Raw genomic sequence first — 226,077 nt, 5'->3', positions numbered from 1 at the left:
GCGGTAGGAGCCGCTGCCCTTCTCCTCGAGGTGGTAGGTGGTGCCCTCGAGTTCGATCTTCTTGCCGTGGGGGGTCAGGTCGAGGTCGGGGCGCCCGGTCCACAGGGCCATCTCCAGGTCGGGGTCCTCCTCGGTGGAGAGCCAGCGCTTGCCGCCCTCGACCTCCAGGAAGTGCTCGGCCCAGACGTAGCCGCCCTGGGACAGGCGCAGGGTGCCGCGGATCCAGGTGCGTTCGGTGCCCCAGTCGATCATGTCGCCGGCCTTGAGGCTCCGGGGGTCGCCGGAGGTGCTGTCCCCGGTGTCGGCGAAGGGGTCCTTGGGGGTGGGCGGAGGCTGCGGGGGCGGGGTGCTGCTGCGCCGTGCGGCGCGCACGGCGAGGGCGATGGCGGCGACCGCCACCGCAAGGGCGGCGATCACCAGGAGCACGATTTCGATGGCCACTGTTCCTCTTTCGCGTGGGGGGAGCCTCGTCATCGGCCCGACCCCGGGCCGGGCAATCCTACTGGCTGGTCAGACGCGTGCACCGGCCGGGAGGTTCCCGGCCGGATCCGGACACGCCGAAGAGGCCGCCCGTGTGCGCGGACGGCCTCCCGGAACACCTGATGGCCCGGCTAGCCGGCGGCGGGGTCCCCGGTCTCGACGGGCAGGGAGTCGTCGCCGCCCCACAGGCTCCAGGAGCCGGGGTAGAGGCGGGGGGCGGTGTAGCCCGCGTGCTCCAGGGCGAGCAGGTCGTGGCAGGCGGTGACCCCGGACCCGCAGTAGGCGGTGATGGTGACGGCGTCGTCGGCGCCCAGGGCGGCGAAGCGCTCGCGCAGCTCCTCCGGGGCGGCCAGCAGGCCGTCGGGGCCGAGGTTGCCGGTCCACTCGGCGCTGCGGGCGCCGGGGACGTGGCCGGGCCGGGCGTCCACCGGCGCGGGCTGCTCACCGGTGTAGCGGCCGTACGCGCGGGCGTCGATGACCAGCTGGCCGGGCTCGCCCGCCGCGGCCCGGACGGTGTCGGTGTGCACGACCCGGTCGGCGGGCCAGTGCTGGGGGGTGCGGTGCGCGGGCTCGGCGACGTGCTCCCCCTCCTCCAGCGGCCCCGTCCAGGTCCGCAGGCCGCCGTCGAGGAACGCGGCGGGGGTGCCCAGGACGCGGAGCATCCAGACCAGGCGGGCGGCGACGGATCCCCCGGCGTCGTCGTAGACGACCACCCGGGAGTGGTCGCCGATGCCCAGGCGTCCCAGGGTGCGGGCGAAGTCGGCGGCGGCGGGGAGCGGGTGCCGCCCGCCCTCGGGGCTCGCCGGGGCGGCCAGGTCGGCGTCCACGTCGGCGAACACCGCTCCGGGGAGGTGTCCGGCGAGGTAGGCGTCGCGGCCGGAGCGGCCATCCAGGTACCACCGGGAGTCGACCACGACCACACGGTCGAGGTTCTCTTGGAGCCAGTCGGCCGAGACGGCCACCGGCAGGGGAAGGGGCTCTGACATGGGCCCAGGGTAGCGGTGGGGTCACGCCCGGGTCACGGCCCGGGCGGGGTCAGTCGCGGTCCAGGCGGTGCACGTGCAGGATCCACCACAGGCCCAGGGCGGGCAGGACCAGGGGGATGAAGAAGTAGCCGCTGCCGAACCCGGACCAGACGGTGTCGTCGGGGAAGACCTCGGGCAGGAGCAGGCTCGCCGCGCCCACGACCAGGACGCCGACCATCTCGACGCTGCACGAGACCAGGGCGACCCGGCGGGAGGTCCGCCCGGCGCGGGCCAGGCCGACGGCGGCGACGAGGTAGATCACCCCGGCGAGCACCGACAGCAGGTAGGCGACCGGGGCCTCGTCGAACCTGGTGGCCAGCTGGTAGGCGCCCCGCGCGGTGGCGGCGAGGGCGAACACGCCGTAGACGGCCACCAGCAGGCGGCCGGGGCCGGTGCGCAGGGTCTTCGCGGCGTCGGAGGCCGGGGCGGTGTCAGGCAACGGGGCTCCAGAGCTGTTCGAGGCGGACGAACAGGACGGGCAGGATCAGGCAGGCGAACGCGATGACGGCGGGGCCCCACTTGCTGCGCTCCATGAACCCCCACACGGCGCAGGCGGGCGGCAGCAGGACCACGGTGGCCAGGTAGGAGACGAACATCGCCGTCTCGGCGGGCCGCTCCCCGCCCACCATGGCGGCGACGGTGGCCACGGCCTGGCCGATCACCAGCAGCCACAGGACCCCCATGCCGACCAGGTGCGGGACGAGCATGGGCTGGTCGCGGAAGGTCGACACGAGGCACCACCCGGCCATCGCCAGGGAAGCCATCTGAATGGTCATGGTCAGCCACTCGACCACGGCGCCTCCTCCCGCCCCTCCCGTCCGCCCAGGTGGGCGGCGCGTTCTACGACACACGGTAGTACGACCGGCGGACCGCACGGCACGGCCCTCCCCCGAACCGCTTCCGGGTGGGAGCGGGTTCCGCTACGGTGCGGGCATGAGCGCAGTCCGCGATGACACCGCGATGAAGCCCTCGGGGATCTGCCGGGCGGGACGCCACCGTTGGCGGCACGACCCGCCGGGCGGCAGGCGCCGGATGTGCGTGCGCTGCCGGTCCATGTCGATGATCAACTACCCCTGCGGGACCGACTGCCTGGAGTGCCACCCCGAGGAGGAGTCCTAGATCCTCTTGGTGAGGGGCAGCAGCAGGGCGTCGCGGACCTTGTTCCACTCCACCGCGGCCAGGCCGCCGACGCCCATGTCCTCCACGACCGCGCCGATGGAGCGCAGGTCGTACTCGTCGCCGAGCTCGCGGTCCCCGTCACGCTGCTCGTGGACGAGCCCGGTGACGTAGCGGCGCAGCTCGTCGGAGCCGACGGCGGCGGCCGCCCGGGCCGCCTCGTGCCAGCGGGCGTCGTGGGGGATCCAGGAGGCCACGACCTCGGTGGGGGTGGGGTGGTAGTCCGTGCGCATAGCCGCAAGTTACCAAGGCCGGGCGGCCCCATCAGGGCTTTCCGTGGCGAAGGCCACCGGCCCCCGCGCGAACCGTTCGAGTACCGGACACCATCCGATGCGACGGTGAGGGTAGGGTCACAGGGCGGCCCCCAGCCCCGCCGCCCGTGCGCGGGCGGTGCACCCTCCGCCACCGCGTGTGTTCCGTTCGAGGTACACGACGCATCCTTCCGCGGCGCACGCCGTCCCGCATCCGAGAACCGGAGCACTCACGATGTCCTACCCCAACGACCCGTCAGGTCCCCAGCCCCCGTACGGCGGTCAGCCCCCGGGCGGCCAGCCGCCCTACGGCCCTCCCGGCGGGCAGCCCCCGTACGGTCCCACCGGCGGCCAGCCGCCCTACGGGGACCACACCGGCGGTCAGCCGTCCTACGGCGCCCCGACCGGGGGCCAGCCCTCCTACGGGGACCCGTCCGGCGGCCAGCAGCCCTACGGCGGCCCCGGCGCGCCCTACGACCCCTACGGCTCGACGGGCGCCCCGCAGCAGAAGCAGGGCATGTCCACCGGCGCCAAGGTCGGCATCGGCGTGGGCGCGGGCTGCCTGGTCCTGGTCGTGATCGCGGTGGTGATCATCGTGGTCATCGCGATGTCCTCCTCCGGCGGCGACGACAGCGGCACCACGACCACCTCCCCCACGACGACGGAGACCACCGAGCCGGGCGGCGGCGAGGAGGGCGGCGGCGACGCCCCCGTCGAGGCCCCGGCCGAGGACGGTGTCACGCTGACGGCGACCAACGCCGGCACCGTGAGCGGCACCCTCGACCCCAACGAGACCTACACGGCTCTCGACGTGACGTTCGTGAACAACTCCAGCGAGCCGCTGTCGATCAACCCGCTGTACTTCACCTTCATCCTGGACGACGGCACCGAGGTCGTCGACTGGGAGCTCTTCGCCGACATCACCCAGCTGGAGGCCGCGGACCTGGCGCCGGGCGACCAGGTCAGCGGCCAGGTCGCGGTCGCGGGCGAGGTGACCGTGGTCGAGGTGAGCTACGACCCCTCCTTCGGCATGGAGGAGCCGATCGTGGTGCCCGTCCAGTAGGACGCGGCGCCCGCCCGGCAGGGGCGGGCGCGCACCACGGCGGCTTCGGGCCCCGGTCCGCGCGGCGCGCGGGGCGGGGCCCTCTACATGCCCAGGGCGGCCAGGGCGGTGACGGCGCCCAGCTCCCGGCAGGCGTCGCGGTCGGCCGCGGCCGGGGCCCCGGTGACGGAGACCGGCGGCCGGTGGCGGGCCCAGCCCATGCCCTTGGCGGCGCCCTCCACCGCGCGCACCGCCCCCGCGGTGTCGTCGTTGCCGTGCACGTACAGCGCGTAGGGCACGGAGCGGCCGGCCGACAGCGCCGGGTAGTAGACGAGGTCGAACCAGTACTTGAGGGCGCCCGACATGTACCCGATGTTGGCGGGCGTCCCCAGGACGACGGCGTCGGCCGACAGCGTGTCGGCGACCGAGGCCGCCAGCGCCGGCCGGGCGACGACCTCCACGCCCTCGATCTCGTCGTCGCGCGCCCCCTCCAGCACCGCGTCGAGCAGTTCCTGGGTGGCCGGGGAGACGGTGTGGTGAACGATGAGCAGTCGTGCCATGCCCTCACCCTAGGGGCGTCCGCCGGACGCCGGGGGTGTGGAGGGAAGTATGAAATCCTTCCCCGGAAAGCGTGGAAACATGGATTTTCCTCCAAATAATTGGACCCCGAAAAAGGGACATCGGCCACCATCGGGTGTTTTTGCGAAATCGCGCAACACGGAGGAATCCTGTTCGCAAGGATGTCGGATATTGACCCGCCATTCCCCTCTCTCTATGGTGCGATTCTCATAGCGCACCGCCCTGCCGGCACCCCGCGTGCCAGCAGGGCATACGCGGACGCACCGACCGTTCCGGGCCGACCGCGACGGCCACGGAGGAACGAGGGAACCATGCCGCAGATCGTCCGTTCCGCACTCGTCCAGACCGAGTGGACCGGCGACACCGATTCCATGCTCGCCGCCCACGAGAAATACGCGCGCGACGCCGCCGCCCAGGGGGCGCGCGTCATCGGCTTCCAGGAGGTGTTCAACGCCCCCTACTTCTGCCAGGTCCAGGAGGCCGAGCACTACCGGTGGGCCGAGAGCGTCCCCGACGGGCCCACCGTCACCCGCTTCCGGGAGCTGGCCCGGGAGCTGAACATGGTGATGGTGCTGCCCGTGTTCGAGGTCGAGAAGCCCGGGTTCTACTACAACACCGCCGCCGTCATCGACGCCGACGGCACCTACCTGGGCAAGTACCGCAAGCACCACATCCCGCAGGTCAAGGGGTTCTGGGAGAAGTACTACTTCCGCCCCGGCAACCTGGGCTGGCCGGTCTTCGACACCGCCGTCGGCCGCGTGGGCGTCTACATCTGCTACGACCGCCACTTCCCGGAGGGCTGGCGGGCGCTCGGGCTGGCCGGGGCGCAGCTGGTGTACAACCCGTCGGCGACCAGCCGGGGCCTGTCCGCGTACCTGTGGAAGCTGGAGCAGCCCGCCGCCGCGGTCGCCAACGAGTACTTCGTCGCCGCCATCAACCGGGTGGGCCGGGAGGAGTACGGCGACAACGACTTCTACGGCACCAGCTACTTCGTGGACCCGCGCGGGCGGTTCGTCGGCGAGGTCGCCTCCGACACCGCGCCCGAGCTGGTCGTGCGCGACCTCGACTTCGACCTGATCGACGAGGTCCGCACCCAGTGGGCCTTCTACCGCGACCGCCGCCCGGACGCCTACGGGCCCCTGGTCGAGGGTTAGGGGACGCCATGGGACGCACCCTCATCACCGGCGGCCTGGTCGTCACCGCCGCCGACGAACTGGAGGCCGACGTCCTCGTCGAGGACGGGACGGTGGCCGCCCTGGCGCTGCGCGGCGGCGACACCGCCCGCTCCTGGGCGGAGAGCGGCGCCGAGGTCGTCGACGCCGCCGGGCACTACGTCATCCCGGGCGGGGTGGACGCGCACACCCACATGGAGCTGCCGTTCGGCGGCACCTTCGCCTCCGACACCTTCGAGACCGGGACCCGGGCGGCCGCCTGGGGCGGCACCACGACCATCATCGACTTCGCGGTGCAGAGCCCGGGCCGGCCGGTGCGTGCCGGGGTGGACGCCTGGATGGCCAAGGCCGAGGGCAACTGCGCGATCGACTACGGGTTCCACGCGATCCTGTCCGACGTCAACGAGTCGTCGCTGAAGGAGATGGACGCCCTCGTGGACGAGGGCATCACCTCGTTCAAGATGTTCATGGCCTACCCGGGCGTGTTCTACAGCGACGACGGGCAGATCCTGCGGGCCATGCAGCGCGGCGCCGCCAACGGCGCGCTGACCATGATGCACGCCGAGAACGGCATCGCCATCGACGTGCTCGTCGAGCAGGCGCTGGCGGCCGGCCGGACCGACCCCCGCTACCACGGCGAGGTCCGCAAGGCCCTGCTGGAGTCCGAGGCCACCCACCGCGCCATCCAGCTGGCCCGGGTGGCCGGGGCCCCGCTGTACGTGGTGCACGTGTCGGCGGGCGAGGCGGTCCAGGAGCTGGCCCGCGCGCGCGACATGGGGCTCAACGTGTTCGGCGAGACCTGTCCTCAGTACCTGTTCCTGTCCGCGGACGACCTGGCCCGGCCCGGCTTCGAGGGCGCCAAGTACGTGTGCTCGACCCCGCTGCGGCCCGAGGAGCACCAGGAGCTGCTGTGGCGGGCGCTGCGGACCAACGACCTGTCCGTGGTCTCCACCGACCACTGCCCGTTCTGCTTCACCGGGCAGAAAGAGCTGGGCCGGGGCGACTTCTCCAAGATCCCCAACGGCCTGCCCGGGGTGGAGAACCGGATGGACCTGCTGCACCAGGCGGTCCTGGACGGCCACATCGACCGCCGCCGGTGGATCGAGCTGGCCTGCGCCACCCCGGCGCGCATGTTCGGGCTCTACCCGCGCAAGGGCACCATCGCCCCGGGCGCCGACGCCGACATCGTGGTCTACGACCCGAACGCCGAGCACGTCATCTCCGCGCGAACCCACCACATGAACGTGGACTACTCCGCGTACGAGGGCAGGCGGGTGACGGGCCGGGCCCGCACCGTGATCTCCCGCGGCCGGGTCGTCGTGGACGGCGGCGAGTACCTCGGCGCGGCCGGGCACGGCCGCTACCTGTCCCGCGGCACCTGCCGGTACCTGATCTGAGATCTGAGAGGAGAGCACATGGACATCGGACTCGTCCTCCAGACCGACCCGCCCGCCGACCTACTGGTGGACCGGATGGCGCGGGCCGACCGGCTCGGCTTCACCCACGGGTGGACGTTCGACTCGGTGGTGCTGTGGCAGGAGCCGTTCGTCATCTACAGCCGCGTCCTGGAGCGCACCGAGAACCTCGTGGTGGGTCCGATGGTGACCAACCCGGGCACCCGCACCTGGGAGGTCACGGCCTCCCTGTTCGCGACCCTGAACGACATGTTCGGCAACCGGACGGTGTGCGGGATCGGCCGCGGCGACTCCGCGATGCGGGTGGCCGGGCGCAGCCCCGCCACCCTGGCCCGCCTCTCCAGGGCCATGACCGCGATCAAGGACCTGGCCGAGGGCCGGGAGGCGGACGTGGACGGGGCGTCCTTCCGCCTCCCGTGGGTGCGCGACGGGTCGCTGCCGGTCTGGATGGGCGCCTACGGCCCCAAGGCCCTGGAGCTGGTGGGGCGGCAGGCCGACGGGTTCATCCTCCAGCTGGCCGACCCGTACCTGACGGAGTGGATGGTCAAGGCCGTGCGGGCGGCCGCGGCCGACGCGGGCCGCGACCCCGCGGAGATCACGGTGTGCGTGGCCGCACCGGCCTACGTCACCGACGGGTCGGCGCAGGGCCTGGCGCACGCGCGCGAGCAGTGCCGCTGGTTCGGCGGGATGGTGGGCAACCACGTCGCCGACCTGGTGGCGCGGTACGGGCACACGGGGGCGGTCCCCCAGGAGCTGACCGACTACATCGAGGCCCGGCAGGGCTACGACTACAGCCACCACGGCCGGGCGGACAACCCCGACACCGCGTTCGTCCCCGACAGCGTGGTGGACCGGTTCTGCCTGCTGGGCCCTGTGAAGGAGCACGTGGCCAAGCTGGAGCGGCTGCGCGCGGTGGGCGTGGACCAGTTCGCGGTCTACGCGATGCACGACGACGTGGACGGGGTCATCGACGCCTACGGGCGCGACGTGGTCCCCGCCGTGTCCGGGATCTGACCCGGCCGGAACACGGAAGTCACACGGGGCGCGCACACTGCCGGGACGGGTGCGGCGGCGGCCACCACCGGCCGCCGCCGCACCCGCGGTGACGTGCGAGGATGTTCGACGGCCCGAAACGGGTCCGCGACCCCCGCACGCCCCGCCGCGCCCACTCCCCGATCCCCCGTACCACCGAAGAATCAGGTGCCCCGTGACCCAAGCCCCACCCTCCCCGGAACCGAGAGCCGTCACCCACCCCGACGGCCGCGTCTCCCTGGCCGAGGGCGTGTCCATGCCCGAGAGCCCCTACGTCAACGAGGACCTCCAGCCGGTGCCGATGTCCCGGCGCACCTGGGGCACCGGCAGCTTCACCGCCCTGTGGGTGAGCATGTCGGTGAGCATCCCCGCCTGGACCCTGGCCAGCGGCCTGATCGCCGCGGGCATGGACTGGCGCCAGGCGATCCTGTGCGTGGTCCTGGGCAACGTCATCGTGCTGCTGCCGATGGTGCTGACCGGCCACGCGGGCGCCAAGTACGGCATCCCCTTCCCGGTGTTCGCCCGCGCCTCCTTCGGCCTGCGCGGCGCCAACCTCCCGGCGCTGCTGCGCGGCGCCGTCGCCTGCGGCTGGTTCGGCATCCAGACCTGGGTGGGCGGCCAGGGCGTGCACGTGCTCGCCGGGCGGCTGTTCGGCGAGGGCTGGCTGGACGCCGCCGCGATCGGCGGCAACCCGTGGACCCTGTGGCTGTCCTTCGCCGTCTTCTGGGTGGCCCAGGTGGCCATCGTCCTGTGGGGCATGGAGGGCGTCCGCAGGGTGCAGGTGTGGGCGGCCCCGCTGATGATCGTCGGCGGTGTGGCCCTGCTGGTGTGGATGGCCGCGGAGGCCGGCGGCCCGGGCGTCATGCTCGCGGGCGACCCGGACGGCCTGGACTGGGGGCCGTCGTTCTGGGCCCTGTTCTTCCCCTCGCTCATGGGCGTCATCGGCTACTGGGCGACGCTGACCCTGAACATCAGCGACTTCACCCGGTTCTCCGACTCCCAGCGCGCGCAGGTGCTGGGCCAGTCGCTGGGCCTGCCCACCACGATGACGCTGTTCTCGCTGCTGGCCGTCATGGTGACGGCGGGCACCGCCGCCGTGTACGGCGAGCCGCTGTGGAACCCGATCGACATCGTGGCGCAGATGGGCAGCGGCCTGGGCCTGCTGTTCGCGATCTTCATCGTGCTGCTGGCGACGGTGTCCACCAACATCGCCGCGAACCTGGTGGGCCCGGCCTACGACCTGGCCAACCTCGCGCCGCGCCTGATCGGTTTCCGCACCGGGGCGATCATCACCTGCTTCCTGGGCGTGCTCATCTTCCCGTGGAAGCTGCTGGAGAACGAGAGCGTCTACATCTTCACCTGGCTGGGCACCGTCGGCGGCGTCCTGGGCACGGTGGCGGGCATCCTGCTGGCCGACTACTGGCTGGTGCACCGGACCCGGCTGGACCTGCCCGGCCTGTACCGGCGCGGGTCGCGGTACTGGTACGGCGGCGGCTGGAACTGGCGGGCGCTGGCCGCGTTCGGCGTCGGCACCCTGCTGGCCGTGGGCGGCTCCCACTCGGGCGTGGACGCGGAGACCGGCGCCAGGCTCGGCCCGTTCCCGGAGGACGGGCTGATCCCGCTGCTGTCCCCGCTGGCCGACTACGGCTGGGTGGTCGGGCTGGTGGCGTCCTTCCTCCTGTACTGGGTGTTGAACCTCGTGGCGCCGGTCCGCGCCGGGGACGGCGGTGAGGCCACGGTCACGGCCGCCGACGGCGACGACCGGCCGGAGCAGGGCGAACCGGAGAAGGCGGGCGCCTGACCCGCCCGGCACCGCCCCGATCCGCTCCCACGGGGGCCGCACCGCACGGTGCGGCCCCCGCGCCGTTCCGGGCCGCCGGGTCCGGTGTCATCGTGACGCGGAGCATGCGTTATCCGGTCGTGACCAGTGCCCGGGCGCGGGTACCGTCGAGAACCAGAATGTCCTCTCCGGCATCCGACCAGGTCAACAGGGGTTCTCTTCGGACAGTGCCCGGCGGGGGCGACCCGGCGCGACGAAAACCTCCTACGGAGGCGGTCAACCCGCCGGCAGGGATCTTCGTCCCATTCACACCGGAACCCGAACAACGGGTTAAGGCGATAGGAACAGCGAACCGATCTACGACGAACGGCGCGCGCCCCGCCGGGGCGGCCCGCGCCCCTCGGCCTCCGTGCCCGGAACCCGCACGTTTCCCCCAAGGTCGGGCAGTACATCCCCCAACTCTTCGCGAAGAGGGAGACGACCTTGCCTGAGAGCAGTACCTTTCCACGGCCGGCGCCCGCCACAAGGACGGTCGCGGTCGTCCTGGCCGGCGGCAGCGGCCAGCGCATCGGCCTGGCGACGCCCAAGCAGCTCCTGAAGATCGCCGGGAAGACGATCCTGGAGCACACGCTCGACGTCTTCGAGCAGGCCCCGCGCGTGGACGAGGTCATCGTGATGATGAACCCCGGCTTCGTCAACGACGCCGAGGCCATCGTGCGCAAGGCCGGGTTCACGAAGGTGACCCGGGTGCTGCCGGGCGGGACCTCACGCAACGCCACCACCCGGCTCGCCCTGGACGCCCTGTCGCACCTGCCCGCCGACACCACCAACCTGCTGTTCCACGACGCGGTCCGGCCCCTGCTGTCCCAGCGGGTCATCGACGACTGCGTCACCGCCCTGGAGACCTACCGGGCCGTGGACGTGGCGATCCCCTCCTCGGACACCGTCATCGAGGTGGACGACGACGTCATCACCGACGTCCCCACCCGCGCCCGGCTGCGCCGCGGCCAGACCCCGCAGGGCTTCCGCCTGTCCGCCATCCGCGACGCCTACGAGCGCGCCTGGGCCGACCCGGACTTCGAGGCCACCGACGACTGCACCGTCGTCCTGCGCTACTCCCCCGGCACTCCGATCCACGTGGTCGCCGGCGAGGAGCAGAACATGAAGGTGACCCAGCCGGTCGACATCTTCATCGCCGACAAGCTCTTCCAGCTCTCCTCGGCGGACACCCCCGAGTTCACCGACCAGGACCGCGACCGACTGCTCGGCGGGCGGACCGTGGTGGTCTTCGGCGGCAGCCACGGCATCGGCGCCGAGGTCGCCGACCTGGCGGAGAAGCACGGCGCCCGGGTCTTCCGCTACTCGCGCAGCGCCACCCGCACCGACGTGGCCGACCCCGCACAGGTCGCCGCCGCCCTGGAGCAGGCGCACAGCGCCACCGGCCGCATCGACTACGTCGTCAACACCGCCGGGGTGCTGCGCATCGGACGGCTGGACGCCACCGGCCCGGAGGCGATCGAGGAGGCGCTGCGGGTCAACTACCTGGCCCCGGTGCACATCGCCCGGGCGGCCTTCCCGTACCTCGCCCAGACCAAGGGCCAGCTGCTCCTGTACACCTCCAGCTCCTACACCCGGGGCCGGGCCGAGTACAGCCTGTACTCCTCCACCAAGGCGGCGACCGTCAACCTGACCCAGGCCCTGGCCGACGAGTGGTCCGAGGACGGCGTGCGCATCAACTGCATCAACCCCGAGCGCACCCGCACCCCTATGCGGGTGAAGGCGTTCGGCGAGGAGCCCTCGGGCACCCTGCTCAGCGCCGAGAAGGTGGCCCGCACCTCCCTGGACGTGCTGCTGTCCGACCTCACCGGCCACGTCGTCGACGTCCGCCGCGAGGACCCGGTGGCCGCCGCCCGGGCGCGCCGAACGGAGGGGGCGAAGTGAACCGGCTCCGCCATCTGGGGGTGAACGGCACCGCGCTGGCCGTCCTTGCGGCCATGGGGCTCTCCTTCCTGCTCCAGGCCGTCGAGGTGGCCATGGCACAGGTCTGGGTGTTCGGGGTGCTGGCCCTGGTCCTGTACACCACCGAGTGGATGGTCGCCCAGCGCGTCACCGTGCTGACCAAGGTGCTCAGCCGCATTCGGGTGGGGCTCACCGTGCGGATGCTGCTGCGGCAGATCCTCCTGATCGCGCTGTACGTGTCCGTGGGGGCGATCGGCACCCCGGCCTACTGGTCGACGTTCGCGGGGCTGGCCGCGTTCTTCGTGCTGTCCCTGGGCTACGACCTGATGCGGATGCAGATCCTGCGCCGCTCCCGGCTGCCGGTGCGGACCCGCAACCTGGACCTGTCGGCGCTGAACCTGCCGCAGGTCCCCCGGTTCGTGCGCGAGCTGCCGATGAACCGCGTGTTCCTCGCCGACTTCGCCCTGGTGGCGGGCGGTGTGGCGCACCTGGCCGGCGGGCCGGAATGGCTCGCGGTCGGCGGTGCCGCGCTGAGCGCGGGCGCGGTCCTGGTGCTGGCGCTGGCCACCGTGCCGACGCTCCTGGCGCACCTGCGCTTCCCCTCCGACGCCGAGGTCATCGACGAGGTCAACGAGCGGCTGCGCGCGTACCGGCCCGAGGTGGTCCTGTACTTCACGTTCGGCGTGGGCAGCCAGAACGGCGTCTACCAGGCCAACATGTGGCTGGAGGCCGTGGAGCGGCTGGACCGGCGGGCCCTGGTGGTGTTCCGCGAGCACGCCAACCTGCCGCACCTGGAGCCGACCCCGCTGCCGGTCGTGTGCGTCCCGCGCGCCGACGACCTGGCCGCCCTGGACCTGTCCACGGTGCGGGTGGCCCTGTACCCGGGCAACGCGGGCAAGAACATCCACCTGGTGCAGCGCGCCGAGATCAAGCACGTGTTCGTCGGGCACGGCGACAGCGACAAGCTGCCCAGCAGCAACCGGGTCAGCCGGATCTTCGACGAGATCTGGGTGGCCGGCCGCGGCGGACGCGAGCGCTACCGCAGGGTCCGGCACGCCATCGACGACCGCGACGTGGTGGAGGTGGGCCGCCCCCAGCTGGACGTGGTCGAGGGTCCGAGGTCGGCGGCCGAGCGGTCGGTGCCCACCGTGATCTACGCGCCCACCTGGGAGGGCGTGGACGACAACAACTACCTGACCTCGGCCGACACCGTCGGCGTGGAGCTGGTGGAGCGGCTGCTGGCCGGCGGCGGACCGGTCCGGCTCATCTACAAGCCGCACCCGCTGCTGGGCAAGCGGTCCCCCCTCGCCGCGGCGGCGCACCGGCGGATCGTGGAGGCGATCACCGCGCACAACCGCCGCCTGGACCCGGTGCCCCCGGAGGCCGAGCGGCGGCTGGCGGAGCTGCGGGCGCGGATCGAGCACTTCCGGCGGGAGTCCTCGGAGCGGAGCCTGACCCCGGGCGACCTGGCCGGGTACCGGGACCTGCTGCGGCAGTGGCACGACCTGTACTGGACGTCGGCGGGGCCGCTGCGCCACCACGTGGTCACCGACCCGTTCCCGACCCTGTTCTCGTGCTTCAACGAGTCGGACGCGATGGTCAGCGACATCTCCAGCGTGGTGGCCGACTTCATCGCGAGCGGCAAGCCCTACGCCATCGCGGACCTGTGGGACACCGCCGACGACGAGTTCCGCGCGCAGTACCCGTCCGCGGGGGCCGGGTACCTGCTGCGCCCGGGCCTGGCCGGGCTGGACGAGGTCCTGGCGGCCGCCCGGGAACCGGCGGGCGACGCCATGGCCCGCCGCCGGGAGGTCCTCAAGGAGTACCTGCTGGGACCGGACGAGCCGGACGCCCAGACCCGGTTCTCCGCGGCCGTGGACGACCTCTACGAGCGGGGTCTGCGGGACTTCCCGCTCGGCACCTTCGCCGAGCCGGTCCCGGCCGACCCGTTCCGCGGGGACGGTCCCGGCGGATTCGCGGAGGGGCCGCCGGCGAGCGGCGGGGACGCCGTCCCGCCGCGCCTCCGGGAGGCGCTGCGCCCCCGGGAGACGGGGGCGCCCTCCTGAGCAGGGCCGACGGCGGAGGGCCCGGGTGCGGAGCACGTCCCCCGACGTGTTCCGTGACACCGGGCCCCGCCTCCGCGAATCCCTGTCCCCCGACCAGATGACTTCTCGGAAATCCTTTGCGAACCGATCCCCCTTGGTGAGTCAACCAACCGACTAACCCTAGGTAAACCCCATATCCTGTTAAAACGTCCTTTATCTGCCCGTAGAGTCTGGTCCTGGACGTATCAGAGTCGAACCGAGACCGACTCCACCGCCCATCACCTGCGGGAACACCCGCTCTTTTCCCTCACCGGAGTCCAGCTTGCCCAGTCATGCCACCGAGCCCGTCGCCCGTCCCGTGACCAGAACCGTCGCCATCGTCCTGGCCGGTGGCAGCGGTCAGCGAATCGGTCTGGCGACGCCCAAGCAGCTGCTGAAGATCGCCGGGAAGACGATCCTGGAACACACCCTGGAGATCTTCGAGCAGGCTCCGCGCGTGGACGAGGTCCTCGTGATGATGAACCCCGGCTTCGTCAACGACGCCGAGGAGATCGTGCGCAAGGCCGGGCTCACCAAGGTGACCCGGGTACTGCCGGGCGGGACCTCACGCAACGCCACCACCCAGCTCGCCCTGGACGCCCTGTCGCACTACTCGGCGGAGAACACCAACGTGCTCTTCCACGACGCGGTCCGGCCCCTGCTCTCCCAGCGGGTCATCGACGACTGCGTCACCGCCCTGGAGACCTACCGGGCCGTGGACGTGGCCATTCCGTCCTCGGACACCATCATCGAGGTGGACGACGACGTCATCACCGACGTCCCCACCCGCGCCCGGCTGCGCCGCGGCCAGACCCCGCAGGGCTTCCGCCTGTCCGCCATCCGCGACGCCTACGCCAAGGCGTGGGCGGACCCGGGCTTCGAGGCCACCGACGACTGCACCGTCGTCCTGCGCTACACCCCGGACGTGCCGATCCACGTGGTCGCCGGCGAAGAGCAGAACATGAAGGTGACCCAGCCGGTCGACATCTTCATCGCCGACAAGCTCTTCCAGCTCTCCTCGGCCGCCACCCCGGAGTTCACCGAAGAGGACTACGCCGCACGGCTCGTCGGCAGGACGGTGGTCGTGTTCGGCGGCAGCTACGGGATCGGCGCCGGGATCGCCGACCTGGCGGAGAAGCACGGCGCCCGGGTCTTCCGCTACTCGCGCAGCGCCACCCGCACCGACGTGGCCAACCCTGCCGACATCGCCGGGGCCCTGGAGCAGGCGCACAGCGCCACCGGCCGCATCGACTACGTCGTCAACACCGCGGGGGTGCTGCGCATCGGCCGCCTCGACCAGACCGACGACGCCGTCATCGAGGAGGCGCTGCGGGTCAACTACCTGGCCCCGGTGCACATCGCGCGCGCCGCCTTCCCCTACCTCGCCCAGACCAAGGGCCAGCTGCTCCTGTACACCTCCAGCTCCTACACGCGCGGACGCGGCGAGTACAGCCTGTACTCCTCCACCAAGGCCGCCACGGTCAACCTGACCCAGGCCCTGGCCGACGAGTGGTCCGAGGACGGCGTGCGCATCAACTGCATCAACCCCGAGCGCACCCAGACGCCCATGCGGGTCAAGGCGTTCGGCGAGGAGCCCGCCGGGACGCTGCTCAGCGCCGAGAAGGTGGCCGTCACCTCGCTGGACGTGCTGCTGTCCGACCTCACCGGCCACGTCGTCGACGTCCGCCGCGAGGACCTGCCGGGCATCGGCGCCACCGGGGGCGCCAAGTGAACAAGCTCCGCGAACTGAGCCGGGAGACCCTCTTCGGAGCGGCCCTGCTCGGCCTCACCTACCTGGTCATGCTCGCGGGTGTCATCACCGAGTCGTGGTGGGTCTTCGCGATCGGCGCGATCGGCAGCTACGCCATGGACGCGCTGCTGCTGCACCGGATGCACGAGCTCGCCAAGCTGATCCAGCAGATCCGGCTGGGCATCACCCCCCGCGCGCTGCTGCGCCAGCTGCTCGTCCTGGGCCTGCTCATCACCACGACCAGCGCCACCTCCACCGGCATCGGCATGGTCCTGCTGGCGTTCCTGCTGCTCTTCGGCCTCCAGCTCGTGGCCGGCATCGCCGCCCGGCTGCTGCGCGTGGAGCGCAAGCTGCCGATCGTCACCCGCAACATCGACCTGACCGCGCTGAACATCCCCGACAGCCCGCCGATGCCCCTGGTGCGCGAGCCCATGAGCCGGCTGCTGCCGCTGGACGCCTTCCTGGTGTTCGGCGTCGTGGGGTACGTGGCGCTCGGCTCGGCGTGGATCGTGGCGGCCGGCGCCGTGCTGACCCTGGGCATCACCGTCCTCGGGCTGCTGATGCTGGCCTGGCACATCCGGCGCGCCCGCGCCATCCCCTCCCCCGAGCGGGTCATGGAGTTCACCCAGTCCTGGCTGGACTCCTACCGGCCCGAGGTCATCCTGTACTTCTCCGGTTCGGCCGACTCCACCTACCAGGTGAACATGTGGCTGGACACCATGGCCCGGCTGCCCCGGCGCGGGATCATCGTGCTGCGCGAGCGCGCCATCGCCGCCCAGCTGGCGCCGACCGCCGTCCCGGTGCTGTGCGTCCCGACCTCGACCGACCTGATGGCGCTGGACTTCGGCCCGGCGCGGGTGGCCCTGTACCCGGCCAACACCGGCAAGAACATCCACATGCTGCGCAACCCGATGATCAAGCACGTGTTCATCGGCCACGGCGACAGCGACAAGATCGCCAGCGTCAACCCGTTCAGCAAGGTCTACGACGAGGTGTGGACCGCGGGCCGGGCCGGGCTGGACCGGTACGTGCGCGCCCAGGTGGGCGTGCGCACCGACGAGGTCGTCGAGGTGGGCCGCCCCCAGCTGGACTCGATCCGCACCGACACCGCGCCCAACGCCGTCCGGACCGTGCTCTACGCGCCCACCTGGGAGGGATGGACCGATGAACCCGGCAACACGTCCCTGATCGACGCCGGCCCCGCCCTCATCGCGGGCCTGCTCAAGGCCGAACCGCGGGTACGCGTCCTGTACAAGCCGCACCCGTTCACCGGCATCCGCTCGGGCCGGGCGCGCCGTGCCCACCAGAAGATCGTCGCGCTGCTGGAGGCCGCGAACAAGGCCGCCGGCCACAGCGAGCGGGACACCCGCGAGCTGGCGGCGCTCGACCGCCGCCTGGCCGCCTTCGACGACGACCGGGGCGCCACCGACGAGGCCCACAACTCGCGCGAGGAGGGCAAGGCCGACCCCGCGCTCATCGAGGAGCTGGCCGCCCTCACCGAGGAGTGGCACCGGGTGTACTGGGAGGGCCAGCCCGACACCGCGCACCTGGTCATCCAGGGCCCGCGGCCGTCGCTGTACTCCTGCTTCAACCAGGCCGACCTGCTCATCAGCGACATCTCCAGCGTGGTGGCCGACTTCGTCGCCACCGAGAAGCCCTACGCGATCACCAACTGCGAGGGCATCACGCACGACGAGTTCCGCGTCAAGCACCCCACGTCGAGCGCGGCCTACCTGCTCGACCCCGACGGCACCGGGCTGGACACCGCCCTGGCCGCCGTGCACCTGGACGGCGCCGACGAGATGGAGGAGCGCCGCCGGGAGCTGCGCACCTACCTGCTCGGACCGTCGGACACCAGCTCCATGAGCCGCTTCACCGCCGCCGTGGACGACCTCTACGAACGCGCCGCCGAACTGCGGCCGCTGGACTCCGCGGAGTCGGACAGCACGTCCGTCGCCGTGTGACCACCCGGAAGGAACAACTCTGCCCATGGCAGCGAAGACGTCGGTGCCCGACGACCTGCAGCGGCTGATCCGCTACCTCCCCGAGTCGGACCAGGAGGAGCGGGACCGGGCGGGCGAGGCCGCCCGCTCCTTCGTCGACGGCCTGCCCGCGGGCGCCCTGGCCTCCCTTCCCCCCCTGACCCGGAGCAGGCTGTGGCTGACCGCCCACCGGCGCTGGGACGAGGCCGTCGCCCTGGTGCGGTTCGAGCGCGACAACCCCGGGGCCTTCCACGTTCGGGGACTGCTGTCCCCGGTGCTGGAGGTCCCCGGGGTGGCCCCCGGTGTCCTGCCCAAGGAGGTGGCCGGGCTCTCCGACAAGGAGATCCCGTTGGTCACCCGGCTGACCGAGATGGTGTGGGAGAACGGCGTCCTGGTCCTGCGCGGCTACGCGCACGTGCTCAACGTCCCCGTCCCGGGCCGCCCCCGCCTGCCGGTGCTGGCCTGGCTGACCCGGAAGGGGTCCCGCAAGCGGGTGCCCCTGAAGACGGTGCACCGGCGGGAGCCGCTGGCGACCCTGCACTCCAAGCAGGGCCTGCACTGCTACGACGGCTCCGGGTTCGAGATCGTGGTCGACCCCGCGCGGCTGCGCTCGGGTGCCGGCTGGGAACCGGGCACGTGGTCGCTGACGCTGGCGGTGTGGGCGTTCGGCCGGGCCCGCAGGGGCGGCCTCGCCGCCGGCGAGGTCGGCACCGCGGGGCACGCGCACGCCCGCGGCCTGGACGACCGCACCCTGTGGGTGAGCGGGTTCACCAAGAAGCGCCTGGAGTTCCGGGTCGAGCCGCTCCGCGCCGAGCTGCGCGGCCACCGGCGCGAGGGCGACGACCTCGTGCTGGACCTCTCCGCGCCGGTGGACCGGCTGGTCGTCTCCCGCACCGAGGACGGCACCGAGGTGGAGACGGAGCACCCGGTCGACGGCACCTCGGCGCGCGTCCCGCTGGACGCCCTGCGGGTGTCCACCGGGGCCACCCGAGAGCTGCGCGTGCGCACGGTGACCGGCCGGGACCGGTCCCCCGTCACCGTCCTGGACGGGTCCGTGACCGGGGCGCACCCCGTGGGCGACGACCGCGAGATCTCGGTGGGCGCCAGTGCCGAGGGCCGCCTGGTCCTGCACGACCGGGTGCGCCAGCCCGTGGTGGAGGCGCTGCGCTGGGAGCAGGGCATGCTGCACCTGTCCGGCACCTACACGGGGCCGTCCCGGGACCGCGTGCTGGTGCTGCGGCACGGCGAGCGGTTCGAGGAGATCCGGGTCCCCGTCACCATCGGGGACGGGCGGTTCGAGGCCGTGATCGACCCCGACCACCAGGACTTCTTCGGCGCCCTGCTGCCGCTGCGCCAGGGCCGCTGGTACCTCTCGCTGCGGGCGGCCGACCGGTGGGACCACCACGAGGACGTCCCCGTCAAGATCAGCCCCGCCCTCATCGGCTCGCTGCCCCTGCGGCACGCCGGGAAGCACCGCGGGTACACGGTGGACCGGAGGTTCCACGACCGCGTCTTCCTGGCCCCGGACAGCATGCTGACGCTGGAGGAGAAGGGCGCCTACCGGCAGCGGCTGCTGCGCGAGGAGTACCTGCGGGCGCGCCGGGAGGAGCCGCTGCGCGAGGCGGTGCTCTACACGAGCTTCACCGGCTCGCAGTTCTCCGACTCCCCGCGCGCGGTGTACGAGGAGCTGGCCCGGCGCGGCGTCGATGTGGAACACGTGTGGACGGTGCGGGACGGCCAGGTCGCCCTGCCCGAGGGGGTCACCGGCGTGGACTACTCCAGCCGGGAGTGGTACGAGGCCCTGGCCCGCTACCGCTACATCGTGACCAACGTGAAGATGCCGGACTGGTTCCTGCGCCGGGAGGGGCAGACCGTCGTCCAGACCTGGCACGGCACCCCGCTCAAGAAGATCGGCGCCGACCTGCTGGGCACGCCCAAGGCCAACCGGGCCTACATCGCGAACCTGCCGCACATGTCGCGCCAGTGGGACTTCCTGGTGTCGCCGAACACGTTCTCGACCCCGATCATGCGCAACGCCTTCAGCTGCGAGGCGGAGATCCTGGAGTCGGGCTACCCGCGCAACGACGTCTTCCACGCCCCCGACCGGGACGTGCGCGCCAAGCGGGTCCGCCAGGCCCTGGGGCTGCCGGAGGGCAAGCGCGTGGTGCTGTACGCGCCGACCTGGCGGGACGACCAGCGCTACGGCGGCAAGCGGTTCAAGCTGGACCTCCAGATCGACCTGCCCGCGCTGCGGGAGGAGCTGGGCGAGGACCACGTGCTGCTGTTCCGCAAGCACCCCAAGGTCCTGGACAGCATCCCCGGGGCGGGCCAGGGGTTCGTCTGGGACGTGACCAAGTACCCGGACATCGCCGACCTCTACCTGATCGCGGACGTCCTGGTCACCGACTACTCGTCGGCGTTCTTCGACTTCGCCCACTCGGGCCGGCCGATGCTGTTCTACACCTACGACCTGGAGCACTACCGGGACACGCTGCGCGGGTTCTACTTCGACCTGGGCGAGAAGGCCCCGGGGCCGCTGCTCAAGACGTCCGAGGAGCTGATCGCGGCGCTGAAGGACCTCGACGGGATCGTGGAGGAGTACCGGGAGCGGTACGAGGAGTTCGTGCGCGACTTCTGCGACCCGTCGGACGGACGGGCCACGGTCCGCGTGGTCGACCGCATGCTGAACGGGCGCGGCTGAGCCCGACGCCGACGAACGGGGCCCCGGACCTGCACGGTCCGGGGTCCCTCGTCCGTTCGGGGGTCACCAGCCGCCGTCGGGGTCGTCGGCGTCCAGTGGTGCGAGTACTCCGAAGGTGCCCTCGTCGTCGTAGAAGTGCTCCTCCCCCTCCTCGTACTCGTCCTCCTCGAAGTGCGGCGCCATGGGTGCCCTCCTGTCGTGCCGGTCGGCTGTGATCAGGACGCCGGTTCTGGCAAACGGGTTGCCATAAAAACCCCATACGTTTACAAAAGGCGCATGTCGCCGCGAGGCCGCCGGGGGCCGGACATGTGAACTGGGACACTGTTTCCGCAGCTCAGGGCTACGCCGCGACACAGATTTCATCTCGACTGGACAACGTCAACCCTTTTATGGCCGGATCCGGACAAAGCCCCCGGATACTGAAGCGGCAGGGCATTCCCCGGGCGCCGTCATCCCTCCGGCGCCCAGCCGCGCGCCCGGACCACGGCCGCCGCCCCCTGCCCCACCTTCACCGAGCCCAAGGCACACCCTTGTCCTCTTCTGTCCAGAGCCCCGTGCTCAACACCCTGCGCGCGCCCGTGTCCCGGCGCCGCGACGACATCGAGGGGCTCCGCGCGGTCGCCGCGGTCCTCATCGCCGTCTACCACATCTGGTTCGGCACGGTCTCCGGCGGCGTCGACGTCTTCCTGCTGCTCACCGGCTTCCTCGTCACGGGGTCGATGGTGCGGGCGCTGGAGCGCGACGGCCGCATCGGCGTCGGCGCGTTCTGGAGCCGCACCGTCCGGCGGCTCTTCCCCGCCGGGGCGGTGGTGCTCGCGGCGGTGCTGGCCGGGGCGTTCCTGTTCATGCCGCGCTCGTCCTGGACGGCCGTCATCGCCGACGTGCAGGCCGCGGCGCTGTACCACGCCAACTGGCACCTGGCGCTGGGCTCGGTCGACTACATGGCGCGGGACTCCTCCTCCAGCCCCGTCCAGCACTTCTGGTCGCTGGGCGTGCAGGGGCAGTTCTACCTGCTGTGGCCGCTGCTGCTCACCCTCGCGGCCCTGGTGGCCGCGCGGCTGGGCGTTCGGGTGCGGGCCGCCGCGGTGGGCACCGCCGCCGCGGTGTTCGCCCTGTCGTTCGGGTACTCGCTGTGGATCACCGCCACCGAGCCGACCTGGGCCTACTTCGACACGGGCGCCCGCCTGTGGGAGCCCGCGCTGGGCGGCCTGCTGGCCCTGTTCCTACCCTTCCTGCGGCTGCCCCGCGCGCTGCGCCTGGCGGCGGGCTGGATCGGGCTGATCGCCCTCGTCGCCTGCGGCGCGGTCATCGGGGACTCGCTCCCCTACCCCGGGGCCGCCTCGCTGTGGCCGGTGCTGGCGGCAGCCCTCGTCCTGGCCGCGGGCGCCGGGGAGGCGCCCGGGCGGTGGTCCGCCGGGCGGCTGCTGGGCCTGCGCCCGCTGGTGTGGCTGGGCCGGCACTCGTTCCCGCTGTTCCTGTGGCACTGGCCGGTGCTGGTCTTCTACCTGGAGGTCACGGACCGGGTGCGGCCGTCGTTCACCGGCGGCCTGCTGGTGCTGGGCGCGTCCCTGGCCGCCGCCCTGGCCACCTCGTGGATCCTGGAGGGCGGCATCGACCGGGTGCTGCGCGACCGGCGGACCCCGTCGTGGTCGCTGGCCGCGGGCGTGCTGTTCGCCGTCCCGGTCCTGGTCGGCTCCCTGGCCTGGGGCGCGGGCATCGAGCACGAGCGGGAGGTGCGCGCCCGGCTCAGCCAGGACCCGACCGCCTACCCCGGCGCCGCCGTGCACCTGAGCCCGGACCTGGCGGCGAACCTGCCGCCGCTGCCGGTGTACCCGGACACCACCACGGTCAAGCAGGACACCATCGCGCAGACCAGCGAGTGCAACGTGACCATCCCCTCCACCGAGCTGATCTCCTGCGAGTTCGGCGACGTGGACTCGGAGTACACCCTGGTCCTCGCCGGCAGCTCGCACGCCCGCCACTGGTTCCAGGCGCTGCGGCCGATCGCCGAGCACCACGGCTGGCGGCTGGTCATCATGACCAAGAACGCCTGCCAGTTCAGCGCCGCGGAGCAGGAGCTCGAGGGCCGGGTGTACGAGGAGTGCACCGCCTGGAACGCGCAGGTCGCCCAGGAGATCGAGCGGACGGCCCCGGACGCGGTGTTCTCCCTGGGCACGCTGTCCCAGCAGGGCGACGGGTCGCAGGAGCACGTGCCCGACGGGTTCGTGCGGCGGTGGGAGTGGCTGGAGGGGCTCGGCGTCGACGTGGTCGCCGTCCGCGACACCCCCCGCTTCTCGTTCGACGTGGCCGACTGCGTCGACCGCGGAGGCCACTGCGCCCAGGACCGGGGGTACACCCTGGCCGACTCGTCACCGCTGGCGGCCGCCGCCGAGGCGGGGCGCCTGCCGGGCAACGTGCGGGCCGTGGACATGACCGGCTACCTGTGCGGCGACCGGGAGTGCCCGGGGGTGATCGGCAACCAGCTTGCCTACTACGACGACAACCACTTCTCGTTCGCGTTCTCGTCGTCGCTGTCGGTCCTGCTGGAGCCGCTGCTGCTGGAGGCGCTGCCGGACGCCCCGGTCGCCGACGCCACCCTCGCCGACCGCACCTCCACGCTCATCGACGGCGTCGAGGAGGCCGCCGCCGGCTGACGGGCCCGCCCGCAGGGCGGCAGGGGCCGCCGGACCCGCGTCCGGCGGCCCCTCGGGCGTTCAGGGGGCCGACCACTGGGCGCGGGGACCCTGCCGGAGCAGGGACGGGGCGGCGCCCAGGTCGGCCAGCACCCGGCGGCGGGCGCGGCGGTGCACCCCCGCGTCGAGCAGGGCCGGGCGGGCCGGGAGGTCGCCCAGCCGGGCCCGGTGCACCAGCGCCGCCAAGCGGCGGGTCCAGTCCTCCCGCTGCGGCGGGTGGAAGTGGTTCTCCCGCGCCCAGGCCGGGTAGGGCGCCCGGAAGCGCAGGGCGCGCAGGTCGTCGAGGGTCCCGAAGACGCCACCGTCCTGGAACACCGTCGACCCCGGGTCCTCGCCGACGTCGCCCAGGATGATCACCGGGACGTCCAAAGCGAGGGCCTCCAGGGCGGCCGGGGAGCCGACGGTGACCAGGCCGCGGGCCCGGTCCAGCTGGTCGGCCACCGGCCCGGGGCGGAAGAGCACCGTGTGGTCGTGGACCCGCCCGGCGGTGACCAGGCCGCGCCACAGCTCGGCGTAGTCGCCGCCCGGCGCCTCGGTCCGCCGTTCGCCCGGGCACACCACGACCTCCAGGTCGGGACGGCTCTCGGCCAGGTCCGCCAGCGCCTCCAGGATGCGCTCGCGCTGCCGCGCGGTGCCCGGGGCCCGGTCCTGGGCGGCGAACACGACCCGGTGCGGGCGCCCCCGGCGGCTCTCGCGGGCCGCGGGCAGCGGCAGCCCCGCCAGGGCGACCCCGGTGCCCACCCCGAGCTTCTCGCCCAGCTCGGAGAACGCCGCGACCTCCCGCAGGCTGTGCAGGACCAGCAGGTCCGCGCGGGCCCGGTGGAGCCACTCGTGCTCCCCGGCGGGCAGGGCGGGCCCGGGCAGGGTGGTGACCACCACGGGCCGGCGCCGCCCCGTCGGCAGGATGTCGCCCAGGGCGTCGGTCACCCGGGCGGTGCAGTTGAGCATGACGACGTCGGGCACCCGGCGGCGGATCAGGCGGCGCAGCTCGGGCAGCGTCAGGACGGGGACCCGGCGGCCCGCGAGCCCGCTGTCGGCGACGGCCCGGCGCAGCTGCGCGGGGGCGGGGGTGATCGGTGACCGCACGACGGCGAGGCCGACGGTGTGACCGTGGCCGGGCAGGGCGTCGAACATGGCCGCGGACAGGCGAACGTACGGTTCGGAGTCCGCAACGGCCACGACCGTCAGGTCCATACCGCCGAGGTCGGGGTCGGTCACGTCGGTCCTCCTGGGTGGGTCCGCGCGGCACCGGGAACGCCGAAGTGGCCGCGGTGGGTTCGGGATACGCCGACAGACTACACACCCGGAGTATTGGCCTGGATACCCTTCGCAGTAATGACTGTTCGTCGGGGTGGTCATCATCTCCCCTGGAGGAATCGGGCCGTCCGGCCGAACCGCCGCCCGCCCCGCCCGCGTTGACCGCTGTGCAAACGGACGACCGACCGCACGGGGGATGTGCATGGCCGCAGTCGAGGGAGTGGGGACCGCCGCGGACGACCGGCCGCCGGGCCCGGCGGTACCCGGTCCGGCGGGGCCGGGGACGGGGCCGGGGCCGGGCCCGGGGCGCGGGGGGCCGCGCGAACGCCTGCTCGGGGTGGACGCGGCGCGGGGCCTCGCGCTGGTCGGGGTCTTCGTCGCGCACATGGGGGTGCCGCTGACCCTGCTGCTGACCGGGGCGCCCGACGTCCACGCCGTGTGGGAGGAGGACTACTCCGGCCCCGGGATGCTGGTCGTGGAGGCGGTGGGCGGCTTGGTCAGCGGCCGCTCGGCGGCGCTGTTCGCGTTCCTGGCCGGGGTGTCCCTGGTGCTGCTGGCCGGACGCGCCCGGCCCGGGACGCGCGTGGAACGCAACCGGGTCCGGGTCCGGATCGCGGTGCGCGCGCTGCTGCTCGTCGCCATCGGGTACGCCCTGGCGACGCTGGGCTCGCTGTCGGTGATCCTGCACTTCTACGGGGTGTACTTCCTGCTGGCGATCCCCCTGCTGTGGCTGCGCACCCGCCACCTGGCGGCGCTGGCCGTCGCGGCCGCCCTGGTCGGTCCGCAGGCGACGCTGGCCGTCCAGCACCTGCCGGCCGAGCTCGGCTGGTCCGGCGCCTGGGCCGGCGAGGAGGAGTGGACGGCCGAGGACGAGGCCGAGTGGGAGGCCACCTGGGGCGACCCCGAGTGGGTGGCGGAGAAGGAGGAGTACTGGGCCTCCCTCGAGGAGAGCGGCGAGGACCCCCTCGCCACGGAGGAGGGGTTCGCGGAGGACATGCCCCTGTTCTCCCTCGAAGCGCTGGAGGACCCGCTGGACCTGCTGGTGTTCGGCCTGTACCCGGCGACGGTGTTCCTCGCCTACGTCCTGGCCGGGATGGTGGCCGCCCGCACCGGACTGCGCTCGCGGAGGGTGCGGTGGTGGCTGGTGGGCGGCGGGGCCGGGCTGGCCGTCCTGGGCTACGGGTCGTCCTGGCTGCTGCTGGGTCCGCTGGCCCGGTTCCTGCCCGGCGAGGACGAGTACTCGCTGTGGCGGATGCCGCTGGAGGCCGGCTCGCACAGCAACACCACCTTCGAGGTGCTGGGCAACACCGGGGTGGCGATGGCCGTGCTCGGCCTGTGCCTGCTCCTGGCCGGAACGCGCCCGATGCGGGTCGTGCTCTACCCGGTGGCGGCCATGGGCGCGATGACCCTCACCCTGTACACCGCGCACGGCGTCGTGCTGTGGGCGGTGTACGGCGGACTCCTGCCCGGGTGGGCCGGGTGGGTGGAGACCTACACGGTGGAGGCCGTCCTGGCCTGCTCCCTGGTGACCGCCACGGTGTGGCGGCTCACCCTGGGCGCCGGGCCGATGGAGAGGCCGGTCACCGCCGTCTCCCGGGCGGTCGCCCGGTGGACCGTGCGCGACCGGTCCGCGGCGCCCCGGGAGGGCGCGGCGGGGATCCCGTCCTGACGTGACGGAGGCCGCCCCGGCCGGGGCGGCCTCCGGATCGCCGTACCGGTGGCGGGGCTACTCGCCCTTCCACACCGGGGCGCGCTTCTCGGCGAAGGCCGCCGCGCCCTCCATGGCGTCCTGGCTGACGAAGACCGGGCCCGCCAGCTCGTTCTGCTTCTCCCACATCTCCGACGTGGACCAGTCGTCCGACTCGGTGATGATCTGCTTGGAGACCCGCACGGCGAGCGGACCGTTGGCGGCGACCCGCGCGGCCAGCTCCCTGGCGCCCTCCAGGGCGCCGCCCTGCTCGGTGACCCTGTTGACCAGGCCCAGCTCGGCCAGGCGCGGGGCGTCGACGAAGTCGCCGGTGAGGGCGAACTCCATCGCCAGGTTGCGGGGGATGCGGTGCTGCAGGCGCAGCAGGCCGCCCGCGCCGGCGACCAGGCCGCGCTTGGCCTCGGGGATGCCGAACTTCGCGTCCCGGGCCGCCACGACCAGGTCGCAGGCGAGGACCGCCTCGAACCCGCCGGCCAGGGCGTAGCCCTCGACCGCGGCGATCAGCGGCTTCTTGGGCGGGGCTTCGGCGAAGCCGCCGAACCCGCGGCCCTCGACCAGCGGGACCTCGCCCTTCATGAACGCCTTCAGGTCCATCCCGGCGCAGAAGGTGCCGCCCGCGCCGGTGATGATGCCCACCGTCAGGTCCTTGCGCGCGTCCAGGTCGTCGAGCGCCTCGGCGATCCCGCGGGCGACCGCGGCGTTCACCGCGTTCTTGGCCTGCGGACGGTTGATGGTGATGACGGCGACGCCGTCCTCGGCCGTGTAGAGAACCTCGTCGGACACGGTCTCCCCCTACTTCGGCGGCATGCGGAGGGCGCCGTCGATGCGGACGACCTCGCCGTTGATGTAGCTGACCTCGAGCAGGGTGCGGGCCAGCTTGGCGAACTCGGCGGCGGTGCCCAGGCGCTTGGGGAAGGGCACCGGCGCGGCCAGGCGCTGCTTGAACTGCTCGGACGCCTCGCCCTCGCCGTAGATCGGCGTCTCCAGGATGCCGGGGGCGATCGTGTTGACCGTGACGCCGACGGCCGCGAGGTCGCGGGCCGCGGGCAGGGTCATGCCGATGACGCCGCCCTTGGAGGAGGAGTAGGCGATCTGGCCGATCTGGCCCTCGATGCCGGCCAGGGAGGCGGTGTTGACGATGGAGCCGCGCTCGCCGTCCTCGTTCACCGGCTCGGTCTTGGCGATCTCGGCCGCGGACAGCCGCAGCACGTTGAAGGTGCCGATGAGGTTGACCTGGATGACCTTCTGGTAGCTGGCCAGGTCGTGCGGGTTGCCGAACTTGTCGACGGTGCGGGTGGCCCAGCCGATGCCCGCACAGGAGACGGCGACCCGGAAGGGGGCGCCGGTGTCGACGGCGGCCTGGACGGCCGCCTTGACCTGCTCTTCGTCGGAGACGTCGGTCGCGACGAAGACGCCGCCGATCTCCTTGGCGATGGCCTCGCCGCGTTCGGCGTTGAGGTCGGCGATGACGACGGTGGCACCGGCGGAGGCGAGTTCCCTGGCGGTGGCCTCACCGAGGCCACTGGCGCCGCCCGAGACGAGGGCGGAGATTCCGTTCAGATCCATGGGCCGCACTCTACAGAGGATGTGACCCACGCACTAGAACCGGGTTCGGTCAACCGGGTCCGCCTCGGAGCCGGAGGCGCACACCCCCGCCCGGACACGCTCCGCACACAAAAGGACACGAATATCGCCGGTGATGCGGATCACAGGGAAAGAAATCCCCTCGCCCCGCCCAGGAGATGCCGCCCGCCCACCGCGGAACATAACGAATCAGTCTACCCCGTAAACCGCACGGCCCCGTTCGGCGTACTACAAGAAGCCCACCCACAGGAAGCGTCCTCGGAAAACCTTTGACCGCCCCCGGGAAAACCCGGAAAACCCGCGCCCAGCAGCCGGTACGACCAGTAGTAAGCCTTGCCCGAAAGGCGTTGCCGAGCGTAGGCGAACGCTCACGATACATCCTGGCGGGCGTACGCATAAAGACGATTTCCACGGTGCGAAGAATGGCGTAATCTAAGCCGACCAGTCTCGGAACACCGTTCCACCCCCTCGTTCACCCGGAGTTGTGCCTTGCGCGTCACCGCCATCATTCCCGCACGGGGCGGTTCCAAGGGAATTCCCCTCAAGAACATCGAACCCGTCGGCGGTGTCCCCCTCATCGCACGCGCCGTGCGCTCCTGCCTGGCGGCGGAGGGCGTCACCGAGACCGTCGTCTCCACCGACCACCCCGCGATCGCGGCCGCCGCCCGCGCCGCCGGAGCCCGCGTCCTGGAGCGCCCCGCCGACCTGGGCGGCGACACCGTCTCCTCCGAGGCCGTCCTCCTCCAGGCCCTGGACACCCTGGAGGCCGCCGGAGAGCTGCCCGACGCGACCGTGTTCGTGCAGTGCACCAGCCCCTTCATCGACCCCGCCGACCTCGACGCCGCGGTCGCCCGCGTCACGGGGGGCGAGGCCGACAGCGTCTTCTCCGCGGTGCCCACCCACGCCTTCCTGTGGGCCCGCCGCCCCGAGGGCGCCCGCGGGGTCAACCACATCCACACCCACCGGCCCCGCCGGCAGGACCGCGAACCCCACTACCGCGAGACCGGCGCGTTCTACGTCGTCGACACCGCCGGGTTCCGCTCCCACGGCCACCGGTTCTTCGGCCGCATCGACCTGTGCGAGGTCCCCGAACTGCACGCGTTCGAGATCGACACCCCCGACGACCTGCGCCTGGCCCGCGCCCTGGCCCCCGTCGCCGCGCCCGAGACCGCACCCGTCGACATCGACGCCCTGGTCACCGACTTCGACGGCGTCCACACCGACGACCGCGTCACGGTCTCCCAGGACGGCACCGAAGCGGTCTCCGTCAGCCGCTCCGACGGCATGGGCGTGCGCCTCCTGCGCGAGGCGGGCGTACGGGTGCACATCCTGTCCACCGAGGTGAACCCGGTCGTGCGCGCCCGGGCCGACAAACTCGGGGTCACCGTCCTGCACGGCCTCTCCGACAAGCGGGCGGCCCTCGCCGCCTGGCTGACCGAGGAGGGCCTGGACCCCTCGCGCGTCGCCTACCTCGGCAACGACGTCAACGACCTGGGCTGCATGTCCCTGGTCGGCTGGCCCGTCGCCGTCCCCGACGCGCACCCCGACGTGCTGGCCGCCGCGCGGCTCGTCCTGACCCGCCCCGGCGGGTCCGGGGCCGTGCGCGAGCTGTGCGAGCACGTCCTGGACTTCCGCGCGCGGAGCGCGGACCACGACTCCCCCACGGACGAAACGAACGAGAAGGATGCCACATGAGCAACGGCACCGCCACCGCCCCCGTCGACCTCAGGGCCGAGATCCCCGCCCTGCGCATCGGTCGCCACATGGTGGGCCCGGGCCACCCGGTGTACGTCATCGGCGAGATCGGCATCAACCACAACGGCGACCTCGACATCGCCAAGAAGCTGATCGACGTCGCCGCCGAATCCGGCTGCCAGGCCGTCAAGTTCCAGAAGCGCACCCCCGAGATCTGCGTCCCCGTCGAGCAGCGGGACAAGATCCGGCAGACGCCCTGGGGCGAGATGACCTACATGGAGTACAAGCACCGCGTCGAGTTCGGCGAGGCCGAGTACACCGAGATCGCCAAGTACTGCGACGTCCTGGGCCTGGACTGGTTCGCCTCCCCGTGGGACGTGCCGTCCGTCGAGTTCCTGGAGAAGTTCGACGTCCCGGTGCACAAGGTGGCCTCCGCCTCCATCACCGACCACGAGCTGCTGCGCGCCCTGGCCGCCACCGGCAAGCCGGTCCTGCTGTCCACCGGCATGTCGACGCTGGACGAGATCGACGCCGCCGTGAGCATCCTGGGCGCCCGCAACCTCGTCATCATGCACTCCACCTCCACCTACCCCATGCCCCCGGAGGAGGGGAACCTGCGCACCATCGAGACGCTGCGCGACCGCTACCGCGTCCCTGTGGCCTACTCCGGCCACGAGCGCGGGCTCCAGATCTCCGTGGCCGCCGCCGCCCTGGGCGCCGTCGCCATCGAGCGGCACATCACCCTGGACCGCACCATGTGGGGCTCCGACCACGCCGCCTCCCTGGAGCCCACCGGCCTGCGCAACCTCGTCCGCGACATCCGCGTGGTCGAGCAGGCCCTGGGCGACGGCGTCAAGAAGGTCTTCCCGGGCGAGGAGGAGCCCCGCAAGCGCCTCCGCCGCACGACCGTCTGACCCCTCCCCCGCCCCGCCCATCCCCCATGGACCGCGCCCGGGGGCCCGCACGGGTCCCCGGGCCGAGGAGTACCCGTGACCGCCCTGTCGGTGATCATCCCCGCCAAGGACGTGGCGCCCTACATCGGCGACACCCTCGCGAGCCTGGTGCGCAACGACCGCCCCGACTTCGAGTACATCGTCATCGACGACGGCTCCGCCGACGACACCCCGAACATCGTCGACGACTTCCGCAGGCGCCTGCCCAACCTGCGCATGCTCCGGAACCCGGCGCCCACGGGGCTGTCCTCGGTCCGCAACCAGGGCACCGCCGCCGCGGACGGCCGCTACCTCGTCTACCTGGACGGGGACGACTGGTTCGCCCCCGGCTACCTGCCCCGGGCGCTGGACGCCATCCGCTCCCTCGACGTGGACTTCATCCGCACGGACCACGTCCAGGTGTACGGGGACCGCAGGGTCCTCCATGAGGCCCCCGAGGCCCGGATCCTGCGCGCCCTGGAACCCCGCGGGGGGATCATGCCCAGCAACGCCAGGACCATGGTCGACTACCCCAACGCCTGGTCGGGGGTCTTCGACCGCCGGCGCCTCACCGACGACCTGCTGCGCTTCGATCCCGCGCTGCTGACGTGCGAGGACCGCCCCTGGACGTGGCGCCTGCACATCCACGCCGCCTCCTACGCGCGGGTGCCCGAGATCGGTGTCTTCTACCGGCGCGCGGTCGGCAACTCCCTCACCCAGGTCACCGACGAGCGGCAGCTCCACTTCCTGAACGCCTTCCGGGGCACCGTCGAAGAACTGTCCCTCTCCCCGGAGACGTCCGTCTTCCTGCCCAAGGCCATCAGGACGCTGTGCGCCCTCATCTGCCACCACGTGGACCGGAAGGACCGCTTCTCCAAGGAGCTCGCCCGCGACCTGCTGGACCGGTGCTCGGGGATGCTCCGCTGGCTCCCGCAGGACCTGCTCGACCGAACGCTGGTCGAGATGGGCGGCAAGCGCGCCAAACGCCTGCGCGCCCTCCGGGCGGGGGAGTGACCCCCGTCCGCCGCCGGCCGTCCCTTCCCTCGGAGCCCAGGAGACCATGACCGCCCCGCACCGCACCCAGATCTTCGTCGCCACCCGCTTCTTCGGCGCCGCGAGCCTGTGCGCTTCCATCGACGCCGGCGAGTTCGGCGACCACCGCCGCATCCTTCTGGTGGCGGACAACACGGCCGTGCCCGAAGCGGCCCCCTCGATCACCGACGCCGCCGGCTTCGACGCCCTGCGGCCGCGTTTCCACGAGGTCGTCTCCTACAACGACCTCATCCGGCCCAACCACCCCCGGCACTGGCAGCCGCGCAACTCCGACCTGCACATGCTCCGCCGCCTGTTCCGGTACGACCTGGCCCTGGAGGGGGAGGTCGAACTCGTGGTGGAGTCCGTGCAGGTCCCGCCGGCACGGGCTCTCATGCCGCTCTTCCCCGGCGCTTCCGTCACCGTGTACGCCGACGGCCTGATGAGCTACGGGCCCACCCGCGACACCCTGCCCCTGGAGACGGTCACGGCCGTCGAACGGGTGCTGCACCCGGACCTCGTCCCCGGCCTCTCCCCCCTGTTGCTGAGCGAGTACGGCATCCCCGCCCGCGCCGAGGACGGGCACCGGTTCCGGGCGGTGATGGCCGAGGTCGCCGAGCACGCCGGGGTGCGCCCCGAGCCCGCCGGCGAGTCCACGGCGCTGGTCCTGGGCCAGTACCTCTCCACCCTGGGGTTCCTCACCCCCGAGGAGGAGGCCGAACTGGCGGTGCGCATGGTGCGGGCCTGCGCCCGCGCCGGCTACCGCAGGATCGCCTTCAAGGCCCACCCCGCCAGCGGCGACGGCGCGCACCCCGCCCTGGTCGCGGCGGCGGAGTCGTCGGGGGCTCGCCTGGAGTTCGTCGAGGGCTCCCTGCCCATCGAGGCCTACTACGAGGTGTCGCGGCCCGACCTGGTCGTGAGCTGCTTCTCCACCGCGTTGAGCACCGCCTCCCGGTTCTACGGCATCCCGGTCGCCACCATGGGCACGGACCTCGCCCTGGAGCGGCTCGCCCCGTACGAGAACAGCAACCGGATGCCCGCGACCATCGCGGACGTCACCATGCCCCGGCTGCTCGACTCCGGCGAGATCGCCCCGCCGGCCATCGCCGAGGACCGGTACCGGGAGGAGCTCCTCCCCCTCGTCCGGGCGGTGGGCTACTGCATGCAGGCCGCCGCCTACCCGCACCTGCGGGAGGAGGCGGCCGCGTACCTGCGCGACTACGACGGCGACCTGCTGCGCCACTTCAAGCGCAAGCGCATCGCCGCCCTGGGCCTGACCGCCCCCGGGGTGCGCCCCTCCGCTCAGCCCCGCGAGGCCAGCGTCCCGCGCAGGTTGGCGCGCAGGGCGCGCAGCCTCCTGCGGGCCCGGCCCAGCTGACGCACGGCCGTCGGGGGCAGCGACAGCCGCATCAGGGAGCGCGTGCGCCTGCGCTGCTGCTCGGGGCCCGTCAGCAGGGACCCCCTCCGCGGCAGCTCCCCCCGGCGTGCGGCGGCCACCAGCGCGGTGAGCCGCCGCACCCAGTCGTTCTCGTGGACCGGGTGGAAGTAGTTGGCCCGCAGCCAGCCGCGGTCCACCCGGCGGAACCGGGCGGCGCGCACGTCGTCCAGGGTGCCCAGCACCCCGCTGCCCTCGAACACCAGGTTGATCTGCTCGGCGTTCAGCCCGAAGTCGGTGAGCACCAGCGTCGGCACGTCCAGCGCGAACGCCTCCAGGGCCGCGGTCGAGCTGACCGTCACGAACCCCGCCGCGTCCTCCAGGTACTCCACCATCGGCCCGGTGCGGAACGCGACCGCGTCGGGGCGGACCTCCCCGCGGGCGGCCATGTACCGCCACAGGGCCTCGTAGTGGTACCTCTCCTTGTGGGTCTGCGCCTCGTCCTCGCGGGCCCGGAGCTTGACCACCACCTCCAGGTCGGGGCGCGCCTCGGCGAGCGCGGCCAGCCCCAGCAGCACCTGCTCGCGCTGCCCCTGCTCCGCGGGCACCTTGGCCTGGGAGGCGAACACCACCCGCGGGCGCCCGCCGCCGGCCCGGGGCCGGGGCTCGGGCAGGAACGGCAGGGTCGCCAGGCCGATCCCCCCGGTGGCGCCCAGGCGGGCGCCCAGCTCGGTGAACTCGGCGACCTCCCGGTGGCTGTGCAGCACGAACAGGTCGACCGTCGAGCGGTAGAGCCAGGCGCGCTCGGTGGCGGGCACCGAGATCCCGGGCAGCCCGGAGACCAGCACCGGGCGCCACTCGCCGACCAGCGCGTGGGCGAGGGCGTCCACCACCGGCCCGGTGCAGTTGAGCATGAGCACGTCGGGGCGTTCGCGCAGCAGCCGGTTCCGCAGCTCCAGGGCGCCGCGCACCGGCACCTCGCGGCCCTCCAGCGGGGTCCCGGCGACGGCGGCCCGCACCTGGTCGGCGGACGGGGCGACCGGGGAGCGCACGACCGCCAGGTCGGTGTCCCAGCCCTCGCCGGGCAGGGCGCCCAGCAGGGCCGCCGACCACTTCAGGTAGGAGTCGGAGTCGGCGACCGCCATGACCCTGATCCGTCCGTCCCCGTCACGTTCCACCCGCGTGCTCCTCATCGTTGACCAGGGCGGCGGTCACCGCCAGATCCTCGCGCAGTCCGGGCGAGGCGAGTTCGGTCCACCAGTGTCCGGGGACCGCGTCCGTGCCGATCGACGCGCCGCGCACCAGCAGGCGCAGGGACACCAGCGCGGTGGAGGGCAGCGACCGCACGGCGTACCCCGGCCCCAGTCCGCGCAGCGACAGCTCGACCGGCACCCCGGCGCGCACCAGCCGCGCCCGCGGGTCGGCGGCCAGCAGCTCCAGCACCCGCGGGTCCTCCCGCCGGTGGGGGTGGTAGGCCACCGGCCCCCGCGCGAGCTGCCGCTCCAGCCAGCCCAGGTAGTCGGGCAGCCGGAGCAGGCCGTCGTTGACCAGCGCGGTCCCCAGGACGACCCGCTGCTCGGCGGGGTGGTCGTACTCCGGCAGGGAGCGTAGCAGCGGGAAGTCGTGGCGCATCACCCGGATCCCGGCGGCGGCCGCCGCCTCCCGCAGGTCGCCGGGGAGGGGCAGCATGGTGAAGACGGTGAGGCGGCCCTCCTGGGCGGCGCGGCGCAGGACGCGCGCGGCGGCCGTGCCCAGGGCCAGGCGGGCCGGGGTGCGCCGCACCCGGGCGCGCAGCACCGGCTGGACGGACGGGGCGCTGAGCAGCCGCAGCAGGTGCCACACCGCGAGCCCGTCGTCGACCAGGATGAGGCGGCAGCGGGGGGCGCGCGGCAGCAGCCGCTGCACCTGGCCGGAGAAGGCGTCGCCGATGACCCAGGTGAAGTCGGCGGTGCGGGGGCGGGTGGGGCGGCGGGCGAGCGCCGCCGGCGGGGTCGCGGGGAACAGGCCGCGCAGGGCGGCGTGGACGCCGGGCAGGCCGGCGGCGTCCTGGCGCAGCAGGATGCAGCCCTGGGTGGACAGTCCGTGCGCCGCGTACGCCTCCACGGCGGACAGGAACTGGAGCGGGGATTCCACCCACGCCGACCCGTGCCCTTCGAAGGCCCAGGGTACGTCCGTGGGAAGAGGGTTCACGACGTGGCTTTCTCGGATCAATCAGACACGTGGGTTTCCAGCGTACACAGTGCACATAACGACCACTTCACCGAAGTACGTCCACCCGCCCCTGTTCGGCCACTATGTTCCTGCCATGGTGACGACGACCGGATTACAGTGGGCTCAGGAATCGACCCTGGAGGATTCGATGACCGCCGAGCCGCTCCCCTCCTGGTTCATGCCACCGCCCGGCGGGTGGACCGCCGATGCCATGGACGACCTCCCTCCGGGCGCCCCCCGGATGGAACTCATCGACGGGGCCCTCATCGTGCTCTCCCCCCGGACCGCCTTCCACTCCAAGGTCATGTACCGCCTGGCCCACCTTCTGGAGGAGGCCGTGCCGGAGGGCTTCGACGTCCTCCAGGAGATGACGATGAAGCTCGGGAAGTACCAGCGGCCCGAGCCCGACCTGCTGGTCTACCGCTATGAGGCGACGGCCGAGGAGCACCTGGACTGGACGCGGACCACCCACGTCCCCCCGGAGGACGTGGTCCTGGTCGTGGAGATCGTCTCCCCCGAATCACGGGACCGCGACCGCACCACCAAGCCCCTCAAGTACGCCCAGGCGGGCATCCCCCATTACTGGATCATCGAGCCCGAGGAGAACGGCGCGGCGATCCACGTCCACGAGTTGGACGGCGTCCGGGAGCCCCGGTACGTACCGGTCACCGTCGCCCGGGAGCGCCTCAAGGTCGACGTGCCCTTTTCCCTCGACATCGACGTGCGGGAACTGCTGCGCCGGTGAGCCCCGCTGCGGCGGCGGGTACGGCGGGGTCAGCGGGGGCGGTGGGCGGGGCGGCGGCGCCGGGCGGGCAGGGCGTCGCGGGCCAGGGCCGCGGCGCCGACCAGGCCCGCCTCGTTGCCCAGGGCCGCGGCCACCACACGGGCCTCGGGGCGGTAGCCCCGGCCGGTGAGCCCGCGCTCGAACGCCTCCCGGGCGGGTCCCAGCAGCAGGTCGCCCGCCTCCGAGACACCGCCGCCGATCACGAACAGCTCCGGGTCGAAGGCCGCCGCGAGGTTCGCCAGGCCCGCCCCGAGCCACTGGCCGGCGTCGCGCATCAGCTCCGTGCAGGCGCGGTCGCCCTTGCGGGCCAGCTCGCTCACCAGCGGCCCGGTGATCCGCCGCACGTCGCCCCCCACGGCCTGGTGCAGCGCACGGGCCACCGGGGACTCGGCGGCCACCAGCTCGCGCGCCTCCCGGGTGAGCGCGTTGCCGCTGGCGTACTGCTCCCAGCAGCCCCGGTTGCCGCACTCGCAGCGGTGCCCGCCCGGGACCACCGTCATGTGGCCGAACTCCCCGGCCAGGCCGTACCGGCCGCGGTACAGGCGCCCGTTCAGGACGATCGCCCCGCCGATGCCGGTGCCCAGGTTGACCACGACCACGTCGTCGACCCCCTGGGCGGCGCCCGCGCTCACCTCCGCCCAGGCGGCGGCGTTGGCGTCGTTCTCCACCACCACGGGCAGGCCCAGGCGCGAGGACAGCGACTCCCGCAGCGGCTCCTCGCGCCAGGACAGGTGGGGGGCGAACAGCACGTTCGCGCGGTGCTGGTCCACGAACCCGGCCGCCCCCACGCCCACGGCGCGCACCGGGTGGCCCGAGCGCAGCTCCTCGACCACCGACACGATCGTGTCCTCCACGACCGCCGGGCTCTTGCTGCGCTCGGGCGTCTCGGTCCGGACACGCGCCAGCACCCGACCGCTCGGGGTGACCACACCCGCGGCGACCTTCGTCCCGCCGATGTCCACCCCGACCGTCAGGGCGTGCCCGTACCGCACCCGGTTCATCCGGTCCCCCCGGTCAGCCCAGCGCCGAACGCACCACCCCGGCGAGGTGCTCGGCGACCGCGGTCGCCTGCTCCTGCTCCGGGGCCTCCACCATGACGCGGACCTTGGGCTCGGTGCCGCTGGGCCGGATCAGGACCCGGCCGGTCCCGCCCAGCTCCTTCTCGGCCTCGCGCACCGCGGCCCACAGCTCCTCGGAATCGGCGGCACGGGACTTGTCCACGTCGGGGACGTTGATGAGCACCTGCGGCAGGCGGGTCATCACCTTGGCCAGCTCCGCCAGCCCCTGCCCGCGGTGCGCCATGGCGGCCAGCAGGTGCAGGCCGGTGAGCACCCCGTCGCCGGTGGTGGCGTGGTCCAGCAGGATGACGTGCCCGGACTGCTCCCCGCCCAGGGAGAACCCGCCGCGCTTCATCTCCTCCAGCACGTAGCGGTCGCCCACCGCGGTCTCCGCCACGGCGATGCCCTCGCGCTCCATGGCCAGCTTCAGGCCGAGGTTGGACATGACCGTCACCACGAGGGTGTCCCCGGCCAGGCGGCCCGCCTCCTTGGCCTCGGAGGCCAGGATCGCGAGGATGTGGTCGCCGTCGACCACGTTGCCCCCGGCGTCCACGGCCAGGCAGCGGTCGGCGTCGCCGTCGTTGGCGATGCCCGCGTCGGCGCCGTGCAGCCGCACCGCCTCCTGGAGCGCCTCCAGGTGGGTCGAGCCGCACCCCTCGTTGATGTTGTGGCCGTCGGGCGCGTCGCCGATGGCGATGACCTCGGCGCCCGCCCGGCGCAGCGCCTCGGGGGCCACCAGCGAGGACGCGCCGTGGGCGCAGTCCACCACGACCTTGAGCCCGGCCAGGGAGTGCGGGACCGAGGCCAGCACGTGACCGATGTAGCGCTCGGCGCCGTCGGCGGCGTCGGTGACCCGGCCCACGGCCGTGCCCACGGCCGGGGTCGAGGGCACGTCCAGCAGGCCCTCGATCTCGTCCTCCAGCGCGTCCTCCAGCTTGTGGCCGCCCCGGGCGAAGAACTTGATGCCGTTGTCCGGCGCCGGGTTGTGGCTCGCCGAGAGCATCACGCCGAAGTCGGCGTCGAGGTCACCGGTGAGGAAGGCCACCGCCGGCGTGGGCAGCACCCCCACCCGGACCACGTCCACACCCGTGCTGGCCAGCCCGGCCACCACCGCGGCCTCCAGGAACTCGCCGGAGGCGCGCGGGTCGCGGCCCACGACGGCTTTGGGGCGCCGCCCCTCGACCCTCGGCGCGAGCACCCGCGCCGCCGCGATGGACAACTCCAGAGCGAGCGTGGCGGTCAGGTCCCGCCCGGCGACCCCGCGTACACCATCCGTACCGAACAGCCGTCCCAAGGCGACAGCCCCCTTCAGAAGTGGCGCCGCGTCCGGCGCCGAGAAGATCAGTGTGACCGACAAGCCACGCGAAAAGGAAAGACCCGTACGACGCCCCCGAGTGTCGGGGACGGCGTACGGGTCGGAGCTCAGCCGAGCGCGAGCCGGCGCATGAGCCTTAGCGCTTGGAGAACTGCGGCGCCTTGCGGGCCTTCTTGAGACCGGCCTTCTTGCGCTCCACCTCGCGGGCGTCGCGGGTCAGGAAACCGGCCTTCTTGAGGGTCGGGCGGTTGTTCTCCGGGTCCAGGGACGCCAGCGCACGGGCGATGCCGTGGCGCAGGGCGCCTGCCTGGCCGCTGGGGCCGCCGCCGCTCATCCGGGCGAAGACGTCGTAGGCGCCCTCGAACCCGAGCGAGACGAAGGGCTCCTTGATGGTCTGCTGGTGGACCTTGTCCGGGAAGTAGACCTCGAGCGGCTTGCCGTTGATCTTCCACTCACCCGCGCCGGGCGTGATGCGCACGCGGGCGATGGCCGTCTTGCGGCGGCCGGTGCCGGCGCTGGGGCCGGACGCGGTCGGCACGTAGGCGGCGACCGTCTCCTCGGACTCGCTCGTGTACTCGGAGGGGAACTCCTCCGGGTTCTCGGCGTACTCCTGCTCGATGTCTTCGATACCGGTGGGCTCGACCACGGTTCTCCTCGTGTTCTCTGTGAAGTCTCGCGAACGCCTAGGCGGGCTGCTCGATCTTGGTGATTTCGAACGGGACCGGCTGCTGGGCCTGGTGCGGGTGCTCCGGACCGGAGTACACCTTCAGCTTCTTGGCCATCTGGCGGCCGAGGGAGCCCTTGGGCAGCATGCCCTTGACGGCCTTCTCGACGGCCCGCTCGGGGTTCTTCTCCAGCAGCTCGGCGTAGCCGACGGAACGCAGACCGCCGGGGTAGCCGGAGTGCCGGTAGGCCCGCTTCTGCTCCAGCTTCTTGCCGGTCAGGGCGACCTTGTCGGCGTTCACGACGATCACGAAGTCGCCGGTGTCGATGTGGGGCGCGTAGTACGCCTTGTGCTTGCCCCGGAGGAGCGTGGCAACCTGGCTCGCCATACGCCCGAGCACGAGATCGGTGGCGTCGATGACGTGCCACTGACGCTGAACATCGTTTGGTTTGGGGCTGTAGGTGCGCACGATCGTTTGCCTTCGCTCTTCAGTCGGCTGCCCCATCCCCCTGGTTCGGGATGGTGGACTCGTATTACGAAACACACCCGCGGGCGCGGGGCGTTTGGACCGGACGTCCCGTGCCACATCGTCAGGACGATCCGGTGGTGAGTGCGCAGACGATGGTGCGTGGATCGGCACCGGGATCAGTGGATGTCCCGGGGCCCACGGCAACTCAAACGCACGACGGAATATCCTACTGGCCACCGTCGCGCAGGTCAAAGCCAGCGGTTGGGGCAGACCGGCAGGACCACGCTCGGCGGGGAAAGCGCCGGCACGGGGTCACATCCGTGACCTCTCCGCCTTTCATTATGCCCGTTGCGCGGAGTGCTTCGTCCTTTCCGCGCCCGGGTGTTGGTTACCCTTGCACCGAAAGGCCGGTCTCCGCCCGGAACGACGGGCGCCGACGAGATGCCCGTCACCCCGGCGCGCCAGCGGAAAAACCGCGGGCACGGGCTTTGGTCAAGTCCCATCCCCAACGCCTCCGGAGACTCCCATCAGTACCCATCCGAACCCGCCGCAGTACGGTCCCGACGGGCCGGAGCCCGGTGACGGCCAAGACCTGCTCGGTTCCGCCCCCGCACACCCCCAGTACCCCTCCGCTCCCCGGGCACCGCAGGCGCAGCCGCCGCAGCCCTCTCAGGGAGGACAGCCCCTCCCCGGGCACGGCGCCCCCTCCGGGCCGCAGGCGCCGGGCGCCCCATTCGCCCCGAGCGGGCCGCACCCGGCCTACCCGGGGCACCGGCCCCCCTCCGGGCCGCAGACGCCTCAGGCGCCGACGCAGGGCCCCTCCGGAGCCCTCGGCGCTCCCTCGGGCCCGCAGGCGCCGCAGAGCCCGTACACCCGGCCCGCGGGCACCCCGCCGACCGGACAGTACCAGGGCGCGCCCCTCCCCCCGGCCCAGAACCCTCCCGGCGCGCCGATGCCGCCCACCCAGACGCAGGGCGGAGCCCTCCCGCTCACCCAGACGCAGGGCGGGCCGGTCCCGGGCGGACCGCTGCCTCCCAACCAGACCCAGGGCGGCCCGGTCCCGGGCGCGCCCCTGCCGCCCCCGCCGAACCACGGCGGACCGGCCCAGGGCGGACCGCCGCCCAACCAGACGCAGGGCGGCGCTCTGCCTCCCACCCACGCCCAGGGCGGGCCGCCGCCCGCGGTCCAGAACCCGCCGGGCGCGCCGGTGGGGCCGGGCGCCCGGCCCCCGGTGCCGCACGCCCCCCACCCGCAGGCGCAGCTCCCCCAGGCCCCGCAGGCGCCGTACGCCGCGCCGACCGGCGGCCAGCCGTCCATGGCCCCGCGCCCGCCGGGCACCGGCCCGCAGGCCCCCCAGGCCCCCGGTCCCCACGCGCAGCAGGGGCCCGTGCCCGGCCAACTGCCGCCCGCCCCGTACGCCGCCCCGACCGGCGGCCGGCCCCCGATGGCGCCGGCGCCCGGCGCGCCGATGGGCCCGCCCCCCGGCACGGTGCCCCCCGGCCCGCCCGCGCCCGAGCCGGTGTTCCCGCCCGACGCCATGGGCGCCACCCAGCAGATCTCCGCCGTCCCGGCGGGCCGGGGCGACAACCGGCCGCTCTTCCGCGACGAGGTCCCCGAGGACGCCGGCGCGGACACCGCCCAGTTCGACGTCCGGGCCGTCGACGACTACGACGACTACGAGGGCGGGTACGACGACTACGGCCCCTACGACGACGGGGCCGCCAAGCGCCGCAAGGCCCTGATGATCGGCGGGTTCGCCGTCGCCCTCGTGCTCGTCGGCGGCGGGACCTTCTACTTCGCCAGCGGCGGCCTGGGCGGCTCCTCCGGCAACGCCACCACCGTCTCCAGCGAGGACGACGACCCGGGGGCGCTGGCCGCCGAGACCCTCTTCCCCGAGACCCTGGAGATCGAGGGCCAGGGCTCGTTCTCCCGGGTGGCCGTGGACGAGACCGAGGACTGCGCCGCCGGCGCCCACGGCGACTACGGCACCGTGCTCGCCGACAACGGCTGCCGCCAGCTGGTCCGCGCCTCCTACCTGAGCGAGGACGAGGGGCAGGCCGTCACCGTCGGCGTCGCCGCGATGGCCGACGCCGAGAGCGCCGCCACCGCCCTGGACGCCCAGAACCTGAACGACGCCCAGTGGTTCGCCGGGCTGGCCGGCGAGGAGGGCTCCCCCGCCGAGCGCCTGGGGCACGCGGGCGGCCACGGCAGCGGCGGCCAGTGGGGCCGGTACCTGCTCTTCTCCCTGGCCACCAACAGCGACGGGGGCGAAGAGGGCGCCGAGGACCTGGCCCCGGTCAGCGAGGGCTTCCTGGAGACGGCCTACGACCGGCTGTCCGAGGACCGCGGCTGACCCGCACCGCCGAAGCCGAAGGGGACGTCCGAGCGGACGTCCCCTTCGTGTTCTTCCCGGGCGCCCCCTGAGGGGCGCCAGGCCGGCGGCGCCCCCTACCGGCAGGGCAGCTCGCGGACGCGGCGGGTGGCGGAGGCGCGGGCGGCCAGCTCCTCGTCGGCCGGGTAGCGCACCTCCTCCAGGCTCAGCCCCTGCGGGCCGACCACGTGCACGGCCGGGTCCCGCACCGCGGCGCCCAGCACCCGGGCGGGCCAGTCGACCGGGCGGCGGCCGTCGCCCACCGCGAGCAGGCAGCCCACCAGGGCGCGGACCATGTTGTGGCAGAACGCGTCCGCCTGGATCGTGCCGTGGAGCAGGTGCGGGCCCACCCGCTCCCACTCCAGGCGCAGCAGCTCGCGGATGGTCGTGGCCCCCTCCCGCTTCTTGCAGAACGCCGCGAAGTCGTGCTCCCCCCGCAGCCGCTCGGCCGCCGCGTTCATGCGGTCCGCGTCCAGCGGGTTCTTGTGCCACAGCACGTCCCGGCGCAGCAGCGGGTCCACCCCGTAGGGCGCGTCGCTCACCCGGTACAGGTAGCGGCGGAACAGCGGGGAGAAGCGCGCGTCGAACCCGGGCGGGGCCGGACGGGCGGCGGACACCCGCACGTCGGGCGGCAGCACGCCGGCCAGCCGGCGCAGCACCCGCTCCCCCTCGCGCTCCCACGTCCCCGCGGGCACGTCGGCCTGGGCCACCTGGCCGCGGGCGTGCACCCCGGCGTCGGTGCGCCCGGCGCAGGTCAGCGACACCTGGGGCAGGCGCAGCACCCGGGCCAGGGCGGACTCCAGCTCGCCCTGGACGGTGCGCCGGTTCGGCTGTACCGCCCACCCGGAGAAGTCCGTGCCGTCATAGGCCACGTCGAACCGGATCCGGATCGCCGGCTCCGGCACCTCGTTCATCTCGTCCGTCACATCGGTCCCATCGACACCTCGGAAAACACGAGTGCCCGACCCCTGCGGGATCGGGCACTCGTCCGGTCGGTGTGCACCCGGGATGCGCCCGTGTGCCTCACACCCGACCTACTTGCTCTCGGAGTTCTCCTCGGCCGGGGCCTCGGCGGCCTCGGTGGCCTCCGCGCTCTCCTCGGCCTTGGTCTCCTCGACCTGGGCCTCCTCGGCCTTGGTCTCCTCGACCGGCTCGGCCGGGGCAGCGGCGGCGGCCGGCTTGGCGGCCAGCGCCTCGACCAGCTCGATGACCGCCATCGGGGCGTTGTCGCCCTTGCGCGGACCGACCTTGGTGATACGGGTGTAACCACCGGGGCGGTTCTCGTAGCGCGGGCCGATCTCGGTGAAGAGCTCGTGCACCACGGACTTGTCCGTGATCTTGGTCAGCACCTGGCGGCGGGCGTGCAGGTCACCGCGCTTGCCGAGGGTGATGAGCTTCTCGGCGTAGGGGCGCAGGCGCTTGGCCTTGGCCTCAGTGGTGCGGATGCGGCCGTGCTGGAACAGCGAGGTGGCGAGGTTCGCCAGGATGTGCCGCTCGTGAGCGGGCCCGGAACCCAGACGGGCGCCCTTGGTAGGCGTGGGCATGGTGTCGTTCTCCTAGTGATGCGGTCCACGGCCGCACTCGGCCGGGGACCATGGGGCGACGAAGGTCAGTACTGCTCCGTCTCGACGAAGGACTCGCCCTCGTCGTCATCGGAGCCGAAGGAGTCGGCCGCGGTGCCGGGGTCGAATCCGGGCGGGGAGTCCTTCAGCGACAGGCCCATGTCGACGAGCTTCTGCTTCACCTCGTCGATGGACTTGGCACCGAAGTTGCGGATGTCCAACAGGTCCTGCTCGGAGCGGGCAACCAGCTCACCGACGCTGTGGATGCCCTCACGCTTGAGGCAGTTGTAGGACCGGACCGTGAGGTTGAGGTCCTCGATCGGCAGCGCCAGGTCGGCCGCCAGGGCGGCGTCCGTCGGCGACGGGCCCATGTCGATGCCCTCGGCGTCGACGTTGAGCTCGCGGGCCAGACCGAACAGCTCCACCAGCGTCTTACCGGCGCTCGCCACGGCGTCACGGGGACGGATGGCGGGCTTGGTCTCGATGTCGACGATCAGGCGGTCGAAGTCGGTGCGCTGCTCGACTCGGGTGGCCTCGACCTTGTAGGTCACACGCAGGACCGGCGAGTAGATGGAGTCGATCGGGATCCGACCGATCTCCTGCCCGGCCTGCTTGTTCTGCGTCGCCGAGACGTAGCCGCGGCCGCGCTCGACCGTCAGCTCCATCTCCAGCTTGCCCTTGCCGTTGAGCGTGGCGATGTGCAGGTCGGGGTTGTGCACCTCGACACCGGCCGGCGGAGCGATGTCCGCGGCGGTCACCACACCCGGGCCCTGCTTGCGCAGGTACATCAGCACCGGCTCGTCGTGCTCGGAGCTGACGACCAGGCCCTTGAGGTTGAGGATCATCTCCGTGACGTCCTCCTTGACACCGGGCACGGTGGTGAACTCGTGCTCGACGCCCTCGATCCGGATGCTGGTGACGGCCGCACCCGGGATGGAGGACAGGAGGGTCCTGCGCAGAGAGTTTCCGATGGTGTAGCCGAAGCCCGGCTCCAGCGGCTCGATGACGAACTTCGAGCGCAGGTCCGAGAGCGGCTCCTCGGTCAGCGTGGGACGCTGTGCGATCAGCATGGTCCGTGTTTCCCTTCCACATGGCCGCCCGCTATTTGACGGCCACCGACGGGCACCGGCGAGGTGCCCGCATTCCCACTCGGATTCCTACCCGTCCCGCGCGGTCCCGGAGCGTCTCCGGGGCCGGCGCGGGTTCAAGCGCGGCGGGGCGCCCGCGTGGATAGGACCGCGGGCGCCACGGCCGGGATCAGACCCGGCGGCGCTTGGGCGGACGGCAGCCGTTGTGCGGCACCGGGGTGACGTCCTGGATCGAGCCGACCTCCAGCCCGGTCGCCTGCAGCGAGCGGATGGCGGTCTCGCGGCCCGAGCCCGGCCCCTTCACGAAGACGTCCACCTTGCGGACGCCGTGCTCCTGCGCGCGGCGGGCGGCGGCCTCGGCGGCCATCTGCGCGGCGTAGGGGGTCGACTTGCGCGAACCCTTGAAGCCCACCTGGCCGGAGCTGGCCCACGAGATCACGGCACCGGTCGGGTCCGTGATGCTCACGATCGTGTTGTTGAACGTGCTCTTGATGTGAGCGTGTCCGTGGACAATGTTCTTCTTTTCCTTGCGGCGCACCTTGCGCGCGGCACCCTGACGGCCCTTAGGCGGCATGAGCGAAACTCCCAGAGATCATCGGTCCGTTGTTGTCTCGGACGCGGTCGAAAGGTCCGAGCGGACTACTTCTTACCGGCCTTCTTCTTACCGGCCACGGTCTTCTTCTTGCCCTTGCGGGTGCGCGCGTTGGTCTGGGTGCGCTGGCCGCGGACCGGGAGGCCACGGCGGTGGCGGATGCCCTGGTAGCTGCCGATCTCCATCTTGCGACGGATGTCGGCCTGCACCTCGCGGCGCAGGTCACCCTCGACCTGGTAGTTCGCGCCGATCCACTCGCGCAGCTTGACCAGGTCCTCTTCGGACAGCTGGTACACGCGGGTGTTGCCGTCGACACCGGTTTCCTTCAGGGTCTCGAGCGCGCGGGTGCGGCCGATCCCGAAGATGTACGTGAGAGCGATCTCCACCCGCTTGTCGCGGGGAAGGTCGACGCCTTCAATACGTGCCATGTGGGCGAAACTCCATCCATGCCTTCGCGGAGGTCTGACCCGCTCCACCCTCTCGTCGCCCAATCGACGAGGCCCCGGCCTCCGACCGGGGGTTCTCCCCGGGCCGGCCGCGTCGCGCGGCGCCCGGAGATCGGAACAGGTTGTTCGTTGTGTGATGCGGTCCCGCACCGGGGGCACTCCCCCGATCGGGTCCTGCGGCGTGAAGCCGCGGCCGGCGGGCCGGGGTGGTTAACCCTGGCGCTGCTTGTGCCGCGGGTCCGCGCAGATGACCATGATCCGACGGTTGCGACGGATCACGCGGCACTTCGCGCAGATCTTCTTGACGCTCGGCTTGACCTTCATGGTGACTCCGAACTCGGAGCCGTCCCGGCCGTGGGGCCCGGACGGTCTACTTGTAGCGGTAAACGATGCGCCCGCGCGTGAGGTCGTACGGGCTCAACTCCACGACGACGCGGTCGTCGGGGAGAATGCGGATGTAGTTCATCCGCATCTTGCCGCTGATGTGGGCAAGGACCTGGTGCCCGTTGTCGAGCTCTACCTTGAACATCGCGTTGGGTAGGGACTCGACAACGGAGCCCTCGATCTCGATGGCGCCGTCTTTCTTGGCCATGTCCTCCACGCCTCGCTCATCAACTGGTCGATCATGACAACCCGACGCGACCCCGGTGTCCCTTCACACGACGCGAAGGCACCGACGACGGGGAGACCCGCGTCGCCGACACCGAGGACACTGGAAGATCGGGCCAACTGCAAGAGCGGTACGTCACTGGAAGGACGTGGTGCGAAGAAGGCAGACTGACCCAACAGCCCGCGTATGGGCAATGACAGTCTATCCCCTCGGGGCAACCACTCCGGACCGCGACCCGTACCGCCCCCGGCCACAACGCCGCGGCCTGCCGTTCTCTTCCCGGCCCGTGCCCCCTCGGGCCCCGCTCCGCCCCGGCCCGCGCCCGGCGGGGCTACTCCCCGATCTCGTCCCGGCGGCCGCGGCCGGTGGCCAGGACGCCGACGGTGACGACGGACATCACGATCCCCCAGGGTCCCAGGACCCACAGGAACCACGGGTAGTCGTAGTCCGTGGTGAGGTAGAGGATGAACCAGATCACGAAGCACAGGACGTTGACCCCGGCGTAGAGCATCCAGGGCACCATCAGCGCCGGGTCGCGCAGGGTCAGGACCGGAGGGGCCGCCCCCTCCTCCCGGCGCGGCGCGGCGCCGCGGACCTCCGCGAGGTCGCGTTCGGGCAGGTCCTGGGTGACCACCTCGAGCTCGTCCACGGTCCGCGCCTTGTAGGCGCGGCCCAGGCGCTCGGTGAACTCCTCGTGGTCCAGCCGCCCCTGCGCGAAGTGCTCCTGGAGGAGCTGCGCGACGCGGTCGCGGTCGGCATCGGACGTACGGGTCGACGGAACCGGGTCGGACACTGCGCGCACCTCGCATCCCGTGAGTGCTGCCGTCCCCCGCGCCGGGCGGCGGGAGCCGGGCCCGGCCTACCAGGCGGGCTGGACGAATCCCATTCGAGAGATCTTATCCCGGTCCGACTCGCGGGCGGTGAGCACGAGCGGGCCGTCCGCGGTGATCGCGACCGAGTGCTCGAAGTGCGCGGCGCGTCTGCCGTCCCGGGTCACCACCGTCCAGCCGTCGTCCAGCTGGAGGACGTCGTGGCGGCCCAGGGTGGTCATCGGCTCGATGGCCAGGCACATGCCCTCGACGAGCTTGAGGCCCTTGCCCCGGCGCCCGTGGTTGAGGACGTGCGGCTCCATGTGCATCTCGGTGCCGATGCCGTGGCCGCCGTACTCGCGGACGTTGCCGTAGCCGCCGTTGGCGGAGATGTAGTGGTCGATCGCGTGGCCGATGTCGCCCAGGCGCTTGCCGGGCCGCAGCTCGGCGATGCCCCGCCACATCGACTCCTCGCAGACCTCCATCATCCGCAGGTCCTCGGGGCGGGCCTCGCCGACCGCGACGGTGATCGCCGAGTCGCCGTGCCAGCCCTCCAGGACGGCCCCGCAGTCGATGGAGATGATGTCGCCCTCGGCCAGCACCCGGTCGGCGCCGGGGATGCCGTGGACGACCTCTTCGTTGACGGACGCGCAGATGGAGCCGGGGAACCCGTGGTAGCCCTTGAACGAGGGGGTCGCGCCGGCGTCGCGGATGACCTTCTCCGCCAGCGCGTCCAGTTCGAGGGTGGACACCCCGGGCCGCACCGCGGCCCGGAGTGTGTCCAGGGCGCGGGCCACGACCCGGCCCGCCTCCCTCATCAGGGCGATCTGCTCCGGCGTCTTGATCTGCACGCCGTTCGCCTTGCCGAACATCAGGACCCGGCCCCGGCCTTGCCCTCGATGGCGGCCATGGCCCGGCCGGTCACCTCGGCCACGGGACCCGTGGCCGCGATGGTGGCCAGCAGGCCCTCCTTCTCGTAGTACTCCACGAGCGGGGCGGTCTGCTCCCGGTAGACCTTCAGCCGGTGGCGGATGGTCTCCTCGCGGTCGTCCTCGCGCTGGTACAGCTCGGCACCGTCGTCGTCACAGCGCCCCTCGGTCTCGGGGGCGTCGTACTCGACGTGGTAGACCCGGCCGCACTGCGGACAGGAGCGGCGGCCCGAGAGCCGGCGCACGACCTCGTCCTCGTCGACCCTCAGTTCCAGGACGACGTCGAGCCGGGTGTCGAGGTCGCGGAGCATGCCCTTGAGCGTCTCCGCCTGGGGGACGTTGCGGGGGAACCCGTCGAGCAGGAAGCCCCCGGCCGCGTCGTCCTGGGCGAGCCGGTCCTTGACCATGGCGTTGGTGACCTCGTCGGGGACGAGGTCACCCCGGTCCATGTACTCCTTGGCCTTCTTACCGAGTTCCGTGCCACCGCTGACGTTGGCCCGGAAGATGTCGCCTGTGGACACCTTCGGGATCGACAGCTCGGCCGCGAGGATCTGGGCCTGGGTGCCCTTGCCGGCCCCAGGCGGCCCCACCAATACAGCACGCATTTATCGCAGAAAACCTTCGTAGTTCCTCTGCTGGAGGTGACTCTCGATCTGCTTCACCGTGTCCAGCCCGACACCGACCATGATCAGGATGCTCGTACCGCCGAACGGGAAGTTGGCGCTGGCGGCGCCGGTGGCGCCCAGGGCGACCATCGGCAGCAGAGCGATCACACCCAGGTACAGAGAGCCGGGAGTCGTCAGCCGGGTGAGCACGAAGTCGAGATACTCGGCGGTCGGACGCCCTGGTCGGATACCCGGGATGAAACCACCGTACTTCTTCATGTTGTCGGCGACCTCAGTGGGGTTGAAGGTAATCGCGACGTAGAAGAACGCGAAACCGACGATCATCACGAAGAAGGTCACCATGTACACGGGGTGTGTACCGGTGAGGAAGTACGTGGAGATGAAGTTCACCACGCGGTTGTCCGAGTCCTGGCCCAGGAGGCCGACCAGGAGCTGCGGGAGGTACAGCAGCGAGGAGGCGAAGATCACGGGGATGATGCCCGCCTGGTTCACCTTGAGGGGGATGTAGGTCGAGCTGCCCCCGTACATCCGGCGGCCCACCATGCGCTTGGCGTACTGGACCGGGATGCGGCGCTGGGCCTGCTCCATGAACACCACGGCCGCGATCAGGGCCAGGCCCGCGATGCAGATGACCGTGAAGATCCAGACCGAGCGCTCCTGGTAGAGGCTCATGATCGAGGCGGGGAACATCGCGACGACCTGGGTGAAGATCAGCAGCGACATACCGTTGCCCACGCCGCGCTCGGTGATGAGCTCGCCGAACCACATGATGATGCAGGTACCGGCGGTCATCACGAAGACGATGGTCACCAGGGTGAGGATGTCCTGGTTGGGCATGTAGGAGCTGACCGGGATGGCCCCCTGGAACAGGGCGCCCGTCCGGGCCATGGCGACGATGCTGGTGGCCTGCAGGACCGCGAGCATCAGCGTCAGGTAGCGGGTGTACTGGGTGATCTTGCTCTGCCCGGCCTGGCCCTCCTTCTTGAGGGCCTCCAGGCGGGGGATGACCACCGTCAGCAGGTTGATGATGATGCTCGCGGTGATGTAGGGCATCACACCGAGCGCGAACACCGCCAGTTGCAGGAGGGCGCCACCACTGAACAGGTTGACGAGCGCGTACACACCGGACTGGTCGCCCGCCGTGATGATCTCCATCTGGTCGCGGATCGCGGCCGAGTCGATACCCGGCGCGGGGATCACCGAACCCAGACGGAACAGCGTCAGGATGAACAGTGTGAACAGCAACTTGTTACGCAGGTCGGGCGTGCGGAATGCACGAACGAACGCACCTAGCACGTCTCCTCCTGCGCGGCTTCGGCGGCGGAACGGATTCCAGACATCGCGGCCGATCCTGAATCGTCGTTGAACGGCAGCCCCGGGCGGTGGCCCGGTGCTCGGAAGTACTCACACTACGTCAAGCGGTGAGGTCAAACAGATGGCACTGTAACAGCCATCACCGTGCTGTTGAGTTCGCGAGTCATAACGATCAACACTCACAAGCACGCGGGGCGCCCGCCGGCCCGATCGTTCTCCGACCGGCCCGGGCGGGCGCCCCAGTGTGCGCATGCGGGGTTGACCCCTACAGCTCGGTGACGGTGCCACCGGCCGCGGTGATCTTCTCCTTCGCCGAGGCGGAGAACGCGTCAGCGCTCACCTGCACGGCGACGGTGATCTCACCGGTGCCCAGCACCTTGACGAGCTCGTTCTTGCGAACGGCGCCCTTGGCCACCAGCGTGGCCACGGTGACCTCGCCGCCCTCCGGGAACAGCTCGCTCAGCTTGTCCAGGTTGACGACCTGGTAGGTCTTCTTGAACCTGGCGTTGCTGAAGCCCTTGAGCTTGGGCACCCGGCGGATGAGGGGCATCTGCCCGCCCTCGAAGCCGGGGCGGACGGTGTTACGAGCCTTGGTGCCCTTGGTGCCGCGACCGGCGGTCTTGCCCTTGGACGCCTCGCCGCGACCCTTGCGGATCTTGGCCTTGTTGGCGCCCGGGGCGGGCCGCAGGTGGTGCAGCTTGAGCAGCTCGTCGGGGTTGTAGTCGCTCATTCCGCGACCTCCTCGACAGTGACCAGGTGCGAGACGATCATGAGCTGGCCGCGCACCTCGGGACGGTCCTCACGGACGGTGGACTTGCCGATCCGGCCCAGGCCCAGCGACTGCAGAGCAGCGTGCTGCTTCTTCTTGCCGCCGATCTTGGAACGGGTCTGCGTGATCTTGAGCTTGGCCATGGTCAGGCTCCTGCCTTCGCCTCAGCACGAGCGCGCAGCATGGCGGCCGGGGCGACGTCCTCGATCGGCAGGCCACGGCGGGCGGCGATCTCCTCGGGCTGGTTGAGCCCCTTGAGCGCGGCGACCGTGGCGTGCACGATGTTCAGCGGGTTGGACGACCCGAGCGACTTGCTCAGGATGTCGTGGATGCCGGCGCACTCCAGGACGGCGCGCACGGGGCCGCCGGCGATGACACCGGTACCCGGGGCGGCCGGACGGAGCAGGACGACGCCGGCGGCGGCCTCACCCTGGACCCGGTGCGTGATCGTGCCCTGGATGCGGGGGACGCGGAAGAAGTTCTTCTTCGCCTCCTCGACACCCTTGGCGATCGCGGCCGGGACCTCCTTGGCCTTGCCGTAACCCACACCGACCATGCCGTTGCCGTCGCCGACGACGACCAGGGCGGTGAAGGAGAAGCGACGGCCGCCCTTGACGACCTTCGCGACCCGGTTGATGGTCACGACCTTCTCGATGTAGGAGACACCCTTGTCTGCGGCGCCGCCGCGGCGATCGTCACGGCGATCACGCCGCTCGCCACCGGCGCCGCGCCGCGGTGCTGCAGCCATCAGTGGTTCCTCTTCTCGTGGTTGTTCTCAGCCTTTACAGAGGTCATACGCCTAGAACTCCAGCCCGCCCTCGCGCGCCGCGTCGGCGAGCTTGGCGATCCGGCCGGCGTACTGGAACCCGCCGCGGTCGAAGACCACGGTGGTGACGCCGGCGGCCTTCGCACGCTCCGCGATGAGGCGGCCGACCTGCGCGGACTTGTCCGACTTGGTGCCCTCGAAGGAGCGCAGGTCCGTCTCGACGCTGGAGGCCGCGACCAGGGTGTGACCCTTGGTGTCGTCGATGACCTGGGCGACGATGTGCTTGGAGGAGCGGAACACGGCCAGGCGCGGACGCTCGGCGGTGCCGAAGATCTTCTTGCGGACGCGGAACTGGCGGCGCGCACGCGAGGTCGCGCGCTTGGCGGTCCGCTTGCGGGCCACGGTGATACCCATGCCTACTTACCAGCCTTTCCGGCCTTGCGGCGGATGTGCTCACCCTGGTACCGCACGCCCTTGGCCTTGTACGGGTCGGGCTTGCGCAGACTGCGGATGTTCGCCGCGACCTGACCCACGAGCTGCTTGTCGATGCCCTCCACGTGGAGGAGCGTGGGCTTCTCGACGCGGAAGGTGATGCCCTCCGGGGGCTCCACCACGACCGGGTGGCTGTAGCCCAGCGAGAACTCCAGGTTGGAGCCGCGGGCCTGGACGCGGTAACCGACGCCGTGGATCTCCAGGGTCTTGGCGTACCCCTTGGAGACACCCTCGACCAGGTTCGCCAGCAGCGCACGGGTCAGCCCGTGCAGCGAGCGGTTCTCCGGCTTGTCGTCCGGGCGGGACACCGTGACGACGCCTTCGGCGTCCTTCGCGACGGTGATCGGCTCGGCGACGGTGTGCTTGAGTTCGCCCTTCGGCCCCTTGACAGTGACGTCTTGCCCGTTAATCGTGACTTCGACGCCCTTGGGGGCCGAGATCGGCAGTCGACCGATACGCGACATGCTTCAATCTCTCCCTGGTTACCAGACGTAGGCGAGGACTTCGCCGCCAACGCCGTTCTTCTTGGCCTGCTTGTCGGTCATCAGGCCGCCGGACGTCGAAATGATCGCCACGCCGAGGCCCCCGAGGACCCGGGGCAGGTTCTCCTTCTTGGCGTACACCCGCAGACCGGGCTTGGAGACCCGTCGGATGCCCGCGATCGAACGCTCCCGGGTGGGGCCGTACTTCAGGTCCAGGACGAGGTTCTTGCCCACCTGGGCGTCCTCGCTCCGCCAGCCCTGAATGAAGCCCTCCTGCTGGAGGATCTCGGCGATGTGCGCCTTGATCTTGGAATACGGCATGGCCACGGTGTCGTGGTAAGCCGAATTCGCGTTACGCAGACGCGTCAACATGTCTGCGATCGGGTCGGTCATTGTCATGGCCGACTGGCCCTTCCTCACCGCGGTTTCCGTGTGCGGGTCTTTCCAGAACCCGTTCCCCGCGTGAACCCGCGGGGACGCACGACCGGACCTTCGGCGTGGTCGTGGGCACCGCCGTCCCTCCCGGGACTGCCGTGCCCTGATTGGTTGAGATCATGCCGTTCCGCCCGTGAGGGGGCGGACACTTTGTGAGACGCCGTGCGGCGCCTCGGTGGGGCCGAGCTCCGCGCACACCATCCGAGGGGGACGGGCGCGGGTCGGCCCCGCCGGGGACTACCAGCTCGACTTGGTGATACCGGGCAGCTCGCCCCGGTGGGCCATCTCGCGGAAGCAGATACGGCACAGGCCGAACTTCCGGAAGACGGCGCGCGGGCGACCGCACCGCGAGCATCGAGTATACGCGCGAACGCCGAACTTCGGCTTCCGCTGCGACTTGGCGATCAGAGCCTTCTTAGCCATCTGTGCTTACCCCTCAGGCTTCCTTGAACGGGAAACCGAGCCGCTTGAGCAGGCTGCGGCCCTGGTCGTCGTTGATCGCGCTGGTGACGACGGTGATGTCCATCCCACGCACGCGGTCGACCTTGTCCGGGTCCACCTCGTGGAACATGACCTGCTCGGTCAGACCGAAGGTGTAGTTGCCGTTCCCGTCGAACTGCTTGGGGGAAAGGCCGCGGAAGTCCCGGATCCGGGGCAGCGCCAGGGAGAGCAGCCGGTCGAGGAACTCCCACATCCGGTCGCCGCGCAGCGTGACGCTGGCGCCGATCGGCTGGCCCTCGCGCAGCTTGAACTGCGCGATGGAGTTCTTCGCCCGGTTGATCCGCGGCTTCTGCCCGGTGATCGCCGACAGGTCGGCGATCGCGCCCTGGATGAGCTTGGCGTCACGCGCCGCCTCGCCGACACCCATGTTGACCACGATCTTCGTCAGACCGGGGACCTGCATGATGTTGGTGATGCCGTGCTCGTCCTTGAGGGCCGGAACGATCTCGTTCCGGTACTTCTCCTTGAGCCGCGGCATCGGCGGGGCCGTGATGTCGTTGGTAACCGTCATCAGATGTCCTTACCGGTGCGGCGGGAGACCCGAACCTTGGTTCCGTCTTCCTCGAAGCGGTAGCCCACCCGGGCGGCCTTGCCGTCTTCCACGAGCGCGACGTTGCTCACGTGGATCGGGGCCTCCTTGGTGACGACCTCGCCCTGCTGGCCGCCCGCCGGGTTGGCCTTCCTGTGCTTCTTGACCAGGTTGACGCCCTCGACGACGACACGGTCCTCCTTGGGCAGGGCCTTGACGACCTTGCCCGTGGCACCCTTGTCCTTGCCGGCGATGACGATGACCTCGTCGCCAGATTTGATCTTCATCGCCTACAGCACCTCCGGCGCAAGCGAAATGATGCGCATGTACTTCTTGTCCCGCAGCTCGCGGCCCACCGGGCCGAAGATACGGGTGCCTCGCGGGTCCCCACCGTCCTTGATGAGCACGGCAGCGTTCTCATCGAAGCGGATGTAGGAGCCGTCGGGCCGGCGGCGCTCCTTGACGGTGCGCACGACAACGGCCTTGACGACGTCGCCCTTCTTGACTCCAGCGCCAGGCAGGGCGTCCTTCACCGTGGCGACGATCGTGTCGCCGATCCCGGCGTAGCGCCGACCCGAGCCACCGAGAACACGGATGGTGAGAATCTCCTTCGCACCCGTGTTGTCGGCGACCTTGAGTCGCGACTCCTGCTGAATCACGTCTGCTCCTGATGTGATGCGTGCGGTCCACTGCCGCACGGCTAGGTGGTCTGCACCCCTCGCGCCGGCGGCCGACAACGGGTGTCGGCCGCCGACAGGCTGGGGTTACTTAGCCTTCTCCAGGATCTCCACGACGCGCCAACGCTTCGTCGCAGAGAGCGGCCGCGTCTCCATGACCCGGACGCGGTCGCCGACGCCGCAGGAGTTCGCCTCGTCGTGCGCCTTGTACTTGGTCGTACGGCGGATGACCTTGCCGTAAAGGGCGTGCTTCACACGGTCCTCGACCTCGACGACGACGGTCTTGTCCATCTTGTCGCTGACGACGTAGCCCTCGCGCACCTTGCGGTAGCTGCGAGCCTCGGTCTGGTTCTCACTCATTCGGCTGCTTCCTTCGACTCCTGCGCCGACTCACCAGACAGCGGGGCGATACCCAGCTCGTGCTCGCGCAGGATCGTGTAGATCCGCGCGATCTCGCGCTTGACGGTGCGCAGTCGGCTGTGGTTGTCGAGCTGACCGGTCGCGGCCTGGAAGCGGAGGTTGAAGAGCTCGGCCTTGGCTTCCTTCAGCTTCTCGGCCAGGTCCTCGACGGACTGGTCGCGGAGCTCCTGGGCAGTCACGGACTTGGCCATCACTCCCCCTCCCGCTTAACGAACTTGCACTTCATCGGGAGCTTGTGCATGGCACGGCGCATCGCCTCCTTGGCGATGTCCTCGGGCACGCCCGACAGCTCGAACATCACACGACCGGGCTTGACCGGCGCGACCCACCACTCCGGGGAACCCTTACCGGAACCCATACGGACCTCGGCGGGCTTCTTCGTCAGCGGGCGGTCCGGGAAGATGTTGATCCAGACCTTGCCGCCACGCTTGATGTGACGCGTCATGGCGATACGAGCGGACTCGATCTGCCGGTTGGTCACGTAAGCCGACTCCAGAGCCTGGATGCCGAACTCACCGAAGTTGACGGTCGTGCCGCCCTTGGCCTTGCCGCGCAGGTCCGGGTGGTGCTGCTTGCGGTACTTGACCTTACGAGGAATAAGCACTGGTCAGCTCCCCTCGGACTGAGCGGACTCGGCCGGGGCCTTGGCCTCGGCGTTCTGCGGCTGACCGCCACCGGCGGCACCGCCGCGACGGCGGCGCTGCGGGCGCTCGCGGCGCTGACCGCCGCCGCCACCGCCACCGCCGGCGGAGCGCTGCGCGGCCTGGGCCGCCTCGCGCTCGGCGCGGGTGGCCGGAGCGTCACCCTTGTAGATCCAGACCTTCACACCGATGCGGCCGAAGGTCGTACGGGCCTCGAAGAAGCCGTAGTCGATGTCGGCGCGCAGGGTGTGCAGCGGCACGCGGCCCTCGCGGTAGAACTCCGAGCGGGACATCTCGGCCCCGCCCAGACGGCCACCGCACTGGATCCGGATGCCCTTGGCACCGGACTTGATCGCGCTCTGCATGGCCTTGCGCATCGCGCGGCGGAAGGCCACGCGGCTGCTCAGCTGCTCGGCGACGCCCTGGGCGACCAGCTGCGCGTCGATCTCCGGGTTCTTGACCTCGAAGACGTTCAGCTGGACCTGCTTGGAGGTCAGCTTCTCGAGGTCGGTCCGGATGCGGTCGGCCTCCACGCCGCGGCGGCCGATGACGATGCCCGGCCGGGCGGTGTAGACGTCGACGCGGACGCGGTCGCGGGTGCGCTCGATCTCGACCTTGGAGATGCCGGCGCGCTCCATGCCGCGGGTCAGCATGCGGCGGATCGCGACGTCTTCCTTGACGTAGTCCTTGTAGGACTTGTCGGCGTACCAGCGGCTCTTGAAGTCGGTGGTGACGCCGAGGCGGAACCCGTGCGGGTTAACCTTCTGCCCCACTATCGGGTCCTTTCCTTGGTCTTGGACGAGGCGCCCGAGCGCTCGGCGACGACCACGGTGATGTGGCTCGTACGCTTCGTGACTCGGAAGGCCCGGCCGAAGCCACGGGGTCGAATGCGCTTCAGGGTCGGACCCTCGTCCACCCAGGCGCCCTCGACGACCAGCGACTCGCGGTCCAGCTTGTCGTTGTGCTCAGCGTTGGCGATGGCACTGGCCAGTACCTTGCCAACAGGCTCGCTCGCCGACTGGGGCGCGAACCGGAGCACCGCCTGTGCCTCGTCAGCGGGCAACCCGCGAATAAGGTCCACCACCCGGCGGGCCTTTCGGGGCGTAACACGGACGAACCGTGCCTGTGCCCTCGTTCCCATCGCTTTTCCCTCGCTCACGGAAATTCATCTCCACTCACCGTGGAGAACGTGGTTCTTACTGCCTGTTGCAACCGACTAACGGCGGCTACGGCGGTCTTCCTTGACGTGGCTGCGGAAAGTACGCGTGGGAGCGAACTCGCCGAGCTTGTGGCCGACCATGGACTCGGACACGAACACGGGGACGTGCTTGCGACCGTCGTGGACGGCGATGGTGTGGCCGATCATCTCGGGGATGATCATGGACCGACGGGACCACGTCTTGATGACGTTCTTGGTGTTGGCCTCGTTCTGCGACTCCACCTTCTTGAGAAGGTGGTCGTCGACGAACGGGCCCTTCTTCAGGCTACGTGGCATCAGACGTGCTCCTTACCGCTTCTTCTTGCCGCTGCGCCGACGCCGAACGATCAGCTTGTCGCTGGCCTTGTTCTTGGCCCGGGTCCGGCCTTCCTTCTTGCCCCACGGGCTGACCGGGTGGCGACCACCGGAGGTCTTGCCCTCACCACCACCGTGCGGGTGGTCGACGGGGTTCATGACCACACCGCGGACGGTCGGGCGCTTGCCCTTCCACCGCGAGCGGCCGGCCTTGCCCCAGTTGATGTTGGACTGCTCGGCGTTGCCCACCTGGCCGACGGTCGCGCGGCAGGAGATCTCGACCATGCGCATCTCGCCGGAGGGCATACGCAGCGTGGCGTAGCGCCCCTCCTTGGCCAGGAGCTGGATCTGAGTACCCGCGGAGCGGCCCAGCTTGGCCCCGCCACCCGGCTTCAGCTCGACCGCGTGCACGAACGTACCCGTGGGGATGTTGCGCAGCGGGAGGCAGTTGCCCGGCTTGATGTCGGACTGCGGGCCGTTCTCGACGCGGTCGCCCTGCTTGAGGCCGGCGGGCGCGAGAATGTAGCGCTTCTCACCGTCCACGTAGTGGAGGAGGGCGATGCGCGCGGTGCGGTTCGGGTCGTACTCGATGTGAGCGACCTTGGCCGGCACGCCGTCCTTGTCGTGACGACGGAAGTCGATCACGCGGTAGGCGCGCTTGTGGCCGCCACCCTGGTGACGGGCGGTGATCCGGCCGTGGCCGTTGCGACCGCCCTTGGAGTGGAGCGGACGGACCAGGGACTTCTCCGGCTCCGAGCGCGTGATCTCGACGAAGTCGCTCACGCTGGAACCGCGACGACCCGGCGTCGTCGGCTTGTACTTACGAATGCCCATCTTCTTCGTGCATTCCTTTACGTGTTACTGGTGTGGAGCGGTCAGGCGGGGACTGCTAGCGACCGAAGATGTCGATCTGCTGGCCGTCCGCGACACTGACGATCGCGCGCTTGGTGTCCGGGCGCTTGCCGTACCCGAAGCGGGTCCGCTTGCGCTTGCCCTTGCGGTTGATCGTGTTCACCGCGGTGACCTCGACGTCGAAGATCTGCTTGATGGCGATCTTGATCTGGGTCTTGTTGGCGTCCGGGTGAACGATGAACGTGTACTTGTTCTCGTCCATGAGCCCGTAGCTCTTCTCCGAGATCACCGGCTCGATGATGATGTCCCGCGGGTCGGGGATCCTCACTGGTCGTCCTCCTCGGACTGAGCAGCGGCCTTGGCGGCGCCGGAGGCGTGAGCCAGGAACTCGGCGTAGCCCGCCTCGGTGAACACGATGTCGTCCGCGTAGAGGACGTCGTAGGTGTTCACCTGGTCGGCGTCGAGGATGTGCACCTCTTCGAGGTTGCGCAGAGCACGTCGGTTGTGCTCGTCCTCGCGGGCCAGGACGACCAGGACCTTGTCGGACTCGGTCACCTGGCGCAGCGCCTTGAGGGCGGTCTGCGTGAGCTTCGCGTCGGCGTCCTCGGCCACGAAGTGGCTGATGACGTGGATGCGGCCGTGGCGCGCCCGGTCGGAGAGGGCACCGCGCAGGGCGGCGGCCTTCATCTTCTTCGGGGTGCGCTGGCTGTAGTCGCGGGGCTGGGGCCCGTGGACCGTGCCACCGCCGGTGTACTGCGGAGCGCGGATGGAGCCCTGGCGGGCGCGACCCGTGCCCTTCTGGCGGTACGGCTTCTTACCACCGCCGCGGACGTCGCCGCGGGTCTTGGTCGCGTGGGTGCCCTGGCGGCCGGCGGCCAGCTGGGCGTTCACGACCTGGTGGATCAGCGGGATGCTGACCTGCTGGGCGAAGACGCTCTCCGGCAGCTCGACGCTGCCCTTGGCGCCGCCCTCGGGGTTCTTGACCTCGATCTGGGCCATGGCTTACTTGTCCCCCTTCACAGCGGTGCGGACGAGCACCAGACCGCCGTTGGGACCGGGAACAGCACCCTTGACCAGGATGAGGCCCTTCTCCGCGTCCACGGAGTGAACGGTCAGGTTCTGGACGGTCTTGCGCACGTTGCCCATGCGCCCGGCCATCCGCATGCCCTTGAAAACGCGGCCGGGCGTGGCGCAGCCGCCGATGGAACCGGGCGAGCGGTGCTTGCGCTGCGTGCCGTGCGAGGCGGAGAGACCACGGAAGCCGTGGCGCTTCATCACACCGGCGAAGCCCTTGCCCTTGCTCTTGCCCGAGACGTCGACCTTCTGGCCGCTCTCGAAGACGTCCGCGGTGACCTCCTGGCCGAGCGTGTACTCGGAGGCGTCGTCCGTGCGGACCTCGACGTAGTGGCGGCGCGGGGTCAGGTCGTTCTTGCGCAGGTAGTCGCCGAGCGGCTTGTTGACCTTGCGCGGGTTGATCTGCCCGAAACCGATCTGAATGGCGGAGTAGCCGTCGGTGTCCGGGGTCCGGATCCGGCTCACGACGCACGGACCGGCCTTCAGAACCGTCACGGGCACCATCTTGCCCGCGTCGTCGAAGACCTGGGTCATGCCGAGCTTTTCGCCCAGAACTCCCTTGATCTGCTTGGTGGCCATGTCTGTGCGTCCTTAAAGCTTGATCTCGATGTCAACGCCGGCCGGGAGGTCGAGACGCATGAGCGAGTCGACCGTCTTCGGCGTGGGGTCGATGATGTCGATCAGCCGCTTGTGGGTGCGCATCTCGAAGTGCTCGCGCGAGTCCTTGTACTTGTGCGGCGATCGGATGACGCAGTAAACGTTCTTCTCCGTCGGCAGCGGCACCGGGCCCGCGACCTGTGCGCCAGTTCGCGTCACAGTCTCGACGATCTTCTTCGCCGAGCTGTCGATGACCTCGTGGTCATAGGCCTTTAGCCGAATGCGGATCTTCTGTCCCGCCATGTGGCCTGTTCGTCCTTCGCTTCAGTGTCCGTAACGGTGTCCGGTCACAGACGCCCAGGCCAGGCGGAATCCGCCTACAGCCGTGAGCCCCTATTCCCTTGAGAAACCGCAACAGGGCTTGCCCCTGCGGTGCGTCACCGTCACAGAGCCCGATGACGTCTTTTCGTTGTGCCGGGCGGGCCGCCGTGAGGGCGGCCCGCCCGGCACGTCGGGGCGGCTCCGTGGGGAGCCACCCCGGCGTGTGCTACTTGATGATCTTCGTGACGCGACCGGCGCCCACGGTCCGGCCACCCTCGCGGATGGCGAACTTCAGGCCCTCTTCCATCGCGACCGGCTGGATCAGCTGGACGGTCATCTCGGTGTTGTCACCGGGCATGACCATCTCGGTGCCCTCCGGCAGCGTCACGACGCCGGTGACGTCGGTGGTGCGGAAGTAGAACTGCGGGCGGTAGTTGTTGAAGAACGGCGTGTGGCGGCCACCCTCGTCCTTGGACAGGATGACGACCTGGGCCTCGAACTCGGTGTGCGGGGTGGTCGTGCCCGGCTTGATGACGACCTGGCCGCGCTCGACGTCCTCGCGCTTGATGCCGCGCAGGAGCAGACCGACGTTGTCGCCGGCCTGGCCCTGGTCGAGCAGCTTGCGGAACATCTCGACACCGGTGACCGTGGTGGTCTGCTTCTCGTCCTTGATACCGACGATGTCGACGGTCTCGTTGACGTTCACGATGCCGCGCTCGATGCGGCCGGTGACGACGGTGCCGCGACCGGTGATCGAGAAGACGTCCTCGATCGGCATCAGGAACGGCTTGTCGGTGTCACGCTCGGGCTCGGGGATGTACTGGTCCACGGTGCCCATGAGCTCCAGGACGGACTTGCCCCACTCGGCGTCGCCCTCGAGGGCCTTCAGCGCGGAGACCTTGGTGACGGGGATGTCGTCGCCCGGGAACTCGTACTCGCTGAGCAGCTCGCGGACCTCGAGCTCGACGAGCTCGAAGATCTCCTCGTCGTCCACCATGTCGGCCTTGTTCAGGGCCACCACGATGTAGGGCACGCCGACCTGGCGGGCCAGGAGCACGTGCTCCTTGGTCTGCGGCATCGGGCCGTCGGTGGCGGCCACGACCAGGATCGCGCCGTCCATCTGGGCGGCACCGGTGATCATGTTCTTCACGTAGTCCGCGTGACCCGGGCAGTCGACGTGGGCGTAGTGACGCGCCTCGGTCTGGTACTCGACGTGGGCGACGGAGATGGTGATACCGCGCTCGCGCTCCTCGGGAGCGTTGTCGATGTCCTCGAACGGGGTGAAGGGGTTGATCTCCGGGTACGCGTCGTGCAGCACCTTGGTGATGGCCGCGGTCAGCGTGGTCTTGCCGTGGTCGATGTGACCGATGGTGCCGATGTTGACGTGCGGCTTAGTCCGCTCGAACTTTTCCTTCGCCACTGGATGTCTCCTAGACGTACAGAGCTATCTGGTATCCGGGCCCGCCCCGAGGGGCGGGACCGGATTGGTTACGTGTTCGCGACTACTCGCCGCGAACCTTCGCCACAATTTCTTGGGCGACAGCGGACGGAACCTCCGCGTAGGAGTCGAACACCATCGAGTAGTTGGCTCGACCCTGCGTACGGCTGCGCAGGTCACCCACGTAGCCGAACATCTCGGAAAGGGGCACGAGGGCCTTGACGAGACGGACGCCGGAACGCTCGTCCATGGACTGGATCTGTCCACGGCGGGAGTTCAGGTCGCCGATCACGTCACCCATGTACTCCTCAGGGGTGGTGACCTCGACCGCCATGACCGGCTCCAGGAGAGTCGGCTTGGCCAGCTTGACGGCCTCCTTGAAGGCCATCGAACCGGCGGTCTTGAAGGCCATCTCGGAGGAGTCGACCTCGTGGTACTGACCGTCGGTCAGCGTCACCTTCACGCCGACCAGCGGGTAGTGGGCGAGGACGCCCAGCTCCGCGGCCTCCTGGCAGCCGGCGTCGACCGACGGGATGTACTCGCGCGGGATGCGGCCACCCGTGACGGCGTTGACGAACTCGTAGCCGCTGGTGTCGCCGCTCTCCGACTCGAGGGGCTCGATGTCGATCTTGACCTTGGCGAACTGGCCCGAACCACCCGTCTGCTTCTTGTGGGTGTAGACGTGGCCTTCGACCTTCTTGCGAATGGTCTCGCGGTAGGCCACCTGGGGCTTACCGATGTTCGCCTCGACCTTGAACTCGTCGCGCATGCGGTTGACGAGGACCTCGAGGTGCAGCTCGCCCATACCGGAGATGACGGTCTGGCCGGTCTGGTCGTCGGTGGCGACCTGGAAGGAGGGGTCCTCCTCCGCGAGGCGCTGGATCGCGATGCCCAGCTTCTCCTGGTCGCTCTTCGTCTTCGGCTCGATGGCCACCTCAATGACCGGGGCCGGGAAGGTCATGGACTCCAGGACGATGGCGTTCTGCGGGTCGCAGAGCGTCTCACCCGTGGTGGTGTCCTTCAGACCCATGACGGCGACGATGTCGCCGGCGCCGACCTCGGAGATCTCCTCACGCTTGTTCGAGTGCATGCGGTAGATCTTGCCGATGCGCTCCTTGCGGCCCTTGACGCTGTTGAGCACCTGGGTACCGGTCTGGAGAACGCCCGAGTAGACGCGCAGGTAGGTCAGCTTGCCGAGGTGCGGGTCGCTCATGATCTTGAAGACCAGGGCGGCCAGCGGCTCGTCGTTGCTGGGCTTGCGCGAGAGCTTGGTCTCCTCGCTCTCGTCCTTGGGGTCGTGGCCCTCGATGGCCTCGATGTCCAGGGGCGAGGGAAGGTAGGCCACGACCGCGTCGAGCAGGGGCTGGACGCCCTTGTTCTTGAACGCGGTGCCGCAGACGACCGGGATCGCCGTGCCGGCGATGGTGGCGCGGCGGATCGCCGGGACCAGCTGCTCCAGGGTGGGCTCCTGCCCCTCCAGGTACAGCTCCATGATCTCGTCGTCGGCCTCGGCCAGCGTCTCGAGGAACTGGTCGCGAGCCTCACGCGCGGCGTCGGCGTGGGTGTCCGGGATCTCGATCGTGTCGTACATCTCGCCCAGGGCGGCCTCGTCGTTCCAGACGTAGGCCTTCATCTTCACGAGGTCGATGACACCCTTGAAGTCGCCCTCGGCGCCGATGGGCAGCTGGATCGGCATCGCGTTGGCGCCCAGGCGCTCGCGGAACATGTCCACGCAGCGCTGGAACTCCGCACCGATCTTGTCCATCTTGTTGACGAAACAGATACGCGGCACGCCGTAGCGGTCAGCCTGACGCCAGACCTGCTCCGACTGGGGCTCGACGCCTTCCTTGGCGTCGAAGACCGCGACAGCACCGTCGAGAACACGCAGCGAACGCTCGACCTCGACCGTGAAGTCGACGTGGCCGGGCGTGTCGATGATGTTGATGGTGTGGTCGTCCCAGTGGGTGGTGGTAGCAGCCGAGGTAATGGTGATACCCCGCTCCTGCTCCTCCTTCATCCAGTCCATGGTGGCGGCGCCGTCATGGACCTCACCCACCTTGTGGGTCACACCGGTGTAGTAGAGGATCCGCTCAGTGGTGGTGGTCTTGCCCGCGTCGATGTGGGCCATGATCCCGATGTTGCGGACCCTGCCCAGGTCAAGCGCAGTCTTAACAGCCATGAGGCTCGTCTTCCCTCGGTTTATTGCTGTACAACCGCGGGGTTACCAGCGGTAGTGGGCGAAGGCCTTGTTCGACTCGGCCATCTTGTGCGTGTCTTCACGCTTCTTGACGGCCGCGCCGAGACCGTTGCTGGCGTCGACCAGCTCGTTCATCAGACGCTCGGTCATGGTCTTCTCACGGCGCTGACGCGAGAAGGAGACCAGCCAGCGCAGGGCCAGCGTGGTGGACCGGGAGGCGCGGACCTCGACCGGCACCTGGTAGGTCGCGCCACCGACACGGCGGCTGCGGACCTCCAGCGCGGGCTTGACGTTGTCCAGCGCCCGCTTGAGGACGACCAGCGGGTCCTGGCCGGTCTTCTCGCGGGCACCCTCCAGGGCGTCGTAGACGACGCGCTGGGCGATGGAGCGCTTGCCGTCGAGCAGCACCTTGTTGATCAGTGCGGTGACGAGCGGCGAACCGTAGACCGGGTCGGTGATGAGCTGGCGCTTCGGCGCCGGGCCCTTGCGCGGCATTCTTACTTCTCCTTCTTGGCGCCGTAACGGCTACGCGCCTGCTTGCGGTTACGGACACCCTGGGTGTCGAGCGAACCGCGGACGATTCGGTAGCGGACACCCGGCAGGTCCTTCACACGACCACCGCGCACCAGCACGATGCTGTGCTCCTGGAGGTTGTGACCGATACCGGGGATGTAGGCCGTGACCTCGATCCCGCTGCTCAGCTTCACGCGAGCGACCTTGCGCAGGGCGGAGTTCGGCTTCTTCGGCGTGGTGGTGTAAACGCGCGTGCACACACCACGACGCTGCGGACTCCCCTTCAGCGCCGGGGTCTTGTTCTTTGCGACCTTGTCCTGTCGGCCCTTGCGGACCAGCTGCTGGATGGTGGGCACCGCGTCTCCGTCTTCCTCGTGACCTACGCCGGTTCTCGTAGCCGTATCGCTATTGACCTGCTGGATTTCCCGAACCTCCCCGACCCACGCTGTCGGGCGTGTCGCGCTCGTTCGGACGCACGACGCACACCCTGAAAAGGGGCCGATTTTCACGGGAGGGGGTTCACGTGCGCTGCGCGCCGCAGGCCCTCGAAGACCGGGGCGCCGCACACACACGTGTGACCCGTCGACTCACGGGCACAATCACACAGGCTACCGTCTACCCTCTAGGCGGTCAAAACGGTGTGCGACATGGCGAGGACAGCGGAACCGGTCCTCACGTAGCCGTGGGTCGCCACCAGTCTACGCCGTCCCGGCGTTGCTTCGCCCCGGTTTTCCACCGGAGCCGGGTATAGCACAGCGGCCGCTCCCCTCCGACCATTGTCACAGGGAGCGGCCGCCGTCTCTACAGGAGCAGCCAGACCGCGACGGAGATCACGGTGACCAGGATGCCGATCACCGCGAAAACGGTGCCGCCGGTGATGAGGCCGAGCCCGTCCAGCTGTCCGTTGGAGGCCCGGATCGCCCGCTTGGCCTTGGGTCCGGTGACCAGCAGGGCGAGCAGGGCGGTGACGAGGCCGACACCGGGGATCAGCGAGGCGACGCCCAGCCACATGGTGAGGACCGCCCCCCGCTCGGTGTCGGCGAGGAAGTCGACGCTGTCGTAGCCGGGGTAGGGGTCGCCGGCCTCGCCGCCGAGCGGACGGTCCTCGAAGCCGGGGAACTCCTCGGCGATGGGGTCCTTTTTCCGCTTCTTCGCCTTGGGCTTGACCGGCATGCCGTAGTCGGCGGGGGTGAAGCCGTCGTCGTACTCCGGATCCTCCTCCGGGGCGTCCGCCACCGGCGCGATCATCTGCGTGGCCTCGGGCTCCTCGGCCTGGGCGCGGGACTGCATGTCGGCAATCGCCGCCAGCGGGTCCTCCTCCGGCCCGGCCTCCTCGCGCCGCCGCCGCTCGGCCTCGCGCACCACGTCGGGCAGCCGCGGGTCGTCCCGGTCGAACGCCCAGGTGTTGCCGGAGGCGCCGGGCGCCTCGCCCTCCCAGGCGTCGGGCTCGGGCACGTCGGTCCAGGGCGCTGAGGTGCGCTCCTCCCGGGAGTCGGGCACCCGCACGGGGCCGGGGTCGCCGTCGGCGTTCCGGCTCCACCCCCAGGGGTCCTCCTCCCCGGGGGCCGCGTCCCCGTCGCGGAGCGGGTCGCCGCCCCAGCCGGTCCCGCGGTCGTCGCTCAGCGGATCGGCCTGCGGCCCCCAGGAGGAGCCGCGGTCGTCGGCACCGCGCGAGCCGTAGGAGTCGTCCGTCAGCGGGTCGATCCCGCCGCCCCGGGCCGACGCGCGCTCGCCCAGGGGGTCCGCGTCGGCGTCCCACGGCCCGCGCTCACCGAGCGGGTCCGCGCCGCCGTTGCGGCCGTCCGCGTCCCACGAGGTGTTCGGGTACCCCGTGGAGCCGCCGAGGCCGTCGTCCCCGTCGGGCTCCCAGGCCGGGGTGCGGCCGCCGTCCAGGTCGGGGTCCGCCTCCCAGGGGGCGTCCCCGCGCCCGATGGCGGGGCCGCGCAGGTCATCGTCCGCACCCGCGGAGTCGCCGTCCCAGGGAGCGCGCTCACCACGAAGGTCCGCGCCACCGCTGCGGCCGTCCGCATCCCAGGAAGTGTTCGGGTACCCGGCGGACTCACGGAGGTCGGTGTCCCAGGTGGAACCGTCCCCGGGCAGGCCGGCGCCGCCGCGGTCTCCGTCCAGGTCGGGGTCCGCCTCCCAGGGGGCGTCCCCGCGCCCGGCGGCGGGACCGCGCAGGTCATCGTCCACACCCGCGGAGTCGCCGTCCCAGGGAGCGCGCTCACCACGAAGGTCCGTGTCACCGCTACGGCCGTCCGCATCCCAAGCAGCGGTGCGGCCGCCGTCCAGAGCGGGATCCGCCTCCCAGGAGGCGTCCTCACGCCCGGCGGCGGGACCGCGCAGGTCGTCCACAGGAGCGTCGGCGCCCCAGGGAGCGCGCTCACCGCGAAGGTCCGCGCCGCCGTTGCGGCCGTCCGCGTCCCAAGAAGTGTTCGGGTACCCGGCGGAGCCGCCGAGGCCGTCGTCCCCGTCGGCGTCCCAGGAGGCGCGCTCACCACGAAGGTCCGCGCCACCGCTACGGCCGTCCGCATCCCAAGCAGCGGTGCGGCCGCCGTCCAGGGCGGGATCCGCCTCCCAGGAGGCGTCCTCACGCCCGGCGGCGGGACCGCGCAGGTCATCGTCCACACCCGCGGAGTCGGCATCCCAGGGAGCGCGCTCACCACGCAGGTCCGCGCCACCGCTACGGCCGTCCGCGTCCCAGGAGGTGTTCGGGTATGCGGCGGGCTCACGGGGATCGGTGTCCCCGGCGGGCTCCCAGGCCGGGGTGCGGCCGCCGTCCAGGTCGGGATCCGCCTCCCAGGGGGCGCTCCCGCGCCCGGGGGCGACGGGGTCGCGCAGATCGTCGGCCGGAGCGTCGGCACCCCACGGCGCACGCTCACCGCCGAGGTCCGTACCGCCGCGGCCGTCCGAGTCCCACGCGGTGTTCGGGTACCCGGCGGACTCACGGAGGCCGTCGACCTCCTCGGCGCCCCGAGGGGCGCGGTCATCGGCGTCCCAGGCCGGGGTGCGGCCGCCGTCCAGGTCGGGGTCCGCCTCCCAGGGGGCGCTCCCGCGCCCGAGGGTGACGGGGTCGCCCAGCCCGCCGCCGGACGCACCGGCGGCGTCCCAGGGGGCGCGCGTGTCGAGCGGGTCGGCGGTCCCGTCGCGGCCGTCTGCGCCCCAGGAGGCGTCCACGGCGGCGGGGCCGCGGAGATCGGCGTCCCCGGCCGTCGCGGCGCCGTCCGCGTCCCAGGGGGCGCGCTCGCCGCCCCGGTCCCCGGTCCCGGGGGCCGAGGGGGCGCCACCGGAGTCGGGGGTGTCGGTCCACACGGGACCGGAGTCCGGGCGCAGGACCGGGATCTCCTGGGTCTTCGGTTCGGTGTCCTCCCCCGGGATACGGGTGAGCGGCCGGTAGGCCGCGTCCCCCGCGCCCGGGTAGGACAGGGGGTTGGGCGGTTCCGCGGGAGGCCCGCCCAGTGCCTCCGGGTACGGGTCCGCCAGGGCGGGGCGCGACGAGCTCAGGCCCGCGTACCCCCCGCTGTCCGGGAAGACCGTGTCCCCCTGCTGCTGTTCCTGTCCCTCGAGCGGGTCCTGGTAGTCCGACTGCTTGAGGTGGCGGTCCTCACTCGGCTTGAACCACGAAGCGCCACCGCCGGAATCCCGTCCGCCCCCGTTATCAGTCATGCCTCTCCCGCCGGCGCCGTGGCGCCCTCTCCCCGGCCCGTGTCACGGACCCCTCGTTACAACCGAACGGCGGCGGTACCGCCCCCCGGAAGGGGCGGCACGCCGCCGCCGTCAGTTCACTTCGCTACCGGTTGTACGGCCCGAAGTCGTACTCCTCCAGCGGCACGGCCTCGCCGGAGCCCTGCCCGAAGGTGTACTCGCTCGGCTCCTCGTAACCGGAGACCGAGTACATCGAGGCCTTGGCCTCCTCGGTGGGCTCCACCCGGATGTTGCGGTACTGGGGGATGCCCGTACCGGCCGGGATGAGCTTACCGATGATGACGTTCTCCTTGAGGCCGAGCAGCGGGTCGCTCTTGCCGTGGATCGCGTTCTCGGTGAGCACGCGGGTGGTCTCCTGGAAGGAGGCCGCCGACAGCCACGACTCGGTGGCCAGCGACGCCTTGGTGATGCCGAGCAGCACCGGGCGGCCGGCCGCGGGCTGTCCGCCCTCGGCGACGACACGGCGGTTGATCTGCTCGAACTTGGGCCGCTCGACCATCTCACCGGGCAGCAGCTCGGTGTCGCCCGACTCCAGGATGTTCACGCGCTTGAGCATCTGGCGCACGATGATCTCGATGTGCTTGTCGTGGATGGACACACCCTGCGACTTGTACACCTCCTGGACCTCGGACACCAGGTGCTGCTGCACCGCGCGCGGACCCTGGATGCGCAGGACCTCGTGCGGGTTGATCGCACCCTGGATGAGCTGCTGGCCCACCTTGACGTGGTCGCCCTCGTCCACCAGGCGCTGGGCGCGCATGGGGACCGGGTAGGCGATCTCGTCGGTGCCGTCGTCGGGGATGACGACGATCTTGCGGCTCTTCTCGGTGTCGTCGATCCGGATCCGACCCTCGACCTCGGAGATCGGGGCCACACCCTTGGGGATGCGGGCCTCGAAGAGCTCCTGGACACGGGGCAGACCGTGGGTGATGTCCTGACCGGCCGAACCGCCCATGTGGAAGGTCCGCATGGTCAGCTGGGTGCCGGGCTCACCGATGGACTGGGCCGCGATGATGCCGATCGCCTCGCCGACGTCCACCGGCTTGCCGGTCGCCATGGAGCGGCCGTAGCAGGTGGTGCAGACGCCGATCTTCGCCTCGCAGGTCAGCGACGAGCGGATGCGCACCCGGGTGATCCCGGCGGCGATCAGCTTGTCGATGTTCTGCTCGGAGGTGTCTGCCAGCGCCGGCAGCACCAGGTCGCCGTTGGCGTCGAGGACGTCCTCGGCCAGGGTGCGGCCGAAGCCGGTGTTCTCGACGTTGTGCTTGCGCACGACGACGCCGGCGGCGTTCTTCTCGCCGATCTCGTGCCACAGCGACCGGTCGGTGCCGCAGTCGATCTCCCGGACGATGACGTCCTGGGCGACGTCCACCAGACGACGGGTCAGGTAACCCGAGTCGGCGGTCCGCAGCGCGGTGTCGGCCAGGCCCTTGCGCTGGCCGTGCGTGGAGATGAAGTACTCCAGCACGGACAGGCCCTCGCGGTAGGAGGACTTGATCGGGCGCGGGATCGTCTCACCCTTGGTGTTGGAGACCAGACCGCGGATACCGGCGATCTGGCGCACCTGCATCGGGTTGCCTCGGGCGCCGGACTGGACCATCATCCACACCGGGTTGTCGGCGGGGAAGTTGTCCTCCATGTTCTTGGCGACCTCGGCGGTGGCCTGGGTCCACACCTCGGTGAGCTCGTTGCGGCGCTCGTCGTCGGTGATGAGGCCGCGGTCGTACTCCCGCTGGATCTTGTCGGCCTTGCGGTCGTAGCCCGCGAGGATCTCCGCCTTCTGCGGCGGCGCGACGACGTCCTCGATGCCGATGGTCAGGCCGGACCGGGTGGCCCAGCGGTAACCGGCGTCCTTGAGGGCGTCCAGGGTCGTGGCGACCTGCACCTTGGGGTAGTTCTCGGCGAGGTCGTTGACCAGCACCGAGATCTGCTTCTTGCCGACCTGGTAGTTGATGTACGGGTAGTCCACCGGGGTGGTCTCGTTGAAGAGGTACCGGCCCAGGGTGGTCTCGAGGGTGTACGCCTCGCCCGGCTGCCAGCCCTCCGGCGGCGTCCAGTCCTTGGGAGCCGGGGCACCGTCCTCGATGCGCAGGCGGATCTTCGCCTGCAGGTCGAGGTCGCCCAGGTCGTAGGCCATGATCGCCTCGGCGGGGCCGCGGAACGCACGGCCCTCGCCGGTAGCCCCCGCCCGCTCCGTCGTCAGGTAGTACAGGCCGATGATCATGTCCTGGGTGGGCATGGTCACGGGCTTGCCGTCGGACGGCTTGAGGATGTTGTTGGTGGCGAGCATCAGCAGCCGCGCCTCGGCCTGGGCCTCGGCGGACAGCGGCAGGTGCACGGCCATCTGGTCGCCGTCGAAGTCCGCGTTGAACGCGGTGCACACGAGCGGGTGGATCTGGATGGCCTTGCCCTCGACCAGCTGCGGCTCGAACGCCTGGATGCCCAGGCGGTGCAGGGTCGGGGCGCGGTTGAGCAGAACCGGGTGCTCGGTGATGACCTCTTCGAGGACGTCCCACACGACGGGGCGGGACCGCTCCACCATGCGCTTGGCGCTCTTGATGTTCTGCGCGTGGTTCAGGTCGACCAGGCGCTTCATCACGAACGGCTTGAAGAGCTCCAGGGCCATCTGCTTGGGCAGACCGCACTGGTGCAGCTTCAGCTGCGGGCCGACGACGATGACCGAACGGCCGGAGTAGTCGACGCGCTTGCCCAGCAGGTTCTGGCGGAACCGGCCCTGCTTGCCCTTGAGCATGTCGGACAGCGACTTGAGCGGACGGTTGCCGGGCCCGGTGACGGGCCGGCCGCGGCGGCCGTTGTCGAACAGCGCGTCGACGGCCTCCTGGAGCATCCGCTTCTCGTTGTTGACGATGATCTCGGGCGCGCCGAGGTCCAGCAGCCGCTTGAGGCGGTTGTTGCGGTTGATGACGCGGCGGTACAGGTCGTTCAGGTCGGAGGTCGCGAAGCGGCCACCGTCCAGCTGCACCATCGGACGCAGGTCCGGCGGGATGACCGGGATGCAGTCCAGCACCATGCCCATGGGGCTGTTGCGGGTGTTGAGGAACGCCGAGACGACCTTGAGCCGCTTCAGGGCGCGGGCCTTCTTCTGGCCCTTGCCGGTGCGGATGGTCTCGCGGAGCTTCTCGGCCTCCTCCTCCAGCTCGAAGTTGGCGAGCCGGTCCTGGATGGCCTGGGCGCCCATGCCGCCGCGGAAGTACTTCCCGAAGCGGTCCCGCATCTCGCGGTAGAGCATCTCGTCGCCCTCGAGGTCCTGGACCTTGAGGTTCTTGAACCGGTTCCAGACCTCGTCGAGGCGGTCGATCTCGCGCTGGGCGCGGTCGCGCAGCTGGCGCATCTCGCGCTCGGCGCCCTCGCGCACCTTGCGGCGCGCGTCGCCCTTGGCACCCTGCTCCTCGAGCTCGGCCAGGTCGGCCTCGAGCTTGCGGTGCCGCTCCTCGATGGTGGAGTCGCGGCGCTGCTCCATGTGCTGCTTCTCGACCGCGATCCGCGCCTCCAGGGACTGGAGGTCGCGCTCACGGGCCTCGGTGTCCACCCACGTGACCATGTAGGCGGCGAAGTAGATGATCTTCTCGAGATCCTTCGGCGCCAGGTCCAGCAGGTAGCCCAGGCGGGAGGGCACGCCCTTGAAGTACCAGATGTGCGTCACGGGAGCGGCCAGCTCGATGTGGCCCATCCGCTCACGGCGCACCTTGGCGCGGGTCACCTCGACGCCGCAGCGCTCACAGATGATGCCCTTGAAGCGGACGCGCTTGTACTTGCCGCAGTAGCACTCCCAGTCCCGGGTCGGGCCGAAGATCTTCTCGCAGAAGAGGCCGTCCTTCTCGGGCTTGAGGGTCCGGTAGTTGATGGTTTCGGGCTTCTTGACCTCGCCGTGCGACCACTGGCGGATGTCGTCGGCCGTGGCCAGGCCGATGCGCAGCTCGTCGAAGAAGTTGACGTCGAGCACTTAATTCGTCCCCTGCTCTCGAAGAATGCGGAAGTTAGACCTCTTCGACACTGCTCGGCTCGCGCCGACCCAGGTCGATTCCCAGTTCTTCCGCCGCGCGGAAGACGTCCTCGTCGCTGTCCCGCATCTCGATGGACATACCGTCACTGGACAGCACCTCCACGTTCAGACAGAGCGACTGCATCTCCTTGATGAGCACCTTGAAGGACTCAGGGATGCCCGGCTCGGGGATGTTCTCGCCCTTGACGATGGCCTCGTAGACCTTGACCCGGCCCACCACGTCGTCGGACTTGATGGTGAGCAGCTCCTGGAGGGCGTAGGCGGCGCCGTAGGCCTCCAGCGCCCACACCTCCATCTCACCGAAGCGCTGGCCGCCGAACTGCGCCTTACCGCCCAGCGGCTGCTGGGTGATCATGGAGTAGGGGCCGGTGGAGCGCGCGTGGATCTTGTCGTCCACGAGGTGGTGGAGCTTCAGGATGTACTTGTAGCCGACGGAGATGGGCTCGGCGAAGGGCTCACCGGTGCGGCCGTCGAACAGGCGGGCCTTGCCGTCCTCGTTGATGAGGCGGTTGCCGTCCTTGTTCGGGCGGACCGAGCTGATGAGGCCGCTGAGCTCGTCGCCGTGCAGGCCATCGAAGACCGGCGTGGCGACCCGGGAGTCCGGCGGGACGTCGGTGGCGCCGATGGCGTCGAGCGCCTTCTGCCAGTCCTCCTCCAGCCCCTCGACCAGCCAGCCGTTCTTGGCCAGCCAGCCCAGGTGGACCTCCAGCACCTGGCCGACGTTCATCCGGCCGGGGACGCCCAGCGGGTTGAGGATGATGTCGACGGGGGTGCCGTCCTCCAGGAAGGGCATGTCCTCCTGCGGGAGGATCTTGGAGATGACGCCCTTGTTGCCGTGGCGGCCGGCGAGCTTGTCGCCGTCGGTGATCTTGCGCTTCTGGGCCACGTAGACGCGGACCATCTCGTTCACGCCGGGGGCGAGCTCGTCGCCCTCCTCGCGGCTGAACACCTTGACGCCGATGACCTTGCCGGACTCGCCGTGCGGCACCTTCAGGGAGGTGTCGCGGACCTCGCGGGCCTTCTCACCGAAGATGGCGCGCAGCAGGCGCTCCTCCGGGGTGAGCTCGGTCTCGCCCTTGGGCGTGACCTTGCCGACGAGGATGTCGCCGTCGACGACCTCGGCGCCGATGCGGATGATGCCCCGGTCGTCGAGGTCGGCGAGGACCTCCTCGCTGACGTTGGGGATCTCGCGGGTGATCTCCTCCGGGCCCAGCTTGGTGTCGCGGGCGTCGACCTCGTGCTCCTCGATGTGGATCGAGGAGAGGACGTCGTCCTGCACCAGGCGCTGGGAGAGGATGATCGCGTCCTCGTAGTTGTGGCCCTCCCACGACATGTACGCCACGAGGAGGTTCTTGCCCAGCGACATCTCACCCTGGTCGGTGGACGGGCCGTCGGCCAGGACCTGGCGCTCCTCGACCCGCTGCCCCTCGGTGACGATCGGGCGCTGGTTGAAGCAGGTGCCCTGGTTGGAGCGCTGGAACTTGTGCAGGCGGTACGTCTTGCGGGTGCCGTCGTCGGCCATGACGGTGACGTAGTCGGCGGTGACGTCCTCGACCACACCGGCCTTCTCGGCGAGCACGACGTCGCCGGCGTCGGTGGCGGCGCGGTACTCCATGCCGGTGCCGACGAACGGGGACTCGGCCCGCAGCAGGGGCACGGCCTGGCGCTGCATGTTGGAGCCCATGAGCGCGCGGTTGGCGTCGTCGTGCTCCAGGAACGGGATCATGGCGGTGGCGACCGACACCATCTGGCGCGGCGACACGTCCATGTAGTCGACCTCGTCGGTGCCGACCTGCTCGAACTCGCCGCCCTTACGGCGGACGAGCACGCGGTCCTCGGCGAAGGAGCCGTCGGCGTTCATCGGCGTGTTGGCCTGCGCGATGATGAACCGGTCCTCCTCGTCCGCGGTGAGGTAATCGACCTGGTCGGTGATACGGCCGTCGACGACCTTGCGGTACGGGGTCTCCACGAAGCCGAACGGGTTGACCCGCCCGTACGCGGCCAGCGAGCCGATGAGGCCGATGTTGGGACCCTCAGGGGTCTCGATCGGGCACATGCGGCCGTAGTGGGACGGGTGCACGTCGCGGACCTCGAAGCCCGCGCGCTCACGGGACAGACCGCCCGGGCCCAGCGCCGACAGGCGGCGCTTGTGGGTCAGACCCGCCAGCGGGTTGGTCTGGTCCATGAACTGCGACAGCTGCGAGGTGCCGAAGAACTCCTTGATGGAGGCCACGACGGGGCGGATGTTGATCAGGGTCTGCGGCGTGATCGCCTCGACGTCCTGGGTGGTCATCCGCTCGCGGACGACGCGCTCCATGCGGGCCAGGCCCAGGCGGACCTGGTTCTGGATGAGCTCGCCGACGGTGCGCAGGCGGCGGTTGCCGAAGTGGTCGATGTCGTCGACCTCGATCGGCAGGGTGCCGAGCGGGGTCTCGCGCTCCTTCTCGCCCGCGTGCAGGCGCACGAGGTACTCGATGGTGGCGACGATGTCCTCTTCGGTCAGCGTGCCCTGCGTGTAGTCGGTCTCCAGACCGAGCTTCTTGTTGATCTTGTAGCGGCCGACCTTGGCCAGGTCGTAGCGCTTGGGGTTGAAGTAGAGGTTCTCCAGCAGCGCCTGGGCCGACTCCTTCGTGGGCGGCTCTCCCGGGCGCAGCTTGCGGTAGATGTCCAGCAGCGCGTCGTCGGTGCCGGCGGTCGGGTCCTTCTCCAGCGTGTTGCGGATGGACTCGTACTGGCCGAAGCGCTCCAGGATCTGGTCGGTGGTCCAGCCCAGGGCCTTGAGCAGGACGGTGACGCCCTGCTTGCGCTTGCGGTCGATGCGGACGCCGACGAAGTCGCGCTTGTCGACCTCGAACTCCAGCCAGGCACCGCGGGACGGGATGACCTTGCAGCCGAAGAGGTCCTTGTCGGTGGTCTTGTCGACGGACCTGTCGAAGTAGACGCCCGGGGAGCGGACCAGCTGGGAGACCACGACACGCTCGGTGCCGTTGATGATGAAGGTGCCCTTGTCGGTCATGAGCGGGAAGTCGCCCATGAAGACCGTCTGGCTCTTGATCTCACCGGTGTCGTTGTTGATGAACTCCGCGGTGACGAACATCGGCGCGGAGTAGGTGGCGTCCCGTTCCTTGCACTCGTCGACCGTGTTCTTGGGCGGCTCGAACCGGTGGTCACGGAACGACAGGGACATCGTGCCCGAGAAGTCCTCGATCGGGCTGATCTCCTCGAAGATCTCTTCGAGACCGGACTGCTCCGTAACGTCCTTGCGGCCAGCGTTCCGGGCCGATTCGACCCGGGCCTTCCACTTGTCGTTGCCCAGCAGCCAGTCGAACGACTCGGTCTGCAGGGCAAGCAGGTTCGGAACCTCGAGGGGTTCCTGGATACGGGCGAAAGAAACGCGGTGCGGACCAAGGGCGTTAGCGGAGGCGTTGCGCGAGGCTGCCAACAGGGGTCCTTCCGAAGGCTTGTGGCGGTTGAAGCGCGCACGCCAGACGATCCGTCACGAGAAGGACCGCCGCAACGCGGTTGAGACGGTCACATCGAGCGGGAACGGGCACCGTGTCCAGACGAAACGGGCTGGTCGGCAGCCGGTCACCGGCACAGGGATCACCAAAGGGCAGCGCAAAAGAGCAGTGTAGCCGAACACTACACCGCTGTCCACTCATGGTCCACAGCGCAACTCACGACACCGGCAGGATCACCCGTGGAAGGCGATCCGTCAACCCCTGCGGGGGACCGATCCGTCCGGTGGACTGCGCGCTCGCCCTGGCCCTGGGGGGTCGTGTGAGCCATCGGACACCCGGAAGGGTTCCCCCGGGGCGGGCGGGTAAACACTCGCCCCCGGGCCCCTCAAGATTCCCGGCACCGGAGATTACCGTGTCCCGGGGACGATCCGCATCCGCGGGCGGTTCCACTCCCGGCCCGGGGCCGTCTCGGGCCCCTCCGGGTCCGAACCAGCTTCGCACACGCGCGCGAGATTCGCCGTCGCGGACTCACGTTCGGCGCGGCGGCGCCCCGGGGCCGCGCGGGGACCCCCGGACACACGAAGGCGGCCGCCCGCCCCCCGAAGGGGCGGACGGCCGCGCAGGCGCAGTCGACGGGCCGTGTGGGGCCCGTACGGGACTACTTGAGGGTGACGGTGGCGCCGGCGCCCTCGAGGGCGGCCTTGGCCTTCTCGGCCGTCTCCTTGTTGACGCCCTCGAGCAGCGGCTTCGGAGCGTTGTCGACCAGGTCCTTGGCCTCCTTGAGGCCCAGGCTCGTGAGGCCGCGGACCTCCTTGATGACCTGGATCTTCTTGTCGCCGGCGGACTCGAGGACGACGTCGAACTCGTCCTTCTCGTCCTCGACGGCGGCGGCGCCGCCACCGGCACCCGGGGCGGCGGCGACGACGGCGGCCGGAGCGGCGGCGGTGACGTCGAACTTGTCCTCGAAGAGCTTCACGAACTCGGACAGCTCGAGGAGGGTCATCTCCTCGAACGCGGCAAGCAGGTCCTCGTTGCTGAGCTTCGCCATGATGCGATCTCTCTTTCTTTACGAACACGCGCGCCGTGGGGCATCACGTGCGAGCCAGTGGCCGGGCGCGGTCGGCACCCGCCGTGGTCCATAGGGTTTAAGCGGCTTCCTCGGAACGCTTGTCCGCCAGAGCCTGTGCGAGACGCACGGTCTTGGACGGCAGCGCCTGGAAGACGGCGGCGGCCTGGCCCTGCTTGGCCTTGAGCGCGCCGGCAAGCTTCGAGAGGAGAACCTCTCGGGACTCCAGATCGGCCAGCTTGGTGACGTCCTCGGCGGTCATCGACTTGCCGTCGATGATGCCGCCCTTGATCACCAGCGGCGAGTTCGCCTTGGCGAAGTCGCGCAGACCCTTGGCGGCCTCGACCACGTCACCGTGGACGAAGGCGACGGCGGACGGGCCGACGAGCAGATCATCGATCTGGACGTCGACGCCGGCCTCCTTGAGCGCCAGCTTGGTCAGCGTGTTCTTCACGATGGAGAAACGCGCGTTCTGGCCGAGGCTACGGCGCAGCTCGGTGAGCTGAGCCACAGTGAGCCCCCGGTATTCGGTCAGCACGGCACCGCTGGACTCCCGGAACTCCTCCGAGAGCGCGGCGACCGCGGCTGCCTTGTCCGGCCTCGCCATGGGACTCCTTCCAACATTGAACGCCGGTGATTCCCAAGGACCCGCGACGACGGGCGTCAGCACGAGAAAAAGCCCCGAGCGCGAGGCGCACGGGGCACGTCCGCGTATCCGGTCCGATCGCGCGGAGCGCGTACGGGCGGTACGGGAAAGCTCTTGTGACACCTGCGCGGGCGCCCATCGCGGATGGGTCCTTAGGTCACCCGATCGGGTGACGACCAGCGGTCTTCGGCAAGAAACCATCGTACCCGATCCACAGGGCGCTCGAACCTCCGTTTTCGGGAGCCCTCGCCGTGACGGTGCTCACCGGGGGATCCGGGAGGGATCCGGGGCCGTGCGGGCCCGGATCCCTCCGAGTGAAGCAAGAGGAGAATGCCCGGAATGTCCACTGCGCGTGGGAGCATCGACGGCACCGAGCACACCCCGCTCTCTGGTGCTCATCCCCCTTGAGAGAAAGCGACACAAGCACCGTGAAGACCCGAGTCCCGGCCCTGTTCACCGCCGGGATCCTGGCCCTGTCCCTCGCCGCCTGCGGCGCCGAGGAGGCCCCCGAGCCGACCGAGGAGGCCACCGAGGCCGCCGCGGAGGAGAACGGCGGCGGGGGCGGCCTCATCGACCTGCTGAGCGGCCTGGACGACAGCACCCGCGAGCTCACCAACTACACCCTCGCCCTCTCGATGACGATGCCCGACCCCGACCTGGGCGAGGTCGACGTCGACCTGACCTACGAGGTCATGGACGACCCGCAGGCGATGCAGATCACCATGGTGATGCCCGAGTTCGGGGAGGCGCTGGCAGAGCTGCTCGCCATGGGCGGTGAGGACCCGGGGCTCACCGCGGAGGAGCTGGGCACCCAGATCATGATCCAGCCCGCGGACGGGGAGACGCTCATCTCCGACCACAACGGCATCTACGAAGCGGAAACCCCCTGGGTCCGCGGCGGCGAGGACATGACGGACATGAACCCGGAGGAGCTGTTCGACCTCCAGGGGCTCCCCGACCTGGTCAGCGCCTTCGCGGGGATCGAGCAGGCCGAGGAGACCGGGGCCGAGGACGTCAACGGCGTCCCGACGACCGTGGTCGAGCTCGCCCTCACCGAGGAGGAGGCCGCCGCCCTGGACCCCGAGTCCGCGGCCGCCATCCAGGAGTTCCTCGGCGGCGATGTCCAGGAGACCCTGGAGGTCTCCATCTGGGTCTCCGAGGACGGCTTCCCCATGCGTATGAGCGTCACCGACAACGGGGAGACCATGCAGATCGAGTTCTCCGAGATCGGCACCACCTCGTTCGAGATCCCGTCCGAGGACCAGATCAGCGACATGTAGCCGCCCGCGGCGCCCCTCCCCCGGGCGCCCGCCGGGACCACCGGCCCCGGGAACGGCGACGGCCCCCGGCTCCGAGAGGAGCCGGGGGCCGTCCGTGTCAGGAGGACCGTCAGACCTCGAGCGGGATGCTCGGGCCCATGGTCGTGGAGACCACGGCCTTCTTGATGTAGCGCCCCTTGGCGGCGGACGGCTTGAGACGGGTCACCTCGTCGATGGCGGCCTGGTAGTTCTCCAGCAGCTGCTGCTCGCCGAAGGAGGCCTTGCCGATGATGAAGTGCAGGTTCCCGTGGCGGTCCACGCGGAACTCGATCTTGCCGCCCTTGATGTCGGTGACGGCCTTGGCCACGTCGGGGGTGACCGTGCCCGTCTTGGGGTTCGGCATCAGGCCGCGCGGACCCAGGACGCGGCCGAGGCGACCGACCTTGCCCATGAGGTCCGGGGTGGCGACGACGGCGTCGAAGTCGGTGAAGCCCTTGGCCACCTTCTCGATCATCTCGTCGTCGCCGATGATGTCGGCGCCCGCGGCCAGAGCCTGCTCGGCACGCTCACCGGTCGCGAAGACCAGGACCCGTGCGGTCTTGCCGGTGCCGTGCGGCAGGTTGACGGTGCCGCGGACCATCTGGTCGGCCTTGCGCGGGTCGACGCCCAGGCGCAGGGCCACCTCGACGGTCGCGTCGAACTTGGTGGTGGAGGTCTCCTTGGCCAGCTTCACGGCCTCGGAGGGGGCGTACTGCTTCTCGCGGTCCACCAGCTCGCTGGCTTTGCGGTGGTTCTTGCTGCGCTTCACGCTGTTCTCCTTATGGGGAACGTGTGGTCTGTGGGCCAGCGCGAGGCCCTGCCACGATTCGGTTCTGGAACTGTCGAGCATCCCTCGCCCGGCCTGTGTACGCGGCCGGGTGACGGGGCTACTTGACCTCGATGCCCATCGAGCGGGCGGTGCCGGCGACGATCTTGGCGGCGGCCTCGATGTCGTCGGTGTTGAGGTCGGGCAGCTTGGTCTGCGCGATCTCGCGGACCTGCTCGGCGGTGATGGAACCGGCCGTGCTGCGACCCGGGTCGGTGGCGGCCTTGTCCAGGCCCGCGGCCTTCAGGATCAGCTTCGGCGCCGGCGGCGTCTTCGTGACGAAGGTGAAGGACCGGTCCTCGTAGATCGAGATCTCGACCGGGATCACGTTGCCGCGCTGGGACTCCGTGGCAGCGTTGTACTGCTTGCAGAAGTCCATGATGTTGACGCCGTGCGGACCGAGAGCGGTACCGACGGGCGGAGCCGGGGTCGCCTGACCGGCGGGCAGCTGCACCTTGACGAGTGCGGCCAGTTTCTTCTTCGGAGGCATATCGGGTCCTTTGCCTGATCTGCGTTGTGTGCCGGTCCCTGTCCTCCCAGGGGTGCCGCGCGGCCGGGGACGGCCGGGGAACCACCGCTGCGGGAGGAACTGCGCCCGGCGGTGAAGGCGCCGGGCCGCGGCCCGCCGGGACCGGGCGGGCCGTGCGCGCCCGACCGGGGGCCGGACACGCGAGTGGGTCCGCACGAGGCGGACCCACCAAGTCTACGCCGCCCGGGCGAGTACCCGGGCGCGGTCGCCGGATCAGATCTTGGCGACCTGGTTGAACGACAGCTCGACCGGGGTCTCGCGGCCGAAGATCGACACCAGCACCTTGAGCTTCTGGGTGTCGGGGTTGATCTCGCTCACGGTGGCGGGCAGGGTCGCGAACGGGCCCTCCATGACCGTGACGGACTCGCCGATCTCGTAGGCCACGTCGGAGCGGACCTCCACGCCGCCGGTCCTGGCCTTCTGGACCTGCTCCGGCTCCTCCTCCGGCTCGGGCGCCAGCAGCTTGGCGACCTCGGTGAGGCTGAGCGGGGCGGGCTTGTTGGACAGGCCCACGAAGCCGGTCACGCCGGGGGTGTTGCGGATGGCCGACCAGGACTCGTCGGTGAGGTCCATGCGGACGAGCACGTAGCCGGGCAGGACCTTCTCGGTGACCTGCTGGCGCTTGCCGCTCTTGACCTCGGTGACCTGGTGCTCGGGGACCTCGACCTGGAAGATGTACTCCTCCATGTTGAGGGACTGGGTGCGGCTCTCGACGTTGGCCTTGACCCGCTTCTCGTACCCCGCGTAGGTGTGCACGACGTACCAGTCGCCGGGGAGCAGGAAGAGCTCGTTCTTGAACTCCTCGACGGGGTCGGGGCGCGGAGCCTCCTCGGCCTCCTCCGCGTCCTCGTCGTCCGCCGGCTCGACGTCGGTCGGTTCGGCGTCGGTCAGCTCGGCGCCGTCGGAGTCGGCCTGCGCGGCCTCCTCGGACGGCTCGCCCGCCAGGCCGGTCGCTTCCGCCGACGACTGACCCGGCTCCTCTTCGGGGAAGTCGTCATTGGTCAGTGGGGACTCGGACACGGCTGCTGCTCTTTCTCTCGTCGGGTGCGCTGCGCGGCCCCTCCTCGGTTCCGCCCAGCGCTTCTCGATGCCCAGCGGTTCTGCGCTGCGCCGGGGCCGGAACGCCGCGCGGGGCGCCCGGTTCGGGACTCGGTCCTGTCAGCTTAAGCTCTCCCGGCGCGACCCGGGGCCAACCCGCGCACGGGCGAGGCCGCGTCCCGCACGGGGCGGAACGCGGCCTGTGAGATCGGTGACCCCCCTCGGGGGGACGGGCCGACCGGATGGCCGGCCGGGTGGCGCTAGAGGCCCTCGGGGGTGCCGAAGGTGCCGTAGAGCCAGGTGACGGCCTCGCCGAAGCCCCAGTCGAGGAGCGAGACGTAACCCAGGATCATGACCACGAAGACCAGGACCACGATGGTGTAGGTGACCAGCTCGCGGCGCGTGGGCCAGCGCACCTTGCGCAGCTCGCCGACGACCTGCTTGGTGAACGTCACCGGACCGGTGCGGCGCGTGGGCTCCTTGCCGGGCTTGGCGTCGGCGTCAGTCTGAGTCACCTGGGGTCCTTAGGGTCGCGGGTCATCCCCGAGATAGCAGGAAAGCCCGTTCGCGCGACGAAGCGGCCGGTCAGGCCGCCACGCCGCGCGAACGGTCGTGCAGGGCAGGAGGGACTCGAACCCCCAACCGCCGGTTTTGGAGACCGGTGCTCTGCCAATTGAGCCACTGCCCTATGCGGAAACCGCGATCCCACCATAGCCGGTCCGTGCCGTGCGCGCACACTGCCGGTGCGTAACACCTGGGCCACGGACGGCCGACTCGTGAGAGTTTACGGGTTCCCCCGCGCGCGGCCAAACCGATTACCCGCCGCCCGGTCCCGGCCCACCCCGCCACGGGCGCGGCCTCGCATGACACCATGGACGGCATGACCAACCGACCCCGTGTCTCTGCACGCATCAGCGCCATCTCCGAGTCCGCCACCCTCGCCGTGGACGCCAAGGCCAAGGCCATGAAGGCGGAGGGCCGTCCCGTCATCGGCTTCGGCGCGGGGGAACCGGACTTCCCGACTCCGGACTACATCGTGGAGGCGGCCGTCGCCGCCGCCCGCGAGCCGAAGTACCACCGCTACACCCCGGCCGGCGGCCTGCCCGAGCTGAAGAAGGCCATCGCCGAGAAGACCGCCCGCGACTCCGGCTACCAGGTGGAGCCCGCCCAGGTCCTGGTGACCAACGGCGGCAAGCAGGCCATCTACGAGGCGTTCGCCGCCCTGCTCGACCCGGGCGACGAGGTCATCGTCATCGCCCCGTACTGGACCACCTACCCCGAGTCCATCAAGCTCGCGGGCGGCGTGCCGGTCTACGTGGTCACCGACGAGACCACCGGCTACCTGGCGAGCGTCGAGCAGCTGGAGGCGGCGCGCACCGAGCGCACCAAGGTCCTGCTGTTCGTGTCCCCCTCCAACCCGACCGGCGCCGTCTACCCGCGCGAGCAGGTGCGCGCCATCGGGCAGTGGGCGAACGGGCACGGCCTGTGGGTGCTCACCGACGAGATCTACGAGCACCTGGTCTACGGGGACGCCGAGTTCTCCTCGCTGCCCGTCGAGGTGCCCGAGATCGCCGACCGCACCGTCATCGTCAACGGCGTCGCCAAGACGTACGCGATGACCGGCTGGCGCGTGGGGTGGGTCATCGGCCCCAAGGACGTCGTCAAGGCCGCGGGCAACCTCCAGTCGCACGCCACCTCCAACGTCGCCAACGTGTCCCAGGCCGCCGCGATCGCCGCCGTCTCGGGCGACCTGGCCGCCGTCGAGGAGATGAAGAAGGCGTTCGACCGCCGCCGCCGGACCATCGTGCGGATGCTCAACGAGATCGACGGCGTGTTCTGCCCGGAGCCGCAGGGCGCGTTCTACGCCTACCCGTCGGTCAAGGGCGTGCTGGGCAAGGAGATCCGCGGCCGCCGTCCGCAGACCTCCGCCGAGCTGGCCGAGCTGATCCTGGACGAGGCCGAGGTCGCGGTGGTCCCGGGCGAGGCCTTCGGCACCCCGGGTTACCTGCGCCTGTCCTACGCGCTGGGCGACGAGGACCTGGCCGAGGGCGTCAGCCGCATCCAGAAGCTGCTGGCCGAGGCCCGGTAGCCGCGCGCACACCGCCGTACGGGCCCGTCCGGAGCGTTCCGGGCGGGCCCGCGGCATGTGCAGCGCATCACCGGGGAAGTGGACGGCTCCGGCACCACGGGCGGCCCGGATACGGCAGGCTTGGTTCATGGAGACACCCATCACCGGCCGCCGCTTGGACCGGCTGCCCAAGGCCCATCTGCACCTCCACTTCACCGGGTCGATGAGGCACTCCACACTGGTGGAGCTCGCCGAGAAGCGGGGCGTGCACCTGCCCCAGGCCCTGGTGACCGAGTGGCCGCCCAGGCTGCGCGCCACCGACGAGCGCGGCTGGTTCCGGTTCCAGCGCCTCTACGACATCGCGCGCTCGGTGCTGCGCGAGCCCGACGACATGTACCGGCTGCTGCGCGAGGCGGCCGAGGACGAGCGGGAGGCCGGCTCGGGCTGGCTGGAGATCCAGGTGGACCCCAGCGGGTACGCGGCGCTCTTCGACGGGCTGACCGCCACCCTGGAGCTGGTGCTGGACGCCGCCCGGGCCGCCGAGCGCGACACCGGGGTGGGGGTCGGCGTCATGGTGGCGGCCAACCGCACACGGCACCCGCTGGACGCCCGCGCGCTGGCGCGGCTGGCCCGCCAGTACGCGGGCCGCGGCGTGGTGGCGTTCGGGCTCAACAACGACGAGCGGCGCGGGCGGGCCCGGGAGTTCGAGGCGGCGTTCCGGATCGCGCGCCGGGCCGGGCTGCTGTCGGCCCCGCACGGCGGCGAGCTCCAGGGGCCGCTGAGCATCCGGGAGTGCCTGGACGAGCTGGAGGCCGACCGGGTGGGGCACGGGGTGCGGGCGATCGAGGACCCGTACCTGGTGGAGCGGATCGCCACCCAGGGGGTGACGCTGGAGATCTGCCCGACCTCCAACGTGGGCCTGGGGGTGTTCAACGAGCTGGAGCACGTGCCGCTGCGGCGGCTGTTCGACGCCGGGGTCCCGATCGCGCTGGGGACCGACGACCCGCTGCTGTTCGGTCCGCGCCTGGTGGAGCAGTACCGGATCGCCCGCGAGGTGTTCGGGTTCACCGACCCGGAGCTGGCCGAGCTGGCGCGGATGTCGATCCGGGGCTCGGGGGCGCCCGACTCCCTCAAGAAGGAGATGCTGTCCGGGGTCGAGTCCTGGCTGGCGGACGACCCCGGACAGCGGGACTGACCGCCGGGTCAGGCCAGGAGCATGAGGACGCCCTGGCCGACCATGACCGCGCCCGCGACGAAGAACAGGGACGCGGCGCCGATCCGGACGGCCCGCTCCGGGAGCTTCCTGCCCAGGACGGCGCCGAGGACGATGGCGATGGCGTCGGCGGCGACCATGCCGACGGTGGAGCCGATCCACACCGGCAGCCAGTCGTACTGCGTGCCCACCGCGATGGTGGTGAGCATGGTCTTGTCGCCCAGCTCCGCGATGAAGAACACCGTGAAGACCGTGACGAACGCGGACTTGATGCGCCGGGAGGCGGCGCGCTCCTCGTCCTTGGCGGACATCTCGTCGCCGCGCAGCGTCCAGGCGCCGAAGATCAGGAACGCGATGCCCGCGACCAGGGTGATCCAGTCGGTGGGCAGGGACGCGCCCAGCACCTCGGCGATGAACACGCTCGCGATGTGCACGACGGCGGTCGCGGCGGTGATGCCGAGGATGACGGTGAGCGCGCGGTAGCGGGTCGCCAGTGACATGGCGACGAGCTGGGTCTTGTCGCCCATTTCGGCGATGAAAACGGCCAGGGCGCTGAATCCGAGGCCCGCGAGAAATGCCGTCATATGTCCTCTCCCTCGTGGCGGTCTGGGCGGAAGGGAGCGGATACGCCCCTTCGACCCGGTCGTGGTGATGGCCGGGTCGAAGGTCTCGTCCGCCCTGATGACCGCCCCTCCGGCGGGGAGGGAGGCATGCCGGGGCCCGCGTGACCGGGACCACAGGGGGTCCAGTATGTCGACCACGCGATCGGGGACTACTCCCCTTCGACGTGTCCGACCCTAGGACAGAATGGACGGGATTCGCAATTCATGGATCTGGCGAATTCACTGCGGAGGCGGGTCGAATAACGGTGTTCGGCCCGCCTCACTTTTTTATTCGATTCGGGTGCGCCTTTTCTTCGGCGGTGCTTCCGGCCGCCGGGCCGCCGGTGGCCTCACTGGACCAGCGCGGTGTGCGAGTGGCTCCCGCCCGGGTAGAGGAGGGTGGCGGTCGGGTAGGGGAAGGTCCCGCCCGGGAAGCGCGGGCAGACGTAGATCTGGAGGTTGTCGTTGTCGCCGATCTGGGCCCCGACCGGGTTCCCCCACCAGGGGCCGCGCGCCGTGAGGAGGTCCCGGTCCTCGTGCGGGACCCAGCCCGTGCGCTCGGAGTCCCACTCCTGCGAGGCGACGGTCAGCAGCGGGACCACCGTGTCGCCGCAGTGGGGGCAGAACCGGACGACGGGGTCGGTGCGGCCCCACGGGGGCCAGCCGCCGAACTTCCAGCCGGGGGCCCGGGACAGCTCGTTGATGTAGAACCTCTGGGGCTCGTCCTCGTAGGACGCGTCCACCGGGGCTCCGGCCGCCCGCCAGGCGTCCGGGTCCTCCAGCCGCCGCTGGAGCCCAGCGTCGAGGTCGAGGTGGTCCGGGTACTCGGTGACGGCCTCCGGTGAGAGCACGCAGGGCCGCGGGACGTAGGGGTCGTAGTCCTCGTCCTCCTCCGGCCCGGGCTGCTCGGTGCGGACGTCGGTGACGTCGGCGGAGGCGCGCCAGAACACCTCGGTCGAGGGCTTGTAGTCATTGATGTGCTCCCGGGGGCACCACAGCACCTGGAGCAGGTCGGCCCGGCCGAACCCCGCCATCAGGGGCACGTCGCGCGCGTACAGCTGGACGAGGGGGAGCATCGGGGCGGGCGGGCCCTCGTGCCAGCGATCGCAGAGCGGCCACGGCTGGCGGGCGGGCCACAGCAGCGGCCCGCCGACCGAGCTGTCGTGGGGCGTCGGGGACCCGGGGCGGGGGTGCAGCCGGACCGCCGGACGCGCCAGCGGCCCCAGCTCGGGGAAGACCGCCGCGACGTCGAGCGGCCGCGGCGGGGTGGTACGGGTGGTGTGCATGGTGCCGATGATCGCAGCGCCCTGCGACCGTTCGCCCGGCCCCTCCCCGGTCTCCTAGAGGGAGACGCCGACCATCACGGGCTCGTTCACCAGGCGCACGCCGAAGGCCGCCTCCACCCCGGCGCGGACCTCGCGGGCCAGGTCCAGGAGGTCGGCGGTGGTGGCCCCGCCCCGGTTGGTCAGGGCCAGGGTGTGCTTGCCGGACAGCCGGGCCGGGCCGGAGCCGTAGCCCTTGCCGAAGCCGGCGCGGTCGATGAGCCAGGCCGCGGACAGCTTGACGCGGCCGTCGGCGTCGGGGTGGGCGGGCACCGGGACGTCCGGGCCCAGACGCTCGGCGGCGCGCTCGCGGACCGCGGCGAACTCCTCGGCGGTGACGACCGGGTTGGTGAAGAACGACCCGGCGCTGCGGGTGTCGGGGTCCGCGGGGTCCAGGACCATGCCCTTGCCGCGGCGCAGGCCCAGGACGGTCTCGCGGGCGCTCTCCATGGGGACCCGCTCCCCCGCCTCGACCCCCAGGGTGCGCGCGACCTCGGCGTAGGCGACGGGGCGGCTGAGCTTGCCGCGGTGCAGGGCGAAGACGACCTCGCACACCACGTACCGGTCGTCGCCCTTGAAGACGCTGTCGCGGTAGGTGAACCCGCACTCGGCGGCCGACAGCACCCGGCGCACGCCCTCGCGCCGGTCGTACACCAGCACCTCCCGGACGGTCTGGGAGACGTCCTGGCCGTAGGCGCCGACGTTCTGGATGGGGGTGGAGCCGACCCGGCCGGGGATGCCGGAGAGGAACTCCAGGCCGTTGAGGCCCTCGGCGACGACCCGCTCCACCAGCGGGTCCCACTCCACTCCGGCCTCGGCGCGCAGCAGCACCACGGGCTCGCCGGTGGCCGGGTCGGTCGTGCCGTCCTCCTCCAGGGACACGCCCTGGGAGGCGACGTGGACCACGGTGCCGGGGAACCCCGTGTCGGCGACCACCAGGTTGCTGCCGCCGCCCAGGACCAGCACCGGCTCGCCGGCGGCGTCGGCCGCGGAGACGGCCGCGACGAGGTCGTCGGTGGACTCGACCCGCCGGTAGGACCGGGCGGGGCCGCCCAGCCCGAGGGTGGTGTGGTCGGCGAGGCGGACGGCGGACGGCTCGGTGTGTGCGGACACGGGGTGTTCCTCCTGCTGCTGCGGCCTCAGGCCAGGCGGACGACGGCGGTGGAGCGGGCCAGGACCTTGGCACCGCCGGAGCGGGCGCTCAGGGCCACGGTGACCGTGCCGTCGTCGTGCTTCTTCTTGACGGTGCCGCCGACGGAGATCTCGGCGCCCTCGTCGTCGTCGGGGACCACGACGGGCGCGGAGAAGCGCACCGAGTAGTCGACGACGGAGCCGGGGTCGCCGGTCCAGTCGGTGATGAGGCGGGCGGCCTGGGCCATGGTGAACATGCCGTGCGCGATCACGTCGGGCAGGCCGACGGACTTGGCGAAGCGCTCGTTCCAGTGGATGGGGTTGAAGTCGCCCGACGCCCCGGCGTAGCGGACCAGGTCCAGGCGGCGGACGGTGAAGGTCCGCTCGGGGATCTCGGTGCCGACCTCGACGTCGGCGTGGCGCAGCTTGCTCACTGTCGCGTTCCTCGGATTGTGGGGGCCGGTGGTCTACTCGCCGCGGACGACGAGCATCATGCCCGCCGTGACGACGTGGTCGCCGGAGGCGTCGGTGGCGACGGTCTCCAGGGTGAGCAGCTCGTTGCCGCCCAGTGCCTTGACGTCGGTGATGCGTGTGACGGTGTCGAGGACGTCGCCCGCGACCACCGGGCGGCTGTAGCGGAAGCCCTGGTCGCCGTGGACGACGCGGGAGAAGTCGACGCCCAGCCCGGGGTCGGCGATGGCCTGGGCGGAGCCCGCCATGCCGAGGATGACGGGGAAGGTGGGGGGTGCCACCACGTCGGCGTATCCGGCGGCCTCGGCCGCGGCCGGGTCGGTGTAGACGGGGGCGGTGTCGCCCACGGCCTCGGCGAACTCGCGGATCTTGACGCGGGTGACCTCGTAGGCCTCCGGAGCCCGGTACTCCCGGCCCACGTAGTCGGGGTTGATCGCCACGCTCTGCCTCTCCTGAAAGGTGCCCTGGGACGCGAACGGCCCGGTGAGCGATTCGCTCACCGGGCTCGAAGTCTATGAGAAGCCGTGCTCCTCACGCGCGGTTCGATCGACCGCAACGGCTCACGCGGACCTAGCGGGTCTCGCGGTGCTCGTTGTGCTTGCGGCAGTTCGGGCAGAACTTCTTGATCGTGAGCCGGTCGGGGGTGTTCCGACGGTTCTTGCGCGTGATGTAGTTACGGTGATTGCACTCCTGGCAGGCCAGGGTGATCTTCGGCCTCACGTCGGTGGCAGCCACGTCGGAGTGCCTTTCTCGTGGAAGACGGACTTGGTGTTGCAGTGCACCGAGGGTGAACACTGCGAAGTCCCCGCCTCGACCCCTGGTGCACACTGTGTGGTGTCCAAGGGTCGGCGAGGTGGTAGCGGAGGCCGGACTTGAACCGACGACACAGCGATTATGAGCCGCTTGCTCTACCGACTGAGCTACTCCGCCCCGATCGGAGGGGAGGTTTCCGTGGTGTTCGGAACCGCCCCGGTCGGCCGGCGGAGATCCACCGGCCACCCACCTGAGTGGACCGGACCTCATCAAGTGGTGGAGCCCCTTTACGGAATCGAACCGTAGACCTTCTCCTTACCATGGAGACGCTCTGCCGACTGAGCTAAAGGGGCGCGCTGCCCGGGTTCCCGCTCCGTCGTTCCGGCCTTTCGGCCCGGCCCTCCGGGGCGTTCCCCCTTGCGCTGGTCATGACTATACATGGGTTGGGGGGTGCTCTGCCAAATCGAATGCGGCCCGCCCCGGAGCGGTCCGCCCGCCCCCCGTCCGGAGGCCGCGAAACCCCTGTACGGCAGGGGTTCCCCGGGGTCCGGGAGGCGCGCGCCGACCGTCCGGGAGGACCCCGGATGTGACGCGCGCCGCGCGCTCAGTACCGGTCGGAGCCGTCGGAGACCCACACGTTGGACATGGCGTCCCGGTTGATGGTGCGGATGGTGGCGGGCAGCCCCAGCCGGCGCAGGGCGTCGGGCAGCCGGGTGTCGTGCGTGAACACCACCAGCTGGCGGTGGCGGCCCACCTCCGCCAGGACGGCGGACAGCCCCTCCACGGTCTCGGTGTCCATCGCCTGGACCGGGTCGTCCAGCACCAGGAACCCGAACGGGTTGCCGTCGACCAGGGTGCGCGGCAGGCAGATGGACAGCGCCAGGGCCTGGAACTCGCCCTGGCTGAGCAGCCCCGGGGCGCTGGTCTGGTCCCCGACGCCGTCGACCGTGACGTCCACCTCGACCCGGCGGCGGGCGCCGCGCCCGATCAGGCGCATGCCCCGCAGGTCGATGTGGCGTTCCTGGCGGAGCCGGAACCACACCTGTTCGGCCTGGCCCGCCACCGGGCCCAGGCGCTCCTCGCGCAGCAGGCGGGCCTGCTCCGCCAGCCAGGTGAGCGCCGCCTCGGCCTCGGCCAGGGTGTCGCGGGCGCCCAGCGCCTCCTTGGCGTCGTCGAGCCAGGCGCCCAGCCGCTCGGCCTCCTCCGCCCAGCCGCCGGTGGGGTCCTCCAGGCGTTCGGAGGCCTCCCGGCGGGCGCTGACGGCGGCGGCGCGCAGGCTCTTGCCGACGGTCTCGATGTGGTCGGCCAGTTCGCCCAGGTCGGTGATGGTGGCGCCCGACTCCCACAGGGACCACACGCGTCCCAGCTCGCTGTCGGGCGGCAGCCAGGAGGGGGCCGGGGCCATGAGGAACCGGGCCTGGTCGCGGGCGGCTTCGGCGCGCTCGTGGGCGGCCGCGGCCGGGGCCGCCTGCTGGCGCAGGACGCGCAGCCGGGCCTGGGCCCGGCGGACCCAGTCCGAGCCCAGCGCGCCGGGGGTGTCGCAGGTGGGGCAGGTCGTCTCCCCCGGGTGGCGCTGGTGGTGCTCGATGGCCTCCTCCAGCAGGCGCACCACCCCGTAGGCGTGGTCGTTCTTGTTGCCGGCCGCCATGGCCAGCTCCATCGAGGCGCCGCGCAGCTCGTTGACGACGTCGGTCATCACCACGCGCTCGGGCACCGACAGGCGGCGCAGGCGGCGCATCACCACGTGCAGGCCGGGGTCGCTGGGACCGTCGTCCTCGGCCAGGCGGCGCAGGGCGTCCAAGTCCAGGCCGGGGCCGGTGAGGAGTTCCGCGGCCCGGGCCGCGCGCGGGTCGTCGCAGGCGTGCAGGGCCTCCAGCAGCCGGGGCAGCTCCCGGGAGGGGCGGTCGCGGCGCTTGGCCAGGGAGTCGCAGAAGCGCGCCAGGCGGCGCTCGGCCTCCGCCAGGCCGGTGAGGCCCAGCAGGGCCGTGAGGGTGTCGTACAGCTCCGCGGAGCGCCCGGAGACGGTGCGGCCCAGCTCGTCGTAGGACAGGAACGGCCGGTAGCGGACCAGGTCCTCGCCCCAGTCGAGGGCCCGCAGCGGCGCGGAGGTGCCGTCCGGGCGGATGATCTCGCCGCGGGCGGAGCGGACGCTGTCCCCGGTCCAGCGGCGGGTGATCCGCGTGGGCGCGTCGTCGCCGGCGATGAGGATGTCGACGGTCGCCTCGGTGCTCTCGTCGTAGTGCAGGTTGCGCCAGCCGTCGCGCCAGCCGGTGGGCATGGCGTCCCAGCGGGGGTTGCGGCCGGTGAGCGCGGCCTCGGCGGACTCGGCGAAGCTGGACTTGCCCGAGCCGTTGCGGCCGACGATGACGGTCAGGCCCGGCCCCGGGGGGAAGGCCAGCTCGGCCGGGCGGCCGATGCCGCGGAAGCCCTGGACGCGGATGCGGGTGAGGTAGGCCCGGCGGACCCGGTCCGGCGTCCGCGGGGCCGGTGACCGCGGCGGGGGCTCGGGCACCGCGTGCCCCTGGGCGCGGGCCTGGAGCGCCTCCTCGCCCCACAGGGCGGCGGTGACCCAGGAGTGGACCCCGCGGGGCAGCCCCGACCGTGCCAGTGCGTCCATGAGGACCGCGGCGGTGGGGTCGTCACCGGTGGCGGCCTCGGCGCGGTCGCCGGTCTCGATCCCCTCGGGCACCCGGGTCATTGTCGTACCCCATCTGTCGTCGTTCCTGCACAAGCAGACTAGGACAGCCCGCACGAGAACCGCCCGTAAAGGTCGGTACCCGGTGGTCGGAGCACCGCCCGGGGGCGTCCCCGGGCGGTGCCGCGGCCGCGGGCCGTCCGGTGGGGACGGCGGCGGGCGACGGGCGGGCCGGGGCGGAGCGGGGGTCCGGGGGGAGCACGGCTACACGCCGACCAGGCGGCGCCTGCTGCCGTCCCAGGTGAAGTGCAGGGTGGCGATGCCCGGCACGTTGGGGTCGCGCAGGCATTCGTAGATGTTGAGGCTCGGCACGCTGGCGAAGCAGCCCCAGACGCGTTCGGAGGTGAGGACGAAGTCCAGGTCGAGCTCCACGAGCAGGCCCAGCAGGCGGCCGTGCGTGGGCTCGTCCACCTTGGCGAAGGCGTCGTCGAGGAGGATGAGGCGCGGCGCCCAGGGGGCCCGGGCGGCCAGGGCGTCGAAGTGGGCCGCGGCCGCGGCGAACAGCACGAGGTAGGCGACGACGCGCTGCTCGCCCTGGCTGAGGGCGGTGCGGTGGCCCAGACGGCGCTCGTGGCCCGTGGCGTCGGTCACGTAGACCGTGAACGTGAACCAGGAGCGGTAGTCCAGGGCGGCCCGCAGCTGGGCTCCGCCGGTGGCGGTGGGGTCCAGCCGGCGGATGGCCTCGATGCAGCGGCGCAGGGTGTCGCGCAGGCGGGTGGTCTGGACGCGGGTGCGCTCCTCGGCCGGGGTGGCCAGCAGCGGGACGACGGCCTCGATGTCGGCCCCGGCGTCCGGGGCCAGCCGCCAGTCCAGGCGCACGCCCAGGCCGGCGGAGGTCGTGACGTCCTTGAGGACGTCGTTCATGGTCTCGATGAGGGCGCGGGCCTCGTCGATCTGGCGGGCCAGGTGCTCGGCCAGCTCGCCCAGCAGGTGGCGCTCGAAGGCCTCCTCCTCGGCGATGGCGACGGTCTCCGCGGCCCCGGCGACGGAGGCGGCGATGCGTTCGGCGTAGGCCGTGATGTCGCGGGAGCCGTCCTCGTCGTGGACGGTGAGGCGCTTGAGGCCGCGCGGCTCGGTGAGCTCGGTGCGGGTCTGGGCCCAGCCGACGGAGGTCAGGAGCCGGTGCAGCTCCTCGCGGCTGCCCAGGATGGCGCTGTCGTCGACCTCGGGGACCTCCCCCTGTCCGGCCAGTCCCTCCTCCAGGTCGGCGACGCAGTCCCGCAGCAGGGCCAGGCGGGCGTCCGGGGCGGTGGCCGCGGGGTCGGCGGCGGTGCCCGGGCGGGCGGCCAGGAGGGCGGCCAGCGGGGAGTCCGCGGCGGCGCGGGCGGCCAGGCCCGCCGCGCCCAGCAGGACGGTGTCCGGGAGGTCGGGGGCGTCGCCCTCGCCCGGCAGGGACAGGGCCGCGGTGAGGCGGTCGCCCGCGGCCAGGGCGCGGCGGACCTGCTCCGCGCGTTCGGCGGTGGCGGCGTCCAGGCGGGCCTCGGCGCCGACCCTCTCGTCGCGGGCGCGCTGGGCGGCCCGCTCCAGCTCGGGCAGGCGGCGGGCGGCGGCCTCGGCGCGGTCGCGGACCTGGGCGCGGGCGGCGTCGAGCTGCTCGTCGGGGACGCCGCGGGCGCGGTCGCCGAGCTCGATCTGGCGGCGCACCGTGATCATGTCGTCGATGGCGGCGGCGCGCACGTCCTCGGCCAGGACCCGGTCGGCGCGGGCGCTCCGCCAGGCGTCGATGTGGCGCTCGTGGTCGGCCAGGGTCCAGGCCAGGACCTCCAGGTCGCGCAGCTCCGAGGCGATGAGGACGCGCAGGTGGTCCAGGGCGCGCAGGGAGCTGTCGAGGTCGGCGCGGACGGTGGAGAGGCCGTGCTCGTCCGCGGCGCCGCGCAGCCGGGCGCGGATGCCGAGGAGCTCGGTGCGGGCGGCGTCGGCCGCCCCCGCGGCGGTGTCGTGGGCGCGGCGGGCCGCGGCCGTGTCGGCGCGGGCGATGTCCAGGGCGGCCCAGGCGCGGATGAGCGGGGCCGGGTCGGGCAGGTCGCGGGCGACCTCCAGGAGCTCGGCGTAGGAGTTCTCCAGCCCCCAGCGCCGCTCCCCCGCCTCGGCGAGCAGGGCCTCGGCGATGGCGATGCGGCGGTCGGCGTTGGCGGACTGGCGGTCGCGCGCGCGTTTGCGGGCGGCCTCGCCGATGTACTCGGGCTCGCTCTTGAAGTGGGCGCCGGAGGCGACGCCGAGCCGCCAGGAGCCGGACGTGGACATGGCGCTGACGGTGGCGACCGAGTCGTCGCGGCGGTGCTTGGCCTCGCCGCCCTCCGGGGAGCCCGGGGCGGCGCCGGGTTCGGGGATCAGGGCGATGGAGGCGAGCAGGGCGCGCAGGGACTCGTGGCCCACGCCCCGGTCCGGGACGGCCACCGGGACGAGGGCGTCCAGGAGGGTGCGGCCCTTGGCCGGGCGGGCCGGGGTGAGCATGAGGTCCCGGGTGGCCGGGTCGTAGAGGCCGCCGTCGGCGCGGATCCACCCGGTGAGCAGGCCGGAGGCCTCCAGGGCGGCCTCCAGACCCGCCTGCTCGCGGGTGGAGAGGCCGTCGGCGAAGTCGACGGCGAGGTAGAGGGGGACGCCCTCGGAGTCCGGGCGGGGGTAGGTGGCCCAGGCCGGCCGGTCCGGGGCGTGCTCGGTGCCGCGGGCGCGGCGGTCCGCGAGCTCGGCGAGCTCGTCGGAGAGCCGGCCCTCCTCGCCGACGGCGACGTCGCGGCGGGCCCGCAGCTCCTCCAGCAGGGGGTCGACGGCGGCGTGGGCCAGGCGGGAGACGGTGGCCGGGACGGAGGCGTCCAGGACGCGCAGGGAGTCGGTGATCGGCAGCTCGACGCTGCCCTCCAGCCGGTGGACCGCCTCGCCCAGCGCGTGGGCGTGGCTGGAGTCGCGCAGGCGCGCCGCCCAGGCGCGGACGCCGTCGGCGTAGTCGGCGCTGCGGGCGCGCAGGTCGGCGATGGCGTCCTGTTCGCGGGTGTGGGCGTGCTCCAGGACGGCGTCGGCGCTCTCGGCCTCGCTGGTGAGGGCGACCAGGCGGCGGTCCGCGGCGGCCTCCGCGGTGGTGAGGCCGGTGAGCCGGGCGGCCTGGTCGGCGCGGTCGGTGGCGCGGTCGGCGGCGTCGCTGAGGCGGTCGTGCAGACGGCCCAGGTGCTCGCGCAGGGCGTCGAGGTCGAGGCCCTCGACCGGTTCGCGTTCGACCGCCTGCTCCAGGCCCTGGAGGTCCACGCGGGTGGTGCTCTCGCGGGGGGTGTGGACGGTGGCGGTGGTGTCGGGGACGGCGCCCAGGAGCTCGGCGTCCAGGCCGGCGGCGGTGGCGGCGCGGACCGCCTCGGCGTGGGTCTGGCGCAGGGAGTCCAGGGCGCGGCCGATGGCGTCGGTGTCCTCGCCCAGCAGGTCGATGGTGGTGCGTTCGACCCGTTCGGCGTGCTCGGCGGCGACCCAGGAGGCCTCGGCGGCGCGGATGTAGGCGCCGACCGCCGCGTCCAGGGCGCGGCGCTCGCCGGCGGTGGCCGCCTCGGCGGCCCCGCGGGCGCCGTCGAGGGTGCCCTCGTCGGCCGCGGCGGTGTCGCGGGTGCGGCGGACCTGGTCGCGTTCTTCCGCGATGCGGCTCTCGGCGGTGATGAGGTCGTCGAGCTCGGCGCGCAGCCGGTCGGTCTCGGCGGTGCGCTCGGCGCAGGCGTCGAGCTGCTCGCGGACCTCGGCGACGCGGGCGCGCAGGGAGCCGACCAGGTAGGCGCGGTAGTCGTCCAGGAAGGCGGAGACGCCGTCGCCCGCGGCGGTGAGGGCGTCCTTGTCGGCGCGGGCCTGCTCCAGGTCGGCGATGTTGCGGGCGACCTCGTCCAGGACGGACTCGTCCATGGGCGGCAGCGCCTCGGAGAGGACGCCGACCAGCTCGCCCGCCTCCAGGCGGTCGCCGATGGTGGGGCGGCGCAGCCGGTAGAGCAGGTGGATGAGGTTGCGGTAGCGGACGGAGTCGTCGATGCCGAAGAGGTCGCGCATCACCCGGGCGCGGTAGGGGACGGCCGAGGTGTAGCAGTTGTCGGCGCCGATCTCCGAGCGCAGGCGGTCGACCGGCTTGGGCCGGCCGTCGACGACGAGGTCGAGGTCGTGGCCGACGCGGCGTTCGGTGACGAAGAACACGCAGCGGGGGTCGGCGTTCCCGACCGCCATGACCGCCGCGCCCAGGGTGAGGTGGCGGGGCTCGGGGGCGTCCTCGTCCGCGTCCGGGCCGCCGGCCGCGGCGGCCAGCAGGGCGGAGGCGGTGGCGGCGCCGCGGGCGGCGCCGTCCAGGCCGCGGTCGCCGCGGGCGGTGGTGAACTCCACCCACAGGTAGCCCAGGCGGATCGCGGGGGCGCCGTCGGCGCCGTCCTCCGGCTCGCCGGGGGCCTCCTCCTCGGGTTCCTCCGGGCCGCCGAGCAGGTCCGGCCCGGTGTCCTCGGGGTCGGGCAGGCGTCCGGCGCGCGGGTCCTCGGCCATGAGCCAGCGCAGGCTGGTGCGGTTGGTGCCGGTGGTGTCCAGGCGGCGGGTGTCGCCGTCCAGCAGGAACGGCAGGAGCATCTCCAGCGCCTTGGACTTGCCCGCGCCGTTGCGGCCGCGCAGCAGCAGGCGGCCCTCGGCGAATTCGAGGACGTGGTCGTCGTACTGCCAGACGTTGCGGATGCCCGCGCGTTCGAGTCGGTAGCGGGGGGTGGCGGCGGGATCAGCCGTCGCCGTCGTCTCCTGGGTCACCACTGGTCGCGCTCACCTTCTCGTTCGCCACCGCTTGCAGCACGGACGCCACCCGATCGAGGTCTCTCCGGGGGTCGGGGGAGTCTTCTTCCTGACCGGAACCGCTCGTTCGGGCGGATTGTGTCCGGCTGTCATGGTCATTGTCCTGGATTCGGGGGACGCGCTCGTCCGTTTCGGACCCGTAGCGGGCGGCCGCCGCGGCGAGGCTCCAGGCCCCGGGCGCGCCGCGGAGCAGGCCCAGCCCGGTCAGCAGGTCCAGCACCAGGGCGCGCATCCGGTCGGGGTCGGGGACCTCGGGTCCCGCGGTGCGGGACCACTCGGCGCGTTCGGGGGCGTCCGCGCCGCAGAACACCGCCAGGGCGGCGTCCAGCTCCCGGTCCGGGACGGCGACGGAGGTGACGGGGCGGCCGGGGTGCAGGCGGCCGGAGAGGTGGCGGACGAGGGCGAGCGCCGCCTGGCCGACGGGGTCGTCGGAGGGGAAGCCGTCGGCCTCGTCCGGCAGGACGAGGGCGACGCCCTCGGCGCGGACCTCCACGTCGCAGCCCAGCAGGTTGCCCAGGGCCGCGGCGGCCCGCCACTGGTGGGCGGCGAGCCGGTCGCGCTGCCGGCCGGGGAGGTCCTCGCGCAGGACGACGGCGGTCTCGGCCAGGAGGCGGCGCAGGGCGATCTCGCCCTGGTTGTCGCCGTCGGGGTCGACGACGGACGCGGCGGCGAGGAAGGAGTCGGGGTCGTCGGCGGCCCTGGGCGGGTGCGCGACGACCGCGCGGACGACGCGGGTGTGCGGGACCAGCCGGACGTCGGCCAGGGCATCGGCGCGGTGGTCGGCGATGCGGCCCTCCGCCTCGGTGAGGGCGCCCAGGCCGGCCAGGAACTCCAGGGCCGCGCAGAAGGCGCGGCGCTCGCCCAGGCCGCGGGCGGGGTCGGCGTCGACGCCCGCCTCGTAGGCGGCCTCGCGGACCCGGCCGGCGAGCTCCCGGACGCCGATGGGGCCGGTGTCCTCGACCAGCACCGCCAGCGTCAGAGCCAGGTAGGTGTGGGTGCGCGGGGTGAAGGGCGCGCCGGTGGGCCGCGTCAGCGGCGCGGGCGCGCCGGGTCCGCGCTTGACGAGCCGGGCGTGGTCGTCGGCGACGGTCAGGCGGTACCCCAGGACGCGGTGGAAGCGCTGGATGAGCCATTCGGCGTGCGAGCGGACGAGGGAGAGCTCCGCGGGGTGGGTGCGCTCGGTGAGCAGGGGGCGCGCCATGAGGGCGCGCGCCGCCGCCTGCCGTTCACCGATGAGCGCGGTGTCCTCGCTGTGGATGTCCGACTCCATCACCCCCACGTCCCGGTCCGCGGCCGTTCCCGGCCGGGGCCGGCCGGTCCGGTGCCCCGGTCCTCGTCATCGTCGTTTCGGACCACGGGCAGCGCCCCGGTGGGCGGGTCCACCGCGATCCCCCCGGGCGGGGTCGCCGTCCGCGGCCGCGGGTCCTCCCCGGCGTCGGGGTCTCCGGCGGCGCCCGGGTGGCCGCCGGGCGGTACGGAGGCGTCGGGGTCCGGGCCGGGCCGGGGGCCCTGGACCGCGGGGAAGCCGTGCGGGGGCGTGGGCGCCTCGTCGTCCGGGGCCGCCAGGGGCAGGCCGCCGGGCGGGGTCGGTGTGTCGTTACCCGACGGCGCGGGCGGTGCGGGTGCCCCGGACGGCACGGGCGCCCCGGGGTGCACCGGTGTCACGGGCTGCGCGAACGGCGCAGAAGGCTCGGATGTCACGGGCGGCGCAGGTGATGCGGGGTGCGCAGGCGGCGCAGAAGACGCAGTCGGCTCGGATGGCTCGGGCTGCACGGACGGCGTGGGCGGGTTCGGCGGCCGGGGGGGCGCCGGGGGTTCCAGGAGTCCCGCCGGGATCTCGTGCTGCTCGTACGGGGTCACGCACAGGCGCAGGCCCTCGAGGGTCAGCTCGCCGCCCTCGCCCTGGACGACCACCTCGTACCCGGGCGCGGAGACCACGTGCAGGCGCAGGGCGAACTCCAGGTCGCCCGCCGCGGTGGGGCCGCGGCCCGCGTCGCCGGAGCCGAGCGCCGCGGTGAGGAGCTCCATGAGCACCTCCATGCCCGCCCCGGACAGGTCCAGGCGCGCGCGCGGCCCCGTGGGCCGGGCCAGCAGCGCGCGGACCTGGGCGGCGCCGGCGCGCCGCCAGTGGGCCGACGACTCGGCGGCGTCGCGCAGCCGGGCCTGCTGCGCGCGGTGGTCGCGGACCGGCTCCGGCGGCCGGGTGCCCGGCCGCTCGGTGACGGTGCTGCGGTCGGGTTCGGCCTGCCACCACCCCGTGGTGGCGGCGACGCCCTCGTCGACCCGTCCCCTCAGGTGGCGGGCCGGGTACAGGGCGTAGGCGGCCGCGGCCAGCGCGTCGGCGCGCTCCGGCCCGGCGTCCTCGAACCACGAGGCCAGGCGCAGCAGCGCGGCGCGGCCGTGGCGTGGCGCCGGCCGTTCGCCGCCGCTTCGTTCGTCGTCCGCGCGGTCATCCGCCCACTGGTTGAGTCCCACACCTCAGCAGGGTAGAGACCTCGGGGACGGCGCACGTCGGGTTCTCCCCCTCAGCCCCCTCGAATCACCGCTGGTGACCTGGGATTATGGCTGTTTGAGGAACTTTGGCATCATTCTCGCGGGCACTCCCGCCCGGGTGTTCCCGGTCACTCCTGGGCCGGGTACCCGAGCCGGCCGCCGTCGGCGTCCTCCAGTGCCCGGCGCACCTCGTCGGTCATGTCCTCGTCGTACTCGGTGATCGTGTAGGTGGTGAAGTAGCGGGTCCCCCCGACGTCGACCGGGTCGCCCAGCTCGACCTCCACCTCGTACGGGTCGTTCTGGCACCCCTGCTCCATGCACCAGGTGCCGAGGAGGTCGCCCTCCCCCCGCGCCCGGTCCTGCGACCACTCGTCCCACTCCATCCCGGAGAAGGTCGTGAACTCGGTGGCGACGTACTCGGTCGGCCTGCGGTCGTCGAACCCCTGCTCGTCCCCGTACCGGTTGAGGACGTACGCCCCGGTGCCGTCCGTCGGGGCCTGCGCCGTCGGCTCCTGCGGGGTGGCGCTCGGGGCCGCCCCCTCCTCCGGCTCCTGTGCCCTCTCTCCCCCGCACCCGGCGACCGCCGCCGCGACCGCCGCGGCGGCGACCCACGGTCCGATGCCCCGCATGACCCCTCCTCGTTGCGACGAGGCCCCCCGGCTCGCGCCGGGGGGCCTCTGGATACCGCTCTTTCCCGTCAACGGGGCTCGGGCCCCGCCGTCACCACAGGGTGGTGACTAGTTGTAGCCGTTGCCGCCATCGCGGTCGTGGCTGACGTTGGTGCTCGCCGGGCCGTTGACGCAGTCGCCGGTGGTCTGCGGCGACAGGATCGGCACGTTGGCCCCGACCAGGCCCACCGCCAGCTCGGTGTTGCAGAGCTGGATCGGGACGAGCTGCAGGTTCTGGTTGAACTGCTGGTCGCCACCGTGGGAGGCGGACGCCGGGGACGCGGCGAGGACCGCACCGAGCGCGATGCCTGCGACCGCACCGGCGATCGAGAACTTGCGCAGCATGGCGGTACCCCCTAGTCGATGTTGGTGCTGACCGGGCCGTTGATGCAGTCGCCGGTGGTCTGCGGCGACAGGATCGGCACGTTGACACCGGCGAGCAGGCCGACGGCCAGCTCGGTGTTGCACAGCTGGACCGGGATCGCCTGCAGGTTCTGGTTGTACTGCTGGTCACCGCCGTGGGAGGCGGAGGCCGGGGTGGCGAACAGCGCGGCGCCCAGGGCGATCCCCGCGACGGCGGTCGTCGTGACGAGCTTGCGAAGCATTTCGGGATCTCCTAGTCGATGTTGGTGCTGATCGGGCCGTTGACGCAGTCGCCGGTGGTCTGCGGCGACAGGACCGGGATGTTCACGGCGACCAGGCCGACGGCGGCGCTGGTGTTGCACAGCTGGACCGGAACCGCCTGCAGGTTCTGGTTGTACTGCTGGTCGCCACCGTGGGAGGCCGAGGCCGGGGTGGCGACGAGAACGGCGCCGAGAGCGGCGCCCGCGACGAGGCCGGCAACGCCGAGCTTACGCAGCATTGAATTACCTTTCGAAAAGATTTGAGGCAAGATCGCAGTCGGGCTATTGCCGGAACTAGCTGATGTTGGTGCCGATGGGGCCGTTCACGCAGTCGCCGGTGGTCTGCGGCGACAGGATGGGCACGGTGACGGCGACCAGACCGACGCTGCCGGTCAGGTTGCAGGACTGGATCGGCACCAGCTGGAGGTTCTGGTTGAACTGCTGGTCACCGCCGTGCGAAGCGTGCGCGGGAGCTCCGAGGAGGAGCGCGCCCATCGCGGCACCGGCGACCAGGCCAGCAGCGGCCATCTTCTTGATCATGACTTCCCCCGGAAATCGTCGAGGTGTTGACAGAAAAAGACGCAGGCGCTTCTTGCACCTGTGTCGCGGTGGACTGTGGCAATCATCAACGGCCCCCCGTTTTTTGTCAACGCCGAAACCCCCGGAACGCAATTGTCCATTTTGTCGGGAGAATTCTTTTTGCCGGTCCGGCGAATCCTTTTTTTGGTTCCTTTTCCGACACGCCGCCCCGAGGGCGTTACCCGGCCGTGTCCCGTCCGCTATAGAGCCGCGACCGACCGAATCCCGTTCACCCTGAGTGATGGAACCGTAACGACCGGTTCGTCCGCGTTCCGAAGCCGTTGTGTGATCCGGCTCTCATCCGCGCGTTCGGAGCGGGGGAAGGTCCGGAAACGCGACGGGGCCCCGACACCTGACGGTGTCGGGGCCCCGGTCCCAGTGTGGCAGGTCAAGGATTCGAACCTTGGAAGGCTAAGCCGACGGATTTACAGTCCGCTCCCATTGGCCGCTCGGGCAACCTGCCTGGGCTGCGACTTCGCGGTTCCGCGCGTCGCATGAACGAGAATAGCGGATGTTCCCCCCGAACCTGAAATCGGTTTCTCCGGCGTGCCCCGGTCCGCCCCTCGAGCGCCCCGAACCGGGTCCCCACTAAGCTCTGGGACCATGCCCGCGCCGCCGCCGGCCGGGTTCCGACCGATCGCGCGGGTGCCCCCGGGCGCCCGCCACCATGACAGACCCAGCAACGGGGTGTGAGAACGTGGCCGCCGAATCCAGCTTCGACGTCGTGTCCAAACTCGACCGCCAGGAGGTCGACAACGCCCTGAACCAAACGGGCAAGGAGCTCTCCCAGCGGTTCGACTTCAAGGGCACCGGGACCACCATCTCCTGGCAGGGCGAGGACGGCATCGAGATCCGCAGCACCTCCGAGGAGCGCGCCTCGGCCGCCCTCGAGGTCTTCAAGGAGAAGCTGGTCAAGCGCAAGCTGTCCCTGAAGATCCTCGACGCCGCCGACGAGCCCAAGATCTCCGGCAAGGAGTACCGCCTGCCGATCGGCCTCAAGGAGGGCATCACCTCCGAGGACGCCAAGAAGATCTCGAAGCTGATCCGCGACGAGGGCCCCAAGGGCGTCAAGGCCCAGATCCAGGGGGACGAGCTGCGCGTCAGCTCCAAGAAGAAGGACGACCTCCAGGCCGTCCAGAACCTCATCAAGGAGAAGGACTTCGATCTGGCGCTCCAGTTCGTGAACTACCGCTAGACCGCTGGTCCGTGTTCTCCGGGCCTCCGGGGCGGTCCTGCGGCCTCCGGGCCCGTGGAACGCCGAACGGCCGCCCCTGGGGGCGGCCGTTCGGCGTTCTGCGGCGTCGGCGGACGGGAGCGGTGTCAGCCCAGGTCCCAGCCCCTGCGGAGGGCGCGCAGCCGCCGCACCCGCTCCGCGGTGGGCGGATGGGCCGCGAACAGCCGCCAGGCCCCCGTGGGGAACGGGTTGGTGGTCATCAGGTGCGCCGCGGGGAGCAGCGTCCGCTGCCGGGGCAGCGGGTGCTCGCGCATGCCCGCCTCCAGCTTGAGCAGGGCCGAGGCCAGCGCCTCCGGGTCCCCGGTGGTCCGCGCCGCCTGCTCGTCGGCCCGGAACTCGCTGCGCCGCCCCGCCCCGGCGCGCACCACCAGGAACGCGACCGGTGCCAGCAGCGCCACCAGCAGCCCGCCCAGCAGCTCGGGGACGTCCATCTCCTCCGAGTCGCCCAGCGGCACCAGGAAGGCGACCGCGCTCAGCGCGGTGATGAGCCCCGTGAGCGTGACGGTCACCGAGCCGGCCAGGGTGTCCGCGGCCTTGATGTGCGCCAGTTCGTGGGCGATGACGGTGCGCAGCTCGCGCTCGTCGAGCGTCTCCAGCAGCCCGGTCGTGCAGCACAGCGCGGCCCGGCGGCCCGTCCCGGTCGCGAACGCGTTGGGCGAGCGGATCGGCGACAGGTACAGCCGCGGCATGGGCTGGCGGGCGGCCGTGGCCGTCTCCCGCACCGTCCGGTACAGGTCGGGCTTCTCGATCTCCCCCACCGGCCGGGCCCGCATGGCGCGCAGCGCCAGCGAGTCCCCGAACAGGTGCACCAGGATCCCGGCGGCCACCACCACCGTCACGGCGAACTGGAACCCCTTGCCGGCGGCGCACAGCCAGCCCGCGAGGAGGAGGACCGCCGAGACGCCGATGAACAGACCGACCGCGCGCGCCGCACCGACGTGCACGCCGCCACCTCCCCGCTCTCTCGTCCCTGTATGTGTACATGGTGATGAACGTGCGGATCGGGGTCCCGCGTTCCCGGTTCGGACGTCCTCCCCGGTCGGCCCCTCCCACGTGGCGGCCGCGGGGCCGGATCCCGGGCACGGCGGCCGCGGCGCCCGCCCTCCGCACCGCCCCCGGCGCACATGTGACAATCGCCACCCGGCCGCGGTCCGCGCCGCCCCGACGACCTATAGTGCGAACGTGGCCCTGATCACTCCCTGCGCGAGGCCGCGGACACCGCTCCGCGTCCGCGCGCGGTCGTGCCTCGCCGCGTTCCCCAGGGTTGGCGCACCCGGTGGACGCGGGGGCCGCACTCCCCGTCCGTGTCCTCGCAGGACCGGGGGGCCGCCCCGCAGCGGTGCGCCCCGGCCGGAGGGCTGACACTCACAAGCGCCGCCGCCCCGACAACCGGCGGCCGAGGAGGTCGTCGATCTCAGTGTCCAAACAGATCGAACAGCTCGACCGCGTCGTCATCCGCTTCGCCGGGGACTCCGGCGACGGGATGCAGCTGACCGGTGACCGCTTCACCCAGGAAACGGCCGCGTTCGGCAATGACCTGTCGACCCTGCCGAACTTCCCCGCGGAGATCCGTGCGCCCGCCGGGACCCTGCCCGGTGTCTCCAGCTTCCAGCTGCACTTCGCCGACCACGACATCATGACCCCGGGCGACGCCCCGGACGTCCTGGTGGCCATGAACCCGGCGGCGCTGAAGGCCAACCTGGCCGACCTGCCACGCGGCGCCACCGTGATCGCCAACACCGACGAGTTCACCAAGCGCGCCCTGACCAAGGTCGGCTACGCCGCCGACCCGCTCACCGACGGAACCCTGGACGGGTTCAAGGTGAGCGCGGTACCGCTGACCTCCATGACGGTGGAGGCCCTGAAGGGCCTGGACATCTCCAAGAAGGACGCCGAGCGCGCCAAGAACATGTTCGCGCTGGGCCTGCTGTCGTGGATGTACAACCGGCCGACGGAGGGCACGACGGCCTTCCTGAAGTCCAAGTTCGCCAAGAAGGCGGACATCCTGGAGGCCAACCTCACCGCGTTCCAGGCGGGCTGGAACTTCGGCGAGACCACCGAGGACTTCGCGGTCTCCTACGAGATCAAGCCCGCCCGGCTGCCCGCCGGCACCTACCGCAACATCACCGGGAACCTGGCCACCGCCTACGGGCTCATCGCCGGTTCGCGGCGGTCGGGGCTGCCGCTGTTCCTGGGCTCCTACCCGATCACCCCGGCCTCGGACATCCTGCACGAGCTGTCCCGGCACAAGGCGTTCGGGGTGCGCACGTTCCAGGCCGAGGACGAGATCGCCGGCGTGGGCGCCGCCCTGGGCGCGGCGTTCGGCGGGGCCCTGGGGGTGACCACCACCTCGGGTCCGGGCATGGTGCTCAAGCAGGAGACGGTGGGGCTGGCGGTGATGACCGAGCTGCCGCTGGTCATCGTCGACGTGCAGCGGGCCGGGCCGAGCACCGGCATGCCCACCAAGACCGAGCAGACCGACCTGCTGATGGCACTCCACGGGCGCAACGGCGAGTCGCCGCTGCCGGTGGTGGCACCGGCCTCCCCGGCCGACTGCTTCGCGACGGCCCTGGAGGCGGTGCGGATCGCCGTCACCTACCGGACGCCGGTGATCATGCTCTCCGACGGGTACCTGGCCAACGGCTCTGAGCCGTGGCGGCTGCCGGAGGTGGCCGACCTGCCGGTGATCGAGCCGGGGTTCGCGACGGAGCCCAACGGGCCCGACGGGGCCTTCCTGCCGTACCTGCGCGACGAGGACACCCTGGCCCGGCCCTGGGCGGTGCCGGGCACCGCCGGGCTGGAGCACCGGATCGGCGGCATCGAGAAGCACGCCGAGACGGGCGACATCTCCTACACCCCGGCCAACCACGACCTGATGGTGCGCACCCGGCAGGCCAAGGTGGACGCCATCGCCCGCGACATCCCCGAACTGGAGGTGGACGATCCCGGCGGGGAGGCCCGGGTCCTGGTCCTGGGCTGGGGCGGCACCTACGGGTCGATCACCGCGGGGGTCCGCCGGGTGCGCCGCACCGGCCGCCGGGTCGCGCAGGCGCACCTGCGCCACCTCAACCCGTTCCCGGCGAACCTGGGCGAGGTGCTGGGCCGCTACGACCGGGTGGTCGTGCCGGAGATCAACCTGGGCCAGCTGGCCCTGCTGCTGCGCGGCCGGTTCCTGGTCGACGTCATCGGTTACAACAAGGTCCGCGGCCTGCCGTTCAAGGCGGAGGAGCTGGCGGGAGCGCTTCAGGAGGTCATCGACCGTGACTGAGCACACGCAGGGGGACGGCGGCTTCGCGGGGCTCCGGCTGGTGCCCAAGACCGACACCGCCTACAAGATGAAGGACTTCAAGTCCGACCAGGAGGTGCGCTGGTGCCCGGGGTGCGGCGACTACGCGATCCTGGCCGCGTTCCAGTCGTTCCTGCCCCAGCTGGGGGTGCCGCGCGAGAACATCGTGATCGTGTCGGGGATCGGCTGCTCCTCCCGGTTCCCGTACTACCTGAGCACGTACGGGGTCCACTCGATCCACGGCCGCGCCCCGGCGATCGCCACCGGCCTGGCCACCAGCCGCCCCGACCTGTCGGTGTGGGTGGTCACCGGTGACGGCGACGGGCTGTCGATCGGCGGCAACCACCTGATCCACGCCCTGCGCCGCAACGTGAACATCAACGTGCTGCTGTTCAACAACCGGATCTACGGGCTGACCAAGGGCCAGTACTCGCCCACCTCCGAGGCCGGCAAGATCACCAAGTCGTCGCCGGTGGGGTCGCTGGACCACCCGTTCAACCCGGTGTCGCTGGCGCTGGGCGCGGAGGCCACGTTCGTGGCGCGGTCGGTCGACTCCGACCGCAAGCACCTGACGTCGGTGCTGCGGGCGGCGGCCGAGCACCCGGGCGCGTCGTTCGTGGAGGTGTACCAGAACTGCCCGATCTTCAACGACGACGCGTTCGAGCCGCTGAAGGACCCGCGGGCCGGGGACACCCGGCTGCTGCGGCTGGAGCACGGCGAGCCGCTGCGCCTGGGCGACGGCCGGGGCGTGGTCGCCGGGGAGTACGGCGGCCTGGAGGTGGTGGACGCGGAGTCCGCGGGCGAGGACCGGGTGATCCGCCACGACGCGCACCGGGAGGACCCGGGGTACGCGTTCGCGCTGTCGCGGCTGGACCGCCCGGCGTTCGAGCACGTGCCGATCGGGGTGTTCCGGGACGTGCGCCGTCCCACCTACGACGACCTGGTCAACGAGCAGATCGCCGACGCCCGCGCCGAGCGCGGCGACGGGGAGCTGGCGGCCCTGCTCGCGGGCGGGGACACCTGGGTCGTCGACTAGGCCGTGTTCTTTCGGGCCCCCGCTCCGGCACGCCCGTCGGCGGGCGGGGGTCTTCGTCCCCGCCCGCGCGTCGCGGGCCCCGGGCTCGCGGCCCCCGGGCGCACAGGAGGGCGTTCGCAGGAACGGCCCCCGGAGACACGACGCGGTCGGCAGCGGCCCGCTTCCGCCTCATGGCGGGGGCGGGCCGTCCGCATTCCCCCGCCGGGGTGTGGCGCACGACCGGGCGCCGGGAGCCCCGCGGGGGCGGAGCCCGGGTTTAGGGTGCCGGTATGCGTATCGTCATCGCCGGGGGACACGGGAAGATCGCGCTGCGGCTGGCCGGGCTGCTGGCCGCGCGCGGGGACGAGCCCGTCGCCCTCATCCGCAACCCCGACCACTCGCAGGACGTCGTCGACGCGGGCGCCGAGCCCGTGCTGATCGACCTGGAGAAGGCCACCGTCACCGAGCTGACGGAGAAGGTCATGAACGCCGACGCCGTGGTGTTCGCCGCGGGCGCCGGGCCGGGCAGCGGGGCCGCCCGCAAGGAGACCGTCGACCACAGGGCCGCGGTGCTGACCGCCGACGCCGCCTCGCTGGCCGGGGTGCGCCGCCTGATCCAGGTCTCCGCCATCGGCGTGGACAACCCGCTCCCGCCCGACAGCGACGAGGTGTGGGCCGCCTACGTGGAGGCCAAGCGCGCGGCCGACGCCGACCTGCGCGAACGCACCCTGGAGCTGGACTGGACGATCCTACGCCCGGGGCGCCTCACGGACGAGCCCGGCACCGGCCGGGTGGCCCTGGGCGAGAAGGTGGAGCGCGACTCGGTGACCCGGGACGACGTCGCCGCCGTGATCGTCGCCCTCTTGGACGAACCGGAGACGGTCGGGAGGGTTCTCAACCTCGTGAACGGTGAGACGCCCGTCGTCGAGGCCGTCCGCGCCGCCGCCCGCTGAAAGCCGAACGCGGCCGCTCAGAGCGGCCGCTTCCGTCCTTCTGTGGCCAGATGGACCCATAGAAGGCATGATGGTTGGCGGAACCCGGCGGAGTCCCGCCACGGTTGGACGCGGATGACCGGGTATAGCAGCCCGACGGGTACTGACGGCTCCTACAGAGCAGATGGGTACGGTTATTCATGAGCGTCACACAGGTCGTGAGGGACAGCACGGTCGTCGAGCACGCCAAGGTCGCGGCGCAGCAGAAGCGGCGGATGTTCATCATCCAGCTGGAGATCAACGCCTACGACGAGGCCTCCAGCAAGCTGCGCCCGGGCCTGACCCGCATCCTGGAGGGGATCGAGGAGGCCGGCTGGCGGCTGGACCTGATCACCCCGGGTGAGGACGGCGAGAAGGACAAGCCGACCCGCATGTTCATCTTCCGCCCGGACCCCGAGGCCAAGAAGAAGGACGCGGCGCAGCAGCAGGAGGCGCAGCAGCCGGAGCCGTCGGGCCAGCAGCAGGCCTACCCGCAGCACACCGGGGCCCAGCCGGACCCCTACGCGGGTTACGGACAGCAGCAGGGCTACGGCCAGCAGCAGCAGTACCCCGGTTACGACCAGCAGCAGTACCCGGGCTACGGGCAGCAGCCGGGTTACGGCCAGCAGCAGCCCGGATACGGGCAGCAGTACCCGGGCTACGGACAGCAGCAGGGCTGGTGACCCCGGCCCCTCGGTGAGGGGGTGCGAAAGGGGCCCGTGCGGTGAGCCGCACGGGCCCCTTTCGCGTGCGCGGGGGGCGAACGGGGGCGCGTGCGGGCGGGCGGATCTCTCGGTTCTGTAACACGGAGGGGGCCGGTCCTCCGACATGTCTTTCATGTCGGACAGGAACCCGAGAAAACCTCGAAGAAACTCTGGATTCTTCCCTCAAAGTACTCCGGGCATGCGGATGACTACGCTAAGTTAATTCCGGCGGCTACAGCCACCCCGTTAGTGAGCTTCCGAAAGGTTTCCACGATGACCCGCATCGCCAAGATCTCCGGCCTCGTCCTCGCCACCGGCCTCGCCTTCGGCGCGATGACCGGCACCGCCGCGGCCGACAACAACGCCAACGTCCAGAACCTCACCATCCCGGTGTGCGTGGACGTTCTCCAGGCCGCGGGCGTCAGCGCCGACGGCTGCAACGTCGTCAGCTGGGACGCCACCTCCGGCATCGCCGCCGGCTAGCCGGCCCCGGCGGCCCCCGCGGCCGCCGACCCGGGACGTCACCGTCCCACCGTGCACGACCTTCACACCCGTAACCGAAAAGGACCTACATCATGAAGCGCTTCGCCTCCGTCTCCGGCCTCCTCCTCGCCACCGGCCTCGCCTTCGGCGCGATGACCGGCACCGCCGCGGCCGACAACAACGCCGACATCCAGAACATCACCGTGCCCATCTGCGCCGACGTGATCACCTTCTCGCTGGTCAGCATGGACGGCTGCAACGTGGTCTCCAACGAGTCCACCTCGGGCATCGTGGCCCTGGACTAGTCACGGCCCCGTGGCCGAGGGCGGGGGCGGTCGACACGCCCCGCCCTCGTGCGAACCGGTTCCAAGCGTGAACTCCGGCGCGGTCCGGCCTGCACCCGGCCCGCGCCGTTCGCGTGTCCGGGGCCGGGCGCGCCCGGCCCGACGGCTCAGGAGCCGCAGGCCGTGAGCGGGACCCCGGCCACTCCGTCCGTGCGCAGCCGGGCGTGCGTGCCCGTGTCGAAGCGCTCGTCGCCGTAGTGCAGCTTCTGCCTCTCGATCCCCTCCGGCCGGAACCCCGCGCGCCGCGCCACCAGGCAGGAGGCCGGGTTGTTGAGCCGGTGGCCCAGCTCCAGCCGGAACAGGCCGGTCTCCGCGAAGGCGTACTCGGCGACCAGCAGGGCCGCCGCCGTGGCCGCCCCGCGCCCGCGGGCGTCGGCGTGGACCCAGTAGGACACCCAGCCCAGGTCGTGGGTGCGGCTGGTCACCGACACCTGCACGTGCCCCAGCGCGACGCCCGTCCCGTCCGTGACGGCGAACCCGAACGCGTCGCCCGCCTCGGCGGCCGTCCGCTGACGGCCGATCCAGGCCAGCGCCTCCTCCCCGGTGGCGGGGACCTCCGGGGACTGCCAGGCCAGCCCGGGTTCGGCGAAGGCCGACAGCAGGCGTTCGGCGTCGCCCGGCTCCCAGAGCCGCAATCGGTACATCCGTCCCACTCCTCGTTCCGTTCCGCGGGTGTCGTCCCGCGGGGAGGACACCTACGGAATCATCCCCCGGCGGGTGTCACACCGGGGGGTGCGTGGTACGTCTTCTGTGTCATGACGACCGATACCTCCGACGCCGCCGGTGTCTTCGAAGCCCACCGTTCGGCGCTGACCGGGGTCGCCTACCGGATCCTGGGCACCGCCTCCGACGCCGAGGACGTGGTCCAGGAGGCGTGGCCGCGCTGGTCCGGCGCCGACCGGTCCGGGATCGAGGACCCGCGCGCCTACCTCGTCACCATCGTCTCGCGGCTGGCCATCGACCGGCTGCGCAGCGCCCGCGCCCGCCGGGAGTCCTACGTGGGCGAATGGCTGCCCGAGCCCGTGAGCGACCTGCCCGACGGCGCCGACCGGGCCGAGCTCGCCGACACCGTGGAGTTCGCGTTCCTGGTGGTGCTGGAGACGCTCAGCCCGCTGGAGCGCGCGGTGTTCGTGCTCCGGGAGGCCTTCCAGATGCCGTACGCGGAGATCGCCGAGATCATCGAGCGCAGCGAGGCCGCCACCCGGCAGCTGTCCCGGCGCGCCCGCGACCACGTGCGCGAGCGCCGGCCGCGGTTCGAGGCGGACCGGTCGGCGCGGCGGCGCATCACCGAGCGCTTCCTCCGGGCCTCCATGGAGGGCGACCTGGACGGGCTCAAGGGGCTGCTCGCCGAGGACGCCACCCTGGTCGGGGACGGCGGCGGCAAGGCCAGGGCGCCGCTGCGGGTGCTGCTGGGCCGGGACAAGGTCGGCCGGTTCCTGATGGCGCTGCCGGGGAGCTTCGAGAAGTTCCTGGCGTCGGTCGGCGCGCCGGCGGCGGACATCCGCGTGGAGGTCGGCGAGGTCAACGGGGCCCCGGCCCTGATCTGCGCCGCCGCGGGCCGGATCGTCGCCGCGGTCGTCCTGGACGTGGACGGCGGCCGGATCCGGAACGTGTACCTGGTGGCCAACCCCGACAAGATGTCACATCTGCGCCTGCCCGATCCGTCCTAGGGGGTATGGAACTCACCGTTGTGGGCGGTGGCCTCGCCGGTCTGACCGCGGCCATCGCCGGCGCCGAGAGCGGCGCCTCCGTGACCCTGTACGAAGCACACTCCGCCCCGGGCGGACGGGCCCGGGCGACCGACCCGCCGTACGTGGCCAACGAGGGACCGCACGTGCTGTACGGCGACGGGTTCGCCGCGCAGTGGCTGCTGGAGCGGGACCTGGTCCCGGCGTACCGCCGGTTCCCGCTGGCGGCGGTCCCCGGGGTGAGGATGCGCGAGGACGGCCGGGTGCGGTCGGCCCTGTCGCCCGCACTGCTGGGCGCGGCCGCGCGCCGGCGCCTGCGCGCCCCGCACGACCGCGACTTCGGGTCCTGGGCGCGCGAGCACCTGGGCGAGAGGTCCGCGCGGGTGGCCGCGAACTACATGGGGGTGGCGCTGTTCGACCACGACCCCTCGCGGCTGTCGGCGGAGTTCGTGTGGGAGAGGTTCCAGCGGGTGCTGTCGCCGAAGCGGCCGGCGCCGCTGTACGTGGTGGGCGGCTGGACCGCGCTGGTCGGCCGGATGGCCCGGCGGGCCCGGGAGATGGGCGTGCGGATCGAGACCGGGGCGCGGGTGGACGCGCTGCCCGGGGACCGGCCGGTGATCGTGGCGACCTCCCTGGCGTCGGCCCGCGTGCTGCTGGGCGACCCGTCGCTGGAGTGGGAGAGCGGGCACGCGCTGCTCGTGGACCTGGGACTGCGCCGGGGGCGGGACCCGTTCGTGGTGTTCGACGCCGACGAGTGCGGGTTCGTGGAGCGGTACACGCGGGTGGACCGCACGCTCGCCCCCGAGGGCGAGGAGCTGGTGCAGGCGCAGATCCCGGTGCGGCCCGGGGAGTCCCGGGCGGCGGTGACCGACCGGCTGGAGCGGCTGCTGGACATGTCGCTGCCGGCCTGGCGGAGCCGGGTGACCTGGCGCCGCGACCAGGTCGCCAGGGGGCGCACCGGGGCACTGGACCTGCCGGGCACCACCTGGCGCGACCGCCCGGCGGTCGACCGGGGGGACGGCGTGTACCTGGCGGGGGACTCGGTGGCCGCGCCCGGCCTGCTGGGCGAGGTCTCGGTGGCGAGCGCGGTCCGCGCCGCCGCGGCGGCGGTCTCGGCCCGCGCCCCCCGCTCCGTCTGACCACCGCCGGGGCCGGGGGCGGGCCGCCGCCCCCGGCCCGCGGTCAGGCGACCCAGCGGTAGCGGTGCTCGGGGCGCCCGGCCGAGCCGTAGCGCATGCGCAGCTCGGCGCGGCCGTCGGCGCACAGGTACTCCAGGTAGCGGCGCGCGGTCACCCGGGAGACGCCCGAGCGCTCGGCGACGTCGGACGCGGACAGGTCGCCGTCGGCGTCGCGCAGCACCCCCGCGACCAGCTCCGCCGTGGCCGAGGTCAGGCCCTTGGGCAGCGAGCGTCCGCCCGGGGGGCGCAGCAGGCCGAACAGCCGGTCCACGTCCTGCTGGGTGGCCTCCCCCGCGGAGTCCATCTGGCGGTGGGCCACCGCGTAGCGTTCGAGCTGGTCGCGCAGGGCGCTCAGGGGGAACGGCTTGAGGAGGTAGTGCACCGCCCCGCCGTGCAGGGCGTCGCGGACCTGGGCGATGTCGCGCACCGCCGTGATCATGAGGAAGTCGGTGCGGCGGGCCTCGTCGGCGGCGGCCGCGCGCAGCGTCCGCATCACCTCGATCCCCGACGCGTCGGGCAGGTGCAGGTCGAGCAGCACCAGGTCCGGTCGGTGGCCGCGGATCTGGGCAAGGGCGGTCGCCGCCGTGTGCGCCACCCCCACCGCGGTGAACCCGGGCAGCGACTCCACCAGGTCCTGGTGGTTGCGGGCCACCCGCACGTCGTCGTCCACGACCAGGACGCGGATCACCGGTCCTCCCCCGCGGCCCCGGTGCCCTCCGGAGCGCCCGCGGAGGCCCGCGCGGCCGCGGGCAGGTAGGCGGTGAACACCGCCCCCTCCTCGCCGTCGGGCGCCTCCATCTCCACGCTCCCCCCTCTGCCCTCGCACACCTGCTTGACCAGGGCCAGGCCCAGCCCGCGCCCGCCCGCGTCCCGGGACGCCTTGGTGGTGAACCCGAGGCGGAAGATCTCCTCGGCGATCCCGTCGGCCACCCCGTGCCCGGAGTCCGTCACCCGGATCTCCAGCAGGTCGTGCGGCGGCCCGTCCGCCCCGGCCCGGTGCAGGCGCACCATCAGCTCCACCCATCCCCGGCCGCCGCCCGCGACGGCGTCCAGCGCGTTGTCCACCAGGTTGCCCAGCACCAGCAGGGCGTCGGCCCGCAGCCCCCGGTCCAGTGCGGGCACCTCCGTCATCGGAGAGATCCGCAGGTCCACCCCGATCTCGGCGGCCTGCGCCGACTTGGCGATGACCAGGGCGGCCACCGCCGAGTCCGCGACGTGCTCGGCGATACCCGTGCTGGTGCGGGTGTGCGCCGCCGACAGGTCCGCCAGGTAGGCGCGGGCCTCCTCGTGGGCGCCCAGGTCGAGCAGCCCGGCGAGCGTGTGCATCCGGTTCGCGAACTCGTGGGTCTGGGCCCGCAGCCCCCGGGTGACGGTGCGGGCGCCGTCGAGCTCGCCGGTGAGCCGGTCCAGCTCGGTGCGGTCCCGGAAGGTCACGACCGCGCCGGTCTCCTCGCCCCGGATCCGGACCGTCCTGCGGTTGGCGACCAGGATGCGGTCGCCGGAGAGCAGGAGCAGGTCCCTGCCCCGGTCGGCCCCCGAGACGATGTCGCGGACCCGCTCCGAGGCGCCGAGTTCGTCCAGGGTACGCCCCTCGGCGCCGTCGGGGAGCCCCAGCATCGCGCGGGCCGGGGGGTTGGCGAAGACGAGGCGGCCCTGCGCGTCGACGGCGAGCACGCCCTCGCGGACCGCGTACAGGAGCGCCTCCCGGCTCTCCAGCAGCGCGGTGATGTCGGCCGGTTCCAGCCCGTGGGTCTTGGTCCTGACCTGTCGGGACAGCGACCACGCGCCGATCACTCCCAGGCCCAGGACCACGACGACCGTGCCCAGGACGGCGGGGACGGCGGCGCGCGCCTCGGTGGCGGCGTCGGAGCTGAGTATGCCCAGGGAGACGTACGCGACCACTTCGCCGCGGGCGTCGCCGCCGTTGACCGATCCGCCGCCGGAGAACACGGGGACCTTGGCCCGGACGGTGCGCCCCTGGGTGCCGGTCTCCACCCCCGTCCACTCCTCCCCCCGGGCCGCCGGCCCGGGCGGGGTGGACACCATCTCCCCTATGCGGTCCTTGTCCGGGTGGGTGTAGCGGATGCCCTGGGGGGAGGCGATGACCAGGTACTCCACGTCGGTGGCGGAGGCGATCCGGTCCGCCGTCGGGTCCAGGGCGGCGGCCGGGTCGCGGGACTGCACGCCCTCCACGACCGCGGGCATGACGGCGACCGCCCGGGCCACGCTGAGCACGCGCTCGGTGTACTGCCGGTCGGTGTGCCGGTCGAGGTGGAACACCCACAGGGAGCCGACGGCGACCAGGGCCGCGGCGAGCAGGAGCACGTAGCCGACGAACAGGGAGCCGGTCAGGGACAGGCGGGGACGGGTGCGCGGGGCGGTGGTGCGCGGCGGCCGTCGCAGGATGCGCGCGGTCATGCCGGGGCCTTCCGGGAGGGGATCGGTGCGGTCGCGGTGTCGGCGCCGTGGTCGCGGCGCCGGCGGGACGCCTTCCGGGTCTGTGAAGGCCCAGGTGGGCGCCCCGTTCGGCTGCTCGTCACGAACAATACGACCAATATGACGCCAGTTTTAACAACACTCTTACACGGGCGTGCGCCGCGTCACACTGTGACCCGGCTCTCCTCGTTCCCGCACGGCGAGGGGGCGAACGAGGTCGGAAGGAGACAGCGATGCGCGAACGCGGCGTGCCGCTCCGTGTCGCGGGCGGGCTCTGCGCCCTCCTGCTGGTGGGGACCGCACTGTTCGACGTGCGCCAGAGCGCGGCGTCGGGCACCGGTGAGCAGGAGAAGCTCCTGCTCATCGCACCCGCCGCGCCGGGCGGCGGATGGGACACCCTGGCCAGGGAGATGCAGAACGGCCTGCGCGAGGAGGACATCCGCTTCAACGTCGAGGTGCGCAACGCGGAGGGCGCGGGCGGCACCATCGGCCTGGCGCAGGTCGTCAACCGGGAGGGGCAGCACACCGTGATGTCCATGACCGGTCTGGGCATGGTGGGCGCGGTGGAGACCACCGGGTCGCCGTACACGATGGACGACATCACCCCGATCGCCCAGCTGGCCTCGGAGTACCAGGTCGTGGTGGTGCCCGCCGACTCGCCCTACGAGAGCCTGGACGACCTCGCCGAGGACTGGGCCTCCCAGGCGGGGACCCTGCCGGTGGCGGGCGGCTCGATGGGCGGCGTGGACCAGATCTTCGCCGGGCGGGTGGCCCGCTCCATGGACCTCTCCCCCGCGGAGATCAACTACCTGCCGTACTCGGGCGGCGGCGAGGTGCTGACCTCGCTGCTGTCGGGGACCGCCGCGGTCGGGTTCAGCAGTCTGAGCGACTTCGCCGACCAGGTGGGCGACGGGGGCCCGCTGCGGGTCCTGGCCGTGTCCTCTCCCGAGCGGCTGGAGGGCCTGGACGCGCCGACGATGCTCGAGGAGGGCTACGACGTCGAGATGTCGAACTGGCGCGGGGTCATCGCCCCGCCGGGGCTGACCGACGCCGAGGTCGAGGCCCTGGAGGAGCAGGTGCGGGAGCTGGTGGAGAGCCCGTCGTGGGCCGACACCCTGGAGCGCAACCGGTGGACGGACACCTACCAGGGACGCGAGGAGTTCACCGCGTTCCTGGAGGAGGAGGTCGTCGCCACGCAGGAGACCATCGAGGAGCTGGGGCTGTGACCGTGAACGGAACGGAGAAGGCGGCGCCGGGGTCCGTACCGGACCCCGCGGACGCGGTGGCGGCCCCGGAGGCCGGGGCCGCGGTCCCGGAGGCCGGCGGGGCCGCGGAGGCCGCGAAGGCGGCGGAGGCCGAGGGCGCCGCGGAGGAGGCGCAGGCCGGGGACGGCCTGGACCCGGACACGGCCCCCTGGGGCGGACCGGCCCGCTGGGTGGTGCCGGCCCTGGCCGCGGCCGTGGGCGCGCTCATGCTGTGGGGCGCGTTCACCATCGAGGCGCCGGCCAACGCGACCCGGCCCGGACCGGGTTTCTTCCCGGGGATGATCGGCGCGCTGCTGCTTGCGGCGACGGCGTTCCTGGTGGTGGGGAACCTGCGCCGGCGGCCCCAGGGGGCGGTCAACACCCTGGCGTGGTTCGAGGCGCGGCCGGTCCTGATCGTGGTGGCGGCCCTGGCGGTGAACACGGTCCTGCTGGAGTTCCTGGGCTGGCTGTTGGCGGGGGCGCTGCTGTTCTGGGCGGTGGCCTTCGCGTTCGGGGCGCGCGCGTACCTGCGTGACGCCGTGGTGGCGCTGTCGGTGTCGGCGGCCGTCCAGGTGGGCTTCTCGCTCGGCCTGGGGCTGAGCCTGCCGCCCGGGATCCTGGGGTGGGTGCTCTGATGACGGAAACACTGGTCGGACTCGGGGACGGGCTCGTCGCGGCCCTGACCCCGGGCAACCTGATGTGGGCGTTCCTGGGCGTGGTGCTGGGCACCGCGGTGGGGGTGCTGCCGGGCCTGGGCTCGGCGATGGCGGTGGCGCTGCTGCTGCCGGTGACGTTCCAGCTCGACCCGACGAGCGCGTTCATCCTGTTCGCGGGCGTTTACTACGGCGGGATGTTCGGCGGGGCGACCACGTCGATCCTGCTCAACACCCCGGGGCAGGCGTCGTCGATCGCCACCACGTACGAGGGCCACAAGATGGCCCTGACGGGGCGGGCCGCGCAGGCCCTGGGCACCGCGGTGATCGGGTCGTTCTTCGCGAGCATCGTCGGCACGCTGATCGTGGCGTTCTTCTCGCCGGTGATGGTGTCGTTCGCGCTGAACTTCGGGCCGGGCGAGTACTTCGCCCTGACGGTGTTCTCGTTCGTGGCGGTGGCCGCGGTCGTGTCCGGGTCGGTGCTGCGCGGGGTGACCTCGCTGCTCATCGGCCTGGCGATCGGCGTGGTGGGCATCGACGGCCAGAGCGGCACGCCGCGGTTCGACTTCGGGTCGGCCGTGATGCTCGACGGCATCGACGTCGTCATCGTGACCGTGGGGCTGCTGGCCCTGGGCGAGGTGCTGTACGTGGTGGCGCGCGGCAGGTCCGCGCCGAACCTGGGCGCGATCCGCACCGGGCGCCCGTGGCTGAGCCGGCGGGACTGGAAGCGGTCCTGGGGCCCGTGGCTGCGCGGGACCGCGCTGGGCAGCACCTTCGGCCCGATCCCCGGCAGCGGGGCCGAGATCCCGACGTTCGTGTCCCTGGGCGTGGAGCGCAAGCTCGCCCAGCGGCGGGCGGAGCGCAGGGGCGACCCGCAGGAGAACGAGTTCGGCCGGGGCGCCATCGAGGGCGTGGCCGGGCCGGAGGCCGCCAACAACTCCAGCGCGGCGGGCACGCTGGTGCCGCTGCTGGGGCTGGGGCTGCCGACGTCGGCGACGGCCGCGATCATGCTGGCGGCGTTCCAGCAGTACGGGCTCCAGCCGGGGCCGGTGCTGTTCGAGCGCAACGCGGACCTGGTGTGGACGCTGCTGGCGTCGCTGCTGATCGGCAGCGTGATGCTGCTCGTCATCAACCTGCCGTTCGCGCCGCTGTGGGCGAAGCTGCTGAAGCTGCCCAAGCCGTACCTGTACGCGGGGATCACTCTGTTCTCGGTGCTGGCGGTGTACGCGATCAACGCGTCGGTCGCCCACCTGGTGATCCTGCTGGCGGTGGCCCTGCTGGGGCTGGTGATGCGGTCCTTCGGGGTCCCGGTGGCACCGGCGCTGATCGGCGTGGTGCTGGGGCCGATCGCGGAGACGGAGTTCCGGCGGGCGCTGGCGGCGTCCTCGGGCGACCCGTCGATCCTGGTCGGCAGCGGGATCTCGATCGGGCTGTACGCGCTGGTGGTGATCGCCGCGCTCGTGCCGGTGATCGCGGGCCTGCGGCGCAGGCGGGCGGCGGCGAAGGCCGTGCCCGCGGAGGGCGGCGAGCGCGAGAGCGTGTCCTGACCACGGCCGGCCCCTTACTCCCGGGGGCCGGCGTCCAGCCGACCCACTACTCCCGGGGTCGGCCGCCGAACGGCCCCCGGCCCGTCCGCCGGGGGCCGTTCGCACGCACGGGCCGGGGCATGCCGTGCTCAGGCGGGGGGCGGCCCCAGGAGGTCCCAGCGGTTGCCCGCGAGGTCGAGGAAGACGGCGACCCTGCCGTAGGGCTCGTCTCGGGGCTCGGTGACGAACCGGACCCCGTGCCGCTCCATGCGGGCGTGGGAGGCGGCGAAGTCGTCCACCCTCAGGAAGAAGCCGACCCGGCCCCCGGTCTGTCCGCCCACGGCGGCGCTCTGGCGCTCGCCGTCGGCACGGGCGAGGAGGAGGCCGGTGACCGCTCCGGGCGGGCGGACCACCACCCAGCGCTTCTCCCGGCCGTCGTTGGTGAGGGAGGGGGAGTCCTCGGTCAGTTCGAAGCCGAGGGCTTCTGTGAAGAAGGCGATGGCGGAGTCGTAGTCGTCCACTACGAGGGTGACCAGGTCCATGTGCACGGGACCACGCTAGACCACGGTCTCCCCGGGACGGCCCTGGGGCGGGGCGGTCGGGGACCGCCCCGCCCCGCGGTGGCCCGGAGGGCCGTGGTCACAGGGGCTGGTCGTCGACCACGACGTCCCAGCTGACGTTGTCGCCCTCGACGGCGGTCGCCGTGACGGTCACGCCGTAGTTCGTGCCGCCGTCCACCAGGTTGCAGCGGATCTCGGCGCCGACCTGCGCGGGGAGGCCCTCCAGGCAGCTGAAGCCGTCGGGGGTCTGCCCGACCGCCGCCGCCAGCGCCTCGGACGACTTCTGGGCGACCTGGTCGGCGGGCACGGTGCCGTCGACCGCGGTGGCGCTGTTGCCGTCCCCGGCCGCGGGCTCGGTCCCGGCCTCGGTGTCGCCGGCGGCGCCCTCCTCGGTCGCGGCCTCGTCGACCACGACGTCCCAGTTGACGTCGCCGCCCTCGACCGAGGTCACCGTGACGGTCACACCGAGGGTGTCGCCGCCGCTGGTGAGCTCGCAGCGGATCTCGGCGCCGACCTCCGCGGGGAGGTCGTCGGCGCAGGTGAAGTCGTCGGGGGTCTGGCCGACCTCCTCGGCCAGCATCTCGCTCGACCGCTCGGCGACCTGCTCCGCGTCGACGGCGGCGGGGCCGCCGATGCTGAACGAGCAGCCGGTGGCCAGAAGGAGGGGAAGCGCTCCCAGGACGGCTCCGGCGATGACCCTGCCGCCTCTGATCTGCTGCATTGCGGGCTCCTCTACAGTTCGGGGGACGTACCCCCGGACAGACGCCGTGGCGGGCGCACGGGTTCCGCGAACGCGCGCTTCTCCACTCTCCCGTGGCCGAAGGGTCTCCTCCCCGTTGCCTCCGTCACCCTCCCTTCACCCGATGTCGACCGGGCCGTCACCCCGGCCCCGGCCCCGGCGTCCGCACCGACCGACGTGCTGTGCGTCCTCGACGACCGGAACAAGGTCGTCCGGATGCGGCGCGGTCCCGCTCTTGTCGGGGGCGGGCAAGGACCGATAGTGCGCGGATAGGGCCGGGGGCGGCCGGGCTGCTTAGCCTGCCGGTGCACCGGGAACGGCCCGGTGCCGACCACAGGAGGAAGCATGCGCACCCCCCGTCCCCTGGCCACGGCCATCGCCGCCGTCGCCGCAGTCCTGACCGTCGCGGTCTTCCCCGGCACCGCCGCCGCCGAGCCGGTCGACGGCCTCGACTGCACCGTCACGCGGCAGCTGATCAACTTCCAGGAGGTCCACACCTGTGTGGCCGAGTCCGAGGACATCCGCTGGAAGCTCACCGGACGCTGCGCCATGATGTTCGGCATCCAGTTCGTGTCCTCGCCGGTGGTGGAGGGCAGCGGCACCGCCATGGTGGGCTGCCCGATCGCCGGGCCGATCTCGGGCCCCGTCCACAACGTCGTCCGCGTCGTGCTCTGACCGCGTGCGGGACCGGTGAGGCGGACGGCCCGGAGGGGGACCGGGCCTCCGCCTCACCGGTCCCGGCGCCGCCGCTCCGCGAGGGCCGTGTGGACCGAGGCGATCGCGCTGGCCCCCTCGCCCATCGCCGCCGCGACGCGCTTGATCGACCCGGTGCGGGTGTCGCCGACCGCGAACACCGACGGGGCGCTGGTCTCGAACGGCAGCGGTCCGCGCCCCAGCCCCTCCCACACGGGCCCCAGGCCCAACTCGACCAGGGCGGTGTCGGTGCACACGAACCCGCTGCGGTCCCGGGTGACGCCGTCCAGCCATTCGGTCGCGGGGTCGGCTCCGATGAAGCAGAACAGGCCGCTGGTCGGGCGGGGCGCCCCGAGCCCGGTGCGCCGGTCCGTGAGCACGACCTCCGCGAGCCTGTCGTCGCCCCTCAGCCCGGTGACCTCGGTGTTCGTGTGCACGGTGATCTCGGGGTGGTCGTGCAGGCGCGCCACCAGGTACTCCGACATCTTGGCCGACAGGTCCGCGCCGCGGACGACGAGGTCGACGCGGCTGCCCCGGCCCGCCAGGTACAGGGCGGCCTGCCCCGCCGAGTTCGCGCCGCCCACCACGGTGACCGGGTGCCGGGAGCACGAGCGCACCTCCAGTTCGGTGGCGGCGTAGAAGATGCAGCCCGCCTCCTCGAAGTCCGCCCAGCGGTCCAGCGGCAGGGTGCGGTAACGGGCGCCGGAGGCCACCACGACCGCCCGGGTGTCGATACGGCTGCCGTCGGCCAGGTACAGCACCGGGTCGGGCCCGGTGGTGTCCAGCCGGTCCACCCGGCACGGCATGTACATCGCGGCACCGAACTTCAGCGCCTGGATCGCCGACAGCCGGGTCAGCTCCTCCCCCGCGATACCGTGCGGGAAGCCGGGGTAGTTCTCGATCCGGGAGCTGGACGCGGCCTGCCCGCCGGTGCCCAGGGCGTCCAGGACCACGGTGTTCAGCCCCTCGGAGGCCCCGTAGAGCGCGGCCGCCAGCCCGGCGGGCCCGGCCCCCACGACCACGAGGTCGAGGTCCTTGCAGCTCGGCCGGTAGGCCTTGCCGATGAGTCCGGCCAGGATCCCCGGGGTGACGTCGCGGGTCACCCGCCCGGCGAACACGACGGCCGGCAGGTCGCCCTCGGCCAGGCCGACGGCGTCGAGGAGCCTGCGGCCGTCCGGCGCGTCGGCGTCGTGCCACTCGTAGGGGAGCCGGACCCGGGCGGCGTAGGTGCGCAGGGCCAGGGTGGCCGACGAGTCGGGCCGGCCGATCAGATCGACGGGGCGGACCGCTTCGCGCAGGTACTCCCGGCGGACCAGCAGGGCCTCCAGGACGGTGTCGGAGAGCTCCGCCTCCTCGGCCATCATCGTGCGGAACCGCTCCCTGGACAGGCGGTGGACCCGGCCCGGCGCCACGACCCGTACCGTCACGAAGGCCATCTGGTCGCCGAGCAGGTTGACCTCGCCGAGGAAGTCGCCGGGCCCCATGGTCATGAAGACCTCCTCGGGGCGGCCGAAGGAGGCCTCGCGGACCACCTCGACGTAGGCCTCGTCGAGGACGATGAGGTCGCGCTCGAAGTCGCCGGCGCGGGTGAGGACGTCGCCGGCCTTCACCTCGTGCCCGGTCCCGTAGGAGCGCAGCCGGTCGAACCGGGCGAAGTCCAGCCGCGGCCGGAGCCTCTCCATGATCCCGTCGTGCGCAGACCGACCCATCCCGATGCCCCTTCCGCCCCCGTAGTTCCCTTTCCTACCTGTTCGGGCACGCGGATTCCAGGGACCCGGCGGCGGGGCGCCGGAGGCGCTCCGGGAAGGGGCGCCGGCGGGGCGGCCCTCAGGCGGCGCGGACGGGGTGCTTGAAGACCTGCTCGCGGTGCCAGCGCACGTGGTCGGGGGCGACCGGCGGGGAGGCCGCGGGCAGGAGCAGGTCGCGTCCGGCGAGGTCGGTGACGATCCGCCGGGCCTGGTCGGAGCGGGCCTCGAAGCGCGGGGAGACGTCCAGGGTCAGCTCCGCGGTGAGGCCGAGGACGCCCCGGTCCAGGAGCAGGTGGTGCTGGGAGCACAGCGCCAGCCCGTTGTCCACCGTGTCGGGCCCGGCCTGGGACCACCAGCGCACGTGGGCGGCCTCCAGGCCGACCGGGACGCCGTCCATCCACCCGTCGTAGCCGCAGAACGCGCACCGGTGGCCGTAGGCGTCCAGCACCGCCTCCCGGAAGGCGGGGTCGCGGTCGCCGGACGCGGCCCACCGCCCGGGGGCGAGGGAGAGCCCGGTCAGGGCCAGCACCTCCTCGTGCAGGGAGGACGGGAAGTTCGCGTCGAGCAGCAGGCGGGCGACGCGGGTGCGCAGCCCCGGGTCCTCCTCCAGCGCGCGGGAGAAGTCGGGGGCGAGGCTCCCCCGGGCGCCGGAGCGCCGCAGCCGGCCCGGATTGTCCCCGGGGTCGTCGCCGTCGTCCGTGGCGAGCAGCCACAGCCCGTCGTCGTTGGCCAGGCGGCGGAAGGGGAAGGCCGGCGTCGTGCCGTTCTTAGCCGGTGGGGCGAACTCGTCCAGCAGCAGCCGGAGGCGCTCCTCCGCGGCGCTGTAGAGGATGGGGGCGTCGCCGTGGCGCTGGTGGTGGCCCAGCGCGTACAGCAGCAGGAGGGGTTTGTGCGGCGCCCGCACGCCGTCGCGCCGCCACTGCCTGATCCGGCCGATCCGCTCTTCCCAGTCCATGGCGCACGACTCTAGCGGCGGGACGGAGGGCGGGATCACAGGCGACATGTCGGACTAATCGTCCTACGATTGCAGACGTGCCGGAATCCAACCGCGGCGTCGCCCTCGGGGCGGGCGCCTTCCTCCTCTGGGGCTTCGCAGCCCTCTACTGGCCCTTCCTCTCCGCCGCCCAGCCCGCAGAGATCCTCGCCCACCGCATGGTGTGGTCGCTGCTGGCGATGTGCGTGTTCCTGATGCTGGCCCGGCGCGGCTGGAAGTGGCTGCCCGGGGTGGTCCGCAGCCCGCGCCGGCTGCTGCCGGTGGCCGCCGCCGCGGTCCTCATCTCCCTCAACTGGTGGGGGTTCATCTACTCGGTGTCGACCGAGCAGACCCTCCAGGCTTCGCTGGCGTACTTCATCAACCCGCTGATGGCGGTGTGCCTGGGCGTGGTGCTGTTCTCCGAGCGGCTGCGCGCGGCGCAGTGGACCGCGGTGGGCCTGGGCCTGCTCGCGGTCGTGGTGATGACGGTCGGCTACGGCGTCACGCCGTGGCTGGCGCTGCTGATGGCCTCGTCGTTCGCGGCCTACGGCGCGGTGAAGAAGTACGTGGACCTGGACGGGATGCAGAGCCTCACCGTGGAGACCCTGGTGATGTTCCTGCCCGCCCTGGGCTACGTGCTGTACCTGGAGTTCTCCGGGGCGGGGACGGCGGTCTCGGTGTCCCCCGCACACACGGCGCTGCTGGTCGGCGGCGGTTTCGTGACGGCGCTGCCGCTGCTGATGTTCGGGGTGGCGGCCCGGCGCCTGCCGCTGAGCGTGATCGGGATGCTCCAGTACATCGCGCCCACCATCATGTTCTTCATCGGCTGGCTGGTGCAGGGCGAGGAGATGCCGCCCGCCCGGTGGGCCGGGTTCGCGCTGGTGTGGCTGGCGCTGTGCGTGTTCGCGTTCGACCAGGTGCGCGGCGCGCGGGCGCGGTCGGCGCAGCGGCGGCGGGCGGAGAGCCCGGCCGTCGAGCCCTGCGACTGACCTCGGGGTTCCCGGTTCCGGCGTTCCGAAACTACGATCCGTGACCTTGTGCTAACGTCGAGTCGCGAACCGGATGTCTCCCGGTTCCCGACGGTCCGCACGTCACGGAGGGCACCCTCATGTCCCGCACCAGCCGCACGCCCCGCGCCCCGCGCGCGGCCGCGGTGGTGCGTCCGCCCTCCCTGCTGCTGCTGCCGCTGTTCGTCGGGGCGGCCCTGGCCGCCCTGTGGCTGATCGGCGCGCCGTCCGCGCAGGCCGACACCGCCGGGCCGCTCGGCCTGGACCGGGCCGCCTCCCTGGACCGGGCCGCCTCGCTGGACACCGGGCTCGCGCAGGGGCTGGACCCCTCGCTGGAGGCCGGGGTCGCCGAGGTCGCCGCACCGGTCACCGACACCCTGGGCACCGTCCACCGGAGCCTGGAGGAGCGGACGGAGTCCGCCCCCGCCGTCACCGAGGTCGGCGAGGAGGTCCACGAGGGCGCCCGGCGCGTGGTCCGCGAGCTCTCGGCCGCCGACCAGGTCCAAGCGGAGAACCTCGTGGCCCACATCGCCGCCACCCGCGTGGCCCCCGCGCCGGCGGAGCCGGCCGCTGCGGCCCCCGCGGCCGCGGCCGAGCCCGCCGGGACCGCCCGCCCCGGCGCCGGGGACGGGGAGCCCGGCGGGGAGGCCGGTGCCGGGGAGGCCGTCCTCCGGGACGCCGCCCCCGCGCCGCTCCCGGTGCTCCGGGCCGCCGGGGCGGTCGCCGACGCCGCGACGGTGGACGGGCAGCGCCCCGCGGCCGCCGCCGAGCACGACGTCTCCGCGGCCCCCCAGCTCTCCACCGGTTCCGCCGCGCCCACCGGGGCCGGCGCCCCCGCGGTCGCCGGGTACCTCGCCGTCGTGCCCGTCACCGCTCCCGCCGCCGACGTGCTCTCGACCGCCGTCGACGCCGTGCACCCGGTGCCCGCGGGCGCCGCCGACGACCCCACGGTCTCCCCCGACTAGGAACGGGCCGCTCCGACGGACCCGTTCCCAGCCCTTCCCGCTCTGGGAGCTGACCTGAGTCCCGTGCCCCGTACCGCCCCGCCGCGGTCCCGCTCACGTGATTCACGTCAGCCGGTGGTCCACCGGCTCCCGGCCGGCCCCGACCCGACGTCGCGGCCGCCCCGCAGCACACCGCAACCACAGAGCCTTCCGGAAGGAAACCCATGTCGCAGGCCAAGCGCATTTCAGCCAGGGCTGTTCTGCTCGCCGCCGGAACCGCCGGCTTCGTCGCCCTCGGCGCCGGTGTCTCGGGGGCCGAGGCGCTCGCCTCCCCCGTCGCCGAGATCGCCCCCACCGTCGAGCGGGCGCTCGTGGAGGGCGTCGCCCCGACCATGAACAGCGCCTTCCCCGGCGGGATCGGCCCGGTCGCCGGGAGCACGCTCTCCGAACTCCAGGAGACCTCCCGCAACGCCGACAAGCCCGCGCCCGACCTGGCCGCGATGGTGCCCGCCGGCGAGCCGGAGATCGCCACCCCGGTCGGCGGCGTCGCCAACCCGAGCGCGGCGCTGGCCGACGCCCTCGCCGCCACCCAGGACGCGACCGGCCTGGACGGGAACCCGCACGACACCGTCGGGCACGACCTGGGCGAGGCCGTCCAGAAGCGGGCCACCGAAGCGGGCGACGAATTCGGGACCACCGCCCAGGGCGCGGGCGGGGCCGTGGAGGGGGCCGCCTCGGAGGTGCTCCCGCACACGGTGGTCGCGGCGTACGGCCTCCGCGAGGAGTTGGGCGTGCCCTCGGTCTCCGACCTGCCCCGCCCCGGCGACCTGGTCCAGGGCCTCGACGCCTCCCGGCTGTCCGAGGCCGCGGCCGTCACCGAGGCCGTGGACCTGTCCGACCCCACCGCGCTGACCCGGGAGAACACCCTGGGGGTCGGCGAGGTCCTGGACGTGGCCCCCGCCCTGCCGACCGCCGGCGGGACCGTGCCGCAGAGCGCCCAGGAGCCCGTGGTCCCGAACATGTGGGACTTCGCCTACGCGTTCGGCGTGGAGACGCCCAAGGCCCTCCAGGACGTGGTGGAGTCCAACCCGGTCACCGACGACAACTACGTGAGCCTGGGCGAGGAGGAGGTCCTGGGTGCGGTCGGCAACCGCAACCTGGACGAGAGCATCACCGCCGTTCCCCGGCGTGAGCAGCAGACCTCCCCCCTGGCGCAGGGGCCGGCCGTCGTGGAGACGCCCGCCGTCGCGCAGCTGCCCGACGGGCAGCGGACGCCGGGGCTGTCGGACCTGACCGACGCGCTGATGACCGGCGCCTCCGACCTGGGCTCGGCCGAGATGGTCGCCCTCGACGGGCCGATCGCCGACAGCGAGGTGCCGCGGGTGGGCACCGGGCTGCCCGCCGTGGACGAGGCCCTGCCGCAGGTCGCCGACACCTCGTCGCTGCCCACCCTGGCCGAGGGCCCCGACATGTCCACCGCCGAGGACCTGGTGGCCGGCCTGAGCCGCGGGCCCGCCCTGCTGGAGGACCTGGACACCAGCGACCTGGTCTCCATCGAGGGCGGCACCGCCGAGGCCCCGCCCGCGCCCGAGGGCACGGTGTCGCACCCGACCTTCCTGAACCCGCTGCCCGGCTCCGAGGCCCTGCCCGTGGTGAGCTAGGCGGTTCCCCCCGGGCGCGTACCCGCCCGGGGACCGGGACGCCCCCGACGCGCCCGGGGGCGTCCCGCCGCTCCTTCCTGCAGCCCGATGGCGCCGCACCGGCGGCGCCATCGGCGTGTTCCGCTCAGGCCGGGACGTGGTCGGCCAGCGGGAAGTCGTAGGCGCGCTTCAGACCCGGCGGCGCCCCCGTCAACGAGATCAGCCGGGTGAACGCCCCGAACAGCCAGGACCGGACCCGCAGGCCCACCTCGCCGGTGTCCGGAGCGGTCATGGCGGTGTTCGTACCGCCCATCGCGAGGTTGGCGTCGACGAAGCCGCGTATCGCCCGTTCGTAGGCGGGGAAGGCGGTCCGGTGGTCCCCTCCCGCCCGGGCGAGCCCGCCGGCCAGGACGCAGGCGCCGACCAGGGCCAGGGTGCTCCCCTGGCCGGTCATCGGGTCGGGGCAGTAGCCGGCGTCCCCCACCAGGGCCACCCGGCCGCGGGTCCAGGAGTCCATGTGGATCTGGACGGAGGGGGACACGTGGACGGCGTCGGAGCGCTCCATGGCCGCCAGCACGCGCCGCACCTCCTCGCCGTCCCCCGCGAAGCGCTCGCGGAGCCGCCGCTTGTGCTCCTCCGCGTCGGCCACCGGTTCCCGGTCGCGGGTGAGGACCGTGCACTCCAGGGTGCCGGCCTCGGGGAAGGGCGCGAGGAGCATCCCGCGCCCGGGGCGGACCAGGCCGCGCACGTGGTCGGTGAGCCCGAGGTCGTTGGGGAGCTCGAAGAGGGCGATGTTGGTCCCCAGGTACTTCCGGAAGCGCTCCTTGGGCCCGAAGACGAGGGAGCGGGTGTCGGAGTGGATCCCGTCGGCCCCGACCACGAGGTCGAAGTCCCGCGGCCGCCGGTTCCGGAAGCTCACGGTGACACCGTCGTCGGACTCGCGGATCCCGGTGACCGAGTCGTCGAACAGGTACTCGGCCTCGTCGCGGGTGGCGCGGTACAGGATCTCGCAGAGGTCGCCGCGGCGGATCACCAGGCCCTGTTCGCCGGAGACCAGCGAGGCCCCGTCGATCACCACCTGACGGCGCCCCCCGTGGCCGAAGCGGATCTCCCCGGGCGGCGCGCCGGAGAGCTCGCGGGCCTCCTCCAGGAGCCCGGTGCGGCGCAGCGCGTCGACGCCGACGCCCTCGATCTGGATGCGGTGGCCGCCGGTGCGCACGGCCGGTGCCCGCTCCACGACGGTGGGCCGGAACCCGTAGCGGTGCAGCCAGTGGGCGAGGGCCGGGCCGGCGATGCCGCCGCCCGAGATGAGGATGCGTTCTCCCGGCATGTCGTCCTCCCGAGAAGTGGACCGGTACTTTTGATTGTACGTACGTTCAAATCCAAGGCAAGGGGTTCTCCCGGCCGGAATCGGACGCGCCCCCCGGGAACGCCGACGGCGCCGGTCCCGGTGGGACGCGGCGCCGTCGGTGCGCGGGCGGGGCGGTCAGCCGGAGCGTTCCACCACGTAGTCGCACAGGGCCTCGAAGGCGTCGCGCGCCGGGCCCTGCGGCAGGGTGGCCAGCTCGGCGCGGGCCTTGTCGGACCAGCCGCGCAGGGTCTTCTCCGCCTCGGCCATCGCCGGGTGGGCGCGCAGCAGGCCCAGGGCCTCCTCGGCCTCGGTGTCGTCCAGCGGGCGGCCCAGCAGCGACTTGAGCCGGTCGTCGGCCGGGTCGGTGGAGCGCAGCGCGTAGAACATCGGCAGGGTCAGCACGCCCTCGCGCAGGTCCGTGCCGGGGACCTTGCCGGACTCGCGGGTCTCGGCGGCCACGTCGATGAGGTCGTCGGCGAGCTGGAAGGCCATTCCCAGCGCGTCGCAGGCGCGGGTGAGCGTGCCGGTGGTCACCGGGTCGACCTTGCCGAACATGCCGCCGAACTCGGCGGAGGAGGCGATGAGGGAGGCCGTCTTGTCCCCGATGACCCGCAGGTAGTGGTCGAGCGGGTCGACGCCCTCGGGCGGGCCGGAGGTCTCCAGGATCTGTCCCTGGACCAGCCGGCCGAACGTCTCGGCCTGGAGGCGGACGGCCTCCGGGCCCAGGTCGGCGAGGATCTCCGACGCCTTGGCGAACACGTAGTCGCCGGTGAGGATGGCGATGGTGTTGCCCCAGCGCTGGTTGGCGCTGGGCTTGCCGCGGCGCAGTTCCGCCTCGTCCATGACGTCGTCGTGGTACAGCGTCGCCACGTGGGTCAGCTCGACCACGGCCGCCGCCGGGATGAGGTCGGGCATGTCCGGGTCGCCGAAGTGCGCGGCCAGCAGCACCAGCATCGCCCGGAACCGCTTGCCCCCGGCCTCCAGCAGGTGGGAGGCGGCCTCGGTCAGCATCGGGTCGCTCGCGCGCACCGACTCCCTCAGGACGTCCTCGACCCTCTCGAGACCGTCCTGGACCTCCCGGGCGAGGGCCGAGTCGACTCTCGGCAGAGCGAGAAACCCGCTCGGGACAGCACCGCTCACCGTAAAGCTCCACCTGTTGAACGGGCACGGCGGCGGCCTTTCGGGGTCGCCGCGTGCTCAGCACATGAACATGATCCGACTTGCCACGGTATCCGACCCGGAATGATCATCCAAAGCCACACCCGGGTACGACCCGGACCGGAACGGAACCGCAGCTCATCCGGCCCGGGCCGGGGCCGTGCCCCCTCGAACCCCCGCTCCGCCCCGGTTCGCGCGAGGGCGCCCGGGGAACTGGGGCCTTCGGCCCTTCCAGAACCCCGTGCGCCCTCGCGGACCCCCGGTGGTACAGGGGTGCGTTCGAGAACGGCCCCTACGGCCGCCCGCCCTCGGTGGACGCCTGGTCCACCATCACCGAGACCGGGTCCTGACCGCTCTCCGGGGAGGGCAGCAGGTTGTCGAGCACCGGCCCGGGGTACAGGCCGAGCGCCAGGGTGGCGGCCACGCCGATGGCGATGACCCCGCCGGTGGCGGCCCCGGCCCGCACGACGGTGGGCCCGTCGGCCTCCGGATCCCGGAAGAACATCACAACGATGATCCGGACGTAGAAGAACGCGGTGACGGCGCTGCTGAGCACGCCGACGATCACCAGCGGGGTGGCCCCGGCGGCGACGGCGGCCTCGAACACCGCGAACTTGCCGATGAACCCGCTGGTCAGCGGGATGCCCGCGAAGGCCAGCAGGAACAGGGACAGCGCCCCCGCCAGCAGCGGGTGGCGGCGGCCCAGCCCCGCCCACCGGTCCAGGTCGCCCAGCTCCTGCCCGCCGTCGGCGGTGCGGACCAGGGTGACCACGGCGAACGCGCCCAGGGTGGTGAACCCGTAGGCGGCCAGGTAGAACATCGCCCCGGCCAGGCCGTCGGTGCTCCCGGCGACCACGGCGGTGAGGATGAACCCGGCGTGCACCACCGAGGAGTAGGCCAGCAGCCGCTTCACGTCCCGCTGGGACACGGCGATGACCGCGGCGACCACCATGGTGAGCACCGCGATGATCCACAGCATCGGCTCCCAGGCCCCGATCCGGCCGCCGAAGGGCACGAAGAACACCCGCAGCAGGGCGCCGAACGCGGCGACCAGGGTGCAGGAGGCCATCAGCGCCGTGACCGGGGTGGGCGCGCCCTGGTACACGTCCGGCTTCCAGTTGTGGAACGGCACCGCGCCGACCTTGAACAGCAGGCCGACGGCGACCAGCCCGATCCCCATGAGCAGCAGCGGCTCGCCGTTGCCGTCGGCGAAGATCGCCGCCCCGCCGGCCTCGACGGCCGCGCGCACCTCGCCGAAGTTCACCGAGCCGGCGTAGCCGTACACCATGGCGGCGCCGAACAGGAAGAACGCCGAGGAGAACGCCCCGAGCAGGAAGTACTTGACCGCGGCCTCCTGGGAGAACAGGCGGCGCCTGCGGGCGAGCCCGCACATCAGGTACAGCGGGAGGCTCATCACCTCCAGGGCGATGAACATGGTGAGGAAGTCGTTCGAGGCGGGGAACATCAGCATCCCCAGTACCGCGAACAGCACCAACGGGTAGATCTCGGTGTGCTGCGACCCGGCCAGGATGTGCGCCCGCTCCTCCTCGCTGCCGGGGACCGCGGCCGCCTGGGCGGCGAACGCGTCCCGGCCGTCGCGGCGCTCGGCGATGAGCAGCAGGCTCACCAGCGCCAGCACCGTGATGGTGCCCTGGAAGAACAGCACGGTCCGGTCGACGGCCAGCGAGCCGACGCCGACGGTCACCCCGGCCTGCCCGTCGGGCAGGGAGCCGACCTGGAGCACGACGAGCACGAACGTCGCGAGCAGGGCCAGCGCGGCCAGGCCGATCTGGAGCGGGCGGCGGCGCGCGGCGGGCACGAACGCCTCGAACAGCACGGCCACCATCGCGGCGCCGAACAGGGTGAGCAGCGGTGCCAGCAGCCACCAGTCGAGGACCGGTGCCTCCTGGGTGACGACGGGGAGGTCCTGGGGGATCACTCCGCGCCTCCTTCCTCGGCGGAGTCGACCGTGGCCACCACGGTGCGTTCCGCGGCCGGTTCGATCGCGTCGAGCAGCGGCTGCGGGTACAGCCCGAACGCGATGATGAGCGCGAGCAGCGGACCGACGGCCCACGCCTCGCGCGCGGACAGGTCCTTGAACCCGGACACGCTGTCGGCGGTGGGCCCGGTCATGGTGCGCTGGTACATCCACAGGATGTAGAGCGCGGCGAGCACGACGCCGATCACGGCGATCAGGGCGGGCACGGGGCTGAACGCGTACACGCCGACGAACACCAGGAACTCGCTCACGAACGGCGCCAGCCCGGGCAGGGCGAGCCCGGCCAGGCCGGTGACCAGGAAGACCCCGGCGAGTTTGGGCGCCGCGTTCTGCACCCCGCCGAAGTCCTCGATGCGCGAGGAGCCGCGGCGGGCCACGAGCAGCCCCACGACCAGGAACAGGGCCCCGGTCGCGAACCCGTGGTTGACCATGTACAGCGCGGCCCCGGTCTGGGCCTGCGCGGTCATCGCGAAGATGCCCAGGGTGATGAACCCGAAGTGGGAGATCGACGTGTAGGCGACCAGGCGCATCATGTCGGTCTGGCCGATGGCCAGGATCGCCCCGTAGACGATGCTCACCAGGCTCAGCACCACCACGGGCCACACGAACCAGGACACGGCCGCGGGGAACAGCTCCATGCAGTACCGCAGCATGCCGTAGGTGCCGACCTTGTCGAGCACGCCCACCAGCAGCACGGCGGTGCCGGGGCGGGAGGCCCCGGCGGCCTGCGGCAGCCAGGTGTGCACGGGCCACATCGGCGCCTTGATCGCGAAGGCGATGAAGAAGCCGAGGAACAGCCAGCGCGCGGTGGACGGGTCCAGGGCGGCCAGCGCCCCGTCCTCCCCGACCAGGTCGGCCCAGAGGAAGGTGCCGCCGTGGACGAAGACCCCGATGACGGCGACCAGCATGACCAGGCCGCCGGCGAGGCTGTACAGCAGGAACTTGACGGCCGCCCGGGCCCGCTCGTCGCCGCGCCCGTACCGCCCGATCATGAAGTAGACCGGGATGAGCATGGCCTCGAAGAACACGTAGAAGAGGAAGACGTCGGTGGCCGCGAAGACCCCGATCATCATGGCCTCCAAGGCCAGGATGAGCGCGAAGTAGCCGCGCCCGCCGTCCTCCCGGTCGTCGTGCTCCCTCCAGGCGGCCAGGACCACCAGCGGGACCAGGACCGCCGACATGAGGATCAGGGTGAGGGCGATGCCGTCCACCCCGACGGCGAAGTGGACCCCGAAGCGGGGGATCCACGGGTACTCCTCCACGAACTGGAGGGAGCCGGCGTTCGACGTGTCGAAGCGCAGGGACATGGCGACCAGGACGGCCAGGGTGGCCAGGGAGAAGCCGAGCGTGATGCGCTTGGCGTTCTCGGCGGAGGCCGCCCCGGAGGCGGTGGCCGCGGGGGCGCGGACCGCCGTGGCGGTGCCGCCGCCCCCTTCGGACGCGACGGCGGCGGCCGACGCGGCCGGCGCCCGGCCGCCCGCACCGGTGCGCGGGAGCGCCCAGACGAGCACGGCGCCGATCGCGGGCAACGCGATCGCGATGGTGAGCCAGGGGATCATTGTCTACAACCTCACAACCAGCGTCGCGGCGACGATCACGGCGCCGAAGAGCATGGTGAGCGCGTACGACCGGGCGAAGCCGGTCTGCGCCCGCCCGAGCCCGCGGGAGGAGTCGCGCACGCCCGCGCCGAGCCCGTTGACGAACCCGTCGATGACCTTGTCCTCGATGTCGGAGAGCACCTTGGTGAGGACCTGGCCGGGGCGCATGAACAGCCCCTCGTTGATCTCGTTGCCGTACAGCTCGCGGCTCGCGGCGACGGTGACGAGGTTCCCCTTCGGCGCGGTGCGCGCGACCGGGCGGCGCAGGTACACGGCCCAGGCCGCCGCCACACCGAGGACCAGCACGCCCAGCGCCGCCAGCCCGTAGGGCGAGGTGAAGGCGTGGGCCAGGTCGAAGTGGTGCGGGTGGGCGCCGATGGTGGGCGCCAGGAAGTTCGCGAACCGGTCGCCGAACACCAGGAACGCGCCCAGGAACACCGAACCGATGGACAGCACGACCATGGGGGCGGTCATGCTCACCGGAGACTCGTGCGGGTGCACGCCCTCGTCCCACCGCTTCTCGCCGAGGAAGGTCATGAAGAACATGCGGGACATGTAGAAGGCGGTGAGCCCGGCGCCGAGGATGACCGCCGACCCCAGGACCATGCCCTGGGTGCCGCCGACGCCGAACGCCTCGGTGATGATGCTCTCCTTGGTCCACCAGCCGGACAGCAGCGGGACGCCGATGATGGCGAGGTAGCCCAGTCCGAAGGTGGCGAAGGTGATCGGCATGACCCGGGCCAGGCCGCCGTAGCGGCGCATGTCGACCCCGTCGTCCATGGCGTGCATGACCGATCCGGCGCCCAGGAACAGCCCGGCCTTGAAGAAGCCGTGCGTGATCAGGTGGGCGATGGCGGCCACGTACCCGACCGGGCCGAGCCCGGCGGCCAGCACCATCATGCCGATCTGGCTCATCGTCGAGCCGGCCAGGGACTTCTTGATGTCGTCCTTGGCCGAGGCGATGATCCCGCCGGCGAGCATGGTGGCGGCCCCGACCACCGCGACGGTGGTCTGCGCGGCGGGCGCGGCCTCGAAGACCGGCCCGGCGCGGACGATGAGGTAGACGCCCGCGGTGACCATGGTCGCCGCGTGGATGAGCGCCGACACCGGGGTCGGGCCCTCCATGGCGTCCAGCAGCCACGCCTGCAGGGGCAGCTGCGCGGACTTGCCGCAGGCGCCGAGCAGCAGGCACAGGCCGATGGCGACCAGCACCCCGTTCCCGGCGCCGGGGACGGCGGCGAACACGTCGCTGAAGCTCACGGCGCCCAGGGCGGTGAACATGATCATGATCGCCGCGAGCAGGCCCATGTCGCCCACGCGGTTGATGATGAACGCCTTCTTGGCCGCGGTGGCCGCCGACGGCTTGTACTGCCAGAACCCGATGAGGAGGTAGGACGCCAGGCCCACGCCCTCCCAGCCCAGGAACAGCAGGGCGAAGTTGTCGGCCAGGACCAGCACCAGCATGGCCGCCACGAACAGGTTGAGGTAGGCGAAGAAGCGCCGCCGCCCCGGGTCGTGGGACATGTAGCCGATCGAGTAGACGTGGATCAGCGACCCGACGAACGTGATCAGCAGGACGAAGCTGATGGACAGGGGGTCGACCAGCAGGTCCGCCCCCACCGTGAACTCGCCGACCGAGAACCACTCGTAGACCGGGACCGACACGCTGCGCGCGTCCTGGGCCCGGCCCAGGAGGTCGAACAGGATGAGGGCCGCCCACACGAACGAGCCCACCGGCAGCGCCGTGGCGAGCAGGTGGCCCCAGGAGTCGGTCCGCTTGCCTCCCAGCAGCAGGACCGCCGCGCCGGCCAGCGGCAGGGCGATGAGCAGCCAGGCGTTCGACAGAACCGCGCCTTCCGCGGCCACCGCCGTCCCGGTGTCGGCGGCGAGGAGAGTGTGTTGTTGCACTGCCACGTCGCCTTCTAGTGCTTGAGCAGGTTGGCGTCGTCCAGCGACGCGGACCTGCGGGTTCGGAAGATCTGCATGATGATCGCGAGACCGACGACCACCTCGGCGGCGGCGACGACCATCACGAAGAAGGCGATGACCTGCCCTTCGATGTCCCCGTGCATGCGGGCGAACGCGACGAACGCCAGGTTGCAGGCGTTGAGCATCAGCTCGACGCACATGAAGACGATGATCGCGTTGCGCCGGATGAGCACGCCGACCGCGCCGATGGTGAACAGCAGCGCCGCGAGGACGATGTAGTTCATCGGGTCCATGTCGACTCCACCTCCTGCCCGTCGCCGTTCTCCTGGGCCTGGTCGCCGGCACCCGCCTCGTGCGGGTGGGCCTCGGCCCCCGCGGTGGGCTCGCCCTCCTTGGAGTGGGCCGAGTCCGACGCCCCGCCGGGGAGCGGCGGGCGCCCCGCCCGGACGTCGTCGGGCACCCGCGACTGGTACTCGGGGTCGCGGGCGGTGAGCACCGGGTTGAGCGAGAGCCGGGCGACCTGGCCGTCCGGCAGCAGCGCGGGCATGTCGATCGCGTTGTGCCGGGCGTAGGTGCCGGGCCCGGGCAGCGGGGTCGGGTGGTCGCCGCGGATGCGGTCCTCGGAGATCTCCCGCTGGGTGCGCCGCTTCTTGGTGCGGGCGGTGTGGGCCAGCACCAGGGCGCCCAGGACCGCGGTGACCAGCAGCGCGGCGGTGGCCTCGAAGGCGACCACGTAGCGCAGCAGCAGCTCCCCGGCGATCCAGGGGATGCTGCCGCCCGCCGCCGCGGTCCCGGCGGCCAGGCCGACCGGGTCGCCCACGGAGATGCGGGTGATGCCGGTGGCCAGGGCGCCGACGAAGCACAGGGCGACGACGGCGGTGAGCAGCCGCTGCCCGCCCAGGGTCTCCTTGAGGGAGTCCGCGGAGCTGACGCCGATGAGCATCAGCACGAACAGGAACAGCATGAGGACCGCGCCGGTGTAGACGACGATCTGCACGACCATGAGGAAGGGCGCGGCGTTGATCCCGTAGAAGATCGCCAGGCCCACCATGGTCAGCGCCATGGACATGGCCGAGTGGACGGCCTTGCGGGAGAACACCACTCCCAGGGCGCCGAGCAGGACGACGGTCCCCAGGATCCAGAAGGCCGAGGCCTCCCCGCCGCCGATGGGGGCGGCGAGGTGGACCTCGTGCGTCGGGCCGAGGGGGGAGGCGAGGAGGGCGGAGGGGGTCATCGGACCGCCTCCGTGCTCTCGTGGTGCCCGTCCTGGGAGCCGTGCTGGCCGCGGCCGGTGGCGTAGTAGTCGAGGTCGCTCTCGCCCAGGCGCATCGGGTGCGGCGGCGCCTCCATGCCCTCCTTGAGGGGGGCGAGCAGCTGCTCCTTGGTCCAGATCAGGCTCTGCCTGCTGTCGTCGGCGAGCTCGTACTCGTTGGTCATGGTGAGGGCGCGCGTCGGGCACGCCTCCACGCACAGCCCGCACAGGATGCAGCGCAGGTAGTTGATCTGGTAGACCCGCCCGTAGCGCTCACCGGGCGAGTAGCGGTCGTCGTCGGTGTTGTCACCGGCTTCGACGTAGATGGCGTCGGCGGGGCAGGCCCAGGCGCACAGTTCGCACCCGATGCACTTCTCCAGCCCGTCCGCCCACCTGTTCAGCTGGTGCCGTCCGTGGAAGCGCGGCGCCGTGGGGCGCTTGACCTCCGGGTACTCGACGGTCGGCACCTTCTTGAACATGGTGTGGAAGGTGACGCCGAAACCCTTGACGGGATTGAGCCAATCAAGCACCGGTGACCTCCCCCTTCTGCTTGACGCTGCGGCCCGCGGCGGCCGGGGCCGTCCGCGGCGGTTCGGCGAGCACGCTGCTCCCGTAGTGCGGTGCGGTGCTCGGTGGCACGGGGAAACCGCCGAAGGCGGAGTCCTCGTGTGCGCGGCGGGCGTTCTCGGCGCGCTGGGCCGCCTCCTCGGCGCGTTCGCGGCGCGCCGACCGGAGCCAGGCGTAGAACGCGGCGAGGGTGGCGAGGGTGAACGCGGCGACGACCGAGCCGATGACGACCGGGGAGGCGCCGTCCAGGACGAGCATCCGCACGACCGCGACGGCGGTGATCCACACCAGCTGGATGGGGATGAGGACCTTCCAGCCGAACTGCATGAGCTGGTCGTACCGGACCCGGGGCAGGCTGCCGCGCGCCCAGATGAACAGGAACATGACGCCGACGAACTTGAGCAGCCACCACAGGGCGGGCCACCAGCCCTCGTTCGCCCCGGGGAAGGCGGTGCCGATCCCGAAGGGGGCGTACCAGCCGCCGAGGAAGAGCGTGACGGACACGGCGGCGACCGTGCACATGTTCACGTACTCGGCGAGGAAGAACATCGTGAACTTCATGGACCCGTACTCGGTCATGAAGCCGCCGACGATCTCGCCCTCGCCCTCGGCCAGGTCGAACGGGAGCCGGTTGGTCTCGCCGATCATGGTGACCAGGTAGATCAGGAACGACGGCAGCAGCAGCACCGCGAACCACAGCCCGCGCTGGGCCTCGACGATCCCGGACGTGGTGAGCGTGCCCGACATGATGAAGACCGCGACGAACGACAGGCCCATCGCGATCTCGTAGCTGATCACCTGGGCGGACGCGCGCAGGCCGCCGAGCAGGGCGTAGGGCGACTGGGACGCCCAGCCGCCGAGCACGAACCCGTACACCCCCAGGGCCGCGGTGGCCAGGACCACCAGGGCCGCGATGGGCAGGTCGGTGAGCTGGAGCGGGGTGACGACCCCGAACAGGTTCACCTCGGGCCCGATCGGGATGACCGAGAAGGCGATGAACGCGGGGACGGCGGCGATCACCGGGGCGGCGATGTAGACGAACCGGTCGACCCCCTCGGGGATCAGGTCCTCCTTGAGGGAGAGCTTGATCCCGTCGAACAGGGACTGGAGCAGGCCCCAGGGGCCCATCCGGTTGGGTCCGTGCCGCTGCTGCATGCGGCCCATGACCTTGCGGTCGGCCATGATCATCATCAGGACGCACACCATCAGGAAGACGAAGATGGCGAGCGCCTTGATGGTGGTGATCCACCACGGGTCGTTGCCGAAGGCGCTGAGCGTCTCCTCCGACGCCAGGTGCGCCACGCTGGTGGCGACGGGGGTCACTGGTGCCTCCCGGCGGTGCTCGGCGCCGACAGCAGGACCGTCTCGCCCGCGCCGCTGCCCAGGTCGCGACGGATGTCGCAGCCCCTGGCGTTGGCCGGGAGCCAGACGACCCGGTCGGCGATGTCGGTGACGACCACGGGGACGGTGACCGAGCCCCGGGTGCCGGTGACGCGGAGCGATCCGCCGTCGGGCACCCCGACCTCGTCGGCCGTGGCCTGGGACAGGTAGGCGCGGGCCGGCCGGGCCGTCCCGGCCAGGAACGGCTCGCCGTCCTCCATCCGCCCGGTGCCCAGGAGCTGGCGCCAGGTGGACAGCAGGGCCTCGCCGGGGCGGGGCTCGGGGACGGGGACCGGGCGGACGGCCGGGGCCGCGGCCCGCTCCCCCGCCCACAGGCCCAGCTCCAGCAGCTCGCGGTAGGCGGAGGCGGCGTCGGGCAGCCCCAGGTGGACGTCCATCTCGTCCGCGATCGCGGACAGGACCCGCAGGTCGGAGAGGGCTCCGGGGACCTTGAGCGCGTCGCCGAAGGGCCGGTGGCGGCCCTCCCAGTTGACGAAGGTGCCGGACTTCTCGGCGACGGCGGCGACGGGGAAGACCACGTCGGCGCGGTCGGTGACCTCGCTCGACCGCAGTTCGAGGCTGACGATGAACGGCACCCGGGCCAGGGCCGCGCGGGCGGCCTCGGGGTCGGGCAGGTCGTCGAGCTCGACCCCGGCGACGACCAGGGCGTCGAGCTCGCCGCGGGCGGCGGCCTCGATGATGGCGGCGGTGTCGCGGCCCGGCTCCGGCGGCAGCGTGCCGACGTTCCAGGCGCGGGCGACCTCGGCGCGGGCCGAGGTGTCCGAGACGGGCCGTCCGCCGGGCAGCAGCCCGGGCAGGGCCCCGGCGTCGACGGCGCCGCGCTCCCCGGCCCGGCGCGGGATCCACACCAGGCGGGCGCCGGTGCGGTCGGCCAGCGCCGCGGCGGCGGTGAGCGCGCCGGGGACGGCGGCCAGCCGCTCCCCGACGACGATGACCGCGCCCTGCGCGCCCAGGGCCTCGACGGCCTCGGGTGCGGTGTCCTCCAGGGCGTTGAGGACGCGGGCCTCGTCGCCCGGCACGGTGCCGATCAGCGTGCCGCCCGCCTTGGTGAGGCCGAGGCTGGCGTGACTGGCGACGGAGTACAGCTTCAGCCCGCGCTTGCGGTGGGCCTTGCGCAGCCGCAGGAACGTGGAGGGCGACTCGTCCTCGGGCTCGAACCCGGCCAGGAGCACGGCCGGGGCCTTCTCCAGGCCGGTGAAGTCCACGTCGATCGGGGTCCCGGCGACACGGGCCGCCAGGAAGTCGGCCTCCTCCCGCGAGTGGGCGCGGGCCCGCATGTCCACGTCGTTGGTGCCCAGGGCGACCCGCGCGAACTTGGCGTAGGCGTAGGCGTCCTCGTAGGTGAGACGCCCGCCGGTCAGGACGCCGACCCGGCCGCGGGCGGCGGCCAGGCGGCGGCCCGCGACGGAGACGGCCTCCGGCCAGGAGGCGAACTCCAGGGCCCGGGAGTCCTCGTCGCGCACCAGCGGCCGGGTGAGCCGGTCGCTCTGGGTGGCGTAGGTGAACGCCCACCGGCCCTTGTCGCAGTTCCACTCCTCGTTCACCTGCGGGTCGTCGCCGGCCAGGCGGCGGGTGACCTTGCCGCGCCGGTGGTCGGTGCGCTGGGCGCAGCCGCCGGAGCAGTGTTCGCAGACGCTGGGGGTGGAGACCAGGTCGAAGGGGCGGGACCGGAACCGGTAGGCCGACCCGGTGAGGGCGCCCACCGGGCAGATCTGCACGGTGTTGCCGGAGAAGTAGGAGTTGAACGGCTCGCCGCCGGCGATCCCGACCTGCTCCTTGGCGCCGCGCTCCATCAGCTCGATGAGCGGGTCGCCGGCGATCTGTGCCGCGAACCGGGTGCAGCGGGCGCACTGGATGCAGCGCTCCCGGTCGAGCAGCACCTGGCTGGACAGCGGGATCGGCTTGGGGAAGGTCCGCTTGACGTCGATGAACCGGCTCTCGCCCCGGCCGGTGGACATCGCCTGGTTCTGCAGGGGGCACTCGCCGCCCTTGTCGCAGACCGGGCAGTCCAGCGGGTGGTTGATGAGCAGGAACTCCATGATGCCGCGCTGGGCCTTCTCCGCCACCGGGGAGGTGAGGTGGGTGTTGACCACCATCCCCTCCATCACGGTGATGGTGCAGGACGCCTGCGGTTTGGGCATGCCGCGCCCGTTGCCCATGTCGGGGATCTCCACCAGGCACTGGCGGCAGGCCCCGACCGGGTCCAGGAGCGGGTGGTCGCAGAAGCGCGGGATCTGGATCCCGAGCAGTTCGGCGGCGCGGATGAGCAGCGTGCCCTTGGGCACCTGGATGCGGAAACCGTCGATGGTGACGGTGACCAGGTCCTCGGGCGGGGGCGCGGGGGCCGCTCCGCCCGGCGTGTTGGTGGTGACGGTCACGGGTTCCCTCCCGTCGTGGTCGGGCGGTCCGCCCACAGGGTGGACCTGGAGTGGTCGAAGGGGCAGCCGCCCTGCTCGACGTGGTCGATGTACTCCTGGCGGAAGTGCTTGATCGACGACATGACCGGGCTGGTAGCGCCGTCGCCCAGGGCGCAGAACGACCGGCCGAGCAGGTTGTCGCAGATGTCCAGGAGCTTGTCGAGGTCGGCCTCGGTCCCCTGGCCGCGCTCCAGGCGGTCCAGCACCTGGACCATCCAGTAGTTGCCCTCGCGGCAGGGCGTGCACTTGCCGCAGGACTCGTGGGCGTAGAAGGCGATCCAGCGGCCGACGGCGCGGACCACGCAGGTGGTCTCGTCGAAGATCTGGAGCGCCCGGGTGCCGAGCATGGAGCCGGCGGCGCCCACCGACTCGAAGTCGAGCGGGGTGTCCAGGTGCTCCTCGGTGAAGATCGGCGTGGAGGAGCCCCCGGGGGTCCAGAACTTGAGGCGGTGGCCCGCGCGGATCCCGCCCGCCATGTCGAGCAGCTCGCGCAGGGTGATGCCGAGCGGGGCCTCGTACTGGCCTGGCCGGGTGACGTGCCCGGACAGGGAGAAGAACCCGAACCCGGCGGACTTCTCGGTGCCCATCGAGGTGAACCACTCGGCGCCGCCCAGGACGATGCTGGGGACGCTGGCGATGGACTCGACGTTGTTCACCACGGTCGGCGAGGCGTAGAGCCCGGCGACCGCGGGGAACGGCGGCTTGAGCCGGGGCTGGCCCCGGTAGCCCTCCAGGGAGTCCAGCAGGGCGGTCTCCTCGCCGCAGATGTAGGCGCCGGCCCCGGCGTGGACGACCACGTCGAGGTCGAACCCGGTGCCGAGGATGTCCTTGCCCAGCAGCCCGGCGGCGTAGGCGTCGGCGACGGCCTTGCGCAGGCGGCGGATGACGTGGACGACCTCGCCGCGCACGTAGATGAACGCCTGGCTCGACTTGATCGCGTAGGAGGCGATCGCCACGCCCTCCACGAGGGAGTGCGGGTTGGCGAGCATGAGCGGGATGTCCTTGCAGGTCCCGGGCTCGGACTCGTCGGCGTTGACGACGAGGTAGCGCGGGTTGGGGTTGTCGGCCGGGAGGAAGCCCCACTTCATGCCGGTGGGGAACCCGGCGCCGCCGCGCCCGCGCAGGCCCGACTGCTTGACCAGGTCGACGAGGGCCTCGGGCTCCATGGCCAGCGCCCTGCGCAGGGCCTGGTAGCCGCCGTCGGCCCGGTAGCCCTCCAGGGTGAAGGAGTCGGGTCGGTCCCAGTTGTGGGACAGGACCGGGGTCAGGGTGGTCACTTGGCCTCCTCCTCACCCTGGGCGGGACGGGGAAGGTTCGCGGGATCGGGAGCCGTCCATCCGCGCTCGCGCGCGAGGGCCAGCCCGGCCAGCGAGGGCCCGGCGGCCTGCACGCCCTCGCCGGCGCGGCCGTCGTCGAACCCGGCCAGCACCCGGGAGGCCTGCTTCCAGGTGCACAGGGACGCCGGGCCGCGAGTGGGCGCCACGTCGTTGCCCAGGCGCAGGTCGTCCACGAGCCGCTTGGCCGAGTCCGGGGTCTGGTTGTCGAAGAACTCCCAGTTGACCATCACGACCGGCGCGAAGTCGCAGGCCGCGTTGCACTCGACGTGCTCCAGCGTGACCTTGCCGTCCTCGGTGGTCTCGTTGTTGCCGACGCCCAGGTGCTCCTTGAGGGCGGCGAAGATCTCGTCCCCGCCCATCACGGCGCACAGGGTGTTGGTGCACACCCCCACCTGGTAGTCGCCGCCGGGGCGGCGGCGGTACATGGTGTAGAAGGTGGCGACCGCGTTCACCTCGGCGAGGGTGATGCCGAGCTGGTCGGCGCAGAAGCGCATCCCGGCCCGGCTGACGTGGCCCTCCTCCGACTGCACCAGGTGCAGCAGCGGGAGGAGCGCCGACCTCGGCTTCGGGTAGCGGCCGATGAGCTCCTTGGCGTCCTGCTCCAGGCGCGCGACGACCTCGGCGGGGAACGTGTCGGCCCCCTCCGGGATCGCGGTCGCGCCGTGGTCGTGGCTGTGGTCGTGTCCGCTCACCGGTCCACGCCTCCCATCACCGGGTCGATACTGGCCACGGCCGCGATCACGTCCGCCACCGTGCCGCCCTCGCACATGGCGGCGACGCTCTGCAGGTGGGTGAAGGAGGGGTCGCGGAAGTGCACGCGGTAGGGACGGGTGCCCCCGTCGCTGACCGCGTAGCACCCGAGCTCGCCCTTGGCGCTCTCGACGGCCGCGTAGGCCTGGCCCGCCGGGACCCGGAAGCCCTCGGTGACCAGCTTGAAGTGGTGGATGAGCGCTTCCATGGAGCTGCTCATGATGTGCGCGATGTGGTCGGGCGAGTTGCCCATGCCGTCCGGCCCCAGCGCCAGCTTGGCGGGCCAGCCGATCTTGGCGTCCTCGATCATCACCGGGCCCGGCGCCAGCTTGTCCAGGCACTGCGCGATGATCTTGAGGCTCTCCTCCATCTCGGCGATGCGCACCCGGTAGCGGGCGTAGACGTCGCCGCCGTCGGAGACGGGGACGTCGAACTCGTAGCCCTCGTACCCGCAGTACGGCTTGGCCTTGCGCAGGTCGTAGGCCAGCCCCGAGGCCCGCAGCAGCGGGCCGGTGACGCCCAGGGCCATGCAGCCGGGCAGGTTGAGGTAGGCGACGTCCTTGGTGCGGGCCAGGTAGACCGGGTTCTCGTCGAGGAGCTTGCGCATGATGGTGATGCGCTTGGGCATCTCCTCCAGCAGCTCCCGGACCTTGCCGACAGCGCCGGGCGGCAGGTCCTGGGCGACCCCGCCGGGGCGGACGTAGGCGTGGTTCATCCGCAGGCCGGTGACGAGCTCGAAGATGTCCAGGATCATCTCGCGCTCGCGGAAGCCGTTGGTCATGACGGTGGTGGCGCCCAGCTCCATGCCGAACGTCGCCATCGCCACGAAGTGCGAGGCCATCCGGTTGAGCTCCATCATCATCACGCGGATGACGTTGGCCCGCTCCGGGATCCGGTCCTCGATGCCCAGCAGCTTCTCGACCGCCAGGCAGTACGCCGTCTCGTTGAAGAGCGGCGTCAGGTAGTCCATGCGGGTGACGAACGTGGTGCCCTGCGTCCACGTCCGGAACTCCATGTTCTTCTCGATGCCCGTGTGCAGGTAGCCGATCGCGACCCGGGCCTCGGTACAGGTCTCACCGTCCAGGGTGAGGATGAGGCGGAGCACGCCGTGCGTGGACGGGTGCTGCGGCCCCATGTTGACGACGAGGCGCTCGGCGCTGGTCGCCTGCGCCTTCTCGATGACGTCGTCCCAGTCGCCGCCGGAGGCGTCGATGTAGTCCTCGGTGACGGTCATGCCGTGCCTCCCTTCCGAAGGTGTTCTTGCCGGGTCACGTGTACGACCTCCGCTGGTCGGGCGGGGGCACGGTGGCGCCCCGGTACTCGACGGGGATGCCGCCCAGCGGGTAGTCCTTGCGCTGCGGGTGGCCGTGCCAGTCGTCGGGCATCTGGATGCGGGTGAGCGCCGGGTGGCCGTCGAAGACGATCCCGAAGAAGTCCCAGGCCTCGCGCTCGTGCCAGTCGTTGGTCGGGTAGACCGACACGATCGACGGGATGTGCCGGTCGGTGTCCGGGCAGGTGGTGGACACCCGGATCTCGCTGTTGTGCGTGATCGAGCGGAGATGGTAGACCGCGTGCAGCTCCCGGCCCTCCTGGTCCGGGAAGTGCACCCCGGTCACGCCCAGGCACAGCTCGTAGCGCAGGGCCGGGTCGTCGCGCAGGATGCGGCACAGCTCGGGCAGGGCCTCGCGGCGGACGTGGAAGGTGATCTCGCCGCGCGAGACCTCCACCCGCTCCACCGCCCCGGCGGCGTCGCCCAGGGCGGCCTCCAAGTCGTCGGCCACCCGGTCGAAGTCGGCGGTGCGCGGGTCGTCCGGGTCGGTGAAGGGCCGCTGCGAGGAGACGGGAGCGCTCCCCCGCACCTGCAGCCGTCCGAAGCCGGAGGTGTCCCCGGTGGTGGTGGTGCCGAACATGCCGGTGCGCCTGATCGGCGCGGCCAGGCGCTCCTCGCCCAGCCGGTCGGGGAGGCGCGCGGCCTCCTCGTCGCGTTCGCGCTCGTTGTCGGTGCTCATGTCAGTCCTTGCTCACCAGGGGAAGCGACCGGCGGAGCATGCGCTCCTCGGTTTCGGTGATCTCCTGCTCGCGGTGCGCGCCGAGCTTGGTGTTCTGCACCTTGTCGTGCAGCTTGAGCACCGCGTCCAGGAACATCTCGGGGCGGGGCGGGCAGCCCGGCAGGTAGATGTCCACCGGGACGATGTGGTCCACGCCCTGGACGATCGCGTAGTTGTTGAACATGCCGCCGCTGGAGGCGCACACGCCCATCGCGATGACCCACTTGGGCTCGGGCATCTGGTCGTAGATCTGGCGCAGGACCGGGGCCATCTTCTGGCTCACCCGCCCGGCGACGACCATGAGGTCGGCCTGGCGCGGGGTGGCGCCGAACTTCTCCATGCCGAACCGGGCCAGGTCGTAGTGGGGCCCGCCGACGGCCATCATCTCGATGGCGCAGCAGGCCAGCCCGAACGTCGCGGGCCACATCGAGGTCTTGCGGGCGAGTCCGACGACCTGTTCGACGGTTCCGAGCAGGACGCCGCTGGGCAGTTTCTCTTCGAGTCCCATCAGCTGCGGACCTCCTCCGGGCGGGGCTGCGGGGTGCGGACGCGGGGTGCGGGGGGTCGCGGGGTCAGTCCCATTCCAGGCCCCCGCGGCGCCACTCGTAGGCGTAGGCGATGGACACGTTCACCAGGAAGAGGACGATCGCGACCAGTCCGAACCAGCCGAGGGCGTCGAAGTGCACCGCCCAGGGGATGAGGAAGATGATCTCGATGTCGAAGACGATGAACATCATCGCCGTCAGGTAGTACTTGACGGTGAAACGGCCGCCGCCCGCGGGCTGCGGAGTGGGCTCGATGCCGCACTCGTAGGCCTGCATCTTGGCGCGGTTGTAGCGCTTGGGTCCCAGCAGCGCCCCGGCGACCATGGACACCACGACGAACGCGGCGCCGATCCCGCCGAGCACGAAAATCGGTGCGTAGAGCTCCACCGGTCACCCTCCTTCCGGCTGATCGGCGCGGCCGCGGGGCGTCGCGCTTGTGATTGCTTTCACTTGTGCGGGCTCTTCTCTGATCCGTCCCGTCGTCCCCGGTGGCGGCTGCGGGGCCGCCCGGAGGGGCGGGGCCGCTTATGCCGCGGGTGCGATCTTGGACAGGCCGTTGATGACCCGGTCCATGGCGTCGCCCTGCGAGGGTTCGGTGAGGTTGGCGAGCATCTTGAGCGCGAACTTCATGAGGGTGCGCTGGCGCAGGCCGTACTTGGTGGCGTACTTCATGAACTCGGGCTGGCCGATCATCTTCACGAAGTAGCGGCCCAGCGTGTAGTAGCCGCCGTAGGTGTCGGCGAGGACCTGCGGGTAGCGCAGCAGGGCGCGCTCGCGGGTCTGCTGGGTGGAGCGGCCGTGCGCCTGCACGACCACCTCGGCGGCGATGGCGCCGGCCTCCATGGCGTAGGCGATGCCCTCGCCGTTGAAGGGGTTGACCATGCCGCCCGCGTCGCCGACGAGCATGAGGCCGCGCGAGTAGTGCGGGACCCGGTTGAAGCCCATGGGCAGCGCGGCGCCGCGGATCGGGGTGGTCTGGTTCTCCTCGGTGAAGCCCCACTCCGGCGGCATGGAGTCGGTCCAGCGCCGCAGCAGCCTGCGGTAGTCGACGTCCTGGAAGGAGGCCGTCGAGTTGAGGATGCCCAGGCCGACGTTGCTGGTGCCGTCGCCGACGCCGAAGATCCAGCCGTAGCCGGGGAGCAGCACGTCCTTCTCACCGCTCCTGTCCCACAGCTCCAGCCAGGACTCCAGGAAGTCGTCGTCGTGGCGGGGGCTGGTGAAGTAGGTGCGCACGGCCACGCCCATGGGGCGGTCGTCGCGCTTGCGGATGCCCATGGCGACGGACAGCCGGGAGGAGTTGCCGTCCGCGGCCACGACCAGCGGCGCCCGGAAGGTCACGGGTTCGCGGTCGGCGTTCTTGGCCCGGACACCGACGATGCGGTTGCTGCGCTCGTCCATGAGCGGCCCGGTGACGGTGGTGCGCTCCAGGAGCTTGGCGCCGGCGGTGACGGCTCGGTCGACCAGGATCCGGTCGAAGTCGAACCGGGTGCGCACGAGGCCGAAACCCGGGTAGGCGGCCAGGTCGGGCCAGGGCAGTTCGAGGCGGACCCCGGCGCCGACGATGCGCAGGCCGTGGTTCTTGATCCAGCCCTCGTCCTCGAAGGTGATGCCCATGGCGGTGAGCTGCTTGACCGCCCGGGGGGTGAGCCCGTCGCCGCAGACCTTCTCCCGGGGGAAGGCGGTCTTCTCCAGCAGGAGGACGTCGAGTCCGGCCTGCGCCAGGTAGTAGGCGGTGGTGGAGCCGGACGGTCCGGCGCCGACGACGATGACGTCGGCGTCGTACTCGACGCGGTCCCGGCCTCGGCCTCTGAGGTCGGGAGAGGAGGTGGCTGTCTCGCTCACGGGTGTGTCCTCGACTGCTCGCGCGGATGCACCGTGGCGGGCCAGTGCGGGGTTTCGACCCGCTCACGGGGGGCTGTCCTGGTCGTGTTCTCTCGGCGTTATGGGGCGTCCGGGCCGCGGTCCCGAGGGTGGCTCTGCGTGCGGGGGCCGTGACCAGGTGCGTTGTACGGTTGGGGACTCATGTCATGTCGGACATAGGGCCATGTGTCACATCCCTCGTGTCCTTGTGAAGCACTTCACAAGCTTCTTTTCGGCAGTCTAGCCCTCTGGCGGCGCGGTTGCGAGCCCCGGGGGGTATACGGAGCGAAACATTCTCAATCGCCCCATAGGCACACGAGAGCCATGAAAGCCACCACAGACTGACAAATACGCAGCTCATCACCCTTTCCACCGCCACATGCATCACATAGGGCACAACAAAAACCCGGAGAACACAGAGTTCTCCGGGTTTTGCGAGCTTTGAAGCTATTTAAGAAGTAGGCGACTCGGTGGGTCCTATGTCGGTTTTACTTCTCGCGGAAGCCCCGGTGGAGGGCGACGATCCCGCACGACAGGTTCCGCCAGGCGACCCGGGACCAGCCCGCGTCCTGGAGGTGCCGGGCCAGCTCGGCCTGGGCGGGCCACGCCATGATCGACTCCGAGAGGTAGTCGTAGGACTCGCCCTTGCCCGACACCGCGCCGGCGATCTTGGGCAGCGCGCGCATCAGGTAGGTCGAGTACAGGCGGTCCACGAATTCCACCGGGATGTGGCTGAACTCGCAGATCACCACGCGGCCGCCGACCTTGGTGACCCGCAGCAGCTCGCGCAGGGCCCGGTCCACGTCGTTGACGTTGCGCAGGCCGAACGAAATGGTCACCGCGTCGAAGGTCTCGTCGGCGAAGGGCAGGTGCAGCGCGTCGCCCGCGACGAAGGTGACCCCGCCCCGGGACGCGCCGCCGCGGCGGCGGACCCCCGTGGACAGCATGCCCAGGGAGAAGTCGCAGGCGATCACCCTGGCGCCCTTGCGGATGAAGGACTCCGAGGAGGTGCCGGTGCCCGCGGCCAGGTCCAGGACCAGCTCACCGCTGTGGGCGTCGACGGCGTTGACGGTCGCCCGGCGCCAGGCGCGGTCCTGGCCGAGGGAGATGACGTCGTTGACGAGGTCGTAACGGTCGGCGATGCCGTCGAACATCGCCGCGACGTCCTGGGGCTTCTTGTCGAGTTCAGCGCGGGCCATGCCCACCAGCCTACGGCCGCCCGGACGCCGCCGTGCCGCGGGCGGCCCCTCGGCGGCACGGATTTCGTTACTCTATGTGATTTAGGCGCGACTCTTTGCGAGAATCGGTCGTGCCCCTTACCCTGCCGCACGACCGAGGAGAACACCCCGTGAAACCGAAGCTCACCGCCCTGGTGCTGGGCATGGCCCTGCTGGTCCCGCTCGGGGCAGCGACCCCCGTGGCCGCGGGCGAGACCGCGCACCGGTCGGTGGTGGGCGAACGACCGGTCCAGTGGACGCCGCACGTCCTGGACGGGGCGGTCAAGGACATCCTCCGCGTGGGGGACACCGTCGTCGTCACCGGCGCGTTCGAGCGGGTCTCCGACGCCGACGGCGGGCGCGTCCACGAGCTGCGCAACATCTTCGCGTTCGAGCACGGCACCGGGCGGATCATCCGCGAGTTCGCCCCGCGCGTGAACGGGACCGTGGCCTCCGTGGTCCCCGGGCCCGACGGCACGGTCGTCATCGGCGGGGAGTTCCGGACGGTCAACGGAACCCCGGCCCGCGGGCTGGCCCGGGTGCGGCTCCACGACGGATCGCGCGTCGCGGCGTTCACCGCGACCCTGGACGGCGGGTCCGCCTACCGGCTGGCCTCCGATGGGGACCGGCTGTACGTCGGCGGGTCCTTCCCCGGGATCGGCGGGACCGCGCAGCCGGGCGTCGCCCGGCTGGACACGACCACCGGGGCGGTGGACACCGGGTTCGCGCCGCGCGTCTCCGAGCAGCGCCGCGGCGAGCTGCGGGTGCAGGAGCTGGCGCTGAGCCCCGACGGGCGGAGGCTGGCGATCAACGGCACGTTCACCAAGGTGGACGGGCAGGACCGGTACCAGATCGCCGTGCTGGACACCGCGACCGGGAAGCCGACGCGCTGGTCCACCGACGCGTTCGAGCCGGACTGCGACTACTCGTCGATGCACACCTACATGCGGCGGATGGACTACGCCCCGGACGGGTCGTACTTCGCGCTCGTGACGGCGGGCGGCCCGCGGGTCAAGCCGGGGCTGTGCAAGGCGGTGGTCCGGTTCGAGAACACCGACACGCCCGGCGCCGAGCCCACCTGGGTCAACAAGACCGGCGGCGACTCGCTGTACTCGGTCGAGGTGACCGGGGCCGCGGTGTACGCGGGCGGGCACCAGCGCTGGATGGACAACGAGCAGGGCGCGCTCAACCCGGGACCGGGTTCGGTCGCCCGCGAGGGCATCGCCGCCGTGGACCCGCGCACCGGGCGCGCCCTGGCCTGGAACCCGGGCCGCTCCCGCGGCCACGGGGTGGAGGCCCTGCACGCCACCTCCGACGGCCTCTACGTCGGCAGCGACACCGAGCGGCTGGCCGGCGAGTACCACGCCCGCCTGGGCATGTTCCCCCTCCCCTGACCCCTCCGGGCCCGTCCCGCCCGGCCGGGCGGGACGGCGGAGCGGCCGCCGGCGGTGGCCTGGAACGGCAGCGGCCGGCGGGGTCTTCGGCGGGGTGCGGTCCCGGCCCCGCGAACGGATGCCGCCGGAGGCCGCGGCCCGGAGCATGGCGGCCGAGGGCACGGCGGGGCTGCACGCCACGGTCCCGACAGGACCCGCAGCGGGCACGGCGGCCCGGGACACGGCGGGCCTGCGCGACACGGCCCCGGCGGACCCGGTGGCGGGTACGGCGGCGGCCCGGCCGGAGCGGCCGGGCCGTCGGACCGGGGCCTAGGAGTCCTTGGGGGCGGCGGGGGCCTCCTCGGCCCTCTCCGCGGACGGGGCGTCCTCCGCGGCCTCCTGGAGGTGGTCCTCGCGGGCGGCGCCGTCGACGAGGCGGTCGCTCACCAGGGAGCCGCGGCGCTGCTCGATCCGGTCGACCACCGAGGCCGACATCCGGTCGCGCAGGGAGGACAGCAGCACGTAGGAGGCCAGGCCGCTGATCAGCCAGGCGAGGATGAGGGCCATCCACGAGCGGGCGCCGAACAGGTACACCACTCCGAACGCCGCCAGGAACAGCCCCACGCGGGCGGCGGTATAGGGCAGCCAGCTACGCATCGAAAAGCCTCACAACAGATGATTACCTGGACTAGATTGGTCGCTACGCCCATCAACGCACGAGACGACCGGTCCGCTGTCGCGGTTTCCGGGGGGCCGGCCTCTCGATGAGGCCGGTGTCGGCGCGCTCATGTGCTCTCACCTCCAGGTTAAGGGTGAGCCGCCGGGAGCCCGCACCGGGTAGGCCTGTGTCCCTCATGGCGGATGATCGGACCCCTGCGCCCGGATTCAGATAGTCATGGGATGTTTCCAATCCCGACAGCAGGGCCCGAACATCACGTTCCGGTCACATATCCCGTACTCCTCCCCCCAACACCGCAATTTCTCCGAAAACTAGGGAGGAAACGGACCAACTCATGCACACTAGGGGATCAAACGCCCGCCGCCCCCATAGTCCAGGCGGGCACGATTGGGGGAATGTGAAGGTGGAACGAGCAAGCGAACGCCTGTTGACCCCCGGGGAAGTGGCCTCACTCTTCCGGGTTGATCCCAAGACCGTCACCCGCTGGGCCGCCTCCGGGCGGATCAGCAGCATCAGAACCCCGGGCGGCCACCGCCGCTTCCGGGAGTCCGAGGTCCGCGCCCTCCTGCTCGGCGAGCCGAGCGAGAGCAGTTCCTGACCCCCAGGGGACGCGTCCCCGAGAGGAATCCCGGGGTCCGCACGGGCCCCTGGTGAAGGGAGCCGCGCCTCCGCGACCCGGGCAGCCGCCCCGAGGTCCGCGGTCCCCCCGCCGCGCACGGCGCGGCGGCGTCACGGCCGTGGGAGTCGGCCCGACCATGGGGAGTGGACAGCGGGAGATAGGCTGGAAACATGGTGTGGCTTGGTGGCCTGATCACGCTCGTGTCGATCGTTCTCTGGGTGTACGCGTTCTTCGACGCGCTGACCACCCCGGCCCAGGACGCCCGGAATCTTCCGAAGATCCTCTGGCTGGTCGTCATCGCGCTGTTCGTGCCCGTGGGATCCATCCTGTGGCTGTTCCTGGGACGGCCCCGCAAGTCGGCCGCCGTATGGGGCGCCGCGGCCTCCCCGGCCCAGGCCGCCGCCTCGATCGACGACCTCGACCCGTCGGACTTCGCCAAGCCCTCCAACAGTCCGCACCCGCTCGGTCCGGACGACGACCCCGAGTTCCTGCGCGGCCTCGACCGCCGGATCGACCCCGACGAGTAGACCGCGCCCGACATCCAGGACCCGCACGGGTCCCTGCGTCGCAGGGGGCCGCTCCGCATCCCGGAGCGGCCCCCTGCGCCGTTCCGCGTCAGAGCAGGCCCGCGCCCGTCTTCCGCTCCAGGCCGCGCAGGGCGTGCACGGGTTGGACCCCGGTGTCGAGCCGCGGCGTCCAGGCGGACCCGGTGCCCAGCGGGGTCTCCGGGTGGGCCGCGTTGTGCTCGGCGACGAGGTCGACGCGGGTGATCCTCCCCCGGCCGTCCGTCATGACGGCGTTGCCCGTGCCGCCCACGTCCGTGCCGCCCCAGTTGTACAGCAGGGCGCCGGCGGTGTGCCCGTCACGCAGGTCGAACAGGTTGTTCTCCACGTACAGCTGCGACTCGAACCCCGCTCCCAGGCTGTACTGGTACAGGTCGCCGCTCACCGTGTAGAGGTTGTTGTAGACGTGGACCTGGCCGTACCGCACCCGCGGGGCGCGCTGGCCGAGCCCGTCGAAGTGGTTGTGGTGCCACGTCACGCGCAGGCGGCCGCGGTCGGTGGTGCGGCCGTCGCTGTTGCCCAGCAGCAGGGCCTTGTCCCGGCCGTCGAAGTGGTTCCACGAGACCGTCACCAGGTCCGAGGCCCGCACGATGTCCAGCAGCCCGTCGTGCACCTCGTACCTGCGGCCGAAGTACTCGGGCTGTCCGGCACCGGGGCGGTCGCCGTCGTCGAAGGTGTTGTGGTCGATCCACACGTTCGTGGAGCCGGACACCTCGATCTGGTCGTACTCGGAGTTCCAGTTGCCGCTCTCCCCGTCGCCGGGGTCCCAGCCGGGGAAGCAGTCGTGGGCGTCGGAGAAGGTCAGGTTGCGCAGGATGACGTTCTCCACGTCGTGGACCAGCAGGCTCATGCCGGTGAGCTCGGCACCGTCGCCGGCCCCCACGATCGTGGTGTTGGAGCCGACCCGGTAGCGGACGTTCTCGGCCTGGGCGTTCTGCGATGCCTCGCGGGCCTCCTCCAAAGGCCCGGAGGGGTCCTCCCGCCCCCAGACCCGCGGGTCGTAGGCCGCCAGGTACGCCTCCAGCGTGTAGCCGCCGACGGCGTAGTCCTCGCAGTCCAGGGGGGAGCCGTCGGGGGCGGTGTTGGCGTCGATGAGGCCTTCGACGTAGACGATCTTGGGCTCGTCCCCGGCGATGGCCTCCCGGAACCCGGCCGCGGTGGACACGCGGAACACGTTCTCGTCCGCGGCGGCCGCGCCGCCCGTGGTGCCGTCGCCCGCCGAGCCCCAGCCGTCGCTCTCGGGCAGCACCCTCCTCCCGAGGTCGTCGGCGGCGGCCGGCACGGGCGCGGTCAGCGCCGCGGCCAGGGCGAGGGCCAGGACAGAGGTGAGCCGTCTTCGCATGGTGCGCTCCTGGGGGATGAGGCTGCAAACGTTTGCAACAAACTCCTCGAACGCCCGGAAAGAAGCAAGCCCTCCGCCCGTGGAAAGATGGGAAAACTCAGACCCGGTCGGAGCGACCGGCCGCCCTCCCCCGCCCCGGGCCCTCACCGAAAGGTCGTGCCGTGGCCGTGACGCTCAAGGACGTGGCCCGGGCCAGCGGGGTCCACGTGTCCACCGTCTCCCGGGCGTTCTCGGCGGCGCACCTGGTCAACGCCCGGACGCGGGCCCGGGTGCTGGCCGCCGCGGACGAGCTGGGCTACCGCCCCAACCGGGCCGCCCGGGCGCTGTCGACCCGCCGTACCGGGAACCTCGGCGTGGTCGTCGCCGACATCGCGAACCCCTTCTTCCCGCCGCTGCTGAAGGCGGCGCAGGAGGAGGCGCGGGCCCGGGACCACCACCTCTTCATCGCCGACACCGACGAGCGGACCGCGGTGGAGGAGGAGGCCGTCCGTTCGCTGGCGGGCCAGGTGGACGGGCTGGTCCTGGCCGCCCCCCGGATGTCCGACCGGCTCATCCGCGAGCTGGCCGCCGAGGTCCCCCTGGTGGTCGTCAACCGCCGGGTGCGGGGGCTGCCGTGCGTGCTCATGGACGTCGGCGGGGGGATCGCGCGGGCCGTCGCCCGGCTGGCCGCCCTGGGGCACCGCGACCTCGCCCTGGTGTCCGGGCCCGCGGCCTCGTGGACGGGGCGGCGGGCGGCGCGGGCGGCCGGGGCCGCCGCGCGGGAGCAGGGGGTGCGTGTGCACCGGGTCGGCCCCCACCCGCCGACGGAGGAGGGCGGGGCCGCCGCGTTCGACGCCGTGGCCGGGCTCGGCGCGACCGCGGCCCTGGCCCACAACGACCTGATGGCGCTGGGCCTGCTGGCCGCGGCGCGGGAGCGGGGCGTCCCCGTCCCGGGGCGGCTGAGCGTCGTCGGGGTCGACGACACCCTGACCGCCCGGCACACCCGCCCCGCCCTGACCACCGTCGCGATGCCCGCGGGGGAGGCCGGCCGGGCCGCCGTCGACCTGCTGCTGCGGGGCGCGGAGCCCCGGGACCTCGTCCTGGGCACCCGCCTGGTCGAACGCGACTCGACGGGCCCCGCCCCCCGCGCTCAGGCGTAGGAGTGCAGGCCGCTGAACATGTAGTTGACCGCGAAGAAGTTGAACAGGATCGTCGCGAAGCCCAGCACGTTGATCCACGTCGCCTTGGGTCCGCGCCAGCCGCCGGTCGCCCGCGCGTGCAGGTAGGCGGCGTAGATGATCCAGGAGATGAACGACCAGACCTCCTTGGGGTCCCAGCCCCAGAAGCGGCCCCAGGCCTCGTCGGCCCAGATCGACCCGGCGATGATGCCGAAGGTCCACAGCGGGAACGCGAACAGGATGAGCCGGTGCGAGATGCGGTCCAGCAGCTCGGGGCTGGGCAGGCGGCCCGCGATGCCCGCGACGTCCTCGCCCGCGGCCCGCTTGACCTCGGTGCGGTGGGAGACCAGGTAGGTGATGCCGGTGACGCCGGAGACCATGAACGCGCCGCCCGCCAGGATGGCCGCGGTGACGTGGATCGGCACCCAGTAGGAGTGCAGCGCCGGGATCAGCGGGCCCGGGTCGACGTATAGCCACTTGACGCCGATGCCCAGCAGGATCAGCACCGGGACCAGCACGAACGCGCCCAGGAAGCGGGCCTGGTAGCGGAACGAGGCGTACAGCAGCACGCCCACCGCGACCAGGCACATCGCCACCACGAACTCGAACATGTTGCCCCAGGGCCAGCGGCCGGCGGCCACGCCCCGCGTGATGATCTGGGCCAGGCCCATCAGGAAGCCCAGGGCGGTCACGCCCAGCGCGACCTTGCCCAGCACGCTCTGGGAGGCCTTGGCCTCGCCCTCGGTGGTGCGGACGTTGACCTCGATGCCGTCGTCCCCGTCGGCCCCGCCGGCCGCGCCGGCGCCGACCGGCATCAGCCGTCCCGCCTTCAGCTTGGTCCGCTTCCCGTAGGCGGCCTCGATCGCGAACAGGAACAGGGCCGCGGCGTAGGTCACGATCATGGCGATGACCAGCGTGTCGCTGGCAGACGCCATCGTCTCGTTCACCGGCGCGGCGAGAGTGTACGTCACCGGTCACTCCTCGTGTCGGAAGGGTTCTGGGGGTTGTCGTCCGACTCGTTCCGGAGTCGTGCGGCAAGCTCGGTCGTGATCTCGTGGAACTCGGCGTTGTTCCCCGCGACCTCGGTCTTGCCGAGGCCGGCCAGCTCCACCCGGGTCCGGCCGTCCGCGTCGCGGACGGCGCGCACCCACACCCGGCGCGGGCGGATGAACAGGGTCAGCAGCAGCCCGCCGACGGCGGTGGCCGCGGTGATGAGCGCGGGCAGCCGGGCGCCGTCCCGGTTGGCCTGGAGGCTGACGTACTCCTTGTAGCCGGCGAACTCGATGGACCCTGCGCCGTCGGGCAGCTCCCAGACGTCGCCGACCTCCAGCACCGGGGATTCGCCGAGGGACTCCATGCCCTCGGTGCGCAGCTGGTACACCGACTGCGGGTCGATCATGCCCAGGTCGCCCGTGTACCCCTCCAGGGTCACCCGCGGGTCCGTGGCGCCGGGGAAGCTCGAGGTCAGCTCGCCGTCGGGGGTCTCGGCCGCGGTCGGCAGGAAGACCCCCACGAAGCCCAGCTGGTCGGCGTCCTCGTTCCCGGTGTCGGGGACCTTGACCACGCCGTCGGACACGAAGCTCATGGTGTCCCGGTACAGGAACGGCACGGCCTGGTCGAACACCACGTCGCCGTCGGCGTTGCGCACCACGAACTCGGGCGCGTACCCGTGGCCGAGCAGGTAGACCTGCACGCCGGAGACGCTGAGCGGGTGGTTGACCTCCAGCCGGTGCGTCCGTTCGGGGCCGCCGGGTTCCTCGGTGTAGGTGAGGTCGGCGACATAGGACGCGGCCTGCCCCCGCAGGTCGCCCTCCTCGATGAACTGCGCCTCGAAGTCGTCCAGGTGGATCGTGAAGGGCGCGATCGCGTCCATGTCGGTCCAGTGGCCGGGGTAGATCGCGTCGTAGGAGGGCAGCGTGTTGGCGAACCCGTCGCCCTCGACGACGAGCATGTTGCCGCGGTAGCCGAAGAACGACCCGGCGGCCAGCGCCAGCAGCAGGCCGAGCAGGGCCAGGTGGAACAGGACGTTCCCGGCCTCGCGCAGGTAGCCGGTCTCGGCCGAGACGGAGTCGCCGTGGCGGTCCTTGCGGTACCCCTTGAGCACGCGCTCGGCCTGCTCCAGCACGGTCTCGGGGGCGGCGTCGGTGGTGAACCTCGCGGCGTAGGGCATCCGGCCCAGGTTGCGCGGGGTGGGCACCGGCCGGGCACGGACCGCGCGGGCGTGCACCAGGGCGCGCGGGATGACGCAGCCCGCCAGGGACACGAACAGCAGCAGGTAGATCGCCGCGTACCAGGGCGAGGAGAAGACGTCGAAGAGGTAGAACCGGTCCAGCCAGGGGGCCAGGTCCGGGTTCTCCCGGAAGTAGTTGTTCACCTCGTCGACGCTCACCACGTTCTGCGGCAGGATCGACCCGGGGATGGCTCCGACCGCCAGCAGGAACAGCAGGATCAGCGCGGTGCGCATCGAGGTGAGGACGCGCCAGGCCCAGCGCAGCCAGCCCAGGGCGCCGAGCCCCTTGGGGCCGGGCGCGGCCGCTTCCGCGGCGCCCGCGTTCGTCTCGGTCGTGGTCGTACTCATCAGATCACCGTCTGGTAGTCGGCGGCCCAGCCCTGCATGACGATGGTCCACTGGGTCCACAGCCCGGTCACCATCGCCAGGCCGACCAGGACGAGCATGGCACCGCCGATCACGGTGACCGTGCGGGTGTGCCGCTTGAGCCGCCCGAAGGCGGTGAGGGCGCGGCGGTACAGGAGCGAGGCCGCGATGAACGGCAGGCCCAGGCCCGCGCAGTAGGCCAGGGAGAGGAGCATGCCTCGCCCGGCGCCGCCCTCGACGAAGGCGAGCGTCTGCACGGCGGCCAGGGTGGGGCCGATGCACGGGGTCCAGCCCAGGCCGAACAGCACCCCCAGCAGGGGGGCGCCGATCAGTCCGGCCCTGGGCAGGCGGTGGAAGCGGAACTCGCGGGCGAAGCCGGGCAGGACGCCCATGAAGGCCAGGCCCAGGACGACCGTCAGCACGCCCAGGACCCGGGTGATGGGGTCGGTGTAGTCCACCAGGAGGTCGCCGAGCCAGCCGATGAAGCCGCCCACGGCCACGAACACCAGGGTGAACCCGGCGATGAACAGGGCGCTGCCGGTGACCATGGTCCAGCGGCGCCCGGCGAGCTCGTCGTCGACCTCGGCGAGGTTGGCGGTGCCGCCCCCGACCGCGGTGCGCTTGCGCACGTCGGCGGCGCTCATCCCGGTGACGTACGACAGGTAGCCGGGGACCAGGGGGAGCACGCACGGGGACAGGAAGGAGACCAGCCCCGCGGCGATCGCCAGCGGGACGGCCATGAGGAGGGAGCCGGTGAGGACGGTGGTGCCGACGGGGTCCATCAGGCGTCGTCCCCGTCGGGGCTCGGGCTCTCGCCGGGTTCCGCGGACTCCTCGGGCTCCCCGGACTCCTGCGCCTCGGCCTCCTGCTCGGCCACGCGGGGGCGCTCCTCAGGGTCGCCGAGGTCGTACTCCACGACGATCGGGTTCAGCAGCTCAGTGAGCTGGCCGTAGGTGGTCGGCCCGATGACGCGGGCGGCGATGCGCCCGTCGGGGTCGATGATCAGGGTGCTGGGGATCGCGCGCGGCGGGACCGTGCCGCGGAACGCCTGGGGCACCTCGCCGGGCTGGTCGTACAGGCTCGGGTACTCGACGCCCTTGGTCTCCAGGTAGGCGCGGGCGGCGGTGTCGTCGTCCTTGATGTTGACGCCGAGGAAGTCCACGCCCAGGCCGGTGTACTCGGTGTACACCTCGTCCAGGACGGGCTGCTCGGTCCGGCAGGGCCCGCACCAGCTGGCCCAGACGTTGAGGACGACGATGCCGCCGGCGTAGTCGGACAGCCCGATGGTGTCGCCGTCCAGGGTGGTGCCGGAGAAGTCGGGCGCGTCGACCCGCTCGTCGGCGGGGAAGGCGGTGGCGCTGCCGTCGCCCGAGATGAAGCGGTCGTCCTCGCCGCCGGTCTCGATCTCGTTGCCCCCGGCGCAGCCGGTCAGGGCGAGGACGGCGGCCGCCGCGGCCGCGGCAAGGCGCGTCACAGCGCGACGGGACCGCGCGCCGTTTCTGGCACTGGGCATCGAGGAGACCTCGCGAACGGGGTGTGAACTGGGCGGACTACGACAACGACAAAGTGTAGTAGACACCCTGGGGCCCGTTCCGTCGCCCCGGCGCAAGAGCCGTCCGTCCCTGGTGGGGGCCGTCACGAGAGCGGGACCACCCGTGGGGGTCCGGGGGCCCCGCTCTGCGCGCTCCGGCGGCCGGCCGGGAGGGGTGGACACCCCGGCCCGGCCGTTCCGCGATCATCCCGCCTCGACGAAAGCCTCACGGAGGTAGTCGTGGACGGCCCGCTCGGGGACCCGATAGGAACGCCCCACGCGGATCGCGGGGAGAACTCCCGAGTGCACCATGCGGTACACGGTCATCTTGGACACTCGCATGATCGTGGCGACCTCCGCCACGGTCAGGAACCTGACCTCTTCGAGAGGCGGCTTGCTCCCGTTCATCTTCCGACGCCCTCATTCCCGGACGTGAGTATTGGCTACCAGTTCGGCCCGACGCGGTGCCGGTGGGAAGCGACCCCGGTATGTGCTCCGCCCCAACGCCACGCCGGCGTGTCATGCTGTCACTACTGACACGTCCGTTTTCAGAGTAGAGCGGAGTTCCCGTCTGCGAAAGGTCGTTCGTGCCGTCTTCCGAGCAATACCCGGAAGGCGCCCCGGGTGAGGTTTAACGGTGGGTATAAATGGCCGACACGGCTCAGGATAGACCCGCTCGGGCGAGAACGTAATCGCGCAGCGGCGCGTAGTCCTCGGTCAGATAACCGTCGTCCAAAGGGACCGTGACCAGTAGTTTTCCCTCGTGTTCCGCGAGAAAGAGGGCGGGGTCGTTGCAGTCGGCGAACCCCAGTGTGGGCACTCCCGCCTCTCCGGCCGCACCCGCGAACCCGTGATCCGCGATGACCAACTGCGGCCATGGCTCCCCGCGGTCGGAGAGGTCCCCGAGGATGGCCCGCATGGCGAACGGGTGGTGGCTGTGCCGGGCCAGGTGCCCGTCCGTGACGATGGCGACGTCGTCCCGCCAGACGACGAAGCGGCGGTTGGGCGGGCGTTCGGTGGTGACCTCGTAGGTGTAGCCGCCGGCGGCGGTGAGGACGGGGCAGCCGCGGGCGGCCAGGGCGTCCTTCCAGACCCGGTAGGTGCCCTGGAGCTTGTTCGGGTGGCCGGTGGCGAACATGACCCGTTCGCGGCGCTCGGCGGCCAGGGCCATCCGGTCGGCGACGGCCTCCAGGGCGTCGACGGTGAGGTCGGGGTCGATGGTGTCGATGCCCCAGACGTACTCCTCGTCGCCGACGACGCCGCACCGCTTGCTCATCAGGGCGAGGACCTCGGAGAAGGTCCAGTCGTGGGAGAAGGTGAGGCCGAACTGGTGGTAGGGGTCCTTCTGGACCAGGCGCCGGTAGTGCCGAAGATTGTTCTGGCGTGAGGTGTCGACGTGTCCGGCGATTCCCGTCCGCACCAGATGGGAGATGAGTTCAGCACGTGTCGGCGGCGTCACCAGGTGTTCCCCTTCCTCGTCGGGGCGACCACGTGACGCGCCGCTCGGCCACCACGACGCCTGCTCACGTTCGCCCGGTATTCAACCTCTTCCTACCCGCTGGACGCGCGCCACGCCCCGTCCGCCGGAATTCGCCCCGGCGCTCACCGGGCGACATGGCCCTCCCGGAAACGATACCGGGGGCACGGACATCGGGTTAGAAAATAGAAGAGATCGGAACGAAAGGGTGTCTTCGTGAGAAGCCGCCCGAACACCTCTGATCAGAGACTCGGGTCGATACCGTGGCTCGGGAACACCGCGGTCCGGGTCGCGTGAATGGCGCGGTCCACCGGGTTCCCGGGGTCGTACCCCTCCTCGAAGGGCGAGAACACCACGTCGCGGCCGTCGGTCATGTACAGCGGGGCCAGCTCGCCGGTGCGCTCCCGGACGAAGTCGCGCCAGCTCTGGGGGGTCTCGCGGTCGGGGTCCACCGGGCGTCCCGCCGCCTCGGCGAGCAGGTGCGTCCAGGCCCGGGGCACCACGTGCACCAGCCCGTACCCGCCGCCGCCGAACAGCACCCAGCGGCCGCCCGCGGTGCGCTGGGCGAGCTTGTGCAGCTCGGCGTAGGCGCGCCGCTGGCCGTCCACGCTGAGCGTGAGGTTGGCGAGCGGGTCCAGGGCGTGGGTGTCGCAGCCCTGCTGGGTGACCAGGATCTCCGGCTGGAACTCGTGCAGCAGCGGCGGGACCACCGCGTCGAAGGCGCGGTGCCAGCCGCTGTCGCCGGTGCCGGCGGGCAGGGCGACGTTGACCGAGTACCCCTCGGCGTCGGGTCCGCCGGTCTCCCCCGCCTGGCCGGTGCCCGGGAACAGGGTGACCGGCGACTCGTGGAGGCTGATGGTGAGCACCCGGGGGTCGTTGTAGAAGGCGCGCTGGACGCCGTCCCCGTGGTGGACGTCGATGTCGACGTAGGCGATGCGCTTGGCGCCCTGCTCCAGCAGCCAGGCGATGGCCAGCGCCGGGTCGTTGTAGACGCAGAAGCCCCAGGCGTTGCCGCGCATGGCGTGGTGCAGGCCGCCCGCGATGTTGGCGGCGTGCACGGACTCCCCCGTCCACACCGCCTTGGCGGCGGCGACGGAGGCGCCCGAGATGAGCGCCGCCGCGTCGTGCATGTCCTTGAAGACGGGGTTGTCGGCGGTGCCGAGCATGTGGGCGTCGTCCGGCTCCAGGGTCCGCCCGGCCCGCTTGACCGCCTCGATGTAGGAGCGGTCGTGCACCAGCGCCAGGAGGTCGTCGGAGGCGGGCTCCACGTCCAGGAGCGAGACGCCGGGGGCGCTCAGGACCCCCAGTTCGCGGGCGAGCGCCATGGTCAGCTCGACCCGGATCGGTGCCATCGGATGCTGCGGGCCGAAGTCGTAAGCCGTCAGCCCGTCGTCCCATGCCACCCGGAGCGAGCAGGACGTGCGCCCTCCCATGTCGGTGACCCCCGTTTCAGGTGTACGTGTTCCGAAGCACACAGTACGCAAGGGCGGACAGTGCTCGGGACCCCGGGGTGCGGGGACGGCGCGGGCCGGTGCGGGACACCCGCGCCGGCCCGGCCGCCCGCCGGGCGCTACTCGCCCGTGGTGACGTAGTAGCAGCTCTCGGAGAGGTCCCCGCCGCTCAGGTCCACCGTCCCGTGCATGGGCCGGGTGAACAGCGAGTCGCTGTTGGCGATGACGATGCGGTACTCGCCCGGCTCCAGCTCGACCTTGAGGGTCTCGCCGTCGCCGAAGCACGCGTCGTAGGAGGGCGGCGAGCCCGGCGCGTAGGTGTCGCAGTCCTCGCACGGGGCCGCGGTGACCTCGCCGTGGACCTTGTCCGGTCCCACGTAGAGGAAGCGCAGCTCGTACGGCGAGTGGTTGACGATCTCGAAGACGAACTTGTCGTTGCCCGAGCCGCCCGTGGGCGAGGCGTCCAGGTCGCTCTCGCCGATGGCGGTCATCAGGTCCATCTCCTGCTCGATGCGCCCGGCACCGATGTGGGTGACCATCGTCTCGACGTCGCCGGCCTCGTAGTCGGCGTACTGGGACTCCAGGATCTCGACCATCTCGTCGGCTTGGTCGAACTCCTGGGCCTCGACGGACTCCCAGCCGCACTCCAGGGCGGCCTCGGGGCGCTCCTCCTCGATCCGGTCGGGGATCTCGGGGGCCGCGCTCCAGTCGAGGTCCCTGAGGACGTCGATCTGGTCCAGGCCCACGCACCACTCCGAGCCCAGGCGGTTGGTGCCCGTCTCGTACAGGCCGACCAGCGCCTCGGGCACCCGGCCCGCGGCCGCGGTGCCCTCGTAGTCCACCGGGATGATCGCGAAGATCTCGTGGGCCCGCAGGACGTCGTCGGTGTACTCGGGGGTGACCTCGCCGGCGAGCGCGGCGTCGGCGTTCTCCAGCAGGTCGGTCGCGTAGGAGAAGTGGATGTCGGCGACCTCGCCGTCGGTGTCCTGCCAGCGGGCGGCGGGGTGCTCGAAGTAGACCGCGTAGGAGTCCAGCGCCCGCCCGTAGTCCTCGGCGGCGACGTCCTCCTGAGCCTGCTCCAGCAGGCGGCAGGCGGCGATCCCGGCGCGGGCGCGCTCCATGAGCGAGGAGGAGAAGGACAGCTGGAAGAAGTCCTCGACGGACTCGTACTCGGCGACGGCCTCGGAGTTCCCGCACTCGCCGCGGGCGTGGGAGGCGTCGGCCACGCGCAGCCGCCACTCGCCGAGCTGCCAGACGGCGGTGAGGGAGACGACCAGGGCGACGGCCAGGCCGCCGGCCGTCAGGTAGGGGACGGCGCTGCGGGGCGGGGTGCCGCCCTGGGCGAGGACGCGCTCGTCGTGGGCGCGGCCGGCGAAGAGGCCGTGCGCCGCGGCGGCGAGGAACCAGGCCAGGAGGACCGGGGCCCACAGCAGCAGGTTGTCGGCGGCACCGAGGAACGCCGCGGTGACCAGCAACCCGAGGGTGACGGCCAGGGCCACGGCGAAGAACGGCCACTGCTTGATGCGGAGATAGCCCGCGCCCACGCCGGTGGCGTTGAGGGCGGCGGTGTGCAGCGCGGTGGGCGAGGAGAACAGGCCCAGGCGCTTGGGCCGGGGCGGCGGGGGCGGGCCGAACGGGCCGCCGGGGGGGCCGGGCGGGCCGCCGGGACCCATGGGAGCGCCGGGGCCGGTCGGTCCGCCGGGGCCCATCGGAGCCCCCGGTCCGCCGGGAACGCCCCCGGAGTACATGCCGCCGGCGGGCATGCCGCCGTGGGGCGGGACACCGCCGGGGACACCACCGACGGGAGTACCGCCGTAGGGCGGGTTACCACTGGTCGGAGCACCGCCGGGAACACCCCCGGCGGGCGTGCCACCGTAGGGCGGATTGCCACCGGACGGCGGACCACCGGGAACACCTCCGGCGGGAGTACCGCCGTAGGGCGGATTGCCACCGGTCGGGACACCGCCGGGAACACCTCCCGCGGGCGTACCGCTGTACGGCGGGTTTCCTCCGGTCGGCGGACCGCCGGGGACACCCCCGGCGGGAGTACCGCCGTACGGGGTGTCGCCGCCGGTCGGCGGACCGGCCGGTGCGCCCTGGTCGCCCGCGGGCGGTGGGCCCCCCGACGGGGGTACGGGGCCTCCCTGCGGCTGGGACGGGTCTGGGGACGAAGGGGGAAGACTCATGAGGTGGGGCCCTGGGTCGGGGGAACGGGGGAGGCGACCCTGCCTCCCGGGAGATGACAGAGCCTGTCGAGGGCGTTCCCGCCCTCCCTCAGAACACTATCTATGTACCCGGACGACCCCTTCGTGCAGTCCGACCGTTTTCGGCCACCTCGACCGGGAACCGGCTGCCGCCCCCGCACGTCTCAGCGCCCTGGGAGGGGCCCCGGCCTCAGTTCCCCGAGAGCGCGCTGCTGCGGTCCCGGGCGGCCTCGATCGCGTCCGTGAACGCGGCGCGCACCCCGTGCCGCTCCAGCTCGCGCAGCGCCGCCGCGGTGGTCCCGCCCGGCGAGGTGACCGCCTCGCGCAGCACCACCGGGTGCTCCCCCGAGCCGTTGAGCATGGCGGCCGCGCCGGTGATGGTCTGCCCCACCAGTTTCTGGGCGGTGGCCCGCGGCATGCCCATCGCGACCCCGGCCTCGATCATCGTCTCGGCGATGAAGTAGAAGTAGGCGGGCCCGCTGCCGGAGATCGCCGTGACGGTGTCCATGTGCTGCTCGCCGACCCGGATCACCTCGCCGACGGTGCCCAGCAGCGACTCGGCGCGCTCCAGGTGCGCGGGCCCGGTGTGGGCGCCGCCCGCCACGGCGGTCATCCCCTGCCCCATGAGGGCGGGGGTGTTGGGCATGGCCCGCACCACCGGGGTGCCCGGGGGCAGGTGGCTCTCCAGCACGGCGGTGGTGAGCCCGGCGGCGACGGAGATGACGAGCCGCCCGTGGCCCAGGTGCGGGGTGATCTCGTCCAGCAGGGCGACCATGTCCTGCGGCTTGAGGGCGAGCAGCAGCGTGTCCGCGCGCTTGGCGGCCTCGGCGGCCGGCACGACCTCCACGCCGTAGCGCTCGCGCAGCTCGGCCGCGTGCTCCGCGCGCGGCTCCGTGACGAGGACGTCCTCCGGCGCGTGGCCCTTGGCCAGCATCCCGGCGAGCAGCGCCTCGCCCATCTTCCCGGCACCGATGATCGCGATCATGAAAGGGTCCTCTCTGCGGTCCCCTCCAACGCTAGCCGCCCCGGGGAACCGGAGCGGACACCGCGTCCCACCCAGTGGTACGGGCGCCGGGTCAGTCCTCGTCGCCGCTCTCGACCGTGCCCGAGGAGTCCACCTCGAACAGCCGGGGCGGGGCGGGCGGCCGGCGCCGCAGCAGGGCGATCCGCTCGCGCCGGTCGCGGGGCCGCGGTGCCCCCGCGGGTTCGGCGGGCCGGGCGAAGTGCAGCCGTGTGAAGGCCAGCGCCTCGGCCAGCTCCCGCAGCCGGGCCTGGCGGTCGGGCGCCTTGCGGGTGCTCACCTCCAGCACCAGCTGGCCCTCGAACCCGCCCGCGGCCAGGTACTCCAGGACCTCGGCGACCGGCTGGCGGCCGCGGCCCGGGATGAGGTGCTCGTCGAGGTTCTGCCCGCCGAAGCCGTCCGCGACGTGGATGTGGGAGAGCCGGTCGCCCAGCCGCTTGGCCATGTCCATGGCGTCGGAGCCCGACATCGCGGTGTGCGACATGTCGAGGGTGACGTCGGCGTAGTCGCGGTCGAGGGGGTTCCAGCTCGGGGCGTAGGGCACGACCTCGCGGTCGCGCACGCGCACCGGGTACATGTTCTCGACGGCGAAGACGACGTCGGTCTCCTCCTGCATGCGGGCGACGCCCACCTCGAACTCGCGGGCGTAGTCGCGCTGCCAGCGGAAGGCGGGGTGGACCACGATGGTCTTGGCGCCCAGCGCCTCGGCCATCTCCTTGGAGCGGACGAGCTTGCCCCAGGGCTCGCGCCCCCACACCCGCTGGGTGAGGACGAGGCACGGGGAGTGGACTGCGGTGACCGGGATCTGGTGGTAGTCGGAGAGGCGCCGCAGCAGGTCGATGTCCTGGCTGGCGGGGTCGGAGGAGACGAGCACCTCGATGCCGTCGTACCCCAGTTTCGCGGCGATCTCGAAGGCGGCCGGGGTCTTCTCAGGGTAGACCGACGCCGTCGAGAGGACGACGGGCGCGTCTGGTACCTGGATAGCGCTCACGTGGACAGGGTATGCGCTCCGGCCCGCCCCGTGCGTAGCCGCCGTGTGAACGTGGCGTGCCGCCGGTCCGCGCCCCGCGGGGCGCTGCGCGTAGGCTCTTCGGTCATGATCCCCGCAGAGGCCGTCCCGAGCCCGAACATCTGGCGCCACCCCGACGTCTACGAGCTGGAGAACCTCGCCGTGGACCCGGACGGGGTCATCGAGGCGGCGATGGAGCGCATCCGCCCGATGGCGGGCGCCCGGGTGCTGGACATCGGGTGCGGCACCGGGTTCCACCTGCCCCGGTTCGCGCGGAGCGCGGCCCGGGTGACCGGGGTGGAGCCCCATCCCGCGCTGGCGGCGCGGGCCCGCAAGCGGGTGGCGGGACTGGACGGCGTCGAGGTCCTGAACGGTGTGGCCCAGCGGCTGCCCGTCCCCGACTCCGTCGTCGAGGTCGCGCACGCCCGCTGGGCCTACTTCTTCGGCCCCGGCTGCGAGCCCGGCCTGGCCGAGCTCGACCGGGTGATGCGACGCGGCGGGGTCGCGTTCGTGATCGACAACGACGCGACCCGCTCCACGTTCGGCGGCTGGTTCCGGCGGTCGCTGCCGTCGTACGACCCGGCCGCCGTAGAACGGTTCTGGTCCTCCCACGGGTTCGGGCGCGAGGCCCTGACGATGCGATGGGACTTCACCGACCGCCGCGCCTTCGAGGCGGTGGTGGGGATCGAGTTCCCTCCGGCCCTGGCCGCGGAGATCATCGCGGCGCATCCGGGGACCGCGGTGGACTACGCGGTCAATCTCTGGTGGCGGAGGTACTGAGTGCACCGGGTCCAGGGGTGCGGGCCGCCGGGGTCACCCCCCGGGAGAGCGTGTGCCCGCGGCCGTCGGCGCCCTGCGCGCGGCCTGCGGGGGCGGCGTCACAGCCGCACGGCTCCGGCGAGGTTGTAGCGGGTGACGTCCCGCTCGCGGACCTCGTCGCCCGTCCGGGGCGCGTCGATCATCCGGCCGTTGCCGAGGTAGATGGCGACGTGGTAGGCGTAGCCGCCGCTGTCGGTCCAGTACAGGAGGTCGCCCCTCCTCGCGTTGGAGTAGCTCACCCGGGTGCCGTGGTTCACCTGGTCCTGGGCGATACGGGGCAGGTTCACCCCGGCCTGCTTGAACGACCACTGGACGAGCCCGGAGCAGTCGAAGCCGCCGGGCTTGCTCCCGCCCCAGGCGTAGGGGGTCCCCTTCTGGGACTCGGCGGCCTCGATCGCCCTCTCCGCGGTGGCGGAGGAGAGCTGGTGGACGCGCTCGCCCCCGTTCGCCGGGGCGGCGGGGGCCGCCTGCGCGAGCCCGGGTGCGGCGCCGAACGCCAGCGCGGCGGCGAGGAGGGCCGCGGAGAGCGCACGCGCCCCGGTCCGGGGCCGCCGGGAGTGCGAGGCCTGCCGCCCCGGGTCCGCGGGACGACAGGCCTGCGTTTGCTCGTGGTGTCGCGGTATTCGCACTGGTCCTCCACATGCCGAATGTCGGTTCGCCGTGGCGTCCGCGCCCCTGCGACGCGGATGGGTCGGTCACGACGCGCATTTCATTCGTCACACAGACACCACGAGAAATCACTCTCCGTAGTCTAATCGGTCTCCAAAAAAGGTAAAGCATCCTTGACGGAGGGCGCCGAAACCGGGTCAGGCCATGGCCAAACGCCCCTCACCCGGCACGGCTCCCCCGCCCGCCTCCGGCGGGGTTCCGTCACCCACGGTGGCGAACCGGGCCGGGCGGCGCCCGTCAGGCGACGGGGGCGCCCAGCGCGGCGGCGACGCGGTCGGCGACGGCGGCCATGCCCTCGGCGTTGGGGTGCACCGGGGCCGCGGAGTTCTCCGGGATGATCCCCTCCACCCAGCGCTCGGAGCCCGGGGAGCAGATGTCGTGGCCGCGCTCCAGGACGTCGACGAAGACCGCGCCGTGGGCGGCGGCCTCCTCGGCGATCATCGTGTTGAGCGCGGTCTGCACCCCGTCCAGGTAGGCCACGTCGCCGCGGGCGATCGGCTCCCTCGGCCAGCAGCCGTTGCTCTCGGGGAGGATCTGGAGGTACCCGACCGCGAGCACGGTCGCGCCGGGGCTGCGGACGGCGATCTCCTCGTACACACCGGAGATCTCGTCGCGCAGGTCGTCCACCCTCCGGTCGAGTTCGTCGCCGTAGTGGCGCTCGCAGGGGTTGCCCAGCGGGTTCTCCAGGCTGCGCTTGGCGCAGGTGGTGAGCACGTCCACGAAGCCGAAGTCGTTGCCGCCGATCCCCACCGTCACCAGGTCGGTGTCGGGGGTGAGGGCGTCGTACTGCGGGGCGACCCCCGTGAACTGGGACTCGGAGAAGTCGGCGGTGACCGCCCCCGAGCAGCTGACGTCGGTGAACTCGGCCACGCCCAGCCGGTCGGCGGTGAGCTGGGCGTAGTTGGCCGAGGAGCGCAGGCAGCGGGGGTCGGAGCCGGGCGCGTACGGCGGGATCAGCGGGCCGGCGGTGAACGAGTCGCCCAGGGCGACGTAGTGCTGGAAGGCGGCCTCCTCGGCGGCCGCGGGGGCGGCCGCCAGGGACAGGCCCAGGGCCGCGGCCGCGACGAGTGCGGCGCTTCGGGAGCGTCGCGGCTTCGCGGGCGGTTCGGGGGCGAAGGGGGCTTCGGGGGACATGGACGGCGTGTCGGTGCGGGGCACGCGGGTCTCCTCTCCAGGGAGCGGGGGGTGGTCGGAGGTTCCGGACCCTAGGAATTCTGTAACACGACCTTCACGGAAAGTGTCCTAACCCGTAGGTAACTTTCTTGTGGCGCACCGCGTCCGGCGACCCCGGCGGGCGGCCCGGGCGGGCGCCGCGGCCGCGGCCCGTCCACAGGGGAGGTCCGGGGCGGACGGAGCGTCCCCGGCAGGCGTTAGCGTGTCGGACATGGCCAAAGCGAAGACGATGTTCCGGTGCGCCGAGTGCGGCTGGACCACCCTCAAATGGGTGGGCCGCTGCGGGGAGTGCCAGGCGTGGGGCACGGTCGAGGAGGCCGGGGCCCCGGCGCCCATGGCGGTCGCCCCCGCCGCGGTGACCTCCCGGGCGCGCCCCATCACCGAGATCAGCGTGGAGAGCGCCGAGGCCGTGCCCACCGGCATCGACGAGCTCGACCGGGTGCTGGGCGGCGGCGCCGTCCCGGGCGGCGTGGTCCTGCTCGCCGGCGAGCCCGGTGTCGGCAAGTCCACCCTGCTGCTCGAGGTGGCCGCCAAGCGCGCCCAGGCCGGGCCCGTCCTGTACGTGACCGGCGAGGAGTCGGCCGGGCAGGTCCGCCTGCGCGCCGAGCGCCTGGGGGCGCTGTCGGACAAGCTGTACCTGGCGGCGGAGACCTCCATCGCCACCGTGGCCTCGCACGTGGACGCGGTGGCGCCGGGCCTGCTCATCGTCGACTCGGTGCAGACCATGATGTCCCCCGACACCACCGGCGTCCCGGGCGGCGTGACCCAGGTGCGGCAGGTGACCGGCGCGCTCATCCAGCTCGCCAAGGAGCGCGGGATCGCCACGGTCCTGGTCGGACACGTGACCAAGGACGGCTCCATCGCCGGCCCGCGCCTGCTGGAGCACCTGGTGGACGTGGTGCTCCACTTCGAGGGCGAGCGCCACTCCCAGCTGCGCCTGCTGCGCGCGGTCAAGAACCGTTACGGCCCCACCGACGAGATCGGCTGCTTCGAGCTGACCGAGACCGGCATCGTGGGGCTGGCCGACCCCAGCGGCCTGTTCCTCACCGAGCGCACCGACCCGGTCCCGGGCACCTGCATCACCGTGGCCCTGGAGGGGCGGCGGCCGATCATCGCCGAGGTCCAGGCGCTGGTGGCGCCGACCCCGCTGCCGGCGCCCCGCCGGGCCACCTCGGGCCTGGACACCTCACGGGTGAACATGATCCTGGCGGTGCTGGAGAAGCGGACCGGGATGAAGCTCGCCAGCCTCGACGTGTACGCCTCCACGGTGGGCGGCGTGCGCCTGACCGAGCCCGCGATCGACCTCGCGCTGGCGATGGCCGCGGGCAGCTCGCACAACGACGTCGCCCTGCCGCGCGGCCTGGTGGTGGTCGGCGAGGTCGGCCTGGCCGGGGACGTGCGCACGGTCACCGGCGCCCGCCGCCGGGTGGCCGAGGCGCAGCGCCTGGGCTTCACCGAGGCGATCGTGCCCAAGCACTTCGGCGACCCGGTCCCCGGCATCCGCGTCCACGAGGTGGAGGAGCTCAGCGAGGCCCTGATGCGCGTGGCCAGGCGGCGCTGACCGGGGGCTGGAGCCTGTTTCTTGAGACTTCCCCTGTGCCGCCGGGGGTTCGCGAGGCGCCCGGCGGGGTTCTGGAGGCCCGAAGGAGACGTCCTCCAGGAAGGTCTGTGGCCGCAGGCCGCCCGTTGAGGACCTTCCGCCGCTCGACGGGCGGGCCGACGCTCAGCAGAGGTTCACAAGAGCACGGCCTAGAAGGCGAAGACCGCGCCCTTGGCGGTGCGCAGGACGCAGGGGTTGCCGAAGGTCTGCTCGAACTCCTCGTGCCCGCGGGCGGTGGCGGTGACCGGGCGGTACTCCATGGTGCAGAAGCCCTCGGCGGGGGCGACGGCCTCGATCGACCCGGCCCCGGCGATGGCGGCGCAGGCCGCCTCCGCCTCGGGGTGGGCGCCGCCGACGGGGTCGCAGTGCAGGGTGGTGACGGAGCGCTGGCCGGTGCCCTCGTCGGTGACGGTGAGGACGTACCGGTCGGAGTGGCGGTCGGCCGAGGCCGCCCCGGGGGTGAGGGCGAGGGCGGCGAACAGGGCGAGGCCGCAGGCGGCGAGGCGTTTCACGGTGGGCTGGCTCCCGGATGGAGGAACACGGACGGCACTCATAGTAGCCACATGAGTGCCGTCCGTGTTCGCATTCGCCGGGTCCGGCTCAGGCCTTCAGCTGGAACACCACCTGGTCGGTCGAGCCCGCGTAGTCCCCGTGCAGGTTGGCGCGGTACCAGCCGGGCCGGGCCTGGGACGTGCCCTCGCGGCAGTCGGTGAAGGAGCGCACCCGCTCCCAGGTGATCGTGAACTCGTGCGGCACGCCACGGCTCAGCTGGCGGTCCTCGCGGGCCTCGCCCTCGACGCAGTCGGCGGTGGAGAAGATGCGGTCGTCACCGGAGTGGATGCGCAGTTCCAGGGCCTCGCGCCCCACGTCGACGGTGCAGGTCTGCTCGGCGGTGTTCACCACGGTGACCCGGAAGGCCGGGTTCTGGCCGGCCCCGTAGACCTCCTTGTCGGCCTCCGCGAAGTCGAAGGTGACCACCACGTCCTGGGGACGGCACAGGTCCTCCGGCTTCTCCGGCGCGGCCGCCGCGCCGCCGGACCCCTCCTCGCCGCCGCCGTCCTCGCCCTCGGACTCCTCGGCGTCGGAGGGGTCGTCGGAGGCGGACGGGTCCTCGCTCGGAGAGGCGTCGGCCTCCGAGGGGTCCTCCGACGGTTCCGGTGACGCGGAGGGGTCCTCCGGTGCGACACTGGGGGAGGCGTCATCGCCCATACCCGCTTCGGACCGGGTCGTCTCCCCCTCGTCCCCGCCGCCCGGGCGGCACGCGAAGACGATGAGGGTGAGCACCAACATGACCCCGGCCAGCACGAGGGCGCGCCGCTTCCAGTAGGTCTCGGGACTGACGGGATGTCCGGTACTTGACGCCATGGCCCGTAGTATTGCGGTTTTGCGGGCGCGCCACCTACTCAACCCGCCGATCCCCGGTTTAAAGATGAGCGATAACCCTTACAGCACCGCCGTTCTGGCCTGGTACGAGGCCAACGCCCGCGATCTCCCCTGGCGGGAGCCGGGGGCCTCCCCCTGGTCGATCCTGGTCAGCGAGATCATGCTCCAGCAGACCCCGGTCGTGCGGGTCCTGCCCGCCTGGCGGGCCTGGATGGAGCGCTGGCCCACCCCCGCCGACCTGGCGAAAGACTCACCGGGTGACGCGGTCCGCATGTGGGACCGGCTCGGCTACCCGCGCCGGGCGCTGCGCCTGCACGCCTGCGCGACGGTCATCACCGAGGAGCACGACGGGGTGGTGCCCGACGACCACGCCACCCTGCTGGCGCTGCCGGGCATCGGCGCGTACACGGCGGCGGCCGTGGCGAGCTTCGCTTTCGGCCAGCGGCACGCCATTCTGGACACCAACGTGCGCCGGGTCCTGGCCCGGGCCGAAACAGGCATCGAGTACCCGCCGAAAACCCAGACCAAGAGCGAGGTGACCCTCGCCGAGTCGCTGCTGCCGCCCGAGCCGTCCGTGGCCGCCCGCTGGGGCGTGGCCGTGATGGAGCTCGGCGCCCTGGTGTGCACCGCCCGTTCGCCCAAGTGCGTCGACTGCCCCATCGCGAACCAGTGCGCCTGGACGGCGGCGGGGCGGCCCGCGCACAGCGGACCGCCCCGGCGCGGCCAGACCTACGCGGGCACCGACCGCCAGGTCCGCGGCCGCCTCCTGGCGGTGCTGCGCGACTCGGCCGTGCCGGTGCCCAAGGAGGCGCTGGACGCCGTCTGGGACGACCGCGTCCAGCGCGAGCGCGCCCTGGACGCCCTGGTCGTCGACGGCCTCGTGGACCCGCTGGAGGACGGCCGCTACGCGCTGCCCTCCTGAGTCCCTCAGGCGCCCATCGTGGCGATGGTCCCGTCCTCGATGAGCAGCTCGACCTCGGCCTCGCTCTCGGAGATCCCGCCGCTGCACGGGGCGCCGGGCTCGGGGGTGGCCGGTCCCTGGACGTACTCGCGCAGGTAGTCGGTGAGCGCCGGGTCGGCGGGGTCGTCCAGGGTGAGCTGCGAGCCCCAGGCGGAGGCCACCACCGGGGACGGAAGGCCCTCCATCGGGCTGATCACCAGGTAGTCGCCGGAGGTGTACAGCGACTCCAGGACCGCGACGTCGTCCGGGGCCATGGAGGGGTCGTAGGTGATCCACACCGCGCCGTGCTCCAGCGAGTGCACGGCCAGCTCCGCGCGCAGCGGCTCGGTGTACACGCCGCAGTTCTGCCAGGTCGGGTAGTGGGGGCCGCCCGCCGGCGGGAACATGTCGTAGGAGACGGTCTCGCCGGGCTCGACGTGGTCGGCCGACAGGTTCTCGAAGGTGGTCACCTCACCGCCGGACCCGCCCCGGGACGAGACGTAGAACCACAGTCCGCCGCCCGCGACGAGCAGCACCAGGACCAGGGCGCCGGCGACGATGCCGATGACGAGCCCGGCCGAGGACTTCTTCGGCGGCGGCGGGTACCCGCCGGGAGGCCCGCCCGCGTGGCCGGGCTGCGGGCCGTATCCCGGCTGCGGCGGTTGCGGCGGCCCGTAGCCCGGCTGCGGCCCGTACCCGGGGGGCGGGCCCGCCTGCGGCGGGCCGTGTCCCTGGTGGGGCTGCTGCGGGGGCGGCTGCTGCGGGCCCTGCTGTCGGGGGTCGTGGTGGGGATCATGCGGCTGAGTCACCCTCGCACCCTAACCGGTCCCCCGCGCCGGCCCCGGGCCCGGGAACGACGGCGGGGGCGCCCGAGGGCGCCCCCGCTGACGGAGTGCGTTGTGCCGGGTCCGTTACTCGGCCTTGCCCGCGGCCGACTCCTCGACCTCGGGGGTGTCCGGGACGGCGGCCGGCTTGGGCACACCCTTGAAGGTGAGCTTGGCGTCGGTGCCCTCCCCCTCGGCGTCGATCACGACGATCTGGCCCGCCTTGAGGTCGCCGAACAGGATCTTCTCCGAGAGCTGGTCCTCGATCTCCCGCTGGATCGTCCGGCGCAGCGGCCGGGCGCCCAGGACCGGGTCGAAGCCCCGCTCCGACAGCAGCTTCTTAGCCGCGGGACGGAGCTCGATGCCCATGTCCCGCTCCTTGAGGCGGTTGTCGAGGCTGGAGATCATCAGATCCACGATCTGGAAGATCTCGCTCTCGGTCAGCTGGTGGAAGACGATGATGTCGTCCACACGGTTGAGGAACTCCGGCCGGAAGTTCTGCTTGAGCTCCTCGCCGACCTTGGCCTTCATCCGCTCGTAGTTGGTCTGGGCGTCGTCCTCCTTGGCGAAGCCCATGGCCACGCCCTTGGAGATGTCCCGGGTGCCCAGGTTGGTCGTCATGATGATGACCGTGTTCTTGAAGTCGACGTTGCGACCCTGGGCGTCGGTGAGACGGCCCTCCTCCAGCACCTGGAGGAGCGAGTTGAAGATGTCGTTGTGGGCCTTCTCGATCTCGTCGAACAGGACCACGGAGAACGGCTTGCGGCGCACCTTCTCGGTGAGCTGGCCGCCCTCCTCGTAGCCGACGTACCCGGGCGGGGAGCCGAACAGCCGCGAGACCGTGTGCTTCTCCATGAACTCGGACATGTCCAGCTGGATCAGCGCGTCCTCGTCCCCGAACAGGAACTCGGCCAGGGTCTTGGACAGCTCGGTCTTACCGACACCGGACGGGCCGGCGAAGATGAACGAACCACCGGGGCGCTTGGGGTCCTTCAGACCCGCACGCGTGCGCCGGATCGCCTGGGAGAGCGCCTTGATGGCGTCCTCCTGGCCGATGACGCGGCGGTGCAGCTCGTCCTCCATGCGCAGCAGCCGGGAGCTCTCCTCCTCGGTGAGCTTGAAGACCGGGATGCCGGTGGAGGCGGCCAGGACCTCGGCGATGAGCTCCTCGTCGACCTCGGCCACGACGTCCATGTCGCCGGCCTTCCACTCCTTCTCCCGCTGCGCCTTCTTGGCCAGCAGCTGCTTCTCGTCGTCGCGCAGCGAGGCGGCCTTCTCGAAGTCCTGCGCGTCGATCGCGGACTCCTTGTCCCGGCGGACGCCGGCGATCTTCTCGTCGAACTCGCGCAGGTCCGGCGGCGCGGTCATGCGGCGGATGCGCATGCGCGAGCCGGCCTCGTCGATGAGGTCGATCGCCTTGTCCGGCAGGAACCGGTCGCTGATGTAGCGGTCGGCGAGGTTGGCCGCGGCCACCAGGGCGCTGTCGGTGATGGAGACCCGGTGGTGGGCCTCGTACCGGTCGCGCAGGCCCTTGAGGATCTCGATGGCGTGCGTGATGGTCGGCTCGTCCACCTGGATGGGCTGGAAGCGGCGCTCCAGCGCGGCGTCCTTCTCCAGGTACTTGCGGTACTCGTCCAGCGTGGTCGCGCCGATGGTCTGCAGCTCGCCGCGGGCCAGCATGGGCTTGAGGATGGAGGCGGCGTCTATGGCGCCCTCCGCCGCGCCCGCGCCGACCAGCGTGTGCAGCTCGTCGATGAACAGGATGATGTCGCCGCGGGTGCGGATCTCCTTGAGCACCTTCTTGAGGCGCTCCTCGAAGTCGCCCCGGTAGCGGCTGCCCGCGACCAGCGCGCCCAGGTCCAGCGTGTAGAGCTGCTTGTCCTTGAGCGTCTCGGGGATCTCCCCCTTGACGATCTTCTGGGCCAGGCCCTCGACGACCGCCGTCTTGCCGACGCCGGGCTCGCCGATGAGGACCGGGTTGTTCTTGGTCCTGCGGGACAGGACCTGCATGACCCGCTCGATCTCCTTGTCCCGCCCGATGACCGGGTCGAGCTTGCTCTCCCGGGCGGCCTGGGTCAGGTTGCGGCCGAACTGGTCGAGCACCAGGGAGGTGGAGGGGGTGGACTCCGAGGAGCCCGTGGTCGCCTGCGGCTCCTTGCCCTGGTAGCCGTGGAGCAGCTGGATGACCTGCTGGCGGACCCGGTTGAGGTCGGCGCCGAGCTTGACGAGGACCTGGGCGGCGACGCCCTCGCCCTCACGGATGAGGCCGAGCAGGATGTGCTCGGTCCCGATGTAGTTGTGGCCGAGCTGGAGCGCCTCCCGCAGGGACAGCTCCAGGACCTTCTTGGCCCGCGGCGTGAAGGGGATGTGCCCCGACGGCGCCTGCTGGCCCTGGCCGATGATCTCCTCGACCTGCTGCCGAACCGCTTCGAGGCTGATACCGAGACTTTCCAGAGCCTTGGCGGCGACGCCCTCACCCTCGTGGATGAGGCCGAGCAGGATGTGCTCCGTACCGATGTAGTTGTGGTTGAGCATCCTGGCCTCTTCCTGGGCCAGAACAACCACTCGCCTCGCGCGGTCGGTAAACCTCTCGAACATGTCTCGTCGCTCCTCTACAGAGCGGTCAGGCAGGGTCGGTTCCCACCGACCCGACTCTTCCGCATATCGGCCCCACAGGGATAACCGCCCCGGGGAGCACTGTCGCACCCGTCCGAACCGTTCGACCGGCTGCCGAGCGGACGGACATCTCCGCCACGATCCGGCCGAAGCCGTCCGTGCCAGAGACTTTCCCCGACGATAGGGCGTTCACCCAACATCCAACTACCGATTGCGGCGTCAGATTTCCCTGTACGCCGAAGGCGAACGACCCGGTACTCCCGTGATGCCGGGAGTGACCGGGTCGTTGCTTGTACTGGCCGTAATAATCGGCTCTCAGCGAACAGGCTCCGTGTTGTTCAGCCGGAAGCGAAATTGCGGGAAAGCGATCGGCGATCCCGGTCCGGTGGTCTCTGCAGAGGCACCGGGATCGGTCCGAAGTGGTCCTGCGGGTGATCCGGACCCACCGCCGTCCCGTCCTCCGGCTCGCCCCCGTGGGCGGCGGGCCGTGACGCGTCGGCGCCGATCGAGCGGCGCGGGCGTGCCGCGCCGGGGCGTTCGCCCCGCGGACCGGCGTCCCCTCCGCCCGGATCCCCGCAGCAGCGGGGATCCACGTGTCACCGCGGCCGCGGCCGCGTCGGGCGGGTTCTGAGGACCTCGGCCCTCTCCGGGCGGCGCCGGTCGGAATCCGATCAAGAACCGACAACATTTCGGCGTACCCGGGGTCGGGCGGACTAGCCCTTGATGGCCTCGTATTCGGCGACGATCGCGGCGGGGATACGCCCGCGCTCATTGACGGGCTTGCCCGCGGCCTTCGCCCAGGCGCGAATCTCCGCGCTGCGCTCACGGCTGGGGGCATTCCGGCTGGCGGCACGGCGACCGGTCGAGCGGCCCGCCTTCGGCGAAGCCTTGCGAGACGCCTCGACGAACGGAGTAAGGGCCTCACGCAGCTTGGCGGCATTACTCGCACTGAGGTCGATTTCGTACACGGAGCCGTCCAGACCGAACGTGACCGTCTCCTCGGCCTCGCCACCGTCGAGGTCGTCGACCAGGAAAACCTGGACCTTCTGTGCCATGGAATCAAACCTTTCAGAAGAGCGGTGTCTCCGCACCTGAATATAAAGCTATCCCGCAGCCCGCGGGAACACAATTGGCGACGTGCCGGAAATCACCCGGCGGCACCGCCGTCCGGCCATGGGAGGGATCGGCCGGGGAGTGGGCGGCGGGACGCGTGTTCATCACGAAACACCGTCGGAACCGGCCCGTGGCGGCCGGTCGGGGGATGTGATCGGTCAAGGACCGTATCAACGGTCGCCGGATTCTTCGCCTTCCGCGCTCCGGACATTCGCCGTCCCGTTCGCCGCGCCGGTCTCCCCGGCCGCCCGGGTGTTCTCGCCGACGGCCCCGGAGGCCACGGGCGCACCCTTGCCGACCAGGCTTCCGTCCATCCTGCGCGGCGCCATCTCGCGGCGCAGCACCTTCAGGATGAAGTAGCAGAACACGAAGGCGACGACCACCGGAGGGATGAGCGCCGACAATACGTCGAGCAGTCCGGGGGGAAGCACCGACGACAAAAAGTCACCCATCGAACCGGTCCACCCTTCCTGGTTGTTACTTATTGCAGCAAATACCCGACTCAGTGTCGGGACACTCCTGGGGGGATGGCGCCCGACGGGGCGGGCAATCGCATACCGGACATCATAGACACCGTATCCCCTGCTTTGACCGGGGCGGTACCGGGCCCCGGTACGGCAAACCGGAGGGCGTCAATGCGGAGTGCGCTTCGGTGCGCCGGCGCACCGGGGGTCGAAGAGGCCGGGCGGGTCACCGGAAGCGGAGAAATCACGACCCTTCGTCACCGGACTCCGCCGAACTCGCTTCCGGCGGCGGACCGGGCGCAGGTACACATTACCTTCCCCCTTCCACTTCCATACCACCCGGTGTGCCCAATCGCGGGTTCGAGGGTCGGTAGCCGGTTCGGGACCGTGGTCCGTTTGCCTCCGGCATTGCCGGAACGCGGTCCCAAGAGAGTACGAAAACCTTTAGCCACCGGTGTTCTCGACTCCGGGGCCGAGGTGGACCAGCATCCGGGTGTTCCCGAGGGTGTTGGGTTTGACGCGCTCCAGATCGAGGAATTCGGCGACACCTTCGTCATAGGAGCGCAGGAGTTCCTCGTACACCCGGGAGGAGACCGGGGTCCCCTGGATCGGGGCGAAGCCGTGGCGCGCGAAGAAAGCGGTCTCGAACGTCAGGCAGAACACACGGCGCACGCCCAACGCGCGCGCGGTGTCCAAAAGGGCGGAGACGATCCGGTGGCCGATGCCGAAACCGCGCAGGGACGGGTCCACCGCGACGGTGCGCACCTCTGCCAGGTCCTCCCAGAGGACGTGCAGGGCGCCGCAGCCCACCACCCGGAACTCCGCCTCCCCGGGCCCGGCCCCGGACGGGGACCCTCCCCCGGCGTCGTCGGGGGCGATCTCGGCCTCGGCGACCCAGAACTCCTGGACGTCCTCGTAGAGGTTGACCGTGCTCTTGGAGAGCACTCGCCGATCAGCGGTGTAGGTGTCGACGAGGCGGCGGATGTGCGCGACATCGCCGGTGCGGGCGCGCCGCACCTGTACATGACGAACGGGCATAACCGGTCCAGACTATGCCCCTGGGGTCCCGCGCGGATCACCGGCTCGCTCGCGGCCGGTGAACGCGGGCCCCCGAGGACATCGGGCCGGCATGCCCGTGGTCGGTCCCCGGCCGCGCCGGGGAGGAGGGGTGCGTTCGTCCGTCAGATCAGCTGGCGCCGGGCGGCCCAGACGACCGCCTCGATCGGGGTGTTGACCCCGAGCACGTCGCAGATGTTGCGAATGCGCCGGCGCAGCGTACGGGCGCTGAGCTCCAGGTGCCGGGCGGCGACCTCGGTGGTGACACCGGTCGCGATCTCGGCGAGGAGCTCGATCTCTTCGTGACTCAGTTCGACCGGCGCGTACGGACCGACGCCGACTTCGCGCGGGCGGCTCTGCAGGGGGACCACGTTCTCACGGTGCTCCCGTGCCTGCGGCACGCCCTGGTCCTCAACGGTACGTCGTACGAGTGTGGCCTGTTCCACTCCGTCCTCCCTCATCCATGTGAGTGCGGAACATCGACTCGTCACCTGGTGAGATGCGAGTGCGTCGGGAGGGGTTCCGACGCACGGCCCCGTGGTGCGAACTCCTCACGGCCGACCCTCTGGCACAGGGACGGGGGAGTCGTTCGGGCACGGGTCGCACGACCCTTGGAGCGTTGCGGCCTGGGACGGACAGACCGCACCGGTGGGTGTTTGCGAGCGCGCGAGGGGGGACCGGGGCTTCCGGCGCTCCTGACGCACTCCGCGTTACTCGATCCACTTCGGCGAACACGCGGGACTCGGCCCGCTCTCAGCACGCTAGGCGGAGGAGCAGATACCGTCAAGGCCAGATAAATCACCCTGAGTGACAAGACCGGGGCAATACGTCGCACCGTCACGGAAAGGGAAATTCTTTTTCCGCACTGACCTGCGGAAACGGTCACCGTCCGTACAGGCCCGGGCGACGGCCCCCGACAGGGGAAAATCTTCGCCGTGTCGGCGCCCTCCGCGGGCCCGCCGCCGGGGCCCCGCCGTCCGCCTCCGGCACCCGGGTTCGCGACCTGCGCCGGGAACGGCGGCGGGGGCGGTGGCGCGGTGCCTGGACACCGCGCCACCGCCCCCGCTTTCGGACATCCGCCTACCGGGATAAGGACCCGGCAAATGGGACGCCAAAGAAATCAGGCGTCGTTCCCCTCGGGCTTCACGATCGGGAAAAGGACAGTTTCCCGAATGTTCTTGCCGGTGAAGGCCATCAGGAGCCGGTCAATGCCCACACCCACACCGCCGGTCGGCGGCATGCCGTACTCCAGGGCCCGCAGGAAGTCCTCGTCGAGCTGCATCGCCTCCGGGTCGCCGTCGGCGGCCATCAGCGACTGCTCGGTGAGGCGGCGGCGCTGCTCGACCGGGTCGACCAGCTCCGAGTAGCCCGTGCCCAGCTCCATGCCGAAGCCGATGAGGTCCCACTTCTCGGTGAGCAGCGGGTCCTCGCGGTGCTGGCGGGTGAGCGGGCTCGTCTCCAGCGGGAAGTCGCGCACGAACGTGGGCTGGACGAGCGTGTGCTCCACCAGCTCCTCGAAGACGTGCTCGACCAGCTTGCCCTGGCCCCAGGCCGGGTCGTACTCCACGCCCCTGGCCTCGGCCAGGCGGCGGACCTCCTCGACCGGGGTGCGCGGGTCGACCTCGGCGCCCAGCGCCTCGGAGACCGCTCCGTACAGGGTGACCTGCGGCCACTCCCCGCCCAGGTCGTACTCCACCCCGTCGCGCTCGACCACCGTGGTGCCGAACGCGGCGCGGGCCGCGTCCTGGATCAGGGAGCGGGTGACGTCCGCCATGACGTTGTAGTCGGCGTACGCCTGGTAGAACTCCAGCATCGTGAACTCGGGGTTGTGCGTGGAGTCCGCGCCCTCGTTCCGGAAGTTCCGGTTGATCTCGAAGACCTTCTCGAGGCCGCCCACGACCAGCCGCTTCAGCGACAGCTCCGGAGCGATCCGCAGGTAGAGGTCGAGGTCGTAGGCGTTGATGTGAGTGGTGAAGGGCCGCGCCGTGGCACCGCCGTGCACCCGCATCAGCATCGGGGTCTCGACCTCGATGTAGTCGCGCGCGGTGAGCCCGTCCCGGATCGCGCGGATGGCGGCCGAGCGGCGGCGCACCATCTCGCGGGACTCGGGGTTGACGATGAGGTCGACGTAGCGCTGCCGGACCCGGGCCTCGGGGTCGGTGAGGCCCTTGTGCTTCTCCGGGAGCGGGCGCAGGCACTTGGCCGTGAGCGTCCACCTGCGCACCATGATCGACAGCTCGCCGCGGCGGGAGGTGATGACCTCGCCCTCCACGCCCACGTGGTCGCCCAGGTCGACGTCGGCCTTCCAGGCGTCCAGGCGCTCCTGGCCGACCTGGTCCAGCGACAGCATGATCTGGAGGTCGCCGGTCTCGTCGCGCAGGGTGGCGAAGCACAGCTTGCCGCCGGTGCGGTACAGCATCACGCGGCCCGCGATGGCGACGTCCACCCCGGTGCGGGTGTCCGGCGGCAGGTCGGCGTGTTTGTCACGCACGGCGCCGATCGACGTGGAGCGCTCGAAGAGCACGGGGAAGGGGTCGATCCCCTCCGCGCGCAGGCGGTCCAGTTTCTGGCGCCGAACTCTCATCTGTTCGGGCAGGTCGTCGTAGGTGTCGTCGTGCGTGTGGTTCACAGAGGCGATCCTACCGGCGCGGAAGGTCTGGACCGGCCTCCCCGCGGGGTGCCGGAAGCGGCCACAGGGATGAAATCAGTCCCTTCGGTCACTACGATCACACTGCCGTGACCAGCCGACCGGCAGGCACTTCTCGAGAGATGGAAGATATCCGTGGCCGTTGAAGGAAGCACGAAGGCCGTCGTCACGGCCCTCGTGGCGAACATGGGGATCGCCGCGACGAAGTTCGGCGCCTACCTCCTGACCGGGTCGGCGGCGATGCTCGCCGAGTCCATCCACTCGGTCGCGGACTCCAGCAACCAGGGGCTGCTGCTCCTGGGCGGCAAGCGCTCCCGGCGCGCCGCCACCAAGGAGCACCCGTTCGGCTACGGGCGCGAGCGCTACATCTACTCCTTCATCGTGGCGATCGTCCTGTTCAGCGTGGGCGGCCTGTACGCGCTCTACGAGGCCTGGCACAAGATCTCCCACCCCGAGCCGATCACCCAGTGGCAGTGGGTGCCGATCGTCGTGCTGGTGGTGGCGCTCATCCTGGAGTCCTTCGCCATGCGCACGGCCATCAAGGAGTCGAACGCGGTGCGCGGCAAGGCGACCTGGGTGCAGTTCGTGCGCCGGGCCAAGTCGCCGGAGCTGCCGGTCATCCTCCTGGAGGACGCCGGCGCCCTGCTCGGCCTGGTGTTCGCGCTGATCGGCGTGAGTCTGACCCTGGTCACCGGCAACGGCGTCTGGGACGGCCTGGGCACCGCGGCCATCGGCATCCTGCTGGTGGCGATCGCCATCGTGCTGGCCGTCGAGATGAAGAGCCTGCTCATCGGCGAGTCCGCCACCGACGAGCACGTGCGCGAGATCGAGAGGGCGATCGTCTCCGTGGAGGACGTCGACCGCCTCATCCACATGAAGACGCAGCATGTCGGCCCGGAGGAGCTGCTGGTGGCGGCCAAGGTCGCGGTGGACGCCCGGGACGACGCCGCGCGGATCGCGCGGGCGATCAACGAGGCGGAGGCGCGCATCCGCGCGGCCGTGCCGATCGCCCGGATGATCTACATCGAGCCGGACCTGGACCGCGCCGCGGCGGCCGGGGCCTCCGCGGAGGACGCCGGCCGCCCGCCTTTTCCGGGCCCGCTGCTCCGGCCGCCCGGCCGCCTCCTCAGCCCGTGTTGCGCTCGAACACCAGGCGCAGGCCGATGAGGGTCAGCCAGGGCTCGTGGACGTCGACCGTCTCGCACTCCCCCACCACCGTCGAGGCCAGGCCCCCCGTGGCCACGACCGTGACGTCGTCGGGGTTGTCGGTGAGCTCGGCGACCATCCGGTCGACGATCCCGTCCACCTGGCCCGCGAACCCGAAGACGATGCCCGAGCGCAGCGCCTCCGTGGTGTTCTTGGCGATCGCGGCGCGGGGCCGCACGATCTCCACCATGTGCAGCTGGGCGCCGCGCCGGGACAGGGCGTCCACCGAGATGTCGATGCCCGGGGCGATGGCGCCGCCCACGTACTCGCCCTTGGTGCTGACCGCGTCGAACGTGGTGGCGGTGCCGAAGTCGACCACCACGGCCGGGCCGCCGTAGAGGTGGTCGGCGGCCAGCGCGTTGATGATGCGGTCGCTGCCGACCTCCTTGGGGTTGTCCATCCGGATCGGCACGCCCGTCTTGACGCCCGGCTCGACGATCACCGCGGCGACGCCGTCGAAGTGGCGGCGGAACATATCGCGCATCTCGTGCTGCACCGAGGGGACCGAGCAGCACAGGGCCAGCCCGTCGATGTCGTCCACCCCGCCGTGTGCGCTCCCCTCCAGGAGCCCGCGCAGCACCACCGACCACTCGTCGGCGGTGCGCCGGGTGTCGGTCCCCACTCTCCAGTGTTCGAGCAGGTCCTCCCCCTCGAAGAGACCGAAGACCGTCTCGGAGTTACCGACGTCGATCGCCAGCAGCATGGACCCTCATCCTGGTCGAAGTGTCTTTTCTGGGAATCCTCTCCCAATCCCGGCCTTCACGGGAAGTCGGACGGCGGATCCGTTCACAGCAGATCGAGGGCGATGTCCAGGGCGGGGCTGGAGTGGGTGAGGGCGCCGACGGCGAGGTAGTCCACCCCCGTCCCGGCGACGTCGGCGGCGACGTCCAGGGTCAGGCCGCCCGAGGACTCCAGGCGGGCGCGCCCGGCGACCAGGGCGACGGCCTCGGCGAGCTCGGGGACGGTGAAGTTGTCGAGCAGGATCTCCTCGGCGCCCTCCGCCAGGGCCTCCTCGATCTGGTCGATCCGGTCGACCTCGACCTCCAGGGGGATCCCCGGGAAGCGCTCGCGCACGGCGCGGACGGCGGCGCCCACACCGCCCGCGGCGACCACGTGGTTGTCCTTGATGAGCCCGGCGTCGCTGAGGCAGTAGCGGTGGTTGACCCCGCCGCCTCGGCGCACGGCGTACTTCTCCAGGGCGCGCAGCCCGGCGTGGGTCTTGCGGCTGTCGCGGACGCGGGCGCCGGTCCCGGCGACGGCGTCCACCCAGGCGCGGGTGGCGGTGGCGATCCCGGACAGGTGGGTGAGCAGGTTGAGCGCGGTGCGCTCGGCGGTGAGCAGGTCGCGGGTGCGGGCGGTGACGGTCATGAGGACGTCGCCCCGCTTGACGGCGTCGCCGTCGGACGCCTGCCGGGCGACCTCCAGGGCGCCGTCGGAGACCAGCCAGAACACCAGCTCCGCCAGCGGCAGGCCGCAGACGGTCCCGTCGGCGCGGGCCACCACGTGGGCGGTGCGGACCTGGTCGGCGGGGATGGTGGCGACGGAGGTGACGTCGACCCCGGCCCCGCCGGTGAGGTCCTCGGCCAGGGCACGGCGGACCAGGTCCACGTGCGCCTGGTGGGGCGCGGTCCAGGGGAGCGTGAACTCGTCGCGGACGTCCGGCCCGGGGGCGTCCCCGGCGAGGGGGAACGCGATGGTGTCGAGCTCGGCGGCGAGTCCGGGCGGCAGCGAGGGGGTCCAGGGTTCGTCGGTGGCCACGGGCGTGTCCCCTTCCAGTCGGACGATCACCGGACGGACCCGCCACCGCGGGCGGGGGCCGGCGTGGTCGGCGCGTTGATGGGAGCCGCGGCTCTCGGTGCGGTGGGCCGCGGCGGCGGCCACGAGGCGGGCCACCGTGAGCAGGTCGGCGGCCTCCCAGGAGGCCGTGTCGGGGGTGACCGGGGCGGCGGAGTCCGTGAGGGCGTCCAGCTCGGCGACCAGCGTCGCCAGGCCCTCGCCGGTGCGCAGCACCCCGGCGTGGCGCGACATCAGGGAGCGGACCCGGGCGACGACGGCCGGGTCGGGCAGGGCGGTCACCCGCGGGGCGGGCACGCCCCCGGTCGGCAGCGGTCCGCGCTCGGCGGCCAGCCGGGCGGCGATGCGCTCGGCGAACACCAGGCCCTCCAGCAGCGAGTTGGAGGCGAGCCGGTTGGCGCCGTGGACGCCGGTGCGGGCGACCTCGCCCACCGCCCACAGGCCGGGAACCCCGGTGCTGCCGTCGATGTCCACCTCCACACCGCCGGAGGCGTAGTGGGCGGCCGGGGCGACGGGGATCGGCTCGGCCAGCGGGTCGATGCCGTTCTCCCGGCAGGACGCCAGGATGGTCGGGAAGCGGCTCTCCCAGACGGCCGCGCCGAAGTGGCGGGTCTCCAGGTACACGTGGTCGACGCCCTGCTCCGCCATCGTCCTGGCGATGGTGCGGGCGACCACGTCACGGGGGGCCAGGTCGGCGAGCTCGTGGACGCCCTCCATGATCCGGTTCCCCGCGGCGTCCACCAGGTAGGCGCCCTCGCCGCGCAGCGCCTCCGAGACCAGGGGCTGGCGGCCGCGGGCCTGGGCGCCGAGCCAGAGCACCGTCGGGTGGAACTGGATGAACTCCAGGTCGCGCAGGCGGGCCCCGGCCCGGGCGGCCAGGGCGAGCCCGTCGCCGGTGGACACCGGCGGGTTGGTGGTGGCGGCGAAGATCTGGCCGAGCCCGCCGGTGGCCAGCACCACGGCCGGGGCGAGGGCGGCGCCGACCCCGTCGCGGCTGCCCTCCCCCATGACGTGCAGGGAGACGCCGCAGACCGCACCGGTGCCGGGGTCGCGCAGGGCGTCCAGCGCCACCGCGTGCTCGATGATCTCGATGCGCTCCTCGGCCAGCACGGCCTCGACCAGGGCGCGCTGGATCTCCGCACCGGTGGCGTCGCCCCCGGCGTGGGCGACCCGGTCGGCGCGGTGGCCGCCCTCCCGGGTCAGGGAGAGGCCGCCGTCGGCGTCGCGGTCGAACTCGGCGCCCAGGGCGATGAGGCGGCGCAGCGCCTCGGGCCCCTCGGCGGCCAGGACGTGGACGGCGTAGGGGTCGGACAGCCCGGCCCCGGCCAGGTGGGTGTCGACCATGTGGGCGACCGGGTCGTCCCCGGGGGCCACGGCCGCGGCGATGCCGCCCTGGGCGTAGGCGGTGGAGCCGGTGGAGATCCGGTCCTTGGTCACGAGCACGACGCGCCCGGCCCCGGCGCGGCCCAGGTAGCCGAGCGCGGTGCTCAGGCCCGCGATGCCGGAGCCGACGATGACGACGTCGGCGGTGACGGTCCAGCCCGGCGCGGGTGCGTCGAGCCGGGTCGGGGTGGCTGTGCTCATGGGGATCTTCTTCCGGGGAGGGCGCGGTGACGCGGGGACCGGTGGTCTAGAAGCGGATCGACGTGTTGTCGATCAGGCGGGTGGTGCCGACCCGGGCGGCCAGCGCCAGCACCGCGTCACCGCGGTGGTCGTCGGCGACCTCGGCGAAGGTGGACGGGTCGATGAGGGCCAGGTAGTCGGGTTCGACCGGCGGCTCGCCCCCGGCCGCCTCCTCCAGCACCGCGGCCGCCGCGGTCCGGGCCGCGGCGGCCCCCCGCCCGGCGGCACTGCGGGCCGCTTCCAGGGAGCGCGACAGCGCCAGGGCGGCGGTGCGCTCGGCGGCGGAGAGGTAGACGTTGCGGCTGGAGGAGGCCAGGCCGTCGGGGTCGCGCAGGATGGGCGCGCCCACGATCTCCACCGGGAAGTCGAGGTCGGCGACCATGCGGCGGATGAGCGCGATCTGCTGGGCGTCCTTCTCCCCGAAGACCGCCAGGTCGGGCCGGACCAGGTGGAAGAGCTTGCCGACCACCGTGAGGACGCCGGTGAAGTGGCCGGGCCGGGAGGTGCCCTCCAGCCGCTCCCCCATCTCCCCCGCCTCGATGGTGACCATGGGCCGGCCGGCCGGGTACATGGTCTCGGTCTCCGGGGCGAAGACCACGTCCACGCCCTCCTGGGCGCACCGGGCGGTGTCGCCCTCCAGGTCGCGCGGGTAGCGGTCGAAGTCCTCGTTCGGGCCGAACTGGAGGGGGTTGACGAAGATGCTCACGACCACGGTGTCGGCCCGCTCCCGGGCGATCCGCATGAGGCTCTGGTGCCCCCCGTGCAGGGCGCCCATGGTGGGCACGAGGGCGGTGCGCCCGGCGTCGGCCAGGGCGCGGCGCAGCTCGTGGGGCGTGCGCACCACGAGCGGGGCGGAGCGGTCGGTGGATGAGGTCATGCGGGTTCCCCTGGGGTGTCCGTGACGTGTCGGTGGTGGTCCGGGTGCCGCGGCGGCGGGCGGACGGTCAGCGGCGCAGTACGTCGAGGAGCGGTTCGGCCGCCTCGGGCTTGAGCATCCCGGCGTTGATGGCCAGGTCGGCGGTGAGCCGGGCCAGCTCGATGTAGGCGGCGGCGCTCTCGGGCGCGTGGGCGCGCAGCTGCTCGATGTGTCCGGCGACGGTCCCGGCGTCGCCGCGCAGGACCGGGCCGCTGAGGCCGTGGATGCCCAGCCTCAAGGCGTTGTCCAGGGAGGCGCTGAGCAGGGGGGCGATCATCCGGCCGGGGTCGGGGACCCCGGCGGCGGACAGCAGCGAGGCGCTGTCGGCGACGAGGGTGACCAGGTGGTTGGCGCCCCCGGCCAGGGCCGCGTGGTAGAGGGTGCGCTTGTCCTCGGCGATCCAGACGGGTTCGGCGCCCATCTCGACCACCAGTGCCTCGGCGATGGGCCGCAGCGGGTCGGGGGCGGTGATCCCGAACGCGCAGTCGGCCAGCCTCTCGAGGTCCTCGTCGCGGCCGGTGAAGGCCATGGCCGGGTGCAGGGCCAGCGGCAGGGCGCCGGCGGCGGTGGCCGGGGCCAGCACCCCGTACCCGTGGGCCCCGCTGGCGTGGGCGAGGAGCTTGCCGCGCAGGTCGACGCCGGTGGCGGCCAGCCCCTCGGCGAGTTCGGCCAGGGCGTCGTCGGGGACCGTGAGCAGGACGAGGTCGGCGGCCTCGACCACGCGCGCGGGCTCCATCAGCCGCGCGGTGGGCAGGCGCTCGGCGGCACGGGCCTTGGAGGCCTCGGAGACGGCCGAGGCGGCGACGACCCGGTGCCCGGCCAGGCCCAGCGCCCGGCCCAGGACCGAGCCGACGCGGCCGGGACCGATGACGCCGATCCGCAGCCGGGCCGGACGCCCCTGCGTGGTCTCCATGCCTGTGCCCCCTCGTCGTGAGTGCGTCCGGCCCTCCCCGGCCGTGACGCCTGAGCACACGATAGTCCTCCCCGCCGCCCCCTCCCGCGCGCCGCCCCTGGTCGAGGGCACGGTCCGGCGGACGCGCGAGGGGGCGGGCCCCGTCGGGCCCGCCCCCGGTCCACCGCCGCGGTGCCCCGTGCTCGGGGCGGCCGGGTCAGTCCTGGATGATCACCCCGGAGTTGAAGCAGGAGGCGAGGGACTGGCCGAGGACGGCGTTCGAGTTGCCGCAGCCCTGGTTCACGTTCTCGATGCCGTTGATGTAGGCGATGTTGCCGCTGACGTTGGAGCCGTGGCCGGAGGTCCAGGCCCCGCTCTGCGCCGCCGCCGGTACCGCGGAGAGGAGGATCCCGGCGGAGGAGGCCAGGACCAGTGCACCGGTGGCGAGCGTCTTCTTCAGCACTACGCGTTCTCCTTGTCGTGTCCGGGTCGGGGGGACCGCCCGGGCTCGTCGCTGGCGCCGTGTCGGCACCGGTGCTGAAACTACCCGTGGACCTCGCGTTTTCGACCCCCCTGAACTGGGATCATCACGAAGAATTCCTTTTGAGTGACGTTGCGTGATGACTTTTCGGGGCAAAGGGCGGCCAAGCGGCGGCCCGAAGAAGCACGAAGCGTCACCATCGGCGGTGATTCAGCACGACGCCAATGCGCTTTACAGCCGTCGGCCTATCCGGAGCACGGATTCGTGCGCGGCACGGTCGGCCCCGGACGCGGAACACGGCCGGCCCCGGACATGAAAAGGAGCGCCGCTCCGTCGTCACGGAGCGGCGCCCGGGAAGTCCACTCGGCCCCGGATCCGCCGGGACGCCCCCGACCGGGACGTCTCCGGCCGGGACCCTCCCGGCCGTCAGGGCCGGAAAGCGGTCGCTACCAGTTCTTGACGGTGGCGCCGGAGTCCACGCAGTTGGCGCCGGCCACGCCGAGGATGGCGATCGCGTTGCCGCAGACGTTGATCGGAACGTCCAGGTCGGCCACCAGCTGGTTGCCGCCGAGGATGCTTCCGTTGCCGGAGGTGAAGACGTTGCTGTTGGCCATGGCCGGAGCGCCCGTGAACAGAACGCCCGCGGCGGCGGCGACGATGGCACTGGCGGCGAAAGCCTTCTTCAGCATGTGTTTCTCCCGTTCGGACCGAACGGCGGGGGCGCCGATCGGTCGATAACGTTGACCATGTGTACAACCGAGAACACTCAACGTGTTCGGTCACCATTTAGCCATACTCGGCGGCCGCCAGAGGCCAGAACACGCGAGCTTTTCGCGGCCTTGACCTGGAGTTATCACCCATCGTGAGTACCCATGTCGGACATGAGAGCCATTAGCGGCAGCAATTTACGCCCTTGATGTGCCGCACGTCACATCACTCTTCCCCGGAGTCCTCCGCGCGTGTCATGGTCGCCCGTGTCGCCCAGCGTTCGGGGCCCGCCGCCGGGACCCGCGCCCGCCTCCCCAGGTCGACCATCTCGTCCAGCAGGCGGCGGGCCTCGGCCGCCTCCCGGTTCTGGGCCCGCGCCCGGACCGGTCCCGGCGGGACGCCCACGCCGAACGCCACCCGGCCGGTGAACCGGGACAGCGGTCCGGCGGTCAGCCGCAGGGCCTGCACCCGCTCCATCGGCACGACCTCCGTCACCCGGCAGAACAGCCCCGAGACGGTCACGAACAGGTGCGCGTCCACGCCCACCAGGGACCGCGAGCCCTTCCGGCCCGGCACCAGCGGCACGTACGCCACCTCGCTCTCCGGGAACAGCTCGTTGACCAGCGCGTAGGCCCGCCGCCGGGGCGCCACCGGGAGCAGCGTCGCCGAGTCGGCCTGGCGGGCCCCCGCGTACCCGGCCACCGTCGCCTCGACGCGGGCCACGCCCAGCGCCCGCCACAGCAGCGGCTCCACCACCCGCACGGCCTGGACCCGGCCCGGGGGGACCGTCTGCATGCGCCGCTGGAACATCCCGTAGCGGAGCCGCAGCCCGTCGGAGGAGACCGAGGCGTAGTAGTCGGTGTAGCGGGCCAGCGGTCCCCAGAATGACCGGATCAGCCCCAGCGTGAGCGGCACCAGCGCCCCCAGCACCCCGGGCTCGCGGAACATCACTCCGGCGGTGACCGTCGCGGCCAGGCCCAGGGAGGCCAGCAGCACCGGGACCCGGAAGGTGAGCGCGCCCAGCAGGAGCAGGAACGGCAACCGGTAGAAGGGCCACTCCGGCGCCTCCGGCGAGCGGCCGGACAGCCCGGCGGCGTGCGCCAGGACCGCGACGCGCATCTTCTCGGCGGTCCCGTGGCGCAGGTAGCGCAGGCGGACCGCGCTGTTGTCGCCGCCGGCCAGCTCGATGCGCAGTTCGGCCAGGCCGAACACCTGGCCCAGCAGCGGCCGGACCACGTCGACCGCCTGGAGCCTGCTCAGCGGGATCTCCCGGGAGCCGCGCATCACCAGTCCGCTGTGCACCACCAGGTGGTCCTCGCGCAGCCCGAAGCTGCCGTACCACCAGGAGGGCAGCGTGTAGGCGAGCGCGCCGAACAGGACCGCGATGGTCAGCATGACCACCCACGCGTACCCGAAGATCGTGAGGATGGGACCGGCCAGCGCCACGAAGGCCAGGGTCACCGCCAGGACGCGGATCGGCACCATCGACCAGTGCGCCCGGTACACGCCCGTGGTGACGTCCTCCTCCCGGCGCCGGAGCGGGGCCGGGGGCTGGCGCTGCCACACCGTCGGCGGCAGCATCACCGGCGGCCCGTACCCCGGCGGCCCCGAGCCGACCGGCCCGGGCCCCTGGGGCACCGGCCACTGCGACACGGGCCCCTGCGGCACGGGCGGGTGCGCGGGACGGGGCGGGCCGGGCGGGTGCGGGTGCCCCGGGGGCGCCGACCGCTGCGGCGGCCCCGGCGGTGCCTGCGGGGGCCGCTGCGGCACGGGCTGCGGAGCCCGCGGCGGGCCCTGAGGCGCCGGTGGCGGCCCCTGGGGACGGGGGGAGTCGGGACGGTCGGGTTCGTGCATCTACAACCCCGTGGAGAACGTCTCGCTGCGGGACGCCAGCCGGTCGCGCAGACCCACGGCCTCCGCCAACGGCAGGCCGACCACACGCGTGTCGGCGGTGCTGGCGGCGGTGCGGACCCGCACCGTGGCGATGCCCAGCGCCTGTTCGAGCAGGTCGGCGGTGGTGTCCACCACCTGCATGCGCCCGTAGGGCACGACCACCAGCTGGCGGACGAACACCCCGTACGTCAGGTACAGCTCCGTCGCCCCCTCGACGTACCCCCAGGAGCCCTGGAAACGGCCGGCCAGCACCCAGCCCGCGCCGAGCACGGCCAGGGCCGCGACCGCCCAGACCGCGGCCCAGACCCGGTCCGCCCACAGGAACAGGAGCAGCACCCCGATCAGCCCGGACCCCAGGCACAGGGCGCCCACCACCAGACGGCGGTACCAGGCCAGGGCCGGGGACACCCGGAGCCACTCGGTGCCCTCGGGCGCGGCGAAGGCCGCGTCGAGCGGGCGCTCCGGCGCAGGGGGCGGCGGGTCGGTCGGTGTCGGTTCGCTGGTGTCCACGGGCCCAGTCAACCATTTGCCGCCGCTCCCCGTCCGGAGGCGGTCCGGGATCGGTCAGGCCGTCCCGGGGCGGTCGTCGTCGCGGTCCTCGTCCCCGGGCACCCGGCAGGCGTACTCCAGGTACAGGGCGGCGGCCGCCAGCACGCCCGCGGCCAGCGCCGTTCCCAGGGCGGTGAGGAACACCTCCCGGTGCACCGGCAGCCCCAGGTTGTCCACGACCGTGAGCGCCACCCCCACGCAGAAGCCGCCGAACAGCGCGGCGGCCAGCACGCTCGCCTTGGCCAGGGCGACCAGGCGGGCGGCGCTGAGCGGCGGGATCGGCTCGGTGCCGGGCGCCCGGCGGATCCTGCGCCGTGTCCGCCCGGCGGTGAACGCCTCGGCGAAGGCGAGCAGCAGCAGTGTGGGGATCGCCGTCCACGGCATGGGCGGCAGTCCGGGCAGCGCCGTCCCGAACAGCGCCCCCAGCAGCAGGCCGACGGCCCCGAGCAGCACCGGCGTGCGCCACCCGGTGGGGTGCAGGCGCCGCTCGTCGTCCTCCTCGTCGGTCATCGGATCCCCCCGGGCGGGAGCAGCCGCAGGTCGTCGCGCCGGCGGAGCCCCTGTTCGCCCCCGGTGTCCGCGGCCTCCACCGCGGCCAGCAGGTCGGCGAGCGGTCCGCGCCCGGGCAGCTCCGCGCCGGGGTCGGCGTCCAGCCACGGGCGCAGCACGAACGCCCGCAGGTGGGCGCGCGGGTGCGGAAGCGTCAGGACGGGGTCGTCGGAGCGCACGTCGCCGAAGGCGATGACGTCCACGTCCAGGGTGCGCGGGCCCCAGCGGACCTCTCGCACCCGGTCGAAGGCGCGCTCGGCGGCCTGCGCGCGCTCCAGCAGCTCCCCGGGCGTGCCGTCGGTCTCGACGACCACCACGGCGTTGAGGTAGGCGCCCTGTTCGGGGCCGCCCACCGGGGCGGTCTCGTACACCGGGGACAGCGCGACCGGGGCGGGCGCGCCCGCCCCGGTCAGCAGGTGCTCCACCCCGCCGCGCAGGGTCGCCCACCGGTCGCCGAGGTTGGACCCCAGGGCCAGGACGGCACGTGTCACCGCGCGGCACCCCCCGCCCCGGGCACGGTGCCGCGCACCACGGTCACGGACACGTCCGCGAACTCGTGCTCGATCGGCGCCGACGGCTTGTGCACGGTCAGTTCGACCCCGCGCACCCGCGGGTCGGCCGTGCACTCGGCGGCCAGCCGCTCGGCGAGGGTCTCGATCAGGTCCACCGGCTCCCCCGTGACGATCGCGACCAGCCGGTCGGCGAGCAGTCCGTAGTGGACGGTGTCGGCCACGTCGTCGGAGGCGGCGGCGGGCGCCAGGTCCAGGTACAGGACGGCGTCCACCACGAAGTCCTGGCCCTCGCGGCGCTCGAAGTCGAACACGCCGTGGTGGCCGCGGGCCCGCAGGCCCCGCAGGGCGATGCGGTCGGTCATTCCTCCCCGCCCTCGTCCTCGTCGTCGCCCATGAGCACCGGCGAGGCGTGGTGGGACCACAGCCGCCACCCCTGCGCGGTGTCGACGAACAGGTTGGTCGTGACGACCTGGCCCCCGGCGATGAACCCGGGGTTGCCGTCCTCGGCGGTGAGCACGTTCTCCTCGCACGTCACCATCGCGATGTCGCCGCCCACCCCGATGTGGGTCTCGGTGAGGACGTACTGGATGTAGGTGACGTTGGCCATGATCAGGGACCAGGCCCGCATGATCTCGGTGCGGCCGCGCAGCAGCGGCCACCCGGGGTTGACGCACACCAGGTCGGGGGCCTCGTGCTCCTCGGCCCACACACTGCGCATCAGGTCGATGTCGCCGTTCTCGATGGCGCTGTAGAACTGCGCGTTGGCCTCGGCCACGCGCTCCATGACCTCCTGGCGGGACCTCACCGGCGGCCCCGACCCGTGCCGTCGGCGTCCTCGAAGCGCCCCTCGACGAGGGCCTTCCCGCCGTCGGACCAGGCGGCGGCCACCCGGACCGCGTCGGCGCTGGCGCGCACGTCGTGCACCCGCACCGCCCAGGCGCCCCGGTCGGCCGACAGGGTGGTCAGGGCGGCGGTGGCGGCGTCGCATTCGAGGAAGGGCCGCTCCTCCCCCTTGGGTTCGCTCAGCAGCCGGCTCAGGAAGCGCTTGCGCGACCCCGCCACCAGGACGGGGCGGCCCAGCTCGTGGAACCGGTCGAGATGCCTCAGGAGCGCCCAGTTGTGGGCCTGCTCGGGTCGTTTGGAGAATCCGAGTCCCGGGTCGAGGACGATCTGCCCCGGGTCGACGCCTGCACTGATCATGGCCTCCATACGGTCGCGGAGCTCATCGATGACCTCCTGGACGACATCCGTGTACACGGCACGGCTCTGCATGTCATGACTATGCCCGCGCCAGTGCATCAACACGTAGGAGACACCGGAAGCGGCCACGAGCCGCGCCATGGCCGGGTCGGCCAGCCCGCCGCTGACGTCGTTGACCAGGACGGCGCCGGCCTCCACGGCCCGCTCGGCGACCTCGGCCCGCATGGTGTCCACGCTGACGGCCACTCCGCGCGCGGCGAGGGCCCTGACCACCGGTTCGACCCGGCGCAGCTCCTCCTCGGCCGGAACGCGCTGGGCGCCCGGGCGGGTCGACTCGCCGCCGACGTCGATGATGTCGGCGCCCTCGTCGACCAGCCGCAGGCCGTGCTCGACCGCCCGCTCGGGGTCGAACCAGGCTCCGCCGTCGGAGAAGGAATCGGGGGTGACGTTCACTACCCCCATGACCAGGCACCGCCCGCGATCGGGCAGGCCCGGAAGTGTGTATTTCGGCCCCATGGGGGTCACCTTACGCGTAACCACAGGGGCCGGGGGCTCACGCCCCCGGCCCCTGTCCGGATGTTCTCCACGTCACCCGCCGACGGTCAGCGGCGGTCCAGGATGAGGCTCATCGCCTCCGAGCGGGTGCGGTCGCTGCTGCGGAAGATCCCGCGCACCGCCGAGGTGACGGTCTGGGCCCCGGGCTTGCGCACCCCGCGCATCGTCATGCACAGGTGCTCGGCCTCCACGACCACGATCACACCCCGCGGGTTGAGGTGCTCCATGATGGCGTCGGCCACCTGGCCGGTGAGCCGCTCCTGCACCTGGGGGCGGCGCGCGAAGACGTCGACCAGGCGGGCGAGCTTGCTCAGGCCGGTGATGCGGCCGTCGGAGCCGGGGATGTACCCGACGTGCGCCACCCCGTAGAACGGCACCAGGTGGTGCTCGCAGGTGGAGTACAGCTCGATGTCCTTGACCAGGACCATCTCCTCGTGCCCGGCCTCGAACACGGTGGTGAGCACGTCGTCGGGCTTCTGCCCGAGTCCGGCGAACTGCTCCTCGTAGGCGCGGGCGACCCGCTCCGGCGTCTTGAGCAGGCCGTCGCGGTCGGGGTCCTCGCCGATGGCGATGAGGATCTCGCGGACGGCGCGCTCGATGCGCTCGCGGTCCACGGGTCTGGTCTGGTCCGGCTCGATCACGCCTCGTCCCCTTCTCCGGGGGCGGACGCCCCGTTGCCGACACCGTGGCCGGTGACCTCGTGCAGTGCGGTACCCGGTTCGGAGCCGTTGGCCTCGGCGCCGTTGAGCATGGCCAGCTCCTTCTTGGAGTGCACCGGGGGCCGGTCGGAGGGCTGGCGCTTGCCGTAGCCGGTGTAGGAGCCGCGGGCCGGGCGCTTGTTCACCGGCGCGAAGATCTCCAGCACCTGCTCTCGGGAGAGCGTCTCCTTCTCCAGCAGGGCCACGACCAGGTCGTCGAGGACGTCCCGGTACTCGACCAGGACCTCGTAGGCCTCGTCGTGCGCGGACTCGATGAGGCGGCGCACCTCCTCGTCGATGATGGAGGCGATCTCCTCGGAGTACTCGCGCGAGTGCGCCATCTCCCGGCCCAGGAACGGCTCGTTGCTCGACGACCCGAACTTGCGGGCGCCCAGGCGCTCGCTCATGCCGTACTCGGTGACCATGTTGCGGGCCAGGCTGGTGGCCTTGTCGATGTCGTCGCTCGCGCCCGTGGTGGGCTCGTGGAAGACCAGCTCCTCGGCGGCGCGGCCGCCCAGCATCATGGCGAGCCGGTCCATCATCTGCGAGCGCGAGGTGAGGAACTTGTCCTCGGTCGGCACCGACATGGTGTAGCCCAGGGCGCGGCCGCGGGGCAGGATCGTGATCTTGTGCACCGGGTCGGCGTTGGCCTGCGCGTGGCCCACCAGGGCGTGGCCGCCCTCGTGGTAGGCGATGATCTTCTTCTCGTGCTCGGACATGACCCGGCTCTTGCGCTCGGGTCCGGCCATGACGCGCTCGATGGCCTCCTCCAGCACCGCGTGGGTGATGGTCTCCCGGCCCGCGCGCGCCGACAGCAGGGCGCCCTCGTTGATGACGTTGGCCAGGTCGGCGCCGGTCATCCCGGCGGTCTGCCGGGCGATGGTGTCGAAGTCGACGTCCTCGGCCATCGGCTTGCCCTTGGAGTGGACCTTGAGGATGTCGCGGCGGCCGTCCATGTCGGGGCGGTCCACGACGATCTGCCGGTCGAAGCGGCCCGGGCGCAGCAGCGCCGGGTCCAGGATGTCGGGCCGGTTGGTGGCCGCGATGAGGATGACCCCGCCCTTGACGTCGAAGCCGTCCATCTCGACCAGCATCTGGTTGAGGGTCTGCTCGCGCTCGTCGTGGCCGCCGCCCATGCCGGCGCCGCGGTGGCGGCCGACGGCGTCGATCTCGTCGATGAAGATGATCGCGGGGGCGTTGGCCTTGGCCTGCTCGAACAGGTCGCGCACGCGCGAGGCGCCCACACCGACGAACATCTCGACGAAGTCCGAGCCGGAGATGGAGTAGAACGGCACCCCGGCCTCGCCCGCGACGGCGCGGGCCAGCAGGGTCTTGCCGGTGCCGGGCGGGCCGAACAGCAGCACGCCCTTGGGGATCTTGGCGCCCATCGCCTGGAACTTGGCCGGGTTCTGGAGGAACTCCTTGATCTCCTGGAGCTCCTCGATGGCCTCGTCCGCCCCGGCGACGTCGGAGAAGGTGTTCTTGGGCGTGTCCTTGGTGATGAGCTTGGCCTTGGACTTGCCGAAGTTCATCACGCGGGAGCCGCCGCCCTGCATCTGGCTGAAGACGAACCAGAAGATGGCGACGATGAGCAGGATCGGCAGGAAGCTGAAGAGCGCCGTGGTCCACAGCGGGGTCGTGGCGACCGAGACCTCGTAGCCCTGGAGCTCGGTGCCCTCCTCGTCCAGCGAGGCCTGGAGCATGTCGGCGAGCTGCAGGCCCTGGCCGGCCACCCAGTAGGCCTCGAGGATCTCGCCGTCGGTCGTGGTCAGCACGATGCGCTGGTCACGGTCGATGATCTCGGCGTTGTCCACCTCGTTGCGCTCGATGAGCTGGTGGACGGTCGAGATGTCGGTCTCTTCGGGCTGCGGTTCCCCGCCCAAGTCGAAGACGTTGAAGACGAGGAGGAGCATGGCGAGAACGGCCAGTATCCATATCCACGGGCCGCGGAAAAAGCGCTTCAGATTCATGTGAGCGGAACCCCGTCGGGTCCGTCCCTCCTGACCAGGCCGCCCGCACCGGAGGACTTTCCGAGGCAGGACCTCTTATCGGACACGTGCGTTCCCCGCGAGTACGCCGGGATCGAAATCGACGGTACACCCGTCGGACGGGCGCACCCCTTCCGGATGCGCCGGGGCGGGGGCCCGTCATGAGAGCAACGATCGCGCCCCCGCCGCTTGTTCCCCGCTACTGCTCGTACACGTGCGGGGCGAGGGTGCCGATGAACGGCAGGTTGCGGTACTTCTCGGCGTAGTCGAGCCCGTAGCCGATGATGAACTCGTTGGGCAGGTCGAAGCCGATGTACTTGACGTCGAGGTCCACCTCGAAGGCCAGCGGCTTGCGGACCATGGTGCAGACCTCGACCGAGCGGGGCCCGCGCGACCGGAGGTTGCCCACCAGCCAGGACAGGGTCAGGCCGGAGTCGATGACGTCCTCGACGATGAGGACGTCGCGGTCCTTGATGTCGGTCTCCAGGTCCTTGAGGATGCGGACCACGCCGGAGGAGGTCGTCCCGGCCCCGTAGGAGGACACCGCCATCCAGTCCATGGAGACGGGCGTGTGCAGCACCCGGGCCAGGTCGGCCATCACCATGACGGCGCCCTTGAGGACCCCGACGATCAGGAGGTCCCTGCCCGCGTAGTCGGCGTCGATGCGTTCTCCGAGCTCGACCAGGCGCGCCTTGATCTCTTCCTCGGTGACCAGGACCTTCTCCAGGTCCCGGCCCATGTCCTTAGCGTCCACGCTCACTGTCCTCGCTGCTGGGTTCCCCGTTTGCGGCAACCAGGATAAACGTGCCGAACGTCCCGGGGGCGCCGACGGGCTGCCCCGGGGCCGGCCCCGGCCGGGCCGGAGCCCGGCACCGGGTGACACACCGGGCCGCCGACGGGTTCCGCCCCGTCAGCGCTCGAAGCGGACGTGACCGTCGACACGCCGGGCGCGCACCCCGCCGGGCAGGTCGAGGTGCGCCTGGCCGCGCCAGGCGGTGACCAGCCGGTCGACCTCCCGCACGTGCCGGGCGGTGAGGGCGCCCGCCGGGCAGCCCGCGTCGATCGCGGCCCCGCGCAGGACCCGGGTCCGCAGCGCCTCGGGGGCGTCGGCCAGGACGGCCGCGGACAGGCCCTCCCCCGTCCGCGCCCGGGAGCGCAGCCCGTCGGCCAGGGAGTCCAGGGCGTCGGCGTCGGCGCGCAGCAGGGAGGCGGTGCGGGCCAGCGCCGCGGCGACGCCCGGGCCCAGGGTCCGCTCCAGGACGGGCAGGGTCTCGTGGCGCACCCGGGAGCGGGTGAACCGGGCGTCGGCGTTGTGGGGGTCCTCCCACGGGGCCAGCCCCATGGCGGCGCACGCGGCGCGCACCGTGGCGCGGTCCAGGTCGAGCAGGGGGCGCAGGAGGTGGCCGTTGCGCGGGGCCATCCCGGCCAGGGAACGGGCGCCCGAGCCGCGGGCCAGGCCCAGCAGGACCGTCTCGGCCTGGTCGTCGAGGGTGTGGCCGAGCAGCACCACTGCGGGCTCGTACTCGGCGGCGGCCCCGGCGAGCGCCGCGTGCCGGGCCGTCCGGGCGGCGCCCTCGGGCCCGCCCGGCCCGGTCACCTCGACCGCGCGGACCGACACCGGGTCCAGGCCCAGTCCGGACAGGACCGCGGCGACCTTCTCCGCGCGCTCGGCCGAACCCTCCTGGAGCCCGTGGTCGACGGTGACCGCCCCGGCCCGCAGTCCCAGCCGGGGCGCCTCGAAGGCGGCCGCCCCGGCCAGCGCCAGCGAGTCGGCCCCGCCGCTGCACGCCACCAGCACCGCGGTGCCCGCGGGCAGCGGCGCCAGGGCCCGCCGGACCGCCGACCGGACGGCGGCCACGGCGGGGGGCGGACCGCTCATTCGGTGATGGCCGCCGGGCGCACCACCCGGTTCACCCAGGCGGAGGGGTCGCGGATCTCCGCGATGGTGGGCAGGGTCTCGCGCGAGGTCCACACCTTGTTGAACTCGGCCATGCCGACCTGGGCCACCGCCTCGCGGACGAACGCGGCTCCCTCCTCGTACTGGCGCATCTTCATGTCCATGCCGAGCAGCTGACGCAGCAGCCGGTCCAGGGGGTTGACCGCCTCCCGCCGCTTCTGGAAGCGGGCGCGGATCCGCTCCACCGACGGCACGACGCCCGGCCCGACCGCGTCCATGACGTAGTCGCCGTGGCCCTCGGCCAGGCTCATCACGGCGGTGACCCGGTCCATGATCTCGATCTGCTCCGGCGTCTGGATGGCGGTGAGGAGGTTGCCCTCCCCGCCGCGCACCGCGTCCGCCACGGCCTCGCCCGCGGCGCGCAGCCGGGTGATGAGGTCGCCCGCGTCCATCTCCGTGGACAGCAGCAGCTCGCGCATCAGCTCCTGGACGTACCCCCGCAGCCACGGCGTGGCCGTGAACTGCATGCGGTGGGTCTCCTCGTGCAGGCACACCCACAGCCGGAAGTCGTGCGGGTCGACGTCGAGCTCGCGCTCGGTGTTGACGATGTTGGGGGCGACCAGGGTCAGCCGCCCGGTGGGCAGGGTGCCGTCGGGGTCCGGCGGCAGGAAGAGCTCGTACTGGCCCAGGACCTTCCCGGCCAGGTAGGCGAGCACCGCGCCGAGCTGCACCCCGGTGATCCGGGAGCCCACGGCGGAGGTGAGGGCGGCGGCCGCGCCGCCGCTGTTGAGGCGCTCGGCGCCCATCTGTTCGAGTACGGGTTCGATGACGGTGCGGAAACCGTCGACGTTGGCGCGGATCCAGCCCGGCCGGTCGACGATCACCGCGGGCCCGGTGGGCTCCAAGGGGTTCATGCCGGTGAAGTCGCGCACGTGCCCGGCGGCCACGGTGGAGAGCTCGCGCAACTGCGCGACGGCCTGTCGCGCGTCGGCGAGATCCACCTGCGGGCCCGGTCGGACGAGGCGGACACCGGTGTTGACGGCTACGTCCCAGTCGATCACAGTCACATTCGCAGCCTACCCACGCAGAGCCTTCCGGCACGGGGATCGGGGTTCCAATTCGGGGTAAGCCCCGGGTTCACCCCGAGTGGGACCGAAAAGCGGCGCCCCCGGCGCCGCGGGGCGGCCGGGGGCGGGGGCCGGGCTCAGGAGCAGCCGCAGCGCGCCAGGGCCGCCGCCAGGGGATCGAGCTGGTAGCCCTGGACACCCGGGCTGTTGGCCACGAAGGCGAACAGGAACATGTTGCCCTCCTGGTCGTGCACGGTCCCGGCGAGCGCGCTCACGTCGTTCAGGGTTCCGGTCTTGCCGCGGATCAGCCCGGCCACGTCGTGGACCGGGGTGCCCTCCGTGTAGCGGTTGCCCAGGGTCCCGGTGGAGTTGGACGTGGGCAGGCCGGTGATCGCCGCGTTGAGTTCGGGGTTGTCGGCCGCCACCCGGAGCATCTCCACCAGGGCGCGCGGGGTGATGCGGTTCTCCGGGCTCAGCCCGCTGTTGTCGGCCAGGTCGACACCCGTGATCCCGTAGGAGTCCATGACCCGGTGGGTGGCCGCGGCCCCGCCCTCGAACGAGGCCTCGCCGCCGGTCTCCAGGGCGGCGATCCGGGCCAGCGCCTCGGCCATGTTGTTGTCGCTGGCCAGCATCATGTGCTCGACCAGGGCCGTCATCGGCGCGGAGTCGACCGAGGCGATCGGATCGCCCTGTGCCCGGACCTCGCTCGGCTCGCCCCCCTCCACGGTGAGCCCGGCCTCCTTCAGCTGCTTGACGAAGGCGTCGGCGGTGGCCCGGGGCGGGTCCGGGACCCGCGAGTGCGTGTCCGGGGAGACGCGCCCGCTGTCGTGCATCAGCGCGTGGACGGAGGCGGTGCTGCCCTCCGTGATGTAGCCGGGCTTCCAGGAGGGCCCGGTGTCCGGCCCGGTGAACAGCGAGTCGTCGTAGCCGACCGAGACCGTGTCCACCCCCTGCTCGGCCAGGGCCGCCGCGGTGCGCTCGGCGAGCTCCTCCAGCGTGGCCACCTGCGGGTAAGCTGCGGAGTCGGCGGTCGTGGTCAGGGTGGAGTCGCCCGCGCCGCGCAGCACCACCATCCCCTGCGCCGGGTCGAAGTGGGCCGTGGTGGTCAGCACGTGGTCGGGTCCCACCGCGTCCAGGACCGTGATGGCCGTGGCGATCTTGGTGGTCGACGCCGGGACCGCGGGGGTGTCCGGGCTGCGCTCGTAGAGCGCCTGGCCGGTGGCCCCGTCGACGACGAAAGCGGAGAGGCCCTCCGCGAGCCCGGACTCCGCCATGGGATCATCGATCACGTCCGCGATCCGTTCCGGGTCCGCCGGGGACGAGGGCGCGGGTTCCGCCGCGGCCGCACCTTCGGCGTTCACGACCGGGTGGGGCACCGCGGGGAGTGGTCGGGCCTCGATCACATCGAGGGCTGCGAACCCGGCGATCAGCACGAATATGTTGAGCAGGGCCAGCGTGAGGAAGACCTCACTTCGTACCCGTCGCACCCGGGGCACCCGCCCTTCCTTAGGTGTCGCGGCCTGACGTTGTTGTTATACGGCGACATTAGTCGCAATGGGAGCCGAGATCAGCATGGAATTCGACGTTACGATCGAGATCCCCAAGGGGGAGCGCAACAAGTACGAGGTGGACCACGAGACCGGTCGCATCCGTCTCGACCGCATGCTGTTCACCTCCACCACCTACCCCGCCGACTACGGTTTCGTCGACGGGACGCTCGGTGAGGACGGCGACCCGCTGGACGCCCTCGTCCTGCTCAAGGCCCCGACCTTTCCGGGCTGCCTGATCCGCGCCCGGGCCATCGGCATGTTCCGGATGCGCGACGAGGCCGGCGGCGACGACAAGCTGCTGTGCGTTCCGGCCACGGACCCGCGCATGGAGCACCTGCGTGACATTCACCACGTGAACGAGTTCGAGCGCCTGGAGATCGAGCACTTCTTCACGGTCTACAAGGACCTGGAGCCCGGCAAGTCCGTCGAGGGCGCCAGCTGGGTCGGCCGCCACGAGGCCGAGCAGGAGATCATCGCCTCGGTCAAGCGCGCCGAGGAGGCGGGCGTCCACGGCGACTCCTCCCACATCTCCGGCGACAAGGAGAAGTAGGGCGGGGCTCCCGTTCGACCTCCGGGGCGACGGCCCGGCGGACTCCGCCGGGCCCGCCCGCCCCGCCGCCCTCGGCCCGCGTCCTCCGGCACGGCTCCCCCACACCGCCGCCCCGGAGGCCGCGGGCCGTTCTCGCGGGTCAGCGGCCGACGAGGCCGGCCGGACCGGTCCAGGGCCCCTCGGCCTCCGAGGTCCGGGTCAGCAGGTAGCCCGCGCAGACGGCGGCCACCAGCGCCATCAGCATCACCAGTCCGATCGAGCCGGCCAGGGACGGGCCGTGCGGGGTCGGCGAGTCCCCCGGGCCGAGGGGGAAGCCGTCGTGGCCGAAGCGGTCGGCACGGGCGGCCACGTGGGCCCGATAGCCGTCCAGCTCCGGGGCGGCCATGCCCTTGAGGATGCGGACCGGCACCAGACCGGTGTTCTCCGGCATGCTCCGCTCCCCCGGGAGCCGGAGGTCGTACGAACGGCGGCGGACGCACTCGACCTCCGCCAGGGCGTGCAGCCACTCCCCCAGGCGGTCGGGCTCGGTCAGCCGCCCGATGTGCGCGCAGGCGACGATCAGCGTGTCGCGCAGCACCACGTGCGCCGCGTCGCGGTCGCCCAGGGCCAGGATGCAGCGCCGGAACAACTCCTCGCCGTACGCGTCGAGCAGCCTTCGGTAGGCCTCGGCCGACGGCGCGCCGTCGGCACGCAGAGCGTGGATGAGATCCCGGTCCGTCATGGACGAGAATCTACGCTGCCGACCGCGTACACCCCGGCGCTTCGCCGAAAGACGCGTGTGAGAGTCCTCTCCGTCAGCGATCCGAAGGCGGGCGGCGCCGCGGGCGGCCGCGCAGCCAGAGCAGGACGAACGTCAGCGCGGTCAGGGCGCAGACCAGCAGCGCCGCGCCGGGGCCGAGGAAGCCCAGCGCCATCACCCCCGCCGCCGCCACCACGAGCGCCCGGACCAGCAGGCGCACCCACAGCCCGGCCGGGTCGGGGTTCAACCGGCACCTCCGGGCGTGCGAGCCGACACGGCCACTCCTGTCAGTGCGTTCGGGGGACGGTGCCTTTCCGGCGGTGCTCTCACGCCGTACTCGGGCTCCACATGTCACCACCACGCGACGCCTCCCGCAACACCGCCGGATGAGAAGAGGTGTGACACACGCGATTCTCCACGATCGCTTGACTCCCCGCGCCCTTTGCTGGTCTCCTTACAACCATGTATCCGCGCACCCGCACCGACGCCATGGCTCGCAGGGCCCTCCCGGCCCCCTGCCACCCGTCCTGTGCGGCGTGTCCGTGTTGTCGTCGCTGAGTCTTCTTCTCCGGGGCCCATCGGCCCCCTAGGCTCCAGGCCCGCCCGTCCGCGCGCGCTTTCGCGCGGCGGTTCCCGGCGGCTCCTCTCCGCGTCTCCACCGCGGTGACCCGTGCCCTGAGCGGCACCGACGGCCCCTTCCTCCGTGCGACGGGGCCCCCGGACGACATCCGCGCCCTCGACGGCGCGCACGCGAAGGATCTTCCCACGATGGCCCAGCAGGCTCTCTCCGTACGCACCGCCCCGCCCGCCCGCACCTCCGGGGACGACGCCGCGCCCCGCGGCACCGCACCGCACCGCGTGTCCGTGGAGGGCATCGGCGACGTGGCGGACGCCGGCCGCAAATCCGGCTACGCCCACCTGGCCGAACGCCGGCTCCCCACCGTCGGGCGCCTGGTCGCCGCCGCCCGCGGCGCCGCCGCGGTGCTGGCCCGGCCCACCCTGTGGCCCGCCCGGCGGGGCCACTGGCAGCCCGCCCCGCGCGCCGCCCGCCGCGGGGCCGGCGGACGGCTGCGGGTGAGCACCGTGTCCCTTGAGCCCAACAGCTTCGTGTCCGGCCCGGTGTCCCCGCGGGCCGCCGACATGGAGGTGCTGTTCCTGGTGAGCGGGCGGGCGCACCTGATCTCCTCCGGCTCCGACGGGCGCATGCGCTCGGCGGCCGAGCTGGCCCCCGGCCGGGCCCGGGTCGTCGGCGGCTCCCTGGGCGGTCACCAGCACCTGGTCAACACCGGCGAGGAGGTCGCCGTGGTGGTCCGGGTGACCGCCTGAGGGAGGGCTCACGCCCCCTCCTCGAACGCCTCGCCGTCGTCCCGGGCGCGCAGGGCCGCCTCGACGGCCTCGACGGAGCGCAGGACGGCGGCCGTGCGCCGCCCCTCCGCCTGGTAGGCGCGCATCACCTGTTCGAGCGCGTGCGGCGGCAGGTGGCCGCGCAGGTCGACCCGGGCGGTGCGGTAGCCCTCGCGGCCGGCGGCCAGGACCGCGGAGAGGTGCTGGCGCGCCAACCGCGAGAGCGCGACCGGGTACCGCCGCAGGACCCCGTGTGTCCGGTAGTCGGCGGGCAGGAGGTCGAACAGCCACACCGCGGCCGTCCGCTCGAAGGAGTCCGACCCGGGTGGGTGCACACTCGCGGGCCAGTCCGGACTCAGCGACTGATCGGGCATGCCCCGAGCATACCCTTCGTTCGAAATCCTGTTCGAAAAGACCCGGGGTCAGTCCGAGGAGATCTCCTCCCCCTCTTCCCGGCCCTCGCCGGCCTCCTCCTTCCTTCTCTCCAGCTCCACCCTGATGGCCTGCTCGGCCGCGTCGACCGCGGCCCGGGCGGTGATGGCGTTGACGTGGGCCCGGTCCAGCTCCTCGAGGAGGATGCAGTCGAACGCGACCCGCGCGTCGTGGATCGACGCCTCCAGCTGTCGTGATGCCTCTTCCAGACTCATGCAACCCCCATACCCCGGGAGGACCGTCCTGCACATCCCGCCCCAGGGGACACGGGGCGTGCCGGGCGCCGCAGCCGGGTAGACCCGTGGTGGGACCGGACACCGAAGGGGGAGCACGTGGTCTATCTCATCCTCGTCCTGTTGGCGCTGTGGCTGTTCCTGGCGATCCTGGGGGTGTTGATCAAGGGCCTGTTCTGGCTCACCGTCATCGCGGCGGCCCTGTTCGTCGCCACGGCCGTGTGGAGCGGGCTGCGCAGCCGCGCCGGCATGTGAGTTCAGCGTTCGAGGGCCGGTGTGCCGTCGCCGTCGCCGCCCAGCTCCGCGACGATGCCGCGGGCCCGGTCCTCGTCCCCGTCCAGGCGGTCGCGCACCAGCCGGACCGCCTCCTCCGAGCGCCCCAGCGCCACCAGGTTGGCCACCCGCGCGCGCAGCTGCGGCGGCAGCTCGCCGGGGACGCGCGGGGCGGGCACGTACCCGCCGACCTGCGCCGCGGGCCCCGGGTCCACGGGGGCGGGCGGCTCGTCCGCCTCCAGGCGGGCGGCGACCGCGGCGATGACCCGGCGCAGGGCGTAGGAGCCGCCCGCCAGGACGAGCACCGCGCCCACCAGGGCCACCAGCATGAACAACAGGCTCATGCGGTGCCCCTACCCCGGTTCTCCCCCGGCCACCGGACACGAACGGTCATCATTCGGCCACCTCAGGTGGCGAGCACGTCCTCCGGCAGCAGGGTCCGCAGATCGTCCACCCCGGGCTCGGCCCCGGCCCGCGCGGCCTGTTCGATCCGCCGCGCCTGCCGGGTCAGCGCCTCCTCGAACGCCTTGCGGACCTCGCGGCCGTTGCCGTCGGAGAACCGCTCCTCCTCGGCCCCGAACAGCCGGGCCGCAGCGGCCCGGGTGTCCTCCGGCACCAGGAAGTCGGCTCCCTCCGCCATCCCGACGAGGATCCGCAGCAGCTCGTCGTGCGTGTACGGCGCGAACTCCACCGTGCGGGAGAACCGCGACTCCAGCCCCGGGTTGCTCGCCAGGAACCCGCTCATCTCGCCGGTGTACCCGGCGGCGATCACCACGACCTCGTCGCGGTGGTCCTCCATGAGCTTGAGCAGGGTGTCGACGGCCTCCTGGCCGAAGTCGTGGCCGGAGCCCCCCGGCCGGACCAGCGTGTAGGCCTCGTCGATGAACAGCACCCCGCCGCGGGCCCGGTCGAACACGTCCCGGGTCTTCTGCGCGGTCTGCCCGACGTACGACCCCACCAGGTCCGCGCGGCCCACCTCCACCACCTGCCCCTGGGCGAGGACGCCCAGGGCCGCCAGCAGCCGCCCGTAGATCCGCGCCACGGTGGTCTTGCCGGTCCCCGGGGGCCCGGCGAAGACCAGGTGCCGCGACGGCAGCACGGCCCCCAGCCCGGCCGCCTGCCGGCGGCGCCCCGCCGAGATGAGGCTCATCAGGTCGGCGACCTCGCCCTTGACCGAGGTCAGCCCGACCATCGACTCCAGCTCGGCCATCAGCCCGTCGACCTGGCCGCCGTCGCGGGGCCCGCCCACCCGCGCGGACAGCCCGGCGTCCACGACGCCCTCCAGGTCCTCCGGGAGGATGCGGCCCAGGTCCTCGGGGCTGTGGAAGTCCCCCTCCACGACCCGGGTCGCCTGGGTCTGCACGACCGCCTCGAACACGCGGCGCGCCTCGCGCCCGTTGCCGAAGGTCTCGTCGCGCTTCTGGGCCCGGAAGTGCGCGGTGACCGCCTCCAGCACGCCCTCGCCGGGGACGTACCCCTGGGCCCGCGCCATCCCCGCGAAGATCGTGGTGAGCTGCTCGGGCGTGTAGTTCTCGAACTCGATGGTGCGGGCGACCCGCGACCGCAGCCCGGGGTTGGCGTCCAGGAACCCGCGCATCTCGCTGGAGTACCCGGCGAAGACCACGACGACCTCGTCGCGCAGGTCCTCCATGAGCTTGATGAGGGTGTCGATGGCCTCCTGGCCGAAGTCGGTCCCGCTGCCGAACCGCCGGGACAGGGCGTAGGCCTCGTCGATGAACAGCACGCCCCCGCGCGCCCGCCCCACGGCGTCGGCGGTGAGCTTGGCGGTCCCGCCCAGGTGCTCGGCCACCAGGTCCGAGCGGGAGACCTCCACGAACTGCCCCTGGGAGAGCACCCCCAGCGAGCGCAGGATGCCCCCGTACAGGCGGGCGACGGTGGTCTTGCCGGTCCCGGGCGGGCCCGAGAAGACCAGGTGCCGCCCCACGTTGAGCGCGGGCAGCCCGGCGGCCTCGCGCTTGGCACTGGCCCTCTGGAAGTTGACCAGCGTGCGGACCTCCTTCTTGACCCCCTCCAGCCCCACCATGCCGTCCAGTTCGGCGAGCAGCTCCTCCACCGGCGCCGCCTCCCCGACCGGGGCGTCCGGGACCGCGGCCGCCCCGCCCGCCTCGGCGGCGACCCGCACCGTGTCGCCGCCGCGGTTGTTCTCGGACGTGGTGTCCTCGACCTTCACCGCCGCGCCGTCCGCGGAGTCCACGGCCTTACCCCCGTTGTCGGCGATCGTGCACCGGCGCAGGGTCGCCCGGGAATCCTCGTGGACGTCGATGCCGCTGCCCCCGCACCCGCGCACGGTGGAGTCCTCCAGTACCAGGCGGCCGCCGTCCTGGACGATGGCGCCCCTGTCCCCCGTGTCCGAGACCACCGCCGAACGGAGGGTGAGATCACCCCCGTCGGCCCAGGCGCCGTACTGGCACGAGGTGCTCTCCAACCCGTCGATCTCGGCCTTCGCGCCCTCCCCGACGCGGACCGCCCAGGCCTCCAGCCCGCGGAGCCGCAGCCCCTCGGCCCTGTACCTGCCGCCGTCGTCGAAACCGATGCCCCGCACACCCTCCTCCACCGTCACGTCCGCCAGGGTGCCGGTCGAATCGTGGACGCCCACCGCGGTCCCCCGCAGCCGCGTGACCGTGAGCCCCCGCACGTCGAAGCCCGACGTGCCGTCGAGGAGCAGTCCGATCGGCTCCTCCGCTCCGGCGGGGGGCTCGCCGAGCTCGATGTCGGACAGCGTCGGCCGTCCCCCGTTCAGGTGGACCGCGACGATACCCGCACCGGTGACCTTGGAGCGGTGGATCTCGACCCGGGAGTCCACGGTGAGGACACCGTTGTCCTTCGCCCCCGCGACGGTGAGCCCGGTGGCGGTCAGCGTGCTGTCGGACGCGCAGACCGCGCTGCCGGGCGACCGCGTGACCGTGCAGTCGGTCAGGGTCAGCCCGCCGCCCTCCCACACGTACAGCGAGTCTCCCCCGGGCCGGCCGCCGTCGATCCTGAGCCGGGTGAAGGAGGCCCTGGACCCGCCCAGGACCCGGACCGGATAACCGCTGTCGCCCGTGATCTCCACGTCCGAGAACACGGGTTCGGCCTCCTCCTGGACGCAGACGGCGTTGGTGTTCTCGCTCCCGCCGTCGGTGATCCTGCACTTCTGGATGCGCGGCGAGGCACCGCTGATCAACAGGGTGTGGCAGGCGGGGTCCCCGCCCTGGAAGGAGACGTCCGACACCGAGAGGGCCCCCTGGCCCTCGATGAACAGGGCGGCCCTCTCGAAGCGCGTCCGCGCGACGGCGCCCCCCGACCTCTTCAGGTACAGCCCGGCGTCGCGGAAGGTGCACCCCTCGATGTGCAGGGTCGCCCCCTCCGCCTCCACCCGGGCGGTGGAGACGAAGACGCACTCCTCGGCGCGGAACGCGCCCCCGGGGTGGACGTAGACCGGGGGGTAGTCCGCGGAGGCGTTCCTGACCTCGATGCCGAACAGTTCGAGACGCCCTTCGTGGACGTTGAACACGTTGGTGTCGCCGACGGCGACGGTGACCGTGCCCCGCCCCGCGCTGGGGACGACCATCACGTGTCCGTTCACCCCGAGGACGTGCGGCTCCAGGTAGTACCCCGGGTCCACACGGAGGTAGAGGTCCTGGTCGGCGAACCGCGGGTCGTTCATCGCGTCGGCGATGCCGCGGAAGGCGTTCGGGTCGGACTGCGACACATGGAGCGTGATCACGCGTGGGCTCCCGGGGGGCGAGGGGACGTGCGCTATGTACCGTAGCGGTCGCGCCGTGCCCGTATACGTGCCCCGGTGACCGGTTCCGGCCGGGCCCGGGGCCCGCCGGAACGGCGAAGGCCCGTCCGGGGACCGGACGGGCCTTCGTGCTGAGCCGCCTGTCGGAATCGAACCGACGACCTATTCATTACGAGTGAATCGCTCTGCCGACTGAGCTAAGGCGGCGCGACGCCGCGCGGTTCCACGCGGCGAGGCGATCACCAGTTTAGCGTCTCCGCGGAGTGCCGGGTACACGGTTTCGGACCCGGCACCCCGCGGGGTCAGGCGCAGGCCATCCCGTCCCGGGGGACCTCCAGGTCGATGAGGTAGGCGTCGACCATGCGGTCCACGCACGCGTCGCCCATCCGGTAGCCGGTGTGGCCGTCGCCGTCCCGGGTGACCAGGAAGCCGGACTCCAGCGCCCCGGCCAGCGCCTCGGCCCAGGCGTAGGGGGTGGCGGAGTCGCGCGTGGTGCCCACCACCATGATCGGCGGGGCGCCCGGCGCGTCCAGCGGGCCGCCGTCGTAGACGGCCTCCTCGGGCCAGAACGCGCACGGCAGCGCGCCCCAGGCCAGGCTCGGCCCGAAGATCGGGGACTCCTCCCCGGCCTCCTCCGCGGCCTCCACGTAGGCCTCGACCCCGCGCGGGCTGGGCGAGTCGGAGCAGTTCACCGCGATGAGGGCGGCCGTGGAGTTCTCGTACTCCTGCGTGTCGCCCCGGCTGTAGAGCTCGTCGCCCAACTGGAGGAGCACGGTGCCGTCGCCGTCGCTCATGGCGTCGTCCAGGCCCTCGCGGACCCGCTCCCACCAGGACTCGGAGTACAGGGCGGCGAGCACGCCGAGTTCGGCGCGGGCCCGGTTGATCTCCCGGTCGTCCATGGAGTTGTGGAGCGGCTCGCGGGCCGTCCGGGCCAGGAACCCGTCGAGGGCCGCCACGCCGTCCTCGACCGAGTCCCCGTTGCCGCCCAGCGGGCAGTCGGTGCGGGTGAGGCAGTCCTCGACGAAGGCGCGCAGCGCGGTCTCGAACCCGGTGGCCTGGGCGACGCTCAGGTCGAGCTGGTCCAGGGTGGGGTCGACGGCGCCGTCGAGCACCAGGGCGCGCACCCGGTCGGGGAACTGCTCGGCGTAGTGGGCGCCGATGTGGGTGCCGTAGGAGGCGCCCAGGTAGGTGAGCTTCTCGTCGCCCAGCAGGGCGCGCAGCACGTCCATGTCGCGGGCGACGTTGACGGTGCCGACGTTGAGCATGAGGTCGGGGGCGTTGGCCTGACAGGCCTCCACGAACTCGCGGCTGCCCTCCTCCATGTCGGCGACCCCGGCCTCGGTCAACTCGGACATGTCGCCGTCGCCGTCGGCGGACTCGGCCTCGCCGCCGATGAAGTCGTCGAGCTCCTCGGCGGGCAGGCAGGTGATCGGGGTGCTGCGGCCGACCCCGCGCGGGTCGAAGCCCACCAGGTCGAAGCGCTCGCGCACCTGTTCGCTGACGATGAAGGAGGCGTGGTCGACGAAGTCGTACCCCGAGCCGCCCGGTCCGCCCGGGTTGACCAGCAGGGAGCCGATGACGTCGTCGCCGGTGGCGGCCATGCGCTTGACCGCGATCTCGATGCGCTCGCCCTCGGGCTCGTCGTAGTCCAGCGGCACTTCGTACGTGGCGCACTCGGCCTCGGAGGGCCCGCCGTCGCAGGGCCCCCAGTCGAGCTCCTGCTCCGCGAGGTCGCCCAGGGCCCCGAGCGATTCGGCCGGCTCCTGCGCCCCTCCCCCCGGTGTCAGCGCCGTACACCCGCTCACCAGGAGCACCGTGCCGGTGAGCGTCGCCGCCACCGCTGCCCGCAGCCTCGTCGCCACGTGTTTCCTTCCCGTCGTCCGGTTCCACCGTTGCCTGTGACGGCCGTGCCGCCGTTGCGGTTGCGACGGGGAGGCGGTGCCGTAGGTCGACCGTATCCGCCGGGGGGCGCGGGACGGGCACCGCCCCGCGTCCGGCCCGGTGCGGGCGTCAGCCGAGGAGGAGGGCGGAGGTCATGGCCTCCATGGCGATCTGCGGGTGCACGTTGGCGGCGATGCGCTCGCGGCAGTCCATGATGGCGTCGATGCGCCGCAGGGTGGTCTCCGGCGTGCTGGAGCGGGCGACGCGCTCCAGGTCGCCGGAGCGCTCCCCGGTGGAGCGCTCGACGGACGCCCCGAACTGGAGGGTGAGCACGTCGCGGTAGAAGGCGGCCAGGTCCAGCAGGGCGCGGTCGTAGGAGTCGCGCTTGATCCGGGTGGCCCGGCGCTTCTGCCGCTCCTCCAGGTCCTTCATGGCGCCCGCGGAGCCCCGCATGGCCTTGGCCACGCCCTTGCCGGTGGAGCCCTCGCCGAAGGCGGCCTTGAGCTCGTCCTTCTCCTTCTCGTCCAGGGCGCTGGTGATCGCCTTGGACTCCGCCTCGGCGATCTCGTAGAGCCGGGCGGCGAAGGTGACGCAGGCGCCGATGCCGTCGAGCCTGGCCGGGATGGACAGCACCTCCTCGCGGCGGCGGCGCGCCTCGGGGTCGGTGGCCAGCTGCCGGGCGCGGTCCACCCGCCCCGCCGAGGCGACGGCGGCGGCCCTGGCCGTGCCCTCGTCCACGTCGCCGGCGCGGGTGAGCGCGCCGACGATCTCGGCGGTGGTGGGGGTGGTGAGGGTGACCAGGCGGCACCGGGAGCGGATGGTGACGAGCAGGTCGTCGGGGGTGGGCGTGCACAGCAGCCACACGGTGCGCGGCGACGGCTCCTCCACCGCCTTGAGCAGGGCGTTGGAGGCCGCCTCGGTGGCGCGTTCGGCGTCCTCGAACAGCACGATCCGGAACCGGCCGCCGGAGGGCTTGGACCCGGCGCGCAGGACCAGCTCGCGGGTGGCGGCGACGCCGAAGCTCAGGCCGCTGGGCCGCACGTACAGCACGTCCGGGTGGGTCCCGGCCAGGGCCTGGTGGCAGGAGTCGCAGTGGCCGCAGCCGCCGTCGCGGCACTGGAGGGCGGCGGCGAAGGCGCGGGCGGCCTCCGAGCGCCCCGAGCCGGGCGGGCCGGTGAACAGCCAGGCGTGGGTCATGCCCGTGCCCGCTCCCCCGGCGACCAGGTCGGCGGCGCCGGCCACCGCCCGCCGCAGGTGGTCCACCGCGGTCCGCTGACCGACCAGGTCGTCGAAGACCGTCACACTCCACCCCCGCGTAGAAAGACGTGCCAGGGATCCAGGATAGGAGCCGGGGGCGACGGTCGGGCCGTTTCCACAGGCCCGCCCCGCGCCCGGGAACGCGCGGGGCCCGGGGGCGTGCGCCCCCGGGCCCCGTCCCGCCGCGGCGGGTCAGTCGTTCTTGATGACCGGGATCATCCCGGTGACGGCCTCGGCGCTGCTCGGGACCGGGTCGGGCAGCAGGGCGCGCACCCGCTTCTGGATCTCGCGGGTGATCTTCTCGCGGGGCTCGCGGGAGTCCAGGACCAGGTAGCGGTCCGGGTCCCGGCGGGCCAGGTCGAGGAAGCCCTTGCGGACCCGCTCGTGGAACTCCACGGACTCCGACTCGATGCGGTCGGCCGGGCCGCCCAGCCGGGACAGGCCCTCTTCCGGGCGCACGTCCAGCAGCACCGTCAGGTCGGGGACCAGGCCCTGCACCGCCCACGTGCTGATGTCGGCGATGTCCGAGACCGCCAGGTCGCGGCCGGTGCCCTGGTAGGCGAGCAGCGAGTCGGTGTAGCGGTCGCTGATGACCACGGCACCGCGCTTGAGCGCGGGCAGGATCTCCTGCTGGACGTGGTCGGCCTTGTCGGCGGCGTACAGCAGCACCTCGGCGCGCGGGGTGATGTGGGAGTTCTCGCGGTCCAGCAGCAGGGCGCGCAGCCGCATGCCGAGCTTGGTGGCGCCGGGCTGGCGGGTGCTGACCACCTCGAAGCCCTGGTCGCGCAGCCACACCGTGAGTTCGCGGACCTGCGTGGACTTGCCCGCGCCCTCGCCGCCCTCGACGACGATGAACGCGCCGGAGGGGCGCTCGTCCTCGTCGACCGGCTCGGTGATCTCGACGCCGCGCAGCGCCGCGAACAGCTCGGGGAGCAGGCCGGGGCCGGCCTCGGGGTCGTCCCGGTTGACCTGGCGGTGGGCGACCACGGCGGCGACCACGCCCAGCAGGGCGGCCGCCGCCAGCACGACGGCGCTGCCGCGCAGGTCGTAGGTGAGCGGGCCGATCGCCAGGGCCCGGTCGCCGACGAACCCGGCGGCGACGGGGGCGAGGACCGCCGTCAGCACCAGGGCCAGGCGGGCCGCGCCGTTGAGGTGGGCGTGCACCGCGGTGCGGTGCTCCTCCTCGACCTCGCGGGTGACCACGCCCAGCGCGGTCGCCCAGGACATGCCCGCGGCGACGCCCAGGACCAGGGCCAGGACGACGGCCAGGACCATGTCGCCGACGGCGCCGGCGAACAGCAGCACGACCGCCGCGATGACGGCGGTGAGCCCGAAGAGTCGGCGGCGGCTGAGCAGCTTGAGGACGCGGGGGCCGGAGACGGCGCCCAGGCCCATGCCGCCCAGGACGGCGGCGAACAGCATGCCGAACCCGGCGTTGCCCGCCTCCAGGCCCTCGGCGTGCAGGCGGCCGACGCCGACGACGGCGCCCACCGCGACGACCGTGGTGATCAGGCCCAGGGACAGGCCGCGCAGCAGCACCGGGTCGCCGGAGCCGCGAGTGCCGCGCGCGACGGACGGCAGGATGCGGGCGTCGCGGGTGGGGCTCTGGGCGTCCTTGGCGGGCCGGTGGCCGGGGATCCGGAGTCCGGCCACGAGCCCGGCGGCCGCCAGGAAGAGCAGCCCGTTGAGGTAGAGCGCGATGTCCGCCTCGGGGGAGGCCAGCGAGGGCACCAGGACGCCGAGCACGTTGCTCACCGAGGCCAGGGCCGCGAACAGCAGGGCGGCGACCGGCGCGGTGCCGTAGGAGGTGAACAGCACCAGGCGGTCGGCCTGGCCCAGCAGCTTGCGGGGCACCAGGTTGGGGATCGCGGAGTCCCGGGCGCCGGTCCACAGCAGCTCGACGATCTCGGCGAGCAGTGCCGCGATGAACAGCCACGGCAGCGCGAACCCGGGGGCCAGCAGGCCCACCACGGGGACCGAGGCGTAGAGCAGGGCCCGCAGGACGTCGCCGCCGACCATGGTCCAGCGGCGGTCCAGCCGGTCCACGAGGGCCCCGACCAGGGGGCTCAGGAGGACGGAGGGCGCGAGTTTGACGGCCAGGACACCGGCGATGGCCAGGTACCGGACCAGGGCCGGGGCGTCGAACGTGAAGATCGCGGCCAGGGAGACCAGAGCCAGGAGGCTCAGCCAATCGCCCAGTCCGGACAGCACGAGCGAGATCCACAGCCTTCGGAAGGGAGTGATCGCGAGGACGTTGTGCGCCTCGGACGGCGCTCCCGGAGATGCAGGTCTGCTCATAGCGCTCAAGGTTATTCGGTGAGGGGGAGGGGAGGAGTGGGCCGTCGTCCGCTGAGGAATTCGGTGGAGCGGCGGAAGATCACTTGCGTTTCAGTGTTCCCGTCGGCCACGTCCAGCGTAGTACGGAAGATCATCTGCGAACAGGGGGTACGGCGGGCCCCGGAGTGAACGTGGAGATCGTACCGACCCGCACACCCCGTGTCACACGACGCGGACCGCCCCGGGCCGGAGGTGCTCCGGCGCGGGGCGGTCCGCGTTCGACGGTGTGCGCCGCTCAGGCCTCGTCGGAGGCCTTGGCCGCGGTACGGGGCGTGCCCGTCTTCTTGGCCGGCGCCTTCTTGGCGGCGGTGGTCTTCTTCGCCGCCGTGGTGGTCTTCTTGGCCGTCGTCTTCTTCGCGGGCGCCTTCTTGGCCGCGGGCTTCTTGGCGGGCGCCTTGGCCCGGCGCTCGGCCAGCAGCTCGGCGGCGCGCTCGTCGGTGATGGACTCCACCTCGTCGCCCTTGCGCAGCGAGGCGTTGACCTCCCCGTCGGTGACGTAGGGGCCGAACCGGCCGTCCTTGACGAGCATGACGGCGCCCGACACCGGGTCCTTGCCCAGCTCGCGCAGCGGCGGGGCGGCGGCCCGGCGGCCGCGCTGCTTGGGCTGGGCGAACAGCTCCTTCGCCTCGTCGAGGGTGACCGTGAACATCTGCTCCTCGGAGGCGAGGGAGCGGCTGTCGGTGCCCTTCTTGAGGTAGGGGCCGTAGCGGCCGTTCTGGGCGGTGACCTCGTCGCCGTCGATCACGCCGACCACGCGCGGCAGCGAGAGCAGCCTGATCGCGTCGGCGAGGGTGACGGTGTCCAGGGTCATCGACTTGAGCAGCGAGGAGGTGCGCGGCTTGACGGCCTTGGCCTTCTTGCCCCCGTTCTCCTCGGGCTCCTCGATGACCTCGGTGACGTAGGGGCCGAAGCGTCCGGACTTGGCCACGACGAGGTGCCCGGTCTCGGGGTCGGTGCCCAGCTCGCGGTCGCCGCTGGGCTGGGCGAACAGCTCCTCGGCCTTCTCCGGGGTCAGCTCGTCGGGGGCCAGGTCCTCGGGCACGTTGACCCGGACGCCCCCGCGGTCCAGGTAGGGGCCGTAGCGGCCGACCCGGAGCACGATGTCCTCGGTGCCCGGCACCGGCAGGGAGCTGATCTCCTTGGGGTCGATGTCGGCGAGGCGGTCGCCGACCAGTTCCTTCAGGCCGGTCTCCCGGTCCCCCTCGGGGGTGTCTCCGCCGAAGTAGAACCGGCGCAGCCACGGCAGGCTCTCGGCCTCGCCGCGGGCGATGGAGTCGAGCACGTCCTCCAGGCGGGCGGTGAACTCGTAGTCCACCAGGTTGCCGAAGTGCCGCTCCAGCAGCTGCACCACGGCGAACGCCAGGAAGGACGGCACCAGGGCGGTGCCCTTCTTGAACACGTAGCCGCGGTCCAGGATGGTGCCGATGATCGAGGCGTAGGTGGAGGGGCGCCCGATCTCCCGCTCCTCCAGCTCCTTGACCAGGGTCGCCTCGGTGTAGCGGGCCGGCGGGCGGGTGCTGTGCCCCTCGGCGGTCAGGTCGCGTGCGGTGAGCGGGTCGCCCTCGGCCACGGCGGGCAGCCGCCGCTCGCGGTCGTCGAGGTCGGCGGCCGGGTCGTCGGCGCCCTCCACGTAGGCCTTGAGGAAGCCGTGGAAGGTGATGATCTTGCCGGTGGCGTTGAACTCGGCGACCTCGCCGGCCGAGGAGGTGCCCTGCACCTTGACGGTGACGGACTCGCCGACGGCGTCCTTCATCTGGGAGGCGACGGTGCGCTTCCAGATCAGCTCGTAGAGGCGGAACTCGGGGCCGCTGAGCCCGGTCTGGCCCGGGGTGCGGAACTCGTCGCCGGCCGGGCGGATGGCCTCGTGCGCCTCCTGGGCGTTCTTGACCTTCTTGGCGTAGACGCGGAGGCGCTCGGGCAGGTAGTCGGCGCCGTACAGGCGCTGCACCTGGGAGCGGGCGGCGCGCACCGCGCTGTCCGACAGCGTGGTGCTGTCGGTGCGCATGTAGGTGATGTAGCCGTTCTCGTAGAGCCGCTGGGCGACCTGCATGGTCTGCTTGGCCGACAGCCCCAGCTTGCGCGACGCCTCCTGCTGGAGGGTGGTGGTGCGGAACGGCGCGTACGGCGAGCGGCGGTAGGGCTTGCGCTCCACCGAGGACACGCCGAAGGCGCTGGCGGACAGCCGCTCGGCCAGGCCGCGCGCGGCCGCCTCGTCGAGCTGGCGGACGGCCCGGTCCGGGCGCACGGTGCCCTGGGCGGTGAAGTCGCGGCCCACCGCGATGCGGGTGCCGTCCACGGCGACCAGCGTGGCCGGGAAGTCGGTGGGGTCGCCCGCGGGAATGCCCGCGCCGGAGGCGTCGAAGAGGGCCTTGATGTCCCAGTACTCGGCGGGGGTGAACGCCATCCGCTCGCGCTCGCGCTCGACCACCAGGCGGGTGGCCACGGACTGCACCCGGCCCGCGGAGAGCTTGGGCATGACCTTCTTCCACAGCACGGGGGAGACCTCGTAGCCGTAGAGCCGGTCCAGGATGCGGCGCGTCTCCTGGGCGGTCACCAGCCGGGTGTTGAGGTCGCGCGTGTTGTCGGCGGCGCGCTGGATGGCCTCCTTGGTGATCTCGTTGAACACCATGCGGCGCACCGGGATCCTGGGCTTGAGCTCCTCCAGCAGGTGCCAGGCGATGGCCTCGCCCTCGCGGTCCTCATCGGTGGCGAGCAGGAGCTCGTCGGCGTCGGCCATGAGCTCCTTGAGCTTGCGCACGTGGGACTTCTTGTCGGCGTTGACGACGTAGAGGGGTTCGAAGTCGCCGTCGACGTTGACGCCCAGCCGGGCCCAGGGCTCCCCCTTGTACTTGGCGGGGATCTCCGCGGCCTTGGTGGGCATGTCGCGGATGTGCCCGATGCTGGACTCCACGACGTAACCGCGGCCCAGGTAGCCCGCGATGGTCTTGGCCTTGGCGGGCGACTCGACGATGACGAGGGCGGTCCCCGAGCCCTGTCGTCCGCTGTCCTGCGAGCCGTTCTTGCCGGCGCTGCCCTTGGTGGGTGGCACGTGTTCCCCTACGTCTACGTCTAGCCTCTGCGTGGTCTGTCGGCCGCGGTCCCTCGGCTCCCGTGGAAACCGACGGTAACCGAAACCCCAGGCGTTCCCCCGTCGGTGGGTGGGCGGAGGGACTCCCGTGTACACGGGGCCGTGACCGCGGAGAGCGGGCTCTTCACCCACCGGCAACCGCAGAATAAGCGCTCACCGCACCGCTACCGGCCCGTACCGCGCAGGCCGTGCTCCGGCCGTGCGGGCCCCGGAGCCGCCTCCGGCTCCGGCGATCACCCGGAACACGCCCTCAAAGTGACTTCCATCACACTTCCCGGGGGGTCGGGTGCCCATACCCCCCACAAAGCGGCGAGTCCTCCCGGATATTCCCGGGAGGACTCGACTGTGGTTCCGAGCCCCGGACGGACACCCCCACCCGCCCGCAGTCCACCGCGTTCCTCACGGAACGGGCGCGCGGAGGCGGTCCGTCCTGCTCTCGCCCGAACGACGCACGCGACACCCTGCACGTGCCGCTCCGGGTTCCCGGAGCCCCGACCCGGTCCCCGCCTGTGGTGTTCGGCACCTCGCAGTCCACCGCGTTCCAAACGGAACGAGAGGCCGCGCACCACCGGCGGGGGACGGGTCCGGTCCCCTTTCCCCCGTCCGCGTCGTTACAGGCCCACGCCCACGGCGCCCAGAACCTGGCCGACCGGGTCCACCGGCGCGGCGGGCGCGGGCAGCGTCTCGGCGTGCTCCGGCGCGTGCTCGGCGACCGCCTGCTGGGCGGTCTCGCTCACGGTGTACTCGACGGGCAGCGTCTCGGAGACGGGCACCTCGGGCAGCTGCTCCACCACGGGCAACGCGTCCAGCACACCGGACTGGTGCTCGGTGGCGCTCTGGTGCACGACGGCCGCGTCGCTGTCCGTGGAGCTCGCGCCCGCCAGGCCGGCGACCGCGGCGACCGCGTTGCCGGTCACGTTCACGGGGACGTCGCCGTGCACGACGGCCTGGTTGCCGCCGGCCAGCGAGCCGTTGCCCGAGGTCGCGATGTACTCGTGCGACTCCTTGACGACCGCGTCGCTGTCGGTCGCGGCCGCGCCGGCGACGCCGCCCACGGCGCCGACCGCGTTGCCGGCCACGTTGACCGGGACGTCCAGGTGGCCGACCAGCTGGTTGCCGCCCAGCACCGAGCCGTTGCCGGAGGTGGCGATCGACTGGTGCTCGCGGACCGGGGCGGACTGGCGCAGGACGCCGGCGTCCACGCCGGAGGTGTCGGGCAGCAGGCTGGCGTTGCGGGCGGCCTCGCCCACCAGGTCGACCGGGGTGATCTCGGTCTCCGCCGCGTAGTGGTCGCGGCCGACGTGTCCGCCGTGCCCGACGTGTCCGCCGTGCACGTCGTGGACGATGGCGTCCGCGTCGGTGGCCGCCGCACCCGCGACACCGCCCAGGGCGCCGATCGCGTTGCCCGACACGTTGACGGGGACGTCCAGGTCGCCGACGAGCTGGTTGCCGCCGATCAGGGAGCCGTTGCCGCTGGTCGCGACGTCGGGCTCGCCCTCGCCGTGCCAGGCGTGGCCGTCGTGGTGGACGACCGCGTCGGAGTCGGTGGTGGAGGCGCCGGCGATGCCGCCCACGGCGCCGATGGCGTTGCCGGTCACGTTGACGGGGACGTCCCCGTCGATCACGAGCTGGTTGCCGCCCAGCACCGAGCCGTTGCCCGAGGTGGCGACCTCGTTGTGCTGGTGGTCCACGACGGCGGCGTCGCTGTCGGTGGTGGAGGCCCCGGCGGTGCCCAGGACGGCGCCGACCGCGTTGCCGGTCACGTTGACCGGGACGTCGGCGTTGACGACGGCCTGGTTGCCGCCGAGGACGGAGCCGTTGCCGCTGGTGGCGGCGTCGGTGTCGGCGAAGGCGACGCCGCTGCCCAGGGCGACGAAGCCCGCGGCCAGCAGGACGGACTTCGCGGAGGTCCTGGCCCACTTAGACATGTGGGAAGTTCCTTTCAGAAAACGTGCTGATGAGAAGGTGTGTGCTCGGGCCACAGGCCGTTCCACACCCCTGGGTGGGGTACGGGCCTTCGGCCAAGGCCGGGGATCGTCCTCCCGGCTCCGCACCTGGGCGGTGCGTGTCGGTCGGTGCTCGAGGGCTGCGTCGCCGTCCCGTCCGCCGGATGCGGACGGACGCGCGCGCCCCGTCGGTCAGCTCCGCCCTGGTGGGGCGGCGGCTGACGTGAACCCCGCGCACATGGCCTCGGCCGGTGCTACGGGACTCGCGTCAACCCCCGGGCCGCGTCGGCGGCCCGGGAAGCCGTGCGGTCAGATCCGGGAGCGCCGGCGGCCCGCGATGACCAGGCCGATCCCGGCGACCGCCGCGGCGATCGCGGCGATGACCAGGCCGGGCAGTCCGGCGGAGCCGGTCAGCGGGAGCCGGGCGTCCGAGGTGTCGGACGGCCGTTCGCCCGCAGTGCTGGAGTCGGACGGTTCGCCGGGGCTCTCACCCTCCTCGGGGCCCTCCGACGGGGACTCGGACGGTCCCTCCGACGGGCCTTCCGACGGGGACTCGGACGGGGACTCCGACGGCTCCTCGGACGGCCCTTCCGACGGGGACTCGGACGGTCCCTCGGAGGGCGACTCCGACGGTCCCTCCGAGGGCCCCTCGGAGGGGCTCTCCGAAGGCTCCGGCGAGTAGCCCGGGTACCCGGGGTGGCCCTTGTCGCCGTCCCGGTCCGGGACGCCGCCCCCGGTGCCGGCGTCCCCGCCGGCGCACTGGGCGCCCGCCGCACCGAGGAGGGCCAGGGAGTTGCCGCAGACGTCGACCGGGGCGTCGAGGTCGGCGTGGAGCTGGTTGCCCCCGGCGATCGAGCCGTTGCCGCTGGTGGAGGTGTCGGCCAGGGTGGTCCCGGCCGGGGCCAGTGCCAGGAGGCCCGCGGCGGTCAGTGCCGCGATCCTGGCGTGGGTCCGATGGGTCATCGCGTGTCCTTGTCAGCGAAGAAGGTCGTGATTGCTGCGTGGACCGCGGTCGTTCCGACTCCTGGGAAAGGGGGCCCGAGCGGGGGGCGCCTCCGGGGAGCCAGCGGGTGGGAAGGGGCGCTCAGGGCGCACCGGACCGACCGCGGCGGGTGAAGGCGCGGCTAGTCGGGGGAGAAGGAGGGGTCGTCGGCGGCGTCGCGCACGACGAGGGTGGGGTCGCCGGGCAGGGCGACCCGCTGCACCCGGGGGGCCAGGTGGGCGGCCCGGGGCGTCAGGAACCCGGCGGTGCCGGGCGTGGGGAACGACGGCGCGGACGCACCGGTGGCGTCGGCGCCGCTCGGGCCGGTGGAACCGCCCGCGATGAGGCGGATGCGCTCGCCCCGGTCGGTGTCGGCGTCGCCGGAGGCGCCGTCGACGGCGCCCGCGGACGCGTCGGCCGGCCCGCCGACGGGCGTGACCAGGGCGAACCCGGGCGCGGTGCGCTCGGCGCGGCCCGCCCGCTCGACCGCCTCGGTGGCGGAGCCGACCGCCCGGTCCACCGCGGGGCGTGCCACCGCGGCGGGGGTGTCGGGGCCGCCGACCAGCGGCAGGTCGGCGGGCATCGTCGCGGTGACGGTGTCGCCGAGGGCGTCCAGGGCGCCGGTGGGCTCGGTGAGTCCGGCGACGCCGCCCACCAGGTCGCCTTCGCGCAGGGCGCCGTCGGCGGAGCCCACCACTTCGCGCCCGGTGGTGGCGACGGAGTCGACCAGCCGGCCCGCCTCACGGGCGGTGCCGTCCACGGTGCGGGCGGTGTCCTCGACGACGCGGCCGGTGGAGGTGCCCTCCAGGGCTCCGGAGACCCCGGTCCCGTCGAGGACGGTCTCGGGGAGCTCGGCGGCCTGGGGCACGACGGTGCCGGTCAGGGCGCCGGTGGCGGCCCGGGCGGCGGTGCCGGTGACCCGGACCTCCCCCTCGGCCGAGCGGCCGGCCTCCTCGACGACGCCCTCGGGGCCCAGGACCCGGTCGACGAGCCCGCCGGGGCCGGTCTCGCCATGGGCGACACCCACCCCGGCCAGCCACGCGACGGCCATGATGCCGGACAGGAGCAGCAGGCGGCAGAGGGCACGGTCGCCACGGGCGGCACGGTCGGTCGACACCGACCACTCCCGGCCCGTGAGCACCATGGATGCCCCCTCGTTTCCTGACTGCTGGACGGTCCCGTGCGACGGCGCCGCCCGGATCGGATGCGGTGGGCGCACGGCGGACGTGCCCGAGCCACCACATCGTTGAACTCACAGACACCGTAGCATCACGTTCTGTGATGACGCACGCGAACAAGGGGGCCGCGCCGAGAAGTTCCCGGCGCGACCCGGGGACGAATCACCGCAGGTAGGGGCGGATCATGTCATCCCGATTCCAGCTCGTCCCGGTTTCCGTTCAGCTCATCTCGATGAACCGGTCCAGCACCCGGACCCCGAACTGCAGCCCGTCGATCGGCACCCGCTCGTCCACGCCGTGGAACATGCCGGCGAAGTCCAGCTCCGGGGGCAGCTTGAGCGGCGCGAAACCGAAGTTGCGCACCCCCAGCCGGGAGAAGCTCTTGGCGTCCGTCCCGCCCGACAGGCAGTAGGGGACGGCGCGGGCGCCGGGGTCCTCCGCCAGCAGGGCCGCAGACATGGCGTTCACCAGCCCGCCCTCGAAGGGGGTCTCCACCGCGGGCAGGTGGTGGATGAACTCCCGGCTCACCTTGGGGCCGAGCAGCCGGTCGATCGTGGCGAAGTAGTCGTCCTCGGTACCGGGCAGGAAGCGCCCGTCCACCTGGGCGGTCGCCTCGCCGGGGATGACGTTCGCCTTGTAGCCGCCGCCGAGCACCGTCGGGTTGAGGGTGTTGCGCAGGGTCGCCCCGATCATCCGGGCGATCGGGCCCAGCCGCGCGACCGTCGCGTCCAGGTCGTTCTCGTCGAAGGGGATCCGGAACTCCTCGCAGATCTCCTCCAGGAACGTGCGCACCGTGGGGGTCAGGTGCACGGGGAACGCGTGCTCCCCCAGCCGGGCGACCGCCGCCGCCAGCTCGGTGACCGCGTTGTCCCGGTTGACCATCGAACCGTGCCCGGCGGTGCCGCGCGCGGTCAGCTTCATCCAGGCGATGCCCTTCTCGGCGGTCTCGATGAGGTAGAGCCGCCGGTCGTCCCTCACAGTGAAGGAGAAGCCGCCGACCTCGCTGATGGCGGCGTCGCAGTCGGCGAAGAGGTCGGGGTGCTCGTCCACCAGGTACTGGGCGCCCCAGGTGCCGCCCGCCTCCTCGTCGGCCAGGAAGGCCAGCACGATGTCGCGCGGCGGGCGCCGCCCCTCCCGCAGCCGCTGCCGCAGCACCGCCAGGACCATCGCGTTCATGTTCTTCATGTCGACCGCGCCGCGGCCCCACACGCAGCCGTCCGCGATCTCCCCGGCGAAGGGGTGGTGCGTCCAGTCCTGCGCCGCGGCCGGCACCACGTCCAGGTGGCCGTGGACGAGCAGCGGGGGACGGCTCGGGTCCGCCCCCTCGATCCGCGCCACCACGTTGCTGCGTCCGGGGTGCTTCTCGTAGACCGTCGCCTCCACCCCGACCTCGTCGAGCCTGCCCACCACGTACTCCGCCGCCTTGCGCTCGCCCGGCCCGGAGTGGTCGCCGTAGTTGGAGGTGTCGAAGGCGATGAGCTCCCGGCACAGGTCGACGACTTCGACCTCGGCCGCGCTCAAGCCCTCGGATTCCCGTGTCATCGGACGCTCCTGTTCCACCGTGTCACTGTGCTCGTCGCCCCCGACCCTGTCATGATCACCCCCGGCCCGAAAAGCGGTTCGGGGCACTCCGGAGCTTTGCTATTGTTGACCTGTCAGGCGGCGCTGCCGCCCGATACCACCGGTCCGGGTGGCGGAATAGGTAGACGCGCTAGCTTGAGGTGCTAGTGGCCGTTAAGGCTGTGGGGGTTCAAGTCCCCCCTCGGACACAACGAAGGCCCTGTTCGCAGGGCCTTTTCTCATGTCGGGGCGCGGTTCCCGCGCACGGGCGCGACGGTTCCCCGCGCCGGGCGTGGCATGCTGGCGCCATGGCCGTCGACGTTCGCCCCGCCTCGGTGTTCGAGGACGTGCGGGCCCTGGTGGGACCGAGATCACCCGGCGCCGACGTGTGCTGGTGCCTCAGTTACCGGCTCCCGTCCGCGCTCAACAGGGAGCTGCGCGGCCCCGCCCGCGGCGAGTACGTCGCCGGGCTGTGCCGCGCCGAGCCGGCGCCGGGGGTGCTCGCCTACGACGGCGACGAACCCGTCGGCTGGGCCGCGGTGGCGCCGCGCGCGGACACCTCCTTCGCCCGCAGCCGCAAAATCCCGCACGTCGACGACCTCCCCGTGTGGTCGCTGTGGTGCGTCCGCGTGCGCCCGGGCCACCGGAAGAAGGGGATCTCGCACGCCCTGATCGCCGGGGCCGTCGAGTTCGCCCGGGCGCACGGCGCACCCGTGGTCGAGGCCTATCCCTTGGACAACGGCGACGCCCGGGTGGACCTGACGATGGCCTACCCCGGACTCCGGAGGAACTTCGAGCGCGCCGGGTTCGTCCACGCCGCCGACACCTCCTCGGTCCTGGCCGGCCACCCCCGTGTGCTGATGCGGCGCGACCTGCGCTGACCCCTCCGCCGGGGCGCGGCGTGCCGCGCCCCGGCTGCGACGGCGGGCACCCCTCCCCCTTGCATACCCCCCAGGAGTATGTTAAATCTGTTCCCCAGATACCCCAAGGGGGTATCACGACACGAGGAGGAACCCCATGTGCTCCACCTGTTCCTGTGAGACCGGGACGACCGCCGCCGAGACCCCCGGGGACGCGCGGGTCTACCAGGTCGAGGGAATGACCTGCGGACACTGCGCGAACTCCGTCAGCACCGGGATCGGCGGCGTCGCCGGCGTCACCGGCGTGACGGTCGACCTCGCCGCCGGCACGGTCGCCGTCCAGGGCTCGGGCTTCGACGACGACGCGATCCGCGCGGCCGTCACCGAGGCCGGCTACCGGTTCGCGGGCGTCTGACGGAACCCCCACGGTCCCGCCCCGCCCGACCACTCCAGCTCCACCCCTCGATGGTCCGCCGCGAGGCGGGACCGTGTTCAGGAGACAGCAGCATGTCAACGCCACAAGCCGATCCCCGCCGCTGGTGGGCACTCCTGGTGCTCGCCGGCGCGCAGTTCATGGTCATCATGGACACCTCGATCATCGGGGTCGCCCTGCCCGAGATGCAGCGCGACCTCGGCTTCTCCCCCAGCTCCCTGCAATGGGTCTTCAACGCCTACGTCATCGCCTTCGGCGGTCTGCTGCTCCTGGGAGGACGCCTGTCCGACCTGCTCGGCGCGCGCCGGGTGTTCACCGCGGGCTGGGTCACCCTCATCGCCGGGTCCGTCCTGGCCGCCGCGGCCGAGACTGCCTGGGTCGAACTCCTGGGCCGCGCGGTCCAGGGCGCGGGCGGAGCGCTGATCGCGCCGTCGGCGATGACCCTGCTGATGATGATCTTCGCCCACGACACCGGCGAGCGCACCAAGGCGCTGGCCTTCTACGGCGCGGCCGCCCCGGCGGGCGGCACGGCCGGCGTCTTCCTCGGCGGCGCCATCACCGAATGGCTGAGCTGGCCGTGGCTGTTCCTCCTCTACATCCCCATCGGACTGGCCTCCCTGGCCGCCGTCCCGGCCCTGCTGCCCGCGGTGAGCGGACGCGGCGGATCGGTCGACCTCCTGGGCGCCGTCTCGGCCACCGGCGGCCTGGCCCTGGCGGTGTTCGGCATCGTCCAGGCCTCCGAACAGGGCTGGACCTCCGCGGCCACGCTGCTCGGCCTCGTCGGCGGAGCGGTCCTCCTGGGGGTCTTCGTCGTCAGCCAGCGCCTGGTCCGCGCCCCGCTGATGCCCCTGGGCGTCTGGCGCACCCCCGGCCTGCTGGCCGGGAACGTGGCGATCACCCTGCTGGGGGCCGCGTGGATCCCGATGTGGTACTTCCTCAACCTCTACCTCCAGCAGGTCCTGGGGTACGGGGCCTTCCCCAGCGGCGCGGCCCTGCTGCCGATGACGCTGCTGATGATGCTCCTCATGACCACCGTCACCGGCCGGCTCATCGGCCGCTTCGGCCTCAAGCCGCTGATCGTGACGGGCCTGCTGGTCCTGGCCGCCGGCCTGGGCCTGCTCTCCCTGGCCCGCCCCGGGGGCGACTACCTCGTCGACGTCCTGCCCGGCTCCCTGATCGCGGCCCTGGGCATGTCGCTGGTGTTCATCCCGGCCACGATCGCCTCCATCAGCGGGGCGCGCCCGGAGGAGGCGGGGCTGGCCTCGGGCATCGTCAACACCACCTACCAGGTCGGTTCCGCCCTGGGCCTGGCGGCCATGACCGCCGTCGCCACCGCGTGGGGGGCCGACCGGCTCGGCGACCCGGCCGCGCTGACCGACGGCTTCCAGGCCGCGTTCATCGGGGCCGGAGCGGTGGCCGTGGCGGGTGCGGTGCTCGGGTTCGCCCTCATGCGCCCGCAGAGGGCGGCCGCGACCCGGTCCGAGGAGGGGGAGACCGCCGGGACGGGCGTCTGACCCGTCCCCGCGGCGAGCCGGGCGGCCCGAGGAGGGGCCGTCCGGCTCCGCCGTGTCCGCGGATTCGAGGACACACGTCACAGTGGCCCCGTCCCGGGGACTTGTATACCCTGGGGGGGTATGGTATTCCTTGAGTTGTCGCCGACGAACTCCCCAGCGGAGGGCTCCGGCGCACACCGCTCGAAGCATCCGGCCACAGAGGAAGGAAAGGACCGACGATGAACGTCCCCACCAAGCTCGGGCTCTACGGACTGGGCCTCGCCGTGGCCTTCGCCGGAGCGATGGGGGCCGGCGGCCTGGTGGGCCCCCTGCTCCCGGACACCACCGAGGCGAGCGAGCACACCGGCCACGACGGCACCACCGGCACCGGCACCACCACCGATGAGGAGACTTCCATGAACGGCGCGCACTCCACCCCCTCCGGCCTCCAGATCTCCCAGGACGGCTACACGCTCACCCCGGTCCGGACCCCCGACCGGGCGGGCGAGGAGGAGACCCTCTCGTTCCGCATCCTGGGCCCCGACGGCGAGCCCGTGACCGGGTTCGAGGAGTCGCACGACAAGCGCATGCACCTGATCGTGGTCGGCCGCGACATGAGCGGATACCGGCACGTGCACCCGGAGATGGCCGAGGACGGCACCTGGAGCGTCCCGCTGGAGGTGGATACCCCCGGGGCCTACCGGATGTTCGCCGACTTCGTCCCGCAGGAGCACGGGAGCGGCCTCACCCTCGGCGCGGACCTCACCGTCCCCGGCGACCACGAGCCGCAGGACCTCCCCGCCGCCGAGCGGACCGCCGAGGTGGACGGCTACACCGTCACCCTCGACGGCGACCTCGTCCCCGGGCGGACCAACCCGCTGACCCTCACCGTCACCCGCGACGGCGAGAAGGTCACCGACCTGGAGCCCTACCTCGGCGCCTACGGCCACCTCGTGGCGCTGCGCGCCGGCGACCTCGCCTACCTGCACGTCCACCCGGAGGGCGAGCCCGGCGACGGTGTGACCGAGCCCGGGCCCGAGATCACCTTCCAGGCCATGGTGCCCTCCGTCGGCGACTACCGGCTCTTCCTCGACTTCAAGCACGGCGGCGAGGTGCGGACCGCGGAGTTCACCGTGACCGCCGACGGCACCGTCACCGCGGAGGAGCACACGGACCAGGAGAGCCACGCGCCGCACTCCCACTGACCGTGACGACGCCCCCCTGCCGCGCACCCCCACGACCTCAAGGAGCAACGATGAACACCGGAACCGGAGACGTCAGAGAGTCCGGAGAGCGGATCGAGCTGGCGATCGGCGGCATGACCTGCGCCTCCTGCGCGAGCCGCATCGAGAAGCGCCTCAACCGGCTCGACGGCGTCACCGCCACCGTCAACTACGCCACCGAGACGGCGCGCGTGGTCTTCGACGGTGACCCGGTGCCCGCCGAGGAGCTGATCGCCCAGGTCGAGAAGGCCGGGTACACCGCCGAGGTGCCCCGCTCCGCCGACGCCGCCGCCGATGACGACGGCGCGGCGGAGGCCGCGGACCCGACCCGCCCGCTGCGCGACCGCCTCATCGTCAGCGCCCTGCTGTCGGTGCCGGTCATCGCGATGGCGATGGCCCCCGCGCTCCAGTTCACCTACTGGCAGTGGGCCTCGCTCGTCCTCGCGGCGCCCGTGCTCGTCTGGGGCGCGCTGCCCTTCCACATCGCCGCCTGGAAGAACCTCAAGCTCGGCGCGGCCACCATGGACACCCTGGTGTCCATGGGCACGATCGCCGCCTTCGCCTGGTCCCTGTACGCGCTGTTCCTCGGCACCGCGGGCGAGCCGGGCATGACCCACCCGTTCGAGCTCACCATCGCCCGCACCGACGGCTCCGCCAACATCTACCTGGAGGTCGCCGCCGGGGTCACCACCTTCATCCTGGCCGGACGCTACTTCGAGGCCCGGTCCAAGCGCCGGGCCGGCGCCGCCCTGCGCGCCCTGCTCGAACTCGGCGCCAAGGACGTCACCGTGCTGCGCGACGGCGCCGAGCAGCGGATCCCCACCGCCGACCTGACCGAGGGCGACCTGTTCATCGTCCGGCCCGGTGAGAAGGTCGCCACCGACGGGACCGTGGAGGAGGGCACCTCCGCCGTCGACATGAGCATGCTCACCGGCGAGTCCGTGCCGGTCGAGGTCGGCCCCGGCGACGCCGTGGTGGGTGCCACCGTCAACGCCGGCGGACGCCTGGTCGTGCGCGCCTCCCGCGTCGGATCCGACACACAGCTCGCCCAGATGGCCCGCCTGGTCGAGGACGCGCAGAACGGCAAGGCCGAGGTCCAGCGCCTCGCCGACCGGATCTCGGGCGTCTTCGTCCCCATCGTCATCGCCCTGGCGGCCGTGACCCTCGGCTTCTGGATCGGTACCGGCGGATCGGTGGCGGCGGCGTTCACCGCGGCGGTCGCGGTGCTCATCATCGCCTGCCCCTGCGCCCTGGGCCTGGCCACCCCGACCGCGCTGCTGGTCGGCACCGGGCGCGGCGCCCAGCTCGGCATCCTCATCAAGGGCCCGGAGGTCCTGGAGACCACCCGCGGCATCGACACGATCGTTCTGGACAAGACCGGCACCGTCACCACCGGCCGGATGACGCTCACCGACGTGTTCACCGCCCCCGGCCAGAGCGAGGACGAGGTGCTGCGGCTGGCCGGGGCGCTGGAGAACGCCTCCGAGCACCCCATCGCCCAGGCCATCGCCAAGGCCGCCCTCGCCCGTACCGGTGGGCTCGGTCAGGTCGAGGACTTCGCCAACGTCGAGGGACAGGGCGTGCAGGGCATCGTCGACGGCCACGCCGTCCTGGTCGGCCGCACCTCGCTGCTCGCCGAGTGGTCGCAGGAGCTGCCCGCCGAACTGGCGAGCGCCAAGGCCGCCGCGGAGGCCGCGGGCGGGACCGCCGTCGCCGTCGGCTGGGACGGCGCCGCCCGCGCGGTGCTGGTCGTGTCCGACGCGATCAAGCCCACCAGCGCCCAGGCCGTCGAGCAGTTCCGCGCCCTGGGTCTGACCCCGATCCTGTTGACCGGTGACAACGAGGCCGTGGCCCGGACG

Annotated in this window: 211 protein-coding genes and 6 tRNA genes (1 of these 217 only partly in view); 55 read left to right on the top strand and 162 right to left on the bottom strand. The window is 72.2% G+C overall.

The genetic code is table 11. The features are described 5' to 3' along the window. The 4 genes from ACFVNO_RS13515 to ACFVNO_RS13500 form a co-directional block, all read right to left on the bottom strand. Positions 1-384 carry the 5' portion of a DUF4178 domain-containing protein gene (locus tag ACFVNO_RS13515; RefSeq protein WP_378892410.1) on the bottom strand. The gene continues 168 nt to the left of window position 1, outside the view, so 384 of the gene's 552 nt are visible here — the first part of the coding sequence; it begins with the start codon at positions 382-384; its stop codon lies beyond the left edge, outside the window. 227 nt (positions 385-611) lie between these two features. Next, the gene (locus ACFVNO_RS13510; protein WP_355262624.1) at positions 612-1,466 is read right to left on the bottom strand and encodes a sulfurtransferase; all 855 of its coding nucleotides are present in this window, start codon (positions 1,464-1,466) and stop codon (positions 612-614) included. A gap of 49 nt (positions 1,467-1,515) precedes the next feature. Continuing rightward, the gene (locus tag ACFVNO_RS13505) at positions 1,516-1,944 is read right to left on the bottom strand and encodes a hypothetical protein (RefSeq protein ID WP_378892282.1); all 429 of its coding nucleotides are present in this window, start codon (positions 1,942-1,944) and stop codon (positions 1,516-1,518) included. Beyond that, positions 1,937-2,299 carry a hypothetical protein gene (locus tag ACFVNO_RS13500; protein WP_220563346.1) on the bottom strand — a complete coding sequence of 121 codons (363 nt, stop codon included), beginning with the start codon at positions 2,297-2,299 and terminating at the stop codon, positions 1,937-1,939. Before ACFVNO_RS13500 ends, ACFVNO_RS13505 begins: the two co-directional genes overlap by 8 nt. A gap of 139 nt (positions 2,300-2,438) precedes the next feature. Here ACFVNO_RS13500 and ACFVNO_RS13495 point away from each other — a divergent pair, with 139 nt between their 5' ends. Continuing rightward, entirely contained in the window at positions 2,439-2,624 is a 186-nt protein-coding gene (locus ACFVNO_RS13495) for a hypothetical protein (RefSeq protein ID WP_355262628.1), read from the top strand. On the opposite strand, the gene ACFVNO_RS13490 is transcribed toward ACFVNO_RS13495, so the two are convergent. Then, positions 2,621-2,914, bottom strand: coding sequence for a hypothetical protein (locus tag ACFVNO_RS13490; RefSeq protein ID WP_220563348.1), 294 nt, complete (start codon positions 2,912-2,914; stop codon positions 2,621-2,623). The two genes, ACFVNO_RS13495 and ACFVNO_RS13490, sit on opposite strands and share 4 nt — an antisense overlap. Positions 2,915-3,167: 253 nt before the next feature. On the opposite strand from ACFVNO_RS13490, the gene ACFVNO_RS13485 reads away from it, so the two are divergent. Further along, positions 3,168-3,995, top strand: a complete 828-nt coding sequence (locus ACFVNO_RS13485; protein WP_355262634.1) for a DUF4352 domain-containing protein — start codon at positions 3,168-3,170, stop codon at positions 3,993-3,995. 83 nt (positions 3,996-4,078) lie between these two features. Here the strand turns inward: ACFVNO_RS13485 and ACFVNO_RS13480 are convergent, their stop codons facing one another. Then, positions 4,079-4,534 carry a flavodoxin family protein gene (locus ACFVNO_RS13480; RefSeq protein WP_220563350.1) on the bottom strand — a complete coding sequence of 152 codons (456 nt, stop codon included), beginning with the start codon at positions 4,532-4,534 and terminating at the stop codon, positions 4,079-4,081. Between the two features lie 330 nt (positions 4,535-4,864). Between ACFVNO_RS13480 and ACFVNO_RS13475 the strand changes: the two genes are divergently transcribed. The 10 genes from ACFVNO_RS13475 (at position 4,865) to ACFVNO_RS13430 (ending at position 23,082) form a co-directional block, all read left to right on the top strand. Beyond that, the gene (locus ACFVNO_RS13475; RefSeq protein ID WP_355262637.1) at positions 4,865-5,707 is read left to right on the top strand and encodes a nitrilase-related carbon-nitrogen hydrolase; all 843 of its coding nucleotides are present in this window, start codon (positions 4,865-4,867) and stop codon (positions 5,705-5,707) included. A gap of 8 nt (positions 5,708-5,715) precedes the next feature. Next, positions 5,716-7,122, top strand: coding sequence for a dihydropyrimidinase (gene hydA / locus ACFVNO_RS13470; protein WP_355262640.1), 1,407 nt, complete (start codon positions 5,716-5,718; stop codon positions 7,120-7,122). Positions 7,123-7,140: 18 nt separating this feature from the next. Then, positions 7,141-8,154 (top strand): TIGR03842 family LLM class F420-dependent oxidoreductase, encoded by a 1,014-nt coding sequence (locus ACFVNO_RS13465; protein WP_355262643.1) that lies wholly within the window; start codon positions 7,141-7,143, stop codon positions 8,152-8,154. Between the two features lie 193 nt (positions 8,155-8,347). Next, positions 8,348-9,973, top strand: coding sequence for an NCS1 family nucleobase:cation symporter-1 (locus tag ACFVNO_RS13460; protein WP_378892274.1), 1,626 nt, complete (start codon positions 8,348-8,350; stop codon positions 9,971-9,973). Between the two features lie 462 nt (positions 9,974-10,435). Continuing rightward, complete coding sequence (locus tag ACFVNO_RS13455) at positions 10,436-11,893, top strand: SDR family NAD(P)-dependent oxidoreductase (protein ID WP_378892271.1); 1,458 nt, start codon at positions 10,436-10,438, stop codon at positions 11,891-11,893. After that, complete coding sequence (locus ACFVNO_RS13450; protein WP_378892268.1) at positions 11,890-13,977, top strand: glycerophosphotransferase; 2,088 nt, start codon at positions 11,890-11,892, stop codon at positions 13,975-13,977. Before ACFVNO_RS13455 ends, ACFVNO_RS13450 begins: the two co-directional genes overlap by 4 nt. Before the next feature lie 337 nt (positions 13,978-14,314). After that, complete coding sequence (locus tag ACFVNO_RS13445; protein ID WP_378892265.1) at positions 14,315-15,727, top strand: SDR family NAD(P)-dependent oxidoreductase; 1,413 nt, start codon at positions 14,315-14,317, stop codon at positions 15,725-15,727. After that, positions 15,724-17,709 (top strand): glycerophosphotransferase, encoded by a 1,986-nt coding sequence (locus ACFVNO_RS13440; RefSeq protein ID WP_355262658.1) that lies wholly within the window; start codon positions 15,724-15,726, stop codon positions 17,707-17,709. The genes ACFVNO_RS13445 and ACFVNO_RS13440 overlap by 4 nt, the downstream gene beginning before the upstream one ends. Before the next feature lie 25 nt (positions 17,710-17,734). Beyond that, positions 17,735-20,428 carry a CDP-glycerol glycerophosphotransferase family protein gene (locus ACFVNO_RS13435; RefSeq protein WP_378892261.1) on the top strand — a complete coding sequence of 898 codons (2,694 nt, stop codon included), beginning with the start codon at positions 17,735-17,737 and terminating at the stop codon, positions 20,426-20,428. 530 nt (positions 20,429-20,958) lie between these two features. Next, entirely contained in the window at positions 20,959-23,082 is a 2,124-nt protein-coding gene (locus tag ACFVNO_RS13430) for an acyltransferase family protein (RefSeq protein ID WP_378892258.1), read from the top strand. Between the two features lie 60 nt (positions 23,083-23,142). Here the strand turns inward: ACFVNO_RS13430 and ACFVNO_RS13425 are convergent, their stop codons facing one another. Next, entirely contained in the window at positions 23,143-24,339 is a 1,197-nt protein-coding gene (locus ACFVNO_RS13425; protein WP_378892255.1) for a DUF6716 putative glycosyltransferase, read from the bottom strand. A 241-nt stretch (positions 24,340-24,580) separates the two neighbouring features. Between ACFVNO_RS13425 and ACFVNO_RS13420 the strand changes: the two genes are divergently transcribed. Continuing rightward, positions 24,581-26,047, top strand: a complete 1,467-nt coding sequence (locus tag ACFVNO_RS13420) for a DUF418 domain-containing protein (protein ID WP_378892252.1) — start codon at positions 24,581-24,583, stop codon at positions 26,045-26,047. 57 nt (positions 26,048-26,104) lie between these two features. Here ACFVNO_RS13420 and ACFVNO_RS13415 read toward each other — a convergent pair whose 3' ends face one another. Further along, on the bottom strand, positions 26,105-26,869 hold the full coding sequence (locus tag ACFVNO_RS13415; RefSeq protein WP_355262673.1) for a crotonase/enoyl-CoA hydratase family protein: 765 nt from the start codon (positions 26,867-26,869) through the stop codon (positions 26,105-26,107). A 9-nt stretch (positions 26,870-26,878) separates the two neighbouring features. Continuing rightward, positions 26,879-27,652 carry an SDR family NAD(P)-dependent oxidoreductase gene (locus tag ACFVNO_RS13410; RefSeq protein ID WP_220563367.1) on the bottom strand — a complete coding sequence of 258 codons (774 nt, stop codon included), beginning with the start codon at positions 27,650-27,652 and terminating at the stop codon, positions 26,879-26,881. A gap of 507 nt (positions 27,653-28,159) precedes the next feature. On the opposite strand from ACFVNO_RS13410, the gene ACFVNO_RS13405 reads away from it, so the two are divergent. The 4 genes from ACFVNO_RS13405 to ACFVNO_RS13390 all read left to right on the top strand — a co-directional run bounded on the left by ACFVNO_RS13405 (position 28,160) and on the right by ACFVNO_RS13390 (position 32,707). Then, positions 28,160-29,365 carry an acylneuraminate cytidylyltransferase gene (locus tag ACFVNO_RS13405; protein ID WP_355262676.1) on the top strand — a complete coding sequence of 402 codons (1,206 nt, stop codon included), beginning with the start codon at positions 28,160-28,162 and terminating at the stop codon, positions 29,363-29,365. Then, positions 29,362-30,279: an N-acetylneuraminate synthase family protein gene (locus ACFVNO_RS13400; RefSeq protein WP_355262679.1), complete on the top strand. Its 918-nt coding sequence runs from the start codon at positions 29,362-29,364 to the stop codon at positions 30,277-30,279. The genes ACFVNO_RS13405 and ACFVNO_RS13400 overlap by 4 nt, the downstream gene beginning before the upstream one ends. A gap of 75 nt (positions 30,280-30,354) precedes the next feature. Beyond that, positions 30,355-31,311, top strand: a complete 957-nt coding sequence (locus ACFVNO_RS13395; protein WP_378892247.1) for a glycosyltransferase family 2 protein — start codon at positions 30,355-30,357, stop codon at positions 31,309-31,311. Positions 31,312-31,357: 46 nt separating this feature from the next. Beyond that, positions 31,358-32,707: a polysialyltransferase family glycosyltransferase gene (locus ACFVNO_RS13390; RefSeq protein ID WP_378892244.1), complete on the top strand. Its 1,350-nt coding sequence runs from the start codon at positions 31,358-31,360 to the stop codon at positions 32,705-32,707. Here the strand turns inward: ACFVNO_RS13390 and ACFVNO_RS13385 are convergent. Further along, positions 32,632-33,882, bottom strand: coding sequence for a DUF6716 putative glycosyltransferase (locus ACFVNO_RS13385; protein ID WP_355262688.1), 1,251 nt, complete (start codon positions 33,880-33,882; stop codon positions 32,632-32,634). The genes ACFVNO_RS13390 and ACFVNO_RS13385 overlap by 76 nt on opposite strands. After that, positions 33,872-34,894, bottom strand: a complete 1,023-nt coding sequence (locus ACFVNO_RS13380; RefSeq protein WP_378892241.1) for a hypothetical protein — start codon at positions 34,892-34,894, stop codon at positions 33,872-33,874. The genes ACFVNO_RS13385 and ACFVNO_RS13380 overlap by 11 nt, the downstream gene beginning before the upstream one ends. 169 nt (positions 34,895-35,063) lie before the next feature. Here ACFVNO_RS13380 and ACFVNO_RS13375 point away from each other — a divergent pair, with 169 nt between their 5' ends. Continuing rightward, positions 35,064-35,660: a Uma2 family endonuclease gene (locus tag ACFVNO_RS13375; RefSeq protein WP_355262949.1), complete on the top strand. Its 597-nt coding sequence runs from the start codon at positions 35,064-35,066 to the stop codon at positions 35,658-35,660. 29 nt (positions 35,661-35,689) lie between these two features. Here the strand turns inward: ACFVNO_RS13375 and ACFVNO_RS13370 are convergent, their stop codons facing one another. From ACFVNO_RS13370 to rplM, 4 genes are all read right to left on the bottom strand, one after another. Next, positions 35,690-36,700, bottom strand: coding sequence for an ROK family glucokinase (locus ACFVNO_RS13370; protein WP_220563375.1), 1,011 nt, complete (start codon positions 36,698-36,700; stop codon positions 35,690-35,692). A gap of 13 nt (positions 36,701-36,713) precedes the next feature. Beyond that, positions 36,714-38,051: a phosphoglucosamine mutase gene (gene glmM, locus ACFVNO_RS13365; RefSeq protein WP_355262694.1), complete on the bottom strand. Its 1,338-nt coding sequence runs from the start codon at positions 38,049-38,051 to the stop codon at positions 36,714-36,716. A gap of 157 nt (positions 38,052-38,208) precedes the next feature. Next, a complete protein-coding gene (gene rpsI / locus ACFVNO_RS13360; protein WP_220563377.1) occupies positions 38,209-38,718 on the bottom strand; it encodes a 30S ribosomal protein S9 in 510 nt (169 codons plus the stop codon). 37 nt (positions 38,719-38,755) lie between these two features. Continuing rightward, complete coding sequence (gene rplM / locus ACFVNO_RS13355; RefSeq protein ID WP_220563378.1) at positions 38,756-39,205, bottom strand: 50S ribosomal protein L13; 450 nt, start codon at positions 39,203-39,205, stop codon at positions 38,756-38,758. 952 nt (positions 39,206-40,157) lie between these two features. On the opposite strand from rplM, the gene ACFVNO_RS13350 reads away from it, so the two are divergent. Further along, the gene (locus ACFVNO_RS13350) at positions 40,158-41,558 is read left to right on the top strand and encodes a hypothetical protein (protein WP_378892235.1); all 1,401 of its coding nucleotides are present in this window, start codon (positions 40,158-40,160) and stop codon (positions 41,556-41,558) included. Positions 41,559-41,653: 95 nt separating this feature from the next. On the opposite strand, the gene truA is transcribed toward ACFVNO_RS13350, so the two are convergent. From truA to rplJ, 41 genes are all read right to left on the bottom strand, one after another. Further along, on the bottom strand, positions 41,654-42,490 hold the full coding sequence (gene truA, locus ACFVNO_RS13345) for a tRNA pseudouridine(38-40) synthase TruA (RefSeq protein ID WP_355262952.1): 837 nt from the start codon (positions 42,488-42,490) through the stop codon (positions 41,654-41,656). A 120-nt stretch (positions 42,491-42,610) separates the two neighbouring features. Then, positions 42,611-43,120, bottom strand: coding sequence for a 50S ribosomal protein L17 (gene rplQ, locus ACFVNO_RS13340; RefSeq protein ID WP_355262701.1), 510 nt, complete (start codon positions 43,118-43,120; stop codon positions 42,611-42,613). A 65-nt stretch (positions 43,121-43,185) separates the two neighbouring features. After that, the gene (locus tag ACFVNO_RS13335; protein WP_220563380.1) at positions 43,186-44,208 is read right to left on the bottom strand and encodes a DNA-directed RNA polymerase subunit alpha; all 1,023 of its coding nucleotides are present in this window, start codon (positions 44,206-44,208) and stop codon (positions 43,186-43,188) included. 187 nt (positions 44,209-44,395) lie between these two features. Next, positions 44,396-44,800: a 30S ribosomal protein S11 gene (rpsK, locus tag ACFVNO_RS13330; RefSeq protein ID WP_013156138.1), complete on the bottom strand. Its 405-nt coding sequence runs from the start codon at positions 44,798-44,800 to the stop codon at positions 44,396-44,398. Between the two features lie 65 nt (positions 44,801-44,865). Beyond that, positions 44,866-45,246 carry a 30S ribosomal protein S13 gene (rpsM, locus tag ACFVNO_RS13325; protein ID WP_220563381.1) on the bottom strand — a complete coding sequence of 127 codons (381 nt, stop codon included), beginning with the start codon at positions 45,244-45,246 and terminating at the stop codon, positions 44,866-44,868. A gap of 228 nt (positions 45,247-45,474) precedes the next feature. Continuing rightward, entirely contained in the window at positions 45,475-45,588 is a 114-nt protein-coding gene (rpmJ, locus tag ACFVNO_RS13320; RefSeq protein WP_073382354.1) for a 50S ribosomal protein L36, read from the bottom strand. 46 nt (positions 45,589-45,634) lie between these two features. After that, a complete protein-coding gene (gene infA / locus ACFVNO_RS13315) occupies positions 45,635-45,856 on the bottom strand; it encodes a translation initiation factor IF-1 (RefSeq protein ID WP_013156135.1) in 222 nt (73 codons plus the stop codon). A 349-nt stretch (positions 45,857-46,205) separates the two neighbouring features. Further along, the gene (locus ACFVNO_RS13310) at positions 46,206-46,667 is read right to left on the bottom strand and encodes a DUF1707 domain-containing protein (RefSeq protein WP_355262706.1); all 462 of its coding nucleotides are present in this window, start codon (positions 46,665-46,667) and stop codon (positions 46,206-46,208) included. 66 nt (positions 46,668-46,733) lie between these two features. Continuing rightward, a complete protein-coding gene (gene map, locus ACFVNO_RS13305) occupies positions 46,734-47,555 on the bottom strand; it encodes a type I methionyl aminopeptidase (RefSeq protein ID WP_220563383.1) in 822 nt (273 codons plus the stop codon). Beyond that, the gene (locus tag ACFVNO_RS13300; RefSeq protein WP_355262712.1) at positions 47,555-48,217 is read right to left on the bottom strand and encodes an adenylate kinase; all 663 of its coding nucleotides are present in this window, start codon (positions 48,215-48,217) and stop codon (positions 47,555-47,557) included. The genes map and ACFVNO_RS13300 overlap by 1 nt, the downstream gene beginning before the upstream one ends. Further along, on the bottom strand, positions 48,218-49,534 hold the full coding sequence (secY, locus tag ACFVNO_RS13295) for a preprotein translocase subunit SecY (RefSeq protein WP_220563385.1): 1,317 nt from the start codon (positions 49,532-49,534) through the stop codon (positions 48,218-48,220). It abuts the gene before it with no gap. Positions 49,535-49,817: 283 nt separating this feature from the next. Continuing rightward, positions 49,818-50,282, bottom strand: a complete 465-nt coding sequence (gene rplO / locus ACFVNO_RS13290) for a 50S ribosomal protein L15 (protein WP_220563386.1) — start codon at positions 50,280-50,282, stop codon at positions 49,818-49,820. After that, complete coding sequence (gene rpmD, locus ACFVNO_RS13285) at positions 50,279-50,464, bottom strand: 50S ribosomal protein L30 (protein ID WP_220563387.1); 186 nt, start codon at positions 50,462-50,464, stop codon at positions 50,279-50,281. Before rpmD ends, rplO begins: the two co-directional genes overlap by 4 nt. Positions 50,465-50,466: 2 nt before the next feature. Continuing rightward, a complete protein-coding gene (rpsE, locus tag ACFVNO_RS13280; RefSeq protein ID WP_073382340.1) occupies positions 50,467-51,069 on the bottom strand; it encodes a 30S ribosomal protein S5 in 603 nt (200 codons plus the stop codon). Between the two features lie 51 nt (positions 51,070-51,120). Continuing rightward, entirely contained in the window at positions 51,121-51,501 is a 381-nt protein-coding gene (gene rplR / locus ACFVNO_RS13275; RefSeq protein WP_220563388.1) for a 50S ribosomal protein L18, read from the bottom strand. Positions 51,502-51,503: 2 nt separating this feature from the next. Then, positions 51,504-52,043: a 50S ribosomal protein L6 gene (rplF, locus tag ACFVNO_RS13270; RefSeq protein WP_220563389.1), complete on the bottom strand. Its 540-nt coding sequence runs from the start codon at positions 52,041-52,043 to the stop codon at positions 51,504-51,506. Between the two features lie 18 nt (positions 52,044-52,061). Further along, positions 52,062-52,460 (bottom strand): 30S ribosomal protein S8, encoded by a 399-nt coding sequence (gene rpsH, locus ACFVNO_RS13265; protein WP_220563390.1) that lies wholly within the window; start codon positions 52,458-52,460, stop codon positions 52,062-52,064. A gap of 273 nt (positions 52,461-52,733) precedes the next feature. Continuing rightward, positions 52,734-52,919 (bottom strand): type Z 30S ribosomal protein S14, encoded by a 186-nt coding sequence (locus tag ACFVNO_RS13260; protein WP_073382333.1) that lies wholly within the window; start codon positions 52,917-52,919, stop codon positions 52,734-52,736. A 13-nt stretch (positions 52,920-52,932) separates the two neighbouring features. After that, positions 52,933-53,508 carry a 50S ribosomal protein L5 gene (gene rplE, locus ACFVNO_RS13255; RefSeq protein ID WP_220563392.1) on the bottom strand — a complete coding sequence of 192 codons (576 nt, stop codon included), beginning with the start codon at positions 53,506-53,508 and terminating at the stop codon, positions 52,933-52,935. Continuing rightward, entirely contained in the window at positions 53,508-53,813 is a 306-nt protein-coding gene (gene rplX, locus ACFVNO_RS13250) for a 50S ribosomal protein L24 (protein ID WP_220563393.1), read from the bottom strand. The genes rplE and rplX overlap by 1 nt, the downstream gene beginning before the upstream one ends. A gap of 3 nt (positions 53,814-53,816) precedes the next feature. Then, the gene (gene rplN, locus ACFVNO_RS13245; RefSeq protein ID WP_013156121.1) at positions 53,817-54,185 is read right to left on the bottom strand and encodes a 50S ribosomal protein L14; all 369 of its coding nucleotides are present in this window, start codon (positions 54,183-54,185) and stop codon (positions 53,817-53,819) included. Positions 54,186-54,290: 105 nt separating this feature from the next. After that, positions 54,291-54,563: a 30S ribosomal protein S17 gene (gene rpsQ, locus ACFVNO_RS13240; protein ID WP_220563394.1), complete on the bottom strand. Its 273-nt coding sequence runs from the start codon at positions 54,561-54,563 to the stop codon at positions 54,291-54,293. After that, positions 54,560-54,814: a 50S ribosomal protein L29 gene (rpmC, locus tag ACFVNO_RS13235; protein WP_073382437.1), complete on the bottom strand. Its 255-nt coding sequence runs from the start codon at positions 54,812-54,814 to the stop codon at positions 54,560-54,562. Before rpmC ends, rpsQ begins: the two co-directional genes overlap by 4 nt. Further along, complete coding sequence (gene rplP / locus ACFVNO_RS13230; RefSeq protein WP_220563395.1) at positions 54,814-55,227, bottom strand: 50S ribosomal protein L16; 414 nt, start codon at positions 55,225-55,227, stop codon at positions 54,814-54,816. The genes rpmC and rplP overlap by 1 nt, the downstream gene beginning before the upstream one ends. A gap of 3 nt (positions 55,228-55,230) precedes the next feature. Continuing rightward, the gene (gene rpsC, locus ACFVNO_RS13225; protein WP_220563396.1) at positions 55,231-56,037 is read right to left on the bottom strand and encodes a 30S ribosomal protein S3; all 807 of its coding nucleotides are present in this window, start codon (positions 56,035-56,037) and stop codon (positions 55,231-55,233) included. Further along, positions 56,037-56,405 (bottom strand): 50S ribosomal protein L22, encoded by a 369-nt coding sequence (rplV, locus tag ACFVNO_RS13220; protein WP_073382319.1) that lies wholly within the window; start codon positions 56,403-56,405, stop codon positions 56,037-56,039. The genes rpsC and rplV overlap by 1 nt, the downstream gene beginning before the upstream one ends. A gap of 75 nt (positions 56,406-56,480) precedes the next feature. Then, entirely contained in the window at positions 56,481-56,759 is a 279-nt protein-coding gene (gene rpsS / locus ACFVNO_RS13215) for a 30S ribosomal protein S19 (protein WP_220563397.1), read from the bottom strand. A 12-nt stretch (positions 56,760-56,771) separates the two neighbouring features. After that, positions 56,772-57,611, bottom strand: coding sequence for a 50S ribosomal protein L2 (gene rplB / locus ACFVNO_RS13210; RefSeq protein ID WP_073382314.1), 840 nt, complete (start codon positions 57,609-57,611; stop codon positions 56,772-56,774). A 55-nt stretch (positions 57,612-57,666) separates the two neighbouring features. Continuing rightward, on the bottom strand, positions 57,667-57,957 hold the full coding sequence (rplW, locus tag ACFVNO_RS13205) for a 50S ribosomal protein L23 (protein WP_355262727.1): 291 nt from the start codon (positions 57,955-57,957) through the stop codon (positions 57,667-57,669). Beyond that, positions 57,954-58,628 (bottom strand): 50S ribosomal protein L4, encoded by a 675-nt coding sequence (gene rplD, locus ACFVNO_RS13200; RefSeq protein WP_355262730.1) that lies wholly within the window; start codon positions 58,626-58,628, stop codon positions 57,954-57,956. Before rplD ends, rplW begins: the two co-directional genes overlap by 4 nt. 3 nt (positions 58,629-58,631) lie before the next feature. Then, a complete protein-coding gene (rplC, locus tag ACFVNO_RS13195) occupies positions 58,632-59,282 on the bottom strand; it encodes a 50S ribosomal protein L3 (RefSeq protein WP_220563400.1) in 651 nt (216 codons plus the stop codon). Positions 59,283-59,294: 12 nt separating this feature from the next. Continuing rightward, positions 59,295-59,603, bottom strand: coding sequence for a 30S ribosomal protein S10 (gene rpsJ, locus ACFVNO_RS13190; RefSeq protein WP_014908366.1), 309 nt, complete (start codon positions 59,601-59,603; stop codon positions 59,295-59,297). Between the two features lie 244 nt (positions 59,604-59,847). Further along, positions 59,848-61,041: an elongation factor Tu gene (gene tuf / locus ACFVNO_RS13185; protein ID WP_355262733.1), complete on the bottom strand. Its 1,194-nt coding sequence runs from the start codon at positions 61,039-61,041 to the stop codon at positions 59,848-59,850. Positions 61,042-61,123: 82 nt separating this feature from the next. Next, the gene (fusA, locus tag ACFVNO_RS13180; protein WP_220563402.1) at positions 61,124-63,238 is read right to left on the bottom strand and encodes an elongation factor G; all 2,115 of its coding nucleotides are present in this window, start codon (positions 63,236-63,238) and stop codon (positions 61,124-61,126) included. 42 nt (positions 63,239-63,280) lie between these two features. Beyond that, entirely contained in the window at positions 63,281-63,751 is a 471-nt protein-coding gene (gene rpsG, locus ACFVNO_RS13175; protein WP_220563403.1) for a 30S ribosomal protein S7, read from the bottom strand. A gap of 2 nt (positions 63,752-63,753) precedes the next feature. Further along, a complete protein-coding gene (gene rpsL / locus ACFVNO_RS13170) occupies positions 63,754-64,125 on the bottom strand; it encodes a 30S ribosomal protein S12 (protein ID WP_017538026.1) in 372 nt (123 codons plus the stop codon). Positions 64,126-64,570: 445 nt separating this feature from the next. Next, positions 64,571-67,435 carry a hypothetical protein gene (locus tag ACFVNO_RS13165; protein WP_378892213.1) on the bottom strand — a complete coding sequence of 955 codons (2,865 nt, stop codon included), beginning with the start codon at positions 67,433-67,435 and terminating at the stop codon, positions 64,571-64,573. A 124-nt stretch (positions 67,436-67,559) separates the two neighbouring features. Next, positions 67,560-71,438 (bottom strand): DNA-directed RNA polymerase subunit beta', encoded by a 3,879-nt coding sequence (locus ACFVNO_RS13160; protein WP_355262741.1) that lies wholly within the window; start codon positions 71,436-71,438, stop codon positions 67,560-67,562. Between the two features lie 34 nt (positions 71,439-71,472). Then, positions 71,473-74,940, bottom strand: coding sequence for a DNA-directed RNA polymerase subunit beta (gene rpoB, locus ACFVNO_RS13155; RefSeq protein ID WP_220563406.1), 3,468 nt, complete (start codon positions 74,938-74,940; stop codon positions 71,473-71,475). A 677-nt stretch (positions 74,941-75,617) separates the two neighbouring features. After that, the gene (gene rplL / locus ACFVNO_RS13150) at positions 75,618-76,007 is read right to left on the bottom strand and encodes a 50S ribosomal protein L7/L12 (protein ID WP_220563407.1); all 390 of its coding nucleotides are present in this window, start codon (positions 76,005-76,007) and stop codon (positions 75,618-75,620) included. A 97-nt stretch (positions 76,008-76,104) separates the two neighbouring features. Continuing rightward, entirely contained in the window at positions 76,105-76,632 is a 528-nt protein-coding gene (gene rplJ / locus ACFVNO_RS13145; RefSeq protein WP_220563408.1) for a 50S ribosomal protein L10, read from the bottom strand. 467 nt (positions 76,633-77,099) lie between these two features. Here rplJ and ACFVNO_RS13140 point away from each other — a divergent pair, with 467 nt between their 5' ends. Beyond that, positions 77,100-77,951 (top strand): hypothetical protein, encoded by an 852-nt coding sequence (locus ACFVNO_RS13140; protein WP_378892207.1) that lies wholly within the window; start codon positions 77,100-77,102, stop codon positions 77,949-77,951. A gap of 109 nt (positions 77,952-78,060) precedes the next feature. Here ACFVNO_RS13140 and rplA read toward each other — a convergent pair whose 3' ends face one another. The 5 genes from rplA to ACFVNO_RS13115 form a co-directional block, all read right to left on the bottom strand. Beyond that, entirely contained in the window at positions 78,061-78,738 is a 678-nt protein-coding gene (gene rplA / locus ACFVNO_RS13135; RefSeq protein WP_355262749.1) for a 50S ribosomal protein L1, read from the bottom strand. 118 nt (positions 78,739-78,856) lie between these two features. Then, on the bottom strand, positions 78,857-79,285 hold the full coding sequence (gene rplK / locus ACFVNO_RS13130; RefSeq protein ID WP_220563411.1) for a 50S ribosomal protein L11: 429 nt from the start codon (positions 79,283-79,285) through the stop codon (positions 78,857-78,859). A 252-nt stretch (positions 79,286-79,537) separates the two neighbouring features. After that, on the bottom strand, positions 79,538-80,344 hold the full coding sequence (gene nusG, locus ACFVNO_RS13125) for a transcription termination/antitermination protein NusG (RefSeq protein WP_220563412.1): 807 nt from the start codon (positions 80,342-80,344) through the stop codon (positions 79,538-79,540). Between the two features lie 278 nt (positions 80,345-80,622). Then, positions 80,623-80,877 (bottom strand): preprotein translocase subunit SecE, encoded by a 255-nt coding sequence (gene secE / locus ACFVNO_RS13120; RefSeq protein ID WP_220563413.1) that lies wholly within the window; start codon positions 80,875-80,877, stop codon positions 80,623-80,625. A gap of 100 nt (positions 80,878-80,977) precedes the next feature. Next, positions 80,978-81,050, bottom strand: a tRNA-Trp gene (locus ACFVNO_RS13115). Positions 81,051-81,242: 192 nt separating this feature from the next. Here ACFVNO_RS13115 and ACFVNO_RS13110 point away from each other — a divergent pair. Further along, a complete protein-coding gene (locus tag ACFVNO_RS13110) occupies positions 81,243-82,451 on the top strand; it encodes a pyridoxal phosphate-dependent aminotransferase (RefSeq protein WP_355262754.1) in 1,209 nt (402 codons plus the stop codon). A gap of 127 nt (positions 82,452-82,578) precedes the next feature. After that, positions 82,579-83,625 (top strand): adenosine deaminase, encoded by a 1,047-nt coding sequence (locus ACFVNO_RS13105; protein WP_220563415.1) that lies wholly within the window; start codon positions 82,579-82,581, stop codon positions 83,623-83,625. A gap of 8 nt (positions 83,626-83,633) precedes the next feature. Here ACFVNO_RS13105 and ACFVNO_RS13100 read toward each other — a convergent pair whose 3' ends face one another. The 18 genes from ACFVNO_RS13100 to ACFVNO_RS13015 all read right to left on the bottom strand — a co-directional run bounded on the left by ACFVNO_RS13100 (position 83,634) and on the right by ACFVNO_RS13015 (position 100,228). After that, positions 83,634-84,227, bottom strand: a complete 594-nt coding sequence (locus ACFVNO_RS13100; RefSeq protein ID WP_355262757.1) for a TMEM165/GDT1 family protein — start codon at positions 84,225-84,227, stop codon at positions 83,634-83,636. A 368-nt stretch (positions 84,228-84,595) separates the two neighbouring features. Continuing rightward, positions 84,596-85,531, bottom strand: coding sequence for a hypothetical protein (locus ACFVNO_RS13095; RefSeq protein WP_378892199.1), 936 nt, complete (start codon positions 85,529-85,531; stop codon positions 84,596-84,598). 54 nt (positions 85,532-85,585) lie between these two features. Next, the gene (locus tag ACFVNO_RS13090) at positions 85,586-86,680 is read right to left on the bottom strand and encodes a UDP-N-acetylmuramate dehydrogenase (protein ID WP_355262763.1); all 1,095 of its coding nucleotides are present in this window, start codon (positions 86,678-86,680) and stop codon (positions 85,586-85,588) included. A 26-nt stretch (positions 86,681-86,706) separates the two neighbouring features. Next, positions 86,707-87,132, bottom strand: a complete 426-nt coding sequence (locus ACFVNO_RS13085) for a MaoC family dehydratase (RefSeq protein ID WP_220563419.1) — start codon at positions 87,130-87,132, stop codon at positions 86,707-86,709. A 33-nt stretch (positions 87,133-87,165) separates the two neighbouring features. After that, positions 87,166-87,609, bottom strand: a complete 444-nt coding sequence (locus ACFVNO_RS13080) for a MaoC family dehydratase N-terminal domain-containing protein (RefSeq protein WP_220565356.1) — start codon at positions 87,607-87,609, stop codon at positions 87,166-87,168. A 130-nt stretch (positions 87,610-87,739) separates the two neighbouring features. Next, the gene (rpmG, locus tag ACFVNO_RS13075; RefSeq protein WP_014910184.1) at positions 87,740-87,889 is read right to left on the bottom strand and encodes a 50S ribosomal protein L33; all 150 of its coding nucleotides are present in this window, start codon (positions 87,887-87,889) and stop codon (positions 87,740-87,742) included. Positions 87,890-88,023: 134 nt separating this feature from the next. Further along, positions 88,024-88,099: transfer RNA gene (locus tag ACFVNO_RS13070), tRNA-Met, on the bottom strand. Between the two features lie 100 nt (positions 88,100-88,199). Further along, a tRNA-Thr gene (locus tag ACFVNO_RS13065) sits at positions 88,200-88,275 on the bottom strand. A gap of 251 nt (positions 88,276-88,526) precedes the next feature. Next, positions 88,527-90,620: an AAA family ATPase gene (locus ACFVNO_RS13060; protein ID WP_378892194.1), complete on the bottom strand. Its 2,094-nt coding sequence runs from the start codon at positions 90,618-90,620 to the stop codon at positions 88,527-88,529. 201 nt (positions 90,621-90,821) lie between these two features. After that, the gene (locus ACFVNO_RS13055) at positions 90,822-95,363 is read right to left on the bottom strand and encodes a TIGR02680 family protein (protein ID WP_378892191.1); all 4,542 of its coding nucleotides are present in this window, start codon (positions 95,361-95,363) and stop codon (positions 90,822-90,824) included. Next, positions 95,332-96,672 carry a TIGR02678 family protein gene (locus ACFVNO_RS13050; RefSeq protein ID WP_355262772.1) on the bottom strand — a complete coding sequence of 447 codons (1,341 nt, stop codon included), beginning with the start codon at positions 96,670-96,672 and terminating at the stop codon, positions 95,332-95,334. Before ACFVNO_RS13050 ends, ACFVNO_RS13055 begins: the two co-directional genes overlap by 32 nt. Next, positions 96,672-97,877, bottom strand: a complete 1,206-nt coding sequence (locus ACFVNO_RS13045) for a DUF2397 family protein (RefSeq protein ID WP_378892187.1) — start codon at positions 97,875-97,877, stop codon at positions 96,672-96,674. Before ACFVNO_RS13045 ends, ACFVNO_RS13050 begins: the two co-directional genes overlap by 1 nt. A gap of 146 nt (positions 97,878-98,023) precedes the next feature. Next, positions 98,024-98,524, bottom strand: coding sequence for a hypothetical protein (locus ACFVNO_RS13040; RefSeq protein WP_355262778.1), 501 nt, complete (start codon positions 98,522-98,524; stop codon positions 98,024-98,026). 108 nt (positions 98,525-98,632) lie between these two features. Continuing rightward, positions 98,633-98,908, bottom strand: a complete 276-nt coding sequence (locus ACFVNO_RS13035; protein WP_220563425.1) for a hypothetical protein — start codon at positions 98,906-98,908, stop codon at positions 98,633-98,635. Between the two features lie 11 nt (positions 98,909-98,919). Continuing rightward, positions 98,920-99,168: a hypothetical protein gene (locus tag ACFVNO_RS13030; RefSeq protein WP_378892182.1), complete on the bottom strand. Its 249-nt coding sequence runs from the start codon at positions 99,166-99,168 to the stop codon at positions 98,920-98,922. Positions 99,169-99,179: 11 nt separating this feature from the next. Further along, the gene (locus ACFVNO_RS13025) at positions 99,180-99,425 is read right to left on the bottom strand and encodes a hypothetical protein (RefSeq protein WP_220563427.1); all 246 of its coding nucleotides are present in this window, start codon (positions 99,423-99,425) and stop codon (positions 99,180-99,182) included. Between the two features lie 55 nt (positions 99,426-99,480). Next, positions 99,481-99,726 carry a hypothetical protein gene (locus tag ACFVNO_RS13020; RefSeq protein WP_220563428.1) on the bottom strand — a complete coding sequence of 82 codons (246 nt, stop codon included), beginning with the start codon at positions 99,724-99,726 and terminating at the stop codon, positions 99,481-99,483. Between the two features lie 420 nt (positions 99,727-100,146). Next, positions 100,147-100,228 (bottom strand) — tRNA-Tyr (locus ACFVNO_RS13015). 234 nt (positions 100,229-100,462) lie between these two features. On the opposite strand from ACFVNO_RS13015, the gene ACFVNO_RS13010 reads away from it, so the two are divergent. Further along, complete coding sequence (locus ACFVNO_RS13010) at positions 100,463-100,960, top strand: YajQ family cyclic di-GMP-binding protein (RefSeq protein WP_355262785.1); 498 nt, start codon at positions 100,463-100,465, stop codon at positions 100,958-100,960. Positions 100,961-101,085: 125 nt separating this feature from the next. On the opposite strand, the gene ACFVNO_RS13005 is transcribed toward ACFVNO_RS13010, so the two are convergent. Further along, positions 101,086-101,943, bottom strand: coding sequence for a M48 family metalloprotease (locus tag ACFVNO_RS13005; RefSeq protein WP_355262788.1), 858 nt, complete (start codon positions 101,941-101,943; stop codon positions 101,086-101,088). Positions 101,944-102,416: 473 nt separating this feature from the next. Here ACFVNO_RS13005 and ACFVNO_RS13000 point away from each other — a divergent pair, with 473 nt between their 5' ends. The 6 genes from ACFVNO_RS13000 to ACFVNO_RS12975 all read left to right on the top strand — a co-directional run bounded on the left by ACFVNO_RS13000 (position 102,417) and on the right by ACFVNO_RS12975 (position 107,763). After that, entirely contained in the window at positions 102,417-104,267 is a 1,851-nt protein-coding gene (locus ACFVNO_RS13000) for a 2-oxoacid:acceptor oxidoreductase subunit alpha (protein ID WP_355262791.1), read from the top strand. A gap of 67 nt (positions 104,268-104,334) precedes the next feature. Beyond that, entirely contained in the window at positions 104,335-105,321 is a 987-nt protein-coding gene (locus ACFVNO_RS12995; protein WP_255647122.1) for a 2-oxoacid:ferredoxin oxidoreductase subunit beta, read from the top strand. A 269-nt stretch (positions 105,322-105,590) separates the two neighbouring features. Beyond that, on the top strand, positions 105,591-106,253 hold the full coding sequence (locus ACFVNO_RS12990) for an NAD(P)H-binding protein (protein ID WP_355262794.1): 663 nt from the start codon (positions 105,591-105,593) through the stop codon (positions 106,251-106,253). Between the two features lie 179 nt (positions 106,254-106,432). Continuing rightward, entirely contained in the window at positions 106,433-106,954 is a 522-nt protein-coding gene (locus ACFVNO_RS12985; RefSeq protein WP_355262797.1) for a hypothetical protein, read from the top strand. A gap of 294 nt (positions 106,955-107,248) precedes the next feature. Then, positions 107,249-107,458 carry a hypothetical protein gene (locus ACFVNO_RS12980; RefSeq protein WP_220563435.1) on the top strand — a complete coding sequence of 70 codons (210 nt, stop codon included), beginning with the start codon at positions 107,249-107,251 and terminating at the stop codon, positions 107,456-107,458. Between the two features lie 92 nt (positions 107,459-107,550). Beyond that, complete coding sequence (locus ACFVNO_RS12975) at positions 107,551-107,763, top strand: hypothetical protein (RefSeq protein ID WP_355262800.1); 213 nt, start codon at positions 107,551-107,553, stop codon at positions 107,761-107,763. A 146-nt stretch (positions 107,764-107,909) separates the two neighbouring features. Here the strand turns inward: ACFVNO_RS12975 and ACFVNO_RS12970 are convergent, their stop codons facing one another. Beyond that, the gene (locus tag ACFVNO_RS12970; RefSeq protein WP_355262803.1) at positions 107,910-108,446 is read right to left on the bottom strand and encodes a GNAT family N-acetyltransferase; all 537 of its coding nucleotides are present in this window, start codon (positions 108,444-108,446) and stop codon (positions 107,910-107,912) included. Between the two features lie 111 nt (positions 108,447-108,557). On the opposite strand from ACFVNO_RS12970, the gene ACFVNO_RS12965 reads away from it, so the two are divergent. Both ACFVNO_RS12965 and ACFVNO_RS12960 read left to right on the top strand, forming a co-directional pair. Beyond that, complete coding sequence (locus ACFVNO_RS12965; protein WP_378892173.1) at positions 108,558-109,472, top strand: RNA polymerase sigma-70 factor; 915 nt, start codon at positions 108,558-108,560, stop codon at positions 109,470-109,472. Positions 109,473-109,477: 5 nt separating this feature from the next. Next, positions 109,478-110,629 (top strand): FAD-dependent oxidoreductase, encoded by a 1,152-nt coding sequence (locus tag ACFVNO_RS12960; RefSeq protein WP_378892170.1) that lies wholly within the window; start codon positions 109,478-109,480, stop codon positions 110,627-110,629. 43 nt (positions 110,630-110,672) lie between these two features. Here the strand turns inward: ACFVNO_RS12960 and ACFVNO_RS12955 are convergent, their stop codons facing one another. Together ACFVNO_RS12955 and ACFVNO_RS12950 are read right to left on the bottom strand one after the other, a co-directional pair. Continuing rightward, positions 110,673-111,356, bottom strand: coding sequence for a response regulator (locus ACFVNO_RS12955; protein ID WP_220563441.1), 684 nt, complete (start codon positions 111,354-111,356; stop codon positions 110,673-110,675). Next, entirely contained in the window at positions 111,353-113,086 is a 1,734-nt protein-coding gene (locus ACFVNO_RS12950; protein WP_378892167.1) for an ATP-binding protein, read from the bottom strand. The genes ACFVNO_RS12955 and ACFVNO_RS12950 overlap by 4 nt, the downstream gene beginning before the upstream one ends. Positions 113,087-113,337: 251 nt before the next feature. Between ACFVNO_RS12950 and ACFVNO_RS12945 the strand changes: the two genes are divergently transcribed. Genes ACFVNO_RS12945 through ACFVNO_RS12935 form a run of 3 tightly spaced genes read left to right on the top strand, consistent with a single transcriptional unit; the run spans position 113,338 to position 116,548 of the window. Continuing rightward, a complete protein-coding gene (locus ACFVNO_RS12945; protein WP_378892164.1) occupies positions 113,338-114,330 on the top strand; it encodes a Bug family tripartite tricarboxylate transporter substrate binding protein in 993 nt (330 codons plus the stop codon). Next, positions 114,327-114,983, top strand: a complete 657-nt coding sequence (locus ACFVNO_RS12940) for a tripartite tricarboxylate transporter TctB family protein (protein WP_378892161.1) — start codon at positions 114,327-114,329, stop codon at positions 114,981-114,983. The genes ACFVNO_RS12945 and ACFVNO_RS12940 overlap by 4 nt, the downstream gene beginning before the upstream one ends. Next, positions 114,983-116,548 (top strand): tripartite tricarboxylate transporter permease, encoded by a 1,566-nt coding sequence (locus ACFVNO_RS12935; protein WP_378892158.1) that lies wholly within the window; start codon positions 114,983-114,985, stop codon positions 116,546-116,548. Before ACFVNO_RS12940 ends, ACFVNO_RS12935 begins: the two co-directional genes overlap by 1 nt. A 128-nt stretch (positions 116,549-116,676) precedes the next feature. On the opposite strand, the gene ACFVNO_RS12930 is transcribed toward ACFVNO_RS12935, so the two are convergent. Together ACFVNO_RS12930 and ACFVNO_RS12925 are read right to left on the bottom strand one after the other, a co-directional pair. Then, positions 116,677-117,069, bottom strand: a complete 393-nt coding sequence (locus tag ACFVNO_RS12930) for a VOC family protein (protein WP_220565357.1) — start codon at positions 117,067-117,069, stop codon at positions 116,677-116,679. 97 nt (positions 117,070-117,166) lie between these two features. Then, complete coding sequence (locus ACFVNO_RS12925; protein ID WP_220563446.1) at positions 117,167-117,808, bottom strand: DUF4333 domain-containing protein; 642 nt, start codon at positions 117,806-117,808, stop codon at positions 117,167-117,169. A gap of 363 nt (positions 117,809-118,171) precedes the next feature. Here ACFVNO_RS12925 and ACFVNO_RS12920 point away from each other — a divergent pair, with 363 nt between their 5' ends. After that, entirely contained in the window at positions 118,172-118,501 is a 330-nt protein-coding gene (locus ACFVNO_RS12920) for a hypothetical protein (protein ID WP_220563447.1), read from the top strand. Positions 118,502-118,554: 53 nt separating this feature from the next. Here the strand turns inward: ACFVNO_RS12920 and ACFVNO_RS12915 are convergent, their stop codons facing one another. Then, a complete protein-coding gene (locus ACFVNO_RS12915; protein ID WP_378892153.1) occupies positions 118,555-120,201 on the bottom strand; it encodes an FAD-dependent oxidoreductase in 1,647 nt (548 codons plus the stop codon). A 145-nt stretch (positions 120,202-120,346) separates the two neighbouring features. Then, positions 120,347-121,222: a phosphorothioated DNA-binding restriction endonuclease gene (locus tag ACFVNO_RS12910; protein ID WP_378892150.1), complete on the bottom strand. Its 876-nt coding sequence runs from the start codon at positions 121,220-121,222 to the stop codon at positions 120,347-120,349. Between the two features lie 77 nt (positions 121,223-121,299). Here ACFVNO_RS12910 and rarD point away from each other — a divergent pair, with 77 nt between their 5' ends. The 3 genes from rarD (at position 121,300) to ACFVNO_RS12895 (ending at position 124,852) form a co-directional block, all read left to right on the top strand. Then, on the top strand, positions 121,300-122,229 hold the full coding sequence (rarD, locus tag ACFVNO_RS12905) for an EamA family transporter RarD (RefSeq protein ID WP_355262832.1): 930 nt from the start codon (positions 121,300-121,302) through the stop codon (positions 122,227-122,229). A gap of 119 nt (positions 122,230-122,348) precedes the next feature. After that, complete coding sequence (locus ACFVNO_RS12900) at positions 122,349-123,212, top strand: hypothetical protein (RefSeq protein ID WP_355262835.1); 864 nt, start codon at positions 122,349-122,351, stop codon at positions 123,210-123,212. Positions 123,213-123,415: 203 nt separating this feature from the next. Beyond that, the gene (locus ACFVNO_RS12895; protein ID WP_378892146.1) at positions 123,416-124,852 is read left to right on the top strand and encodes a hypothetical protein; all 1,437 of its coding nucleotides are present in this window, start codon (positions 123,416-123,418) and stop codon (positions 124,850-124,852) included. A 124-nt stretch (positions 124,853-124,976) separates the two neighbouring features. Here the strand turns inward: ACFVNO_RS12895 and ACFVNO_RS12890 are convergent, their stop codons facing one another. The 18 genes from ACFVNO_RS12890 to ACFVNO_RS12805 all read right to left on the bottom strand — a co-directional run bounded on the left by ACFVNO_RS12890 (position 124,977) and on the right by ACFVNO_RS12805 (position 146,242). Beyond that, entirely contained in the window at positions 124,977-126,161 is a 1,185-nt protein-coding gene (locus ACFVNO_RS12890) for an FAD-dependent monooxygenase (RefSeq protein ID WP_378892143.1), read from the bottom strand. Positions 126,162-126,317: 156 nt separating this feature from the next. Further along, positions 126,318-127,322: a polyprenyl synthetase family protein gene (locus ACFVNO_RS12885; protein ID WP_378892141.1), complete on the bottom strand. Its 1,005-nt coding sequence runs from the start codon at positions 127,320-127,322 to the stop codon at positions 126,318-126,320. Between the two features lie 310 nt (positions 127,323-127,632). Continuing rightward, positions 127,633-129,279 (bottom strand): NADH-quinone oxidoreductase subunit NuoN, encoded by a 1,647-nt coding sequence (gene nuoN, locus ACFVNO_RS12880; protein WP_220563455.1) that lies wholly within the window; start codon positions 129,277-129,279, stop codon positions 127,633-127,635. Beyond that, positions 129,276-130,898, bottom strand: a complete 1,623-nt coding sequence (locus ACFVNO_RS12875) for an NADH-quinone oxidoreductase subunit M (RefSeq protein ID WP_355262844.1) — start codon at positions 130,896-130,898, stop codon at positions 129,276-129,278. The genes nuoN and ACFVNO_RS12875 overlap by 4 nt, the downstream gene beginning before the upstream one ends. A gap of 3 nt (positions 130,899-130,901) precedes the next feature. Then, positions 130,902-132,845: an NADH-quinone oxidoreductase subunit L gene (nuoL, locus tag ACFVNO_RS12870; protein ID WP_378892138.1), complete on the bottom strand. Its 1,944-nt coding sequence runs from the start codon at positions 132,843-132,845 to the stop codon at positions 130,902-130,904. Between the two features lie 14 nt (positions 132,846-132,859). Continuing rightward, the gene (gene nuoK / locus ACFVNO_RS12865) at positions 132,860-133,159 is read right to left on the bottom strand and encodes an NADH-quinone oxidoreductase subunit NuoK (protein ID WP_220563458.1); all 300 of its coding nucleotides are present in this window, start codon (positions 133,157-133,159) and stop codon (positions 132,860-132,862) included. Further along, a complete protein-coding gene (locus tag ACFVNO_RS12860; RefSeq protein ID WP_355262851.1) occupies positions 133,147-134,100 on the bottom strand; it encodes an NADH-quinone oxidoreductase subunit J in 954 nt (317 codons plus the stop codon). Before ACFVNO_RS12860 ends, nuoK begins: the two co-directional genes overlap by 13 nt. After that, positions 134,097-134,648, bottom strand: coding sequence for an NADH-quinone oxidoreductase subunit NuoI (gene nuoI, locus ACFVNO_RS12855; RefSeq protein ID WP_220563460.1), 552 nt, complete (start codon positions 134,646-134,648; stop codon positions 134,097-134,099). The genes ACFVNO_RS12860 and nuoI overlap by 4 nt, the downstream gene beginning before the upstream one ends. Then, positions 134,641-136,008, bottom strand: coding sequence for an NADH-quinone oxidoreductase subunit NuoH (gene nuoH, locus ACFVNO_RS12850; protein WP_355262855.1), 1,368 nt, complete (start codon positions 136,006-136,008; stop codon positions 134,641-134,643). The genes nuoI and nuoH overlap by 8 nt, the downstream gene beginning before the upstream one ends. Then, positions 136,005-138,464: an NADH-quinone oxidoreductase subunit G gene (locus ACFVNO_RS12845; RefSeq protein WP_378892133.1), complete on the bottom strand. Its 2,460-nt coding sequence runs from the start codon at positions 138,462-138,464 to the stop codon at positions 136,005-136,007. Before ACFVNO_RS12845 ends, nuoH begins: the two co-directional genes overlap by 4 nt. After that, on the bottom strand, positions 138,461-139,780 hold the full coding sequence (gene nuoF, locus ACFVNO_RS12840; protein ID WP_355262861.1) for an NADH-quinone oxidoreductase subunit NuoF: 1,320 nt from the start codon (positions 139,778-139,780) through the stop codon (positions 138,461-138,463). Before nuoF ends, ACFVNO_RS12845 begins: the two co-directional genes overlap by 4 nt. Further along, the gene (gene nuoE / locus ACFVNO_RS12835) at positions 139,777-140,490 is read right to left on the bottom strand and encodes an NADH-quinone oxidoreductase subunit NuoE (protein WP_378892403.1); all 714 of its coding nucleotides are present in this window, start codon (positions 140,488-140,490) and stop codon (positions 139,777-139,779) included. Before nuoE ends, nuoF begins: the two co-directional genes overlap by 4 nt. 38 nt (positions 140,491-140,528) lie before the next feature. Continuing rightward, complete coding sequence (locus tag ACFVNO_RS12830; RefSeq protein WP_355262867.1) at positions 140,529-141,824, bottom strand: NADH-quinone oxidoreductase subunit D; 1,296 nt, start codon at positions 141,822-141,824, stop codon at positions 140,529-140,531. A gap of 34 nt (positions 141,825-141,858) precedes the next feature. Beyond that, positions 141,859-142,599 carry an NADH-quinone oxidoreductase subunit C gene (locus ACFVNO_RS12825; protein ID WP_355262870.1) on the bottom strand — a complete coding sequence of 247 codons (741 nt, stop codon included), beginning with the start codon at positions 142,597-142,599 and terminating at the stop codon, positions 141,859-141,861. A gap of 1 nt (position 142,600) precedes the next feature. Next, entirely contained in the window at positions 142,601-143,146 is a 546-nt protein-coding gene (locus ACFVNO_RS12820) for an NADH-quinone oxidoreductase subunit B family protein (RefSeq protein ID WP_220563467.1), read from the bottom strand. Positions 143,147-143,210: 64 nt separating this feature from the next. Continuing rightward, positions 143,211-143,570, bottom strand: coding sequence for an NADH-quinone oxidoreductase subunit A (locus ACFVNO_RS12815; protein ID WP_220563468.1), 360 nt, complete (start codon positions 143,568-143,570; stop codon positions 143,211-143,213). 138 nt (positions 143,571-143,708) lie between these two features. Continuing rightward, positions 143,709-145,025: a geranylgeranyl reductase family protein gene (locus ACFVNO_RS12810; protein ID WP_220563469.1), complete on the bottom strand. Its 1,317-nt coding sequence runs from the start codon at positions 145,023-145,025 to the stop codon at positions 143,709-143,711. A 506-nt stretch (positions 145,026-145,531) separates the two neighbouring features. Next, on the bottom strand, positions 145,532-146,242 hold the full coding sequence (locus ACFVNO_RS12805) for a demethylmenaquinone methyltransferase (protein ID WP_355262875.1): 711 nt from the start codon (positions 146,240-146,242) through the stop codon (positions 145,532-145,534). Positions 146,243-146,391: 149 nt separating this feature from the next. Here ACFVNO_RS12805 and ACFVNO_RS12800 point away from each other — a divergent pair, with 149 nt between their 5' ends. Then, positions 146,392-147,654 (top strand): delta-60 repeat domain-containing protein, encoded by a 1,263-nt coding sequence (locus ACFVNO_RS12800; RefSeq protein WP_355262878.1) that lies wholly within the window; start codon positions 146,392-146,394, stop codon positions 147,652-147,654. A 309-nt stretch (positions 147,655-147,963) separates the two neighbouring features. On the opposite strand, the gene ACFVNO_RS12795 is transcribed toward ACFVNO_RS12800, so the two are convergent. Next, the gene (locus ACFVNO_RS12795; protein WP_355262881.1) at positions 147,964-148,290 is read right to left on the bottom strand and encodes a DUF4229 domain-containing protein; all 327 of its coding nucleotides are present in this window, start codon (positions 148,288-148,290) and stop codon (positions 147,964-147,966) included. Positions 148,291-148,709: 419 nt separating this feature from the next. On the opposite strand from ACFVNO_RS12795, the gene ACFVNO_RS12790 reads away from it, so the two are divergent. Both ACFVNO_RS12790 and ACFVNO_RS12785 read left to right on the top strand, forming a co-directional pair. Continuing rightward, a complete protein-coding gene (locus tag ACFVNO_RS12790) occupies positions 148,710-148,910 on the top strand; it encodes a BldC family transcriptional regulator (RefSeq protein ID WP_220563472.1) in 201 nt (66 codons plus the stop codon). 191 nt (positions 148,911-149,101) lie between these two features. Then, positions 149,102-149,458 carry a PLD nuclease N-terminal domain-containing protein gene (locus ACFVNO_RS12785; protein ID WP_355262885.1) on the top strand — a complete coding sequence of 119 codons (357 nt, stop codon included), beginning with the start codon at positions 149,102-149,104 and terminating at the stop codon, positions 149,456-149,458. 88 nt (positions 149,459-149,546) lie between these two features. On the opposite strand, the gene ACFVNO_RS12780 is transcribed toward ACFVNO_RS12785, so the two are convergent. Further along, entirely contained in the window at positions 149,547-150,836 is a 1,290-nt protein-coding gene (locus ACFVNO_RS12780) for a polysaccharide lyase family 1 protein (RefSeq protein WP_378892124.1), read from the bottom strand. 161 nt (positions 150,837-150,997) lie between these two features. Here ACFVNO_RS12780 and ACFVNO_RS12775 point away from each other — a divergent pair, with 161 nt between their 5' ends. Next, positions 150,998-151,975 carry a LacI family DNA-binding transcriptional regulator gene (locus ACFVNO_RS12775; RefSeq protein WP_355262891.1) on the top strand — a complete coding sequence of 326 codons (978 nt, stop codon included), beginning with the start codon at positions 150,998-151,000 and terminating at the stop codon, positions 151,973-151,975. Here ACFVNO_RS12775 and ccsB read toward each other — a convergent pair. The 10 genes from ccsB to ACFVNO_RS12725 all read right to left on the bottom strand — a co-directional run bounded on the left by ccsB (position 151,966) and on the right by ACFVNO_RS12725 (position 163,264). Continuing rightward, positions 151,966-152,964, bottom strand: a complete 999-nt coding sequence (gene ccsB / locus ACFVNO_RS12770; protein WP_355262894.1) for a c-type cytochrome biogenesis protein CcsB — start codon at positions 152,962-152,964, stop codon at positions 151,966-151,968. The two genes, ACFVNO_RS12775 and ccsB, sit on opposite strands and share 10 nt — an antisense overlap. Beyond that, entirely contained in the window at positions 152,961-154,571 is a 1,611-nt protein-coding gene (locus tag ACFVNO_RS12765) for a cytochrome c biogenesis protein ResB (RefSeq protein ID WP_378892117.1), read from the bottom strand. The genes ccsB and ACFVNO_RS12765 overlap by 4 nt, the downstream gene beginning before the upstream one ends. Further along, positions 154,571-155,371: a cytochrome c biogenesis CcdA family protein gene (locus tag ACFVNO_RS12760; protein WP_378892114.1), complete on the bottom strand. Its 801-nt coding sequence runs from the start codon at positions 155,369-155,371 to the stop codon at positions 154,571-154,573. The genes ACFVNO_RS12765 and ACFVNO_RS12760 overlap by 1 nt, the downstream gene beginning before the upstream one ends. Next, positions 155,371-156,063 carry a TlpA disulfide reductase family protein gene (locus tag ACFVNO_RS12755; RefSeq protein WP_355262900.1) on the bottom strand — a complete coding sequence of 231 codons (693 nt, stop codon included), beginning with the start codon at positions 156,061-156,063 and terminating at the stop codon, positions 155,371-155,373. Before ACFVNO_RS12755 ends, ACFVNO_RS12760 begins: the two co-directional genes overlap by 1 nt. A gap of 261 nt (positions 156,064-156,324) precedes the next feature. Next, the gene (locus ACFVNO_RS12750; protein WP_013155995.1) at positions 156,325-156,528 is read right to left on the bottom strand and encodes a helix-turn-helix domain-containing protein; all 204 of its coding nucleotides are present in this window, start codon (positions 156,526-156,528) and stop codon (positions 156,325-156,327) included. 253 nt (positions 156,529-156,781) lie between these two features. Next, the gene (locus tag ACFVNO_RS12745) at positions 156,782-157,579 is read right to left on the bottom strand and encodes a phosphatase (RefSeq protein ID WP_220563480.1); all 798 of its coding nucleotides are present in this window, start codon (positions 157,577-157,579) and stop codon (positions 156,782-156,784) included. A gap of 260 nt (positions 157,580-157,839) precedes the next feature. Beyond that, entirely contained in the window at positions 157,840-159,000 is a 1,161-nt protein-coding gene (locus tag ACFVNO_RS12740) for an acetoin utilization protein AcuC (protein ID WP_355262959.1), read from the bottom strand. A gap of 167 nt (positions 159,001-159,167) precedes the next feature. Next, on the bottom strand, positions 159,168-160,721 hold the full coding sequence (locus ACFVNO_RS12735; RefSeq protein ID WP_378892111.1) for a DUF1109 domain-containing protein: 1,554 nt from the start codon (positions 160,719-160,721) through the stop codon (positions 159,168-159,170). Positions 160,722-161,442: 721 nt separating this feature from the next. After that, entirely contained in the window at positions 161,443-162,237 is a 795-nt protein-coding gene (gene proC, locus ACFVNO_RS12730; protein WP_220563482.1) for a pyrroline-5-carboxylate reductase, read from the bottom strand. 91 nt (positions 162,238-162,328) lie between these two features. After that, entirely contained in the window at positions 162,329-163,264 is a 936-nt protein-coding gene (locus ACFVNO_RS12725; protein WP_355262906.1) for a sugar phosphate isomerase/epimerase, read from the bottom strand. A gap of 180 nt (positions 163,265-163,444) precedes the next feature. Here ACFVNO_RS12725 and ACFVNO_RS12720 point away from each other — a divergent pair, with 180 nt between their 5' ends. Beyond that, positions 163,445-164,062 carry a class I SAM-dependent methyltransferase gene (locus tag ACFVNO_RS12720; protein ID WP_255647125.1) on the top strand — a complete coding sequence of 206 codons (618 nt, stop codon included), beginning with the start codon at positions 163,445-163,447 and terminating at the stop codon, positions 164,060-164,062. Positions 164,063-164,160: 98 nt separating this feature from the next. Here the strand turns inward: ACFVNO_RS12720 and ACFVNO_RS12715 are convergent, their stop codons facing one another. Next, positions 164,161-164,730, bottom strand: coding sequence for a C40 family peptidase (locus ACFVNO_RS12715; protein WP_355262909.1), 570 nt, complete (start codon positions 164,728-164,730; stop codon positions 164,161-164,163). Between the two features lie 277 nt (positions 164,731-165,007). After that, positions 165,008-165,904, bottom strand: coding sequence for an SGNH/GDSL hydrolase family protein (locus ACFVNO_RS12710; RefSeq protein ID WP_355262964.1), 897 nt, complete (start codon positions 165,902-165,904; stop codon positions 165,008-165,010). Positions 165,905-166,154: 250 nt separating this feature from the next. Between ACFVNO_RS12710 and radA the strand changes: the two genes are divergently transcribed. Beyond that, positions 166,155-167,504, top strand: a complete 1,350-nt coding sequence (gene radA / locus ACFVNO_RS12705; RefSeq protein WP_220563486.1) for a DNA repair protein RadA — start codon at positions 166,155-166,157, stop codon at positions 167,502-167,504. A 188-nt stretch (positions 167,505-167,692) separates the two neighbouring features. Here the strand turns inward: radA and ACFVNO_RS12700 are convergent, their stop codons facing one another. Further along, on the bottom strand, positions 167,693-168,055 hold the full coding sequence (locus ACFVNO_RS12700) for an SSI family serine proteinase inhibitor (protein WP_355262913.1): 363 nt from the start codon (positions 168,053-168,055) through the stop codon (positions 167,693-167,695). 88 nt (positions 168,056-168,143) lie between these two features. After that, positions 168,144-168,908 carry a hypothetical protein gene (locus tag ACFVNO_RS12695; protein WP_355262916.1) on the bottom strand — a complete coding sequence of 255 codons (765 nt, stop codon included), beginning with the start codon at positions 168,906-168,908 and terminating at the stop codon, positions 168,144-168,146. Positions 168,909-168,972: 64 nt separating this feature from the next. On the opposite strand from ACFVNO_RS12695, the gene ACFVNO_RS12690 reads away from it, so the two are divergent. Next, positions 168,973-169,848, top strand: coding sequence for an A/G-specific adenine glycosylase (locus tag ACFVNO_RS12690; protein ID WP_378892104.1), 876 nt, complete (start codon positions 168,973-168,975; stop codon positions 169,846-169,848). 5 nt (positions 169,849-169,853) lie between these two features. Here the strand turns inward: ACFVNO_RS12690 and ACFVNO_RS12685 are convergent, their stop codons facing one another. From ACFVNO_RS12685 to lysX, 7 genes are all read right to left on the bottom strand, one after another. Then, on the bottom strand, positions 169,854-170,675 hold the full coding sequence (locus ACFVNO_RS12685; RefSeq protein ID WP_355262922.1) for a DUF3105 domain-containing protein: 822 nt from the start codon (positions 170,673-170,675) through the stop codon (positions 169,854-169,856). A gap of 102 nt (positions 170,676-170,777) precedes the next feature. Then, positions 170,778-173,288 (bottom strand): ATP-dependent Clp protease ATP-binding subunit, encoded by a 2,511-nt coding sequence (locus tag ACFVNO_RS12680; protein ID WP_220563490.1) that lies wholly within the window; start codon positions 173,286-173,288, stop codon positions 170,778-170,780. Positions 173,289-174,019: 731 nt separating this feature from the next. Beyond that, complete coding sequence (locus ACFVNO_RS12675; RefSeq protein ID WP_220563491.1) at positions 174,020-174,361, bottom strand: Lsr2 family protein; 342 nt, start codon at positions 174,359-174,361, stop codon at positions 174,020-174,022. A 228-nt stretch (positions 174,362-174,589) separates the two neighbouring features. Next, a complete protein-coding gene (locus ACFVNO_RS12670; RefSeq protein WP_355262926.1) occupies positions 174,590-174,871 on the bottom strand; it encodes a hypothetical protein in 282 nt (93 codons plus the stop codon). A 456-nt stretch (positions 174,872-175,327) separates the two neighbouring features. Beyond that, entirely contained in the window at positions 175,328-175,921 is a 594-nt protein-coding gene (locus ACFVNO_RS12665; RefSeq protein WP_355262929.1) for an amino-acid N-acetyltransferase, read from the bottom strand. A gap of 143 nt (positions 175,922-176,064) precedes the next feature. Beyond that, a complete protein-coding gene (locus ACFVNO_RS12660) occupies positions 176,065-176,385 on the bottom strand; it encodes a LuxR C-terminal-related transcriptional regulator (RefSeq protein WP_220563494.1) in 321 nt (106 codons plus the stop codon). Positions 176,386-177,059: 674 nt separating this feature from the next. After that, positions 177,060-178,568: a bifunctional lysylphosphatidylglycerol synthetase/lysine--tRNA ligase LysX gene (lysX, locus tag ACFVNO_RS12655; RefSeq protein ID WP_355262932.1), complete on the bottom strand. Its 1,509-nt coding sequence runs from the start codon at positions 178,566-178,568 to the stop codon at positions 177,060-177,062. 153 nt (positions 178,569-178,721) lie between these two features. Here lysX and ACFVNO_RS12650 point away from each other — a divergent pair, with 153 nt between their 5' ends. Continuing rightward, on the top strand, positions 178,722-179,753 hold the full coding sequence (locus tag ACFVNO_RS12650) for a cation diffusion facilitator family transporter (RefSeq protein WP_378892096.1): 1,032 nt from the start codon (positions 178,722-178,724) through the stop codon (positions 179,751-179,753). Here ACFVNO_RS12650 and ACFVNO_RS12645 read toward each other — a convergent pair. The 19 genes from ACFVNO_RS12645 to dacB all read right to left on the bottom strand — a co-directional run bounded on the left by ACFVNO_RS12645 (position 179,713) and on the right by dacB (position 198,610). After that, positions 179,713-180,495, bottom strand: a complete 783-nt coding sequence (locus ACFVNO_RS12645) for a type III pantothenate kinase (protein WP_220563497.1) — start codon at positions 180,493-180,495, stop codon at positions 179,713-179,715. The genes ACFVNO_RS12650 and ACFVNO_RS12645 overlap by 41 nt on opposite strands. Before the next feature lie 83 nt (positions 180,496-180,578). Next, positions 180,579-183,170: an L-aspartate oxidase gene (locus tag ACFVNO_RS12640; RefSeq protein WP_378892092.1), complete on the bottom strand. Its 2,592-nt coding sequence runs from the start codon at positions 183,168-183,170 to the stop codon at positions 180,579-180,581. A gap of 46 nt (positions 183,171-183,216) precedes the next feature. Next, entirely contained in the window at positions 183,217-184,086 is an 870-nt protein-coding gene (gene panC, locus ACFVNO_RS12635; protein ID WP_378892089.1) for a pantoate--beta-alanine ligase, read from the bottom strand. Positions 184,087-184,153: 67 nt separating this feature from the next. Next, on the bottom strand, positions 184,154-185,038 hold the full coding sequence (locus ACFVNO_RS12630; protein ID WP_355269703.1) for a DUF2520 domain-containing protein: 885 nt from the start codon (positions 185,036-185,038) through the stop codon (positions 184,154-184,156). A gap of 196 nt (positions 185,039-185,234) precedes the next feature. Continuing rightward, positions 185,235-185,480 carry a hypothetical protein gene (locus ACFVNO_RS12625; protein WP_220563501.1) on the bottom strand — a complete coding sequence of 82 codons (246 nt, stop codon included), beginning with the start codon at positions 185,478-185,480 and terminating at the stop codon, positions 185,235-185,237. 464 nt (positions 185,481-185,944) lie between these two features. Continuing rightward, positions 185,945-186,187, bottom strand: a complete 243-nt coding sequence (locus ACFVNO_RS12620; protein WP_355269705.1) for a chaplin family protein — start codon at positions 186,185-186,187, stop codon at positions 185,945-185,947. A gap of 244 nt (positions 186,188-186,431) precedes the next feature. Next, positions 186,432-187,787, bottom strand: coding sequence for a PH domain-containing protein (locus ACFVNO_RS12615; protein WP_355269751.1), 1,356 nt, complete (start codon positions 187,785-187,787; stop codon positions 186,432-186,434). 273 nt (positions 187,788-188,060) lie between these two features. Beyond that, complete coding sequence (locus ACFVNO_RS12610; RefSeq protein WP_220565363.1) at positions 188,061-188,507, bottom strand: PH domain-containing protein; 447 nt, start codon at positions 188,505-188,507, stop codon at positions 188,061-188,063. Between the two features lie 156 nt (positions 188,508-188,663). Further along, positions 188,664-189,158, bottom strand: a complete 495-nt coding sequence (locus ACFVNO_RS12605) for a DUF3180 domain-containing protein (protein WP_355269707.1) — start codon at positions 189,156-189,158, stop codon at positions 188,664-188,666. Continuing rightward, positions 189,155-189,688, bottom strand: a complete 534-nt coding sequence (folK, locus tag ACFVNO_RS12600) for a 2-amino-4-hydroxy-6-hydroxymethyldihydropteridine diphosphokinase (RefSeq protein WP_355269709.1) — start codon at positions 189,686-189,688, stop codon at positions 189,155-189,157. The genes ACFVNO_RS12605 and folK overlap by 4 nt, the downstream gene beginning before the upstream one ends. Next, entirely contained in the window at positions 189,685-190,071 is a 387-nt protein-coding gene (gene folB, locus ACFVNO_RS12595; protein ID WP_355269711.1) for a dihydroneopterin aldolase, read from the bottom strand. The genes folK and folB overlap by 4 nt, the downstream gene beginning before the upstream one ends. Next, entirely contained in the window at positions 190,068-190,514 is a 447-nt protein-coding gene (locus tag ACFVNO_RS12590; RefSeq protein ID WP_220563505.1) for a nuclear transport factor 2 family protein, read from the bottom strand. Before ACFVNO_RS12590 ends, folB begins: the two co-directional genes overlap by 4 nt. After that, entirely contained in the window at positions 190,511-191,371 is an 861-nt protein-coding gene (folP, locus tag ACFVNO_RS12585; protein WP_220563506.1) for a dihydropteroate synthase, read from the bottom strand. The genes ACFVNO_RS12590 and folP overlap by 4 nt, the downstream gene beginning before the upstream one ends. A 140-nt stretch (positions 191,372-191,511) precedes the next feature. Beyond that, positions 191,512-192,078 carry a GTP cyclohydrolase I FolE gene (gene folE, locus ACFVNO_RS12580; RefSeq protein WP_355269755.1) on the bottom strand — a complete coding sequence of 189 codons (567 nt, stop codon included), beginning with the start codon at positions 192,076-192,078 and terminating at the stop codon, positions 191,512-191,514. 23 nt (positions 192,079-192,101) lie between these two features. Next, positions 192,102-194,132 carry an ATP-dependent zinc metalloprotease FtsH gene (gene ftsH, locus ACFVNO_RS12575; RefSeq protein WP_355269714.1) on the bottom strand — a complete coding sequence of 677 codons (2,031 nt, stop codon included), beginning with the start codon at positions 194,130-194,132 and terminating at the stop codon, positions 192,102-192,104. A 217-nt stretch (positions 194,133-194,349) separates the two neighbouring features. Beyond that, positions 194,350-194,904, bottom strand: coding sequence for a hypoxanthine phosphoribosyltransferase (gene hpt / locus ACFVNO_RS12570; RefSeq protein ID WP_220563507.1), 555 nt, complete (start codon positions 194,902-194,904; stop codon positions 194,350-194,352). A gap of 156 nt (positions 194,905-195,060) precedes the next feature. Beyond that, positions 195,061-196,029: a tRNA lysidine(34) synthetase TilS gene (tilS, locus tag ACFVNO_RS12565; protein ID WP_355269716.1), complete on the bottom strand. Its 969-nt coding sequence runs from the start codon at positions 196,027-196,029 to the stop codon at positions 195,061-195,063. Then, complete coding sequence (locus tag ACFVNO_RS12560) at positions 196,026-197,108, bottom strand: zinc-dependent metalloprotease (RefSeq protein WP_220565365.1); 1,083 nt, start codon at positions 197,106-197,108, stop codon at positions 196,026-196,028. The genes tilS and ACFVNO_RS12560 overlap by 4 nt, the downstream gene beginning before the upstream one ends. A 143-nt stretch (positions 197,109-197,251) precedes the next feature. Next, on the bottom strand, positions 197,252-198,610 hold the full coding sequence (gene dacB / locus ACFVNO_RS12555) for a D-alanyl-D-alanine carboxypeptidase/D-alanyl-D-alanine-endopeptidase (RefSeq protein ID WP_355269718.1): 1,359 nt from the start codon (positions 198,608-198,610) through the stop codon (positions 197,252-197,254). 76 nt (positions 198,611-198,686) lie between these two features. Here dacB and ACFVNO_RS12550 point away from each other — a divergent pair, with 76 nt between their 5' ends. Beyond that, positions 198,687-199,214 carry an inorganic diphosphatase gene (locus ACFVNO_RS12550; protein WP_220563510.1) on the top strand — a complete coding sequence of 176 codons (528 nt, stop codon included), beginning with the start codon at positions 198,687-198,689 and terminating at the stop codon, positions 199,212-199,214. Positions 199,215-199,353: 139 nt separating this feature from the next. Here ACFVNO_RS12550 and ACFVNO_RS12545 read toward each other — a convergent pair whose 3' ends face one another. Continuing rightward, positions 199,354-199,935, bottom strand: a complete 582-nt coding sequence (locus tag ACFVNO_RS12545; RefSeq protein WP_220563511.1) for an RNA polymerase sigma factor — start codon at positions 199,933-199,935, stop codon at positions 199,354-199,356. A gap of 73 nt (positions 199,936-200,008) precedes the next feature. Next, positions 200,009-200,200, bottom strand: coding sequence for a hypothetical protein (locus tag ACFVNO_RS12540; protein WP_220563512.1), 192 nt, complete (start codon positions 200,198-200,200; stop codon positions 200,009-200,011). Between the two features lie 521 nt (positions 200,201-200,721). Between ACFVNO_RS12540 and ACFVNO_RS12535 the strand changes: the two genes are divergently transcribed. Then, a complete protein-coding gene (locus tag ACFVNO_RS12535) occupies positions 200,722-201,279 on the top strand; it encodes a hypothetical protein (protein ID WP_355269723.1) in 558 nt (185 codons plus the stop codon). 8 nt (positions 201,280-201,287) lie between these two features. Here ACFVNO_RS12535 and ACFVNO_RS12530 read toward each other — a convergent pair whose 3' ends face one another. Next, positions 201,288-201,671, bottom strand: coding sequence for a hypothetical protein (locus ACFVNO_RS12530; protein ID WP_220563513.1), 384 nt, complete (start codon positions 201,669-201,671; stop codon positions 201,288-201,290). Positions 201,672-201,719: 48 nt separating this feature from the next. Beyond that, positions 201,720-201,944 carry a hypothetical protein gene (locus ACFVNO_RS12525; RefSeq protein WP_220563514.1) on the bottom strand — a complete coding sequence of 75 codons (225 nt, stop codon included), beginning with the start codon at positions 201,942-201,944 and terminating at the stop codon, positions 201,720-201,722. 117 nt (positions 201,945-202,061) lie between these two features. On the opposite strand from ACFVNO_RS12525, the gene ACFVNO_RS12520 reads away from it, so the two are divergent. Then, positions 202,062-202,217 (top strand): hypothetical protein, encoded by a 156-nt coding sequence (locus ACFVNO_RS12520; protein ID WP_355269725.1) that lies wholly within the window; start codon positions 202,062-202,064, stop codon positions 202,215-202,217. A 2-nt stretch (positions 202,218-202,219) separates the two neighbouring features. On the opposite strand, the gene ACFVNO_RS12515 is transcribed toward ACFVNO_RS12520, so the two are convergent. The 11 genes from ACFVNO_RS12515 to ACFVNO_RS12465 form a co-directional block, all read right to left on the bottom strand. Beyond that, positions 202,220-202,579: a hypothetical protein gene (locus tag ACFVNO_RS12515; RefSeq protein ID WP_220563516.1), complete on the bottom strand. Its 360-nt coding sequence runs from the start codon at positions 202,577-202,579 to the stop codon at positions 202,220-202,222. Positions 202,580-202,641: 62 nt separating this feature from the next. Then, the gene (locus ACFVNO_RS12510) at positions 202,642-205,962 is read right to left on the bottom strand and encodes an AAA family ATPase (protein ID WP_378892072.1); all 3,321 of its coding nucleotides are present in this window, start codon (positions 205,960-205,962) and stop codon (positions 202,642-202,644) included. A 152-nt stretch (positions 205,963-206,114) separates the two neighbouring features. After that, a tRNA-Thr gene (locus ACFVNO_RS12505) sits at positions 206,115-206,187 on the bottom strand. A 95-nt stretch (positions 206,188-206,282) separates the two neighbouring features. Further along, entirely contained in the window at positions 206,283-207,842 is a 1,560-nt protein-coding gene (locus ACFVNO_RS12500; protein ID WP_378892069.1) for an alpha/beta hydrolase, read from the bottom strand. A 148-nt stretch (positions 207,843-207,990) separates the two neighbouring features. Beyond that, on the bottom strand, positions 207,991-209,163 hold the full coding sequence (locus ACFVNO_RS12495) for a DNA polymerase III subunit delta' (RefSeq protein WP_355269729.1): 1,173 nt from the start codon (positions 209,161-209,163) through the stop codon (positions 207,991-207,993). A 147-nt stretch (positions 209,164-209,310) separates the two neighbouring features. Next, positions 209,311-211,416: a dTMP kinase gene (gene tmk, locus ACFVNO_RS12490; protein WP_355269731.1), complete on the bottom strand. Its 2,106-nt coding sequence runs from the start codon at positions 211,414-211,416 to the stop codon at positions 209,311-209,313. Between the two features lie 274 nt (positions 211,417-211,690). After that, positions 211,691-214,504 (bottom strand): type I DNA topoisomerase, encoded by a 2,814-nt coding sequence (gene topA, locus ACFVNO_RS12485; protein WP_378892064.1) that lies wholly within the window; start codon positions 214,502-214,504, stop codon positions 211,691-211,693. A 650-nt stretch (positions 214,505-215,154) separates the two neighbouring features. Beyond that, the gene (locus ACFVNO_RS12480; protein ID WP_378892061.1) at positions 215,155-216,471 is read right to left on the bottom strand and encodes a hypothetical protein; all 1,317 of its coding nucleotides are present in this window, start codon (positions 216,469-216,471) and stop codon (positions 215,155-215,157) included. Positions 216,472-216,798: 327 nt separating this feature from the next. Next, positions 216,799-217,452, bottom strand: coding sequence for a chaplin family protein (locus ACFVNO_RS12475; RefSeq protein ID WP_378892058.1), 654 nt, complete (start codon positions 217,450-217,452; stop codon positions 216,799-216,801). A 161-nt stretch (positions 217,453-217,613) separates the two neighbouring features. Further along, positions 217,614-218,615: a hypothetical protein gene (locus tag ACFVNO_RS12470; RefSeq protein WP_355269739.1), complete on the bottom strand. Its 1,002-nt coding sequence runs from the start codon at positions 218,613-218,615 to the stop codon at positions 217,614-217,616. Between the two features lie 253 nt (positions 218,616-218,868). Further along, complete coding sequence (locus tag ACFVNO_RS12465; RefSeq protein ID WP_355269741.1) at positions 218,869-220,191, bottom strand: M20/M25/M40 family metallo-hydrolase; 1,323 nt, start codon at positions 220,189-220,191, stop codon at positions 218,869-218,871. 142 nt (positions 220,192-220,333) lie between these two features. Here ACFVNO_RS12465 and ACFVNO_RS12460 point away from each other — a divergent pair. The 6 genes from ACFVNO_RS12460 to ACFVNO_RS12435 all read left to right on the top strand — a co-directional run. Continuing rightward, positions 220,334-220,418 (top strand) — tRNA-Leu (locus tag ACFVNO_RS12460). Between the two features lie 99 nt (positions 220,419-220,517). Continuing rightward, positions 220,518-221,090, top strand: a complete 573-nt coding sequence (locus ACFVNO_RS12455; protein WP_355269743.1) for a GNAT family N-acetyltransferase — start codon at positions 220,518-220,520, stop codon at positions 221,088-221,090. Positions 221,091-221,226: 136 nt separating this feature from the next. Next, entirely contained in the window at positions 221,227-221,484 is a 258-nt protein-coding gene (locus ACFVNO_RS12450; RefSeq protein WP_220563526.1) for a heavy-metal-associated domain-containing protein, read from the top strand. Positions 221,485-221,576: 92 nt separating this feature from the next. Then, entirely contained in the window at positions 221,577-223,016 is a 1,440-nt protein-coding gene (locus ACFVNO_RS12445; RefSeq protein ID WP_355269745.1) for an MFS transporter, read from the top strand. Positions 223,017-223,234: 218 nt separating this feature from the next. After that, the gene (locus tag ACFVNO_RS12440) at positions 223,235-224,200 is read left to right on the top strand and encodes a hypothetical protein (protein WP_378892052.1); all 966 of its coding nucleotides are present in this window, start codon (positions 223,235-223,237) and stop codon (positions 224,198-224,200) included. A 50-nt stretch (positions 224,201-224,250) separates the two neighbouring features. Next, positions 224,251-226,077 (top strand): heavy metal translocating P-type ATPase (locus ACFVNO_RS12435; protein ID WP_378892049.1); only part of this gene is annotated, 1,827 nt, incomplete at its 3' end.

The sequence above is a fragment of the Nocardiopsis sp. NPDC057823 genome, from assembly GCF_042797335.1.
Classification (GTDB): Bacteria; Actinomycetota; Actinomycetes; order Streptosporangiales; family Streptosporangiaceae; genus Nocardiopsis; species Nocardiopsis changdeensis.
Note: the sequence above shows the minus strand (reverse complement) of the source record. Positions and strands in the feature narration are given on the sequence as shown.

What these genes read in the sequence shown, in the direction of transcription:
- ACFVNO_RS13510 (WP_355262624.1), bottom strand. Translation starts at nt 1,466, where the DNA reads ATGTCAGAGCCCCTTCCCCTGCCGGTGGCCGTCTCGGCCGACTGGCTC.
- ACFVNO_RS13495 (WP_355262628.1), top strand. Translation starts at nt 2,439, where the DNA reads ATGAGCGCAGTCCGCGATGACACCGCGATGAAGCCCTCGGGGATCTGC.
- ACFVNO_RS13490 (WP_220563348.1), bottom strand. Translation starts at nt 2,914, where the DNA reads ATGCGCACGGACTACCACCCCACCCCCACCGAGGTCGTGGCCTCCTGG.
- ACFVNO_RS13485 (WP_355262634.1), top strand. Translation starts at nt 3,168, where the DNA reads ATGTCCTACCCCAACGACCCGTCAGGTCCCCAGCCCCCGTACGGCGGT.
- ACFVNO_RS13480 (WP_220563350.1), bottom strand. Translation starts at nt 4,534, where the DNA reads ATGGCACGACTGCTCATCGTTCACCACACCGTCTCCCCGGCCACCCAG.
- ACFVNO_RS13475 (WP_355262637.1), top strand. Translation starts at nt 4,865, where the DNA reads ATGCCGCAGATCGTCCGTTCCGCACTCGTCCAGACCGAGTGGACCGGC.
- hydA (WP_355262640.1), top strand. Translation starts at nt 5,716, where the DNA reads ATGGGACGCACCCTCATCACCGGCGGCCTGGTCGTCACCGCCGCCGAC.
- ACFVNO_RS13465 (WP_355262643.1), top strand. Translation starts at nt 7,141, where the DNA reads ATGGACATCGGACTCGTCCTCCAGACCGACCCGCCCGCCGACCTACTG.
- ACFVNO_RS13435 (WP_378892261.1), top strand. Translation starts at nt 17,735, where the DNA reads ATGGCAGCGAAGACGTCGGTGCCCGACGACCTGCAGCGGCTGATCCGC.
- ACFVNO_RS13420 (WP_378892252.1), top strand. Translation starts at nt 24,581, where the DNA reads ATGGCCGCAGTCGAGGGAGTGGGGACCGCCGCGGACGACCGGCCGCCG.
- ACFVNO_RS13410 (WP_220563367.1), bottom strand. Translation starts at nt 27,652, where the DNA reads ATGGATCTGAACGGAATCTCCGCCCTCGTCTCGGGCGGCGCCAGTGGC.
- ACFVNO_RS13400 (WP_355262679.1), top strand. Translation starts at nt 29,362, where the DNA reads ATGAGCAACGGCACCGCCACCGCCCCCGTCGACCTCAGGGCCGAGATC.
- ACFVNO_RS13390 (WP_378892244.1), top strand. Translation starts at nt 31,358, where the DNA reads ATGACCGCCCCGCACCGCACCCAGATCTTCGTCGCCACCCGCTTCTTC.
- ACFVNO_RS13375 (WP_355262949.1), top strand. Translation starts at nt 35,064, where the DNA reads ATGACCGCCGAGCCGCTCCCCTCCTGGTTCATGCCACCGCCCGGCGGG.
- ACFVNO_RS13370 (WP_220563375.1), bottom strand. Translation starts at nt 36,700, where the DNA reads ATGAACCGGGTGCGGTACGGGCACGCCCTGACGGTCGGGGTGGACATC.
- ACFVNO_RS13350 (WP_378892235.1), top strand. Translation starts at nt 40,158, where the DNA reads ATGCCGCCCACCCAGACGCAGGGCGGAGCCCTCCCGCTCACCCAGACG.
- truA (WP_355262952.1), bottom strand. Translation starts at nt 42,490, where the DNA reads ATGAACGAGGTGCCGGAGCCGGCGATCCGGATCCGGTTCGACGTGGCC.
- rplQ (WP_355262701.1), bottom strand. Translation starts at nt 43,120, where the DNA reads ATGCCCACGCCTACCAAGGGCGCCCGTCTGGGTTCCGGGCCCGCTCAC.
- ACFVNO_RS13335 (WP_220563380.1), bottom strand. Translation starts at nt 44,208, where the DNA reads ATGCTGATCGCACAGCGTCCCACGCTGACCGAGGAGCCGCTCTCGGAC.
- rpsK (WP_013156138.1), bottom strand. Translation starts at nt 44,800, where the DNA reads ATGCCGCCTAAGGGCCGTCAGGGTGCCGCGCGCAAGGTGCGCCGCAAG.
- rpsM (WP_220563381.1), bottom strand. Translation starts at nt 45,246, where the DNA reads ATGGCACGTATTGAAGGCGTCGACCTTCCCCGCGACAAGCGGGTGGAG.
- rpmJ (WP_073382354.1), bottom strand. Translation starts at nt 45,588, where the DNA reads ATGAAGGTCAAGCCGAGCGTCAAGAAGATCTGCGCGAAGTGCCGCGTG.
- infA (WP_013156135.1), bottom strand. Translation starts at nt 45,856, where the DNA reads ATGGCCAAGAAAGACGGCGCCATCGAGATCGAGGGCTCCGTTGTCGAG.
- map (WP_220563383.1), bottom strand. Translation starts at nt 47,555, where the DNA reads ATGTTCGGCAAGGCGAACGGCGTGCAGATCAAGACGCCGGAGCAGATC.
- ACFVNO_RS13300 (WP_355262712.1), bottom strand. Translation starts at nt 48,217, where the DNA reads ATGCGTGCTGTATTGGTGGGGCCGCCTGGGGCCGGCAAGGGCACCCAG.
- rplO (WP_220563386.1), bottom strand. Translation starts at nt 50,282, where the DNA reads ATGAGCGACTACAACCCCGACGAGCTGCTCAAGCTGCACCACCTGCGG.
- rpmD (WP_220563387.1), bottom strand. Translation starts at nt 50,464, where the DNA reads ATGGCCAAGCTCAAGATCACGCAGACCCGTTCCAAGATCGGCGGCAAG.
- rpsE (WP_073382340.1), bottom strand. Translation starts at nt 51,069, where the DNA reads ATGGCTGCAGCACCGCGGCGCGGCGCCGGTGGCGAGCGGCGTGATCGC.
- rplR (WP_220563388.1), bottom strand. Translation starts at nt 51,501, where the DNA reads ATGGGTATCACCGTGGCCCGCAAGCGGACCGCCAAGCGCGCGACCTCG.
- rplF (WP_220563389.1), bottom strand. Translation starts at nt 52,043, where the DNA reads ATGTCGCGTATCGGTCGACTGCCGATCTCGGCCCCCAAGGGCGTCGAA.
- rpsH (WP_220563390.1), bottom strand. Translation starts at nt 52,460, where the DNA reads ATGACAATGACCGACCCGATCGCAGACATGTTGACGCGTCTGCGTAAC.
- ACFVNO_RS13260 (WP_073382333.1), bottom strand. Translation starts at nt 52,919, where the DNA reads ATGGCTAAGAAGGCTCTGATCGCCAAGTCGCAGCGGAAGCCGAAGTTC.
- rplE (WP_220563392.1), bottom strand. Translation starts at nt 53,508, where the DNA reads ATGACGGTTACCAACGACATCACGGCCCCGCCGATGCCGCGGCTCAAG.
- rplX (WP_220563393.1), bottom strand. Translation starts at nt 53,813, where the DNA reads ATGAAGATCAAATCTGGCGACGAGGTCATCGTCATCGCCGGCAAGGAC.
- rpsQ (WP_220563394.1), bottom strand. Translation starts at nt 54,563, where the DNA reads ATGAGTGAGAACCAGACCGAGGCTCGCAGCTACCGCAAGGTGCGCGAG.
- rpmC (WP_073382437.1), bottom strand. Translation starts at nt 54,814, where the DNA reads ATGGCCAAGTCCGTGACTGCCCAGGAGCTCCGCGACCAGTCCGTCGAG.
- rplV (WP_073382319.1), bottom strand. Translation starts at nt 56,405, where the DNA reads ATGGGAACGAGGGCACAGGCACGGTTCGTCCGTGTTACGCCCCGAAAG.
- rpsS (WP_220563397.1), bottom strand. Translation starts at nt 56,759, where the DNA reads ATGCCACGTAGCCTGAAGAAGGGCCCGTTCGTCGACGACCACCTTCTC.
- rplB (WP_073382314.1), bottom strand. Translation starts at nt 57,611, where the DNA reads ATGGGCATTCGTAAGTACAAGCCGACGACGCCGGGTCGTCGCGGTTCC.
- rplD (WP_355262730.1), bottom strand. Translation starts at nt 58,628, where the DNA reads ATGGCCCAGATCGAGGTCAAGAACCCCGAGGGCGGCGCCAAGGGCAGC.
- rplC (WP_220563400.1), bottom strand. Translation starts at nt 59,282, where the DNA reads ATGGCCACCAAGCAGATCAAGGGAGTTCTGGGCGAAAAGCTCGGCATG.
- rpsJ (WP_014908366.1), bottom strand. Translation starts at nt 59,603, where the DNA reads ATGGCGGGACAGAAGATCCGCATTCGGCTAAAGGCCTATGACCACGAG.
- fusA (WP_220563402.1), bottom strand. Translation starts at nt 63,238, where the DNA reads ATGGCTGTTAAGACTGCGCTTGACCTGGGCAGGGTCCGCAACATCGGG.
- rpsG (WP_220563403.1), bottom strand. Translation starts at nt 63,751, where the DNA reads ATGCCGCGCAAGGGCCCGGCGCCGAAGCGCCAGCTCATCACCGACCCG.
- ACFVNO_RS13165 (WP_378892213.1), bottom strand. Translation starts at nt 67,435, where the DNA reads ATGACTGATAACGGGGGCGGACGGGATTCCGGCGGTGGCGCTTCGTGG.
- rplL (WP_220563407.1), bottom strand. Translation starts at nt 76,007, where the DNA reads ATGGCGAAGCTCAGCAACGAGGACCTGCTTGCCGCGTTCGAGGAGATG.
- rplJ (WP_220563408.1), bottom strand. Translation starts at nt 76,632, where the DNA reads ATGGCGAGGCCGGACAAGGCAGCCGCGGTCGCCGCGCTCTCGGAGGAG.
- rplK (WP_220563411.1), bottom strand. Translation starts at nt 79,285, where the DNA reads ATGCCTCCGAAGAAGAAACTGGCCGCACTCGTCAAGGTGCAGCTGCCC.
- ACFVNO_RS13110 (WP_355262754.1), top strand. Translation starts at nt 81,243, where the DNA reads ATGACCAACCGACCCCGTGTCTCTGCACGCATCAGCGCCATCTCCGAG.
- ACFVNO_RS13105 (WP_220563415.1), top strand. Translation starts at nt 82,579, where the DNA reads ATGGAGACACCCATCACCGGCCGCCGCTTGGACCGGCTGCCCAAGGCC.
- ACFVNO_RS13100 (WP_355262757.1), bottom strand. Translation starts at nt 84,227, where the DNA reads ATGACGGCATTTCTCGCGGGCCTCGGATTCAGCGCCCTGGCCGTTTTC.
- ACFVNO_RS13095 (WP_378892199.1), bottom strand. Translation starts at nt 85,531, where the DNA reads ATGCACACCACCCGTACCACCCCGCCGCGGCCGCTCGACGTCGCGGCG.
- ACFVNO_RS13060 (WP_378892194.1), bottom strand. Translation starts at nt 90,620, where the DNA reads ATGACCCGGGTGCCCGAGGGGATCGAGACCGGCGACCGCGCCGAGGCC.
- ACFVNO_RS13050 (WP_355262772.1), bottom strand. Translation starts at nt 96,672, where the DNA reads ATGGAGTCGGACATCCACAGCGAGGACACCGCGCTCATCGGTGAACGG.
- ACFVNO_RS13040 (WP_355262778.1), bottom strand. Translation starts at nt 98,524, where the DNA reads ATGCGGGGCATCGGACCGTGGGTCGCCGCCGCGGCGGTCGCGGCGGCG.
- ACFVNO_RS13035 (WP_220563425.1), bottom strand. Translation starts at nt 98,908, where the DNA reads ATGCTGCGCAAGTTCTCGATCGCCGGTGCGGTCGCAGGCATCGCGCTC.
- ACFVNO_RS13030 (WP_378892182.1), bottom strand. Translation starts at nt 99,168, where the DNA reads ATGCTTCGCAAGCTCGTCACGACGACCGCCGTCGCGGGGATCGCCCTG.
- ACFVNO_RS13025 (WP_220563427.1), bottom strand. Translation starts at nt 99,425, where the DNA reads ATGCTGCGTAAGCTCGGCGTTGCCGGCCTCGTCGCGGGCGCCGCTCTC.
- ACFVNO_RS13020 (WP_220563428.1), bottom strand. Translation starts at nt 99,726, where the DNA reads ATGATCAAGAAGATGGCCGCTGCTGGCCTGGTCGCCGGTGCCGCGATG.
- ACFVNO_RS12995 (WP_255647122.1), top strand. Translation starts at nt 104,335, where the DNA reads ATGAAGGACTTCAAGTCCGACCAGGAGGTGCGCTGGTGCCCGGGGTGC.
- ACFVNO_RS12990 (WP_355262794.1), top strand. Translation starts at nt 105,591, where the DNA reads ATGCGTATCGTCATCGCCGGGGGACACGGGAAGATCGCGCTGCGGCTG.
- ACFVNO_RS12985 (WP_355262797.1), top strand. Translation starts at nt 106,433, where the DNA reads ATGAGCGTCACACAGGTCGTGAGGGACAGCACGGTCGTCGAGCACGCC.
- ACFVNO_RS12980 (WP_220563435.1), top strand. Translation starts at nt 107,249, where the DNA reads ATGACCCGCATCGCCAAGATCTCCGGCCTCGTCCTCGCCACCGGCCTC.
- ACFVNO_RS12975 (WP_355262800.1), top strand. Translation starts at nt 107,551, where the DNA reads ATGAAGCGCTTCGCCTCCGTCTCCGGCCTCCTCCTCGCCACCGGCCTC.
- ACFVNO_RS12970 (WP_355262803.1), bottom strand. Translation starts at nt 108,446, where the DNA reads ATGTACCGATTGCGGCTCTGGGAGCCGGGCGACGCCGAACGCCTGCTG.
- ACFVNO_RS12965 (WP_378892173.1), top strand. Translation starts at nt 108,558, where the DNA reads ATGACGACCGATACCTCCGACGCCGCCGGTGTCTTCGAAGCCCACCGT.
- ACFVNO_RS12960 (WP_378892170.1), top strand. Translation starts at nt 109,478, where the DNA reads ATGGAACTCACCGTTGTGGGCGGTGGCCTCGCCGGTCTGACCGCGGCC.
- ACFVNO_RS12950 (WP_378892167.1), bottom strand. Translation starts at nt 113,086, where the DNA reads ATGACCGCGCGCATCCTGCGACGGCCGCCGCGCACCACCGCCCCGCGC.
- ACFVNO_RS12945 (WP_378892164.1), top strand. Translation starts at nt 113,338, where the DNA reads ATGCGCGAACGCGGCGTGCCGCTCCGTGTCGCGGGCGGGCTCTGCGCC.
- ACFVNO_RS12935 (WP_378892158.1), top strand. Translation starts at nt 114,983, where the DNA reads ATGACGGAAACACTGGTCGGACTCGGGGACGGGCTCGTCGCGGCCCTG.
- ACFVNO_RS12930 (WP_220565357.1), bottom strand. Translation starts at nt 117,069, where the DNA reads ATGGACCTGGTCACCCTCGTAGTGGACGACTACGACTCCGCCATCGCC.
- ACFVNO_RS12925 (WP_220563446.1), bottom strand. Translation starts at nt 117,808, where the DNA reads ATGCAGCAGATCAGAGGCGGCAGGGTCATCGCCGGAGCCGTCCTGGGA.
- ACFVNO_RS12920 (WP_220563447.1), top strand. Translation starts at nt 118,172, where the DNA reads ATGCGCACCCCCCGTCCCCTGGCCACGGCCATCGCCGCCGTCGCCGCA.
- ACFVNO_RS12915 (WP_378892153.1), bottom strand. Translation starts at nt 120,201, where the DNA reads ATGGAGAGGCTCCGGCCGCGGCTGGACTTCGCCCGGTTCGACCGGCTG.
- ACFVNO_RS12910 (WP_378892150.1), bottom strand. Translation starts at nt 121,222, where the DNA reads ATGGACTGGGAAGAGCGGATCGGCCGGATCAGGCAGTGGCGGCGCGAC.
- ACFVNO_RS12900 (WP_355262835.1), top strand. Translation starts at nt 122,349, where the DNA reads ATGTCCCGCACCAGCCGCACGCCCCGCGCCCCGCGCGCGGCCGCGGTG.
- ACFVNO_RS12895 (WP_378892146.1), top strand. Translation starts at nt 123,416, where the DNA reads ATGTCGCAGGCCAAGCGCATTTCAGCCAGGGCTGTTCTGCTCGCCGCC.
- ACFVNO_RS12890 (WP_378892143.1), bottom strand. Translation starts at nt 126,161, where the DNA reads ATGCCGGGAGAACGCATCCTCATCTCGGGCGGCGGCATCGCCGGCCCG.
- ACFVNO_RS12875 (WP_355262844.1), bottom strand. Translation starts at nt 130,898, where the DNA reads ATGATCCCCTGGCTCACCATCGCGATCGCGTTGCCCGCGATCGGCGCC.
- nuoK (WP_220563458.1), bottom strand. Translation starts at nt 133,159, where the DNA reads ATGGACCCGATGAACTACATCGTCCTCGCGGCGCTGCTGTTCACCATC.
- ACFVNO_RS12860 (WP_355262851.1), bottom strand. Translation starts at nt 134,100, where the DNA reads ATGACCCCCTCCGCCCTCCTCGCCTCCCCCCTCGGCCCGACGCACGAG.
- ACFVNO_RS12830 (WP_355262867.1), bottom strand. Translation starts at nt 141,824, where the DNA reads ATGACCGTCACCGAGGACTACATCGACGCCTCCGGCGGCGACTGGGAC.
- ACFVNO_RS12825 (WP_355262870.1), bottom strand. Translation starts at nt 142,599, where the DNA reads ATGAGCACCGACAACGAGCGCGAACGCGACGAGGAGGCCGCGCGCCTC.
- ACFVNO_RS12820 (WP_220563467.1), bottom strand. Translation starts at nt 143,146, where the DNA reads ATGGGACTCGAAGAGAAACTGCCCAGCGGCGTCCTGCTCGGAACCGTC.
- ACFVNO_RS12805 (WP_355262875.1), bottom strand. Translation starts at nt 146,242, where the DNA reads ATGGCCCGCGCTGAACTCGACAAGAAGCCCCAGGACGTCGCGGCGATG.
- ACFVNO_RS12795 (WP_355262881.1), bottom strand. Translation starts at nt 148,290, where the DNA reads ATGCGTAGCTGGCTGCCCTATACCGCCGCCCGCGTGGGGCTGTTCCTG.
- ACFVNO_RS12785 (WP_355262885.1), top strand. Translation starts at nt 149,102, where the DNA reads ATGGTGTGGCTTGGTGGCCTGATCACGCTCGTGTCGATCGTTCTCTGG.
- ACFVNO_RS12780 (WP_378892124.1), bottom strand. Translation starts at nt 150,836, where the DNA reads ATGCGAAGACGGCTCACCTCTGTCCTGGCCCTCGCCCTGGCCGCGGCG.
- ACFVNO_RS12765 (WP_378892117.1), bottom strand. Translation starts at nt 154,571, where the DNA reads ATGAGTACGACCACGACCGAGACGAACGCGGGCGCCGCGGAAGCGGCC.
- ACFVNO_RS12760 (WP_378892114.1), bottom strand. Translation starts at nt 155,371, where the DNA reads ATGGACCCCGTCGGCACCACCGTCCTCACCGGCTCCCTCCTCATGGCC.
- ACFVNO_RS12750 (WP_013155995.1), bottom strand. Translation starts at nt 156,528, where the DNA reads ATGAACGGGAGCAAGCCGCCTCTCGAAGAGGTCAGGTTCCTGACCGTG.
- ACFVNO_RS12735 (WP_378892111.1), bottom strand. Translation starts at nt 160,721, where the DNA reads ATGGGTCCCGGCGGCCCGCCCGGCCCCCCCGGCGGCCCGTTCGGCCCG.
- proC (WP_220563482.1), bottom strand. Translation starts at nt 162,237, where the DNA reads ATGATCGCGATCATCGGTGCCGGGAAGATGGGCGAGGCGCTGCTCGCC.
- ACFVNO_RS12710 (WP_355262964.1), bottom strand. Translation starts at nt 165,904, where the DNA reads ATGTCCCCCGAAGCCCCCTTCGCCCCCGAACCGCCCGCGAAGCCGCGA.
- radA (WP_220563486.1), top strand. Translation starts at nt 166,155, where the DNA reads ATGGCCAAAGCGAAGACGATGTTCCGGTGCGCCGAGTGCGGCTGGACC.
- ACFVNO_RS12695 (WP_355262916.1), bottom strand. Translation starts at nt 168,908, where the DNA reads ATGGCGTCAAGTACCGGACATCCCGTCAGTCCCGAGACCTACTGGAAG.
- ACFVNO_RS12690 (WP_378892104.1), top strand. Translation starts at nt 168,973, where the DNA reads ATGAGCGATAACCCTTACAGCACCGCCGTTCTGGCCTGGTACGAGGCC.
- ACFVNO_RS12680 (WP_220563490.1), bottom strand. Translation starts at nt 173,288, where the DNA reads ATGTTCGAGAGGTTTACCGACCGCGCGAGGCGAGTGGTTGTTCTGGCC.
- ACFVNO_RS12675 (WP_220563491.1), bottom strand. Translation starts at nt 174,361, where the DNA reads ATGGCACAGAAGGTCCAGGTTTTCCTGGTCGACGACCTCGACGGTGGC.
- ACFVNO_RS12670 (WP_355262926.1), bottom strand. Translation starts at nt 174,871, where the DNA reads ATGGGTGACTTTTTGTCGTCGGTGCTTCCCCCCGGACTGCTCGACGTA.
- ACFVNO_RS12665 (WP_355262929.1), bottom strand. Translation starts at nt 175,921, where the DNA reads ATGCCCGTTCGTCATGTACAGGTGCGGCGCGCCCGCACCGGCGATGTC.
- ACFVNO_RS12645 (WP_220563497.1), bottom strand. Translation starts at nt 180,495, where the DNA reads ATGCTGCTGGCGATCGACGTCGGTAACTCCGAGACGGTCTTCGGTCTC.
- ACFVNO_RS12640 (WP_378892092.1), bottom strand. Translation starts at nt 183,170, where the DNA reads ATGAGCACAGCCACCCCGACCCGGCTCGACGCACCCGCGCCGGGCTGG.
- panC (WP_378892089.1), bottom strand. Translation starts at nt 184,086, where the DNA reads ATGACCTCATCCACCGACCGCTCCGCCCCGCTCGTGGTGCGCACGCCC.
- ACFVNO_RS12630 (WP_355269703.1), bottom strand. Translation starts at nt 185,038, where the DNA reads ATGGAGACCACGCAGGGGCGTCCGGCCCGGCTGCGGATCGGCGTCATC.
- ACFVNO_RS12620 (WP_355269705.1), bottom strand. Translation starts at nt 186,187, where the DNA reads ATGCTGAAGAAGGCTTTCGCCGCCAGTGCCATCGTCGCCGCCGCCGCG.
- ACFVNO_RS12615 (WP_355269751.1), bottom strand. Translation starts at nt 187,787, where the DNA reads ATGCTGCCGCCGACGGTGTGGCAGCGCCAGCCCCCGGCCCCGCTCCGG.
- ACFVNO_RS12605 (WP_355269707.1), bottom strand. Translation starts at nt 189,158, where the DNA reads ATGACCGACGAGGAGGACGACGAGCGGCGCCTGCACCCCACCGGGTGG.
- folB (WP_355269711.1), bottom strand. Translation starts at nt 190,071, where the DNA reads ATGACCGACCGCATCGCCCTGCGGGGCCTGCGGGCCCGCGGCCACCAC.
- folP (WP_220563506.1), bottom strand. Translation starts at nt 191,371, where the DNA reads ATGGGGGTAGTGAACGTCACCCCCGATTCCTTCTCCGACGGCGGAGCC.
- ftsH (WP_355269714.1), bottom strand. Translation starts at nt 194,132, where the DNA reads ATGAATCTGAAGCGCTTTTTCCGCGGCCCGTGGATATGGATACTGGCC.
- tilS (WP_355269716.1), bottom strand. Translation starts at nt 196,029, where the DNA reads ATGAGCGGTCCGCCCCCCGCCGTGGCCGCCGTCCGGTCGGCGGTCCGG.
- ACFVNO_RS12550 (WP_220563510.1), top strand. Translation starts at nt 198,687, where the DNA reads ATGGAATTCGACGTTACGATCGAGATCCCCAAGGGGGAGCGCAACAAG.
- ACFVNO_RS12545 (WP_220563511.1), bottom strand. Translation starts at nt 199,935, where the DNA reads ATGACGGACCGGGATCTCATCCACGCTCTGCGTGCCGACGGCGCGCCG.
- ACFVNO_RS12535 (WP_355269723.1), top strand. Translation starts at nt 200,722, where the DNA reads ATGGCCCAGCAGGCTCTCTCCGTACGCACCGCCCCGCCCGCCCGCACC.
- ACFVNO_RS12530 (WP_220563513.1), bottom strand. Translation starts at nt 201,671, where the DNA reads ATGCCCGATCAGTCGCTGAGTCCGGACTGGCCCGCGAGTGTGCACCCA.
- ACFVNO_RS12525 (WP_220563514.1), bottom strand. Translation starts at nt 201,944, where the DNA reads ATGAGTCTGGAAGAGGCATCACGACAGCTGGAGGCGTCGATCCACGAC.
- ACFVNO_RS12515 (WP_220563516.1), bottom strand. Translation starts at nt 202,579, where the DNA reads ATGAGCCTGTTGTTCATGCTGGTGGCCCTGGTGGGCGCGGTGCTCGTC.
- tmk (WP_355269731.1), bottom strand. Translation starts at nt 211,416, where the DNA reads ATGAGCAGACCTGCATCTCCGGGAGCGCCGTCCGAGGCGCACAACGTC.
- ACFVNO_RS12480 (WP_378892061.1), bottom strand. Translation starts at nt 216,471, where the DNA reads ATGTCTAAGTGGGCCAGGACCTCCGCGAAGTCCGTCCTGCTGGCCGCG.
- ACFVNO_RS12475 (WP_378892058.1), bottom strand. Translation starts at nt 217,452, where the DNA reads ATGACCCATCGGACCCACGCCAGGATCGCGGCACTGACCGCCGCGGGC.
- ACFVNO_RS12470 (WP_355269739.1), bottom strand. Translation starts at nt 218,615, where the DNA reads ATGGTGCTCACGGGCCGGGAGTGGTCGGTGTCGACCGACCGTGCCGCC.
- ACFVNO_RS12465 (WP_355269741.1), bottom strand. Translation starts at nt 220,191, where the DNA reads ATGACACGGGAATCCGAGGGCTTGAGCGCGGCCGAGGTCGAAGTCGTC.
- ACFVNO_RS12455 (WP_355269743.1), top strand. Translation starts at nt 220,518, where the DNA reads ATGGCCGTCGACGTTCGCCCCGCCTCGGTGTTCGAGGACGTGCGGGCC.
- ACFVNO_RS12450 (WP_220563526.1), top strand. Translation starts at nt 221,227, where the DNA reads ATGTGCTCCACCTGTTCCTGTGAGACCGGGACGACCGCCGCCGAGACC.
- ACFVNO_RS12445 (WP_355269745.1), top strand. Translation starts at nt 221,577, where the DNA reads ATGTCAACGCCACAAGCCGATCCCCGCCGCTGGTGGGCACTCCTGGTG.
- ACFVNO_RS12440 (WP_378892052.1), top strand. Translation starts at nt 223,235, where the DNA reads ATGAACGTCCCCACCAAGCTCGGGCTCTACGGACTGGGCCTCGCCGTG.